This is a genomic window from Actinomadura sp. J1-007 (assembly GCF_009793335.1).
In the GTDB taxonomy this organism is placed as follows: Bacteria; Actinomycetota; Actinomycetes; order Streptosporangiales; family Streptosporangiaceae; genus Spirillospora; species Spirillospora yumaensis.
In genome coordinates this window covers 2,735,463-2,963,776 of record NZ_WING01000001.1, presented here as the reverse complement: position 1 = coordinate 2,963,776, position 228,314 = coordinate 2,735,463, and the positions used below count along the sequence as shown (strand labels likewise).

The following is a 228,314-nucleotide window of genomic DNA, read 5'->3' as shown; positions in this document are numbered from 1 at the left end:
CGGGCGTCCGCGAGGGGCTGTCGGCGCTGCTGTCCACGAACGGCGCGACGGTCGAGACGGGCGACGAGCCGTCCGGCGAGGCGGTGTGCCTCGTCGCCCCGTACGGGACGAGCGCGCTGGACGCCGCCCGCGCCGAGGGCCTTCCCGTCGCGCGCACGCTCGGGATCGACCCGTTCGGCGGCTTCTTCACCCGGCTCACGCTCGCCGTGCATCCCGGCCTGGACCCGGCGGCCGGGCGTTCCGCCGTCGCCGCGCTCGCCGCGACCGGGCGCGCGATCTCGGTCGTCCGGGACGCGCCCGCTTCCGTGGCGCAACGGCTCCTGGCGTCCATCGTCAACGTCGGGTGCGGCATCGCCGAGCAGCGCATCGCCGGGCCCGAGGACATCGACACGGCCGTACGGCTCGGGCTCGGCTACCCGCGCGGGCCGCTGGAGTGGGGCGAGCACGCGGGCTCCGGCCTCGTCCTGCGCGTCCTGCGGGACCTGCACGCCGCGACCGGCGACCCCCGCTACCGCCCCAGCCGCTGGCTCACCGAACGCGCCGCGCTCGGCCTGCCCCTGAACGAGACCGGAACCACCCCGTCAGACCTCCTCGCGCCCTGATCACTTCCGGAGGGCGGGCTCCGGCCGGACGGCGGGCGTGGTCCGGCGCGGACGCAGGACGAGCGCCGCGAAGGCGGCGGCGGCCAGCGTGCCGACGGCGGCGGTGAGCGCGCCCGTCGACAGCCCGTGGACGAACGCCTCGCGCGCGGCCCGCGAGAGGGCCGGGTCGCCGAACGCCAGGGCCTCACCGAGGGAATGGCGGGCGGCGGCGGGCGCGTCGCCTGGCAGGGACCGGGCGTACGCGGCGGAGACGATGCTCCCGAGGCCCGCGACGCCGAGGGCCGTGCCGAGCTCCTGCCCCGCGTCGTTCACGGCGGACCCGACCCCGGCCTCCTCGCGGGGGACGGCTCCCATCAGCGTGCTGTACGCGGGCGGCGAACCCATGCCCGCGCCGAACCCGAACACCACGAGCCCCGCGAGGACGGCGAGGTAGCCGTCGCCCGGCTCGACCAGGCCGATGAGCCCGAACCCGGCCGCGACGGTGACGAACCCGGCGACGAGCGCGCGGCGCGCGCCGAGCCGCGCTTCGAGGGACGCGCCGAGGCCGTTGCCCGTGCCCGCCGCGACGGCGACGGGCAGCAGCGCGAGCCCGGCCCGCAGCGGCCCGTACCCGAGGACGAGCTGGAGCCACTGGGTCAGCGCGAAGAGGGTTCCGGCGAGCGCGAACCCGAACGCGGCGATCATGATCGCGGCGCCGGTGAACTCGGGCCGGCGCAGCAGCCGCAGGTCGAGCATCGGCTCGGGGTTGCGGTGCTGCCACAGCGCGAACCCGGCGAGCGCCGCCGCGCCCGCGGCGAGGCCGCCGAGGGTGCGCGCGCCCGTCCAGCCGTGCTCGGGCCCGGAGATGATCGCCAGCACCAGGGCCGCCATGCCGACCGTGGACAGCAGGGCGCCGGGCACGTCGGGACGGCGGCGCGGCCCGCGCGTCTCCGGTACGAGGACGAGCAGGCCGACCACGGCGGCGACCGCGATCGGCACGTTCACCAGGAAGACCGAGCCCCACCAGAAGTGCTCCAGCAGCAGCCCGCCGAGGGTCGGGCCCGCGGCGACGCCGACCATGGACGTGCCGCCCCAGATGGCGAACGCCTTCGCGCGCTCGTCCTCGCCGAACACCTGGGCCATGATCGAGAGCGTTCCGGGCATGAGGAACGCGCCGCCGACGCCCATCAGCGCGCGCAGCGCGACGAGCTGGCCCGGCCCGTCCGCGAACGCCGCGAGCGCGGACCCGGTCCCGAACAGCGCGAACCCGATGACCATGGCGCGCCGCCGCCCGTACCGGTCGCCGAGGCTCCCGGCGGTGAGCAGCAGCCCGGCGAAGACCAGCGAGTACGCGTCGATCACCCACTGCACGTCGGACGTCGTGGCGTCCAGCTCCTCGATCAGCGAGGGGACCGCGACGTTCAGGATCGTGTTGTCCACGACGACCACGAACAGGCTCAGGCACAGCACCCCGAGGATCCGCCATCGGCGCGGGTGCGGCTCGGACGTCGGCGGCTGCGGTGGCATGGGACCCTCCTCGTACGGTGTTCGAGCTCGCCCGCACACTGTACGAGTCTACTGGCACAGTGTTCAAGTGCCGGTACCCTGTACGAGGACCGGGCGGGAACCGGGCGAGAGGAGAACGGCATGGCGAGGCCGGAGCGCGAGACCGGGGCGAGGCCGGCCCCCATGTCGGTGTGGATCCGCCCCGAGCGGGCCAGGCGCGACCAGCCGACCCTCACCCGCGACCAGATCGTCGACGCGGCCCTCGCACTCCTCGACGCCGAGGGCCTGGACGGCCTCAGCATGCGCCGCCTCGGCACCCGCCTGAACTCCGGCGCCACCTCGGTGTACTGGCACGTGGCCAACAAGGACGAGCTGCTCGAACTCGCGCTGGACCGCGTCATGGCCGAGGTGACCGTCCCCGCGCCGGAGGAGGGCGGGTGGCGGGCCGCCGCGGCCGGCTACGCCCGCAGCCTGCGCGCGATGATCCACCGCCATCCGTGGACGGTGACGCTCTTCGGCAGCCGTCCCATGATCGGACCGCACGCGACCCGCGTCCTGGACGAGGTGCTCACCGCGTTCGGCGCGGCGGGCTTCACGGGCTTCGACCTGGAGTACGCCTGGTCGCTGGTCGTGGACTACGTGATCGGCGCGGCGGGCAGCGAGTCGAGCTGGGCGGCCCACCAGACCGAGGCGACCCCGCAGGACTGGATCGCCAACCTCGGCCCGTACCTCGACGACGTCGGCGCCCGCTACCCGCGCCTCGCCGCGCACATCCGCGAGGTGTGGCGGAACGAGACCGGCGAGGTCCTGGAGGGCCGCTTCGCGTTCGGCCTGGAGAGCGTCCTCGACGGCATCGAGGCCCGCCGCCCGCACCGCTGAGGCGGGCCGAGGCGGGCGGGCCTCGGGGCCTGGTGCGTCAGTCGCGGAACGGCAGTCGCGCCGGAGGCTTCGGCTTGGCGTCGGTCCATCCAGCGCGGGCCCCGTCGTAGCGGTCGCCGACGCGGAACGCCTCCAGGAACGTCTGGGACGCGATGTCGGACGCGTGGCGCGGACGGCGGTCACACACCTATCACCCGGTCCGCGCCTTCGCTTTCACAGGCGGTCGCGCGTGCGGGGTGCGTGCGGGGGCGGAGTACGGGCAGGTCCCCCGGTGGGAGGACGGCGTGCGCGGGGCCCTCCTCCGGCAGGGCGATTCCGACCCTGAGAGGCGCCCGGCGGGGAACCGGAATAGTCCGCTCAATCGTCCTGTTGGAGAGGACGGCAGCAAAGTTGAGTCGGGTAGGCTCAAGTCATTTGACAGAGCGAACGGCCCGAGGCAACCTAGGCCACTAGAGAACTCGACCGGCCGCACCCTGGGGGAAGCGACCGGGGGCGATACGGAAAGACCCGAAAGCAGACCACGGAGGACGAGAGACATGGCACGTGCGGTCGGCATCGACCTCGGGACGACCAACTCGGTCGTCGCGATCCTGGAGGGCGGCGAGCCCACCGTCATCGCCAACGCGGAGGGGTCGCGGACCACGCCGTCCGTCGTCGCCTTCGCCAAGAACGGCGAGGTCCTCGTCGGTGAGGTCGCCAAGCGCCAGGCGGTGACCAACGTCGACCGGACGATCCGTTCGGTCAAGCGCGAGATGGGCACCGACTGGAAGACCTCCATCGACGGCAAGGACTTCACCCCGCAGCAGATCAGCGCGTTCGTGCTGCAGAAGCTCAAGCGGGACGCCGAGTCCTACCTCGGTGAGACGGTCACCGACGCGGTCATCACCGTGCCGGCGTACTTCTCCGACCACCAGCGGCAGGCCACCAAGGAGGCCGGGCAGATCGCGGGGCTGAACGTCCTGCGCATCATCAACGAGCCCACCTCCGCGGCGCTCGCCTACCACCTGGAGAAGGAGAACGAGGCCACCATCCTGGTGTTCGACCTCGGCGGCGGCACGTTCGACGTGTCCCTGCTGGAGGTCGGCGACGGCGTGGTCGAGGTCAAGGCCACCAGCGGCGACAACCACCTCGGCGGCGACGACTGGGACCAGAAGGTCGTCGACTGGCTGGTGGAGAAGTTCAAGAACGCCAACGGCGTCGACCTGTCCAAGGACAAGATGGCGCTCCAGCGGCTGCGCGAGGCGGCGGAGAAGGCCAAGATCGAGCTGTCCGGCTCGTCCGAGACGCAGATCAACCTGCCCTACATCACCGCCTCCAGCGAGGGGCCGCTGCACCTCGACGAGAAGCTCACCCGCGGCGAGTTCCAGCGCATGACCGCCGACCTGCTGGAGCGGACGAAGGCGCCGTTCAACCAGGTCCTCAAGGACGCCGGGATCACGGTCGACGGCATCCACCAGGTCGTGATGGTCGGCGGCTCCACCCGGATGCCCGCCGTCAGCGAGCTGGTCAAGGAGCTGACCGGCGGCAAGGAGCCCAACAAGGGCGTCAACCCGGACGAGGTCGTCGCGATCGGCGCCTCGCTCCAGGCGGGCGTGCTGAAGGGCGAGGTCAAGGACGTCCTTCTGCTGGATGTGACCCCGCTGAGCCTCGGCATCGAGACCAAGGGCGGCATCTTCACCAAGATCATCGAGCGGAACACCACGATCCCGACCAAGCGGTCCGAGACGTTCACCACCGCCGACGACAACCAGCCGTCCGTGGAGATCCAGGTCTACCAGGGCGAGCGCGAGATCGCCGCGTACAACAAGAAGCTCGGCACCTTCCAGCTCACCGGCCTGCCGCCGGCGCCGCGCGGCGTCCCGCAGATCGAGGTCACCTTCGACATCGACGCCAACGGCATCGTCAACGTCAGTGCGAAGGACCAGGGCACCGGCCGGGAGCAGTCGATGGTCATCACCGGCGGCAGCGCGCTGCCGAAGGAGGACATCGACAAGATGATGCGGGAGGCCGAGCAGTACGCCGAGGACGACCGCAAGCGCAAGGAGGAGGCCGAGGTCCGCAACCAGGCCGACACCCTCGCGTACTCGACCGAGAAGTTCCTGCGGGAGAACGACGAGAAGGTCCCCGCGGAGCTGAAGACCGAGGTCGAGGAGGCCGTCGCCGAGGTCAAGAAGAACCTCGAGGGCACCGACGTCGACGCGATCCGCAGCAGCGCCGAGAAGCTGGCCCAGGTCAGCCAGAAGATGGGCGCCGCGATGTACGCCCAGAACCCCGAGGGCGGCGCCGCGCCGGGCGACCCCGGCCCCACGGCCGACGCCCAGGGCGGCGCCGACGGGCAGGCGCAGGACGACGAGGTCGTCGACGCCGAGATCGTGGACGACGAGAAGCCGAAGGGCGGTGCCGCGTGACGAACCCGGCCGGAAGCGGCGAGGGCGAGGAGCGCGAGGGGCCGGTGATCCGCGACAGGCGGCGCATCGATCCCGAGACCTTCACCGTCCGCGAGGCCGAGGGCGGCGGGGGCGCGGCGGAGACGCCCGCCCCCGGCGCCCCGGCCGGGGGCGAGGCCCCCGCGGCGGGCGAGGAGGTCGCGGCGCTCAAGGAGCAGCTCGCCGAACGCACGCTCGACCTCCAGCGGCTCCAGGCGGAGTACGCCAACTACCGCAAGCGCGTCGAGCGCGACAAGGGCCTGCTCCGCGAGCAGGCGGTCGGCAGCGTGCTGAACGAGCTGCTGCCGATCCTCGACGACATCGGCCGCGCCCGTGACCACGAGGAGCTGACCGGCGGGTTCAAGTCCGTCGGCGAGGCCCTGGAGGCGACGGTCGGCAAGCTCGGGCTGGAACGGTACGGCGAGAAGGGCGAGCCGTTCGACCCGACCGTGCACGAGGCGCTGATGCACGGCTACTCGGCGGAGGTGACGGAGACCAGCGTGTCCGACGTCCTCCAGCCGGGGTACCGGATCGGGGAGCGGGTCCTGCGGCCCGCGCGGGTGGCGGTGGCCGAGCCCGACCCGAACGCCGAGGGCGGCGACGACGCCCCCGCAGGCGAGTGATCGATCCGGGCGGTCCCGTCCGGCACGGGGCGGGACCGCCCGGGGCATGTACGACCCAAGGCAAGTGGCGATAGCAGAGAGCGGGGCGCCGTGAGCACCAAGGACTACCTGGAGAAGGACTACTACAAGGTCCTCGGTGTCTCGAAGACGGCCTCCCAGGACGAGATCAAGAAGTCCTACCGCAAGCTGGCCCGCAAGTACCACCCCGACGCCAACAAGGGCGACTCCGACGCCGAGGACCGCTTCAAGGAGGTCTCCGAGGCGTACGACGTCCTGTCGGACGAGAAGCGGCGCAAGGAGTACGACTCGGTGCGCTCGATGCCGAGCGGCTTCCGCGGGGGCCAGCAGGGCGGCGGCTTCGGCTTCGACCTGGGCGACCTGTTCGGGCAGTCCGGGGGCGCCGGCGGCGGGACGGGCGGCACGGGCGAACGGCTCGGCGACCTGTTCGGCGGCCTGTTCAACCGCGGCGGCGGGGGACCCGCACGAGCGGGACGCGGCGGGCCCGGCGCGGCACCGACGTCGAGACCGAGGTGACGCTGTCGTTCGGCCGTTCGATGAACGGCGTGACCGTGCCGATCAAGCTGACCAGCGAGGCGGCCTGCCCCACCTGCCACGGCACCGGCGCGAAGGCCGGCACCGTCCCGCGGGTGTGCGCCAACTGCGAGGGCACCGGGCAGGAGACCCGCAACCTCGGCAACTTCGGGTTCCAGGAGCCGTGCCACGTCTGCCACGGGCGGGGGCTGGTCGTCGACGACCCGTGCCCGACCTGCCACGGCAGCGGCCGCGCGACCGGGACCCGCACGATCCAGGCCCGCATCCCCGCGGGCGTCGCCGACGGGCAGAAGATCCGCCTGAAGGGCAAGGGCGCCCCGGGCGAGAACGGCGGCCCGTCCGGCGACCTGTACGTCAACATCAAGGTGCTGCCGCACCGGGTGTTCGGCCGCGCCGGCGACAACCTGACGCTGACGGTCCCGGTGACGTTCCCGGAGGCCGCGCTCGGGTCGGAGATCAGGGTGCCGACGTTCCAGGGCCAGCCGGTGACGCTGCGGCTGCCCGAGGGCACGCCCAACGGCCGGACGTTCCGCGTCCGCGGCCGGGGCGCCCCCCGGCGCGACGGCACCAAGGGCGACCTGCTCGTCACGGTCGACGTGCAGGTCCCGCAGAAGGTCGACGACCACACCCGCGAGGCGCTCGAACGGCTCCGCGAGGCGGGCGGCGGCGACGACCTGCGCAGCGAGCTGCTCCAGCAGGCGAGGGAGGAGTGAGGCCATGGACCCCTTCGGGGACGACACTCCTGTTTACGTGATCTCCGTCGCGGCGCAGCTCTCCGGGCTGCACCCGCAGACGCTCCGCACCTACGACCGGATGGGCCTGGTGTGCCCGGGCCGCACGGCCGGCCGGGGGCGCCGCTACTCGATGCGCGACATCGTGATGCTCCGCGAGATCCAGCGGCTCTCGCAGGAGGAGGGCATCAACCTGTCCGGCATCAAGCACATCCTCGAACTCCAGCGCGACAACGTGCGGCTCCGCGAGGAGCTGGTCAAGGCGCACGCCGCGCTCGACGAACTCGCGAACGAACTCGAATCGACCCGGGCCGTCGCCGCCCGCCTCGCGCAGCAGCGGCGCCGGGGCGACGACCCCGGTGGCACTCCCGGCGCCGACCTGGTGCCGATCCGCCGCACCAGCGTCGTGGTCTGGCACGAGCGCAACCGGGAGTAGAAGCACTACGGGGAGAGACATGGACTACAAGCTGACGCGCAAGAGCCAGGAGGCGGTGTCGGTCGCGGTCCGCAGGACGGCGGCCGAGGGCCACCCCCAGGTGGAGCCCCAGCACCTGCTCACGGCGCTGATCGGGCTGCCGGAGGGCACGGCCGTCCCGCTGCTGGAGGCGGTCGGCGCCGACTGGAAGGCCGTCCGCCGCCGCGCGGAGGAGCAGATCGACGCGATGCCGAAGGCGGCGGGCGCGACGGTGTCGTCGCCGCAGATGTCGCGGCAGCTCATCGTCGCGGTCAACACCGCCGCGAACCGGGCCAAGCAACTTGAGGACGAGTACGTCTCGACCGAGCACCTGCTCGTCGGCCTCGCCGCCGACGGCGGCCCCGCCGCGGGCCTGCTGAAGGAGTTCGGCGCGACGCCCGACGCGCTGCTGGAGGCGTTCGAACGGGTCCGCGGCCACGCCCGCGTGACCAGCGAGGACCCCGAGGACACCTACCAGTCGCTGGAGAAGTACGGCGTCGACCTCACCGCCGCGGCGCGGGAGGGGCGGCTCGACCCGGTGATCGGCCGCGACCCCGAGATCCGCCGCGTCGTCCAGGTGCTGTCGCGCCGGACCAAGAACAACCCGGTGCTGATCGGCGAGCCCGGCGTCGGCAAGACGGCCGTGGTGGAGGGCCTGGCGCAGCGGATCATCGCGGGCGACGTCCCCGAGTCCCTGCGCGGCAAGCGGCTGGTCTCGCTGGACCTCGGCGCGATGGTGGCCGGGGCGAAGTACCGGGGCGAGTTCGAGGAGCGGCTGAAGGCCGTCCTCAACGAGATCAAGCAGAGCGACGGGCAGATCGTCACGTTCATCGACGAGCTGCACACCGTCGTCGGCGCCGGCGCGGCCGAGGGCGCGATGGACGCCGGGAACATGCTCAAGCCGATGCTGGCGCGCGGCGAGCTGCGCATGATCGGCGCGACGACGCTGGACGAGTACCGCGAGCGGATCGAGAAGGACGCCGCCCTCGAACGCCGCTTCCAGCAGGTGCTGGTCGGCGAGCCGACGGTCGAGGACACGGTCGCGATCCTGCGCGGGCTGAAGGGCCGCTACGAGGCGCACCACAAGGTCCAGATCAACGACTCCGCGCTCGTCGCCGCCGCGACGCTCTCCGACCGCTACATCACCTCGCGCTTCCTGCCGGACAAGGCGATCGACCTGGTGGACGAGTCGGCGTCCCGGCTGCGCATGGAGATCGACTCGCGCCCGGTCGAGCTGGACGAGCTCCAGCGGTCGGTCGACCGGCTGCGGATGGAGGAGATGGCCGTCGCCAAGGAGACCGACGAGGCGTCCAAGCAGCGCCTCGAACGGCTCCGCAAGGACCTGGCCGACCGGCAGGAGCAGCTCACGAGCATGGTCGGCCGGTGGGAGCGGGAGAAGGCCGGGCTGAACCGGGTCGGCGAGATCAAGGAGCGCATCGACCAGCTCCGCGGCGAGGCGGAGCGCGCCCAGCGCGACGGCGACCTCGAAACGTCCGCCCGCCTCACCTACGGCGAGATCCCCGAGCTGGAGAAGCAGCTCGGCGAGGCGTCCGAGCAGGCCGACAACCGCGACGCGATGGTCAAGGAGGAGGTCGGCCCCGACGACGTCGCCGACGTGGTCGCGTCCTGGACCGGCATCCCGGCGGGCCGCCTGCTGGAGGGCGAGACCGCCAAGCTCCTGCGCATGGAGGACGAGCTGGGCAAGCGCCTGATCGGCCAGCGCACGGCCGTGCAGGCGGTGTCGGACGCGGTCCGCCGCGCCCGCGCGGGCGTCTCCGACCCCGACCGCCCGACCGGCTCGTTCCTGTTCCTCGGCCCGACCGGCGTCGGCAAGACCGAGCTGGCGAAGGCGCTCGCCGACTTCCTGTTCGACGACGAGCGGGCGATCACCCGCATCGACATGAGCGAGTACGGCGAGAAGCACTCGGTCGCGCGCCTGGTCGGCGCGCCTCCCGGCTACGTCGGCTACGAGGAGGGCGGCCAGCTCACCGAGGCCGTCCGCCGCCGCCCCTACTCGGTCGTCCTGCTGGACGAGGTGGAGAAGGCGCACGCGGAGGTCTTCGACGTCCTGCTCCAGGTGCTGGACGACGGCCGCCTCACCGACGGGCAGGGCCGCACGGTCGACTTCCGCAACACGATCCTGATCCTGACGTCCAACATCGGGTCGCAGTTCCTGGTCGACCCGAAGCTGGAGAACGGGGCGAAGCGGGAGGCCGTCCTCGGCGCGGTGCGCGAGTCGTTCAAGCCCGAGTTCCTGAACCGCCTGGACGACGTGATCATCTTCGACGCGCTGTCCACGGCCGACCTGACCCGCATCGTGGACCTCCAGGTCGACAAGCTGGCCGCCCGCCTCGCGGACCGGCAGCTCGCGCTGACCGTCACCGACGCGGCCCGCGAGTGGCTGGCCCTCACCGGCTACGACCCGCTGTACGGCGCCCGCCCGCTGCGCCGCCTCGTCCAGACGGCGATCGGCGACCAGCTCGCGAAGGAGCTGCTGGCCGGAGAGGTCCGCGACGGCGACGAGGTCCTGGTCGACCTGGACGAGCCGTCCGACCGCCTGAAGGTCTCGTCCGCCAAGGGCCTGACCCTGACGAAGTAGCGAAAGGGCGCCCCGCTCGTGCGGGGCGCCTTGTCGCTGCTCCGGGACGGCTTTTCGCCGCTCCGGGACATCGGGGACTCGCGCCGGACGATTCGGCTCACTTCATGGACTCGATGGCTTCGCGGATCAGACGTTCGGACACCGCGCGGGGCTGCGCGTCCGCGTTGAGCCTGTCGTACCGGAGCCGGTACTCCGCGACCTTTTCGGGGTCTTCGATGAGCCTGCCGCCTCCCACGGCCTCCGTATAAGCGCAATTTCCCTTGGGGCCTTGGAGGAGTTGGAACGATCCGTCCAATCCCAGGTGCGCTCCGGTGCCCCTTGCGACCACGCGGATGATGACGTTCTTCCATTGGGACGCTTCGAGAAGCAGCAGGAGTTGCCGCCGCATGACCTCCGGCCCGCCGACCGGGTCGAGCAGTGCGCTCTCCTTGATGAGTATCCGCAGTTCGGGCGGCTTCTCCCGGCACAGGACCCGCTGCCTGTCCAGACGCTCGCGAACGGCCCTGTCAATGTCGGTGACGGCCGTGGACACCTGGAACAGGGCGGTCATGTAAGCCTCGGTCTGGAGGAGGCCGGGCACCAGCAGCGCCGAGTACGCCTCGATGCGGTCGGCGGACTGCTCGTAGCGGGTGAACTCGTGGTACCAGTCGGGATCGTGCGGGCGGTCCCGGAACCTGACCAGGCGGGCGAAATGCCCTCGGGTGTTCCAGCGCTCGTCCAGGATCTCGGCGTGCTTCATCTGGAGGTTCGCGTCGCCCGCCTCGATATTCGACACCTGGCTTTTCGTGATGCCCAGCAGGCGGGCCACCTCCACGCCGGTCATGTTGTACGTGATGCGGAAGAGCCGCAGGTTGGTGGCTATCCAGTGCTTCGGATTGTGATCCGGATCGAGCTCGTCCGCCCGGGTCATCGGCCCTCCCGCAAGATCTGGCGCGTACATTCTCACCGATTGAATGCGTCGAGGCACACACGGTAATGCACGCCGGTAGTCACCCGGGCAGAAACTGGGGAGTCAGAATATGGTTGACGCGTCCTCCGCCCGCCGCCCTCCGACGCCGGCCGGGACCGGTCCCGGCGGACGCGTGCCAGGGTGCCGGCTGGGCCCAGGCCCGCCGCGAGCATCGACGTGAGAACGGAACCCGATGGCCGACGATCTGGACGAGCTGATCGAGAGACTGGCGTACTGGCGGACCTCGGACGACGGGTACGACAGCCCGAGCCCGCGGCACCGGGCGATCGACGCGTTGCGGGAACGCGGGCCCGAGGTGGTGCCGGTGCTCGCCGGGCGGCTGCGGGAACTGCTGGCCGAGATCGACGAGAACCGCCGGCGGGCCGACGCCGTTCAGCGGGCGTGGGACGCCTGGTACGACGAGGCCGACCGCCTGCGCGGCGAGCACGGTCTCGGCGTCGATATCAGCCGTTACAGCACCATCTCGGACGAGAGCCTGCCGCAGCCCGTCGATTTCACAGACCCCTACGACCTCAGGCAGGGGATCATCGAGGCCCTGCACCGCATCGGGGACGAACGGGCCGCACCCGCCCTGGTCGCGGCACTGGGGGACCGCGCCTGCGTCAACACGGCGGCAAGGGCGCTGCGCGACGTTCACTCCGACCAGGCGGTGCCCGCGCTGCTGGACGCGGCCGCTCTGGTGGAGCCCGATCGTGACCTGCTCAATGCGTTCGAGCACTACGGGATCACGCTGGCGCAGGCGCGGCGGCGGTTCGAGGCCGAAACCTCCCCGCAGGGACGTCTCCACCTGATGGCGCTGTTGGAACGCCTCCCCGACGACGGCACGGGACGGCCCGACCCGGCGGAGAACAGGGGGGCCCTGGCCTACTTCGCCATCGACGACAGGGACACGATCGCGCGGTGGAAGGCCCTCAACGCGCTCAACCAGATCGATGACCCGTCGGCCGACGGGCTGGCCATCGGCATGGAGGACCCGCCCTCGGCCGAAGTCGTACGCGTCGCGATCGTCGCCGCCGCCCACGGCCGCCCACCCGGGTACGACCTCAAACTCGTCCGCAGCATCACCCGGATCAAAGGCACCCTCTCCGGAACGCGAGCCGTCGAATCCCTGCTGACCCAGGAATCACCCGAGCCCGACACCGAAGAACTCGTGCTCGCGCTGCGCCTCGTCCTGGGCGCGAACGGCTCCCACCTGGAGGACCCCGTCCGGCTGGTCGGGGCACTGCACCGGCTCTCCTCACATGCCGAGGTCGGAGCGCGTGCCGACTTCGCCCTGCGCCGCCACAGAGCCCTGCTCTTCGAGCGGATGCTCCACGACGACGAGGCCGTACGCCGGCGGGCCCAGTCCCTGTTCGACGACATCGCCACTCCGGACGACCGCACCGCGTTCGCCGCCTTCAAGGCAACCCGAGGCAATCGGCTGACCAAACTGCTGCGCCGCCTCAAGAGCCCCCGATCGTGACGTTCTCGCCGTGATCCCAGCTCCCAGAACCGCCTTGGCCACTGATGGGACGAGGCGTTCAGCCAGGCGCGGGGATTGGTCGGCCGTTCACTGGGGAGTGTGCTCAATGGTGGGGCTTTGAAGGTCGTGGACGGTGAATCGGCTGGTGCGGCGCGCTGGCCGGGGCTTCGGCCGGTCCGGGCGAGCCGTTCGAGGCGAGCCGTTCGGGGCGCACCGTTCGGGGCGAACGCAGGGAGGGCGGGATGAAGGAGCGCGAGCTGGTTTCGGCGGTGCGTGAGAGCGCGGCCATCGCGGCGGACGAGCACGCGGATCGGGCCGTGCGGGCGACGCTGATGGTGTTGGGGGAGCGGTTGGCGGGGGAGGAGAGCGGCGATCTCGCTGTGCGGCTGCCGCCGGAGTTGGCGGAGGTGCTGCCGGAGGAGGGGCGGGGCGAGCAGTTCGGCGTGCGGGAGTTCTACGAGCGGGTGGCCGGGGTGGAGGGGGTCAACGATGTGCGGCTCGCGCGGCGCCATGCGCGTGCGGTGCTGGCGGTGATCAGGTCGTTGATCCCGCTGGAGCAGTACGAGCATCTGACCGCGCGTCTCCCGGACGACTACGACGACCTGCTCAACCCCCAACCCGTCCGCCGCTAGACGCTCGGAGGGGCGGTCCCGCCGACCGTCAGGACGACCAGGCGAACGTGCGCGTGCCGCGGGCGGCGACGTCGGCCAGGAACAGGTGGCCGGAGGCCGGGTACGCGGCCAGGTCGGCATCCGGCAGTTCGTCCGTGGCGGTGGTGATCAGCAGGCGGTCGCGGTCGGGACCGACGAAGGCGACGCTGGAGGTGTGCGGCGCCGGCACCCGTACGGTCGCCAGGACCTCCCCCTGGGGGAGAAGCATCTGACCTCTCCGCCACCCCAGATCGCCGTCCACAGGTTGCCGTCGGTGTCGACGCAGATCCCGTCGGGGTCTCCGTCCCGGACGGTGAAGGCGGTTTCGCGCCGTCCGCACTTTCCCGACGCCGCGTCGTAGGGGCGGGCCCATACGGTTCCCGGCGTGGTGTCGACCGTGTAGAGGACGCTGCCGTCCGGTGACCACGCGATGCCGTTCGACAGGGCGAGATCGTTGTCGAGAACGGTCACCTCGCCAGCAGGGTCGAGCTGGTAGAGCGACTCCCTGTGGGCGGGCTCGCCGAGCGACAGGGTGCCGACCAGGAACCTGCCGCGCGGGTCGCACGCCCCGTCGTTGAACCGGCGGCGCTCGCCCTCGCGAACGGGGCGGGCGACCTCGGTGAGGCGGCCGTCGGCGGTCAGCAGGTGAACGGCGTGGCGGCCCGCGACGAGCAGTTCCCCGGACGCGGCGGGCACCACCGCGCCGACCGTGTCGTCCACGTGCCGGGACGAGGTCGGGACGACGCGATCGCCGTCCAGCGTCCCGATGTGCACATCGCCCGCGGCGATGTCCACCCAGAGCACGCGCTCGCGCGCATCGTCCCAGACCGGCCCCTCCGCGAGTTGCCAGGCTTGGTCCGAGGCGACCTCGGCCACGTACTCCTTCATTCCTCAGCCCATTTCTTAAAGCAGGGTGATCGCGCGGTATCCGGGTTATGGAAAAGACTCAGCGGACCGTCTTGTCGGTTTCCATGCGGCCGTCCAGTTCGGACAGGTGAGGCAGTCCCTCCCAGTCGCCCCGCGTCCCGACGGTGCACGCCGCGCAGGTCGTGGCCCACCGCAGCCGTTCGGGAATCGGCAGGCCGTGGGCTCGCGCCCCGAGATAGCCCGCCACGAAGCTGTCGCCCGCGCCGATCACGTCCATGACCGCGACGTTCATGCCCGCGACCTCGAACAGGTCTCCGTCCGCCGCGGCGCAGGCGCCGTCCTTGCCCCGTTTGACCACGACCTCGGTGGGACCGTGCCGCAAGAGTTCCCGGGCCGCGCTCAGGGGCTCGACTTCTTCGGTGACGATATGGAGTTCGTCGTGACCGACGAAGAGTACATCGGTGTGCGGCAGGATCTCGCGCACATCCTCCGGTGTCGGTCCGGAAAGCGCCCGGCGGTAATTGACGTCGAACGACACCAGGGCGCCGCGCTCCCTCGCCAGCTCGACGGCGCGGAGGACCGCGGCCCGGCAGCTCGGGCTCAACGCGGTCGTGATGCCGGTGAGGTGCACCATGTCGATCCCGTCGAACGCGGCGAAGGCCGCCTCGACGTCGTCGGCTCCCAGCCGGGTGCCCGAGCCGTGCTCGCGGTAGTACGACACCGACACGTAGTCCCGGGTGCGGTGGTCGCGCAGCATGAAACCGGTGGGCGCGTCCGGTACGAACCTGACGAACCGGGTGTCGACCCCCTCCGCGGCCAGCTCGCGGTGGACGCGCGCGCCGAGCTCGTCCGCGCCCAGCACTCCCACCCAGGCCGCGGTGTGGCCCAGCCGCCGCACGCCGATGGCGACGGTCGACTCCGCGCCCGCCGTCGACAGGTGGAGATCAGCGGCGTTGCGCAGCGGAGTGCCCACGGGGGTGGACGCGACTGCGAGGGTTTCGCCGATGGTGAGCAGGGTGGTCATCGAGGCTTCTCTCATCACGATCGCGGTGCTTCACTCGGACTTCGCGGCGGAGCACGCCGATCGGAGCTTCTCCACCCGTTCCGCCAGTTCCGTCAGCGATCCGCCTTTCGGAGCCGATCCCAGCAAGGGGCCGCCCATTCCCACCGCCGCCGCGCCCGCGGCGAGATAGGCCGGGGCTTCGGAAAGGCCGACGCCTCCGGTGGGGACCAGCGGAATGTCCGGGAAAGGGTCGGACAGCGAACGGATGTACGCCGGTCCTCCCAGCCCGGCCGGGAAGACCTTCACCGCCGTCGCGCCCGCCGTCCACGCGGTGAAGACCTCCGTCGGCGTCAGCGCGCCCGCCAGGATCGGCAGCGAGACCCTGCGCGCATACTCGATGACCTGCACGTTCGTCACGGGGGTGACGAGGAACCGGGCGCCGGCGTCCGCGGCGGCCTCGGCCTGCGCGACGGTGGTCACCGTGCCGACCCCGAGCTGGACGCGGCCGGGCAAGGTCCCGGCGAGCTCCCGGACGGCGGCCAACGCGCCGGGCGTCGTCAAGGAGAACTCCATGAGATGGACGCCGCAGTCCACCAGCGTCCGGGTCGTCGCGGGAAAGTGCTCAGTGCTGTCCGCTCGGAGAATGGCGACACAGCCATTTTCGCGAAGCATGTCGAGGTCGAGCTTTTCCATTGAGGTCATCCTTCGGAGCACATATCGATGAGAACCCTGCCGGGGCGTCCGCCCGGCGGCCAAGGGAATGGCGACCGTCTCGGTGGACGAGACGCGTTCCTCGCTGGAAAGACGCCGCACCTCCGACACCGTGCCGGGGCCCGCGCCGCCGGCTTCTGAGCCCGCCCACCAGACCTCGTCCGCCGTCGCGGCCACATCGACGTCGCCGCAGGCGGTGAAGAAAGCGGCCAGCGCGGACAAACCCTCCACAGAATACTGGGCCGCCGAAAACCCCCGCCGGAACGGGGCGGCGGGGAGGGAGCGGCTTCGTTTCGGGGTAGGAACGTTGGGGATCATCGTCACCCGGCGGCCGGACCGTGTCCGGCAGGCCGCCGGATGGCCCAGGTTGGAACGCTCCTCGCGGATGCGACGGCCGTTGAGGGCATCGAGTGGGCCGCGGAGGCGTTCCAGTGGGTGCCGGCACCGGCGGGACGCTCGTCCGCCCGGTGGTCCCGGCCGCCGCGCCCAGCGGCACGAACGCGTACCGGAGAAGGGAATGATCATGGATTTCGTCACCCTGAACAACGGGACGGTCATCCCGCAGCTCGGCTTCGGGGTCTGGCAGGTGCCCGACGACCAGGCGTACACCGCGGTGCGGACGGCGCTCGAGTCCGGGTACCGGCACATCGACACCGCGCGCCTGTACGAGAACGAGAGCGGCGTCGGCCGGGCGGTGAAGGACTCGGGGCTCGCGCGCGAGGAGGTGTTCATCACCACCAAGCTGTGGAACTCCGACCAGGGGCGCGACGCCGCGTTGAAGGCGTTCGACGCCAGCCTTGAGCGGCTCGGCACCGACTACGTCGACCTGTACCTGATCCACTGGCCCATGCCCGCCAGGGACCTGTACGTGGAGACGTACAAGGCGCTGGAGGAGATCTACGCGGACGGCCGCGCCAAGGCCATCGGCGTTTCCAACTTCACCACCGAGACCCTGGACCGGCTGCTCGCCGAGACCGGCGTCGTACCGGCCATCAACCAGATCGAGCTGCACCCGTACTTCAACCAGAGGGTCCTGCGCCGCCACGACGCCGACCACGGCATCGCCACCGAGGCGTGGAGCCCCCTCGGCCAGGGCGGCGACCTGCTGAACGAGCCCGTCCTCGCCCGTATCGCCGAAGCCCACGGCAAGACCGCGGCGCAGGTCGTCCTGCGCTGGCACCTGCACCTCGGCAACGTGGTGATCCCCAAGTCGGTGACGCCGGCCCGCATCGCCCAGAACATCGACGTCTTCGACTTCGAGCTCACCGACGGCGAGATGGCCGAGATCGCGACGCTCGACAGGCCCGACGGCCGCATCGGCCTCGACCCCGACACCTTCAACTAGCCGGGCGGACGGGACGAAGCCAGGGCACCCTGAGCCGCGCGCGGCGTCCAGGACGAGGACGTCGCGCGCGAGGGCTGCGGCGGTGGCGCGCGGCGAGAAGGCGTCGGGTCGGGGTCTACGTTTCCGAGGGGGTTCGGCGGGTCGGGGCCTGGGGCGGGTTCTCCGTGAACCATTCGACGATGCCCGGCATGAGCTCCTCGAAGGCGCCCGGGACCGAGATGTTCAGCACGCCCGCGCGGGCGGCGCTGCGGTTCTCGAAGTCGTGGGCGATCCCGCCCGGAACGAGGACGAACGATCCGGCCGGCGCGTCCGTCCAGCGGTCGTCCGTCAGGAAGCTCATGGTCCCCTCGATGACGTAGAAGACGTCGTCCTCGGGGTGGGAATGGCGGCCCGGCCCCGCCGTCCGCGGTTCCAGCCACCACTCCGAGATCGAGTACCGGCCGGCGGTCTCCGCCCCGTCCGCCTTGAAGACGGCCTGTATCCGGCCCATCGGGTACTCGCGGCCTTCGGCGGGAGCCAGGATGATCGGCGGCCTCCGGTCGGGGGTTGCTTCAGACATCGTTCGACCTCCGTTGTCGTGGCATCCATTACGGCAGGCGATCCCGCGGAAGTCTTGGACGAATGTGACCTCCGTTCCCGGTGGCGCGCGGTGCCGCGGGCGTACGGGTCGAGGCGGCCGGACCTGCGGCGGGCGGCCATGTCGGGTTTCGGATAAGATGTCGGAAAATGAGGGAGATCCGCCATCACCCGATCGCGCCGACCAGTGCGAAGTGGCTGGCGCCCGGGGGCACCATCGACGTCCACCGCCACGACAACCACCAGATCGCCTACGCCGGACGCGGGGTGCTGGCCGTCACCACCGACGCGGGATCATGGGTGGCCCCCGCCAACCGCGCCATCTGGATACCGGCGGGCGCCGTGCACGCCCACCGGGCCCACGGCGAGCTGCGGCTGCACCTGGTGGGACTGCCCGTCACCGACAACCCGCTCGGCCTGACCGAGCCCGCGGTGCTCACCGTCGACCCTCTCCTGCGGGAACTGATCCTGGAGTACACCCGCGACCACGATGCGGGCGACAGCCCGGAGCGCGTCCGGCTGCGAGCGGTCCTGCTCGACCGGTTGCGCGTCTCGTCGCAGCAGCCCCTGTACCTGCCCGCCCCGACCGACCCGCGCCTCAAGGCGCTGTGCGATCTCCTGCACGCCGACCCCGCCGACGACCGCACGCTGGCCGCACTGGGCAAGGAGGTCGGCGCCAGCGACCGCACCCTGTCCAGGCTCTTCCAAGCCGACCTCGGCATGACCTTCCCGCAATGGCGCACCCAGTTGCGCCTGTACCACGCACTGATGCTCCTGGCGGCCGACACGCCGGTGACCGCGGTGGCCCACCAGTGCGGCTGGTCGTCCGCCAGCGCCTTCATCGACATCTTCCGCCAAGCCTTCGGCCGCACCCCGAACGCCCACCGCCTGAACCTGAACGCCTGAGGCTCGACGCGCGGTCAGGTGTCGCGCGGGGCGTACATGATGACGGCGACGCCTGCCAGGCAGATCAGGGCTCCCGCGACGTCCCAGCGGTCGGGGCGGAATCCGTCGGCCACCATGCCCCAGGCCAGGGACCCGGCGACGAACACGCCGCCGTACGCGGCCAGGATGCGGCCGAAGTCAGCGTCGGGCTGCAAGGTGGCCACGAATCCGTAGAGTCCGAGAGCGATGACGCCCGCGCCGATCCAGAGCAGGCCGCGGTGCTCGCGCACGCCCTGCCAGACCAGCCAGGCACCGCCGATCTCCAGCAGGGCGGCCAAGACGAACAGCGCGATGGAACGGGCGATGAGCACGGTGGACGGTCTTTCTGATCGGCAACGGGCAGGCAAGCGGACGGTCCAGACGGCCGTCCAGGTGGTGGAGTCGGGTTCCAGGAGTCGACGCTTTCATGGAACCGCGGGGTCAGGCGGTGGTGAGGGTGGGGGCGGCGGGTTCGGAGGGGGCGGGCGGTTGGGGTTCGGGGACGCCGGTGCGGAGGACGCGGTTGACGCGGGCGGTGTCGAGGACGCGTTCCCAGCGGGCGACGACGAGGGTGGCGACGCTGTTGCCCGCGAGGTTGGTCAGGGCGCGGCACTCCGACATGAACTTGTCGATGCCGAAGATCAGCATGATGCCCGCGGCGGGGACCGTGTCGAGCGTGGACAGGGTGGCGGCGAGCGCGATGAAGCCCGCGCCGGTGATGCCGCCCGAGCCCTTGGACGTGAGGATCATGACCGCGAGCAGCCCGAGCTGGCCGCCGAGGTCCAGATCGGTGTCGGTGGCCTGGGCGATGTAGACGGCGGCCAGGGAGAGGTAGATCGAGCTGCCGTCGAGGTTGAACGAGTAGCCGGTCGGCACCGTGAGGCCGACGATCTCGCGGCGTACGCCGAGTCCTTCGAGCTTGGCCATGAGCCGGGGCAGCACGCTCTCGGAGGACGAGGTGCCGAGGACGATCAGGAACTCCTCGCGCAGGTAGCGCAGCAGCCGGAAGATGTTGATCTTCAGCAGGGCGGTGACGGCGCCGAGGACCGCCACGACGAAGAACGCCGAGGTGCCGTAGAACAGGCCGATGAGCTGGCCGAGGCTGGTGAGGGTGGAGATCCCGTACTTGCCGATCGTGTACGCCATCGCCCCGAACGCGCCGACGGGGGCGGCCTGCATGACGTAGTGGAGGACCTTGAAGACCACGGTGCTCAGCCGGTCGATCCCCTCGATGATCGGCCGTCCGGGCGGCCCGACGGCCTTGAGGGCGACGCCGAACAGCACCGAGACGAAGATGACCTGGAGGATGTTGCCCTCGGCGAACGCTCCGACCGCGCTGGACGGCACGATGTCGGTGAGGAAGTGCCACCAGCTCTGCTCCTCCCCGTCCTTGACGTACTGGGCCGCGTCGCCCGCCAGCCGCAGGTCGCCGGGATGGGCGTGCACGTCGGCGCCCGGCTGGAAGACGTTGACCGCGACCAGGCCGAGCGCCAGCGCGGCGAGGGTGCCGACCTGGAAGTAGGCCAGTGACTTCAGGCCGATCCGGCCGACCCGGCGCAGGCTGTCCACGCCGCCGATGCCCGCCACGATGGTGAGGAAGACGATCGGCGTGATGAGCATCTTGATCGCGGACACGAAGGTCGTGCCGACCGGTTCGAGCGCGACGCCCGCGGAGGGCCACAGCCAGCCGGTCAGGACGCCTGCGGTGATGGCCGTCAGCACCCAGAGGTAGAGCTGCTTGTACCAGGGTCTGGACGGTGTCGCGGGGAGGGCTGGGTGGGGGGACGCCGGTGCTGCCATGGCTCTCTCCTCATGGGGGTGAACGCGGCGGGAAGGCCAAGGGGGCGTACGGAACGGCCGCCGGGCCGTGCGCCCGCGTGCGCCCGCGCGACCCGCCGTCCGGTCCGGTGGGGCGGGCGCGTGGTGGGGCGAGGGGGGACGGTCAGAGGAGTTCGAGGAGTTTCTCGGTGAAGTCGGTGGTGGTCGCGGTTCCGCCCAGGTCAGGGGTGCGCAGGTCGGTCTTGGCGAGGACGGCGGCGATCGCGCCGGTCACGTCCCCGGCGGCCTCGGGGTGGCCCAGGTGGTCGAGCATCATGGCCGCCGACCAGATCGCGCCGAGCGGGTTGGCGATGCCCCGGCCGGCGATGTCGGGGGCGGACCCGTGGACCGGCTCGAACATCGAGGGGAACTCGCGTTCGGGGTTGAGGTTGGCGGCGGGCGCGATGCCGATCGAACCGGCGACGGCGGCGGCCAGGTCGCTGAGGATGTCGCCGAAGAGATTGGAGGCGACGACCACGTCGAAGCGGGCGGGATCGAGGACGAACTTGGCCGCCAGCGCGTCGATGTGCTCCTGGTCCCAGTCCACTTCCGGGTGGGAACGGCCGCGTTCGGCGACCAGCTCGTCCCAGAACGGAAGGGTGTGGACGATGCCGTTGGACTTGGTGGCCGAGATCAGCCTTCCGCCGCGCCGCGCGGCCAGTTCGAACGCGTAGTCCAGCACGCGCGTCACGCCGGTGCGGGTGAACACCGATTCCTGGACGGCGAGTTCGTCGGGGAAACCGCGGTTGAGGCGTCCGCCGATCTCGCTGTATTCGCCTTCGACGTTCTCCCGTACGACCACGAAATCGATTTCTCCGGGAGTGGCCGTCCGCAGCGGGCTGTCGATTCCCTCGAAGACGCGGATCGGTCGCACGTTGACGTACTGGCGGAATCCGCGGCGGATCGGAATCAGCAGCCCCCACAGCGACACGTGATCGGGTACGCCCGGATAGCCGACCGCGCCGAGCAGGATGGCGTCCTTGTCGCGGAGCAGGTCCAGGCCGTTCTGCGGCATCATCGCGCCCTCGCGGGCGTAACGTTCGCAGGACCAGTCGTACGTGGTGTAGGTGAAGCCGAAGCCGTGGCGGGCGCCCACGGCGTCGAGGACCCTGCGGGCGGGAGGCAGGACTTCCGCGCCGATTCCGTCGCCGGGGATCAGCGCGATGTGGTGGTTCGTCATGCGTCGATTGCAGCAATCCAGCCGTTCGCCCGTCCAAGTCGTAACGGCGATGACGCTGATAAGCAGCCCTTATCGAACGGCGCAGGCGATGAACTGCTGGGCGGCCGGGGACAGTTCGCCGCGGCTCACCAGCGCGATGTCGAGGCTGCTTTCCGGTTCGATGTCCAGCACCCGCGCGCCCGCCTGTTCGGCCATGCCGCGCCATGCCTCGGTCACCACCGCCACTCCCACACCCGCCAGCACCAGCGGAAGGAGCGAGACCCGGTGTTCGGTCTCCGCCGCGATGGCGAATTCGACGCCCCGTTCGCTCAGGCCGTCGACATAGGCGCGCATTCCGGTGCCGGACTGGCCGACGATCAGCCGGTGGCCGGACAGTTCCTCGCAGGCCACGCGATCCTTGTCGGGGAACGGCCCGTCAGGCGCGGCGACCAGGACGAAGCGCTGCCTTCCGACGGGATGGACGGTCACCTCCTTTTCCGGCAACGGGCCCGCCGTCGCGAGCAGCCCCAGTTCGGCGGCGCCCGTGCGCACCATCTCGACCACGTCCCGTGCCGTGAAAGCGGCCTTGATGACCACCGACACCCCGGGGAAGCGATCGCTGAACGAACGGATCATCGTCGTCAGCGGCTCCACGGCCTGGGACGGCATCGCCGCCACGTCCAGCCGCCCGGTCCGCAGTTCCTCGACGGCGGCGACCCTGGCCCGTGCGGTCTGGAGGCTGCGCACGGCCGCCCGCGCGGGCTCGATCAGCGCGCGCCCGGCCTCGGTCAGCACCGCCCGACGCCCGATGCGGTGGAACAGCGAACTCCCGAGGTCGCGCTCCAGGCTCTGAACCGCCTGCGAGAGCGCCGGCTGCGAGACGTACAGGGCCGTCGCCGCGCGGTTGAAGCCCCCGTGGTCCACGATCGCGAGGAAGTACTCCAGCTGCCGGACGTCCATGCCCCGATCCTCACACTCCCCGCCCCCGGGCCCGCCCGGCGGCGGGCTCGTCGCGTCCGCCCGCGCGGTGCCGTCCAGTGTCTACGCTTGTGGCCGGAGTGATGGTGGTCCGGGGTGTTCTGGTCTGGAGGCGGTGAACGGTCATCGGGTGGCAGGACATGGGCGAGGCGGCGTTCGTCGAGGCGGCGGAGCGGCACCGGGACGAGTTGCGGGTGCACTGCTACCGGATGCTCGGCTCGTTCAGCGACGCCGAGGACCTGGTGCAGGAGACCCTGCTTCGGGCGTGGCGCAAGCGCGACGGCTTCGAGGGGCGGTCGACGTTGCGCGCCTGGCTCTACCGGATCGCCACGAACGCGTGCCTGGACTTCCTGGCGAGCCCGGCGCGGGCCAGGGAGGTCGCGATGGCCGAGTCGCCGATCGCCGAGATCACCTGGCTGGAGCCGTACCCCGACCGGCTGCTGGACGCGGCGTCCGAGGTCGTCGAGAAGGAGACCATCGAGCTGGCGTTCCTGGCGGCCGTGCAGCATCTCCCGCCGAGGCAGCGGGCGGTGCTGATCACGCGGGACGTGCTGGGGTGGCCGGCGGCGGAGACGGCCGCGACGCTGGACATGAGCGTCGCGTCGGTCAAGAGCGCGTTGCAGCGGGCGCGGGCGACCATGCGGGCGAAGCTGCCGGAACGGCGGGCGGAGTGGAGCCGGCAGGCCGGCGAACGCGAGCAGGCCGTCGTGCGGCGCTACGTCGAGGCGTCGCAGGGAGCCGATCCGGCCTCGTTCACCGCCCTGCTGCGCGAGGACGCGCGCCAGACGATGCCGCCGGTCAACCTGGTGTACGAGGGCCGCGCCGCGATCCTGGCGATGTGGGAGTCGGCCCTCGCCGACACCGACACCTGGGGCGAGTGGCGCTCGGTCGCGACGTCGGCGAACCGGCAGCCCGCGGTGGCCAACTGGGCGCGGCCCCCGGGCCAGAGCGCGTGGACGCCCGTCAACATCGACGTGCTGCGGATCGAGGACGGGCTGATCGCCGAGATCACGACGTTCGCGCCGGAGCGGCTCGCGGAGTTCGGGCTCTAGACCGATTCCTTTTCCGTCCGGGCCCCGTCATAAGGGGAAACGACGGAGAGGAACCATCATGGCTGACAACATCCCGGACGCCGGACTGCGCGCGCTGGACCGGCTCGTCGGAACGTGGCGCGTGACCGGCGGCGCCGAGGGAACGGTCACCTACCGCTGGCTGGACGGCGGCTTCTTCATGATTCAGGACGTCGAGATGCGGCATGCCGGCGAGGAGGTCAAGGGGATGGAGGTCATCGGCCGCGAGCGTCCCTTCGGCGCCGAGCAGCCGGGCGAGGACATCAAGTCCCGCTTCTACGACAGCGCCGGGAACACCTTCGACTACGTGTACGAGATGGACGGCGACGTCCTGACGATCTGGGGCGGGGAGAAGGGATCGCCCGCCTACTTCAAGGGCGCGTTCAACGAGGACGGCACCGTCATGGACGGGGCGTGGGTGTACCCGGGCGGCGGCGGTTACGACTCGACGATGACCCGCGTCTCCTGACCTCCGTACCCTCGTGCCGTGCCGTGCCCGCCCGCACGACCGGGCACGGCACGAGGGACGAGGCGCGGGACGCGTGCGTCTGTCAGGCGGCGGCGACGGCGGGCTTGAGGGTGTCCTCGCACCACTGCCGGAACGTGGTGGGGGTGTCGATCGCGTGCCGCGGCGTACGGGCGATGCCGTGGTCGAGGCCGCCGTCCTTGGCGATCATCATGTCGAGCATGCCCTGGGCCATGGCGCCGGACGCGCCCGAGCCGGTGAGCTGGTCGACCAGCGCCTCACCGGGGATCCGCCGGTACTCGACGGGCGTGCCGAGCACGTCGGAGACGACGGCGGCCATGTCGGCGCCGGACAGGTCCTCGGGGCCGAGCAGCGGCACCTCCTCCTGGCCGGACCAGGACGTGTCGAGCAGCAGGCGCGCGGCGACCGCGGCGATGTCGCGCGCGGCCACGGCGGGCAGCGCGAGGCCGGGGGCGAGGGTGCCCGTGAACGCGCCCTGCTCCTTGATCAACCGGGCCTGGCGCAGCAGGTTGTCCATGAACGAGCCCGCGGCGAGCGCGCGGAACGCCGCGCCGGTGCCCGCGATCAGGTCGTCCATGGCCAGCGAGCCGGTCACGTACCCGGCCCGGTCCGCGTGCGCGGTGCCGCGCCCGAGGGCGCTGACGTCCACGACGCGCTTGACGCCGCGGTCGCGGATGGCCTCGACCGCGGGACGGGAGAACCCGACGTACGCCTCGTCTACGCTGGCGGCGTGGTGGTCGGTCGGGAGCAGCCAGAACAGGGCGTCGGCGCCGTCGAAGGCGCGGGCGGCGACCTCCGGGTCGCCGTGCGAGCCCTGGACGACCTCGGCCCGTTCGCGGACGCCGGCGGGCAGCCTCGCCGGGTCGCGCACGACGACGCGGACCGGCCGGTCGCCCGCGAGCACGTGGTCGAGGACCCGGCGCCCGATGTTTCCGGTAGGTGCGGTGATGACGATCATGTGGTGCCCTCCAGCGGCGGGGGACGCGGCGTCCCCAATTAGTAAACTCAACCGTACCGTTTACATGTGGAGATGCAAGTCGAATGAGCCAGCAGGGCGGACCGCGGCGGGGTGAGCAGCGGCGCGGGGAGGAACTGCGGCGCCACATCCTGTTCGCGGCCAAGGACGTGTTCCTGGAGACCGGGTACGAACGGGCGTCGATGGACAGCGTCGCGGTGCGCGCCAAGACGTCCAAGCGGTCGCTGTACGCGCACTTCGAGAGCAAGGACAAGCTCTTCCTCGCGGTGCTGGACCTCGTCGGCGAGCTCTACCTCAACAAGTTGAAGACCCCCGACGCGTACGCCGGCGACCCCGCTGAGGCGGTGGTGCTGTTCTGCGGGCGGTTCCTCGAACTGATGGTCTGGGAGCCCCAGGTGCGCACCTGCCGCCTGAGCATCGCCGAGGCCGAACGCCTGCCCGGCAGTTCGAGCGCGTACTTCGACGCCATGTTCGCCGCCACCTACGAACGCCTCGCCGCCTACCTGGCCGACCGGTACGGCATGGACCAGGCCGCCGCCGCGGCGCTCGGGGAGGACCTGCTCGCCCGCGCCGTCCTGCCGCGCCTGTTCCGCACGCTGCTCAACGTCGACAGCGCCACCAAGGTCATGCCGAGCGACACGTCCCTGTCCGAAGACGTCGACCTGGACGCGATCCGCCGCCGCGTCACCGCGGCCCTGCCCACCTGACCCACCGTTCGCGTACGAGCCCGCCCAGGTGGGACGCGGTTTCTCGCGTTCAGCGCGGATTGCCGGTGTGCTCGCGGATTGAAGTGCGTTCTGCAGGGGATGGGCCAGCGCGACGGACCGGCGTGCTCGGGGTCCGGGAAACGGCGCCAGGTGGGTGACGCCTCCCGGACCGGTGCCGGGGAGGAACCGCCCCGGTGCTCCCGAGCACGCCGGCCTGGGGCAGCGCGCGTGCTGGTTTCGCTCGACCCCTTTCCATGGGGACGCGCCGTCCCGGCACGCACCGCTTCCGCGCCGGCCCGCGCGAGAGGGGTGCGTGCCCTCCAGCTTGCTGCGCCGACGCGCTCCTGCCTAGAGCCCCCGAACGCCCCGTACCCGCTCCCAGCTCGCGCCTGCCCTGGGCCCGGCGCTCAGAGGGTCAGGGTCTGGCCTCGGTCGATGTGCCGGAGGCGGGCGCTCATACCGCGCCGTTCCACCTCGGTCCGGAAGGCGGACAGGGGCGACTTCTGAACGGTGTAGTCGTCGTAGTGCACGGGCAGAACGGAGCGGCACGGGATCGTCTCCATCCACCGTGCGCCCTGCCGTCCGTCCATGGTGACCGTCAGCACACCCAGCAGCCTGGTGCCGCCCAGGTGCACGATCCCGGTGTCGATCTCGGGGTGCCGTCGCGCGACCTCCGCGAGACCCTCGTACATGAGGGTGTCGCCGCTGATGTAGAGGCGGAACTCGGGTTCGGCGTCCCGGGGGCCGAACTCCAGCAGCGACCCCATGACCGGCGGCAGCAGATGGCGGAGCGGCCCGGGTCCGTGGCGGCCCGGCATCGCGGTCAGGCGCAGCCGGCGCCCGTCCTTGGTGATCTCCGTGTGCTGCCAGGTGCGCAGCGCCCGCGCTCCGCGGAACCCCCGCTTGTCCAGGGCGCGCGCGGCGGCCTCGGTCGTCAGGACGGGCAGCGCCCGGTCCAGGCCCCGTTCGGCCACCCGGTCCCAGTGGTCGTCGTGCAGGTGGGAGAGCACGACCGCGTCGAGGTCGGGCAACTGCTCCACCGACAGCGCCGGCTCCTTCAACCGCCTGCTGCGCAGCCCGTAGCCCAGGTAGGCGTGCTGGCCCTTGTGCAGGAAGTTCGGATCGGTCAGGAGCGTGAAGCCGCCGTACCTGATGATCACGGTGGCGTTGCCGACGAACGTCACCGAGCCGTCGGGCGGCGTCACCCCGTCCGCCACGGCCCCTCCACGCCGGGCCCGGCCCGCCGCCCGAAGGACGCGCTCACCGTCCGGTGAGGTCGTCGCGGTCCTGGCCGGACTCGTCCATCGCCTCTTGCAGGGCGGCCCCGACCGCGGTGCGCTCCCCGCCGTCCGGCCTGCCGCCCTTGCCCTTCCGGCGGTCCCGGCCGTCCTCCCGCCCCAAGACCTGATCGGTCTTCTCGGTCTTGGGGGCGTTCTCTTCCGGAGTGGTCATCCTGGCTCCCTCGTTCACCGTCGCGTTCCCTCTTGGACCCGGCTACCCGATCACGACCTGCTGTAACAGCCAACACGAAACCTGTAACCCCCCTTAAGCAACCAGAGCGCGGCGAAGCCTTCAGGACGCCTTCCGCGCGTTGACCGCGGGTGGGGTGCCGTTGCGGGTGAGGAGGACGGTCAGGGCTGCGAGGGTCAGGGCCGCTATGGGGAACGTCAGGGCCAGGTGGATGCCGGTCAGGGGGGAACCGACGGCCATCAGGGCGGTGGCGGCGGCGGTGCCCAGGACCGAGCCGAGCTGGCGGACGGTGTTGTTGATGCCGGAGGCGGCTCCGGCCAGGGGCGGGGGGACGTTGCGCATGGCCTCGGAGGAGAGCGGGGCGATCACGCAGCCGGTGCCGAGGCCCATCAGCATGAGCGGGAGGACGAACGTGGCGGCGTGGGCGGTCGGGGTCGTGAGGAGCGCCGTGGCCGCGAGGCCGAGCGTGTAGGAGAGCAGGCCGGCGAGGAGGACGCGGCGGCCTCCGACGCGGTCGCTGAGGCGGCCGGCGAACGGGGAGACCAGCAGGGAGACCAGCGGGGACGGGGCCAGGGCGAGTCCGGCGCGCATCGCGCTGAGGCCGAGGTCCTGCTGGAGGTAGAGGCTGAGCGGGAGGACGGCGGCGACCAGGGCGGCGCCGATCGCGCCGATCAGGGCGGTCATGACGGCGAAGCCGCGGTCGCGGAAGAGGGCGAACGGGACGAGCGGGTCGGCGTTCTGGCGGCGGGCCTGGTGGCGCAGGAACGCCGCGCCGAGGAGCGGGCCGGTGGCCCCGAGCACCCAGATCCACGCGTTCCAGGAGTAGCGGTCGCCTTCCATCAGGGCGAACGTGAGGCAGGTCAGGGCGGCGGTGGAGAGCAGGACGCCGGGGAGGTCCAGGCGGCCGGCGCGGGCGGGCCGGACGTCCGGGATCAGCAGGAACGTCATCGCGAGGACGAGCAGGCCGATCGGGACGTTGATGAAGAACACCCAGCGCCACCCGGCCGTGCTGACCAGGAACCCGCCGAGGGTGGGCCCGGAAAGGGTCGCCACGCCCGCGACCGAGCCCCAGACGCCGAGGGCGGCGCCGCGCCGTCCGGCGGGGAAGGTGGTCACGATCAGCGCCATGGTCTGCGGGGTCAGCAGCGCCGCCCCGAGGCCCTGGACGGCGCGGGCGGCGATCAGCGTCGCGGGGCCGGTCGCGAGGCCGCAGGCGGCGCTGGCGAGGGTGAACACCGCGACGCCGGCGGCGAAGAGGGCGCGCCGGCCCTTCAGGTCGCCGAGCCGCGAGGACGTCACCAGCAGGGCGGCGAGGACGAGGGCGTAGCCGCTGACGGTCCACATCACCTGGTCGAGGCCGGTGTGCAGGGAGCGCATCACGTCCGGGACGGCGATGTTGACGATCGTCAGGTCGAGCAGGGTCATGAAGAACCCGAGGGACAGCGTGGCGAGGACGGCCCAGGGGTTGCCGCGCGGCGTGGTCATGGCCCAGAACATATACATCTGATTTAGATGCATCAAGACAAGATGCATCTAAAATCGATGTAAGTTGGGGCGCGTGAACGTCACCGAGCTGTTCCTGCTGGGGCACCGCCTCCAGAAGATCGCCGAGGCCGCGATCCCCACCGAGGGCGTCGGCGAGCACCCCACCAGCACCCGTACCGTCCTGATCGTCGCCGCGGACGTCCGCGAGCATCCCGGCACCACCGTCACCGAGATCGCCAAGCGCACCGACCTCGTGCAGAGCCAGGTGTCCAACTGCGTCGCCCGGTTGCGCGCCGCCGGGGCGGTCGTCGCCGAGGCCGATCCGGCCGACCGGCGCCGCACGCTGCTCAGGCCCTGCCCCGAGGAGTCCCCGCGTGCGGCGACCGTTCGCGACGCCTCTGTACGGCCCGCGCTCGCCGCAGTGACCGAGGAGGTGGACGAGGCGATCGCGCTGATGGAGCGGCTGACCGTTCTGCTCCGGGGCCCGGCGTGACGCCCGGCGTGTCATAGTCACCGAATGACTCAAGGTGGGGTGCTTGGAGGGGCGCGGAATCCTGCGCGGCATCGGCCGATCGTGGACGTCCACGTGCTGCTGCTGGACGCCGAAGGGAGAGTCCTGCTGATGGAACGGGCGAACACCGGATACGCCGACGGGCGTGCGGGCGTCCCGTCCGGCCATCTGGAGCGGGGCGAGTCGGTGCTCGCGGCGGCGATCCGCGAGGCCGAGGAGGAGGTGGCCGTCCGGCTGCGCCCGGATGACCTGAGATTCGTGCACGTCAGCCACCGCAGCGGGCCGGGCGAGGAGGACCGGGTGGGGTTCTTCTTCGCCGCGGCCCGCTGGGACGGCGAGCCGGTCAACAACGAGCCGGAGAAATGCGCCGGGATCTGGTGGAGCGATCCGGACGACCTTCCGGCCAGCACGGTGGACTACATCGCCGACGCGATCCGCCGCGTACGCCGCGATTCCGAGGCGTTCTCGGTGTACGGCTGGGACTGACCCCCCGACGGGACCGACCCCCGACGGGACCGACCCCCGCCGGAGCTGATTCGGCACGCGACCCCGGCGGCGGAACGGGTCACACCGGCAGTTTCGCGGCCAGGGACGGGACGAGGAGGTCCCGCACCTTCGCGTACGGCGCGGTGAGCTTGTCGTACGGGCATTCGCTGCCGCCCTCCGAGACGTTCAGCTCGAACTGGTTCGTGTCCAGGAAGATGGTCACGTACGGCGGGTTCTCCCCGGTGTCGGCGGTGCCGGCGGGGGGCTTGGACGGGAAGAAGTCGGCGCGTTCGGGGAACTCGCCGCGACGGCAGCCCGTCGGCCCGTAGATGCTGCCGCCCCGGACGGTCAGGCGGCCCCACAGCGTCCGGATGCCCGACGCGGTGAGCGTGCCCGGCTTGAAGACGTCGTCCGCGGTGAGCGCGCGGCCGGTCTTGAGATCGACGGTCACGGCCCAGCCGGGCATCACGCCGTCCACCGGGAAGCACAGCGTGCTCTTGTTCGCGTAGACGGCCGAGACGAGCGACGGGCCCTTGACGCCCATGCGCGCGGTCAGGGCGACGGTGCTGTTGTTCCCCTTGCACATCGAACGGGTCTCGACCTCGGCGGTCTGGCTGCTCAGCCGTTGGACGGTCCAGTCGACCGGCGCCCGGAGCTGCTGGTTGGCGCTCTGCTGCACCGCCCCGTCGCGGAGCCCGGTGATCTTCGCGTACTGCGAGCGCACCGCCACGGGAACGCCGCTGAGCAGCCGGCTCTCCGTCGCGATCACGGCGGCGACCGGACGGGCCTTCGCGGGCCCGGAGTCGTGCTGGACGGAGTAGGCGGCCGTTCCCCCGCCCGCGACGAGGGCCGTTCCCGCGACGCCGACCGCGACCTTGCCGCCGACCCCGGCCAGGAACCCGCCGGACGCGGCGCCGCCTCCCGTCCCGCCCGCCGCCGTGGCGCCCGTGCCCGCCGCGGCGGCGCTCGTGCCCGCGGCGGCCGTCGTCGCGGCGGCGGTGGTGGGCGCGAGACCGGCCGCCGCGAGGGGGAACAGCGACGCCAGCGCGACCGCCGCCCCCGCGAGCGCGCGGATGCCGCGCGTCTCCCAGTCGGCCCCGTACGCCGCCGTCGCGGCGGCCTCCAGCTCCCCGACGAACGCCGCCGCCCCCGCCGGACGGCTCGCGGGGTCCTTCGCCATGCCCCGCGCCAGCAGGCCGCGCACCGCCTCCGGCACGTCCTCGACCGGCGGCGGCGCGTTCAGGTGCCCGGCCATCAGCGCCGCGGCGTCCCCGCCGAACGGGCGGCGCCCGGCGAGGCACTCGTAGAACACGCACGTGGCGGCGTACACGTCGGCGGCCGGGGTGGCGGGCTCGCCGCGCCACTGCTCGGGCGCCATGTACGCGGGCGTCCCGGACCGGTTCCCCTCGCCCGCCGGGATCGCGATGCCGAAGTCGATCAGCTTGCTCAGCCCGTCGGCGCGGACGACGACGTTCGCCGGCTTGTAGTCGCGGTGCACCACCCCGACCCCGTGCGCCGCCGCGAGTCCGAGCAGCGAGCCCTTCAGCACGGTCAGCGCCTGCTCGGGGGTGAGCCGCCCGTGCTCGGCCAGCACCCGCTTGAGCGGCACGCCCTCGACGGCCTCCATCACGATCGCCGCGCCGTGCTCGCTCTCCACCAGCCGGTACAGCCGCGCCACGTGCGGGTCGGAGACCTGCCCGAGCAGCCGCGCCTCGCGCCGCAGCCCCTCCACCTGCCCGGCCGCGACCGACGCCACGTACTTGATCGCGACGGGCGAGCCCGACCCCTCGTGCCGCGCGAGCACCACCCGGCCCTGCGCGCCCGCGCCGAGCTCCCGCACCTCGTCGAACCCCGAGACCTGCCAGTCGCTCACGGAACGTCCTCTCCTCAACGGCGCAGCGTGATCATTCGGATCATCGGATGAGACGCGCCCTTCCGGGGACGGGTTGGGCGGATTCGCAGCGACTTCGTAACGTTCGCCGGTCTGCCCGGGGACCGGTCATTCGGGCGTGGCGGTCCGTTCCGGGCGTGGCGATTCGGCGGGAGCGGTGAGCCGGGCGACGTTCTCGACCTGGTCGCTGAACGTCGCCATGACCTGGGTCTGCATGGACCGGGCCAGCAGCCCGTGGACGGCCGACTGGGCGAGCGGCCGCAGCCGCGTGATGAGCCGCGCGATCTCGGGCAGGTCCTGGCGCTCGGAGCGGCCGGGGCCGGCGTCGAGGTCGGCGTGGTCCACGGTGAGCTGGACGAACCGCCGGGCGATCGTGTCGCAGTCGCCGGACAGGCGGCCCGCGATGTCGAAGACGGTGGCCAGCGGGATTCCGGCGGCGACCAACTCGGCGCCCACGTTCAGCAGCTTCGGGCTCGGGATCCGGTAGCGGTCGCCCGCGGGCTCGACGAAGCCGAGCGACTCGGCGCGGCGGAGCGTCTCGGCGATCTCGTCGGGGGACACCTTCTCCCGCGGCAGGCCCGGGTAGAACAGCTCGCTGAGCTCGGCGAGCGTGAGGTAGCCGGGGATCTCGTCGGACCAGGGGTCGGTGAGGACCTTCTCCAGTCCCATCAGCTCGCCGAGGTCGTGCCCGCGCTCCCAGGCCGAGATCAGGTCGGCGATCGTCGCGATCGTGTAGCCGCGCTCCTGGAGCTGGACGATCAGCCGGATGCGGGCCAGGTGCGAGTCGTCGTACAGGCCCGTCCGCCCTTGCAGCCGAGGCGGGGGGAGCACGCCGCGCTCCTGGAAGGCGCGCACGTTCCGGACGCTGGTTTCGGCGGCGCGGGCCAGGTCGTCGATGCGGTACGTGGTCATGGACTTCCGATCCTCGGGGCGCTCTTGACGGAACCCGATCCTAACTCCAGACTGTGGGACGCCAATCTTTGTCCCATAAATCTGCGGGACATAGAATCGCGGCTCATTGTGGAGAGGACCACCGATGGCCGACAACGACAAGCCGAACACCCTGGACGACCTGCGCGCGCTGCTCGACCAGGCCGGGGGCACGGACCTGACCGCCCTGCTGGAGCAGCTCGACGCGGGCGACCTCGCGCGGGTCGCCGAGCAGATCACCACCCCCGGCGAGCTCGGCACGCTGCTGGAGCTGGCGGACGGCGACGACGCCCTGATCGACCGCTTCCTCGACAAGGCGGGCGCCGACCCGATGCTCGACCGCGTCTTCGAGCTCATGCCGACCCGGTTCGTCAGCGAGCGCCTCGCCACCGAGACCGGCGTGGTCGAGTGGCACATCAGGACGCCGGAGGGCGAGAAGGTCTACCACCTGTCGATCGCCCAGGGGAACGCCGAGGCCGCGCGCGGCCCGGCCGCGAACGCGCGCACGACGCTCACCATGTCGGCGGCCGACCTGCTGCGGCTGTGCGCCGGCACGCTCAACGGCGTCACCGCGTTCATGAACGGCACCCTCAAGCTCGCCGGCGACATGATGTTCGGCGCGAAGCTGCCCGCGGCCTTCGACACCAGCGCCGCCTGACCCGTCCCATGTCCCGCCCCGCGTCCCGCCCGCCCCGGGTCCCGGTCCGGGCGGGCGGGGCGGGGCCGATGAAGGAGGCACGTGTGGACGAGGCGCTGAAGCCGCTGCTCGACAGCATCCGTACGCCGGAGCACCTGAGGCGGTTGCTGGACATCGAGGGCGTGGACGACGCGTTCATCGCGGAGTTCGTCGAGAGCGTCGGGGCCGGCGTGGTCCTCGACCAGGTCTTCGACCTCATGGCCGCCAGGTACGCGCCCGAACGGGCGAAGGGACGGCACGGGGTCGTGCAGTGGAACGTGCGGACCCCGTCCGGACGGCCGCGCCACTACCAGCTCGCGCTGGCCCCGCACGGCGCGGTCGCGCGGCGCGGCAAGGCGGTCCGGCCCAAGGTCACGCTCACCCTGGCCGCCCCCGACCTGCTGCGGCTGTGCGCCGGACGGCTGCGCGTCGTCCCCGCCCTGCGCGACCGGTCGCTCAGGGTCTCGGGCAACCTGCTGTTCGGCGCGCGCCTGCCCCGGTGGTTCGACTACTGAACGGCTACGGGGAGACGACATGGACGAGCAGGCCCCGCTCGTGGACTTCTCCGCGCTCGACCAGAGCCAGCTCGAACGGCTCGCGGCGGCCTCGGCCGCGCTCCGGCCGTACGTGCCCGAGGTGGCGCGGGAGGCCGTGGCGCAGATCAGGCGGGAGGTCCCGCAGTACGCCCCGCCGCACGACCCCCGGTACGCGCGCGTCCTGGACGCCATGGTCGGCGGACTGATCGGGCACTTCGTGGAGCTGATGGGCGACCCGCGCGCGCCGTCCGGGGAGTACCTCGGCCTCGCGCGGCGCGTCGGCGCCGGGGAGGCGCGCGAGGGCCGGGGCCTGGAGCAGTGGCAGGCCGCGATGCGGATCGGCGCCGGGCTCGCGGTCGGACGGCTCACCGACCGCGCCGGACGGCTCGGGCTCGGCGGGACGGTCGGCGAGATGGGGCAGATCGCGCGGGCCGTGCTGGCGTTCACCGACCGGATCGCCGAGGCTGTCGCGGCCGGGCACGCCGAGGCCGGGGCGCGGGCGGCGGGCGAACGGGCCGGGCACCGCCGGGCCCTGGTGGACCTGCTGCTCGCGCCGGATCCGTCCGCGCCCGAGCTCGTCGAGGCGGCGGGCCGCGCGGGCTGGGAGCTGCCGCACAGCGTCGCGGCCGTCGCCCTGCGCTCGCGCGAGGCGTTCGCGGCGCGCCGTCCGATGCTGCCCTCCGACGCGCTCGCCGCCCTGCACCTGGACGAGCCGTGCGTGATCGTTCCCGATCCCGAAGGGCCGGGGCGGCGGCACCAGCTCGAAACGGGGCTGCGCGACTGGCAGGCCGCGATCGGCCCGCCCGTCGGCGTCACCGGCGTCGCCACGTCGCTGCGCTGGGCGCGCCAGGCCCTCGCCCTCGCCCGCACCGGCGCGGTGGACGCCGGCAAGCCGATCTACGCGACCGAGCACATGCCGCTGATCGTCATGGCGCGCGAGCGCGAGCTGGTGGACCTCGTCGCGGCCGAACGGCTCGCGCCGCTGCGCCGGATCAGCCCGCCGAAGCGCCGGGACCTCGCCGAGACGCTGCTGGCGCTGATCGAGTGCCGGTTCAACTCCACGACGGTGGCGAACCGGCTGCGGCTGCACCCGCAGACGATCCGCTACCGGCTGCGCCGCATCGAGGAGCTCTTCGGCTCCGACCTGCACGAGCCCGCGCTCCAGCTCGAACTGCACATGACCCTGCGCGCCTGGCTCGCCGCCCACACCCCGCCCCCGCCCGACGACGGTCCCTAGCCCGACGACGGCCCCTAGCGTCCGGAGCCGCCTGTGGAACGGACGCCGCCGGTGACCGTCAGCTCGTCGATCCGGCCGTGGACGAGGTCGAGCGCGGCGACGCCCTCCCCGTGCGTGACGAGGCCGCCGTCCACGCGGACGCGCCGCACGTGCCCGCCGGGCTTCAGGCTGAGGGCGTTCGCGGCGAGCCGGACGAGGGCGCCCTTGACCAGGCTGTCGCCCTCCGCGCCGTACGTCTCGATGCCGCGGCGCACGACCAGCTCGCCGCACGGCCGCCCGATCTGGACGCCGACCGCCGCGTCCGCGTGCGTGACGATGCGGTCGAACTCGGCGGTCTCGATCGTCCCCTCGTAGACGTTGAAGCCGCGCGCGCCCCGGCCGAACGTCTCGATGGGCGCGGCGACGTCCAGCCGCCGCAGCGTCCCGAAGTGGACGAAGCCGATGCCGCTCGGGCCGTACGAGGTGAGCGGGGCCCGCGCCGTCCAGGTGCCCGCCTCGCCCCACAGGTCCAGGACCATGTCGTTCACGCCGTACGTGGTGACCGGGCCGTCGTTCACCACCTCGTGGACGTACGCGCCGGCCGCGACGAAGACGCCGCCGGTGATCTCGCCCGCCGTGCCCTCGGGGATGCCGCCGTCGGTGAACACCGGCCCGGTCGTCAGCCGCGTGATCTCCAGCCGCCCGCCCTCGCCCCGCCCCTCCTCCCCGGCCCGGTCCCCGTCCGCGTCCCCGCCCGCGACGAGGACGCCGCTGCCGCGCACCGGCGCGCCCTCCCGCCCCGCGGACACGCCGATCAGCTCGGCGGTGATCACGACGTCCGGGTCGGGCTGCCGGTTGCGCAGGGTGAACGCGCCCAGCCGGGCGTGCACGTTGTAGGCGTACGGTCGCGGCAGGGCCTCGCGCGCGTCGGCCGCCTCCACGTCGAGGCGGGAGACGGCCACGTGCCCGGCCCGTACGGCGTCCCGGGCGACGATCTCGACCCGGCCGACGGTGGCGACGTCCGACAGCGCGAGGATGCCGAGGTCGGGCACGCTCGTGTCGTTGAAGACCGCGCGGGCGGCGGGGTCGCCGGTCTCCAGGCGGAGCGAGGACAGGGCGTTGTCGGCGGTGAGCCGCACGCCCTCGGCGCCGGGCGCGAAGGCGAGCGCCGCGGACGCGTCCGTGCCCGACAGCGAGCGGCCGGGCACCAGGCGGAGGGACGGCAGCCCCTCGATGCGGCCGGAGACAGCGATGTCGTCGGCGCCGGCCGCGACGGCCGCCTCCAGCGCGGCGCTGTCCTTGACGACGAGCACGAGGGCCTCCCGGACGGTTGCGGTTCCTCCCTGGGGCCTTCCACCTGCCGGTTCGCGACACACCGGGATGGACGACTGTTTGCCCGCCGTGTCCGCACCCGGCCCCGCCCCGGCTCCGCCCCGGGATCGGCCATGCGCCCGGCCCGTCGCGTCCACCGGGCCGGGGAGGCGTTCGCGATCGTCCGGCTTAGCGACCGCCCGCGCGTTCGGTGATCAGGCTGGTCAGCCGCGCGACCGCGGCCTGCGCGTCGGCGGGCGCGCGGCCCTGAGCGGTCGCGGCGCCGCCCCCGCCCCTGCCGTCCAGAACGGTCTTGACCAGCTCCGCGGCCGACAGGCCCGCTGCCCGGCCGGGATCGTTCACGGCGACGACCAGGACGGCAGGGGAGAAGACCGCCGCGACCGCCGGCGTAGGCGGCAGCGCGGCTAGCACGTGCGCCGCGAGCGCCCTCGGGTCCTCGGCCGTGTGCGCCGTCGCGAACGCGGTCCCGGCCAGGTCGGTGCGGGCGCCCGCGATCCGGGCGGCCTCGGCGGCGAGCAGCCGGTCGAGCAGGCGGCGGTTCTCCCGCTCGGCGTCCTTGAGCCGGTCGGCCAGCGCCGCGACGCGGGCGGCGACCTCGTCGCGGGGCGCGTTGAGCCGGCCGGCGAGGCCCGCGACGAGGTCGCGTTCGCGGGCGAGGTAGCGGAACGCCTCGATGCCCGTGACCGCCTCCACGCGTCGCCGCCCCGACCCGACGGACGACTCCGCGGTGAGCGCGATCGACCCGATCTGCGACGCGTGCTCCACGTGCGTGCCGCCGCACAGCTCCCGCGACCACGCGCCGCCGATCTCCACGACCCGTACCGTCTCGTCGTACGTCTCGCCGAACAGCGCGAGCGCCCCGATCTCGCGCGCCCGCGCGAGGGGCATGTACCGGACGTCCACCGGAAGGTCGCGGCGGAGCGCGAGGTTGGCCACCTCCTCCACCTCGCTCCGCGTCTCGGGCGACAGGCCGCCGCGCCAGGAGAAGTCGAGGCGCAGGTAGCCGGGCCGGTTGTACGACCCCGACTGCAACGCCGCCGGACCGAGGACCGTCCGCAGCGCCGCGTGCACCACGTGCGTGCCCGAGTGGGCCTGGCGCGCGCCGGTCCGCCACTCCTCGTCCACTACGGCGTGGACGGCCGCGCCCGCGGGCAGTTCGCCACCGGTGATCCGCACCTGGTGGGCGACGAGCCCCTTGACGGGCCGCTGGACGTCCAGCACCTCGGCGGTGAAGCCCGGCCCCTCGAACGTCCCCGCGTCGCTCTCCTGCCCGCCCGACTCGGCGTAGAACGGCGTCCGGTCCAGGACGACGGTGACGATCTCCCCGGCCCCGGCGGACGCCGCGGGCACGCCCTCCCGCAGGATCGCGACGGCCTTCGCCTCGGCGGTGAGCGTCTCGTGCGCGAGCCATCGCGTGGGGCCGTGCTCGTCCAGGACCGCACGGAACGCGCCCGTACCGGCGTGGCCGGTCTTCTTCGCCCGCGCGTCCTCCTTGGCGCGGTGCCGCTGCTCGGCCATGAGCCGCCGGAAACCCTCGACGTCCACCTCCACGCCCCGTTCCGCCGCGATCTCGACGGTCAGGTCGATCGGGAAGCCGTAGGTGTCGTGCAGCCGGAACGCGGTGTCCGCGGCCAGCCGCCGCCCCGCGCCGGGCCCGTCCTCGTGGTCGAGCGCCTGGTCGAGGATGGCTCCGCCCTGGCGGAGGGTGCCCCGGAACGCCTCCTCCTCGCCGTACGCGATGGAGGAGATGCGGTCGAAGCCGGACGCCAGCTCCGGATAGGAGGGCGCCATGCAGTCACGGGCCACGGGCAGCAGGCTCGGCAGCGCCGGGCCCTCGTGCCCGAGCAGCCGGACGGCCCGTACCGCCCTGCGCAGCACGCGCCGCAGCACGTACCCGCGGCCCTCGTTGGACGGCGTCACGCCGTCGCCGATCAGCATCAGCGCCGTACGGACGTGGTCGGCGACCACCCGCAGCCGCACGTCGTCCGAGGCGTCGCGGCCGTAGCGGCGGCCGGTCAGCCCGGCGGCGGCGTCCAGGACGGGCCGCGTCTCGTCGATCTCGTACAGGTTGCGGACGTCCTGGAGGAGGACCGCCATGCGCTCCAGGCCCATGCCGGTGTCGATGTTGCGGGTGGGCAGCTCGCCGAGGACCGGGTAGTCCTCCTTGCCGGTGCCCTCGCCGCGCTCGTACTGCATGAAGACGAGGTTCCAGAACTCCAGGTAGCGGTCCTCGTCCACCTCGGGGCCGCCCTCGCGCCCGTACGCCGGGCCGCGGTCGTAGTACAGCTCCGAGCAGGGGCCGCACGGCCCGGGAACGCCCATCGACCAGAAGTTGTCGGCCTTCCCCCGCCGGACGATCCGCTCCTCCGGCAGGCCGACCATGTCGCGCCACAGGGCGTACGCCTCGTCGTCGTCGCGGTAGACCGTCGCCCAGATCCGTTCGGGGTCGAGGCCGTAGCCGCCCTCGGCGACCGGCGCGGTCACCAGCGACCACGCGAGCCGTACCGCCTCCTCCTTGAAGTAGTCGCCGAACGAGAAGTTGCCGCTCATCTGGAAGAACGTGCCGTGCCGCGTGGTGCGCCCGACCTCCTCGATGTCGAGGGTCCGCACGCACTTCTGGACGCTCGCCGCGCGCCGGTGCGGCGGCGTGGCCTGGCCCAGCAGGTACGGCTTGAACGGCACCATGCCCGCGTTCACGAACAGCAGGTTCGGGTCCTCGGCGGGCAGCGGCGCGCTCGCCGCGACGGTGTGGCCCGCCGCCTCGAAGTGGGCCAGGAACCGCCGCTTGACCTCCGCCGTGCGCATGTTCGACGCCCCCTTGTTGCATATAGTTCGTACTTGCAACTCTATTGCAGTAAGGGGGATGGGCGTGGCGACCGTGCTCGGGATCGAGACCTCGTGCGACGAGACCGGCGTCGGGATCGTCGCGGACGGCCGCCTGCTCGGCGCCGCCCTCGCCTCGTCCATGGACGAGCACGCGCGCTTCGGCGGCGTGGTGCCCGAGATCGCCGCCCGCGCCCACCTGGAGTCGCTCGTCCCCTGCCTGGACGCCGCGTTCGCCGACGCCGGGATCGCCCCGCGCGACCTCGACGCCGTCGCCGTCACCTCCGGCCCCGGCCTCGCGACCGCCCTGCACACCGGCGTCGCCGCCGCCAAGGCCCTCGCGGCCGCCTGGAACCTCCCCCTGTACGGCGTGCACCACCTCGCCGGGCACGTCGCCGCCGACACCCTCGAACACGGCCCGCTGCCCGGACGCTGCGTCGCGCTGATCGTCTCCGGCGGGCACACCTCCACGCTCCTGCTCGGCGACCTGGCCCGCGACCCGATCGTCCACCTCGGCGACACCCGCGACGACGCGGCGGGCGAGGCGTTCGACAAGGTGGCCCGGATCCTCGGCCTGCCCTATCCGGGCGGGCCCGCCATCGACCGCGCCGCCCGCGGCGGCGACCCGGACGCGATCGCGTTCCCCCGCGGCCTGCTCGGCGCGGGGCCCGACTTCTCGTTCTCCGGCCTCAAGACCGCGGTGGCGCGCCTGGTCGAACGCGAGCGGCGGCCCCTCGCCGACGTCGCCGCCTCGTTCCAGGAGGCCGTGGTGGACGTGCTGACCCGCAAGGCCGTGGACGCCTGCCGCGCCCACGGCGTCCGCACCCTGGTGATCGTCGGCGGCGTCGCCGCGAACGCCCGCCTCCGCGAGGTCGCCGCCGCCCGCTGCGCCGCCGCCGGCCTCGCCCTCCGCGTCCCCCCGCCGGCCCTCTGCACCGACAACGGCGCCATGATCGCCGCCGTGGGCGACCTCCTCACCACCGCCGGCGCGGAACCCGCCCCCCTCACCCTCCCCATCACCCCGACGGCCCCCTGACCCGAGCCACCTGCCCCGCCTGAGCGCCTAGGCCGCGGGAGGAACCTGCCGGGCGGCGCGCGCCTGCTGGATGGAGACCGCCAGGGAGAGAACGGCGATCACCGTCGCGCAGACCGCGGTGACCGTGTCGGCGTCCACGGATGCTCCTCCGGTGTCGGGGCGGCCCCGTGATCGGAATGGCCGTGGCCAATGAGACCGCCCGGGGCCCGGGGCGGTTCCGCCCGAGTCCGCGGGGCGGGTGGATTGGCGCGGGGGTGGGGGGACGGGTAGAAAGTGCGCATGGGCGACGAGGACGGGGTGGACGACGTCACCTCGGCCGTGCTGACGGCCTCGCGGCTGCTGGTCGCGATCTCGGCGCGCTCGCTGGCGGCGGTGCAGGACGCGGTCACGTTGCCGCAGTTCAGGCTGCTGGTGGTGCTCGCGTCGCAGGGGCCCGCCAAGCTCGTGACGCTCGCCGAGCTGCTCGGCGTCAACCCGTCCACCGCGATGCGGATGGTCGACCGGATGATCGCCGCCGGGTTCGTCGACCGGCGGGCCAGCCCGCACAGCGGGCGCGAGGTCCGCATCCAGCTCACCGCCGCCGGACGGGCCCTGGTGGACGGCGTCACCGCGCGCCGACGCGCCGAGATCGCCGCCGTGGTCGCGCGGATGCCCGAGGAGGAGCGGCGCGTGCTGGTCGGCGCGCTGCGGGCGTTCAACGAGGCGGGCGGAGAACCCCCGGCTCCGGCCCCTGCCCCGGCCGTCCCGCTCGGCTGGGCCTGAACCCGCACCGGGGAGTCACGGGGCCGCCGCGCCAATCCGCCGTACGGACGCAATGCGAAATCGCGCCGGAGAAAGGAAAGCCCTCCTCGCGGTCACCGCACTGATCGTTGATCCATCTCCAGAGCGGAATCGCCGCACCGCTCGTCGCCCATCCGGCCGGTGCGATCGGGGCCGTTCGCGACGGCCTTCCGGGAACGGCGTCGCACGACCGTCCTGGTCAACGTGACCGGCGGCACAGCGGATGACCGACATGAACGGCGTCGTGCGCCATGGCGGCATCGAGCGGATCTTCCCGTTGCCCGGCGGGACCGGCGCCGCCGGCCAGATCCCGAATCTGCTGAAGAACGGCTAATCAGAACGACCCCGGGGCCCCCGGTTTCGGCGGTCTCCCAGAGTGACGGAAGGGAAGGAAAACAGTCACATTAGCCTCCTGATGCGTTTCCGCCGTCCGGGGCCGGGAAACCTGCCCATAACGAGGAACGGGGGCGTCACATGGAGGTCGTGATCGAAATGACCTTGCCGAGGGACGCGGAGAGCGCGCCGCTGGTCCGGCACACGCTCGACGCCTCGCTCCGGGGTCTCGGCGTCACCCCCGACATTCGCGCCGACATCGCGCTCGCCCTGGGTGAGGCGTGCGCCAACGTCATCCAGCACGCCGCCGCCAGCCGCCAGTACGAGGTCCGCGCCACCATGGACGGCGTCCGCTGCGTGGTCGAGGTCATCGACGGCGGCGGGGGCGGCGGGACCGCGGCGGCCGACCGCGAGGTCTGGGGCGAGCGCGAGGCCATGCTCAGCGCCGAACACGGCCGGGGGCTGCATCTGATCCGCGAGTTCACCGAGGGCCTGCGCATCAGCGACCGCGTCCACGCCGCGGGCGCCGTGGTCCACTTCGAGAAGTCCCTGGCCGGCTGAGCCGGGCCGCCCCGGGGCGGTGGCCCCGGGCAGGCGTACGGCCCGGTGCCGGAGCGATCCGGGACCGGGCCGTGGTCGTTCGTCAGCCGGTGCGGGAGAGGTCAGCCGGTGACCGGCAGTTCGTTGCGGACCGGGCTCGGGGCGGGGGCCTCGCCCGGCTTGCCGTGCCCACCGGACTTGCCGTGGTTGCCGGACTTGCCGTGGTGAGCGTGGTGGCCGCCGTGCGAGCTCTGCTGGTTGTGACCGCTGTGCGTGCTCTGCACGACGCCTCCCGAGCGCGGTCCGTTCTTGCCGCAGGTGGCGTTCGCGACCTGGACGGACGCGCCCTTCCCGACCGGGAGGTCGAGCACCATCCCGGTCACCGCGAGCCGCCCGTCGGCCGTCCGCCGCTGCTTGTTGAGGACCAGGGACGCCTTGCCGACGCCGTTCACCCGCACCGGGACGGTGGTGTTGGGCGGGGGCGCCACGTTCAGGCCCCTGCCCGCGAGCAGGGCGTGGGCCAGCCGCGTCGAGCCGCGCCCGCCGTCGCACTTCACCGCGACCGCCGACGCGCCGAGCTGCGCCATCGGCACCGCCAGGTGCGCCACCGTCGAACCGGCGCGCGCCGAGGTCGCCTTCACGTCCAGCGCGGACGCCTTGACCAGCTTGGTGCTGTCCTCGCGCAGCAGGCTCTTGCGCACCTCCGCCGACCGGGACGAGACCGCCGGCACCGGGGGAACGCCGACGGGGCCGGTGACCGACAGCCCGTACGCCGAGCCCTCGCCTTTCGGGGCGGCCGTCGCGTCGGTGGCCGGCAGCGCCGCGAGCAGTCCGGCGGCCCCGGCGATCGTGCCCGCCTGGACCAGCAGGCGCGTGACATTCCTATAACGCATTGAGTCGTCTCCAGTGAGATTCGAGGGGGCGGAACGGAGTGCCGTTCAGCCGGAGATGTGAACGAGGGTTCCGAGGGGGACCCGCGACAATTCCCGCAGCGCCTCCTTGGGCACGCGGACGCAGCCGTGGGTGACAGCCTTTCCGAAGACCGACCTGTCGGGCCAGCCGTGCAAGGCCACCGTTCCCGGGCCGCCGCCGAAAGTGTCGAGGGTCGCCGAATGCGTGCCGAGCGGGAGGACCAGCGGACTGGGCGTCCCTTTCGCCGGTGCGAGCTGCGCCAGCAGGAACGTGCGCCCGGACGGGGTGGGGGTGCGCGCGGCGCCGACGGCCACCGTCCAGGAACCGACCCGGCGCGAGGACTTCAGCAGCGTCAGCTTGCGGCGGGCGAGGTCGACCTTGACCACGTACGGCGTGCGCGCCGTACGGAGCCCGGGGCTCCGCTCGGAGATCCAGCCGCTCGCCTGGTCGGGCCTGCTCGGCAGCAGCACGCGCAGCCAGCCGCCCGACCGTTCCACCACGGGGACCCAGGTGGGGCCCTTGAGCTGCTCGGCCGGGAGGGTGGCGACCGGACGGCCGCCGGGCCGGTCGGCGACCGGCACGGCACCGGCCGGGTGCGCGACGAGCCCGTCGGTCGCGGCCCGCGGCGTCGCGTCCTTCGGAACGCCGCGCAGCTCGGCGAACGTGGTGGCCTCGGGAGGCTCGGCCGCGGTCGCCTCCGGGCCCTTCGCGGACGCCTTGCCGGAGGGCGGGCCCCCGCAGCCGCCGATCAGGAGCGCGGCGGCCACCGGCAGCAGCGCGCCGAGCGCGAGCGGACCCGAGGATCCGCCGCGCAGGCGGCGTTCGATCATTGAAGCCTCCCCCGTGGTCATGGCGTTCCCGATACAGACACCGGGAAAGATGTTTACGGTCGCCGACTCGCGGGATGCTAGCCGGGTCGGAGCCGCTCATGTAGGTGACTTCCAAAAAGAACGCCCGGCTTTCTCTCGCCCGTACGAGCCATTTATCGCCGGGCGCACCGAATTTCCTTACCGGTCGGGAAATCTGCCAATTAAGCCGACCGCCCCAATTGTCCGCGCGGGAGCCGTCCCGCCGCAAAACGCCCGTCCCCGGACGAACCCAACGCGAGCACGCCGCGGCCAGGGGAGGGCGGTACGGGCGAGGACGGGGCGTAAGGGGCGGTGCGGGGAGGGCGGGGTCAGGCGGGCATGAGGAAGGAGCCGTCCCCGCCGTCGGAGTCGTCGGGGGAGGAGCGGGCGGCGGCCTCGTTGAACTGGGTGAGGCCCCACACCAGTGCCGCGCGGGCGGGCGGGGACATCCTGGCGAGGACGCGGGCCAGCCGTTCGCGGCGGCGGGCGCGCAGGCGGTCGAGCAGGTCGCGGCCCTCGGGCGTCAGGCGGACGGTGACCTCGCGGCGGTCGCGGCCGGGATCGCGCAGGAGCAGGCCCGCCGTCTCCAGCCGGTCGCACAGGCGGCTCGCGGACGACACCAGCGAGCCGAGCTCGGACGCCAGGCTGCTGACGTTGACGGGACCGCGCTCCACCACGAACAGCGCGCGCAACTGCGTCGTCGGGACGGGGACTCCGGCGGAGTTGTGGGCGTGCGTCCACGTGGCCATCAGGTGGTGCGCCGCGTCGTCCAAAGCCGCCGCGGACTCCGCGGCCCCCTCACTCGGTGTGGCGACCATGCCCTCCACTGTTACATACCGGACGGGTCGGGCGTCACGGCCCCCTCCCCGCGCCGCGTTTCCCGGCGGCCGATCCGGCGCTCCGGAGATGATTACGGAGAGTAATCATGGGGAATGACGTGCGGCGAGGTGAAGGGAGTGATCGGGAATGCTGCGGGAAGCGTCGCGTTCGCCGTCCGTCCGCGCCGGGTCCGAGGGCCCGGAGCCGTGGACGATCCTGCGCCCGCGAGGGGAGCTGGACTGCGCCCGCGCCGACGAGCTGCGCGCGGCCATCGGCGCGGCCCTGGCCGGGGGCGGGCGGCCGAGGATCGCCCTCGATCTCGGCGACGTCGCGTTCTGCGACTCCTACGGGCTGTCGGTGCTGGTGTTCGGCGCGAAGAAGGTCGGCGACCGCGGCGGCGTGCTGCTGCTGTCGAACGTCACGCGGCAGGTCCGTTCGCTCATCAAACGCTGCGGACTCGAACAACTGCTGACCGTGGCCCCCTGAACATCGCGCTCGGGCCGCGCCGGACGGATGGCGCCGTTCGGCGGCGGCGAGCGCGTTGGCGAGGGTCGCGACAAGGGCCGCGAGAAGGCCGTCGATAAGCCGGTCAGGCGCTCCGGGGAGTGGACGGGGTGGTGCGTTTGGCGGCCTTTTGCGCGTTGCGGCGCTGGGTCGCGGCGAGCCGCGCCCGGTTGAGGCTTTCGCGGACGCGCGCGGCGCCGCGCAGGGCGGTCGCGGTGTCGGTGGAACGGCCCGCGTAAACGGCGAGCACTTCGCGGACGGGCGGCGGCGTCCATTCCTCGCGAAGGATCATGGACGGGGACGGGTTTACCGGGAACGCCTCGGCATGGCCCGCCGCATGGGGGGTGGCGGGGATCTCCGGGAGGCGCGCGGAGGCGCTTTCGGCGTCGGCGGGAGAGGGGACGGGGACGAGCGCCAGATGGGTTTGGCAGTGCGGGCACCGCAACCCTCGGATGCTGTCTCTGCTCATAACCCAGATCATTACCCGGGGGTCTGACAAAATGACCCTCGACCGCCTTTGCCGCTTTTAGTGATCTCGTTCGTTAAGGCGAACGCAGGTCCGAGTACGGCGACGGATGGGGCGCCCGCTGCTGCGCCGCGGCCGGGGAGCGCCCGCCGCGCACGACCGTGACCAGGCACAACAGCAGTACCGCCACGAGCGCGAGCCAGAGGAACGCCCGGCCCGCCCGCAGGCCGTACCCGCAGGTCACCCAGAGCAGGTGCAGCAGCATCCGGCGCCACTGGTCGGGCTCGGCGTGCCGCCGGATCTCCAGCGCCGAGTAGCGGAAGTCGCGCGCCAGGCCGGCGTCGGACCCGGCCGTCGCCCGCGCGAGCTGCCGGTAGAGCGCCTCCAGCCGGTCCGCCGACGTCCGCGTGAACGGTTCGCCGGGCCCGCCGGGCCGGCCGCCGGACGGTCCGGACGGGTCGTCCGCGAGGACGGCGTGGCCGCGGCCGTTCCGCCACGGGTTCCACCAGCGCCCGCGCGGCGCCGTCGCGAACGAGCAGCCGCCCGTGATCCGCAGCGACCCGGCGCGGCGCAGCCCCGCGAACCGGCACGCGCTGAGATCGACGTCGGCGAGGTCGAGCCGTTCGGCCGTCGCACCGCGTAGCGACGTGACGCGCACGGCGCCGTCGCCCGGCCACGACTCCGGCTCGGGAACGTACTGGAATCGGTGCGCGAGAGGCCGTACGGCCGCGCTCCCGTCGAACGACGCGTCCTCAAGGTCGATATCGGCGTGGCGGAGACGGAAGTCCGCAGCGCCGCGTACGGTCACGGCCCGCGCGGTCAGTTCCCGTGCGGCGGCGTCCACGCGGAGGCCGCCGTGCGCGGTGGCGTTCGCGAGGGTGAGCCGTTCGGCGACGAGCGGGCCGAGCCACAGGTCGTGCCGGAAGCGCGCGCGGTCGAAGCGGGCCTGCCGCGCGACCCGTACGCGCCGGAACGACACCGCGCCGCCGAAGCACGCCGCCTGCATCAGCGCGTCCCGCCCGAACCGCGCGCGGTCGAAGCACGCCGCGCCGATGAACACGGCGTGCGCGAACGAGGCGTCGGCGTTCCAGGCGGCCTCGCCGAAGAGCGCGTCCCCGGCGAAGACGGTCTCGTCGAACGACGCGTGCCGTCCGAAGCGGGCGTCGTGGAACGACACGTTGCCCGCGAAGCGCGCCCCGCGGAACGACACGTGCCCGAGGAAGCGCACGTCGAAGAACGACGCCCCGCCGACGAAGGCCGCGCCGTCGAACGAGCTGTCGCCCTCGAAGCACGCGTTGCGCAGGGGCGCGTGCGACGGCAGGACCGCGCCGTCGAGGCGGGTGCGGCCGAGGTGCGGCCGGCCGTCGGGGCCGGTGACCGCGTCCAGGACGGCGGCGAGCAGCCCCGCCGACACGGTGGCGCCGCGCAGGTCGAGGTCCCCGCCGGGCCGCAGCCCGCGCAGGAAGCGTTCCAACTGGTCGGGCCGCAGGTGGGCCGGGCAGGCCCGGAACCGGTCGTCCGCCCGGCCCGCGCATCCGTCCACGGCGGCGCACCGGGTCCAGAGAAGCGCGGTGGGGGACGCGGAGGGAGACACGAGAGGGCTCACCGTCCCGTTGTACCCACCTGGCGTTCCGTCGTGAATCCCCCGCTTCGGACAGGTAGGTCTCCCTTCGGTGAGCCCGCGCGCCCCCGCGGTGCCGAACGCGCGCCGTCCGCTTCTCGCCCCGCGCCGCCGCGTGCACCCTGACCTGCGGTGGAACGGTTCACGCCCGCTGAGGCCCGGCCGGCGCCGCGGGCCGGAACCGGACGCGCCTCGGCGGCGCGGCGGCCGGAAACGGCGCGTGGCCTGTTCGGGCCGCCGACGTACGCTGGGCGCATGGGGGAACGGAGCCGCTGGGCAGCGGACGTCCACGCGCGCCCGGACGACGCTCCCGGACTCGCCCGCCGCGTTCTCGCGGTGCTCGCCGCCGCCGAGATCGTGGCGCCCGAACGGACCGACTGCGTGCTCGGCGACGTCCCCGGCGGGTACGCGCCGGGCCCGGCCGTGAAGTCGGCGGTGCTCGACGAGTGGACCGGCGGCGGCGAGGGCTGGCCCGACGTGTGGCCGAACGGGCTGGAGATCGACGTCGCCCGTACCGCCTACTACGGGCCCGTGCGGGAGGACGACCGCGTCACCTGCCCGCGCTGCGGCGCGTGGCTGCCGTTCTCGGCGGCGCTCCCGGCGGTGGAGGAGTGGCTGGAGGGCGGGCCCGCCGACCTGTCGTGCGCGCGGTGCGCGCGGCGGTCCGGGCTGAACGCGTGGCACTGGCCGGTCCCGTGCGCGTTCGCCGTGCTCGGCCTGCGGTTCTGGAACTGGCCGCCGCTCGCCGGGCCGTTCGTGGACGAGCTGTCGGCCGTGCTCGGACATCCGCTGGTCACCGGCTGGTCGGGCGCCTGACGGCTCCGCGCGGTCCCGGCCGCGGGGCCGCCGTTCCCGGAACGCCGAGTGATCAACGGGAACCAGGGGCATGATCGACGTATCTGACTCTTGGCCGAAACCCACCCGTTCCTTTGCTGTTCATCTTGGTCAGGGATATTGCGACTATGACCGTCAATCCAGGACATTTCCCTCGGAGTGAGGAAGCGCTGCCCGACGACCGCTTCTTGGATCGGGAGGAGAGCTGGCTCCGCTTCAACCAGCGCGTCCTGGAGCTCGCCGAGGACCCGGGGCTGCCGCTGCTCGAACGCGTCCGGTTCCTCTCGATCTTCGCGAGCAACCTGGACGAGTTCTTCATGGTCCGCGTCGCGGGCCTCGCCCGCCGGATGGCGACCGGCCTCGCCGTGCAGTCGGCGAGCGGCCGCCAGCCCCGCGAGGTGCTGGAGCGCACGGCGTCCCTCGCGCACGCGCTGATGCTCCGGCACGCGGCGTGCTTCCGCGGCGAGATCCGGCCCGCGCTCGGCGAGGAGCACATCGAGATCCTGCGCTGGGACGAGCTGGCCGAGACCGAGCAGGAACGGCTGCGCCGCCTGTTCCGCGACCGGATCTACCCCGTGCTGACCCCGCTGGTCGTCGACTCCGCCCACCCGTTCCCCTACATCTCCGGGCTGTCGCTCAACCTCGCGGTGATCGTGCGCGACCCGGAGACCGAGGCGACGATGTTCGCGCGGGTCAAGGTGCCGCCGCTGCTGCCGCGCTTCATCGAGGCGTCGCCCGACCGGTTCACGCCCCTGGAGGACGTGATCGCCGCGCACCTCGGCCAGCTGTTCTCCGGCATGGAGGTCGTCGAGCACCACGCGTTCCGCGTGACCCGCAACCAGGACCTGGAGATCGACGACGACATCAGCGAGGGGCTGCTCCAGGCCCTCGAACGCGAGCTGCTGCGCCGCCGGTTCGGCCCGGTCGTCCGGCTGGAGGTCGAGGACACGATCTCCGAGGGCGTGCTCGACCTGCTCACCACCGAGCTGGCCATCGACGAGGGCCAGATCTACCGCGTCGGCGGCCCGCTCGACCTCGCCGGGCTCGCCGCGATCGCCGACCTGGACCGGCCGGAGCTGAAGTACCCCCCTTTCGTCCCCTCGAAGGAGGCGATAGCCGAGGACGCGAGCATCTTCGGCGCGATCCGTGAGCGGGACGTGCTCGTCCACCACCCGTACGACTCGTTCACCACCTCGGTCCAGCGGCTGGTCGAGGACGCCGCCGCCGACCCCCGCGTCCTCGCGATCAAGCAGACGCTCTACCGCACCAGCGGCGACTCCCCGATCGTGGACGCGCTGATCGACGCGGCCGAGGCGGGCAAGCAGGTCGTGGTGGTGGTCGAGCTGAAGGCGCGGTTCGACGAGCGCGCCAACATCGCGTGGGCGCGCAAGCTGGAGCACGCGGGCTGCCACGTCGTGTACGGGTTCGTCGGGCTGAAGACGCACTGCAAGCTCGCGCTGGTCGTCCGGCAGGACGCCGACGGGGTGCTGCGCCGCTACTGCCACATCGGCACCGGCAACTACCACCCGAAGACCGCCCGGCTGTACGAGGACTTCGGCCTGCTCACCGCCGACCCGCGTGTGGGCGAGGACGTCAGCGCCCTGTTCAACCACCTCACCGGCTACTCCCGGCAGAACTCCTACCAGCGCCTCCTGGTCGCCCCCAACAGCCTGCGGTCCGGGCTCGTCCAGCGGATCGAGCGGGAGGCCGACAACCACCGCGCCGGGCTGCCCGCCCGCGTCCGGATCAAGTGCAACTCGCTGGTGGACGAGGTCGTCGTGGACGCCCTCTACCGCGCCTCCCAGGCGGGCGTCCCCGTGGACGTGTGGGTGCGCGGGATCTGCGCGCTGCGCCCCGGCGTGCCCGGCCTCTCCGAAGGGATCCGCGTCCGCTCGGTGCTCGGCCGGTTCCTGGAGCACTCGCGCGTGTTCGCGTTCGAGAACGGCGGCGAACCCGAGGTGTGGATCGGCAGCGCCGACCTCATGCACCGCAACCTGGACCGCCGCGTCGAGGCCCTGGTCGCCGTCACCGACCGCGCCCAGCGGGCCGACCTGGTCGAGCTGCTCGACCTGGCGATGGACGACGGCACCCGTTCGTGGTGGCTCGCGGGCGACGGCGCCTGGACGCGCCCCGAGCCCGCCGAGGGGACGGCGCCGCTGGACATCCAGAGCCACCTGGTTCGCAGCAGGCGCTGGAGGACGGTCGATGCCTGACGCCGGACGGCCCGTGCCCGGGATCATCCGGGCGGCGGGAGCGGTGCTGTGGCGCGACGGCGGGAACGGTCCCGAGGTCGCGCTGATCCACCGCCCGAGCCACGACGACTGGTCGTTCCCCAAGGGGCGCCTGAAGCGCGGCGAGCACGTGCTGCGCGCCGCCGTCCGCGAGGTGGAGGAGGAGACCGGCGTGCCGCCGCGCCTCGGCCGCCGCCTGCCGGCCAGCACCTATCCGAAGGACGACCGCGTCAAGCGGGTGGACTACTGGGCGGCCCGCGCCGTCGCGGACGCGTCGGCGTTCGCGCCGTTCACGCCGAACGACGAGGTGGACCGGCTGGAGTGGCTGCCGTTCGACCGGGCCGCCCGGCGGCTCACCCGCTCGCACGACGTCGACCTGCTGAACGAGTTCGCGGGCGGCCCGCTGCGCACCTGGCCGCTGGTCATCCTGCGGCACGCGTCGGCGGGCGAGAAGCGCGACTGGGCGGGCGCCGACGAGCTGCGCCCGCTGGACTTCCGGGGCCGCGCCGAGGCGGTCGACCTGGCCGGGCTGCTCGCCGCGTTCGGCCCGGTCAGGATCGTGGGCTCCGCGACGGCCCGCTGCCTGGAGACCGTCCTGCCGTACGCCCGGAGCGAGGGCCTCCCGGTCGCGACCGACGCGGCGTTCACGATCGGCGAGACGGACGCCGACCGCGCCTGCCGCCGCCTGTTCGACCTCGTCGGGGACGGCGTCCCGACGGTCGTGTGCACGCACGGCGAGATCGTCGCCGACCTGGTCAGCGGGCTCTGCCGCGAGCTGGGGGAGAAGGTCCCGAGGACCCGGCCCTGGAGAAGTCGGAGTTCTGGACCGCCCACCTGTCGGGCCGCGAGATAGCGGCCCTGGAACGCCACTGACGCGCCCCGCGTCCGGCCCGGGGGCCCGCCGTCAGAAGGCGGGGCGGTCGAGCGACTCCCAGACCCCGGGCAGGGCGTCCCGCGCCCGTTCGGCCTCGCAGTGCTCCACGCCGTACAGGACGCCGAGGGCGAACGACCCGGCGGCGTCGCGGGTGCGGGCGGACGCGGCGCGCAGGTGCTCCATCGCGATCACGCCGTCCTGGTAGCCGCCGAGCGTCTCCTGGAGCCGCCTGGCGTTCCGCGCGACCGCCGAGGCGGGCGCGCCGAGCACGGGCACGGCCAGCTCCGCCGCGTACCGCGCCCGCTTGGCCGCCTTGCGGGTGTCGTGCCGGGCCGTGTCGGGATCATGCGCGCCGCCAGCCGCGCCCGCGCCGTCCGCGCCGCCCGCTAGGCTCGCGCCGGCCAGGCCCGCCACGCCCGCGTCGCTCGCCTCGCCGATCGTGGCGTACGTGCGCTCCAGCCGCCGCCACGCCCGCTCGACCAGGCGGGGCAGCTCCTTGCGGGCCTTGCGCCCGGAGGCGCGCCCGGCGAGCGGCGGGTCCGCGACGAGGCGGTCCAGGGCGTCGAGGAGCGCGAAGTAGCGCGGCTCCTTCAGCGCGGCGTTCAGGCCCCGGTACGCCGACCGCTCCCGTTCGGCGATCTCCGCCAGCCAGGCCGGCTCCGCGCCCGCCTCCGCGGGGGCGAGCGCGAGCCACCGCCCGGCGAACCGCATCCGCAGCACCTCCAGGTCGCGGACCGCGCCCAGCTCGGCGGCCAGCCACTTCAGCTCCGGTCCGAGCGGGTCGGTGCGGTCGCGGTCGAGCACGGGCCGGTAGCTCTGCAACGCGCTGCGCGTGCGGCGCACCGCGACCCGCATCCGGTGGACGGCGTCGTGCTCGGCGAGCCGCGCCTTCGGGTCGTACCTCAGGATCGCCTCCACCTGCGCGGCCAGGTACGCGACCACGGCGTCGCCGGTCGTCGGCGCGGACGTGGAGCGGGACTTGCCGGACGGGCCCGAGCCGTTCGCGGCGCCGATCCGCTCCTCGGCGTCCGCGCGGGCCGCCGTCGCGGGGGGCGGCTCGATCGCGTCGTTCAGCAGCCGCCCGAGCTTGGAGGACGAACCGGCGCGGCTCGCCCCCGCCTTGCGCAGCCGCTTGCCCGCCGCCTTCAGCAGCTCCTGGGTGCCCGCGACGAGCTCGACCTCGATCTCGCGCCACGCGGCGGCGGGCGCGAGCGCCTCGCCGACCGGGACGCCCGCCGGTACGACGCCCGTTCCCTCGGCGTCGATCACGGTGACGACGCCGTTGGCGTTCCCCGTGTTCGCGACGCTGCCGGGCTCGCCCGGCGCGCGGCTCACGAGGCCGTCCGCGTCGGCGTCCGCGTCGTTCGCCGTCGCGCCGGAGGCGGCGGACCGCGAGGAGAAGGGCATGGCCTGGCCGGTCACCTCGGGCGGTGCGGTCACGCGGGCGGCGCCGCGCAGGTCGCGGCCCGACACCGCGTCGTCGGCGACCTCGGCGAGCGTCTCGCCGGACGCGTCCAGCAGCCGTACGACCGTGCGCTCGGTCTCCAGCGTGGCGACGGGGAGCAGGGGCTCGCCCCGGGTGTACGCGGCGACCAGCGACGCCAGCCGCGCCGGGACGATCCGCGCCCGGCCGAGCGGAGCGCGCAGCTCCTGCTTGCTGTCGGGCCCGGCGGGGATCTTCAGGTGCCAGCCCGCGTCGTCGCCCCCGCGGCGGCGGCGCAGCGTGATGCCGTGCGCGGCGAGGCGCAGGTCGGCGGTGTCGAAGTAGGTGGCGTGCAGCCCGTGGGTCCGCGGCCCGGCGATGGACGCGACGCCCGGCAGCCCGGACAGGTCGGGGAGGCCGAAGTCCGCCGCCGCGTCGTACTTGCGCTCGATCTCCAGGTGCTTCACGGCCACGCTCTGCTCCTCGGCGCTCGACGGAGGTGACGTCCGGATTGCCAGCATTCCACGGCCGGGTGAACGGAGACAGAGCCGGAGGCGAACGCGCCGTCAGCCATCCACCAGGTGGAACTTCATCCCCATATGTGACGGACGAAAGCCCATCTTCTGGTAGAAGCGGACCGCGTCCGGGCGCTGCCGGTCCGTGGTGAGCTGGACGAGCCGGCAGCCGCGGAGCCGGGCCTGCTCGATCGCCCAGCCGATCATGGCCTGGCCGATGCCGCGCCCGCGCTGCTCGGCGGCGATCCGCACGCCCTCGATCTGGGCCCGTTCGCCGCCGGTGTAGGTGAGGCCGGGGATGTAGGTGATCTGCATCGTGCCCGCGACCCTGCCGTCCGCCTCCGCGACGACCAGCAGGTTGTTGGGGTCCTTCTCGATCGCCGCGAACGCCGCCGCGTACGGCGCGGGAACGGCGTCCGCGCCCGCCCCGGACGCGCCCGGCCCGGACGCGCCCGCCGCGGGCGTTTCGCGCGCCGCGCCGAGGGGATCGTCGGCGAGCAGGCGGACGATCTCCGGCAGATCGTCCACCGTCGCCGCGCGGAAGGTCACTTCTTGATCACGCTGCACGTCAACAGGCTATCCGGACGTTCCAGGCCAATGTTCACCATGACTTGTAGTACTACGGCTCGTAGTACTACGTTGGGTGGAAACCACTTCGATCCGCGAACTGCCGGTGGCCGGGACCCCGGACCGCCGCAGGGAGACAGCCATGCCGAAGACGCCTGACGAGGAACACTGGACCGACCACGCCATCTGCCGTGGCGCCGATCCCGACCTCTTCTTCCCCATCGGGTACACCGCCGAGGTGCTCCAGGAGCAGCAGCGGGCCGCCAAGGCGATCTGCGCCAACTGCCCGGTGACCGCCGACTGCCTGTCCTGGGCGCTGCGCGTCGGCGAGCCCGACGGCATCTGGGGCGGTACGACCCCCGAGGAGCGCCGCTACCTGCGCCGTTCCACCGAGGCTCCCGCCCGCCGCCGCCTGCCGGTCATCACCGTGCGCGGCGACGTCCCCGAAGCCGACCAGGCCGCCTCCGCCGCCTGACCGCCCCGCCCGAGCCGGACGCCCGCCCCACCCGAGCCGGACGCCCCACCCAGGCCGGGACGCCCCGCGCGACCGACCCACCTGACCGGCTCGCCCGAGTCGGGACGCCCCGCGCGGGCCGGGACGCCCGCGCGACCGACCCGCCGGTCCGGCCCGCCCGAGCCGGGCGCTCCGCGTCCCCCGGAGCGCGAACGCTCAGGGGATCAGGGCCACCTTGCCGACGACGCGGCGGCCGAGCAGGTCGTCCAGCACCGGGCCCGCCGAGCCGAGCGGCTCGGTGCGCGGTGCGACCGGGTCCAGGCGGCCGTCCGCGACCAACTCCAGAAGCTCGCCGAGCAGCGCCCGCTGCCCGGCCGGGTCCGCCATCTGCCAGGCGCCCCAGTCCACCCCGACCACCGCGCGGTTGCGCAGCAGCACCTGGTTGAGCGGCAGGGACGGGATGTCGCCCGACGCGAACCCGATCACGACATGGCGGCCCCCTTCGCGCAGCGCGCGCAGCGCCGGGTCCGCCAGCGCGCCGCCCACCGGGTCGTACACGACGTCCACCCCGCCGTCCGACCACGCGCGGGCGGCCGACTTGACGTCCTCGGCCGAGGTGTCCACGACGGCCTCCGCCCCGGCCGCGAGCGCCGCCTCCCGCTTGGCCGCGGACGACGCGCCCGCCAGCACGCGCGCGCCGAGCGCCACCGCGACCTGTACGGCCGCGAGCCCGACCCCGCCGCCCGCGCCGAGCACGAGCACCGTCTCCCCGGCCTTCAGCCCGGCGCGTTCCCGCAGGCCGAACAGGCCCGTGCAGTAGCTCTGCGCGAACGTGGCGGCCCGCGCGGCGTCCAGCCGGTCGGGGATCGGCACCGCCGCCGCGGCCGGGACCGCGATCCGTTCGGCGAACGCGCCGAGCCCGCACATCGCGAGCACCCGCGTGCCGGGCTCCGGCGCGGACCCCGCGCCCGCCGCGACGACCGTCCCGGCCGCCTCGCCGCCCGGCACGAACGGCGGCTCCGGCTTGATCTGGTACCGGCCGTGCACGAACAGAGCGTCCACGTAGTTGACGCCCGCCGCCTCGACGGCGATCACCACCTGGCCGGGTCCCGGCTCGACCGGGCCGGCCTCCTTCACCACCACGGAGCCGAGCTCCTCACATACCACTGCGCGCATCGCCCCACCATGCCCGAAACCGAATCACATTCGCCAACGGGCCCCGTTCCGCCGCGGGCGGGGCGGGAGCGGGGGCGGGCCGGGCCGGGGCGGGCACGTTCCGGTGGGCGCGATCGTTTCCCATGGTGACGGCAGGGGCATCCGGACTTACGGTGGCGTACATGAGTTATCCCTCGGTCCCCGACAAGAAGCGTTCCGAAGGACTCGCCCTCCACGGCGCCCGCGCGCTCTCGGCGGCGGCCGTGGTCGGCACCATCACCGCCCTGATGTGGGTGCTGGAGCTGGTCGACAGCGTCAGCGGCGGCGAGCTGGACCAGTTCGGCATCCAGCCGCACGACGTGGACGACCTGCCGGACATCTTCACCGCGCCGTTCATGCACGGCGGGCTCGACCACCTCGCGGGCAACACCGTGCCGTTCCTGGTCCTCGGGTTCCTCGCCGCCGTGCGCGGGATCGCCAAGTTCTTCGGGACGATGCTGATCGTGACCGTGGTCGGCGGGCTCGGCGTCTGGTTCACCAGCTCCGCCAACACGCTCGGGTCGAGCATCCTGATCTTCGGCTTCTTCGGCTACCTGCTCGGCCGGGGGCTGTTCGAACGGCGCGTCCTCGACGTGGTGATCGCCGTGGGCGTCGTCGTCGTGTACGGCACGCTGCTGCTCGGCGTGATCCCGCAGGACCCCACCATCTCCTGGCAGGGCCACCTGTTCGGCCTCATCGGCGGCGTCCTCGCCTCGTGGCTCCTGCGCCGCTCCCGCACCGAATCCCCCTGACCCCCGGCCCCCAGGACCGCCCCCTCCGGGCGTGAGGGCGCCGGTCGGGGACTAACCCGGCCGGACGGTCACGTCGGACACGACCGCGTCGCGCGGCGTCTCCAGCGCCGCCAGGAGGACGCGCGCCACCGTGGACGGCGCCGCGAAGTCGGACGCCTCGTACGGCTTGCCCTCCTGCCCCCGGACCTTGCGCTGCATCTCCGTCGCCGTACGGCCCGGGTAGACCGTCGTCACCCGCAGGCCGGGCTCCTCCGCGCGCAGCGAGTCGGCGAGCGCCCGCAGCCCGAACTTGCTCGCCGCGTACGCCGCCCAGTCGGGGTTGGCGCGCAGCCCGGCCGTCGAGTTGACGAAGACCACGTGCCCCCGCGCCGCGCGCAGCGCCGGGAGCAGCAGCCGGGTCAGCTCCGCCGCCGACACCAGGTTGACGTTGAGGTGGTCGGTCCACTCGTCGGCCTCCAGGTCGGCGACCGTGGACAGGTGGACGTGCCCGGCCGCGTGGACGAGGCCGTCGAGCCGTTCGGGCAGCCCCTCCATCGCGAGGGCCGCCTCCAGCCGGCGCGGCTCGTTCAGGTCGAGCGGGACCGTGCGGATCGACGCCCGCGCCGGCTGCGCGGGCTGCGCCGCCGGTACGCCCGTCGCGCCGTTCCCCGCCGCCGGGCCCGCCGCCGCGGTCACGATCACCTGGGTCGCCGCGTGCGCGCCGCCGCGCAGCGACCCGGCGAGCGCGTCGAGGCGTTCCGCGGAACGGCCGGTGAGGATCAGGTCGTGGCCGCGCCCGCGCAGCAGCCCGGCGACCGCGGCGCCGATGCCGCCGGTCGCGCCGGTGATCAGATACGTGCCCATGAGACCCCATTCTCGTCGGATCGTCGTCGCGCACCCCACTCGGGTCGATGCGCGCGGCGGCGCGTTGGTTCGCGCCCGGCGCCGCCGGATCGTGCGGGCCGGGCCGGTCACCTCGGCCGCAGCACCCGGGTGACGCCCGCGAGCAGCGCGGTCGCGAGCACCCAGCCCGCCGCGACCAGCCCGTACGACACCCAGCGCGACCAGCCGCCCGGGTCGAACGACTGCTGCTGCCCGAACGTGTCGATCGGGATCAGCAGGTCGAGCGAGTAGACCAGCGCGTGGAACGCGGGCCGCTCGCCCTCCTGCTTGATCGAGTGCGGCCGGTCGACGGAGAAGACCACCGTGCCGATCGCGAGCAGCACCGCGAACCACATGAACGCCAGCCACGGCCGGTACCCGTACCCGACCGTCCAGTCGAGCAGGTGGTTCCACGCCCTGCCGACCGGGTTCAGCTTGCGGCGCCGCGCCCGCAGCTTCGCGAGCTGCACCTTGCGGGCGAGGTCGTCGTGGCCGATGCCGTGGTACCAGGTGGCGAGCTGCTCGTACGGCTGGAGGTGGAACTCGCCGTCGCGGTCGACCCACCGGAGCCGGTCCTCGAACTCGCCGCCGCGCAGCGTCTCGTACGTCAGGCCGTTCAGCCACAGCCGGTCCGGCCAGATCGACGGATGATCCATGATCACCGCGATCCGGGAGTACGACAGCGACACCCGCCCCTTGATCTTCTCCGTCGGCCAGAGGATCAGCTCGTCCGCCTGGATGTGGCTGGCGTGCAGCGCCATCCGGTCCGGGTCGCAGGAGTCGAGGGTCGCCTTGGAGAACGACAGGATGCCGTCGAAGCGGGCGTTGCGGAGCCGTACCGTGCCCTCGCTGCGGAACCCCGCGCTCAGCTCCGCGGTGTTCATCACGATCATGCTCTCGGCGTCCAGCGCGATCCGGCCCGGGTTGCGCAGCAGGGCGCGCTGCATGAACAGCCCCCCGTTCATCCGCGCCCCGACCAGCCGCATCCCGCCGGTGATCTCGGCGTCGTGGAAGAACGCGCCGACCTCCACGACCAGGCCCCCGCTGAACACCGCCCACCGGTCCGGGTCGGTGACGGTGACCTTCGTCCGGTTCATCCGCAGGCCGCCGGTCAGCTGCGCGCGCGGCAGCCGCACCTCGCCCTCGATCTCCGACCCGGACAGGCTGAGGTAGCCGTCGGCGCGCAGCCCGCCGCCGTCGAACCCCGGCATCCGGCAGTCGGCGAACCGGAGCTGCCGCGTCTCGGCGTTGACGAACACCGGTCCCTCGACCAGGCGGCACTTCTCCAGCCGCAGCTCGTACTCGACCGTCCCGCCCGACACGTCGAGCCGCCCGACGACGTACGCCCCGTGCAGCCGCACCGCGGGGACGAACCCCGGCCGGGTCTCGCCCGCGCCGAGCATGAGCTGCGCGATCACCTCGGCGCGGACGATCCGTTCGGGCATGGGGCCGGCGGGCGGATCGCTCCCGAGGACCACGTCGTCCCCCGTGGGGAACGCGGCCCAGAGGCGTCGTTCGGCGTCGTTCAGTCCGGGGGGCTGTGCCACGACCACTCTTTCTACGGCCAGAAACGTTCCCGATCAAGGTCGCGTCCGCGTCCCCCCGGACGCGTTCGGCGGCGGGGTCCTGTCAGAAGAAGCCGCGGCGGCGGCCGGCGTCCTGGAGGAAGCCGTCGAGCTGGCGCTCCCAGTCGGTGTGGCCGGCGGTCGCGTAGTCCACGGTGAAGCGGCTGAACGCGTCGTGGCCCTCGGTGAAGACGCCGCCGCGCTTGTCGAGTTCGAGGACGACCTCCATCGACTGGGCGTACGACACGAACGTCACCTCGAGCTGGGTGATGCCGCGGGCGTACTGAGGCGGGGGCTGGAACTCGATCTCCTGGTAGAACGGCAGCTCCTGGTGGACGCCCCAGATGCGGCCCTTCTCGCAGTCGGCGTTGCGGAAGCGGAAGCCGAGGTTGGCGAACGCCGACAGGATCCGCTCCTGCGCGGGCAGCGGGTGCACCGCGATGGGGTCGAGGTCGCCCGGGTCGACCGCCCCGGCGACCTCCAGCTCGGTGGCGAGGCCGACCGTCGTGCCGTGCAGCGGCTGCCCGTAGAAGTGCGTCAGGGGCGCTTCCCAGGGCACCTGGAACTGGAAGCCGACGCTGTGCCGCGCGCCCTCGTCGAGGTCGAACGCCCCCGCGACGGGGAGCTTGGCGTACTCCAGGTTGGAGCTGTACTCGTTGTCGCCGGACTCGACCTCGACGCGGGTGCGCAGCGCCAGGTTCACGGCCTTGATGTCGGAGTCGAACTTGCCGCCGATGATGGTGATCTCGCCGGTGACGACCCCGCCCGGCGTGGTGTTCGGGTCGTTCAGCACCGTCTCGATCGAAGGTCCCCCGACCCCCATCGCCTGCTTGAGCTTCTTGAAGACCACGGCCCTCGGCCCCTCCCGTGTGAAGTACCGCCCACTGGCGATAGACGCCCATACGGGAGGCTACGTTCCCTTGCCGGGAAAATCCCCGGGAATGGGGATCAGTGGCCGCCGCCGGCGAGGTTGAGGCCGACGACGCCGATGACGATCAGCGCCAGGGCGCCGATCTTCAGGGCGCTGACCTGGTCGCCCATGAACAGCATGCCGAGGGCGGCCGTGCCGACCGCGCCGATGCCGACCCACACGGCGTACGCGGTGCCGACGTCCAGCGACTTCAGGGCGTAGGTGAGCAGCCCGAAGCTGGTGACGGCGAAGACGAGGAACCCGGCGGACGGGACGACCTCGGAGAAGCCCTTGCTGGCCTTCAGGCACAGGGCCATCGCGACCTCGAAGAGGCCCGCGACGATGACGATGATCCAAGCCATGTGATGCTCCCGGACGAGACGACGTTGCCGACCACGCGTCGTCTTGGCTTTCCGGGTACGGCGCGTACTCCTCGTCCGGGAGGGGCGGACGGATCCGGCCCTCTCGCCCACCGTAACCCGTTCCGGGACCGTGTTGTTCCCGCCGGTCACCCTGGGGGCGCCGGCGGGAACGAAGGGAGCGATCTCAGGAACGGCCCAGGGCGCGGTACTCCCAGCCGGCCGCGCGCCACCGCTCGGCGTCCAGGGCGTGGCGGCCGTCCACGATCCGCTTCTCCCGGACGACCTCGGCGAGCGCGGCCGGGTCGATCTCGCGGAAGTCCGACCACTCGGTGAGCAGGACGACGACGTCGGCGTTCTCGGCGACGTCGAGGGCGCTGTCGCCGTAGCGCAGCTCGGGGAACGCGCGGCGGGCGTTGTCGAGCGCGGCGGGGTCGAAGACCCGTACGTGCCCGCCGAGCCCGTGCATGGTGCGCGCGACGTCCAGCGCGGGCGCGTCGCGGATGTCGTCGGAGTTCGGCTTGAACGCCGCGCCCCACGCCGCGATCCGCTTGCCGGAGATCTGCCCGCCGAGCAGCTCGCGGACGAGGTCCACGGTGCGGGCGCGGCGGCGCCGGTTGATGTCGTCCACCTCGCGCAGGAACGACACCGCCTGCCCGACGCCGATCTCCTCGGCCCGGTGCGCGAACGCCCGGATGTCCTTCGGCAGGCAGCCGCCGCCGAAGCCGAGGCCCGGCTTCAGGAACTTGCCGCCGATCCGGTCGTCCAGGGCGAGCGAGTCGGCCAGGTCCTTGATGTCGGCGCCGACCGCCTCGCACACCTCCGCCATCGCGTTGATGTAGGAGATCTTGGTGGCCAGGAACGAGTTGGCGGCGACCTTGACCAGCTCCGCCGTGGCGAGGTCGGTGCGCACCACCGGCGTGCCGAGGTCGAGGACGGGCTTGAACGCGGCGCGCAGCCGGTCCTCGGCCCACTGCGACGCGACGCCGAAGACCATGCGGTCGGGCCGCATGGTGTCGTCCACGGCGAAGCCCTCGCGCAGGAACTCGGGGTTCCAGGCCAGCTCGACGTCGGTCCCGGCGGGCGCGAGGTCCTGGATCACCTCGGTGAGCCGCTTGGCGGTGCCGACCGGCACGGTGGACTTGCCGACGACGAGCGCGCGGCGGTCCAGGTACGGGGCGAGAGCGCGCACCGCCGCGTCCACGTACGTCAGGTCCGCCGCGTCCGAGCCCGGCTGCTGCGGCGTCCCGACGCACAGGAAGTGGACGTCGCCGAACCCGCCGGCCTCCTCGAACGACGTGGTGAACCGCAGCCGCCCCGACTCCAGGGCCTTCGCCAGCAGTTCGGGCAGGCCCGGCTCGAAGAACGGGACCTCGCCGGACGCGAGTTTGGCGATCTTCCCCTCGTCCACGTCGACGCCGAGCACCTCGTAGCCCAGCACGGCCATGCAGATCGCGTGGGTGGCGCCGAGGTAGCCGGTGCCGATGACGGTGAGCCTCGGGGACTCCGTCGCGTTCATTGCTTCTCCTTGTCGAGTGGTGACGGATTGATCAGACTCCCGCAGGCCCTCAGGAGCACTTGCCCTTGTTGATCAGTTGGCCGCCGGTGACCCTGTTGTCGCAGGCGACGGTGTTGCCGTCGGAGAACAGGGCGATCCCGGCGCCCTTGCCGCCGCCGAGCGCGATCACGTTGCGGCGGAAGACGTTGCCGGTGCCCCACCCCTGGTATTCCTCGTGGGTCTGGAAACCGTCCTTGACCGTCCTGGTCCCGCGGTTCCCCTCGATCACGTAGTTGTTGCCCTTCGCGTCCACCCACGAGTCGTTCACCTTGTCGCCGGACAGCCGCGACCCGTCGAAGACGTTGTCGGCGAGCCGCCCGCCGGTCGTGCCCTCCTTGATGTCGACCGCCTCGGCGGTCGCCTGGATCCGGTTGCCCGCCACGAGGTTGTTGTCGCTGCGGTCCGGCTGCCCCTGGGTCAGGTCGCCCCAGTTGTTGTGGGAGGACCCTAGGTACACCCCCTCGCCGAACCGCGGGTTGCCCCTGCCCGTCGCGGAGATGACGTTGAACTGGACGGCGTTGCCCGTGCTGAACCGGCGCAGGTGGATCGCCTCGTCGCCGGTCTCGCGGACGGTCAGGCCCTGGAGCACCGAGCCGTTCGAGCCGTCCAGCATCACCCCCTTCTGGCTGCGCTGGAGGGTGAACCCGATCAGCCGCCAGTGGCTCGCGCCGTCCAGGTGGAACCCGTAGCCCTTGGCCGGGCTCCCGCCGTCCAGGACCGTGCGCGGGCCGCCGCAGACGAAGATCGGCTTGTCGGGCGCGCCCGACTTCTGCGTGGTGAACTGCCCCCGGTACGTACCCGGGGCGAGCCGGATCACCTCGCCGGGCTCGGCGACGGTGAGCCTGCCCTGCAACTCGGTCGCGTTCCGCACGGTCGCGGTCGGCCGCGGGCACGCCACGCGCCTCGGCTCGGGCAGCGGCAGGTTCTGCGGCTGCTGCGCGCCCGCCCCGCCGCCCGCGCCGTTGCTCGGCGCGGCCCCGGCCCCCCGTCCCGGCGCGGGCGCCGGAACGGCGGGGCCGGACGGCGCGGCGAACGGGTCGCTCCCCGCCGCCGGTTCGCTCGGCCCGTCGTCGTCGCCGCCGGTGGTCACGAGCACGACCGCGCTCGTGGCGACGGCCCCCGCGACCAGCAGCCCGGCGAACTTCAGATCGATCTTCACGGTCCCCCTAGCCGCCTAGCCGCACTTGCCCTTCGAGGTCAGCTGACCGCCCTGCACCTTGTTGTCGCAGCCGATCGTGTTGCCGCCCTTGGTGTCGTTGATGCCGACCCCCTTGCCCCCGGCGAGGTCGATGGTGTTGCCCTTGAACACGTTGCCCTTGCCCCAGCCGGCCTGGATCTCGTGGACCTGGAAGCCGTCCATCGGGGTCTTGGTGCCCTTGTTGCCCTCAAGGACGTAGTTGTTGCCCTTGACGTCCACCCACGAGTCGTTGTGCTTGTCGCCGCCGGTCGCCGACCCGTCGAACACGTTCCCGATGATCTTGCCGCCGGTGGTGCCCTCCTTGATGTCGATGGCCTCGGCGGTCGCGCGGATCACGTTGCCGCGCACGACGTTGTTGTCGCTCTTGTCCGGCTTGCCGCCGGAGATCTTCTGCCAGTTCGACTCCGCAGTGCCGAGGTAGACGCCCTCGCCGAACTTCTCGCGGCGCAGCCCGGTGTTGTAGATCTTGTTGTACTGGACGGTGTTGCCGGTGGAGAAGTTGCGGAAGTGGATGGCCTCGTCCCCGATGTCGTGCACCTCCAGGCCCTGCACCATGGACCCGTTGCTGGTGTCGGCCATCACGCCCTTCTGGCTGTTCTGCACCGTGAAGCCGATGAGCCGCCAGTAGTTGGCCTTGTTGAGGTGGAACGCGTAGCCCTTCTTCGGGCCGCCGCCGTCGAGGATCGCGCCCTTGTCGCCGCACAGGTAGATCGGCTGCTGCGCCGTCCCCGACGCCGTCGCGACGAACTTGCCCTCGTACTTGCCGGGGTTCATCTTGATGACGTCGCCGGCCTGGGCGCCCTTGACGGCCTGCTCCAGCTCCTGCGCGCTGCCGACCGTCTTGGTCGGCTTCGGGCACTCGACCTTGCCCGCGCCCTCGGGCACCGGCAGCGCGGGCGCCGCGCCGGGCTGCGCGCCGCCGCCCTTGCCGCCGCCGTCGCCCTCGTCGCCGCCGGTCTCCTCGCCGGCCCCCGGCGCCGAGCCGGCGCCCGCGGCCGGGCCGTTGCCCGCCACGTCCTTGGTCTTGCCGTCGTCGTCGTCGTCGCCTCCGCCGACGAACAGGAAGACCAGCCCTCCCACGACCACCGCGCCGACCAAAAGGCCCACGAGGAACTTCACGTCGATCTTGATCGTCATTGCTGAACTACTCCTTGGCTGACCTCTGGTGCGACCGCTCGTGCGACCGACTGCCCGCGCCCGGCACGGCTAACGGCCGGCGCGCGCGCCCACCCGTTCCCCGCCGTGCTGGGAGCCCTGCTGCGGGACGGTAGTGGCACGGCGCAGCAGCCGCACCGGGCGCTCTTCGAGCTTGTCCTGGTGCTCGTACGGGTGCGCGCCGCGCCGCCCGATCCGCAGCCCCGCCCCCCTGGACCGGAACATCGACACCGCCACCAGGAGGAACACGCTGGCCCAGATCACGTTCATCGGCTTGAAGACCCGCTTCATCCAGGTCCAGAAGCCCGCGGTCTTGTGCCAGCCCTTGGTGTTGTTGCCCACGTTCTGCCACTTGCCGGTGGCGCGGTCGACGTCCATCGCGCTCGGGCCCGCGCCGCTCAGGGTGTTGCCCGTGAGGTTGGTCGCGTTGACGTTGCCGCGCAGCGTCAGGCCGTGCCGCTTGGCCGACTGCACCGTGTTGCCGCTCAGCGTCCCGTTGGAGTCGCGCAGGTACAGCGCGGTCTCGGTGCCGGTGACGAAGTTGCCCGACAGCGTCGCCGCGGTGACGTTGTCGCGCAGCACGATGCCCTGCCGCTTCGGCCTGCTCACCTGGTTGCCCGCGATCTGCACGCGGGTGGCGTCGTCGCGGGCGACGATGCCCATGTCGCCGCCGGTGATCCGGCTGTTCTGCACGACGACGTTGTCGCCGCCGAGCAGCTCGACGCCGTACCGGCGGTTGTTCTTGGCCACGCTGCTGCTGACCAGGTTGCCGCCGAAGCTGGTGATCGACTCGCCGGACGCGGACGGGCCGTCGGCGAGCGCCTGCCCGTTCAGCGTGAAGCCGTTGCCGCCGTTCGACTCGGCCACGCAGTTGGTGACGCGGACGCCCTCGGTGCCGCGCGACAGCACGAAACCGTCGCCGCGCGAACGGGTGACCGTCGTGTTCTCGATCGTCGCGTTCTTGGCGAACCGGTGCAGCAGCACCCCGTGCACCAGGCTGTTGCGGATCGCGTTGTTGGTCAGCAGCGTCTGGTTGGACGCGGTGACGAAGATGCCGTACGCGTTGCCGTCGAACGTCGAGTGGTCGACCGCGCCGCTCACCAGGTTGGCCGCCGGCACGTGGAACGAGCCGCCACCGCCGCCGCCCCCGGCGGGGCTGACCTCGACCTCCTCGCGGTTGCCGCGGGTCGCCTCGCGGCCCCCGTTCGGCAGCATCACCGCGTTCGGCGCGCCGCCCGCGGACCGCTCGGCCGCCGCGTCCGGGCGGTCCGAGCCGGTCAGCGCGACGCCGCCGGTGCGCCCGCTCCAGAACCCCAGGTTGGAGACCTGGGTGTACTTCATGGTGAACTCGCCGCCGATCGCGCGGATGTAGGCGCGGCCGTCGGACACCTGCGTGTCGGGCTTGCGGGTGTCCTCGTTCCAGCTGGTGAACCGCACAGGGTTCTGCGCCGACCCGTTGATCTTGACGGTGCCGCCGGCGCTGACGATCGAGGCGAACGCCCCCGGGACGCTGCGCATCCGGATCGTCAGCGGGCCGGTCGAGCTCTGGAGGATCAGCTTGCCGCCCGCGCCGACCATGATGTTGACGCTGAGCAGGTACGACCCGTCGCTCTGCTTCTGGAAGTCCTGCCCGCCGAGCTTCTCCAGCTCGGCGACGTAGTACGGCTGGCGGCGCTGCGGGAGCATCAGCGTCCGGCCGTTCGACGAGGTCAGCAGCCGCGGCGAGCGGGCCTGCTGCGCGGCGGTGCCGCCGCCCGCCAGGTCGGACTCCTGCTTGGCGCGGGTCGTCATGACCCGCATGTCCTCCTGGTCGACCAGCGTCGACTGCTGCCGCGCCGAGTCGGCCGACACCTCGTTGACGTCGGGCAGGTCGGACGACCCGTCCGACATCGTCTTGTAGAGGTACGTGCCGCCGCCCGCGAGGCCGAGCACGACGATCGTCGTCACGACCTTGCCGAGCCGTCCCGACTTGCGGGGCGGCGCCTCACCGTGCTTCGGGCCGGTGCCGGCTGCTCCGGCGGGCGCGGCCGTGCCGGTCGCGCCGGCGTTCGCGCCGCCTCCGTGCTTGGGGCCGGTGGCCATGTCAGACCCCCTTCCGTTGTCCGGGCGCGGGAACGCCGTGGCGGGGCGTCGGGTGCGGTGGCGTCTGCGGCGGTGGAACGGGCCGCGGCCCCGTCGTCTGCGAGGAGTGCGGCGCGACCGGCTGCGGGCCCCGCGGCTGCGGCATCACCGGCGGGACGGGCGGCGCGCCCTGGGGCTGCGGCGGCCCGGCGACCCGCTTGCCGTTCCCGCCGGTCCCTTGCGCGCCGTTGCCGCCGTTGCCGTTGCCGCCGTTCGCGCCGGGCCCGTGGCCGTTAGCGCCGGAGACGCCGCCCGGCACCGTCTGCGGCACGCCCGGTCCGCCGGGGGGCGGGGGAGAGGCGTGCCGCCCGGCGACCGGCTGGCCCGGGACGCCCCGTCCCGCGACCGGCTGGCCCGGCATCGGGCGCGGCGCGGGCTGGCCCGGACGGCCCGGCGCGGGCTGGCCGCCCGGCATCGGGCGCCCGGCGACCGGACGGCCCGGCGGGGGCTGCCCGGGGCCGCCCCGCCGCCGCGGCAGGCTCCACACCTGCCGCTTCTCCATCGGCTGCTGGAGCGCGTACGGGTGCAGGCCCGTCCGCCCGATCCGCAGCCCGCCGTTGCGGGCCCGGAACATCGAGAACGCCACCATGAGCAGCACGGCCGCCCAGATCATGTTCAGCGGCGTCATGTACCGCTGGGCCTTCATCCACAGCGAGGCGGTGTCGGTCCAGTGGTCGGTGTCGTTGTCCTCCTTGGTCACCTCGCCGTGCGCCCGCGAGCTGCTCACCGCGCTCGTGCCGCGCCCGCTGAGGGTGTTGTTGCGCACCTCGGAGCCGCCCGCCGAGCCGATCAGGCTGATGCCGTGCGAGGTCGCCCCGCGCACCACGTTGCCGACGAGCTTGCCGGACGCGTTGCGCATGTAGACGCCGGTGTGCGGCCCGGAGATCGTGTTCCCGGCGACGCTGGCGTCCTCGACCCCGTCGCGCAGCGCGATGCCCTGGCGGACCTGCCCGGTGAGCTGGTTGCCGGAGATCTGCACCGCGGTCGCGCCGGACCGCACGACGATCCCCATGTCGCCGCCGATGACCTTGCTGTTCTGCACCGACAGCTTGTCGCCGCCCATGAGCTCGATGCCGTAGTGGCCGTTGTCCTTGGCGACGCTGTTGTTGATCGAGCTGTCGCCGAAGCTCTCCAGCGACTCGCCGGACGCCGACGGGCCGACCGCGAGCGCCTGCCCGTTGACGGTGAACCCGTTGTGCCCGTTCCGCTCGGCGGTGCAGTTGGTGACGCGGACCTTCTCGGTGGCGCGCGACAGCACGAACCCGTCGCCCGCGCTGCCGGTGACCGTGGTGTTGGAGATGTTGGCGTTCTTGGCGAACCGGTGCATGACCAGCCCGTTCACCAGGCTGTTCTCGATCCGGTTGTTGGTGACCTGGGTCTGGTTGGAGCCGGAGACGAACAGCCCGAACGCGTCGCCGCTGATCGTGCTGTTGTCGATCGCGCCGGTCACCAGGTCGGCGGCCGGCACGTGCGTGGCGGTGCCGCCCGGCTTCTCGGTCTCGATGTCGCCCGGACCGCCGCCGCCCCCGCTGCCGCCGTTCTTGTTGCGCTCGACGCGCTGCTTCTTGTTGGCGTGCCGCTGGTCCTTGTTGAGGTGCTTGACCGCGCTCGCCGGACGGTCGGTGCCGGTCAGCGCGATGCCGCCCGTACGGCCGGACCAGAAGCCGAGGTTGGACACCTTGGCGTACTTCATCTTGAAGTCGCCGCCGACCGCGCGGATGTAGGCGCGGCCGTCGGCCACCTGCGTGTCGGGCTGCCGCGACTGCGGGTTCCAGCTCGTGATCTGCGCCGGCGAGCGCTGCGTCCCGGAGATCTGGATGCTGCCGCCGAAGCTCACGATGGAGCTGAACGCGCCGGGCACGCTGCCCATCCGGAGGGTGAACGGCCCGCCGGACGGGTTCTGGAGCAGCAGCTTGGCGCCGTCGGCGAGGAAGACGTGGATGCCGAGGACGTACGACCCGTCCGCCTGCCGCTGGAAGTACTTGCCCCCGTACCGCTGGAGGTCGGCCACGGTGTACGACTTGCCGCTGTTGACCGCGGGCAGCACCAGCGTCTTGCCCTGCGCCGAGCCGAAGATCTGCGGGCGCTTCCACGTCGCGGTGGCCGCGCCGCCGATCATCAGGATCGCGGCCAGCACCGACCGCGTCTGCATGATCCGCTGGTCCTCCTGGTCGACCAGCGTGGCCTGCCGCTTGGCGTCGGCCACCGGGTCGGCGTGCGCGGCGGCGGCGCCGAGGCCGGGCCCGGGGGCGAACGGGACGGCGGAGAGGCCGACACCCATGGCGAGGCCCGCGGACAGGGCCCGCGGCCCTATCGGACGCACCCTCAATTCAGCCCACTCCCTGGAGCGTGCCGGCGCTCTGCCCGGCCCCGCCGACCTGGTCGGAGGAGCGGGTCAGCCAGCCCTGCTTGTTCATCGTCACGAACGCGTACAGCTTGATCGGCAGCGAGATCCCGATGATGACCAGCGCGGTCAGCGGGAGCAGCAGGATCTCGCCGGGGTGCCGCTTCAGGTGGGAGTAGCCGCGCAGCCCGCGGCCGAGCAGCACCCAGCCGAGCGCGAGCGTGATGCCGAGCGGGTGCCAGTTGTCCATCAGCCGGCTGAAGACGAGGTAGCCGAGCGTGACGCCCATGGTCACCGGGGTCAGCAGGATCTGGAGGACGGTGACCTTGGTGACGAACGGCGTCTTCCACAGCCAGCCCTTCCACAGGGCCGTCAGGTAGCAGCGGTAGGAGTTGCGGCTCCACCGGACGCGCTGCTTGATGAACGCGCTGAACTTGTCGGGGAACATCGAGATCGCGCGCGCGGACGACTGGTGCACGGTCTTGTAGCCCTGCGAGAGGGTCAGCCAGGTGAGGCGGCCGTCGTCGCCGGCGATGCAGCGGCGGCCGAGGAAGAACTCGTTCTCCAGGTTCTCCACGACCGGCAGGATCACCGAGCGGCGGTACGCGGCGGTGCGCCCGGACAGGCAGGCGACGCCGCCCTTGGAGCCCATCGCGGGGACGTAGTCGTAGTAGCGCAGGTTGACCAGCCAGTCGGCGATGCGGCGCCACACGCTGGTGGTGCGCTGGTAGACGTTCTGCTGGGTGCCGACGCCGCCGACCTGGGGGTCCTCGAACGGCATCTGCACCGCGTCGAGCAGGCCGGGCTGCCACCGGGTGTCGGAGTCGGCGAACACGATGATCTCGCCGCGCGCGGCCCGGATGCCGACGCCGAGCGCGGAGCGCTTGCCGGAGTGCTCGTAGACCAGCACGTGCAGGCGCGGGTCGGTGACCTGGGCGAGCCGGCGGTGCCCCTCGGTGTCGCCGACGTCGATCACGATGATGACCTCGCTGGGGTTCTGGGACAGCCAGGACTCCAGGCACTGCATCAGGATCTCGGGGTCCTCCCGGTAGGAGGGGACGACGACCGAGACGGTGGTGCGGAAGTTGTTGACGACCGGCTTGTCCATCCGGGACAGCACCACCCGGTAGAGCCAGAGCCCCCAGACCAGCAGCCCCGCGAATCCCAGCGGAACGAACTTCCGCCAGTCACCGCCGGCCGTCGCGCCGGCGATCGCTCCCCAGGCGTCATTGAGCCACCCCGTGACAGACGACAAGACGAAACTCCCTCTCCTTGAGCGGCACCGGGGAGACCAGCTGACCCTTGCGGCCCCGTGCCACCTCCAGTAAGAGTGAGCATCCAAGCAAAAGGTTCATGATTGCCAGATCCGGCCAGGTACGTCCGAGAAGGTCGGTTCAATACCGGTTTTGCCGGGACAACGTCAAGCGATCACAGCCAAATGTTCCGGAATTGTCGCTGTCGACATCCCATAGCCGGGCGCACGACATACTTCCGAAACACCCGACCAAGAGTTGACAGAGCTGTATAGAGCCGTCTGTCGCTTTTGTAGCTCTGTGTCCGTTTCTGTGGCACCGGCGGGTGAGGGTTCCGAAGCACACTGTGATTTGCGTCACTTTTCTGCCTCCACGGGCTCCTCGGAGCCCTGAGCTTCGCAAATCGGGCGTTCCCGTTGGGTTGTCAGTGGTTACCAGCGGGTAGCATGATGTCGAGTTACTGACCAGTACGTCGCGCGGGGCCCCCGGCCGCCGCCGGATTGGTCCCCAGGGCGGCGGGGCGCGGCCCTGGGGGGCGAAGGAGAGGGTTCGATGGGGCACTACAAGAGCAACCTCCGGGACCTGGAGTTCAACCTCTTCGAGGTGTTCGGCCGCCAGGAGCTCCTCGGCACCGGCCCCTACGCGGAGCTGGACGAGGAGACCGTGCGCAGCATCCTCGACGAGGTGAACCGGCTGGCCGAGGGCCCGCTCGCGGAGTCGTTCGAGGACGCCGACCGCAACCCGCCGAAGTACGACCCGGCGACGAGCGCCGTCACGATGCCCGAGGGCTTCAAGAAGTCGTTCAAGGCGTGGATGGACGCCGAGTGGTACCGGCTCGACCTCGCCCCGAGTTCGGCGGCAGCGGCGCCCCCCGCTCCCTGACCTGGGCCGTCGCCGAGCAGGTGCTGGGCGCCAACCCGGCCGTCTACATGTTCGCCTCCGGCCCCGGCTTCGCCCAGATCCTCTGGCACATCGGCACGCCCGACCAGAAGCGCTTCGCCGAGCTGGCCCTCGAACGGCAGTGGGGCGCCACGATGGTGCTGACCGAGCCCGACGCCGGCTCCGACGTCGGCGCCGGCCGCGCCAAGGCCGTCCAGCAGCCCGACGGCACCTGGCACATCGAGGGCGTCAAGCGCTTCATCACCTCGGCCGAGCACGACATGGCCGAGAACATCTTCCACCTGGTGCTGGCCCGCCCCGAGGGCGCCGGCCCCGGCACCAAGGGCCTGTCGATGTTCCTCGTGCCGAAGTACATGGTGGACCTGGAGACCGGCGAGCTCGGCGACCGCAACGGCGCGTACGTCACCAACGTCGAGAAGAAGATGGGCCTGAAGGTCTCCACGACCTGCGAGCTCACCTTCGGCGAGAAGGAGCCCGCCGTCGGCTACCTCGTCGGCGACGTGCACCAGGGCATCAAGCAGATGTTCCTGGTCATCGAGTACGCCCGGATGATGGTCGGCACCAAGGCCATCGCCACCCTGTCCACCGGCTACCTCAACGCGCTGGAGTACGCCAAGGAGCGGGTGCAGGGCGCCGACCTCACCCAGATGACCGACAAGACCGCCCCCCGCGTCACCATCACGCACCACCCCGACGTGCGGCGCAGCCTGATGACGCAGAAGGCGTACGCCGAGGGGATGCGGGCGCTGGTCCTGCTCACCGCCTCGTACCAGGACGCGGTGCAGGTCGCCGAGTTCGAGGGCCGCAAGGACGAGGTGGCGGAGAAGGTCAACGACCTGCTCCTGCCGATCGTCAAGGGCTTCGGCTCCGAGCGGGCGTACGCGCTGCTCGGCGCGGAGTCGCTCCAGACCCTCGGCGGCTCGGGCTTCCTCCAGGAGTACCCGATCGAGCAGTACATCCGGGACTCCAAGATCGACACCCTGTACGAGGGCACCACCGCGATCCAGGGCCAGGACCTGTTCTTCCGCAAGATCCTCCGGGACAACGGCGAGGCCCTCAAGGTGCTCTCCGGCGAGATCAGGGCGTTCGCCGAGTCCGAGGCGGGCAACGGCCGGCTGAAGGCCGAGCGCGCGCTGCTCGCCAAGGGCCTGGACGACGTCCAGGGCATCCTGGACCCGATGGTCGGCTGGGCGCTCGGCTCCATGGAGAACCCGAAGGAGCTCTACAAGGTCGGGCTCAACACCTCGCGCCTGCTGCTCGGCCTCGGCGACCTCATCGTCGCCTGGCTGCTCTGCCGCCAGGCCGAGGTCGCCCTGGCCAAGCTCGGCGGCGGCGACGTCTCCGACTCCGACAAGGCGTTCTACACCGGCAAGGTCGCGGCGGCGCAGTTCTTCTGCCAGACCGTCCTGCCGCGCCTCGCCTCCGACCGCGCCGTCACCGAGGCCACCACCCTCGACGTGATGGAGCTGCCGGAGGAGGCGTTCTGAGACCACCTCCGCCTCCCGCGGAACGGTGAGACGGCCCCCGATCGCGCACCCGCGCGGACGGGGGCCGTCGCGTTCGCCCCGGCGCCGCGAACGCGTCATGCGGGTGTCATGGGGTCCGGTGCGTGGTTCGGGTGGGATCACTACTCTTGGCCGGGTCCGTCCGCGCCCCGCGCCCGAAGGAAGCCCCCCGCGCTTCCCGAAGGGAATCCGTCCGAGCCCCCAAGGAACCGGAGAGCCGATGCCGGCCCGCAGACTCCACGCTCCCCTCGCCGTCTCCCTCACCGGGCTGCTGCTCGCCGCAGGCTGCTCCGACTCCAGCAAGGCGGAGAAGAGCGACCCGCCCAAGGTGAAGCCGGGCGCGGCCACCCAGCCGCAGCAGCAGAACGGGTCGTACGAGAAGGAGGGCTGGTTCGGGGCCGCCGACGGGCTGCACGCCCGCGTCCAGATCAAGGGCGTCGAGCGGCAGAGCGGCAAGTCGGTGCTGAAGTACAGCGTCACCTCGCTCGACTCCGCGCCGAAGTCCGTGCCGTTCACCGTGCAGCTCCTCGACCCGGTCGGCCGCAAGCTCTACCGGCCGATCGCCGCGACCGCGGGCGAGCAGTTCCCGCCGAACGCGCCGCGCGAGATGGCCGCCGAGTACCCGCCGCTGCCCGCCGGCGTCCAGAAGGTCACCGCGATCACGCCCGGCACCGCCGGGGAGTTCACCGGCGTCCCCGTGACCGGCTCCGGCGACGCGCCCGCCACGTCCACCACCCCGCCCGCGGGCGGCACGGGCGGCACCACTCCGGCGGGCACCGCCCCGGCGGGCACCGCGCCGGCCGGCGGCACGGGCGGCACCGCGCCCGCGAGCGCCACGGGCGGCGCGCCCGCCGCCGGGGGCGCCAACCCCGCCGAGCTGTACGACATCACCGAGGGCGAGATCAAGGACGTCACGTCCAGCGGCTCCGACGTCACCATGAACCTGCGCACCGACGTGCTGTTCGCGTTCAACTCGGCCAAGCTGTCGGGCCGCGCCAAGTCGGTGCTGGACGACGCCGCCAAGGAGATCAAGGAGAAGGCCGACCCGAACAAGCGGCCCCTGACGTTCAACGGCCACACCGACAGCAAGGGCAGCGACCAGTACAACCTCAAGCTGTCCCGCGAGCGCGCCGAGAGCGTGATGAAGGAGCTGAAGAACCGGCTCGGCGGCGCGTTCAAGTACTCCGCGCACGGCAAGGGCGAGGCCGAGCTGATCGCCAAGGAGGGCGGCGCCGACGACGCCAAGGCCCGCGCCCGCAACCGCCGCGTCGAGATCTCCTACGAGGTCAGGCAGCAGGCCGACGGCGCCACCAGCGCCTCCACGGCCGCCGCGGACGGCCGGGGCGGAACCGTCCGCCCCGCCGACTTCCGCGCGCAGGACGGCAAGACCGTCGCGAGCCGCTTCGGCCGGTTCGGCGGCGACAAGCGGCGGCTGGACGTCAAGCCGTTCTACCGCGACGGCGCCTACATCGTCGCCGTGTTCGACCTGGTCAACGAGGGCCCCGGCACCACGCCGCCGGACGCCGCGTACGCGCACAAGGACTACCCGGGCGGCGCGTTCACCTCGTTCTCGGTCTCCGCGCCCGGCGGCAAGGACGTCTTCCGCGCCGTCCGCGTCGGGCCCGCCGCCACCGGCAGCGCCCCGAGCACCTACCTCGACCCGGGGCGCGCCACGTTCCGCACGGCCGTCAACCAGCCGGTCCGGGGCTTCGCCTACATCCCCGCGCCGCCCGGCCCGATCTCCTCGGTCGTCTTCGACGGCGGCCCGTTCGGCAAGGTCAACAACGTGCCTGTGTCCTGACTCCGCGCGTCCGCGGGGTCCGGCCGACGCCCGGCCGGACCCCGCGCCGCCCGGCTAGCCCCAGGCGAGCATGCGGATGGGGTCCTCCAGCATGTCGCCGACGTCGCGCAGGACCTTGGAGCCGAGCTCGCCGTCGATCACGCGGTGGTCGAACGACAGCGACAGCGTGGTCACCTTGCGGATCGCCAGCTCGCCCTCGTGCACCCACGGCAGGTCGCGGATCTGGCCGAACGCCAGGATCGCCGACTCGCCGGGCGTGATGATCGGGGTCCCGGTGTCCACCCCGAACACCCCCACGTTCGTGATCGTGATCGTCCCGTCGGTCAGGTCGGCGGGCGTCGCCTTCCCCGCCCGCGCGGTCTCGGTCAGCGCCGTCAGCGCGCGCGCCAGGTCCGGCAGGGACAGCGCGTGCGCGCTCTTGACCTTCGGAACGATCAGGCCCCGCTCGGTGGCCGCCGCGATGCCGAGGTTGACGTGGTGCTTGACCACGATCTCCGCGCCGTCCGGGCCGTCCCGCCACGTCGCGTTCACCATCGGGTTGCGCGCCACCGCCGTCAGCAGCGCCTTGGCGACCAGCAGCAGCGGCGAGACCTTGACCTCGGCGAACTCGGGCAGCTCGCGCAGCCGCCGCACGGTCTCCATCGTCCGCGTGACGTCCACCTGGAGGAACTCGGTGACGTGCGGCGCGGTGAACGCCGAACCGCTCATCGCCGCGGCCGTCGCCTTCCGCACCCCCTTGACCGGGATCCGCTCCTCGGACGGCGCCGCCTGCGCGGGCACCCTGGGCGCCGCGGGAGCCGCGGGCGCCTCGGTCGCGGAACGCACGTCGTCCCGCGTGATGGAGCCCTGCGGCCCCGTCCCGGTGACCGTGCGAAGATCCACACCGAGGTCCTTGGCCAGCTTCCGCACGGGCGGCTTGGCCAGCGGCAACGCGTTGTCCACACCCTGTGGACGAACGACCGGCTCCGCCTCCCGAGCAGGAGCCGCCGGAGCCGCCGGGGCAGCCGCCGGAGCCGCCGAGCCGTTGGTCCCGGGCTTGCGCGGACGCCGCTTGGTCGCGCCCGGCTTGACGCCGTAGCCGACCAGCACCGGCTGCCGCTTCGGCTCGTCCGGCGTGACCATCCCCGGCTCGTTCACCGCGGGGACCATGTCCTCCTTCAACGACTCGGGGGCTCCGCCGTCGCCTGGACCTCGCCGCCGGCCTCCCCGCCGACGTCCACCGCGATGATCGGGACGCCCACGTCCACCGTGTCGCCCTCGTTCACCATCAGCTCGGTGACCACGCCCTCGAACGGGCACGGCAGCTCGACGACCGCCTTCGCCGTCTCGATCTCCATGATCGTCTGGTTGACCTCGACCGTGTCGCCCGCGCGCACGTGCCACTTGACGATCTCGGCCTCGGTGAGGCCCTCGCCCACGTCGGGCAGGTTGAACAGCTTCACGTCGCTCATCGGCTCACTCCCCGTCCGGCTCCGGGCGCCGGGTGGGCGCCGTGCTCCCTCGCTGCCACGCCCCGCTCACCACGCGAACGTCCGGTCGACGGCGTCCAGGATCCGGTCGAGGTCGGGCAGGTAGTCGTCCTCGTTCCGCGACGGCGGGTACGGCGTGGAGAAGCCGCCGACCCGCAGGACCGGCGCCTCCAGCCGGTAGAAGCACCGCTCGGTGATCCGAGCCGCGAGCTCGGCGCCGTACCCGTTGAACACCGGTGCCTCGTGCACGACCACGCACCGCCCGGTGCGGTTCACCGACTCCACGACCGTCTCGACGTCCAGGGGGTTCAGCGAGCGCAGGTCGATGACGTCCAGCGAACGGCCGTCGTCCTCCGCCGCGCCCGCCGCCTCCAGGCACGTCTTGACCGTCGGGCCGTACGCCAGGACCGTCACGTCCTCGCCGGGCCGTACGAAGCGCGCCTTGTGCAGCGGCGTCCAGTCGGTGGAGTCCACCTCGACCGGCGCCTTGTCCCAGTAGCGCCGCTTCGGCTCGAAGAAGATCACCGGGTCGGGGGACGCGATGGACTGCTGGATCATGGAGAACGCGTCGGCCGGGTTGGAGCAGGTGACCACCCGCAGCCCAGCGGTGTGCGTGAAGTACGCCTCGGGCGACTCGGAGTGGTGCTCGACGCCGCCGATCCCGCCGCCGCACGGGATGCGGATCACCACCGGCAGCCCGACCTTGCCGAGCGAGCGCATGTGCATCTTCGCGAGCTGCGTGATGATCTGGTCGGCCGCCGGGAACACGAACCCGTCGAACTGGATCTCGCATACCGGCCGGTACCCGCGCAGCGCCAGCCCGATCGCCGTACCGACGATGCCCGACTCCGCCAGCGGCGTGTCGATCACGCGCTCCTCGCCGAAGTCCTTCTGGAGCCCGTCGGTCACCCGGAAGACGCCGCCGAGCTTCCCGACGTCCTCGCCCATGACGATGACCTTCGGGTCGTTCTCCATGGCCTTGCGCATGCCCTCGTTGAGCCCCTTGCCCAGGGTCAGCGTCTCGGTCACGAGGCCACCTCCTCGAAGGACGCCAGGTAGGCGGCGAACTGCTCCTGCTCCTCGGTCATCAGCGGATGCGGCTCCGCGTACACGTTCTCGAACATCGTCAGCGGCCCCGGATCGGGCAGCGCCAGGCACGCCTTGCGCAGCTCCGTCGCGATCTGCTTGGCCTCGTCGTCCACCTTCCCGAAGAAGCCGGGGTCGGCCAGGTCGCCCCTGACCAGGTACGCCTTGACCCGTTCGATCGGGTCCTTGAGCTTCCAGGCCTCCTCGTCGGCCTTGAGCCGGTACCGCGTGGGGTCGTCGGTCGTCGTGTGCGCGCCCATCCGGTAGGTGTACGCCTCGATCAGCGTCGGGCCCTGCCCCGTCCGGGCGTTCTCCAGGGCCTTGCGCGTGACCGCGAGGCAGGCGAACACGTCGTTGCCGTCCACCCTGAGCCCCGGGAACCCGTACCCCTGGGCCCGCTTGAACAGCGGGATCCGCGACTGCCGCTCCAGCGGCTCGGAGATGGCCCACTGGTTGTTCTGGCAGAAGAACACGATCGGCGCGTTGAACACGGACGCGAACACGAACGCCTCGTTCACATCACCCTGCGAGGTCGCCCCGTCGCCGAAGTACGCGATGGTCGCCGTGGCCTTGTCGGTCCCCAGCACCCCGTCCCGCTGGACGCCCATGGCGTACCCGGCGGCGTGCAGGGTCTGGCTCCCGATCACGATCGTGTACAGGTGGAACCCGTGCTCCGCGGGATCCCATCCGCCATGGTTGACGCCCCGGAACAGCCCGAGCAGGTTGAGCGGCTCGACCTCCCGGCACCACGCCACCCCGTGCTCCCGGTACGTCGGGAACACCATGTCGTTCGCGGCCAGGGCCCGCCCCGACCCGATCTGCGCGGCCTCCTGCCCGAGCAGCGAGGCCCAGACCCCGAGCTCGCCCTGCCGCGTCAGCGCGACGGCCTCCTGGTCGATCCGCCGGACGATCACCAGGTCGCGGTAGAGCCCGCGCACCTCCTCGGCCGTCAGCTCCAGCGGGTAGTCGGGATGCTCGACACGCTCCCCCTCGGGGGTCAGGAGCTGAACGAGCTCGGGCCCGCCCGCCTCCGCTGTGTCCGGCGCGCCGCGTACGGAGTCGATCGTCATCGATGACACTCCTCGTTCGGGGCCGGAACGCGGGATCGCCGCACGCCGGCCGACGTCAGTGGCCCGCCCCCAGGTAAGGGGACGAAACCGCCAAAGCCCATCGTGGCAGACATCACACTAAGGGACGCAAGCCCCGACCCCCGAGTTCCTACCCCATTTCCCCCACCCGAGCCCGCCCGCAGGGCCACCCTCCACGCCCCGTCACCCCCCGATCACGCACATCCCCCGACAGAACCGGGGCCGCCCCGACGGGTACGCGTGTACGCCAGCAGCCCCCTCGCCGCCCACCCCGCAACCGCGGCCCGCGAAACCCGAAACACCCGCACCATCACAGTCGCGTCAACAACTCAGAAAGCCCGCCATCCACCAGCAGACATCCAGATCTCCATGGCACCGCCCCACGACCTCGGCGACCTCATCCACCGGAAACCGCACGGTCCCCGTGACCGGCGAGGCCACCACGCACCCGCCCCGGCCGAACGAGCACGCTGACCTCAGCCCGCACCACCAACACAGCCATGTCGCCCCCACCAACGCCGCCCACAACCCCCGCCCCACCAACGCCGTCTCCAACACCCGCACCGCCATCGGACACCTCCACCCGCGCGGCCTCTCCGGGAACAGGCACGGCCCCGTACCCGACGTCCCCTCCCAACCACGATCGAGACCTGTGAACGCCCCACGACCGGCCGTACTCCGCACTCAACCCGCCGTACTCCGCACTCAACGCGGAAGGAAGCGAACGACTCAGGGCGCTGGCGATGGCGACCCGCCAACCAGGCCGGTGGGACGCGTACGCCGACACACGATCCACACGGTTACGCGGCCTACATCGGACTGGAGTCCGCAGCGAAGTCGTTGCGCTGTCACCACGCTCTGGTCGTCAAACGGCCTTCTCCAAACGGCGGCCAACTGGCCCTGTCCGCGCTCGGAACCGACGACTCTCTGGCGCTGATCAAAATCCGGCCAGGCGCACCCGACTCGGGCCAAAGTATGACGAATAAATATGGACAAGACGGGACCGCCGCGGCGCAGGAGCACCCGCTCCGCACCAAGGTGCGAACTGCGTGGATGCCGCCCGCCTGGTCGGGGCCGGCGTCGCGATACGTGACTCCAAGAACCCGGGCGGGCCGATGCTGGTCACGAAGGCACCGGGTGGCGCTCCCTCATCGCAGACATCAAGTCCGGCGCCCACCACCTCACCTGACCCTGACCGCCCCCGCCTTCGTCGGCGGACACGTTCCTTCGCGCGGGGTCGCCTGGCATCATCGACCCGTGCGTTACAACAGGGTCATCGCTGCTGTAGCCCTCCTCGGAGCGCTGGGCTCTTCCTGCACCTCCGAGAAGCCCAAGGATGCCTTCAACCCCACCCGAAGCCGACCCGGCTCGGCCAGGTAGTCACCATCGCCGGGGACTACAAGGTTCGTGGTGAGCCGCGAGACGGCGAGTACGCGCTGCGGACGAGTGCGTATGGTGATGGAGGACTCGCCATTGGCGGGACGGGACTCCCTATTTCGGTGTCCTCTCCGGCGGGGACAGCCGCATAGCCCATGTTGATTCGACCGGCCGGCTCGCCACTTGGAAGCTGGGCAACATTCCCAATCAGTTGGACGTCCAGGGGGATGCGCTCTGGCTCATGAGTTCGTTCAGTGGGCTGGACCTCACGCGAGTCTCGTTGAAGACGCTCAAGCAGGAGGTCTATGTCTCATGGAAGAGCAGGCTGCCTGGGCGATTGGCGGTGAAATCGCCTTCAGGGCGGCCCATCGCCGATGATGAGCGATCGCGGCTCGACCGATACTGGGCTGGTTCCCGGTTCGTCTTGCGGAGCGACGGGGTTCCGGTCCTCGTTTCCAAGGCGGGAGATCTCTTCGAGGTCGCACAGCACGGCGAACTTCGCCAGTGGCATCCTTCCGGATACGAATCGGCGTTGCGAAAAGCGTCCGGTGGGAAGATTCTCGATCCTACATTCGCCACGCGAGATCGCAGCGGGGGCCTGATTCTGTTGGGGCGGAGGGGCCTGGTTCGCGTTCCCCGCGACGCAGGTGCCTCCGGCGTCGCCTTCCCTGAATCGACTGCGAAGCTCCCTCCCTGGACAGGCGCCGCGGCGCTGAATGACGGATCAATTCTTCTGCTCGGCGGAACGACGGCGACGGGGCACACGCCCAGGCCGACCTTGGAGAAACCCGACGGGACGATGGTGCGCCTGGACTGGGGCGCGCCCAGGTCATGTGCCGAGTTCGACGGCTCGCTGGCGGTCATCGGATCGGCGAAACCGGGGGAGTCGCCGTCCGGCCGGACGGAAGCGTCGTCATGAGTGACAAGGTCTGCGGTCGAGTCTACGCCTTCAGACCGCCTAAAGACATGGCGGGGAAGTCGTATAACTGAGATTCACTTCGGCGGAGGGGCGTTGTTGTTGACGGAAGTCACCGTACGGTCAATGAGGGAAAGTCCGGTCATAGACCTGCCCTCTTTTTCGGATGATATGGCAAAAGGTTTCTCGGTGGCCCAGTTCTGCACGGCATTCCGATCGGCCTCGGTAAGTTGACTCTTGCGTATGATCGCGTCTATCTCCCGGTTCCCCGTGTGGCCGCCGTGGTTGGCCGCGTAGCCTCGCACGAGATCGACGTAAAGCTGGTTCCCGTAGTCTGAGTTCTTCTCATTGATTGCTTCCATCTGCTTGTCGAACTCTTTGTACTTCACGTTCTCGAGGGCTATGCCGGTGCCCACGCCGTAGGTTTCGCTGAGTAGCGGCGCCTCGCCCGCCGGCGTGGCGCTGATGGTGCTGCCCACCAGGTCGCGAAGAATGCCGAGCTTGGTCTTCGCGTCGTCGTACTCCTTCTGCGTGATCTTCTCTCGCTCGGTCAGTTCCTTGAGATAGGCGCGGATCAGACTGCCTTCGAGGTAACCGGCCCGAGTGGTGGCGTCTTCGATCAACCCGGTGCGGAATCCGTGCGCGTAAAGCTGCACACGGTAGCGTTGGGCGTCGTATGCGAGTAGTGCCCAGGCCTTCTTGTCGTTGGCGAAGGTGCGCAGAAAGTTCTGAATCTCGCTTCCGCCCAGGCTGACGTACCGGTGGCCGGTGGCCGCGTCGGTTCGTACCGATCCCGTACCCCCGGTCACGATACTGGCCAGCCCGAATACCGGGATGTACATGCGAGCGGTCTGCAAGAGCCCTGACGTCAAGCCCGTGCCGAGTTCAGCGTCGTACTGTCTGGTGTGAGTCATCCAGCCGGGACGCCCGCTTTGTCGCGGCAGTATTCCGAAGGGGTCGCGGGCGTTGTTCCTCGTCAAGAAGGTGTTCACCAGTGGTCGGCCTTTGTCGTTCCACCAGGCGACCGACTGCATGATCGCAGCGGCGTTGGTGGCGGCCTCGTTCTCGTGGCCCTGCCCCGGAGTGGTGGCGAGCTTGATGACGGCGCCGGCGGCGGTTCCAGAATCGGGCCAGTCGGGCGCCACCAGGAGGGAAGCATAGGTTCCGCCGATGCCTCGGGTAAGCCAGGTCAAGGGCTTGGCCTTCTCGGCGTCCTTGATGGTGAACGCTTTTTCCAACTCCGTGGCGGCCAGAGTTCGGGCGGCTGTCGTGTCCTTTTGAAGAGCTATCCGGCCCAGGACGTTGAGGGCGGGATCGTACTCGCTCAGCTGTTTCGGGTCGCCGCTGTGGATACTGCCGCCCAGGCCCCAGGCTTCCCACCAGCGACCGCTCCTCTCGTTGAGGACGGCTGTTTGCTTGTCTCCGGCCTTGCCGGGAATGGTCTCGGTGATGCCGTACGACGGGTACTTCTGCCGCCAGCGGAGAGCCGCTTTGGCCATGTCGACCAGGACGGAGGAGCTCCATTTGACGTTGGGTGCGCTCAGGCCCACCAAGAGCGCCTGGCCTGGGAGGTCGGAGCCGATGGGGCCGAGGGCTTGGTTGATGGTGTGGCGGGTGTTCTTTTGGCGGGAGAGGGCTGCAAGGGCTGTGCCGATGTCGCCTAGGAGGCGTTTGTCGTCGGCTGAGAGGGGTTTGCCGCTGCGTTGGTGGAGGGTGTAGGCGAGCTTGCCTATGGAGCCGGCTGGGACGCTGGTGAAGAAGTTGTTGGTGTACGTGCGGTTCTTCGCGTTCTCCCGGAGGGTGGCGGCTATCTCCTTGAGGAGTTGCGGGGTAGCGGCGTTCGGGTCTTTCAGGTTTCTGGCGAACGCCTTGCCTTGGAGGGTGCCTAGGTCGGCCAGTTCCTTGCTGCCGAAGCGTTCGACGTCCGGGACCTTGGAGAGACCGCCGCCAGAGACCAGGAGCGTGGGGTCGGCCTGGTTCTCGGCGTGGGCGTAGCGGATCCGGGTCCGCATGCGGCTCGCCTGCTCGCGGCACCAAGCCGCGCTCCGGTCGCACTGGCGGGTGCCGCTGTCGTGGCCGTGCAGGAGCGTCCGGATCCGGCGGCCGTGGGGTGGGAGGCCGTCGGCCGCGTAGTGGAGGGCGGTTTCTAGGCGTTCTAGGGCGGTGGGGGAGACGGAGGCTACGCCGGGGGTGCCTGAGGGGGGGTTGGTACGGGGGATTTCGGGGGTTGCGAGGACTAGGGGGGCGTGGTTGAGCTCTGAGGCCGTTTTCATGACCTGGTGCATCATTCGGCTCAGCGACCGGTTGTGGCCCTGGAGGTCCGTGGTGAACGAGGCGGCGGAGCCGCCTTGCCAGGTCTGGGGGCTCATCAGGCGGGTCACTTCGGTCATCAGGGAGGCGATCCCCTGGAGTTCCGTCTGGATCGCCTGGATATCGATCTTGGGTGCCACCGTGTCCCCTCCGCCCGTTGGGTCACAGATAGCGCAGGGGGTTCGGGAGCGTCAACGGGATTCGTTGACGGTGTTATCGACTTGGTTTGACGGGCGGGGGCAGATTTCGGGCTATTCGCGGGAGAGGGCTCGGGTGGCTCCGGCGGCCACGGTGAGGCCCAGGACCAGGCCCGCGGCCACGAGGAGGTTGGCTATCCATTGGTAGACGCCCTTGGGGGCGAATTCGACTTCCTGGCCCAGGCTTCCGATGGGGAGGAGGAGGTCGAGGGTGTAGAAGAACGCGTTGAAGTGCGGGTGGTGGCCGTCGTCCAGGACCGAGGGCTTGTGGAGGCTGAAAACGATGGTTCCGAACGCCAGGAGGCCGATCAGCCAGGAGGCGGCGCGGAACGGGCGGTAGCCGTAGCCGACCAGGATGTCCTGGAACCAGCCGACGGTTTTGCGCGGGATTCCCTGCGTGCTGCGGCGGTCGCGGGCCTTGGCCAGGAGGATCGAGCGGCCGTCGGCGTCGAGCCCTAGGGAACGGTACGTCTGTGCCAGGCGCTCGTACGGCTGCGGTTGGTATCCGTCGGTGTCGCGGCGGAGCCAGGCCAGGCGTTCACGGGCGGTGAGGGCCGGTTCGAGGTTTTCGTAGACGAGGCCGTCGAGTTGGAGGCGGGACGGCCATGTCGCGGCGTCGTCGCGTAGGAGGTTGAGGCGGGCGTACGAGAGGTCGGCGACGCCCGTGATGGGTTCGGCGGGGCGCAGGAGGAGTTCTTCGGCCTGGACGCGTTGGAGGCTGAGGGCCGTTCCGGGCTCGTGGCGGAGGCGGGCGCCGCGCAGGCTGAGCTGACCGGTGACGCGGGCCCCGGCGAAGCTGACGGCGCCGTCGGCGGTGAAGCCGTCGGAGCAGTAGATGTCGGTTTCGACGGTGAGGTCGTCGGCGTTGAGGGCGGTGTGCCCTGCGTGCTTGAGTTTGGCTCCGACGAACGAGAGATAGCCGCCCACGCGCGCTCCGCGTAGGCGCACTTCCCCTTCGGCTGTGAAGCCGCCGTCGCAGAAACCGTTCGCCGCGATATCGAGGCGGCTCGCGTAGAGGGCGACTCCGGACGGGTTGTGCAGGCGGGCTCCCCGGAAGATGAGCTGTCCTCCCACGCGCGCGCCCGGGAGGCGCACCTCGCCGTTGGCGGTGAAGCCCTGGTCGCAGTAGACGTTGGCGTCGACGGTGAGGCGGTCTGCCAGGAGGGCGTCGCCCCCGGGGTTGGACAGGTGAACGCCCGACATGTTGAGGATGCCGGTGATGTGGGCCCCGTCCAGCCAGAGGCCCCCGGAGATCGAGCTGCCTTCGAGCCACAGATGGCCGTCCACGCGGGTGCCGGACGCGATCAGCCCCGGCAGGCGGCAGCGCATCATGTGAACGCTGCTCATGTTGGCCCAGTACAGGTGCGGCGCCTCGTCGAACGCGCAGGCCGTGAGCGCCAGCGGGACGGAGACGTCGGCGTGGCCGAGGTTGAGGGAGCCGGTGACGCGGGCGCCGCTGAGCCGTACGGCGGCGACCTGGCCCGGTTCGGGGTCGACGGCGCCGGCGAGGAGCGCGACGAGGACCTCGGCGCGGACGACCCGTTCGGGACCCCAGCGGTCGGCGGAGCCCGGGTCGTTGAGCGTGGTGTCGGGCGACGAGAGGTCGACCGGCTCGCCGCTCGGGAACGCGTCCCAGAGACGGCGTTCCGGCGGGGACAGCTCGTCGAGGTTCATCTTGGCTCCGGGGGGAGGGATGGGCTCTGTCCGGCAATGGTGCCGTACGCTTCAGGGTCGTCAACAAAAGCGCAGATCAATGAGGGGGCGGTCGTGGCGCGCGTCGTCGTCGACGTCATGCTGAAGCCGGAGATCCTCGACCCGCAGGGCCAGGCCATCGCCCGGAAGCTGCCGCAGCTCGGGTACGAGGGCGTGGCCTCGGTGCGGCAGGGCAAGCGGTTCGAGCTGGAGCTGGACGGTCCCGCCGACGAGGCGGCCCTGGACCGGGCCCGGAAGATCGCCGAGACGCTGCTGGCGAACCCGGTGATCGAGAACTACGAGGTCCGGGTTCTCTAGCCGTTCGGCGCCGTCCGGAATGGCGTCGGAAAACGGCATTGTTTTGGCGCGTTCCAGGAGGCCGGTCGTCATTTTGCGTGACGGATGGTTCACCGAGACATCCGTCACTGTGGCGATTACGGCAGTTTCCGCCGGGGAAGCTTAACTGCGTCAAGTCGGCGAGCGGTGGGCGAGGTCCACCGCGCGCGGGGACGTAACAGGGGCGCTGGCGACACACGAGGTGACCGGTGGACATGAGGTTCTCGCTCGCGCTGCCCCGCGAGGCGCTGAGCATTCCGGTGATCCGCCGCGTGGTCGGGGACGCGCTGCGCGGCCTCGGCGTCGCCGAGGACTGCGTCGAGGACATCCTCGTCGCCACGTCCGAGGCGTGCACGAACGCCGTCCAGCACGCCCGCGCCAGCGGCAACTACGAGGTCGTCGGGTACGTCGACGACGGCGCCTGCATGCTCAAGATCATGGATTGGGGCCGGGGCCTGCGCGGCGCCGAGGAGGACCGCGGGATGTTGAGCGAGTCCGGGCGCGGGATTAGGATCATGCGTGCGCTCGTGGACGATCTCAGCATCGACTCCTCGCCCGAACGTGGCACCGTCGTCCACCTGCGGAAGCGGTTGACCTGGCGAGACGAGTCGCTCGTCCGCCGCCTCGACCGCCGCCTCATGCACAGCGCCGGGTAGATTGGGACGCGCGCGGGGGGATTGTTGCGCGCAGCGGTGATCGGCGGAGAGAACCCGCCCGTCCCGGCCGCACCTCATTTCGGAGGAACAGAACAGATGGACGCTGCCCGGGTTGGGATCATCACCTTCCCCGGCTCCCTGGACGATCGTGACGCCGCACGGGCCGTACGGCTCGCCGGCGCCGAGCCGGTCACGCTGTGGCACGGCGACCACGATCTGCGGGGAGTCGACGCCGTCGTGCTTCCAGGCGGGTTCTCCTACGGGGACTACCTGCGCGCGGGGGCCATCGCGCGCTTCGCGCCACTGATGGGCGAACTGGTCGACGCCGCCAAGGGCGGCCTGCCCGTCCTCGGCATCTGCAACGGCTTCCAGGTCCTGTGCGAGTCGCACCTGCTGCCGGGCGCCCTGCTGCCCAACGCCGGACTGCACTTCGTCTGCCGCGACCAGCGGCTCCGCGTCCAGAACGCGGACACCGCCTGGACCACCGAGTACGCCGAGGGCCAGGAACTGGTCATCCCCATCAAGAACCGCGACGGACGCTACGCCGCGGACCGGGCGACCCTGGAGGAACTGGCGGCGAACGGCCGGATCGTGGCCCGCTACGTCGACCTCAACCCCAACGGATCCCTCGACGACATCGCCGGGATCTGCAACGAGGCCGGCAACGTGGTCGGGCTCATGCCCCACCCCGAGCACGCCGTGGAGTCCCTGACCGGCCCGTCCACCGACGGGCTCGGCTTCTTCACCTCGATCGTCAAGAGACTGGTCAACGCATGAGCGAGCAGCCGCCCAACACCCCCGGAAGCCAGGACGCGCCGCGACGCCGCGACGCGTCCGACGAACCGTCGCTGGAGTGGCTCGGCGAGCTCAAGTCCGACGCCGACGACCCCGAGCTCCAGCCGGTGGACCCCGCGGTGACCCAGGCGTTCGAGGCCATCGTCGATGAGGACGACCCCGCCCCCGGCGGCGGCTCCGCCCTCTTCGGCCCGGCCGACGACCCGTCCTCCCCGTCCCCCGCCCAGGGCGAAGGCGAGCAGCCGTTCGTCCCCGGCGCGGCCGGTGAACCCACTTTCGCCCCCCGGACCACCGACCCGTCGTTCGCCTCCGGCGGATCCGACCCGCGCTCGACCGGTTCCCAGGGAACCGGGGCCTCGCCGTCCTACAACGGCCAGCCTCCCGCGGGCGATGCCCCTGCTTTCGACGCCCCCGCCTTCGACGCGCCAGGTTCCCGCGCCGCGCTTTCCGGAACGGGCCCGATCCCGTCCCTGGAATCCCAGCAGTCCGCCGCCGCTGCCCAGGCCGCGGCCTCCGCGGCCTCCGAGGCTCCTGCGGGCGCCCCGGAGCGCGACTTTGCCAAGGCGCTCGTCGCCGAGGGCACCTCCGCCTCGGGCAACCCCACCATGACCAACCCGGACCTCGCCCAGGCAGTGCGAAACGCCCAGGCCGCCTCCGGCCAGCACGCAGCCCCGGCGGGCGAAGGCAGCGGCCAGAACGCCCTGCCCGCGTTCCCCGAGGTCCCGGGCCACCAGCCGTCCCAGCCGTCCCAGTCGGCGTCGGGCGAGCAGGGACGGCCGCCTGAGCCCCGCCGGGACGACCCGTTCGCATCCCCCTCCGCCGACCCTGACGCCGGCCTGGCGGCCCTGGCACAGCTAGCCGGTGCCGGAAACGCCGGACGCGCCCGAGGACGCCACTCAGGCCCGCAGCCGTCCGTAGGCATGGGGACCGGGCCGCAAACGTCTGTCGGCCACGGAACGGGCCCGCAGCCGTCCGTGGGCACGGGTACCGGCCCGCAGCCCGCCGTCGGCCACGGAACGGGCCCGCAGCCCGCCGTCGGGACGGGTACCGGCCCGCAGCCTGCTGTCGGCTCTGGAACCGCCCCTCAACCGATCGTCGGCTCGGGAACAGGTCCGCAGCCCGCTGTCGGCTCGGGAACGGGTCCGCAACCGGCTGTCGGACGTGAAACCGGCCCGCAACCGCCCGTTGGCCCCGGTACGGGTCCGCAGCCCGCTGTTGGCCCCGGCACCGGTCCTCAGCCTGCTGTCGGGACGGGTACCGGTCCGCAGCCTGCTGTCGGCCGCGGAACGGGGCCGCAGCCGTCCGTTGGCCCCGGCCCCGGCACCGGCCCTCAGCCTGCCGTTCCTCCCGTTGAGGACGCGCCGCTAGGAGCCACCGCCGCCTCCGCCGCCTCCGCCGCCGCTGCTGAGCTTGGCGGTACGGACACGGTCGCCGCTGCGGCGGCGACGCCGGAGCGGCCTCAGCCGTACGCCGAGCTGGGCATGAAGGACGAGGAGTACCAGCGGGTTCGCGACATCCTGGGCCGCCGTCCGACGGCCGCCGAGCTGGCGATCTACTCGGTGATGTGGAGCGAGCACTGCTCGTACAAGAGCTCGAAGGTGCATCTGCGGCAGTTCGGCGAGAAGGCCCCGAAGACTGACGCGCTGCTCGTCGGAATGGGCGAGAACGCGGGCGTGGTCGACATCGGCCAGGGCTGGGCGGTCACGTTCAAGGTGGAGTCGCACAACCACCCGTCGTACGTCGAGCCCTATCAGGGGGCGGCGACGGGCGTCGGCGGGATCGTCCGCGACATCATGTCGATGGGCGCCCGGCCGATCGCGGTGATGGACTCGCTGCGGTTCGGTCCGGCGGACGCGCCCGACACGCAGCGGGTCCTGCCGGGCGTGGTCGCGGGCGTCGGCGGGTACGGCAACTCGCTCGGCCTGCCCAACATCGGCGGCGAGACCGTCTTCGACGCCTGTTACGCGCAGAACCCGCTGGTCAACGCCCTGTGCGTCGGCCTGATGAAGCACGACGACATCAAGCGCGCCGTGGCTCCCGGGCCCGGCAACCGCGTGATCCTGTTCGGGGCGGGCACCGGGCCGGACGGGATCGGCGGCGCGTCGGTCCTGGCGTCCGCGACGTTCGACGACGAGTCGCAGCAGAAGCGGCCGAGCGTGCAGGTCGGCGACCCGTTCATGGAGAAGCTGCTGATCGAGTGCTGCCTGGAGCTGTTCCAGGAGGACCTGGTCGTCGGCATCCAGGACCTCGGCGCCGCCGGCGTCTCCTGCGCGACCACCGAGCTGGCCGCGGCCGGGACCGGCGGCATGCACGTCGAGCTCGACTCCGTCCCGCTGCGCGACGCGACGCTGCGCCCTGAGGAGATCCTCATGAGCGAGTCGCAGGAGCGCATGATGGCGGTGGTCGAGCCGGGCAAGGTCGACCGGTTCATGGAGATCTGCGCCCGCTGGGAGATCCCGGCCACCGTGATCGGCGCGGTGACCGACACCGGCCGCCTGGTGATGACGTGGCGCGGCGAGACGATCGTCGACATCCCGCCGGGCACCGCCGCCGACGAGGGCCCGGTGTACGAGCGGCCGTACGCGCCGCCGGCCGACCTCGGGACGCTCCAGTCCGACACGCCGGGACGCCTCACCCGCCCGTCCACGGGCGACGAGCTGCGCCGCACCGTGCTCTGGCTCGCGGGCTCGCCCAATCTCGCGGGTAAGACGTGGGTGACCTCGCAGTACGACCGGTACGTCCTCGGCAATACGGTCCTCGCGATGCCCGAGGACGCGGGCGTCGTCCGGATCGACGACGAGTCGGGCCTCGGCATCGCGCTGTCCCTCGACGGCAACGGCCGCTACACCCGCCTCGACCCGTACTCGGGAGCGCAGCTCGCACTGTCGGAGGCGTACCGTAACGTCGCCACCACCGGCGCCCGCCCGCTCGCGGTCACCAACTGCCTCAACTTCGGCTCCCCCGAGGACCCCGGCGTCATGTGGCAGTTCGCCCGCGCGGTGGAGGGCCTCGCCGACGCGTGCCGCTACCTGGGCGTGCCGGTGACCGGTGGCAACGTCAGCTTCTACAACCAGACCGGCACGACCCCGATCAACCCCACCCCGGTGATCGGCGTCCTCGGCGTCCACGACGACGTCCGCCGCCGCGTCAACATGTCGCTGACCTCCGACGGCGCCACGATCGCGCTCCTCGGCGAGACCCGCGAGGAGTTCGGCGGCTCCGAATGGGCGCACGTCGTCTACGGCCACCTGGGCGGCCTGCCGCCGCTCGTGGACCTCCAGGCCGAGGCGGCGCTGGCGTCCGTCCTGGTCGCGGCCGTGCGCGAGGGGCTGCTCACCGCCGCCCACGACCTGTCGGACGGCGGGCTGTCCCAGACGCTCGTGGAGTCGTGCCTGCGCGGCGGGCTCGGCGCCCGGATCACGCTGCCCGGCGACCCGTTCGTGTCCCTGTTCAGCGAATCGGTCGCCCGCGCCATGGTGGCCGTACGGCCGGGCGGCGAGGGACGTCTCGCGGCCCTGTGCGAGGCCGCCGGGGTCCCGGTGTCGCAGATCGGCGTCGCGGGCGGTGACACGCTCAACGTCACGGGCCGCGGTCCGGACGGCGACCAGCAGGAACTGTTCTCCATTCCGCTGCACGAGCTCCGCGAATCCCACGAACGGAACCTCCCGAGCTACAGCGACTGAGTCCCATAAAAGAACAGCAGTGAAATGCGCGCCACCGCCCCGAGAGGCGGTGGCGCGCTTTTCTGTTGAATCAGCCAAGGAAGGAAGATCCACCATGCCCGCCAAGACAGTGCAGATTCCCACCCCGGACGGCCAGGCCGATGCGTTCGCCGCTTTTCCCGACGACGGTGAACGGCACCCGGGCGTGCTGATGTACATGGACGCCTTCGGCGTTCGGCCCGTTCTGGAATACATGGCCCGCGAACTGGCCGGGCACGGGTACTACGTGCTCGTTCCCAACGTCTACTACCGGCAGGGCCCGGCGCCGGTGACCGAGCTTCCCGAGCACATCGGGGAAGAGGTCCGGCCCGCGATCATCGGCGAGGTGATGCCGTTGATCAAGGCGCACACCACCGAACGCGTCGTGAGCGACGCCGGCGCCTTTCTCGACTTCCTCACCGCCCAGCCGGAGGTCGCCGCCGGGCCGGTCGGCGTGACCGGCTACTGCATGGGCGCCGTCCTGGCGATGCGCACCGCGACGGCCCACCCCGACCGGGTGGGCGCCGTCGCCGGATTCCACCCCGGCCCGCTGGTCACCGACGCGCCCGACAGCCCGCACCGCCTCATCGGCCGGCTCACGGCGCACGTCCACATCGGCCTCGCCGAGAACGACATGACGCCCGAGGCCCTCAGCGAGCTCAACCAGGCCCTGGAGGCCGCGGGCGTCGGCTACACCACCGAGATCTACCCCGGCACCGTCCACGGCTTCACCATGGCCGACACCGACGCCTTCGACGCGTCCGCCCTAAAGCGCCACTGGGACCGCCTGCTCCCCCTCCTCGACCGCGCCCTGGCCGACACCTGAGGTTCCGGCCCGGAAAAGACAATGGCAAGGAGTTCGCACTCCTTGCCACTACCAATTTATAGCGCACTGGGGGCTTGCGGCAAGACCCGGGTGCTGCCCCACCATTGTCGACCGAAAGGCGACCGTCTGCGGAAATGGGGGACGCGATATGCGTGCGTTGTTGTCGACGTGGGGATCGCGCGGGGACGTCGAACCGATGGTGGCGCTCGCGGTGCGGCTGCGGGAGTTCGGCGCGGACGTCCAGGTCTGCGCGCCGCCGGACGAGGAGTTCGTGACGCTCCTGGCGCGGGTCGGAGTGCCGCTGGTGCCGCTGGGCCCCACGGTGCGTTCAGTGGTCGCCGGAACGAGGCCGCCCTCGGGGGAGGACGCGCTACGGCTCGCTCCGGAACTGGTCGCCGCGCGGTTCGACACGCTCGCCGCAGCCGCGGAGGTGTGTGACGTACTGCTGGCAGGGGGCCTGATGCCGGCGGGCGTACGGGACGTGGCCGAGAAACTGGGCATCCGCTACGTGTACGCCTGCTTCCACACGTTCGGACTCCCGTCGCGCCATTTCCCTCCGGGAACACGACCGGGAACACGACCGGGCACGCCGTCCCCCCAGGGCGAGGCCGACATCCGGGCGTTGTGGGAGCAGGACGCCCAGAGGGTGAACGGGCTGTACGGCGAGGCGCTCAACGGCCATCGGGCGGCGATCGGCCTGCCGCCGGTGGACAACGTCCGCGACCACGTCTTCACCGACCGCCCGTGGCTGGCGGCGGACGCGGCGCTGTGCCCGTCGGAGGGCCTGACGGACCTCGACCTCGTCCGGACCGGGCCGTGGATCCTGCCCGACGAACGCCCGCTCCCGGCCGAGCTGGAGGCGTTCCTCGACGACGGCGCGCCACCGGTGTACGTGGGGTTCGGCAGCATGGCCGCGCACGCCCCGAAGGACGTCGCCCGGGTGTCCACCGAGGCGATCCGCGCGCAGGGCCGCCGCGTCCTGCTCGCCCGCGGCTGGGCCGGCCTGGCCCCGGCCGACGGTCGGGACGACTGCTTCGTGGTCGGCGAGGTCAACCAGCAGGCCCTGTTCCGCCGGGTGGCCGCCGTCGTGCACCACGGCGGCGCCGGCACCACGACGGCGGCCGCACGGGCGGGCGCGCCCCAAATCGTGGTGCCGCAGATCGCCGACCAGCCGTTCTGGGCCGCGCGGGTGGCCGAGCTCGGCATCGGCGCGGCTCACGAAGGCCGGACCCCGACGGTCGAGTCCCTGTCAGCCGCCCTCCGGACGGTCCTGACGCCCGAGACACGAGAAAGAGCCGCGGCAGTGGCCGCCACAATGCGTACGGACGGAGCGACGGTGGCCGCGAAACTGCTCCTGGAAACGGTCAGCCAGGAGATGTCGCCCGTACCCGCGTAACCCGCACCGAGCCACCAAGTAAGAGACCGAAGCGCGCCGGCAAAGCCATTCTGGATCAATCAAGCCAGGCATGAGCAGGCGGGCAGGGACCGGAACCCGACCACAGTTCCGGCTCCTTCCGGCCCCTTCCGGCCGTACGCCTGAATCCAGCTCGCAGCCGTTTCCCCGAGCCACCTGGGCACATCCGGGACTTTAGAGGTCAGCGGGGCCTGAGTAGGTCCTCGAAAAGGGTGTCCAGCACGCTGCCGGGAATGCTCGACCCGGTCAGGGCGCAATAGACGATCGGGCCGACAAGTGCGTCGATCGTGGCGTCGGGGTCGAGTTTGGGTGAGATCTCACCGACGTCGGTCGCGCGTACGAGCATGGCGCGTTCCCGCTCGCGGCGCGGGCCGAGGTAGCGCTCGTGGAAGTTCTTGGCCGTACCGGGATCGTGCTGCGCCTCGGCGATGATCGCCAGCAGGACTCTGCCCGCGGGATCGCCGTTGAGAAAGCGCTCGAAATCGCGCAGGTAGCCGCGGATGATCTCCGCCGTGGCCTTCTCCGCGGGAACGGGAAGGCGCTTCTCGCTGTCCTCGATGAGCGTGTCGAGCAGGATCTCGACCTTCGACGGCCACCAGCGGTAGATCGTCTGCTTGGCGACGCCGGCCCGGCGCGCGATCGCCTCGATGGTCAGAGCGCCGAAGCCGTGCTCGACCAGCAGGTCGTCCGCGGCGTGGAGCACGGCCAGGCGGGCGGCCTCGTCGCGCCGGTTGCCGGAGCGCGCTCTACGGGGCGCAGGGCTCGTGGCGGGCATGCGGACACGATACCGGTCGGCCGCGCTGGAACGTGATGTAGTCTAGACGCAACGTCGCGTCTAGACAGAGCGCGACCCCCTTGAAGGAGCGAACGTGTCCGACACGTCCACGGCCGACCCCCGAGCACTGATCATCGGAGCCTCGCGGGGGCTGGGACTCGTCCTCGCCAACGAGCTCGTCCGGCGCGGCTGGCAGGTCATCGCCACCGCGCGCCAGAGCGGCGGCGAACTGCAAGCCGCCGCCGACGCCTCGAACGGACGGCTGGAGGTCGAATCGCTGGAGATGACGAGCCCGAAAGAGCTGGCCGCCCTGAACGAACGGCTGAAAGGCCGCCGACTCGATCTCCTTTTCGTCAACGCGGCGATCGACCGGGGCGACCTGTCGATCGCCGAGGTCCCGACCGACATGTTCACGGAGGTGATGGTCACCAACGCGTTGAGTCCGCTGCGCGCCCTTGAATCACTCCGCGGACTCGTCGCGCCCGGCGGAACGGTCGCGGTCATGTCCTCCGACCAGGGCAGCATCTCGCGCAACACCGAGGGCGGCTACGAGCTCTACAAGGCCAGCAAGGCCGCGCTCAACCAGTTGATGCGCAGCTACGCCACCCGCCATGCCGACGACGGGCAGACCAAGCTGCTCATCGACCCCGGCCACAACCGGACCCGGCTCGGCGGACCCGACGCGCCCCTCACCGCCGAGGAGAGCATTCCGGCCGTGGTGGACGTCCTCGAAGCGCAGGCCGGCGCTCCGGGCCTGCAATTCCTGGACCGCCACGGCGAGGTCGTCCCCTGGTAGCGCGCCGATGCCGCGTTCCGCGTCGCGGGCCCCGATACGGGACGTCGAAAGTGCCAGCCGCTTGTCTGTGCCGGCCAATAACCTCATCGCATGAACGATCGCATCGAGCAGGTCCAGCCGCTCGACTCGGCGATAGCCGAGGAGTGGGCGCGCAATACAGATGAGCCGGACGTGCGCGCTGTGTCGGCTCACAAACTACGAGCGGGGCAGTGGTGGACGGTCAGCGTCCGCGTTATGGAGTTCGTTCGTACCGACCCGCTCGAATCCGAATTGCGCCGTCGCATCGCCGGTGCGCTGAGCGATGTCAACGGCGTGGCCGAGGTCGAGGAGGAAGACCGGGAAGAGTGGACGGTCGTCGGCACTCCGACAGGCGAGGCGTTGGTCGAGGCGGTCGCGCGAGTGGTGGACGACCTGGCCGACCAGATCCGCGCCGCTCTTTAACGAGCCGTCGTGACCCCGCCCCCGCCCAGCGCGAGAGGGCTCGGGGCGCGGCGCGGAGCGCGGGTCGCGGCTAGAAGACCGAGATGTGGACGTGGTCGTAGTGGTTCGCGGTGACGCCGCCTCGGTTGGACATCGGGTCCCATCCCGGGCTGCGCATGTCGTAGATGCGCTGGCGCCAGATGATGTATTTGATACCGAGCTTGCTGGCGTGCGCGATCGCGTAGGCCGCGGTGCGGTCGCCGAGGGACTGGGCGTTTCCGGTGGCCATCTGGCCGCCCGTCGTCACCATGAAGTCGCAGGCGTGTCCGGTGCCGTGGTCCTGCGGGTCGCCCGTGGAACGGACGCAGCCGATCGTCGGGAACGGGCCCATCTCGCGGTCGATGGTGTTCTTCACGTTCAGCATTCGGGGCGTGACTCCGCCCATGCCGACGCTCGGTGACTGGGGCTTGTACTTCTTGACCAGGTTCCGGATGCGCGACTTCTGGCGGACCAGGTCCTGGATGTGCTTCTCCAGGTCCTTGGTCTTCTGCTGCGCTTCGGCGCGGGCCTTTTCCTGGTCGGCCACCAGCTTCTTGATCTGCTGGACGCGCGCCGCCTTGTTCTGCGCGATATGGCTGGCGAGGCTGTAATTGGCGAGGAGCTGGGACGGGTCCTCGGCGGCGATGACGGAGACGGTCGGGTCGGTGCTGCCCGTCATGTACTGGGTCGCGGCGAGCTGGGCGACGAGGCCGCGGGCGCCTTCGAGCTCGTTCTGGAGGTTCCTGGCGCGGCCCAGGGCCTGCTTCGCGTCGTGCTGGGCGTCCTTCAGCTTGGCGAGGTCACCGCCGTACGCCTTGTCGAGCTTCTCGATCTGGTCGTTCAACCTGGCGAAGCGCGCGTTGTCGCCCGGATCGGCCTGCGCGGAGGGCATCGCCCCGGAGCAGAGCGGCAGGGCGACGGCGGCGGCCACGAGGGCTGCCGCCAGGCGGCGGGTGCGGTGCCGAACGGTGGAGGTGGGGCTCTCCACGTCCTCTCCTCTCCTCGTTGGCCTACCGGGTTAGCTGACGGATTCGGGCCGGAGTCTGCCCTATCACGGCCCGCCGCGTGGGCGGGCCCCGTGAATTCACCCCGGCCGGGGCCTTCGCGGCCTCGGCTAGTGGGTCCCCGGTTCCCGAGGCTGACCGCCCCGGGATTCGGCCGGTCCGGCCAGCCTGCCCCTGCTGCCGGGGCGAGTCACCGACCGAACGTCAATGAACAGTAATGAACCGTCTGTCGCGTCGCCAAGATTAGCCCCTGTGGCGGTCGCCGAGCGCGCGGAGCCCGGCTCCCCACCTGGGAAGCCGGGCCATCCTACGTGGCGGGTGTCACAGATTTCCCTTGTAGAGCAGCCGGTTGACAGTGCCGCGCGGCAGGCCCTTGATGCGGCCCGTGGTGGCGTTCGCGTTCAGCCACTTCTGCACCTGCGGGAACGTCGCGCCCCGGTGCGTGGTCAGGTACAGCGCCGCGACGCCGCTGACGTACGGGGTCGCCATGGACGTGCCGTCCAGCACCCGGCTCTTGCCGTTCGGCCAGGTGGAGGTGATGTAGTAGCCGGGCGCGTTGATGTCGAGGCACTTGCCGTAGTTGGACCAGCCGGGGCGCGTGTCCTTGTGCGTGGTCGCGCCGACCGTCATGACCCATCCCGCGCTCGCCGGGGACGTCTTGCACGCGTCCTGCCCGTCGTTGCCCGCGGCGACGGAGACGAACACCCCGACTTCGACAGGTTCGTGACGGCGGTGTTCAGCGCCGCCGACTTCGGCCCGCCGACCGACATGTTCGCGACGGCCGGCTTCTGGGCGTGCGTGCGCAGCCACTGCGCCGCGGCGACGAGGTTGGACATCGGGCCGGAGCCGTCGCAGCCGAGCACGCGCAGCGAGCGCAGCTTGACCTCCTTGGCCACGCCGTACGTCTTGGAGCCGAGGATGCCCGCGACGTGCGTCCCGTGCCCGTTGCAGTCGTTGCCGTTCCCCTTGAACTGCGGGGCCGCCCAGACGGACGCGGCGCGCTTGCCGAACTGCGGGTGCGAGGCGTCGACGCCGGTGTCGATGACGTACGCGCTGACGCCGCGCCCCATCGACCCGTACTTGTAGGACTTCGACAGCGGCAGCTTGCGCTGGTCGATGCGGTCCAGGCCCCACGGGAGCGGCCCGTGCTGCGTGCCGCCGGACGCCTTGACGATCTGGTCCTGCTCGATCGCGGCGACGCGCCCGTCCCGCCGGAGCTGGTCGAGCTGCTTTCCGGTGAGCTTCGCGGCGAACCCGTTCAGGACGCCGTCGAAGCGCTGCACCGACGCGGCCCGCACCTTCTTCGCCGCCGAGTCGGTGGACGCGCCGTCCTTCAGCGTCACGATGTACTGCCCCGGGATCGGGGTGCCCTCCGCCGCCGCGACGTTCACCAGCGAGGGGCCGGGGTCGTCGGCGAGAACGGGGAGGGCGGCCGCGGCGCCCACGCTGGTCGCGACAGCGCCGATCAGCAGCAGCCTTCGGTGGACAGCCCGCAAGAGGGTCTCCTTCGGTCAAGGAAGGACCGCCGGGGGAGGGGTCCGAGCCCAAGATCGAGCCCTGGGCCGAGGGGTACCCTAGTGGGTCTGTTGTGACATGTGTCGTTAAAACAGACAAAGCGGCATACGCCAGCTCGCGAAGCGCCGGTCAGCGGGTGAGCTTGCCCGCATAGCCGCGCGGGTTGCCGGGGCTGGTCCACGCGTACTGGAGCGTCCCGTCCTGCTGGCGCGTGACCTGGACGGTCCCGGCCGTGCACGGCTTCGGGATGTCGAGCTGCATCTGCAACTGCCGCCCGGTGCCCTTGGTGAGCTTCAGCGTGCCGGTGCACTTCTCGCGCGGGTACATCGCCTGCGCGGTCGTCCCGCCCGCCTGGAAGGTCACCTGGATCGGGAAGCTGACGTTGTTGGTCGCGTTGACCGCGGTGCCCTTCCAGGTCCCCTCGAACGCCTTCGGGATCGTCGACACGGGCTGCTGGTCGGCGGCCGGAGGCTGGTCGTCGCGCGAGCCGTCGCCGCCGCCGTCGAGCTGGGGCCACAGCACCAGAACGATGATCGCGACACCGACGCCCACGCCGATGAACAGCGACAGCGCCACGCCCAGCAGGTGGTTGCCCGGCCTGGAGAACCGCGGCAGCGTCAGCCCCAGCGGCAGCCCGCCGGTCGCGCGCAGCTTCGGCACCGACAGGACGGCCGTCGAGTTCCCGCGGTCCTCGGCCGGTCCCATGCCGGGGATGAGGTGCGGCGTCGGCTCCGTCAGGTCGGACGGGGCGGCCTGCGCCTCGTCCTCGTCGTCCTTGAACGGGTCGAACGCCGCTGTGGTCTCGCCCCCGTCCCCCTGCGGAACGGCAGCGGGCCCGGCGCCGTTGCCCGAGCCCCGCACGGCGGGCGCCGCCGGCACCTGCCCGGCCGGGGGATACCCCATCGGCCCCGGAGCGCCCATCGGCGCCATACCGGGCGCGGGAGCCCCGCCCATCGCCCTTGAAGCGGGAACGAGCCCGCCCGCCGGAACCTGAGCACCACCGGGCGCCAGACCGTTCGGCCCACCGGCCGGAACGGGCGAACCGCCAGGACCCGGAGCCGCGAGCGCCCGCTGCGCCTGCTGCGCCTGCCCCGCCTGCTGCGCCCCAGGCCCGCTCATGCCCGGCCCAGAAGCCGTCCCGAACCCGTTGGCCATGCCCGGCCGAGCGCCCGCACCCGAGGCCGCGCCTGGGACGGACGGCGCGGACAGCGCAGGCGGCGCAGGCGGCGCGGACGGCGCGGACGGACCAACGCCTGCCGACGCTGACGGACCCGAGGCAACACCGTTCCCCGTCCCGCCGGGAACGGGCGCCGAGGCAGGCGCCGAGGCGGGCGCTGAGGCGGGCGCCGAGGCAGGCGCGGGCAGGGACGTGCCGCTCAAGGCCCGCCCCTCCTGGACCATGGACGCGGGCATGCGGGACGCCAGCGGTCCGTCTTCGTCCAGCAGGCGGGCCAGGACGTCCTTCGCGCTCGGACGTTCCGAGGGGTCCTTGGCCAGGGCATCGGCGACGATCTCGCGGAGCGACTCGGGGAGCCGCGTCACGTCGGGGTCGTCGTAGACGATGCGCTGCATCACCTCGGACGGCGAGTCGTCGCCGAACGGGGGCTCGCCCGTCGCGGCGAAGATCATCGTGGCCGCCCACGCGAAAACGTCGGCGCCGGGCCCGATGCCCATGCCGCTCAGCTGCTCGGGGGCCCGGTAGGAGGGGTCGTCGGTGGGGCGGCCCGTGGTGCCCGCGTTGACGGCGTCCAGGGCTCGCGCCACGCCGAAGTCGCTCACGCGCGGCCCGTCGCGGCCGAGCAGGACGTTGCCCGGCTTGAAGTCGTGGTGCACCGCGCCCGCGCGGTGGATCGCGGCGAGCGCGACGGCCGTGCCGACCGCGAGGCGTTCGACGACGGCCCAGCCGCGCGGCCCCTCGTCGTCCACGAGCTGCTGGAGGGACGGGCCGTCGACGCATTCGCTGATCACGTACGGGCGGTCGCCCTCGACGTCGGCGGCCAGGATCCCGGCCGTGCAGAACCCCGACACCTTCCGCGCGGGCGCGAGCGCCCCGGAGAACCGCGTGCGGGCCCCCGGCTCGCCGCTCAGCCGTACGTGCAGGAGCTTGACCGCGGCGACGCGCCCGGACGGGCCGCGGCCGAGGAAGACGGCGCCCTGCTCACCGACGCCGAGCCGGCCCGTGATCTCGTGATCGCCGAGTCTTCGCGGGTCACCGGGCTGCAGAGGCAGCGCCTCGGGCATCTAACGAACCTCCGTGTCCAATCGCCGGACCGCGCCCGGCGCTTCCCGAACCTGCCGGACCCCTGCCGCACCGGCTCCTATTGTTACCGGCCCGCGCCCGCGCCCGTGCCCGCCCGTGCGTGCGCCCGTGCCCGCGCGCGGTGCCGCGACCGCCCGGACGGCCACCGTAGGCGACTCGGGTAGCGTCGGTCCCGATGTCCCGCACACCTCTCACCCGCGCCCTCCTGGACGAGCAGCGCGCCGCCCTCGGCCTGCCGCCCCACGCGGGGGGCGAGGAGCCCGCCGAGCTGCGCCGCGCCGCCTTCGACACCGCGCTGACGGCGTACGACACGGGCGCCGAGCCGTCCCGGCCGGTGGTCAAGGGAGCCGTGCGGTTCCTCCTGGACCGGCTGGCGGAGTTCGCGCCGGGCCGCTCGGTGGAGGTCCGCGTCCCCCCGTACGCCGCCGTTCAGTGCATCGACGGCCCGCACCATACCCGGGGAACCCCACCGAATGTGGTGGAGATGGACGCGGCGACCTGGATCGCCCTGGCCACGGGCCGTCTCGCCTGGAACGACGCCCTCGCCGACGGACGCGTCCGCGCGAGCGGGTCCCGCGCGGACCTCTCCGAGCACCTCCCCCTGACCGTCCTCGGCTGACCCGCGTTCCGTACGGCCTCCGCCCGGCGCTCACCAGGGCGGGAACGCGACGCACGCTCATCCAGACGCTCCGGCGTTCGATTCGGGTCTTGCCGGGATCGGCGGGCGCTGCGAGCGTGGGGGAAACCGACCGTTCGGGGCCTGGCATGGAGGTGGATGCCATGCTCGTCGCGCACTGGACGTTCGACGTGGAGACCGTGGACGGGCGCCGGGTGACCGACGTCGCGGGCGGCGGGATCGCCGCGGGCCTCGACGAACGGGTGGAGATCGTCCCGGGCCGCGACGGCGAGGCGCTGTCGTTCGCGGGGGACGGGCAGGTCGTCGTCCCGGCGCTGCCGCAGCTCGTGCTGAGCCAGGTGTTCGGGTTCAGCGTCGCGTTCCACGTCAAGATCACCCGTGCGCCGGACGGGGAGTGGCGCAGCCTGCTCTACAAGCCCGTCGCCGAGCACGACGCGCGCGGCCTCGGCCTCTGGCTCTACCCCGACGCGACGCGGCTGCGGGTCCAGCTCTTCACCGTCAAGGGACCCGACTACGCCGACAGCCGCACGCGCCTCCCGGTCGGCGAGTGGGCGCACGTGGCGTTCGTCGTGGACACCGACGGCATGTTCCTGTACGTCAACGGCAGGCTCGACGTCGCCGAGGCCCTCGAACACGCCGTCGTCACCCCCGCGGGCCCGATCTACCTCGGCACCGAGCCCACCAAGCCCGGATTCCACGGCCTGCTGGACGACCTGCGCGTCTACGCGACCGCGCTCGACGCCGAGGCCGTCCGAGCCCTGGCCGACACCACCCCGAAACCCCCTGAGACCCTCCCGCCCGTACGCCCGGAGCGGCCCCGTCCGGGCCCTACGGGGTCTCGGACGCCTGGGCGAACGGGAACTCGCGTTCGACGCAGTGCTGGCGGGCGTCGTCGTTGGGGTACCTGGCCTCGTCGCCGCACTGCGCGGCCTTGTGCAGGAGCCAGAACGCGACGGCGCCGCCCGCGAGGACCGCGACCGCCGAGCAGATCACGCCCGCGGCGGCCATGCCGCGGCGGCCGTCGCCGCGCGCCAGCGACACCACGCCGAGTACGAGGCCCACGAGCGCCGGGACGACGCCCGCCAGGCACAGCACGAGCCCGAAGAGCCCGGCGATCCCGAGCACCAGCGACGCCTTCGCCAGGCCGCCGCGTCCGGGCGGAGCGGGCGGCGCGTACGTCTGGTATCCCGGCAGCGTCATGCGTTCCTCCCCGTGGCCCCCGCGGCCCCCGTGTCGCCCACCAGGGTTCCGTGCCCGGCCACCGGCCCGCGATTCCCGCAGCGATTCAGCCGGGTAAAGGTCGGTTAAGGAGATCCGCCGATCGGACCAGGTGAAGGCGGCATCTACACTGGCGGGCGTGCCTCTCCGTGACGGACGTCTGAGCCACGACCTCGATCCCTCCGACCACCCCCGAGGGACGCCTGCGGCGTCTTCGGCGTCTGGGTCCCCGCCGACCAGGCGACCCGCGCCGAGGTGAGCAAGCTCACCTACTACGGGCTGTACGCGTTGCAGCACCGGGGCCAGGAGTCGGCCGGGATCGCGGTCAGTGACGGTTCCCGCATCGTCGTCTTCAAGGACATGGGGCTGGTCGCCCAGGTCTTCGACGAGTCGGTGCTCAACACGCTGCGCGGCCACATCGCCGTCGGCCACTGCCGCTACTCGACCACCGGTTCCCCGACCTGGGAGAACGCCCAGCCCACCTTCCGGTCCACCGAGTCCGGCGGGCTGGCGCTCGGCCACAACGGCAACCTGATCAACCTGCCCGAGCTCGCCGCCCGCCTCGCGCCCGGCGAGCTGACCGCCACCACCGACACCGAGGTCCTGACCGCGCTGCTGGCCACCCGCGAGGGCGGCACGCTGGCGGCGGCCCGCGAGATCCTCCCGGTCACCCGCGGCGCGTTCTCCCTGGTCTTCATGGACGAGGGCACGCTGTACGCGGCGCGCGACCCCGAGGGCATCCGCCCGCTCGTGCTCGGCAGCATGGAGCCGGGCGGCTGGGTCGTCGCGTCCGAGACCGCCGGGCTCGACATCGTCGGCGCCCGCTTCGTCCGGGAGATCGAGCCGGGCGAGCTGATCGCGATCGACGGCGACGGCGTCCGTTCCGAACGGTTCGCCGAGGCGCGGCCCAAGGGCTGCCTGTTCGAGTACGTCTACCTGGCCCGTCCCGACACCACGATCGCCGGGGTCAGCGTCCAGGCGACGCGCGTCGAGGTCGGCCGCCGGCTCGCGCGCGAGCACCCGGTCGAGGCCGACATGGTCATCCCGACGCCCGAGTCGGGCACCCCGGCCGCGATCGGCTACGCCGAGGCGTCCGGCATCCCCTACGGGCAGGGCCTGGTCAAGAACTCCTACGTCGGCCGCACGTTCATCCAGCCGTCCCAGACGATCCGCCAGCTCGGCATCCGCCTCAAGCTCAACCCGCTGCGCGAGGCGATCGAGGGCAAGAAGCTGGTCGTCGTGGACGACTCGATCGTGCGCGGCAACACGCAGCGGCAGGTCGTGTCCCTGCTGCGCGAGGCCGGGGCCGCCGAGGTGCACGTGCGGATCTCCAGCCCGCCGGTCGCGTGGCCGTGCTTCTACGGCATCGACTTCGCGACCCGCGCCGAGCTGATCGCCGGGAACTTCGACGTCGAGGGCATCCGCGACTCGATCGGCGCCGACACCCTCGGGTTCATCTCGCTGGACGAGCTGATCGCCGCGTCGCAGATCCCCAAGGACAACCTGTGCCGCGCGTGCTTCGACGGGGTCTACCCGATCGAGGTCGGGCGGGACGCGCGCGGCAAGCACCTGCTGGAGCCGTCCCGGACGTGACCGGACCGGGGTCGAGATCAAGATCGGGATCGTTCCAGCGTAGGGAGAGGACGGGAGCATGAGCGGCACCTCGTACGAGGCCGCCGGGGTCGACATCGCGGCGGGCGAGCGCGCCGTCGAGCTGATGAAGTCCCGCGTCGCGCGGTCGCGGCGGCCCGAGGTCGTCGACGACGCCAGCGGCTTCGCGGGGCTGTTCGACGCGTCGGCGCTCCGGGGCTACACCAGGCCGCTCCTCGCGACGTCCACCGACGGCGTCGGCACGAAGGTCGACCTCGCCCGCCGCCTCGGGATCTACGGCACCGTGGGCCACGACCTGGTCGGCATGGTGATCGACGATCTCGCGGTGTGCGGCGCGGAGCCGCTGTTCATGACCGACTACATCGCGTGCGGCAAGGTCGTCCCCGAACGGATCGCCGACATCGTCGGCGGCATCGCCGACGCCTGCGCGCTCGCGGGCTGCGCCCTCGTCGGCGGCGAGACCGCCGAGCACCCCGGCCTCCTCGAACCCGACGAGTTCGACATCGCCGGAGCCGGAACGGGCGTCGTCGAGGCGGGCGAGCTGCTCGGACCCGAGCGCGTGCGGCCCGGCGACGCGGTCCTCGCGATGGCGTCCTCCGGCATCCACTCCAACGGCTACTCGCTCGTCCGGCACGTCCTCGCGACGACCGAGCTGACGCTGGAGGCGCAGCCCGCCGAACTGGCCCGTCCCCTGGGCGAGGAACTGCTCACGCCCACCCGCATCTACGCGCGGGACTGCCTGGCCCTCACCCGCGCGGGCGGCGTCCGGGCGTTCGCCCACATCACCGGCGGGGGGCTGGCCGCCAACCTGGCCCGCTCCCTGCCGCCCACGGTGGACGCCGTGCTCGACCGCTCCTCCTGGACGGTCCCGCCGATCTTCGAGGTCATCCGCGCGTACGGCCGGGTCGCGGGCCCGGAGATGGACCGGACGTTCAACCTGGGCGTCGGCATGGCCGCGATCGTCGCGCCCGACGAGGCCGACGCCGCCCTCCGCCTCCTCGCCGAACGCGGCGTCCCCGCGTGGCGGCTAGGCGAGATCGTCCCCGGCACCGGCACCGCCACGTTCGCCTGACCCGGCCTGCCGGCTCGCCCCGGCCTGCCGACCCGACCCGCCACGTCCGCCCGACCCGCCGCGTTCGCCCGACCCGCCGCGTTCGCCCGACCCGCCGCGTTCGCCCGACCCGCCGCGTCCACCCGACCCGCCGCGTCCACCCGACCCGCCGCGTCCGGCCGACCCGCCGCGTCCGGCCGACCCGCCGCGTTCGCCTGACCCGCCTGGCCGACCTGTCCCGCGCGGCCGGCCTGACCTGCCTGACCTGCCCGGTCCGAGGAGGGGGACGGTCACGGTGGCCGCCACCAGTGTGATCCCGGCGGCCACCAGGTAGGCGAGCCGGTATCCGGAGGCGAGCGCGGCGTGCGACACGCCGCCGCCCGTCGCGGCGGACGCCACCGAGGCCAGCACCCCCAGCCCGAGCGCTCCGCCGACCTGCTGCGTCGTGGTGATCAGGCCCGACGCGAGCCCGGCGTCGCCGTCCTCCGCGCCGCCGCCGACCGCCGCGATCGTGACCGCCACCACCGCCGTCCCGAACCCCGCGCCCGCCACCATCGACGGCCCGAGGACGTCCACCGCGAAGCTTCCCGGCGCCCCGAGCCGCGACAGCCACAGCAGCCCGGCCGCCAGTACGAGCAGCCCCGCCACCAGCGGCGGAACGACCCCGAAACGCGTGACGAGCCGTCCCGCCGCGTTCGCCGCCGCCAGGATCGCCAGGCTCATCGGCAGGTAGGCCAGCCCCGAGGCGAACGGCCCGTACCCGAGGACCCGCTGGAGGTAGAGCGACAGGAAGAAGAACAGCGCCAGCAGCACCATCCCGGCCAGCACCGACACCGCGTTCGCCCCGCGCACGGCCCGCCTCCGGATGATCGACAGCGGTACCAGCGGCGACCGCGTCCGCGCCTCGACCGCCACGAACGCCGCGAGCAGCACCGCCCCGGCCGCGAGCCCGGCGAGCACCCGCGCCGAGCCCCACCCGTGCTCGCCCGCTCCGGAGAACGCGAAGATCAGCGCGCCCAGCCCGCCCGTCACCGTCGCGGCCCCCGGGAGGTCGAACCCCGACCGCCCGCCGGACGCCGCGCTCTCCTCCAGCAGCCGGAACGCGAGCGCGACCGCGACCGTCCCCACGGGCACGTTGACGAACAGCACCCACCGCCAGCCCAGCTCGGACGTGATCGCGCCGCCGAGCAGGACGCCGACCGCGCCTCCCGCCCCGTTCGCCGCGCCCCACACGGCGAGCGCCCGGTTGCGTTCGCGGCCCTCGGCGAACGCCGTCGTCAGCAGCGACAGCGCCGCCGGCGACAGCAGTGCGCCGCCGAACCCCTGCACGGCCCGCGCGCCGACCAGCCAGGCGGGCCCGGGGGCCAGCCCGCCCGCCAGCGACGCCGCCGTGAACACCGCCAGCCCCGCCACGAACATCCGCCGCCGCCCGAGCCGGTCGGCGAGCCGCCCGCCGAGCAGCAGGAACCCGCCGAACGTGAGCGCGTACGCGGTGACGACCCAGGTCAAGCCCTCGTCCGAGAAGCCGAGCGATCTCTGCACCGGTGCCAGCGCGACGGTCACCACCGCGCTGTCGATCACGATCAGGAACTGCGCCGCCACCAGCAGCCCCAGCACCGGCCCACCGCCGCGAACGCGCATGCCCGCCTCCTTTCGTGGACCGGACTGATCCGGTCCGTTCCGAACGGACTGTAGCAGTCCGTTCGGGATAGGCTTGCCGCATGGAGGGAACCGGGGCCGCGCTCAGCGGCCGGCGCAGGGAGGCCCGCCGCAACGACGCGCTGGTGGTGGACGCCGCGCGCGAGGTGTTCGCGGCCCACCCGGACGCGCCGATGTCGGCCGTCGCCGAGCGGGCCGGCGTCGGCCAGGGCAGCCTCTACCGCCGCTACCGCACCAAGGACGAGCTGCTGCACCGCGTCTGCCTCGAAGGCATGCACGCCATCCAGGCACACGCCCGCCAGGCTCTGGCCGACGACGGCGACCCTTGGGAGTCGTTCGAACGCTTCATGCGCGGCTACCTGGACTCCGGAGCGGGCGTCCAGCTCTCCCTTGCGGGCACGTTCACCCCCGGCCCGGACCTCTTCGCCGCCGCCTCGGAGACGCACGCGCTGATCCAAACCCTGATCGACCGCACCGCCTCCGCCGGACGCCTCCGCGACGACATCACGGCCGCCGACCTGTCGCTCCTCGTCGCCCAGATCGGCGGCCTGCGCCTGAACGCCCCGGAACGTGACCGGGAGCTACACCACCGCTACCTGGCGCTCGTCCTCCAAGCGCTCCGTCCCTCCGCCGCCGCTCCCCTCCCGGGCCCGCCCGCGACGGCGGCCGAGATCGAGGACCGCTGGACCCCCTGAGGGGCCGCGTACGAACGGCGAACTTTGAGAGGCGCGCGCTCGTCCCAAAGGAATGTGATCTTTGTACGGGTCAGGAGGCATCGTCCCGACGGGCGTTCCGCGCGCCTGAGGGCGCTCCTGAAGAGCTGGGCGGGCCCGCTGACCGTCCTGACCGGTCTCGCGACGTACGGCCTGCTGGTGCCCACCGGGTGGGCTTATGCCGACACGGCCCGTTATCGCCTACCGGTGGACCAGGTTCCGAACACCCCCGTCGCGCTGGTGCTCGGAGCCGGGATCGCGGGCGGCCGGCCGTCGCCGCTGCTCGCCCGGAGGCTCGACCTGGCCGCCGAGCTGTACCGGCGCGGCAAGGTCCAGGTGCTGCTCGTCTCCGGCGACAACCGCGTCAAGGGGTACGACGAGCCCACCGTGATGCGGACCTACCTGGTCGGCGCGGGCGTCCCCGAGAAGAAGATCGTCCGGGACTTCGCCGGGCTGGAGACCTGGGACTCCTGCGTACGCGCCAAGCGGATCTTCGGGGTGCGGCGGCTGACCGTGGTCACGCAGCGGTTCCACCTCCCGCGCGCCGTCGAGCTGTGCCGGGCCGCCGGCCTCGACGCGTGGGGCGTGGGGGACGACAGCATGGGCGGCGGACGCACGCAGGCGACCGTCAAGGGCTACGCCCGCGAGCCGCTGGCCATGCTCAAGGCCGTGACGAACCTCGCCGCCCACCCCGACCCGGCCCTGCTCGGCCGCCGGGAACCGGGCGTCCAGGAAGCCCTGGCCTCCCCCTGATCCCCGCGCCGACCGCCCGCGACGCTCGACGCACTGTCGCGCTTGCGCGCTGAGGTCTTGCGGGGAACGGGCGTGAAAAACGCCACCGCCCGGTCTCGAAAGACCGGGCAGTGGCGGTCACGCTTGCCGATCAGCGACCGGAGGTGCCGTCCTTGCGGTCCTCGGTGCCGTAGTCGTCGGCGTAGTCGGCGTATTTCTCGGCGAGTTCGTCGTAGTCCTCGCCGGGGGAGTCGTTGACTCCCAGCTCGCTCTTCAGGCGGTCGAGGTCCGTGCCGCCGCTGTTGTACTTGAGCTGGCGGGCAACTTTTACCTGCTTGGCCTTGGCTCGGCCGCGACCCATTGGCTCGACCCCCTCGATGGTCAGGGCTTTCGTGGGCCCATCAACGCGCGCGTGTACCACACGAACCGGTGCCTGATGAGCCATGCGTCAGTCACGGATACAACCGTACCCGTTTTGCGCCCGGCTCGGTACATCGTCAGTACGTGGCGGCACGCCCGTTGCGGAGAACCCACAGTGTATCGGGTGGTTGCGGCTTCACCGACTGGGGGCGACACGCCTGGTCCGGGCGCGTGGACGCGGGTTCCCGGGGACCCCGCGGCCACGCGCCCGGGAGCCGCCCGCGCCGTTCCGGCGGGCGGAACGGGAGGAACGCGGGCGGGTCTCGCTCAGAGCAGGATGCCGCGCAGACGGCCGATTTCGGACATCCTGCGCTCCGCGAGCCGGTCCGCCGCGACGGCCGGCGGGACGCCCTCGTCGGCGGCCAGCGCGAAGATCTTGCGGGTGGTGTCGAAGATCCCGGTGGCGCGGGCCTTCGCGCGGTCGAAGTCGAAGCCCTCGATCTCGTCCGCGACCTGGATCACACCGCCGGAGTTGACCACGTAGTCCGGGGCGTACAGCACGTCCCGGTCGGCGAGGCTCTTCTCGATGCCGGGGTGGGCGAGCTGGTTGTTGGCCGCGCCGCAGACCACGCGGGCCGAGAGCAGCGGCACGGACTCGTCGTTGAGGGACCCGCCGAGCGCGCAGGGGGCGTACACGTCGAGCTCCGAACGGACCAGGGCGTCGTTGTCGGCGACGACGTCCACTTCGGGGTGGCGGCCGCGGACCCGTTCGACCGCGCGCTCGCTGACGTCGCAGATCACCACGTCGGCGCCGTCCTCGCGCAGGTGCTCGACGAGCCGGTGGCCGACCTTGCCGACGCCCTCGACGCCGACCCGCCTGCCGCGCAGCGTGGAGGTGCCCCACACCCGCTCGGCGGCGGCGCGCATCCCCTGGAAGACGCCGAACGCGGTGAGGATGGACGAGTCGCCCGCGCCGCCGTGCGCGACCGTGCGGCCGGTCACGTAGCGTGACTCCCGGGCGATGACGTCCATGTCCTCGCTGTAGGTGCCGACGTCGCAGGCGGTGTAGTAGCGGCCGTTCAGCGACTGGACGAACCGCCCGTACGCCCGCAGCACCGACTCGGACTTGTCGGTGGCGGGATCGCCGATGATGACGGCCTTGCCGCCGCCGTGGTCGAGCCCGGCCAGGGCGTTCTTGTACGCCATGCCGCGGGACAGGTTGAGCGCGTCGGTCAGCGCCTCCTCCTCCGACCCGTACGGGTGGAAGCGGGTGCCGCCGAGCGACGGGCCGAGCGCGGTCGAGTAGATCGCGATGATGGCGCGCAGGCCGCTCGCCTCGTCCTGGCAGAAGACGACCTGCTCGTGTCGGGGTTCTGTGCCCTTGTGGGGCGTCCCGAAGACGTTAGGCACGGTAGTGCCCTCCTCTCAGTCTCTAGATCAGCCTAAAGGTGGCGCACGTCACGCAGGCGGGCGGCTCGGGCAGATCACCGTGACCCGGGCGGCCGCGGCGCGCGGCGGGGGTGATCCGGAGGTAACGCGGGCGTCTCGTTGGGCGGTACGGCGCGCCCGCCGGGCCGGTCTCGTGTCACGATGCGGTGGTGTTTCCGTACGCGGCGTACCTGCGGGTATATGAACCGGTGACCGCCTTCCCGGAGCCTGCGCGGACCCTGTGGACGGCCTACGCGGACTCGCGGCGGCGCCCCCGCCGGATCCAGGCGCTCGGGGTCGAGCACCGGCAGGCCGCGCGCCGGCTCGTCGCCGCGCCGCCCGAGGTCGTCCCGGACCGGGAGAGCAGGGACGCCTACGTGCGGCGGTCCCGCGAGATGATCTACGTGTGCCCGTGGGAGACGCGGCTGCGCTCCTGGCTGGCGTTCGAGCGGTTCCGGGAGCGGACCGCGGCGGCCGTCGCCGCGTCGTTCGTCCCGCCGATCGTCGCCGAACGGGCGGCCGGGGAGTTCGAGCGCTGGAAGCGGACCGGACGCGGCCTGGACCCCCATATCCAGACCAGCACCTGGCACGTTCCGGCGGCGTGGTTCGTGCCGTTCGCCGCCTCCGAGCGGTGCCTGATGCTCGGCGCGCCGGGGACCGGATACCGGAAACCGGCCGAAGGCTTGCACGAACATGCAGGTCGCGGCCCTACGACGGCCGCTCCGGCGCGTACCCTCATCTACGTCACGTCGATGTCCGAGGCGCGCCGCCGCGTCGCGGACGCGATCCCGGTCGTCCGGGGCGGCCTGCCTTCGGGAGAGGCGGTCCCGCTCGCGGCCGGACGGCTGGAGACGCTCGGCCGCTGGCTCGCCGGGTTCCACCCGCACGCGCTGGTGGAGCTGGACTACGGCGGCCTGGTCCATCTGCTGGACGACGCCGCGCTGCGCGCCGACGAGTCCGTCGCCGAGACGAGCGTGGCCCTCGCGGGGATGCGCCGCGGCGAGGCCGAACTGGCCGTCGCGATGTACGAACGTCTCCTCGCCCGATGGCGCCCCGTACGGGCCCTCGAATCGGCGAACTGACAAATTTCCCGAATCCGCGCGCGATACGACTATACGTGTCGCTAGAATCACGCAGCGTGACCCAGTGGCCACGCAACACGCACTGCTCCCCGCGTCCGGGGGATGTTCCCACGCAACTGCAGCCAGGTACTTGCTTGTTGCGGTGAGTGGTGGCAAGGTTACACGTTGTGATGTCATAGTGGCTCTTTCGGGCCATAGGGGACATCAGTGACCACGCGAGGATCAATCGCAGGATCGCTGTCATCGGTCCACGGAGGAGAGGCCGCACACATGTCAGCACGTACGCCAGAGGCCGAGCCCCTGCTGACGCCGGCAGAGGTGGCGACGATGTTCCGCGTCGACCCCAAGACCGTCACGCGGTGGGCGAAGGCCGGGAAGTTGACGTCCATCCGCACGCTGGGGGACACCGGCGCTACCGCGAGGCCGAGGTGCGCGCGCTGCTGGCGGGAATCCCGCAGCAGCGGTCGGAGTAGCAACGCGCTCCGTCCGGCGGGTCCGGCAGGGTCCGCCGCACGCTCTCGGTGCAAGGAACAGTTGGGGGCGGCCAGGAGGCCGCTGAACGACCGGGCATGGGGACTCCGCGCCCGGCCGGGTTCAGGGGCCTCCTGGGCGAAGGTCCAGGACCACGATCATCCGAGAATCGCGGTCCTGGACCACTCAACGTTGGACCGGACGTCCCGTTCGCACTAGCGGACGGGATTTCCGCATGCCCGCCCATACCCGAACGCCCGCTCATCCCCGAACCGCCTGCGGGTGACGCGGGCACGGGCGCGGCAGGGGTGGGGTGTGCCCGTGGCGGTGTGTACGGGGCGTGTCCGAAATCGGCCGTGTCGCGGTAGCCGGTGAGGAGATCGGACGCGCGCAGGGGTGGGGCGCGGCCGTGCCCGTGCGGCGGGTGGGGTCAGGCGGGGCTGCCCTCGTCGGCCTTCAGCTCCTCGTGGGCCAGGCGGTCGAAGAGCGCGCTGGTGCCGGGGTCGTGCTGGCTCGCGACGTGCAGCAGGACGATCAGGTGGTCGACCAGGAGCCGTTCGAGCTCGGGGCGCGTGAGGTCGCGGTTCTCCAGCCAGTCGAGGCCGGCGGTCTCGACCGACGCCATCCACGAGCGCAGGGTGATGCGCAGGATCGGGGGCGGCGTCTCGACGCCGACCGCCTGGAGGATGCGGCTGAGCAGGAGCTGGCGGATGCCGTCGACGATCTCGCCGACCTCGCCGGAACGGTCCGCGGGGCCGCCGCGCAGCAGCGCCGTGTAGCCCGCGGCATGGCTCTCCACGAAGTCGAAGTAGCGTTCGAGGGAGACCTTGAGGCGTTCGAGCGGCTTGCCCTCGGTCGGCGGTTCGAGCAGGACGGACAGCTGCTTGGCGGCGCTGCCGAGCGCGGCGATGTAGAGCTCGTACTTGCCGCCGAAGTAGTGGTAGACGAGCGCGCGGGAGGCGCCCGCGGCGGCGGCCACGTCGTCGATCGAGATGTCCTCGGGAGACCGGGTGCTGAACAGCTGGAGCGCGGCCTCGATCAGCTCGTCCCGCCGTTCGCCGACGCTGAGCCGGCGGCGGCCTCGCCCGCCGCCGCCGCGCCCGGTCCGCGCCTTGTCGCCGGCCACTGCACGATCTCCCACGTGGGCAGCGTATCCGAGCCCGGGAGGCGGTACGCCGCACCGGACGGGGCCCGGCGGGCGTTTTCGCTCCATGATCCGCGCCTTCGGGCCTTGTGATCCAGAACACCACAGGCCCGAACTCCTATTGGCGGATGCCCGTTACTCACTGTTGCGACGATATGGGGTGAAGGCGAGGCATCATGGCATCTCCTCCCGAGTGAGGAAGGCGCGCCGACCCCCCGAGCGGGCCCCGGGGCGCCGTGGCGGCAGGTCCCGCAGGCCCCTGGACGGAGTGCCATGTCAGCAAGTGAAGGAAGTCCCCCGCGCGAGGAGAGGCCCGGAGCGCGCGACGGTGTGATCCCCGCGCCGCGCCGCCCGGAGGGGAGGCCCGTACCCGCTCCGAAGCCGACGATCCGCAACGTCGCCGAGCGCGCGGGCGTTTCCAAGTCGCTGGTGTCGCTGGTGATGCGCGGGTCGCCGCACGTCAGCGAGCGGCGCAGGCAGGCTGTGCTGCAAGCGGCGCGGGAGCTCGGATACCGGCCGAACGCGGTCGCGCGGAGCCTGGTGGAGGGGCGCACCAGGCTGATCGGCGCGATAGTGGCCGACCTGCACAACCCGTTCTTCGCCGAGTTCCTCGACGGGCTCCAGGAGAGCCTGCACGGCGCCGGGTTGCGGATGCTGGTCGGCAGCGGGCGCTGGGATCCGCTGTTCGAGGCCGAGGCGGTCGAGGCGTTCCTGGAGATGCGGGTGGACGGGCTGGTGCTGCTGAGCGTCGTGCCCGACTCGCTCAAGGAGGCGGCGGCGAGCGTGCCGGTCGTGGTCGTCGGCGAACGCGACGTGCACGGCGTCGACATCGTCGTGGACGACGACGAGCTCGGCGCGATCCTCGCCGTCGACCACCTGGTGGAGCTCGGCCATCGCCGCATCGCGCACATCGAGGGGGCCCGCTCGACCACCGCCCGCTACCGGCGCGCGGGGTACGAGAAGGCGATGCGGCGGCACGGCCTGACCGAGGAGATCGTGGTGGAGGCGGGCGACTTCACCGAGGAGGGCGGCTACCGCGCCGCCCGCGCGCTGCTGTCCCGGGACCGCCGGCCGACCGCGATCTTCGCGCCGAACGACCTGGTCGCGACCGGCGCGCTGTCGGCGGCGGACGAGCTGGAGATGTCCGTGCCCGAACGGCTGTCGATCGTCGGCTACGACAACACCCACCTCGCGGCGATCCGGCACATCTCGCTGACGAGCGTCGACCAGCCGCGCCGGGATATGGGACGGGTCGCGGCGGAATTGCTGACGGCCCGTATCGGCGACCCCGGGCGCGTCGCCCGGCAGAACCTCGTGGTGCCGCATCTCGTCGTACGTTCGACGACGGGTCCCGCGCCCGCCGTGTGAGCGGCGCGGACCGGACCGGGACTCTCCCTCGAAGTGGTCGGCTGCGGGTAACGGGCCGGCCAAGCCTGCTGGAATCGCCGCGCCGCGAGCCGCTCGCGGGGGTTAATGGTAGGCACCGTTCGGCGGGTCGGGGGAACCGCGCCGCCGGGCCGGTCTCGGGGGAGGCCGTCCGGGGGCGGGGACTTCGCCGAGTGGTCACGGGAAGGATCATGTTCACCCAGGGGGGTCGATGTCTCGTGCGTGATCCGGAATTGGTGTCGTGCGCGCAGCGTGCGGCGAATGAGTTGGAGCGCGCGTGGTCGGAATGGCGGCACGCGCGCGGACTGGCCGAACAGGTCTCGGAGTCCGTCGCCAGCTACGTGGCCCACTCGATCGACCACCCGTGGGGGCGCCCCCGCGTGGTGCTGGGCCTGGACGCGGACGAGGCGCGTGCGCTCGCCGCGCTGCTGGGCAAGGAGGACACGTTCCACTGACCGGTTCGCGGCGCCGGAGTCCGGGCGCCGTCGCGGCCGTGCGACCTCAAGGGGAGGGCGCGGCCGCGACGGCGCTTCGTCGCGTGTGAGGCGCCGCCCCCGCCGGCGGCGTGCCGTTCCCGGGGAAGGACGTGCCGTTTCCGCGGAAGAGCGTGTCCGGCCGGCGGCGTTTCCGGCGTCTTCGTTTGACGAACGCATATCGGTGTGCAGACTGGCAGGGCCATAACGAACTCATCACGGGAGGATCCGGCCCTGTGCGCATCCATCGAGGCGGCCCCGCGGTCGCCGGTATCGCGCTGTGCCTCGGCGCGCTCGCCGCGTGCGGGGGCTCCTCCTCCGACTCCGGCGGCTCGAAGAGCGGCGAGACGGCGACGCCGCCGACGGCCGGCGGGACCGCGCCGGCCGGGGCCCGCGGGCCGAGCGACGGCGGCGGCGGGGCCCCCGCGAAGGACGGCTCGTCCCTGCGCGGCAAGGTGATCGTCCTCGATCCCGGCCACAACGGCGGCAACGGTGCGCACCCGGCGCAGATCAACAAGCAGGTCGACATCGGCAACGGCCGCAAGGAGTGCGACACCAGCGGCACCAGCACGAACGCGGGCTACGACGAGCACGCGTTCACCTGGGACGTGTCCAACCGGCTCGCCAGGCTGCTGCGCGCGAGCGGCGCCAAGGTGACGCTGACCCGGCCGAACGACACCGGCGTCGGCCCGTGCATCACCGAACGCGCCGCGATCGGCAACCGCCTCAAGGCCGACGCCGCGCTGTCCGTCCACGCCGACGGCGCGCCCGCGGCCGGGCACGGCTTCCACATCATCGAGCCGATCGCGGTGAAGGGCCACAACGCCAAGGCCGTCCCGGCGTCGCAGCGGCTCGGCAAGGCCCTGCGCGACGCGTACCACTCGGGCACCGGGATCGCCTACTCCAGCTACATCGGGGAGCAGGCCCTCGACAAGCGCAGCGACCTCGGCGGCCTCAACCTCTCGACGGTCCCGAAGGTCTTCATCGAGTGCGGCAACATGCGCAACAAGAGCGACGCCGCCAAGCTCTCCAGCGCGTCGTTCCGCCAGCGCATCGCCGAGTCCCTCGCCAAGGGCTTCCAGGGCTACTTCCGCTGACCCCCGGGTCCGGCGACCCTTGGAACCGGGGCCACCGACTCGCCGCCGGGTTGGGCTGTGGGGCGACGGGGGAGGCGGCAGGATTGGCGGGTGTCCGATCATCGTGAAGTCCTCCGCCGTGTCCGTTCCGCGTTCGAGGAGGCCGGCTACAGCGTCGCCGGGGTGCGCGAGCTGCTCGGCCCGGTCGCGGGCGGCGCGCTTGCGCGGGACGAGATCGTCCCGGCGCTGCGCGGCACGCGCGGCGGGACGCGGCTTGAGGCGCTGACCCGGCTGTTCTGGTTGCAGGTGCCCGTCGCGGCGGACGCTCCGGGGGAAGGGGCGGCGCTCGGGCGGCTGGCGGACGACCTGATCGCCTCGGGCCTGGCCGAACGTTCCGGCGGGGAGCTGCGGGCGCTGCTGCACGTCGAGCCCCTGGAATCGGTGGCGGACGGCGGCGGCCACGCCGGCTACGCCGTCTCGGATCTGAAGGTGCGGCCGGGGTCCGGTGCCGTTCCGGCGGACGATCACGTCGTCGGGGCGGGCGGCGCGTCCGCCAACCTGGCGCGCCTCGTTGTCCACAAGCCTGTGGACAACGTTCTCGATCTGGGCACGGGCTGCGGCGTGCAGGCCGTGCATCTCGCGGACGGCTCCGCGCGCCCGCGGCCGGGCCGGATCACTGCCACGGACGTCAATCCGCGCGCGCTCGAACTGGCGGCGATGAGCTTCGCGCTCTCCGGCCTGGACGGCGTCGAAATGCTGGAGGGCTCCCTCCTCGATCCCGTACGCGACCGGCGTTTCGACCTGATCGTGTCGAACCCGCCGTTCGTCGTCGCGCCCGCCGGGCGGTACGTCTACCGCGAGTCGGGAATGCCGGGCGACGCGTTCTGCCGCCGCCTCGTCACCGAGTCGCCGGCCCTGCTGAACGACGGCGGGCACTGCCAGTTCCTGGCCAACTGGCTGCATATCGACGGGTTCTCCTGGGAGGAACGCGTCGGCGCGTGGGTCGAGGAGTCGGGCTGCGACGCGTGGGTCGTGCAGCGCGACGTCCAGGATCCAGCCGAGTACGCCGAACTCTGGCTGCGCGACTCCTGCGAGACCGGCACGCCCGAGTACCGCGCCCGCTACGACGCCTGGCTGGACGACTTCGAACGGCAGCGGGTGACCGGGATCGGGTTCGGCTGGATCACGCTGCGCCGCACCGGCGCGGCCCGTCCCGCCGTGCGCGTCGAGGAGTCGCGGCACGCGGTCGGGCAGCCGGTGGGGGCGTACGCGGACCGGGTCCTGGACGGCCTCGCCGCCGCCGCAGAGTTTTCCACAGCCTGTGCACAACCGGGCGCGCTCGACCGGATCCGGCTCCGTACGGCCGCGGGCGTCTCGCAGGAGCAGATCGGGCCGCCCGGCGCCGAGGACCCCGAGCGGATCGTTCTCCGTCAGGGCGAACGGCTCCGCCGCGCGGCCGGGGTCGGGACGGTCGAGGCGGCGCTCGCCGGGGTCTGCGACGGCACCCTCCCGCTCGCGCCGCTCCTGGACGCCATCGCGCAACTGACCGGCGCCGACCCCGGCCAGGTCCGGGCGCACGCGGCCGGGGTGCTGCCCGAGCTGGTCGCGGACGGCTTCTTCGAGGTCACTTCCCTCGGTTGACCGGGACGAGCGGCAGGACGACCGCGCCCATCGCCAGCCCGAGGTCGCGGTGCCGGACGCCCAGCACGGTGAAGCCGATCGCGAGGTAGACGCCCGACAGCACCAGCCGCGCGGTCTCGCCCGGCAGGACGAACTGCACCGCGAACAGCGCGAACAGCAGCGCCGCCTCCCAGCGCCGGAAGTACAGGTCGATGAGCAGCGCGAGGCCGAGCACCGTCTGCGCCGCGGTCAGCAGGACCTCCTCGGTCTGCCGCGAGTCGAGCGGCAGCGACCAGTCCCCGCCGCCGACCTTGTAGGCGAGCGGCAGGGTGCCGATCAGCAGCGTCCACTGGTTGATCTTGCTGGAGAGCAGGGCGCCGATCGCGTCGTTGTCGCGCAGCCGCCAGGCGAACACCACCGCGACGATCAGCTCGGGCGCCTCCGAGGCCAGCGGAGCGAGCCACTGCACCAGCAGGAACTCGTCGATGCCGAGCGACGAGCCCGCCTCCACCAGCGACTCGGCGAACGGTTCCGCCGACGCGAAGATGATCAGCGCGCCCACCAGGAACCCGCCCCACGTCGCCACGCGGCGCGGCACCGCCGGCAGGGCCGCGAGCCGTTCGGGGACGCCGACGAGCTCCTCCGCGTCCTGGCCGCCCGACCGCGCGATCCTGAGGATGTACGCGACGTACAGCGCGATCAGCAGGATCGACACGTACCAGCCGATCTCGGCCGTCAGCGACGGGATGAACGCGATCACCGCGGCGATCGCGAGGAAGCCCAGCTCGATCCGGTGGTGGCCGCTGAGATGGACGTCCCGCCGCGGCACCGCCTCTCGCGTCTGCGCGCCGTCCGCGCCGTCCGGTCCGTCCGGTCCGTTCGGTCCGTCCGGGCCGGGCGCGGCGCCGGGGGACCGGCCGCGGGGCTGGCGGTGCCGGCCGGTCCGGCGGGCGCCGAGCGCGAACGCCAGGACGACCAGCGCCCAGCCGACGCCGACGAGCAGCCGGTTGGCGCCGGTCATGTTGGCCGCGGCGTACGCGGTGTAGGCCGGTTCCGACCCGGCGCGGTAGGCGTAGTACAGGTCCACCGCGTACTCGGGCAGGACGGCGATCAGGGCGAGGAGGGCCAGCGCGAGCGCGCCGGACATGTCCACCCGCGCGGTCTCGGCCGCCCACATCAGCAGGACGGCCGCCGCGAGGACGCCCGCCCCGTACAGGAACATCCCGGCGACGGGCGGCACGTGCACGCCGGCCAGCCGCAGGACCACGGCGGGCACCGCGACGGCGGCGGTGACCGCGACCCGCCCCACCAGGACATCGCGCGAGATCGCCATACCTGCACGCTGCCGCCGGGGGCGTCTGCGTACGCCCATCTCCCCGGCACCACCCGGCAAAGACCCCGCCGGAGGCGATGAGGAGGTGCGGCGAAGGGGCGCCGGCGTGGGTCAGCGGCGGGCTTCGTCCAGGGTGCGGAACGCGCTGCCGCGCAGGCGCGCGGCCAGATCGCGGTGGACGCGCCGGGCCCAGAACGGTCCGCCGTAGATCATCGCGGTGTAGCCCTGGACGAGCGTCGCGCCCGCCCGGATCCGCTCCCACGCGTCGCCGGCGTCCTCGACGCCGCCGACCGAGACCAGGACGAGCCGGTCGCCGGCGCGGGCGCGCAGCCGCCGCAGCACCTCCAGCGAACGGTCCTTCAGCGGCGCGCCGGACAGCCCGCCCGCCTCCTTGACCAGCGCGGCGTCGGAGGCGAGGCCCTCGCGGGCGATCGTGGTGTTGGTCGCGATGATCCCGTCGAGGCCGAGTTCGAGGGCGAGGTCGGCGACCGCGTCCACGTCGCCGTCCGCCAGATCGGGGGCGATCTTGACCAGCAGCGGCACCCGGCGCGGCGCGACCCGGTCGGCGGCCTCCCGCACGGCCGCGAGGAGCGGGCGCAGGTGCTCCACGGCCTGGAGGTCGCGCAGTCCCGGCGTGTTGGGGGAGCTGACGTTGACGACGAGGTAGTCGGCGTACGGCGCGAGGCGCTCGGTGCTCGCCACGTAGTCGGCGGCGGCCTCGGCCTCCGGGACGGCCTTGGTCTTGCCGATGTTGACGCCGACGATCGTGCCCGGACGGCGGCGCCGCAGGCGGCGGGCGGCGGCGTCCGAGCCCTCGTTGTTGAAGCCCATCCGGTTGATCACCGCGCGGTCCCGGACCAGCCGGAACAGCCGCGGCCTCGGGTTGCCCGGCTGGGCGCGCCCGGTGACGGTGCCGATCTCGACGTGCCCGAAGCCGAACGCGCCGAGCGCCTCGTACGCCCGCGCGTCCTTGTCGAACCCCGCCGCCAGCCCGAGCGGCCCGGGGAACTCCAGCCCGAGCGCGCGCACGGTCAGCGCCGGGTCGGCGCGCCCGAGCAGGCGGCGCAGCAACGGCGCGGCGCCCGGTACGGCCTGGATCGCGCGCAGCGCCCGCATCGTCAGGTGATGGATGGTCTCCGCCGAGACCCGGGTGATGACCAGTGAGAACAGAAGTCGATACATCGGCACGAGTATCCCAGCCCGCCCGGAAAAACCGGTTGAGGGGCCGCCGCGCCGCCTCCTAGCGTGTGGCCCATGTTGCTCAACACCTGCGCCACCGCGTGGTGGCCCACGCCGCTGCGCGCGAAGCCCCCGGCCCCCGCCCTCACCGGGTTCCGCCGGGCCTGAGCACGACCGGCCTTCGGGCCGGAGCACCGCTCCCGCGCGGCCGGACCTGGGTGCAGTACGCATTCGCACAGCACACCAGCCGGACGGGAGAACCCCATGTCCAAGCGTCGCAACGGCCTTCTGGGCGTTGGCGGTCAACGCCAGTCGATCCCCCGCAACCAACTGCGCGGCGGACGCGGATCGACGGGAACGAGCGGCAACGACCCGCTCGCCCAGAAAAAGGAACTGCTCCGCAAGATGCGCGAACGTTCCGAAGACCGCGTGAACGGAGAAGACCTTGAGGAGCGCACGACCGGAGAAGTCTCCGCAGGCGCTCCTGAAGGGCGCGTGACAGCAGCAGAAGAAGAATGACGGCTCGCGCCGGTCCCGTCTCGTACGGGACCGGCGCGGCTTTCTTTTGGGCGGGGAAAGCCCTTGTTCTCGGTGCCTTGATGGCCTGCGTTCGGCGGGCGTCAGCCGCGGAAGGCGCGGCGGAGTTGGAGGCGGACGTCGCGGGCCGTCTGGCGTACGGGGGCGATGAGGTTGTGGTTCGTCCAACGCAGCGGGTCGCGGACGGAGACCTGCCAGGTGCGGCGGACGCCGAGGCCGATCGGGCGCAGCACGTTGGCCTTGGTCCAGCGGGCCGGGGCCATGACGAGCACGTTCCAAAGCCAGCGTAGGAACCGGCCTGCGAGCCGTCCGCCCTCTGCTATTCCGCGCAGGATCGGGGCGAGGAAGTAACGCCAGATCACGACGGCGGGCAGCACGAAAAGGATTCGCGCGAGGAAACGCAGCACGGCGGCGACCGCGCGCCACGCCCACATGAAAGCGGCGCCTAGCGCGACGGCGGCGCGGGCGATGCCGTGGCCGATCCGGGTGCAGATCCAGGCGATTCCGCGGAGCGGCGGCCACAGAACGTACCGCCAGAGCAGGACGGCCGGGAGCACGATCAGTACGCCGAGCAGCCAGGCCAGCCCGGTCCCGATGGCGGTGAGGACCGCCCGCAGCACGAGTGCCGTATTGCGCAGCAGCCAGGAGAGCGGGTTGACGAGCAGCAGTTCGAGCGTCCGTCCGACAAAGGCGAGAACGGCGCCGAAGCCCATCGCGATGGCCCCGCCGATGGCGGCGAAGAAACGTCCGATCGGCGCGAGCAGGACGCGGCGGATCCAACTGCCGAGCCGTCCCGTTCCGCGGCCGAAAAGGCGGAGCACGCCCCAGACCACCACGACGGCCAGCCAGCGGACGGGCCGGACGACCAGCAGGTCGAGCAACCCGGCGACGCCGCGTCCGATGGCGAGGAACAGGCGGGCGACGGCGCGTCCGAGCCACGCCAGTCCGCGGGCGGGCGGCCGGAGCAGCCACGCGTACAGCAGCCGCCCGATCCAGCGCGCTCCCGCGTCGATCGCCCGCGCGCCCGCCATCACTAGGTCGTAGACCAGCCGGAACGGCACGACGACCACGAAAGCGATCACCCGGGCCGGCACGACGAGCCATGCCGGCCCCGACGCCCCGGGCCCGGCTTCCGCCGCAGGGGCCCGGCGCGCGGCGTCCCGCCCGTCCGGCCGCAACGAGCCGTGCGCGCGGGACGGGCCGCCGCCCTTGGCCAGGTCGACGGCCGGTCGGTCGGGCCGGTCGGGCCGGGAGGGCGGGGCGGCGCCGGGGCCGGGGGTGGTCACTGGTGCTACCTCATCTGACGTGGGGGCGGGCTCAGGGGATCCGACCCGGCGCGGAGCCGCCGGGTTCCCCTTCCGTGGAGTGTCGGTCAACACGTTCGTCCCGGTGAGAGGCCGGTGTCCCGATCCGCGCGGGATGGCGGTTGAACCCCTTCCGCGTCGTTCACCGTACTGCCCGGCGATCCCGAACGACTTGGAGGACACCAGATGCACATCCCACGTTGGGCGGTCCCAGCGGCGGCGGCCCTCACCGCGTCCGGGATGCTCCTGACCGCGTGCGGGTCGGAGGGCACCGGAAAGCAGAAGAACGCGGCGGCGGGCACGTCGCAGGCGCCGGAGGCGGACCCGTCGGGCGATCCGTCCGAGCCCGCCCCCGAGCCGACGACCCTGGAGGTCGCGAGCGTCGCCGAGCTCGGCAAGGTCGTCACCGACGGGGACGGCAGGACGCTGTACCGCTTCGACGACGACACCGCCCGGCCGCCCGCGTCCACCTGCATGGGCGCCTGCGCGAAGGCGTGGCCGCCGGTGTGGGCGGGCGAGGGCGACCCGGCGCTCAAGGGCGTCCGGCGGTCGCTCGTCGGCAAGGTCAAGCGGCCGGACGGCAAGTGGCAGGTCACGCTCGGCGGGTGGCCGCTGTACCGGTACGCCAAGGACCGCAGTCCGGGCGACGTCAAGGGGCAGGGCGTCGGCGGCACCTGGTACGCCAGCGCGCCGACCGGCAAGAAGGCGGGCGCGGCGGCGGCGCCGCCGGCGCGGCAGGGCGGAGGGCAGGGCCGCTGGGCCGGATGGACGACCGTCAAGGCCGAACGGGACCCGAAGCTCGGCACGATCCTCACCGACGGCAAGGGCCGGACGATGTACCGGTACGACAAGGACCGGCCGAAGGTGACCAACTGCTTCGGCGCCTGCAAGAAGGCGTGGCCGCCGGTGACGTTCACGAGCTGGAAGAAGCTCAGGCTGGAGGGCATCGACCGCAAGCTGATCGGCTTCATCGAGCGCAAGGACGACGGCAGGTGCCAGCTCACGGTCAACGGCTGGCCGATGTACTACTACGCGCAGGACCGGCGGGCCGGTGACACCAACGGCCAGGGCGTCAAGAACGTCTGGTGGGTCGTGAACCAGCAGGGCAAGAAGGTCACCGCGAACGCCGGGACCTCCGGCTCCGGCGGCACGGGAGGCTACGGCTCCGGGGCGGGTTCGGGCGGCGGTTACGGCTCCGGCTCCGGCGGCGGTTACGGCTCCGGCGGCGGTTACGGGTCGGGTGGTGGCTACTGAGCCGTTCGCCCGGTCCCCACTGGACGAAGGCGCGGAGGCTCTCGCGGGTCGGTCGGGGCTCGCGAGACCTCCGCGCCTTCCCGTACGCCCCGCGTAGACTGGAAAAAATTCCAGACACCTGGCGGGCGGCAGATCCCAATCTGCGACCTGGCATTCTGCCTGGCGCTGCCATCACCCACCTACGCCTAGCAGGCGGTTCGCTGACCTGCGATGCGTCCCCACTCAACTTCGCTGCGTGGCTGACAGCCGGGTTTCGTTGTGCCATGTGTCACTCTGCCGGGTGCTAACAACCAGGTTGCTTTGAAATGCCCGTTCCGCGTGCCATCCTGGGGTCAGCCGCCGGGACGCGCACCCAGCGCCGCCCCGCTCGGAGCCGAGGTCACGATGACAGCGATTCCAGCACTGCCGCCGGACGAGCACGCGGACGCCGGTGGAAACGGAACCTCCCCGGCCTCGCACGACGGGCCGCACCGCCCCCGCCTCGTCCGCTCCGGCGACCGTCCCCGCCTGATCTACCGGCTGCTCCTCGCGGTCGACATCCAGGGCTACAGCGCCCGTACCCCGCTGCTCCAGCTCCAGGCCCAGACCGACCTGCGCGACGTGCTCGAACGGGCCGCCGCCGACACCAGCCTCGACCGCCGGCTCTGGTTCCAGCAGGTCAGCGGGGACGGAGAGCTGGACGTGCTGCCGGACGACGCCGACATCGCGCATGTCGTCGGCTGCTTCGCCACCGCCATGGAACGTGCCCTCGCCGACCTCAACCGGACGGCGGCCCCGAGCGCCGCCTGCGGGTGCGGCTGGCCCTGCACTACGGCACGCTGATCCTCGGCGAGCCCGCGTCGTTCGGGCCCGCCGGGAACGCTCCCGTCGTCGTCAGCCGGCTGCTGGACGCCCGGCCGCTGCGCCGGGCCCTGGTCGCGCGCGCCGACCGCGACCTCGCGCTGATCGTCTCCGACCGCCTCTTCGAGGACATCGTCCGCAGCGGCCTGTGCGCCCTGCCGCCGGAGGATTTCCAGGCGATCCGTACGACGGTGAAAGGCGTGCTCTACCAGGGGCACGTCTACGACCCGGCACCCAGGGCGAAGGGCCTGCTGAACGACGAGGGAGCCTGCGCGGAATTATCGGAAGGCGCGGCCGGGACGCGCGCGGACCACCGCGAGCAGCTCTCTCCAGTCGGCGCGCCCGAGGACGATGACCGGGCCCGAACGGTCCTTTGAATCGCGTACGTGGACGGCCGTTCCGTCGGTCGCCACTTCGACGCAGGAACCGCCTTCGGCGTTACTGCTCGTCCGCCATTGCATGTTTCACTCCAACGCGCACGCCGGAGATGCGTCTTTTCGCCGACCGGCCGACCGGGCGCTGATCCGGGGAGCGGAGATCTTGCCGGGTCTGTCAGAAGCCAGTGTAAAGCGAAGAAGGGACTCAAGCCATGAACGGCTGCATTCCCGGTCACAGTGGTCGGACAGCGATAAAGGCGAAATAGCGCCCGGCCGATACCGATGCCGGACGGGCTAGAGTTCCTCGGCGAGCCGGTTGAGGAGCACGGCCGTCCCCTCGGGCCGCAGCGACAGCTCGCGGAGCTGCTCGAAGGTCTCGCGGTAGGTCACCACCGCCTCCTGGAGATCGCGCGTCACCCGCATGTCGCGCGGGCTCTCCAGGTGCAGGACGTCGTCGTCCTCGGCGGAGGCGAACTCCAGGATCGTGAAGGCGCCCTGGAGGCCGGGGTGGACGCCCGCGGTGAACGGCACGACCTCGATGACGACCTGCGGGTGGCTGGCCAGCTCGACCAGGTGGCGGAGCTGCTCGCGCATCACGCGCGGGCCGCCGATCTGCCGCCGCACGGTCGACTCGTCGACGATGAAGAACAGCAGCGGCGGGTGGTCGCGTTCGAGGATCTCCTGGCGGCGCATCCGGACCTCGACCAGCGCGTCGACGTCGCCGCGGCGCTCGGGGAGATGATGCCGCTGATGTAGGCGTGGGCGTACTCCTGGGTCTGGAGCAGCCCGGGGATCACCAGCGGCTCGAACTGCCTGATGGCGGCGGCGGCCGACTCGTACCCGATCAGGTCGTAGTACTGCTGGGAGATGACCTTCTTGTAGCCGCTCCACCACGCGCGCTCGCGGGCGGCGCGGGCGAGGGTGACCAGCTCGGCGATCCGCTCCTCCGCGACGCCGTAGAGCGAGAGCAGGGCGCGCAGGTCGGTGGTGGAGATGTTGACCGCGCCGGACTCGATGCGGATCACCTTGGACAGCGACCAGTCGAGGCTCTCGGCCACCTGGTCCTGGGTCAGTCCGGACCCGTCCCTGGACCTGCGCAGCTCGACGCGCAGGCGACGCTGCCGCACCGTCGGACTCTCGGCTGCCGCCATCGGCCCTCCCCTCACGGGCCACGCTGCTGCGCGCGACTCCATCGGTCCCCCGCAATAGAGCCATAAGCCACCTAGCATAATGCGCGGTGGCTTACAGCGTAGCTCATTGTGACATCTCCTTCCCCAGGGCGCGGGTCACTTTCGGTAAAGCGCGGGAATGGGACGCTGCTTCGTCCCTATTGCCTGGTGGATGGCGGTATCTGGGCCTGGGTGGAATGGGGCGGGAACGGCGCGGGGGAGCCGAGCGGCGCGGGTGGGCCGAGGGGCGTCGCGTGTCCGAGGACGCCGTGCTCGTACGCCGTCTCGGCGTGCAGGGCGAGGTCGATGCCGGACGTCTCGTCCTCCGCGCTCACCCGGAACCCCATGGCCTTGTCGATCAGCTTGGCGAGCCCGTACGTCACGGTGAACGCGTACAGCCCGACGACCGGGACCGCGACCGCCTGCCTGCCGAGCTGGGCGAGGCCGCCGCCGAGCAGCAGGCCCTCCGGCCCGCCGGTCATCATCCGCGCGGCGAGCAGGCCGATGAGCATCGTCCCGACGATCCCGCCGACGAGGTGGACGCCGACGACGTCGAGCGAGTCGTCGTACCCGAGCCGCAGCTTCCAGCCGACGGCGTACGAGCAGACCACCCCGGCGGCGAGCCCGACCGCGACGGCGCCGAGGACGTTCACCGAGCCGCAGGACGGGGTGATCGCGACCAGCCCGGCGACCGCGCCCGACGCGGCGCCGAACGTGGTGGGGCTGCCGTCGCGGCGCTGCTCCACGAGCAGCCAGCCGAGCAGGCCGGTGCAGCCGGCGACGAGGGTGTTGAGGAAGACCGCGGCGGCGGTGCCGTCGGCGGCGAGCGCGGAGCCCGCGTTGAAGCCGAACCAGCCGAACCACAGGAGCCCGACGCCGAGCAGCACCATCGGCAGGTTGTGCGGGCGCATCGCCTCCTTGCGGAAGCCGATGCGCGGGCCGAGGACGAGCGCCATGGCGAGGCCGGACGCGCCGGAGGCGATCTCGACCACGAGCCCGCCCGCGTAGTCGAGCGCGCCGAGGTCCTGGATCCAGCCGCCGCCCCACACCCAGTGCGCGATCGGGACGTACACCAGCAGCGCCCACACCGGGACGAACACCATCCACGCGGAGAACCGGGCGCGGTCGGCGACGGCGCCGCTGATCAGCGCGGCGGTGAGGATCGCGAACGTGAGCTGGAACGTCGCGAACAGCAGCGCGGGCACGTGGCCGTGCGCGGTGTCGGGGGTGAGCCCGGCGAGGCCGAGGTGGTCGAGGTCGCCGATCAGCCCGAGGCCGCGCACGTCGTCCCCGAAGGCCAGGCTGTACCCCGCGACCAGCCACACGAGTGTGACCAGGGCGATGGACACCAGGCTCATCATGATCATGTTGAGCGTGCTCTTCGCGCGCACCATCCCGCCGTAGAACAGCGCGAGCCCCGGGGTCATCAGGAGCACCAGAGCCGTGCTGGCCAGCAGCCACGCGGTCGCGCCGGCGTCGATCCTCTCGGGCACGTCGTCCTCCCCTTCCGGCCGCGTTCGGTCGCGGTCCGGGCGTTCGGACGAGGATCACCGGCGTCCGTTTCGAGAGTTATGCCGCTTTGTTTCTGATGTGTTTCGTGTTTCAGCGGGGTTTCGGTTCCCTCACCGCCACGAAAAGGCATCTCGACAGGTCCTGGGTCCGGTGTTTGAGTGGAGATCGGTCCCGCCACGCATGCGGCCCGGCGAAGTGCCCGCAGGTGGTGGGTCGCGTCGGGAGGCCCGATGGTCGAGCGAGTCGAGCGGATTCAACGAGCCGAGCGGATTCAACGAGTCGGACGAGCCGAACGAACGGTCGGACGGACGGGAAGACGGCCCGGGGGCGAACGGGCCGGAGGCAGACGGGCTGGGGGCGAACGGCCCGAAGGCAGACGGGTCGGAGGCAAACGGGCTGGGGCGAAAGGCCCGGGGGTGAACGGGCCGGAGGCAGAAGGGCCGAAGGCAGACGGGCTGGGGGCGAGTGGCCCGGGGGCGAACGGGCAAGGCGGACCGGGGGCGGACGGACCGGGCGCAGGGGGGCCGCGGGGCGCGGGGCGGTGGCGGCGGTGCTGCTGGCGGGCGGGCTCGCCGCCTGCGGCGGGGGCGGGGGAACGCCCACGCTGCGCTGGTACACCAACCCCGACGACGGCGGGCAGGCCAAGCTCGCCGCGGAGTGCACGCGGGCGTCGGGCGGCCGCTACAAGATCGAGACATCGGTGCTGCCCATCGACGCGACGGCGCAGCGCGAGCAGCTCGTCCGCAGGCTGGCGGCGAAGGACTCGGGGCTCGACATCATGAGCCTCGACCCGGTGTTCGTGGCCGAGGCCGCCAACGCCGGGTTCCTCCGCGCGTTCCCGCCGAACGAGGCGGAGCAGTTCACGCGCGGCGTGTTCCCGCCCGCGGTGCGGAACTCCACGTGGGAGGGCAAGCTCTACGCCGCGCCGTTCTGGGCCAACACCCAGATCCTCTGGTACCGCAAGTCGGTGGCGAAGAAGGCGGGGGTCGATCCGTCCGCGCCGGGCTTCACCTGGGACAAGCTCATCGACGCGGCGCTGCGCAGCGGCACCACGGTCGGCGCCCAGGGCAACAAGTACGAGGGCTACATGGTGTGGGTGAACGCCCTCATCGCGTCCGCCGGCGGGCAGATCATCGGCAGCGCGGAGAAGGGTGACGACGCCACGATCGGCATCGACTCTTCGGCGGGCCACCGCGCGGCGCAGGTCATCTCCAGGCTGGCGCGCTCGAGGGCGGCGAGCCCGACGCTGTCGACCGACATCGAGGAGCAGGCGCGGTCGCTGCTGAACGGCCCGCGCGGCGGCTTCATGGTCAACTGGGGCTACATCTGGCGGGCCGAGAACGGCGACGCCGAGGACGGCGTGATCGACAAGCGCATCCCCGCCGACCTCGGCTGGGCCCGCTATCCGGCGGTCGACCCCGGCCGGCCGAGCAAGCCGCCGTTCGGCGGGATCGAGCTCGGCATCGGGGCGTACGGCAAGTACCGCGACACCCTCGCCGTGGAGGCCGTGCGGTGCGTCACCTCCACGCCGAACATGAAGAAGTACATGATCGACTCGGGCAACCCGGCGGCCCGCGCCGAGGTCTTCGACGATCCGGAGATCGTCAAGGAGTTCCCGATGGCGGGGCTGATCCGCGACTCGATCAACGCCGCCGCGCCGCGGCCGATCACCCCGTACTACACCGACGTGTCCGGCGCGGTGCAGAGCCGCTGGCACCCGCCCGCGTCGGTGGACGCGGGGACGCCGCACCGGTCCGGCACGTTCATCCGCCAGGTCCTGCGCGACCAGGCCCTGCTGTGAGGGGACGGCTCCGATGACCGCAGTGCAATCCGCCCCGGTCGCGGGACGCCCGGCCGGGCGCGCCGAGGTCTCCGACCGCAGCCGGGCCGAACGCCGGCTCGGGCTCCTGCTGTCCGCGCCGGCCGTGCTGGTCATGCTGGTGGTGACCGCGTACCCGCTGTTCAACGCGCTGTACCTGTCGCTGTTCAGCTACCGGCTGACGGCCCCGGACGACCGGCGGTTCGTGTGGTTCGGCAACTACGCCACCGCGCTGTCGGACCCGCTGTTCTGGCAGGACGTGCTGACCACGTTCCTGGTCACGGCGATCACCGTCGTGGTGGAGCTGGTGATCGGGTTCGCGCTGGCGATGGTGATGCACCGGGCGCTGTTCATGCGCCGCACCGTCCGCACGGCGATCCTGCTGCCGTACGGCATCGTCACCGTGATCTCGGCGTTCGCCTGGCGGTACGCCTTCGACCTCCAGTCGGGGTTCGTCAACCAGTGGTTCGGGCTCGGCGACTACGCGTGGTTCTCCGGCCGCTGGTCCTCGCTGTCGGTGATCATCCTGTCGGAGATCTGGAAGACGACGCCGTTCGTGTCGCTGCTGCTGCTCGCGGGCCTCGCGCAGGTGCCGCGCGACCTCGGCGAGGCCGCGACGGTGGACGGCGCGACCGCCTGGCAGCGGCTGTGGCGGGTGACCGTCCCCAACATGAAGGCCGCGATCCTCGTCGCGGTGCTGTTCCGCACGCTCGACGCGTGGCGGATCTTCGACAACGTGTTCGTGATGACGTCCGGGCAGCAGCACACCGAGACGCTCTCGTTCCTCACCTACCGGCAGACGATCTCCCGGACCGCGATCGGGCTCGGCGACGCCGTCGGGGTGCTGCTGTTCCTGTCCGTCGTCCTCATCGCCGTCGTGTTCATCCGGGGCTTCCGGGTGGACCTGTCCCAGGTACGGGGTGACCGCTGATGGAGTCCACGCGTGCGAGCCGCTTCCGGGGACGCGGCCCGGAATCCCAGGGGGCCGGGGCGAAGAAGGCCGGAGCGAAAGAGGGCGGCTCCCAGGGGGTCGGGGCGCGGGGCGAGAAGTCCCTGTGGATCGCGGCGTCGGTGCTGATCCTCGTCTGGACGGTGTTCCCGATCCTGTGGATCGTGATGCTGTCGTTCAAGCGGCCGGGCGAGATCGGCAACTCGCGCGGGTTCCTGCCCGAGCACTGGACGTGGGACAACTACCGGACGGTGTTCAGGACCGACCTGTTCACCTCGGCGCTGATCAACTCGATCGGGATCTCGCTGATCGCCACGTTCGTCGGGGTGGTGTTCGCGACGCTCGTCGCGTACGCGATCGCGCGGCTGGAGTTCCCCGGCAAGAAGACCATCCTGTCGTTCGCGCTGGCGATCGCGATGTTCCCCGTCGTGTCGCTCGTCGGGCCGCTGTTCAACCTGTGGCGGGACGTCGGCCTGTACGACACGTGGCCCGGCCTGATCATCCCCTACATCTCGTTCGCCCTGCCGCTCGCGATCTGGACGCTGTCGGCGTTCTTCCGCGAGATCCCGTGGGAGATGGAGCAGGCCGCGCAGGTGGACGGCGCGACCACCTGGCAGGCGTTCCGCAAGGTGATCGTGCCGCTCGCCGCGCCGGGCGTGTTCACCGCGGCGATCCTGACGTTCTTCTTCTGCTGGAACGACTTCGTCTTCGGCATCTCGCTGACCTCGACCGACAGCGCGCGGCCCGTCCCGGCGGCGCTGGCGTTCTTCAGCGGCGCCTCGCAGTTCCAGCAGCCCACCACCGCCATCTGCGCGGCGGCGGTCGTGGTGACCGTCCCCGTCATCGTCATCGTCCTGCTGTTCCAGCGCCGCATCGTGGCCGGTCTGACGTCCGGCGCCGTCAAGGGCTGAGCCGAGGGCAGAGGAGAACCGAGCATGGCCGCCATCACCATGAAGAACATCGTCAAGCAGTACGGCGACGGCTTCCCGGCCGTGAACGACGTGTCCCTGGACGTGCGGGACGGCGAGTTCATGATCCTGGTCGGGCCGTCCGGCTGCGGCAAGTCGACGCTGCTCCGGATGATCGTCGGGCTGGAGGACATCACGTCCGGCGAGATGCGGATCGGCGAGAAGGTCGTCAACACGGTCGCGCCCCGGCGGCGCAACCTGTCGATGGTGTTCCAGAACTACGCCCTCTACCCGCACCTCACGGTGTACGAGAACATCGCGTTCCCGCTGCGGCTGGCGAAGCGTTCCGACGAGGAGGTCCGCCGCCGCGTCACCGAGACGGCCAAGCTGCTGGAGCTCACCGAGCACCTCGAACGCAAGCCCGCGAACCTGTCGGGCGGGCAGCGGCAGCGCGTCGCGATGGGCCGGGCGATCGTCCGGCAGGCCGACGCGTTCCTGTTCGACGAGCCGCTGTCGAACCTCGACGCGAAGCTGCGCGGCCAGATGCGCACCGAGATCTCCCGGCTCCAGCGGCGGCTCGGCGTCACCACCGTGTACGTGACGCACGACCAGACCGAGGCGATGACGCTCGGCGACCGCGTCGCGGTGCTGCGCAAGGGCATCCTCCAGCAGGTCGGCAGCCCGCGCGAGCTGTACGAGCAGCCCGTGAACCTCTTCGTCGCCGGGTTCATCGGCTCGCCGTCGATGAACTTCCTGCCCGCGTCCGTGGACGGCACGTTCCTGGAGACCCCGATCGGCCGCTTCGACCTGCGCGACGAGCGGAAGGCGTCCGCCGTGGGGGACCGCGACGTCGTCCTCGTGGGCGTCCGCCCGGAGGACTTCGAGGACGCCTCGCTGGTGAGCGAGGACAAGAGGGCGGCGGGCGCGCTGGTCCGCGTGCACGTGGACGTCACCGAGTGGCTCGGCAACGAGCAGTACGCCTACGTGCCGTACGAGGCGCCCCGGGAGCTCGCCGACCAGCTCCGGGAGCTGTCGCGCGAGCTGGACAGCGACCAGATGCGCACCCAGGCCGTCGTCTCGCTCGACGCGTCCAGCCTGATCACGGCGGGGGACGAGGCGGAGCTGTGGATCAACACCTCCAGGCTGCACATCTTCGACCCGGCCACGGGCGAGAACCTGACCCGCGACGAGGCGCGGGTGACGGAGCTGGCCGACCACGCGACGCGCGTCCGCGAGGCCCAGCGCCGCGCGCAGCGGCCCGATGCCCCGCGGACTGAACGCGGCGCGCCGCCCGGCCGCCGCCGGGCCGCCGCCGGGGCGGGTCGGGTCAGAGGGCGCCGACCTCGCGGGCGCTGGCGACGGTGGGGTGGATCGGGCGGTAGCCGAGCCGGCGGCGGATCTTGGCGGTGTCGGCGATGCTCTCCCACGGGTGGTCGAGCGGGCGGTCCGCGGCGCCGTCCGGGAACCTCTCGCCGTTCAGCTCCATCAGCTCGTACGCGGTGACGGGCGCGTCGTCGGCCACGTTGAAGATCTCGCCGTCGGCGCCGTCCGCGCGCAGCGCCCGCAGCAGCGCCTGCGCGACGTCGGCGTGGTGGACGGTCTGGAGCCGCTTGTGCGGGGGCCACTCGCGCGCCCACTCCAGCGACTCGGCCAGGTGCGGATCGCCCTCGCCGTAGACGAACGCGAGGCGCATGACGCGCAGCGGGAGGCGGTCGGACTCGTGCAGCGCGCGCAGGTCCCGCTCGGCCGCGATCTTGGTCGTCGGGTACGGCCAGGGCGGCGGGGTGGGCTCGTCGTCCTCGCGCGACGGGCGGTCGGGCCGTCCGACCCCGTAGACCAGCGTCGTCCCGGCGAACACGAACCGCGCGGCGCCCCCGCGCAGCGCGGCCTCGGCCAGCGCGACCGTCGCGCCGTGGTTGACCGCCGCGGCCTCCCCCTCCGACTCCTCCAGGAACGCCGCGCCGAGGTGGACGACCGCGTCCGCGCCCTTGACCGCGTCGTCGACCGTTCCGCCGTCGCGCAGGTCGCCGAGGACGACCTCGGCGCCGAGCCGCTGGAGGGGCTCGGCGCGGGCGGCGTCGCGGGCGAGGATCCGGACGGGTTCGCCCGCGCGCAGGAGGCGGGGGACGAACCGGCTGCCGACCCTGCCCGTCGCGCCGGTCACCAGTGTGGTCATGGCCTGCCCTCCGGAGCACTCGTCGCCGCCTACCGGACGACGGTAACAGAAGCTTTGAGGCATCCAATCTTTTAATGCCCCAAACCATCCGGCCGCCGTACGATGACCGGCATGCCGGCACAGGACCCCGAGCAGGACGAACGCCTCAGGGCCGAGATCTGGAGATCGCTGTACGACTTCTTCCTGGGCGAGCACGAGCGGCTCCTCCAGTCGGTGTCGGGTCTCGGCGTCAGCCCCGGCGACCTGAAGGCGCTGATGCGGCTCGTTCCGGGACGCGGCGAGCCGATGCGCGCGCTCGCCGACACCTGGCGGTGCGACGCCTCGACCGTGACCTGGATCGTGGACCGGCTGGAGCGGCAGGGACTGGTCGAGCGCCGTCCCCACGAGAGCGACCGCCGCGTCAAGGTCGTCGCGCTGAGCGAGCGTGGCCGCGACCTCCAGGCCGCCCTGTTCGCGCGCCTGTACCGCCCGCCCGCCGCCCTCGCGGACCTGCCGCCCGCCGAGCTGGAGGCGCTGCACCGTGCCGCCGCCCGCCTGCGTCCGCACTCTTGATCTTGTATGGCACGATCGGGGGAATGACGAGCGACCCCATGTACGAGCATTTCGCGCACGAATACGCGGACCACGCCGAGAGCGGCGCCTACAACGCCCTCTACGACCGCCCGGCCGTGCTGGGCCTCGCCGGCGACGTTGAGGGCAAGACCGTCCTGGACGCCGCCTGCGGCCCCGGCTTCTACGCCCGCGACCTGTTCGCGCGCGGCGCCGCCCGCGTCATCGCCTGCGACGTGAGCCCGACGTTCGTGGAGATGACCCGGGAGCGCACCGGCGGCCGGGCCGAACCGCACGTGCACGACCTCGCCGAGCCGATGGACTGGCTCGCGGACGGCTCGGTCGACCTCGCCGTCCTCGCCCTCGCCGTGCACTACCTGGACGACGCGGTGGCGCTGCTGCGCGAGCTGCGCCGGGTCCTGGCGCCCGGCGGCGCGGTGGTGCTGTCCACCGAGCACCCCACCACCAAATGGCTCAGGCTCGGCGGCTCCTACTTCGAGGAGAGCGTCGTGGAGGAGTCGCTGAGCGACGACGCCGACTGGCCGGTCCGGGCCTGGCGGCGCCCGCTGACCGCGATCTGCGCGCAGTTCCGCGAGGCCGGCTTCCTCATCGACGAACTCCTCGAACCGCTGCCCGCCCCCGAGATGGCCGACCTCTTCCCCGACGACTACGCCGCCCTCCAGAACGCACCCGCCTTCATCGCGTTCCGCCTCGTTCCCCGCGAAGAACACGCGCACGCCTGACGCACGCGCACGCCTGACGCACGCGCACGCCTGACGCACGCGCACGGGTGACACGCGCGGGGCGGGTCGGGAGCGCCTCTCCCGGGGGCGGGGTGGGCCGGGCCCCCGGGAGAGGAGCCGGGTCAGGCCAGGCCGTACGCGCGGATCACCGTCTGGGTGACCGCGTTGCCGGACCTGTCGGTGGCGGTGGCGCGGAGCGAGACGTTCGCCGCGCCGGACGGCGGGCGGATCGTGACGGCTCCGGCGGCCGGGGTTCCGGCGACGGGGACGTTCCGCCAGGTGGCGCCGTCATCGAACGACGCCTCCACCGTGAGGGACTTCGGGGCGGACGCGGGCGCGCCCGCGTTGCGCTCGACCCAGACCGGGACCACCGTCGCACGGCCCTTCGGGGCGCGGTTGTGGTCGTCCAGCCCAGCGGGCATGAAGTTGACCACCTGGAGCGGCAGGCGCGCGGTCGCGTCCGCCGCTCCCGTCGTCGCCGAACGGAACGTCCACACGGTGTCGAGCCTGGTCGAGACCTTGGCGAGCGGGCTCGACTCGCGGGTCAGCGACTCGTGCAGCGTGTAGGTCCGTTCGCCGGGCGGGACGTCCGCCTTCAGCTCGACCGAGCCCCGGCCGGGCCGCAGCGTGCCTTCGGCGACGACCGCGCCGCCCTCGCTCAGCCGCAGCGTGCCCTCGGTGGCGTTGTCGATCCCGCACGCGTCGCGGACGCCCGTGACCGGGCAGGACGTCGAGACCTTGAGCCGGTCGTCGGTGCGCAGGTTGCTCCAGTCGTTGAGGTTCTGGCCGAGCACGCCCGCGTTCACGACGTCGGCCTGGGGACCCGGGCGGTACGAGCGGGCGGCGCCCCGGTACACGTGGACGACCTCCGTGGCGTCCGGATCGTCGTACATCAGCAGTTCCGAGTACCACACGATCGTCCTGTCGGCGCGCAGGTAGAGGGTGAACGAGCCGGGGAGCGGCCGCGTGACGCTCTGCGAGACGCTCTCGAACGAGTCGGTCGAGCTGTTGTAGGCGGCCCACCGCATCGTTCCCGGACCGCCGTTCCCGTGCGAGCGGACGGTCGTCCGGATCTTCGCCATCGCGGCCTGCCGCGTGTGCAGGCTCGGGTCGGCGGGGATCGCGCCGAGCGCGTAGCGGTAGTCGCGGAACACGTACGGGCTCGGCTGGTCCTCGGTCGCGCCCTTCCGCTGCCACAGCGTGGTGACGGCGTAGCGCAGGCGCGGATCGGTGGCGGGCTGCACGGAGATCCGCCGCTGCGCGTCGCCGTACAGGTACATGATCGCGGACGCGCCGCCGCCCTTCGAGAACGTCATCGTCGCGGTCATGTCGCCGAGCTCCGCGCCCGCCAGGTCGTTGGTCGCGTCGACGGGGACGGTCGTGCGGGCGTCGAGGGGGATCGTCCGCGCGCCCGGCCCGAGCTCGTGCACCTGCCGGAACCCGCTGGTCCACGCGTCGCCGGTCCTGACCTGCGAGCTGACGTCGTACGTCCCGGCGGGCACGCGGGCGCGCACGACGCCGTCCTCGCCCGCCATCGCGTTGAACGACTCCCAGGTGTCCACGTTGATCAGCGACACGTAGGTGTAGGGCGCCGGCCTGCCCTCGCGGTCCGTCGCGGGCAGCGTGAGGGCGGCGGTCGGCGGCTCGACGTACCCGCCGACCGGGGTCTTCACGCTGGGCCCGCCCGCGGCGCTCGCGTTGACCGTCCCGGTGAACGTGCCGGCCTTCAGCCCGTCGATGCCGCGCACGGTGAGCGTGACGGCGGCCTCGCCCTCGGCGGGGACGGTGACCTCGCTCCGGTCGAGGGAGTACGCGGCGGCGGGCAGCGGCTTGCCGTTCGCGTCCGCCAGCGCCACGGAGGTGACGAGCGGGACCGCCGTGCCGGAGGAGTTGGAGTAGGTGATCTTCCTGGTGAACCCGGACGGCCCCGAGTCCGGCCAGCGGACGTCCGCCCGCACGCTCGCGGGCGACGCGGTGATCTCCTGCTTCACGGCCCGCGCGAGATCGACCCGCCCGGCGCCCTGCACCCCGACCGGCACGTTCGGGAGCTGCTTCGCCGCGCCCATCAGCATGGCCTTGACGCGCTGCCCGTCCCACCCGGGATGCTGCTGCGCGACGAGCACGGCCGCGCCGCTGACGTGCGGCGCCGCGGTGGACGTCCCCGACAGGCGCGTGTAGTGGTCGTCCACCGGCGACCCGAGGCCGGTGCCCTTCGCGCGGGCGGCCACGATGCCGGCGCCGGGCGCCATGATCTCCGGCTTGACCGCGTAGTCCGAGGCGCGCGGGCCCTGCGTCGCGGTGGCCGGACGGTCCTCGCGGTCCACGCTGCTCACGGCCAGCGCGGACTCCGCGGCGGCCGGGAGCGCGATCATGCCCGGCGCCGGCCAGAACAGGTCGCCCGCGGCCCCGACGAACAGCGTCCCCGTCTCGGCCGACAGGTCGTTGACCGCCTGCTCGACGGGATCGGCCGCGGGCGAGTCGCAGAAGCAGGTCATGCTCAGGTTGACGACCTTCGCCTTGGCCTCCTTGGCGGCCCACGCCATGCCGTCGATCAGCCAGGACTCCTGCCCCTGGCCGGTGTCGTCCAGCACCTTCCCGCTGACGAGGTCGGCGTCCGGCGCGACGCCCCGGTACCTGCCGCCGGACGCGGCCCCCGACCCGGCGACGACCGAGGCGACGTGCGTCCCGTGCCCGGAACGGTCTCCGGCGTCCGCCGTGTTCGTGAAGTTCTTGCTCTCGGCCACCTTGAGGTCGGGATGCGAGCCGTCCACCCCGTGTCGAGGACCGCGACCTTCACGCCCTTGCCGGTATAGCCCTTCTCCCAGAACGACGGCGCGCCGATCTGCGGGACGCTCCCGTCCGTACTGGCCTTAGTCCGGCCGTCGAGCCAGAGCCGTGCGGATTTGTCGGCGGTGAACGCCTTCCAGAGGTTCGGCAGGTTCTTTTTTGAGGGTTCTAGTGCGGTGAGGTCCTTGTTAGCGGTGAGGGTGTGGGTGCGGGTATTGATGGCCGATCTGGTGTTGAGGGATTTGGCGATCAGCGGCAAGGAGGGGCGGTGTTCGTCGCCGTACTGCGAGGCGAGCAGTCGGTCGACCTCGAACAGCCGCGGGTCGAGCCGTCCCGCCGCGATCAGCGGCAGCGCGTCCACCGGCGTCACGGTGATCTTTTCCTTGTCGACCACCGCCGAGTAGCCGGTCCGTACCCGTCCGGGGCGCGGGGCGAGCGCGATTCGCGGGCTCTGGCCGGGACGCGGTGTGACCGTGACCTGGTCGCCGGTGACCAACGTGACGGTCCGCGCTCCGCCAGGGCCCTTGGCGTCGGGCGTGGACGCTTGCGCGCCTGCGGATCCGGCCGTCCCCGTCCGCGCGGCGGCTGGGGCCGCGGCGACCGGGGCCGCGGCGACCGGGATTGTCAGCAGGACGGCCGTGGCGGCGGCCAGTCGTCGGCGTTGTCGTCGGACCCTGCTCGGTTCTCTCGGGCTCGGCTCTCTCGTCACGGCGGCCACTCCTCGGCGCGGGGAGAACAACCATGCCACCATAAGCTGGCATGATCGCCGCCGCCAGACCCATCCCTCCCCGGTCTTGGCCGCATCAGGGCACGGCTCCGCGTCCGCTCCATTCCGGCGGCGTTGCGCGGTGTTGTCAGACGAATGACAACGGGGTGGCACCAGAGGCGCACCTGAACGACAAGAGAGGCGTCCGGCGGCCTAACTACGCTCTCCGGCATACGTTCGCGCATTTCCGGGATGGCCGCCCAGCAGAACGGCCACGCTCCGCGAGCATTCCGCTACGTGAAGGGCTGGGCATTTGTCGATCGCGCCTGTTTCCAAGTCCGAAGTCGAGCTGTTCATCGAGCTGGAGCCGACGGTCGAGAAGGAGGTGAACCGGCACGTCGCCACGGCTGAGGAATGGTTCCCGCACCAGTACGTCCCGTACAGCGAGGGCCGCACCTACTCGGGAGTCGTGGACGGCGAGGACTGGGAGCCCGGCGATTCCAAGGTGGCGCCCGAATCCCGCGAGGCCCTCCTCGTCAACCTCCTCACCGAGGACAACCTGCCCGGCTACCACTACGCGCTGCGCAGCGTCTTCGGCCAAGAGGGCGCGTACGGCTACTGGACGAACCGGTGGACCGCGGAAGAGGACCGCCACGGCATCGTCATCCGCGACTACCTCACGGTCACCCGCGCCATCGACCCCGTCGCCCTCGAACGCGCCCGGATGAAGCACCTCCAGGTCGGCTACGCGATGCCGCACGGCAAGGACCTTCTGCGCGGAGCCACGTACGTCGCGTTCCAGGAACTGGCGACCCGCGTTTCGCACCGCAACACCGGCAAGGCGTCCGGCGAACCCCTGTGCGAACGCATGATGGCCCGCGTCGCCAAGGACGAGAACCTGCACATGATCTTCTATCGGAACTTCATCGGCGCCGCGTTCCAGGCGGACCCGAGCCAGACCCTCCGCGCCGTGGCCGACGTCGTCACCACGTTCGAGATGCCCGGCAACACCATCGACGGATTCCTGCGCAAGTCCGTCGCGATCGCCAACGCCGGGATCTACGACCTGCGCCTCCACCACGACGAGGTCGTCATGCCGATCCTCCGGAAGTGGGGCGTCTTCGACCTGTCCGGCCTGGACGCCGAGGCCGAACAGGCCCGCGAACGCCTCGCCGCGTTCCTGGAGAACCTCGACCAGGCCGCCACCAGATTCGAGGACCGCCGCGCCGAACGCCAGGCCCGCAAAGCCGCCCGCCAATCCTGAGCCGCGGGCCGCATGGTCTCGCTGAGCTGACCGAGACGGACGCCCCGGCTACCGCCCACCCGCCGCCCTCCGCGCCGAGATCCAGGCACGCCACTCGGCCTACGTCCTCTCGCCCTGCAACCGCTGCGAGACGTGCGTCGGGGGACGAGCTATCCATCACCGTTGCCGTTGCCGTTGCCGTTGCCGTTGCGGAGGGAGTGGATCATGCTCTGGAGGATCCGGTGCGCCTCTGACTGCTCGGTCTCGGTCAGGCCGGCCAGCATTCGGACCTCGACGGACCGGACGGCTGCGGTCGCCTTCTGGAGGCTCCGCCGGCCGCGAGGTGTGAGCCGGGTGGGAAGTGCCTTCCCGACGGGGGCCTGTGCGGGCCGGGTCACGTAGCCGTCTCGTTCCAGGGCCTGGAGCAGCACGTTCATCGTCTGCCGTGTCACGAACGCGCCCCGCGCGAGCTCGGAGTTCGACAGGCCCGGCCGTTGGGCCAGCAGTTCGAGGCAGGAGTAGTGCGTCACGCTCATCCCGAGCGGCCGCAGCACCTCCTCCATGGCCGCGCGCAGCGCGCTCGAAGCCTCTTTCAGCAGGTAGCCCAGGGATGTCCGCAGGTCGACGCCGTCGCCGTCTTGACTCATGTCAGTATTCTGACATACGTTGGTCTATGTCAGGAATCTGACATATAAAGGAGGAGTTCACCATGCCCGCAACCGGTCCCGACTTCATCTCGCTGCAAGCGCGCGACCTCGACGCCTCGCAGGCGTTCTACGAGCGGTACCTCGGTCTCGTCCGCTCGCAGGCCGGGCCTCCGCACGCCGTCGTCTTCGAGACCAAGCCGATCGCCTTCGCGCTCCGCGAGGTGATCCCCGGCACCGATCTCGCATCCGTCGCCCAGCCCGGCATCGGTGCCGCGATCTGGCTCCACGCCACGGACGTCCAGGCCATCCACGACGCCCTCGTCGCCGACGGCCACACCATCGTCTCCGCGCCGATCGACGGCCCCTTCGGCCGGACGTTCACCTTCGCGGACCCCGACGGCTACCAGATCACCCTCCACGACCGCGCCTGACATGCCGGACCCCGCCGGGCGACGAGCCGAGCGGGACCCGGGACGGCGCAGGCCCTGCCCGGGCCGCTGGGCGCAGTTGAGATCTGGGGGGCACCACGGGGGGAAATGGCCGTGTGGTGACCGGGTCAGGGTCACCACACGGAGGGTTTCTCAGGTGCCCGCGATCCAGCTTCCGTGGAGGCCGAGCGGAATCCGGCTCGGCAGGTGGATCCGGGCGATCGGCTTGGCGGTGAAGTCCTGGGCCGAGAGGATCACCAGGTCCGAGGCGTTCCGGTCGGGGTTGTGCACGTAGGACATGACATAGCCGTCGTCCTCGCCGCGGGCGCCGCTGCGCGGGACGAAGACCGCCTCGCTCGCGCTGGCGTACCGCGGGAACCGGTGGAGCTGTGAACGGCCGGTGGCCAGGTCGTGTTTGACCAGGCCGTTGCTGAACGCCGAATCGGGGGTCGAGCCATGCCCGTACGACTTGAGGAACTCGGCGGCCGCGGCGGTGTAGCCGTACCTGTGCTTGCGGCCGACCCGCGCGTCCGGGACTCGCGGGAACTCCTGCGGCCGGTCGTCGAGCTGGTCGCGGCGGACGCGGCCCCGGGCCCGGTCGATCGTCCACCGCACCAGCGCGGGCGGCGCGCTGGTCGACAGGCGGTCGGCGCTGAACGGCGCGGGGAACTCCACGAAGTCGACCACGATGTTTCCGCCGTCGTCGTACGCGTTGAGCGTGTGTGAAATGTAAGAAGGCCGCACGGTGATCCAGGTGACCGGGCCGCCCGCGCGCGGGAAGTAGCCGACGCGGCTGGGCCGCTTCTCGTCCCACACCCAGGGAATCTTCTGTCCGTGCTGCATCGCGTCCAGATCGAACATGATGGGCTGGTCGTACAGCACGACGTACTTTTCCGTGAGGGCGAAGTCGTGCATCAGGATCGTTCCGCCCATGGGGATGTTGCGGCTCGACTTCACCTTGCCGTTGGTGCCGACCACGACGTACTGGACGTAGTCGGTGCTCTCGTTGTAGCTCACCGAATGCAGCTCGCCGCTGTCCGGGTCGAGCTTGGTGTGCGCCGACATCGTCCCGGCCCACGTGCCGTTGAAATCGCACGGCCCGACCGTGTAGAGCTCGTTGGTGAGCTCCTGCGGACGGGCGGTGCCCTCCTGGAGCGCGAAGGTCCTGCCTTGGAAGCCGATCACGTGGACGTTCGACGGGAAATCGGTTTCCGCGGGCTTTCCGCGCACCGGCTCGCCGAGCTTCTCGGCGGTCCCCTTCGCGCGGACCCAGCGGCTGCGGTACCACTCGGCCTTTCCGTCGCGTAGCTGAACGCCGTGCACCATCCCGTCGCCGGTCAGCCAGTGGTGGGCCCTCGGGTCCTCCAGCCCCAGCACGTTGGGGCCGTTGCGCAGCAGGCGGCCGGTCAGGTCCTTGGGAACCGTGCCGCTGACCGCCAGGTCGAACTCGGTCACCTCGAACGGCACCGGCGCGAACTGCCCTTCCAGGAAGGGGTTCTCACCGCCGGATCTGCCCGGCGTGGGTGCGGCCGGCTGGGCCGCGCGGGCCGGCGCCGCGCCGACCGCGACGGCTCCGAACGCCGTGCCGGCGGCGAGGCCGGTGGCCAGCGCGTGCCGGCGGGAAATCTGCTGGGGCATGATCCACCTCCGCGTGGTACGAGACAAGACGTCTCGTTCTGAGGTGAGGCTAGGCCCGGCGCGACCCCTCCGTCAAGACGAGTCGTCTCGTTTTGTATAGAATCGCTGCCCATGAGCACCGAATCGGCGAATCCGCGCTACCGGAACGAGCGCTCCCACAAGGCGATCCTCGATGCCGCGCTGAAGCTGTGCCGGGAGCAGGGCTTCGCCAAGACCAGCGTCGACGCCATCGCCAAGGAGGCGGGGGTGGGCAAGCAGACGATCTACCGGTGGTGGCCGTCCAAGGCCGCGGTGCTGGTCGAGGCGATCGACCGGCAGAGCGCGCCGTCCCCCGACTTCCCGGACACCGGCGACGTGCTGGCCGATCTGCGCGATCAGATGGTCATCGTCGCGCGGTACTTCCAGGCGGCGCAGTCCTCGACCTACCGGGAGGTCATCGGAGCCGCGCAGTCCGATCCGGCCACGGCGCAGGTGGTGCTGAACACGCTGGTCAGGCCGCGGGTCGAGGGCTGCCGAAACCGGCTGGAGCAGGCGCGGCGGCAAGGCCAGATCCGGGCCGACGTCGTACTGGACGATGTCATAGAGCTCATCTACGCCCCGCTCTACTACCGCCTGCTGCTCGGCACCCGGCCGACCACGCCCGAGCAGGTCGAGGTCATATTGAACCTGGCGTTCGACGGACTCCGGCCGCGGTAGCCGGGCCGCTCCGCGCGGTGGTCGACGCGTCCAGGCCGTACGGGCCCGTGAAGAAACCTCCGCGTTCCGGCTGACAAGGGGTGACCGCCGATACGCCCCCGAAAGGCCGGATATGACAGGGAGTCGCGGATGACGCCCTCGACGCGCGCCGTAGGCGTGCCGGAAGGGGCTTGGCACGAGCCCGATCGGTTCGCCGAGATCTACGACGAGTACTTCCCCCAGATCTACCGCTACGTGGCGGCTCGGCTCGGCCGCGACGCCGCCGCGGACATCGCCGCCGAGACGTTCCTGGACGCGTACCGCAACAGGGACCGGTTCGACCCGGCGCGCGGCGCCCTGCGGCCCTGGCTGTACGGCATCGCCACCAACCTGGTCGGCCAGCACCGGCGTACCGAGAACCGCCGCATGGCCGCGATCGCGCGTCTCGGCGCGGGAGCCGTTGCCGCCGGGCACGAGGAACGGGTCGTGGAACGCCTCACCGCCGAGGGCATGCGCCCCCGGTTGGCGGCGGCCGTGGCCGCGCTGGCCGAGGGCGACCGGGACGTGCTGCTGCTCGTCGCGGTCGGCGGCCTCGGCTACGAGGAGGTCGCGGCGGCGCTGGGGATTCCCGGCGGAACGGTCGGGTCGCGGATGAACCGGGCCCGAAGGAAGGTGCGGGAGGCGCTGGGCCGGATCGACCACGCGGATGAGGTGGAGTCCCATGGATGAGTTGACGATCGTCGCGGAGGCGTTCGACGAGGGAGGCCCGTCGGCCCTGGAGGCCGCTGACGGGCGGCGCCGCCTGGAGGAGCTGATGCGGCCGGCCGTTCCGGAGCCCCGCAGGCGGCGGTGGCGTCCGCGGCTCGGGGTCGGGCTGGGCCTGGTCGCGGCCGCCACCGCCGCAGTCCTCGCGACCGCATCCCTCGGGGACGGCGAAGGGACCCCGGCGCTGTCCAAGGAACGGGCCGCGGAGCAGCACGTTCGGGCGCGGACGTTCCTGCTGGCCGCCGCGACGAGGCTGGAGTCCGGGACGAAGCCGAACCCCTGGACGCCGCCGAAGCCGGGCCGCTACTGGCGGCAGCGCACGCTCCGGGGGCAGGCGTGGCACGTCGTCTCCGGCGGCTACGTGATCTACACCGAAGTCAGGAGCGACGCCTGGCAGCCGGGCACCGGACAGGGACGCGGCCACTTCGCCGAGAAGGCCGAGCCGGTCGGGCCGCGGACGCCTGAGGACGTGGCGGCGTGGCGCAAGGCCGGTTCCCCGACGCGCTGGCGGGCCCAGGCCGACGGCGACCGCCTCGACCTGGCCAGGGACGCCGCACCGCCAGAGCCGCACCGCCCCGTCTACATCCTGGACCCGGACACCGAACCGCCGAGCGTGCCGTCCAGGATCGCCACCGGAGCGGACCCGGCCGCATTCGTCGCGATGGCCCGCCGGGACGCCGGTTTCGTGGACGGCCGCGCCAACGAGCTGATGGCCGGGGCCCGCTACATCGGCGACAAGCTGGCCGCGCCGAAGTCGCGGGCGGCGGTGCTGCGGATGCTGGCCGGACTGTCGGGCATCCGTTCCATCGGTACGGTCCGGGACGCGTGCGGCCGTACGGGCATCGGCCTGGCCGCGCCGTGGGTCGAACGCGACGACGGCTCGGTCGTGGAATACCAGCTCGTCCTGGACCCGGACACCGACAACGTGCTCGGCGACCAGATGATCCTCAAGAAGCCGGGCAAGAGCGGAATGCGACCGGGCCTCCGCTTCGACTACACCTGCACCCTCACCGAAGGCTGGACGAACGAGACCCCCCACTGACCTGAAAACGGTGACGCGGCGAGTGCCTCCATATCGGGTGGCGCGTACGGCGGGAAAGTGCTGGAGTCCGGGCATGGATAACCGGAAGAAGCGGGAGACGGAACGGCACGAGGCGGTGACGGCACTCCCCACTGTGGCCGCGCGCTACCACGCGGACCTGGGCGGGGAGCCTGGCGAGGAACTGCTGTCCGTCTCGGTCGGGCCAAAGGGCCACGCCATCGCTCTCTGGGCGGACGCGGCGGACCTCGCGGCGCTGAGGCCATGGACCACGCAGCCAGGATGGACGGTGTTCCCGGACCCTCGGTCGCCCCGCCCGGTAGGTGTGCGCGTCACGATGCACACGCGGGAGCCTGTGGCGATCGCCCGGCTGCCGCTTCCGCTCGCGTACGTCGATCTCCAGCCGTTGCCGAACGGCCGGATCCTTCTGGTGGGTGCGCGGGCCCAATGGCGCCCTGGAAACCCCGACCGCAACGCGGTCATCTGTGACGCCGACGGACGCGTGGAGGCCGTGGAGACGATCGGGGACGGCGTCGAGCACGTCTACACCACGAAAAGCGGCCGGACCTGGGTCGGCTACTTCGACGAAGGTGTCTTCGGCAATTACGGCTGGGGCGGCACCGGAGCGTCCGAACCGATTGGCGCGCCCGGGCTCGTACGGTTTTCAGAAGAACTGCGGCCGGAGTGGCGTTTCCCCGCGTACGACACGCATCCATGGGGGCTGATCTGCGACTGCTACGCCCTCAACGTAGACGGCGAAACCGCTTGGGCCTGCTACTACACCGGTTTTCCCATTGTGCGCGTGAAGGACGGAGTGCTCAGCGGGTGGCGCAACGATGATGTCCGAAGCGTCACGGCCCTGGCGGTCTGTGGCTCGCGGATCGCTCTGTTCGGCGGGCACGGAGCGGACCATGACCGGCTGGTCGTTGGCGAACTCGACGCGGACCGTTTCCGGGTCAGGGCCGAGTACCGGCTCGTTCTGCCGGACGGGCGGGATCTGTCCGACGTCGTGCAGGTCGTGGGCCGTGGGGCCGACCTGCATGTGATGACCGGGCGTCACTGGTATCGCCTCGGACTCGACGACATCCCGCTGGATCCGGGCAAGCGGCGCGGCCGGTGGTGAGCCGGAGGTGCTGCCCGCACGTCTCGGCAGGCGGAGGCGTGGCCGGTTAGGACCATTGGCCGGGGTGGTAGTCGCCGGCGGGGAGTTGGGTGATGACGTTGAGGCGGTTGTAGGCGTTGATGAGGGCGATCATGGAGATCAGGGCGGCGAGCTGTTCCTCGTCGTAGTGCTCGGCGGCGTTCGCCCAGACTTCGTCGGGGACGCCGGTGGAGGCGTCGGCGAGGCGGGTGCCCTGTTCGGTGAGTTCCAGCGCGGCGCGTTCGGCGGCGGTGAAGACGGTGGCCTCCCGCCAGGCCGCCACGAGGTTGAGGCGCAGGGGGGTTTCTCCGGCTTGCGCGGCGTCCTTGGTGTGCATGTCGAGGCAGTAGGCGCAGCCGTTGATCTGGCTGGCGCGGATCTTCACCAGTTCGAGCGTCGCGGCCGGCAGGGAAGAGTCGGCTATGGCCTTGGACGCCCCGTTGATGTGCTTCACGAGCTTCGATCCGACGCTGGTGCCGATGTAGTTGATGCGGGCTTCCATGGTGCTCTCCTTGCCGTCCGTACGGTTACATCCCTCTGACGGAACGGCGCGGCGGAGTGTGACACCGGTGCTTCGCGGGGCCGCCGCCGTGGCGGTCGCGCCGTTACGGCGGCGGCCCTCGTCGGGGGTTCAGCGACGGCGCTCTTCAGGGTGTTCGCAGAAGCGTCCGAGCACGTTCACGGTCTCGTTCCCCTCGGCGGCGCTGACGGTGGCATGGCGGCACGTCCACAGGCCCGGGGCGGGGCTGAACCTGGCGTGGATGATGAAGACGTTGACCGGTCCCCGGACCTCGCCCTCGGTGGGGGCGCCCGGCGATGCCTTGCAGCCGAGGCCGTGGATGAACGGCGGGTAGACGATCGGCGTCGGCCGGTCGGTGTCGCAGATGTAGGTCGGCGCCACGTCGTCGGCCGCCGGGCCGGGGTCGGCGAGGGCGGCGGGGGCGGTGGCCAGGGTGAACCCGCCGATCGCGGCCAAGGCGAGCGCGGCGGTGCGAACGAGCTTCATGTCGTCTCCTTTTGCTTCACGTGAACAGGCGATTACCGAAGGTAGTGCTACGGAGGGTGATCGAGTGGTGGAACGCCCGCATCCGCGACGGCTGCCCGCGGCCCATTACCTCGGAGGTCATCGCTTCGGGGCTCGCGCGGCGTTCAGGATGGCGGGCATGGAAATCACATCCGGCCTGACCACGCGTGACGTGGTGGACGAACTGCTGCGCCGGATCGGCGAGGGCGTCCCCGAGTCGATCGCCGAGCTGTACGCCGAGCGGGTCGACTGGAAGCTGAACTGGCCCGAGGCCGAGCACGGGCGGGCGGCGACGCCGTGGATCCGGCACCGGTCGAGCGGCGGGGACGCCGTCGCGCACTACGGCCTGATCGGGGAGCACCACGTGCCGGAGGAGGCCGGCACGCGGGTCGAGCGGGTCCTCGTGGACGGCGCGGACGCCGTGGTGCTCGGCGAGATCCGGCAGACGGCGCGTTCCACGGGGCGCGCCTACCGTGCCCGGTTCGCCCTGCATCTGACGGTGGACGGCGGCCGGATCACCCGGCATCACGTCTACGAGGACAGCCTCGCCGTGGCGCAGGCGTTCGAGTAGCGCGTTTTCACGGGGAGAACGGGTCGGGACGGAGCTCGGGCGCTAGCCGATCCAGCCGGTGGTGGCGGTGACCTCGCGGGCGATGTCCATGACCGGGCGGTCGTCCGTCGGCACGCGGACGGTGCCGGCGGGGGCGCGGGCGTCGAGGAGGGCGGCCTTGCAGATGCTGTTGGCCAGCTCCCGCGCCAGTTCGGAGCCCTGCTCGCGGGCCGAGAGGCGCCGCTCGGTGGTGGCGTCGGACGCCGTGAGCAGGACGCGGACGAGTCGTACGTCCGGGCCCATGGCGGTGCGGAACATGGCGGCCGACTCCGGCAGCACGCTCGCGGTGTTGGTGTAGATCAGGCGGCGGTGGCCGAGGCGCGCGAAGTTGGCCCAGACGGCCGCGAGGTTGGCCTCCGTGATCGCGGAACGGTCCGGATCGTCCGGTGGGGCGGGGTGGACCTGGCCCATGAAGTCGCCCTCGACCACCGCGTGGGCGACCGCCGCGCTCCGCAGCAGGGCCGAGACCTCCCAGGCCACCGTGGTCTTGCCGGCGCCCGCGCGGCCTCCGATCAGCAGGGCTTCGGCTCGTTCCATGGACGGAGCCTCCCAGTTCGCGCCCGGGGGAGGCGACCCGGTTTCGCGGGGCGGTTGACCTTGACGCGGCGGCAACGTGTTGCATGCGGGTATGCGAATCGGCGAGCTCGCGGCGCTGGTCGGGGTGTCCACCCGGACCGTCCGCCACTACCACCGCCTCGGGCTGCTGCCCGAGCCCGAGCGGCTGGCCAACGGCTACCGCGACTACCGGCTGCGCGACGGCGTGGTCCTCGCGCGGGTGCGCAGGCTGGCCGAGCTGGGGCTGTCGCTGGACGAGATCCGCGACGTGCTGGCCGACGACCGGGGGCGCGACCTGCGCGAGGTGCTGGCGGAGCTGGACGCCGACCTCGCGCGGCAGCAGGACGCGATCGCGGCGCGGCGGCGCAGGCTGGCGGTCCTGCTGGACGAGGCGGACCTGCACCCGGACTCGACGGTCCCGCCGGAGATGGCCGCCGTGCTGCGGGAGCTGCCCGCCGGGGGCTCGAAGCTCGCGGAGCTGGACCGCGCGCTGCTGACGATGGTCGGCTCCAAGGCGGAGTCCGGCGGGATGGCCGAGCTGTTCGGGCCGCTGATCGAGCCCGAGGCGGTGGCCCGGGGCCATCGCCTCTACGCGCGCCTGGACGAGCTCGCCGACGCCGATCCGCGCGATCCGCGCGTCGCGGAGCTGGCCGCCGACCTCGCCGACCACCTGCCGGAGGAGATGGCGGTGGCCGTGGCGGCCAGCTTGGGCGACGGCGAGAACGGCGACTGGCTGCGGCTGGTGTCGGCCGAGCTGTCGCGCGCCCAGGCCGAGACGTTCCGCCGGTTCGTCAGGGTGCTGAGAGAGCGCGCGGCGAACCGGGAGGGGCGTGAACGCTGAGGCTCGCGAGGGGCCGCGGCGCGCCGTTGCTGGGACGGCGCGCCGCGGTGGGTCAGGTGCGGGCGGGGAGGGCGAGGTCGGCGGCCGTCGCGGCGACCACCTCGTCCTGCGTGACGCCGGGCGCGAGCTCCCGCAGGGCCAGCCCGGACGGGGTCACGTCGATGACCGCGAGGTCGGTGATGATCCGGTCGACCACCCCCGCGCCGGTCAGCGGGAGGGTGCAGGACGGGAGGAGCTTGGGCTCGCCCTTGCGGGTGAGGTGCTCCATCAGGACGAGCACGCGGCGGGCGCCGTGCACGAGGTCCATCGCGCCGCCCATGCCCTTGACCATCGCGCCGGGCACCATCCAGTTGGCGAGGTCGCCGGACGAGGAGACCTGCATCCCGCCGAGCACGGCGGTGTCGATGTGCCCGCCGCGGATCATCCCGAACGACAGCGCCGAGTCGAAGAACGACGCGCCGGGCCGTACCGTGACCGTCTCCTTGCCCGCGTTGATCAGGTCCGGGTCGATCTCGTCCTCGGTCGGGTACGGGCCCGTGCCGAGGATGCCGTTCTCGCTGTGCAGGACGACGTGCACGCCCTCGGGCAGGTGGCCGGGGATGAGCGTCGGCAGGCCGATCCCGAGGTTGACGTACTCGCCGGGACGCAGCTCGCGCGCGGCGCGGGCGGCCATCTCCTGCCGCGACCAGCCGGTCATGAGCCCTCCCGTACGGTGCGCTTCTCGATCCGCTTGTCCTGCGGGCCGGTGTGCACGACCCGCTGGACGAACACGCCGGGCAGGTGGACCTGGTCCGGGTCCAGCTCGCCCGGCTCGACCAGGCGTTCCACCTGGGCGATGGCCGTCCGGCCCGCCATGGCGGCGAGCGGGTTGAAGTTGGCCGCCGCCTTGGCGAAGACCAGGTTGCCGTGCCGGTCGCCCACCTCGGCGTGGACGAGCGCGTAGTCCGCGGTGATCGACTCCTCCAGCAGGTAGCGGCGGCCGCCGAACTCGCGCTCCTCCTTCGGCGGGGACGCGACGGCCACCGTGCCGTCCGGGGTGTAGCGCCAGGGCAGGCCGCCCTCGCCGACCGGCGTGCCGACTCCGGCGGGGGTGTAGAACGCGGGGATCCCCGCGCCGCCCGCGCGGAGCCGTTCGGCGAGCGTGCCCTGCGGGATCAGCTCGACCTCCAGCTCGCCCGCGAGGTACTGGCGGGCGAACTCCTTGTTCTCGCCGACGTACGACGCGGTGACGCGGGCGATGCGGCCGGACGCGAGGAGCACGCCGAGTCCGTGGCCGTCCACGCCGCAGTTGTTGGAGAAGACGCGCAGGCCGGACACGCCCGTCTCGGCGATCGCGTCGATCAGCGCGTCCGGGATGCCGCACAGGCCGAAGCCGCCGACGGCGATCGACGCGCCGGACGGGATGTCGGCCACGGCCTCGGCCGCCGACGCGAAGACCTTGCCGAGCGCGTCCCGCCGGACGTCCCCGGCTTCGGGCGCCGCGGGCGCCTCGGGTGCGGCGCTCATTCGGCGGCCCGCGCGGGCAGGATGCGGCCGCGGACCTCGCCGAAGCCGAGGCGGGAGCCGTCGGCGGCGGGCGCGGTGGCGGTGATGACGACCTCGTCGCCGTCCTGGAGGAACGTGCGCTCCTCGCCGTTCACCGTGATCGGCTCCTTGCCGCCCCAGGTCAGCTCGATGAACGCGCCGCGCTGGTCCTTCTCCGGGCCCGACACCGTGCCGGACGCGTAGAGGTCGCCGGTACGGGACGCCGCGCCGTTCACCGTGAGGTGGGCGAGCATCTGCGCGGGCGACCAGTACATCTCGCGGTACGGCGGGCGCGACACCCGCTGGCCGTTCCACTCGACGGCGAGGTCCAGGTCCAGGCCCCAGGGGGACGACTCGCGCAGGTACGGCAGGGGCTCGGGGTCCTGCGTCGGCGTCGGGACGCGCGCGGCCTCCAGGGCGAGCAGCGGGACGACCCAGGCGGAGACGGACGTGGCGAAGCTCTTGCCGAGGTTCGGGCCGAGCGGGACGTACTCCCACGCCTGGATGTCGCGCGCCGACCAGTCGTTGACGAGGACGGCGCCGAAGACGCGTTCGGCGAAGTCGCCCGTGCCGACGGACGCGCCGAGGGGCGAGCCGGTGCCGACGACGAAGCCGACCTCGGCCTCGATGTCCAGCCGGGCGGACGGGCCGAACGTCGGCGCGGCGTCGGCGGGGGCCTTGCGCTGCCCGTTCGGGCGGACGATCTCCGTTCCGGACACCACGAGCGTTCCGGCGCGGCCGTGGTAGCCGACGGGCAGGTGCTTCCAGTTCGGCATCAGCGGCTCGGCGTCCGGCCGGAACAGGCGGCCGAGGTTGGACGCGTGGTGCTCGGAGGCGTAGAAGTCCACGTAGTCGGCGACCTCGAACGGCAGGTGCAGCGTCACCGACGCGAGCGGGTGGACGGCCGCGTCCGGGACGTCCCCCGACACCAGCTCGGTGATCCGGCGGCGGACCTCGGCCCAGCGCGCGCGGCCCTGCGCCATGAAGGCGTTCAGGGAAGGCCGGGCGAACGTGTCGTCGCCGAGCGCGACCGCCAGGTCCACCACGCTGTCGGCGACGCGGACGCCGACGCGCGGCTCGGCGCCGGGCGTGGAGAACACGCCGTACGGCAGGTTGGCGAGCCCGAAAGGCGAGCCCTCCGGGATGGCGATCTCGGTCATGCGGTCGTTCCTCCGGATTGCGCGGTCGCGGCGGGGACGAGCCCCAGCTCCGCGAGTTCGGTCAGGGGGTCGGTGATGCTGCACGTGCCGAACGACACGAACCGGGCGCGCGCGGCGGCCGTCCGTTCGGCATCCGCGCCGAGCGCGGCGACGCGCTCCGCGACCGCCGCGCCGTCGCGGTCGGCGAGCAGCTCGGCGAGGTCGGCCGCCCCGGCGCCGTCCGCGGCGGCGTCGGCGGCGAGCAGCAGGTTGAGGAAGCCGTGCTGGTCGAAGCCGGTCTCCGGGTCGGTGTTGCGGATCGCGTGGTGCAGCCCGGCGGTCGCCTTGAACGGCACCCCGGCCCGGACGACGGCGGCGACCGCCGCGCCGAGCTCGGCCGGGTCCGGGTACAGGTCGGCCTTGATCCCGCCGGTCCGGAACTTGGCCCGGTGCCCGCGGTCGGCGAGCATCGCGATGATCTCGGGACGGCGCTCGTCCCGCGGCACCTCGACGTACACCGGCACGTCCTGGTGGACGCGTTCGAGGGCGTCGAGGAACGCGGCGGGCGCCAGGTCCGGCGGGACGGCGACCTCCAGCGCGCGCACGTCCACGGGCAGGCCCGCGACGGCCGAGAGCGCGCCGGGCACCTGGGCGGGCCCGGCCGGCGCGGTGATCGACAGGTCGAGCCGTTCGCCCGGGTCCCCGGCGTCCGGGACGTCCGCGAGCAGCGGGGGCAGGGCGTCGAGCGCGGGCGCGGCGAGGATCAGCGGGCCGACCATCGCGGCGTACGGGGCGGCGCGGTGGCGGCGGTGGGCGGGCACGGCGTCCGGCAGCGGCATCAGGCCGGGCGGGAACACCGCCGCGTCGTCGCAGAGCCCCGCGGCGAACGCCGGTACGGCGGCGCCCGTGTCGTGGGCGCCGGTCATGAGGCGGGCCCCCGGCCGGCCCACGTCCACGCGTAGCCCGGGTCCTCGCACGCCTGGCCGCCCTCGCCGAGCTCCAGCGGGCGGAACGTGTCGACCATGACGGCCAGCTCGTCGAAGAACTCCGCGCCGATGCTGCGCTCGTACGCGCCGGGCTGCGGGCCGTGCGCGTGCCCGCCCGGGTGCACCGAGACCGACCCCTGGCCGATGCCCGAGCCCTTGCGGGCCTCGTAGTCGCCGCCGCAGTAGAACATGATCTCGTCGGAGTCGACGTTGGAGTGGTAGTACGGCACCGGGATCGACAGCGGGTGGTAGTCGACCTTGCGGGGGACGAAGTTGCAGACCACGAAGTTGTGGCCCTCGAACACCTGGTGCACGGGCGGCGGCTGGTGGACCCGGCCGGTGATCGGCTCGAAGTCGTGCACGCTGAAGGTGAACGGGTACAGGCAGCCGTCCCAGCCGACCACGTCGAACGGGTGCCGGGCGTACGTGACGCGGCTGCCGACCAGCCCGGCGGACGTGCGGTGCTTGACCAGCACCTCCACGTCGGTGCCGTCGGCGAGCAAGACGCCGCCGGGGCCGTGCAGGTCGCGCTCGCAGTACGGGGCGTTCTCCAGGAACTGCCCGAACCGCGACAGGTAGCGCTTCGGCGGCGCGATGTGCCCGACGGCCTCGATGACGTACGCGCGCAGCGGCTGGTCGCCGGTCGGGATCCAGCGGTGCGTCGTGGAGGTCGGGATGACGACGTAGTCGCCCTCCTTCGCCTCCAGCGCGCCGAAGACGGTCTCGACGGTCGCCGTCCCGGACTCGACGTAGACGATCTCGTCGCCGGTCGCGTTGCGGTAGAGGGGGAGGTGGCGGACGCGACGGCGTACGACAGCCGCACGTCGCCGTTGCCGAGGACGAGCCGCCGGCCGGTGACGACGTCGGTGTCCGGCCAGGTCTGCTTCGGGAACAGCTCGTGCAGCTTGAGGTGGCGCGGCTTCAGCGGGTGGTTCGGCGCGGTCGCGACGGCGGGGATCTCCCACACCTCGGAGTTCACGACCGCCGAAGGGATGTGGCGGTGGTAGAGCAGCGAGGAGTCGGACGAGAACCCCTCCTCGCCCATCAGCTCCTCGAAGTAGAGCCGCCCCTCTCCGTCGCGGTGCTGGGTGTGGCGCTTCGGCGGGACCTCGCCGACGCTGCGGTAGTAGGCCATGTCACTCTCCCCTCCGTAAAACTAATTCATACATGTATCACTTTGTGCCCACAGTACGACTCGGGGGCCCCGCGCGGAAGGGTCTAGCTGCGCTCGCGGACGTCGAAGCGGCCGCGGCTCGCGATGAGCTTGTCGAGCAGCATGATCAGGATCTCCTGCTCGGTCTCGGTGAGCAGCCCGGCCCACTCGGTCTCGCGCGCGTTCTGCGCGTGGAAGACCTCCAGCATCGCGCGGCGGCCCTCGTCGGTGAGCGAGAGGATCACCGAGCGGCCGTCGCGCTCGCCGGGGGTCCGCACGAGCAGGCCGTCGGCGACGAGCGTCTTGGCGAGGTTCGACACCGCCGCGCGGGACATCCCCGCCAGCGTCGCGGCCCGGCCCGGCTCCAGCGGGCCCGCGAGCCAGGTGACGAACAGCAGCCGGAACGACGCCCAGGAGTGCCCGCGGGGCCGGTGCACCGTGGACTCCAGGTCGTACGTGACGATCATGGAGGCGCGGTTCAGGGTGAGCAGCAGCCGGGTGGCGAGCCGGTTGCCGAAGCCGTACTCCTCCGACAGCCGCCGCCCGGCGAGGTCGACGAACGACCAGAAGTCCAGCTCCTCGTCCCCGCCGGGCTCGGGCGCGTTCCCGCCGCTCTCGGCCGTGCTGTCGGGCATGGCCGCCACCCTAGCCCGCCCCCGGCCCCGAATCTGATTCATAGGTGAACTATTTTACCGGCGCCTCCGGGTGCGCCGCCGCCGCGGCGGCGGCCGCCTCCTCCGGGACGGCCGCGCCGCGCCGCGCGTCCCGGGGCACCTTGATGAACAGCAGCATGACCGCGCACAGCGCGAGGGCGCCGATCGGGAAGTACAGCCCGGCCGAGACGTTGTCGGCCGTCGCGTTCTTGCCGACGATGTACGGGCCGAAGAACCCGCCGAGCGCCGCGATGGAGTTGATCGTCGCGAGCCCGACCGCGGTGTGCTCCTTGGACATCAGCCTCGCCGCCATCGCCCAGTACGGCGCCAGGTAGCCGAACACGCCGACGGCCACCAGCGACAGGCAGATCAGCGCGGGCACCGGGCTGTGCCGGAACGCCATCGTCCCGGCGAGCCCGGCCGCCGCGATCAGCATCACGATGATCACGTGGTCGCGGCGCTCGCCGGTGCGGTCGGAGTTGCGCGCGATCAGCAGCATGGCCAGCGCGCCCACGATGAACGGGATCGCGCCGATGAAGCCGATGTTGGTCGCCGAGTACGACGGGTCGGTCTGCTTGACGATCGCCGGCAGGAAGAACGTGAAGCCGTACGTCCCGCACGCGGCGAAGAAGTTGGCGACCGCGATGTAGATCAGCTTGCCGTTGCGCATCGCCTTCAGTTCGGCGAGCGGCCCCTCGTCCTTCTGCGGGACGTACTCCTTGTCGATCTCGCCCTGGAGCCAGGCGCTCTCCTCCTTCGACAGGAACCGCGCCTTGCTCGGCACGTTCGGCAGCAGGCAGAACACCAGCGCGCCGATCAGGATCGTCGGCAGGCCCTGGAGGATGAACACCCACCGCCAGCTCGACAGGCCGAGCCAGTGCACGTGGTCGAGGATCAGGCCGCCGCTGAGGCTGCCGAGGATCATCGCGACCGGCTGCGCGAGCGCCATCGCGGCGATCGCGCGGCCCCGCTCCTTGCCGCGGAACCACAGCGTCAGGTACAGCAGCAGGCCCGGGTACAGCCCGGCCTCCGCGACGCCGAGCAGGATGCGCGCGATGTAGAGCTGGGTGACGCTGTGCACGAACCCGGTGAGCATCGTGACGATGCCCCACGAGACCGCGATCCGGGTCAGCCACACCCGCGCGCCGACCCGCTTCATGATCATGTTGCTCGGGATCTCGAACACCACGTACGCCAGGAAGAAGATCGCCGAGGCGGTGCCGAAGACGGCCGTGGTGATCTCCAGCTCGTGTTCCATCCCGAGCTTGGCGTAGCTGATGTTGGAGCGATCCATGTAGTTGAAGATGTACAGCAGGCCGATCAGCGGCAGGACGCGGTACGACACCTTGCGGATCGTCCGGGCGCCGACGTCGCCGTCCCCGGCACCGGATCGTGCGCCGTCCCCGGACGCGGCGGTGCGGTTCACCATGTCGTTCTCCTCGGGCTTGTCAGGGGGTGCCGGGTTCGGGTGGGCCCCGGCGGGCCCTCGGGCGGGGGGCGGGTCCCGGGCGGCCGGTCAGCGGCCGGCCGGGGTGGCGTGCAGCGCGGCGAGGCGGCCCATCGTGATCGCGTTGGCGACCGCGTTGCCGCCGCCGACGTACCGCTCGCCGAGCACGCCCGCGCCGGCCTCGCCCGCCGCGTACAGCCCCGGGACGGTCTCGCCGCGCCGGTCGAGCACCTGCGCGGAGCCGTTGATCTCCAGGCCCGCGTGCGTGCAGACCAGTTCGGCGGGCAGCACCCGCGCCGCGTAGAACGGGGGCTCGGCGATCGGGTCCGGCGCGGCGTCCGAGCCCTTCGCGGCCAGGGTGCGGTCGCGCAGGAAGTCCTCGTCGCGGCCGTTCGGGAGCTGGTCGTTCCAGCGCGCGACGGTCGCCTCCAGCGCGTCCGCCGGGACGCCGATCGCCGCGGCCAGCTCGGGCAGGCTCCCCGCCCGCGCCGTACGGCCCGCGTCGGCCTCCGCGGCGACGTGCTCCGGCGTCCAGTGCGCGTAGCCGGGCGGCAGCGAGCGCCGCGCCCGCTCGTCGAACACCGCGTGGACCGGGCCGTCCTGCGCGTCGATGATCCCGCCGGACACCGCGTACGAGTCGTCCTCGTCCATGAAGCGGCGGCCCCGGGCGTTCACGTGCACGCGCGACTTCGGCGGGAAGCCCGACTGCCAGTGGTGCAGCCGCTGGAAGTACGCGGTCGGGAGCAGCAGGCCCCAGCCGTCGCCGGCGACCGAGGCGTCCACCTGCTCGCCGAAGCGCAGGTGGTCGCCGCGGCTGCCCTCGGCCGCCACGACGAACAGGTCGCCGCCCGCCCGCCCCGCCGCCGGGTAGTACCGGTCCAGCAGGTCGCGGTCGCGCGCGAAGCCGCCGCTGGCCACCACGACCGCGCCCGCCCGCACGTCCATGCCGTCGGCGACCACGCCGACGACCCGGCCGTCCTCCACGAGGAGCCGTTCGACCCGCGTGTTCGGAACGAGCTCGACGCCGTTGGCCCGGCACGCCCGCAGCAGCACCTGGACGAGCCCGAGCCCCTGGTCCTTCGGCACGTGCCCGCGCCACACGTCCTCGACGCCCGCCCGGCACAGGCCCGGTGTGTGCGCGTCGTGCGACACCGCGGCCGGGATCTCGACGCCGAGGCCGATCAGCCACTCCAGCGTCGGCCCCGCCGCCCGGCAGAACTCCATCACCAGGCCCGGCTTGAGCAGCCAGTGGTTGAGGTCCATGTAGTGCTGGAAGAACCGCTCGGGCGTGTCCTCGACGCCGAGCCCCTCCTGCACGCTCGTCCCGGCGGCGGTGAACATCCCCGCCGAGAGCTGCGTCGATCCGCCGAACTCCTTCTCCGACTCGAACAGCAGCACCGAGGCCCCGCGCTCCGCGGCGGTCACCGCCGCCGCGAGCCCGGCGCCCCCGCCTCCGACGACGATGAGATCGCAGGCGTCGAGTTCTTCCGTGTTCATTGCCTCGCCTCCGCTCGGCGGTCCAGACGACGCGCGCCCGTTCGCGCTCATGTGAGGGGGCCTCCCGTCTCGGCGAGGATGCGGTGGTAGAGGCCGTTGGACGTCAGGCCGCCGTCCACGGTGATCTCGGCGCCGGTCATGTAGGCCGAACGGTCCGACAGCAGGAACAGCACGGCCTCGGTGATCTCCTCGGGCCGCGCCATGCGGCCCGCCGGGACGCTCGCCAGGGACGACGCGACGAACGCGTCCGCGCCGTTCAGCAGGGGCGTGTCGACCAGGCCGGGGTGCACGGAGTTGACCCGGACGCCCCACTCGGCGAACGCGCCCGCCGCCGACTTGGACAGCCCGGTGAGCCCCCACTTGCTGGAGGCGTACGCGGGGAGAAGTAGCCGACCTTCCCCGAGATGGACGAGATGTTGACGATCGAGCCGCCGCCCGAGTCGCGCATGAGCCCGGCGACGGCCTTCATCCCGTAGAACGGGCCGGACAGGTTGACGTCCAGGACCTCGTTCCACACCGCGTCGGAGGTGTCCATGAACGTGCGGCGCCGCGAGATCCCGGCGTTGTTGACCAGGCCGCCCAGCTCGCCGCGCTCGGCGCGGACGTCGTCCACCACGCGGGTCCAGGCGACGGGGTCGGACACGTTCAGCGCGTGCGCGCTCGCCGAGCCCCCGGCCTCCCGGATCTCCGCGGCGAGCGGCGCGGCGTCGGCGACGTCCGCGAGGCAGACGTGCACGCCGCGCGCCGCGAGCGCCCGCGCGTGCGCGGCGCCCATCCCGGCCGCCGCGCCGGTGACGAGCACGACGCCGGGGTAGCGGACGGCCTCGCTCGCCTCAGACATGCCGCGAGCCCCCGTCGACCGCGATGCTGTGGCCGGTGACGTAGCGGGCGCTGTCGGACAGCAGGAACAGCAGCGGCCCGACGACCTCCTCGGGCGACCCGAGCCGGTGCAGGGGAACGGTGTCCAGGGCGTGCCGGAGGGCCTCCGGGTCGTCCTGCACCCAGCGGGTCATCTCGGTGTCGATGAAGCCGGGCGCGATGGCGTTGACGCGGATGCCGCGGTCGCCGAGCTCCACGGCGAGCGACTCGGTCAGGTGGGCGACCGCGGCCTTGGAGGTGCAGTACGCCCCGCGCCCGCGCCGGACCCGTACCGCCGACACCGACGACATGTTGACGATGGCGCCGCCCTCCTTCATGTGCCGGGCGGCGGCCTGCGCGCCGAACAGCACGCCCTCGACGTTCACCGCGAGGGTCGCGCCGACCTGCTCGGGCGAGATCTCCTCGACCGGGGCGAACGGGAAGATGCCCGCGTTGTTGACCCAGAAGTCGAGCCGTCCGAACTCCTCCAGGGCCTTCCGCGCCACGGCCTCGTGCTCCTCGGCCCTGGTGACGTCCACCCGGGCGGCGACGACGCGGCCGGGCGCGTCCGTACCGGCGAGGCCGGCGTTGATCTCCTTGGCGGTGACGGCCATCGCGTCGGCCTCGATGTCGGCGCCGACGACGCCGACGCCCCGGGCCGCGAGCGCGGCGGCGAACCGGGCGCCCATGCCGCGCGCCGCGCCGGTGACGACGGCCGCCTTCCCCGCAGCTCGGGGTGGACGGCGGTCATCGGCGCGTTCAGGACGCGGCCGGGGCCGGTGGGTTCGGCGGGGCTGGTCATGAGTCCTCCTTCGGGGCGGCGGCCGGGGCGGGCGCGTCGTCGCGGCGGACGACGCGGCGCCGGATCAGCCAGCGGCCGCCCAGCGGGATCAGGTCGTCGGTGATCGTGGTCAGCCGGTCCAGGCGGGGCTCCCCGCCCGCGGGCGTGCTGACGATCTGCAGGTAGGCGCGCACGCGCAGGGCGCGCGTGCCCGACCGCTCGGCGACGATGTTGGTGATGACGTGGCGCGGCGTCACGCCCGCGGCACGGGCGCCGGAGAAGAAGCGTTCGGCGAACGCGGCCAGCTCGGCGGTGCCCGTCACGGGCGCGGGATACGTCGGCGAGTGGAACTCGCCGTCGGCGGTGAACGTGGCCGCCCACTCCCGCGCCCGGCCGCCGTCGATCAGGTGGCTCTGCGCCCCGTACAACTGGTGCACCTGCGCCAGCGTCGCGGCGTCCAGCGGCGCGTCGGAATCGGGTGACATGGCTGTGCTCTACCTCCGGCGGCGGACCCGGTCGGGTACCGGCGTGTGTGCTAATATCGCACGCTGTGTGCGATGTGCGGACACGATATGTAGGGTGGCTCACATCCGTCAAGAGGGGTGGCATGTCATGACCAGCGGCGATACGTTGACGGGCGTGTCAGCGGCCCAGCTCGATTCGGGGATGTCCAAGACCCTGCACAACGGCCTTCAGATCCTCGAACTGCTCGTGCACCATCCGCACGGGCTGTCGATCACCGAGATCGCCGAGGCCGTGGGCGTGCACCGTACCGTCGCGCACCGGCTGGTCAGGACGCTGGAGGCGCACCACCTCTGCCGCCGCGACCGGTTCAAGCGGATCTCCCTCGGCGCCGGGCTGGTCCGGCTCGCCGAACCCGTCGAGCAGGACCTGCGCACGCTCGCCCGGCCCGTCCTGGAGGAGCTGACCGACGCCACGCGCGCGACGGCGCACCTGGTCGTGCGGGAGAACGACGAGCAGGTGCGGATGCTGATGATCGTCGAGCCGCGCCGGGCCCGGATGCACGTGGCGTTCCGGCCCGGCCAGATCGACCCGATCGACCGCGGCTCGGCGGGCCTGGCGATGCTCGCCGCGCTGCCGCCCGAGCCCGGCGAGCGCGCCGAGGTCGGCGCCGCGCGCCGCCGCGGCTTCGCCGTCTCCTACGGCGAGATCGCCCCGTCCGTCATCGGCGTCTCCGCCGTCGTCCCGGGCGCCCGCACCCAGACCAGCGTGGGCCTCTCGCTGTTCGAGGCGCCCGACGAGGACGAGATCGGCCGCGCCGTCCTCGGCGCCGCCGAACGCCTGTCCTCCATGCTCCGCTGACGCCCCCTCAGCGCGGCGCCGCGGCTGCTTCCTCCCGGGTCAGCGGCGGTCGGCGAGTTCGCTGACGAGTACGGCCACATGGCCGCGGTCCAGCTCCTTGGTCGCCGTCAGCAGCGTGACCGGGCCCTCGCGGACGAGGTCGCGCAGGTGGCCGAGGGCCTCGGTGCGCGCCGGATCGGCCAGCTCGTGCCGGTAGCGGCGGGCGAACTCGTCGGTGCGCTCGGGGTCGTGGCCGTACCAGCGGCGCAGCTCGTTGGACGGCGCGACGTCCTTCACCCACTCGTCCAGGGCCGCCTTCTCCTTGGACAGCCCGCGCGGCCAGAGCCGGTCCACGAGGACGCGCGTGCCGTCGTCGCCGTCCGGCGGGTCGTAGGCGCGGCGGACCCGGACGCCGTCGATCTGCTCCATGGCGACGGCATACCCGTTCGGCGCGGTGGATCACCGGGCGGCGCCCGTCCGGGCCCGGCGGTTAGCGTGGTGATCACCGGGAATCGCCTGGGGGACGGCTCTGCTTGGGGGAACATGGCCACGGTCGCCGACCAGTTCATCGAGGTGCTGCGGCAGGCGGGGGTGCGGCGGATCTACGGGGTGGTGGGCGACAGCCTCAACCCGATCGTGGACGCCGTGCGCCGGACGAGCGGCATCGAGTGGGTGCACGTGCGCAACGAGGAGGCCGGGGCGTTCGCCGCGGCGGCGGAGGCGCAGGTCACCGGGCGTCTCGCGGTCTGCGCCGGAAGCTGCGGCCCCGGCAACACGCACCTGATCCAGGGCCTGTACGACGCGCACCGCTCCGGCGCGCCGGTGCTGGCGCTGGCCTCCCACATCCCGAGCACGCAGATCGGCTCCGGCTACTTCCAGGAGACCCATCCCGAACGGCTGTTCACCGAGTGCAGCCACTACTGCGAGATGATCAACGGGCCGGAGCAGATGCCCCGCATCCTGCGCACCGCGATCCAGCACGCGGTCGGGCTGCGCGGCGTCGCGGTCCTCACGCTGCCCGGCGACACCGCGAGCAAGGACGCGGCCCGTCCGACCGGGCGGCACGACGTGCTGACCGAGCACGGGACCGTCCACCCGCCCGCCGACCAGGTCGCGCAGTTCGCCCGCGCCCTCAACGACGCCCGCAAGGTCATGCTGTTCTGCGGCTCGGGCGTGCGGAACGCGCACGCCGAGGTGATGGAGCTGGCGCACCGGGTGCTGTCGCCGGTCGGGCACGCGCTGCGCGGCAAGGAGTGGATCCAGTACGACAACCCGTTCGACGTGGGGATGAGCGGGCTGCTCGGCTACGGCGCCTGCTACGAGGCCATGCAGGAGGCCGACCTCGTCGTCCTGCTCGGCACGGACTTCCCGTACGACCCGTTCCTGCCGGGCAAGCACACGATCCAGGTGGACGACGACGCGTCCCGCTTCGGCCGCCGTACGCCCCTCGAACTGGCCGTGCACGGCGACGTCGCGCAGACGCTGCGGCTCGTTCTGGAGAAGGTCGAGCAGAAGCACGACCGGGCGTACCTGAACGAGATGCTGCACCGGCACGCGAAGGCGCTGGAGGGCGTGGTCTCCGCCTACACCCGCGACATCGACCGGCACGTCCCGATCCACCCCGAGTACGTCGCGAGCGTGCTGGACGACGTCGCCGCCGACGACGCGGTCTTCACGGTGGACACGGGCATGTGCAACGTGTGGGCCGCCCGCTACCTCACCCCGAACGGCCGCCGCCGGGTGATGGGCTCGTTCGTGCACGGCTCGATGGCGAACGCGCTGCCGCACGCGATCGGCGCGCAGTACGCGGCGCCCGGCCGCCAGGTGATCTCGCTGTCGGGCGACGGCGGGCTCGGGATGCTGCTGGGCGAGCTGCTCACCGTGCGGCTGCACCGGCTCCCGGTCAAGATCCTGGTGTTCAACAACTCCTCGCTCGGCATGGTGCGGCTGGAGATGATGGTGGACGGCCTGCCGTCGTACGAGACCGACCACGAGTCCGTGGACTTCGCCGCCATCGCGCGCGGCGCGGGCATCGAGTCGGCCCGCGTCGAACGCCCCGGCGACGTCAGGGACGCGCTCGAACGGGCCCTGTCCGCGCCCGGCCCGTACCTGCTGGACGTCGTCACCGACCCGAACGCGCTGTCCATCCCGCCGCACATCACCCCGCAGCAGGTGAAGGGCTTCGCGCTCGCGGCGGGCAAGACGGTCCTCACGGGCGGCGTCGGCAAGATGCTCGACCTCGCCCGCAGCAACCTGCGCAACATCCCCGCCCCTGAGCGCGCCCGATCCCGGGGCTCCCGGGCCCCGGGCGGGGTCAGGCGAACGGGCGGGCCATCTGGTCGAGGGTCTCGTCGGCGACGACGCGCAGGGGGCGCGGCGGCTGCTCCTCGACCCAGCGCTGCGCGGCGATGCGGAGCGCGGTGAAGAACGCGGCGGCGAGGACGCGGGCGGCGGGGTCGTCGGCGGGACGGCCCTCGCGCTCGGCGATGATCCCGGCGAGGCGGCGCTCGACCGAGGCGTAGTGCGTGAGCAGCCGGGCGAGCACGGACGGGTGCTGGCGGGCGAGCCGGGCCTGCACGGCCATCTGCGGGTCGGGCTCGTCGGTGCTCTCGAAGACCGCGGCGCAGGCCCCGCGCAGCGCGGCCCACGGCGGCTCGCCGGGCGGCCTGGCCGCGAACGAGTCGAGCAGCAGCGACATCCGCTCCTCGTCGCCGTGCAGGAGCGCGTCCTCCTTGCCCGCGAAGTAGTTGGAGAACGTGCGGCGCGAGACGCCGGCCGCGTCGGCGATCGCCTCGACCGTGACGGCGTCGAGGCCGTGCTCGATCGCGAGGCGCGTCGCGGCCTCGTGCAGGGCCTTGCGCGTCGCCTCCTTCTTGCGCTCGCGCAGTCCGCCTGTCGTGTCCATGGTGGTCCCACCCTACCGATCCGCACGATCATGCGCGCCGAGAAATTTTGCGCATTGGGAATATAGTGCACCGGTCCCCGCATTGTTCCCTACGTTCCCGGCGGCCCGGCCCGTTCGCCGGTGCCCGTTCCCGTTCCCACTCCCTGGAGGCGTTACTTGAGCGAGCAAGCTCCGCCGCGGTCCGCGCCGATGTCGCCGCGCCAGATCCTGGAGGCCATCAGCGGCCTGCTCATGGTGCTGTTCGTGGCGATGCTCAGCGAGACCGTGGTGTCCACCGCCCTGCCGCAGATCATCGGCGCGCTGAAGGGCACCCAGTCGCAGTACACCTGGGTCGTCACCGCGACGCTGCTGGCCGCCACCGCGTCCACGCCGATCTGGGGCAAGCTCGCCGACCTGTACGACAAGAAGCGGCTGCTCCAGATCGCCATCGTGATCTTCGTGGTGTCCTCGCTGATCTCGGGCTTCGCGCAGAACACCCCGCAGCTCATCGCGGCCCGCGCGGTGCAGGGCCTCGGCGTCGGCGCGCTCCAGATCCTGGTGCAGATCGTGATGGCCGCCATGATCAGCCCGCGCGACCGGGGCCGCTACTACGGCTACCTCGGCGCGGTGATCGCGGTCGCGACCGTCGGCGGCCCGCTGCTCGGCGGGCTGATCGTCGACACCTCGTGGCTCGGCTGGCGCTGGTGCTTCTTCATCGGCGTGCCGTTCTCTGTCGTCTCGTTCCTGATGCTCCAGAAGACCCTGCGGCTGCCGGCCGTCCGGCGCGGCGATGTCAAGATCGACTACCTCGGCGCCACGCTGATCGCCGGTGGCGTCAGCCTGCTGCTGATCTGGGTCACGTTCGTCGACAAGGACTTCGCCTGGCTGTCCTGGCAGACCGCCGCGATGGTCGTGCCCGGCCTGCTGGTCCTCGCCGCCGCCGGGTGGGTGGAGAAGCGCGCCGCCGAGCCGATCGTCCCGCTGGACGTCATCGCGCGCCGCAACACCGCGCTCGCGATCGTCGCGAGCCTCGCGGTCGGCATGGCGATGTTCGGCGGCGCGGTCTTCCTCGGCCAGTACTTCCAGATCGGGCGCGGCTACAGCCCGACCGAGGCCGGGCTGCTCACCGTCCCGCTGATGGTCGGGGTGCTCGGCTCGTCCACCGTCGTCGGCCGCCTCACCACGCGGACCGGGCGGGTCAAGCCGTACATCGTCGCGGGCACCGTCGTGCTCACGCTCGGGTTCCTGGCGCTCGCGACGATCGACCACCGCACCTCGCTGTACTTCGTCGGCGCCGGGATGTTCCTGGTCGGCGCCGGGGTCGGCATGACCATGCAGAACCTCGTGCTCGTCGTGCAGAACTCCGTCCGGCTGAACGAGATCGGCGCGGCGAGCGGCGCGGTCACGTTCTTCCGGTCCCTCGGCGGGACGATCGGCGTCTCGGTGCTGGGCGCCATCCTCGCCAACCGCGTCTCTGGCAACATCGCCGACGGCCTCGCCCGGCTCGGCGCGAAGCCGTCCGGCGGCGGCCCGCAGGGCGGCGACAACCTCGACGTCGCCCACCTGCCCGGCCCGGTGCAGGAGATCGTCCGCGCCGCGTACGGCGACGCCACCGGCCGGATCTTCCTGATCTCCGCCGCCATTGCGGTCGTCGGCATCGTCGCCGCCTCCTACCTGAAGCCGGTGATGCTGCGCGACAGCCTCGACCTGCCCGGCGACGGGCCCGCGCCCGAGCCCGGCGCGGACACCCCGGCGACCGCCGCCGCTGCCACCGGCGCGGGTGCCGGGGCGGGGAGCGCTGGAAAGGGCGAGGCGGGCGCGTTGTGAGCGTGCGCTAAAGCCGGGCGGCGGTACGCGCGGCAAGGCCATTTCCCGGGGGACGGGGCGAAGGCACAGTCAAGCCGTTCGTTCCCGTCCACCCGAGGAGTGGCGATGGAAGTGAAGGATCGGGAGGCCACCGCCCACCGGCTGCTGCGTTCGTCGGCTCGGGCGTCGTTCGACCCGAACGTGCAGCTCGACTGGGCGGCGCCGCTGGACGGCGCACGGCCGTACCTGCCGCCGGAGCGGGTGTCCCTGTACGGGACGCCCGCCTGGCGCGCGCTCAGCGAGGAGCAGCGGATCGAGCTGTCCAAGCACGAGCTGGCGTCCATGACGTCGGTCGGCATCTGGCTGGAGCTGTCGCTGATGCACCTGTTCCTGCGGTTCGTGTACGACCTGGACCCGCGCACCGCGCACGCGCAGTTCGCGCTGACGGAGGTCGGCGACGAGACGCGGCACTCGGTGATGTTCGGGCGGCTGCTGGAGCTGCTCGGCACGCCCGCGTACGGGCTGCCGAGGGCGGCGCACAACGCGGGACGGCTGTTCAAGGCGTTCGGGAGCGGGCCGTCGATGTGGGCGACGTTCCTGGTCGGCGAGGAGATCTTCGACCGGATGCAGCGCGCGACGATGGCCGACGAGCGGGTGCAGCCGCTGGTCCGCGAGATCAGCCGCATCCACGTCGTCGAGGAGGCCCGGCACGTGCGGTACGCGCGCGAGGAGATCGTGCGGAGCATGAAGGGGCTCGGCCGCGCCGCGCTCGCTCGGCACCGGGTCGCCGCCGCGGTGGGCGCGACCGCCGCCGTCGAGTTCATGATCGACCCGAACGTGTACCGCTGCGTCGGCATCCCGCCGGAGCGGGGCCGGGAGCTGGCGCTCGCCAACCCGCGGTTCCGGGAGACGCGGCACTGGCTCGGCGAGAAGATCATGCCGTTCCTGGACGAGCTGGGCCTGGTCGCGGGCGCGGCGGCGCCGCTGTGGCGGCGCGCGGGCCTGGTCCGCTGACCGCGTCTCGCCTTCTCGGCGAGCCTACTGGGACGCCGCGTCCCGCAAAGCCAGGGGCCGGGCCGGGGTCGCCCTCACTCCACCACGGAGAACGGGGGGCGGCCCTGGCCCGGCCCCTTTTCCGTCCCGCTGGGACGGTCCACGCTTCAGCCCTGTGATCTGGACGGATGGGCGGCCGTTGTCAGTATCGGTCGCCATCGTCCCGTGCGGATGCTCACGTTCATGACAATCATCCGGGCGGGCGTTGCTGCATCCTTGTGGGACTCGGGGTATCACAAGGGTCCGTTGGATCAGGGAGCCGTCCGATGACGCACGCTGAGCTGGATGTCCGTCCGTTCGAAGCGATCCCACGCGAGCTGGTGCGGCGGATGCGCCCCCTCGCCGGCCCGGCGGCCGACCAGCTCCTCGCCGACCTCGCCGGGCGCGGCACCGACGAGCGCGCCGCGGCCGAGATGCGGGCGGGCATCGTCGAGGGGCTCGAACACTTCTACGACCTCGTCGAGAACCCCGGGACGGCCTGGGAGCGCATCGCCGCCGCGCACCGCGAGCTCGGCCGCGCGATGGCGGTCAAGGGCCGCGATCCCGAGGAGACGCACCGCGCGCTGCACCGCTCCGCGCGGGCGACGTGGCGCACCCTCACCGCGCTCGCGGAGTCCCTGGAGGTCGACCGCCGGACGCTCGGCCGGATCGCCGAGGCCCAGTTCGGCTACCTCGACGCCGTCGCCGCGCAGGTCGCCGAGGGGTACGAGACGGAGGCCGCGGGCAGCGAGGAGGCCCTCGGCCGCCGCCGCAGGCGCCTGCTCAACCTGCTGTTCGACGGCGGCGCGGCCGCGGAGCGGACCGTTCCGGGCGACGGCTTCTCCGACGCGTCCAGCCCGTCCAGCCCGTCCGGGGCGTCCGGCGCGGCGGACGCGGACGAGATCGCGGACGCGGCGGCGTCGGCGCGCTGGCGGATCCCGCGCACCGTCGCCGCCGTGGCCCTGCATCCGCGCGAGGGCGCCGCCGCCCGGCCGCCGGCGCTGCCCCCGGACGTGCTGGCCGACCTCGGCCGTTCCGAACCGCGGCTCCTGCTGCCCGATCCGGACGGCCCCGGCCGCGCCCGCCTGCTCGACGCGCTGCTGCGCGACTGGATCGTGGCGGCGGGCCCGACCGTCGCCCCCGCGGAGGCGGCCGATTCGCTGCGCTGGGCCCGCCGCGCGCTCGCGCTCGCCCGGCGCGGGCGGCTGCCCGCGGGCTCGGTCGTGCGCTGCATGGACCACGTCCCGACCCTGGTGATCTTCATGGCCGAGGACCTCATCGCGCACGCCGCCGACTCCCGGCTCGCGCCCCTGCGCGGCCTGTCGCCCGTCCAGGCCGAACGGCTCAGCGAGACGCTGCTGTCCCTGCTGGAGAACAACTTCAACGCGACCGAGGCGGGCAACCGGCTGCACGTCCACCCGCAGACCGTCCGCTACCGGCTGCGACACCTGGAGGAGCTGTTCGGCTCCGACCTCCAGGACCCGCGCCGGTGCCTGGAGCTGGAGATGATCCTGCACGCCCGGAGCCGTTCGGACCGGCGGACGGGCGCCGCGGCGGCCCGTTCACCGGTACGCCCGGCGGACCCCTCGTCCGACCGCCCGGCCGAACCCGCGCCCCCGCCCACCCCCGCCCGAGGGCCCGCCACCTGACCGGCACGGCCCGCCGCCAGTGACCGCCCCGCCGCCCGTGACCGCCCCGCCACCCGTGACCGCCCCGCCGCCCATGACCGGGCCGGCGGGCGGCGCAGTTGTCAGGTGCCTGACAAGGCGGGCGGCCAAGAGCTGGTCTGAGTCAGCAGACCGCCCGCGCCCGGCTCCGTACGGTCTAGATCGGAACGCGCGCGGCGGTGAGCCCCGGCGCCCCGGGCTCCCGCGCACACGAGCCGGGACCCCGGCGGGGCTCCCGAAGCGACGGGCCGGGAGCAGCGGGGCTCCCGCGCCGCAACGGTCGGGAGCGCAGGGCTCTCCGGCGGACCACGCGGATCACGGCGGGTGACGGTACATGATCGGACCATCGGACATCGGGCGGCGCACGGCGTCCGTCGCGCGGGCGGGCGGCATGTTCGCGCGCAGCGGGCTGTGGAAGCCGGGACCGCCGCTCAACGTGGCCCGGCAGCTCGGCGCGCTCAAGCGCTGGGGGACGGTGCTCGGCGGCACGGTCGCCTCGGCCGCCGCCCGCGACCCCGACCGCACCGCGATCGTGGACGACGCGGGCGAGCTGACGTACCGCCAGGTGGACGCGCGCACGGACCGGCTGGCGACCGCGCTCGGCCGGTTCGGCGAGGCGCCGCGCGTCGCGGTGCTGTGCCGCAACCACCGCGGGATGGTCGAGTCGCTCGTCGCGTGCAGCAAGCGCGGCGCCGACCTGGTGATGCTCAACACCGGGATGAGCACGGCGCAGCTCGTCACCGTCCTGCGCGAGCAGCACGTCGAGATCGTCATCGCCGACCCCGAGTTCGCCGACTTCCTCGCCGCGGTGCCGAAGACCGTCCGGGTGATCGAGGCGGGCGGCGGCGCGGACGGCGAGCTGGAGACCCTCGTCGCGACGGCGCCCGACCTGGAGCTGGCCCCGCCGCCGCGGCCGGGCCGGACGATCGTGCTCAGCTCCGGGACGAGCGGACCGCCGAAGGGCGCCGACCGCAGGTCGCGCCCCGGGCTCCAGCCGCTCGCGTCGATCCTGTCGCGCATCCCGCTGCGGGTGCACGACCGGATCCTGATCGAGGCGCCGCTGTTCCACACCTGGGGCTACGCGATGCTCCAGACGGCGGTCTCGCTGCGCGCGACGATCGTCCTCCAGCGCCGCTTCGAGCCGGAGTTCACGCTGCGGCTGATCGACGCGGCCCGGTGCAGCGCGCTGATCGCCGTGCCGGTCATGCTCCAGCGCGTCCTCGAGCTGCCGGACGAGGTGCGCCTGCGGCACGACACCTCGGGGCTGCGGATCGCGGCGGTCAGCGGGTCGGCGCTGCCGGGCGCGCTCGCCACCGCGTTCATGGACGCCTACGGCGAGGTGCTCTACAACCTGTACGGCTCGACCGAGGCGTCGTGGGTGACGATCGCGACGCCCGCCGACCTGCGGGCGCGCCCCGACACCGCGGGCACGCCCCCGCCCGGGACCCGGGTGGCCATCCTGGACGAGCGGGGCGAGCCGGTCCCGACCGGCGGCACCGGACGGATCTTCGCCGCGAACGAGCTGCTGTTCGCCGGCTACACCAGCGGCGACACCAAGGAGATGCGCGACGGCATGATGAGCCTCGGCGACGTCGGCCACCTGGACTCCGAGGGACGGCTGTTCGTCGAGGGCCGCGACGACGACATGATCGTCTCCGGCGGCGAGAACGTGTTCCCGAGCGCGGTCGAGGAGGTCCTCGCGGCCCTGCCGGACGTGCTGGAGGTCGCCGTCGTCGGCGTCCCGGACGACGACTTCGGGCAGCGCACCGCCGCGTTCGTGGTGCTGCGCGAGGGCGGACGGCTCGGCGCGGACGACGTGCGCGCGCACGTTCGCGACCACCTCGCCCGCTTCGCGGTGCCGCGCGACGTGCACTTCCTGGACGAGCTGCCGCGCAACGCGACCGGCAAGATCCTGCGCCGGACGCTGGTCGCCGAGCACGCGCCCGACACCGCCGGGAAGGACTGAACCCCGGCGGACGTCAGGGGGCGGTGGGGTCCGCGGCGGGCTCGACGTCGACCTCGAACCACAGGTGCGTCTGGCGCGGGGTCTGCTCCAGGCCCCACTCCGCGGCGAGCGCGTCGATGACGGCGAGCCCCCGGCCGTGGTCGATGCGGCGCCGCCCGAACAGGTCGGAACGGCCCGGCCCGTCGTCGCGGACCTCGACCCGCAGCCGCCGCCCGTCGGTCAGGACGGTGACCCGGGTGACGCCCGACCCGTGCAGCACGGCGTTGGCGATCGCCTCGGCGCTCATCAGCTCGACGTCGTCGAGCACGTCCTCCTCGGACACGACCTTCGCGGCGCGCTCGCGGACCGTGCGGCGCGCGGCCTGGCCCTCGTGCCGCCCGCCGTCCAACGTGAGATCCTCGCCGAGCCTCTCCATCACGGGGCCACGACCCGCGCGCGGAGAACCGGAGTGCGCGGGAGACCCGCCGTGCCGAGTGTCACTGCATCACCACACTGAGGAATCGGAAGCGCGCCGCGATCATCCACCCGCGGTGAGTGACCGGGCACGCGCCGCGCATATTGACCGCGGTTCCAGGGGCTTCTGATTCTAGAGGCGACGCCACGGTAGGACTTGACGCTTTGATGGCACATTGGGAAAAAATCAAACTTCAGGTTCGGGAATGCTCACTCGGGCGCAGAAGCGGCAGCGCCCATTCGAGGAACGCGGGGAACGTCCGCCGCCACACCACGTACGAGTGCCCGGCCCCCTTGACCACCATGAACGGCGGCGTCCGCCGGTAGGGGCGCAGCGCGTCGAGGAACGATCGGGCCTGCGCCATGTCGTCCTTCTGCGAGCCGCCCGCGCCGAGCCACAGCGGCGGCGGCGTTCCCAGCACCGCATGGGTGCGGAGCAGGCCGATCGGGGTGTTCTGCTCGCGCAGCCGCCGGTCGCCATGGAACGGGTCGTACTTCCCCGACGGCCCCGAGTTCGGGTCCGGTGCGAAGTAGCCGCTCATGATGCCGACCGCGCCGTACGACGAGGAGTCGCGCAGGGCGATGTTCGCCGCGCAGTACCCGCCCTCGGAGAACCCCGCCAGCGCCCACCGCGGCCCCGGCGGCTCGACGCGCAGCCGCGCCGCGATGTCGCGCGGGACGTCGTCCACGAGGTACGTCTCGTCCTGCACGCCCTTCGGCTCGTTCAGGCACTGGAGCGAGTAGGCCCTGCCGCCGTTGGAGTCGGGCATGACGAGCACGGCCGGGGCCGCCTTCCGCTGCGCGAGGAGCCCGCGGTACGCGGCGGACGCGTGCACGCCGTACTCCCACGACGCGGGCGAGCCGGGCGACCCGTGCAGCAGCTCGACGACCGGGAGGCGCCTGTGGGCGTACGCCTGCTGGAAGTACTGCGGCGGCAGGTAGACGGTGCCGTCGCGGGTGATGCCGCTCTGCCCGCCCGGCAGCGGCATGGAGAAGAGCATGCCGTTCATCCGGGTCCGGTGGTTGCGCCCGGCGGCGGCCAGCACGCGGCCGAGCCGGGCGGCGGACCGCACGTCCACGGACGCGACGTCGGTGAGGTCGGCGGGGCCCTTGCCGCTGAGGTCGCCCCACACGTCGCGCCACCGCGAGTAGTAGTCGTAGTAGTCGTTCACCAGCGCGGTGCCCGCGACCATCGGCGGGACGAACGCGAGCGCGCCCGCGAGCACGCGCAGCGCGAGCCGCCGCGTCCGCGCCAGCCACACCAGCAGCCCGGCGAACGCGGCGGCCAGGACGAGCGGGATCAGCGGGCTCTGCGGTCCGGTCATCGGTTCACGGTGCCCCGGCGCGGCTGAAGGGGACCTGAGGTTCCTGAACGGCCCTTCAGGTCCGGCGCGGTTTCTTCAGCTTCCCCTCAGGAAGGGTGCGCGATGCTGCGCCTGTGCGAAAGCGAACCCTCGGCGCCGCGGCGGCCGTCGTCGGCCTCGGCCTGTCCGGGCCCGTCCACCCGGGGCCCGACACGATGACGAGGACCGTGCACGTCTGGCCGCAGCGCGTCCGGCCGAACGAGACGTTCCGGGTGGCGAGCGGGCGCTGCGCCGGGGACGGCGCGGAGGCGTACTCGCCCGCCTTCCGGACCCGGGTCGCCCTGACGCCCGACCGCGCCCGCGAGACCCTCGCGGGCACCGCGTCCGTGAACGGCCGCGCCGCGCCCGGCACGTACCCCGTGCGGATCGTCTGCCGTACGGGCGGGCGCGCACGCGGCGAGGTGACCGTGCGCCCCTGAGCGCGTCAGCCGTCGAGGAGGGGGAGGCGGGTGACGAAGCGGGCGCCCGTGCCCGCGTCCGCGCCCGTGCCCGCGCCCGTGCCCGCGTCCGCGCCCGTGCCCGCGTCTGCGCTCGTGCCCGTGCCCGCGTCCTCCACGGTGAGGGTGCCGGCGTGGGCCGCGGCGATCTCGCGGGCGATCGCGAGGCCGAGCCCGGCGCCGCCCGTCTCCCGTCCGCGCGCCTCGTCCAGGCGGGTGAACCGCTCGAAGACGCGCTCGCGGTCGGCGGGCGGCACGCCCGGCCCGTCGTCGACGACCTCCAGGACGGCGTGCCCGGACGGCACGTCCGCCCGCACCCGGACGGTCACCTCGTGCCGCGCGTACCGCTGGGCGTTGTCGAGCAGGTTCGCCAGCAGCCGCGACAGGTGCCGCTCGTCGCCCGCGGCGTGGACGCCGTCGGCGATGTCGAGCCGTACCGGCACCCGGTTGCGGCGGCGGCGCGCGACCTCCTCGGCGGCGAGCAGGCCGAGGTCCACGGGCGCGCCGCCGCCGTCCGGGCGGCCTTCGAGGCGGGCGAGGAGCAGCAGGTCGCCGGCCAGCGCCTCCAGCCGTTCGGTGTCGGCGAGCGCCTCGCCCACGGTCCGGTGCACGGGCTCGGACGGATCGGTCTCGGCCAGCGCCGCCTCCAGCTGGAGGCGCAGGCTCGCGATCGGGTTGCGCAGCTCGTGCGAGGCGTCCGACACGAACTGCCGCTGCCGCGCGACGGCGTGGTCGAGCCGGTCCAGGGTGTGGTTGACGGTACGGGCCAGGCCGGCGACCTCGTCCCCGGTGGGCGGCTCGGGGACGCGGCGGCCGAGGGCCCGCGCGGTGATCGAGGCCAGCTCGGCGCGGATCGCCTCCACCGGGCGGAACGCGCGCCGCGTCGCCCACCACGTCACGGCCGCGACCATCGCGACGAAGACGGGCGCGGCGTACAGCATCGCCCGCAGGATGAACCCCGCCGCCCGGTCGGCCTGCGTGAACGCGGTCGCGGCGTACACGTAGACGGGCCCGTCGCGGGTCTGCGCGCGGACGACCACGACCTGCGCCCGCGCGCCGTGCGCGAACCCGGGGTCGGAGACGACCCGCGACGCGCTGTCGTCGTCGCGCGGCGGGCGGAACGCCGCGAGCGGCCGGCCCTCGCCGGTCAGGCCGTTCGACGCGACGACCGCGCCGTCGCGCCCGACGACCTGCACGAGGTCCACGCTCTCCCCGGCGCGGGGGAGCCGGCGCGGCAGCGGCCCGTCGCCCGCCCGTCCCGCGACGCGCCGCGCGGCCAGCTCGGTGCGGTCGGCGACCTCCCCGGTGAGCGCCCGGTGCAGCAGGACGTACAGCACGGTCCCGCCCGCCGCGAACGCCACCGTCACGATCAGCGTCGCCGCGAGCGTCGTCCGCGCCCGAACGGACCGCGGCCGCAAGGAGCCCGTCCGCGCACGCGCCGCCATGCGGGCGCTATCCGCCGTCCGCGGCGAGCCGGTAGCCCGCGCCGCGGACGGTCTCGATCGCGCGCCGCCGGAACGGCGCGTCGATCTTGCGGCGGAGCGCGCTGATGTAGACCTCGACGATGTTCGGGTCGAGGTCGTCGGCCCAGTCCCACACCTCGTCCAGCATGTCCTGCTTGGACACGACCTCGCCGGGCCGCAGCATCAGGTGCTCCAGCACCGAGAACTCCCGCGCGGTCAGCGCGACCTCCACGTCGCCGCGGCGGCAGCGGCGCTCCCTGCGCGCCAGCGTGAGGTCGCCCACCTGGAGGACCTTCGGCCCGTCGCGGCCGTCGCGGCGCAGCAGCGCGCGCAGCCGGGCGAGCAGGACCACCGACGAGAACGGCTTGGTCACGTAGTCGTCGGCGCCGATGTCGAGCGCCTCGGCCTCGTCGTACTCGCCGCTGCGGGCCGTCAGCATCAGGATCGGCGCGGTCACCCCGGCGGCGCGCAGCGCCGAGCAGACCGCGTAGCCGTTGCGGCCGGGCAGCATGACGTCGAGGACGATCACGTCGTGGCGGCCGTCCAGCGCCATCTCCAGGCCGGTGTCACCGTCGTACGCGACGTCCACCCAGTAGCCCTCGGCGGCGATCCGCCGCCTGAGCGAGTCGGCCAGCCGACGCTCGTCCTCCACGATGAGCAGGCGCACACGATGGAGGCTACAACCAGGGCGGGAACGGCACCCGGACGCGCCTTCGGGCCGTTCAGCGCCCTTCAGGCCCTCGCCGCGGGCGGCGGCGCGGACCTGTCCGCGCGCTGAACGGCTCTACTCATCCGGCCGCAGAAAAGAGCAGGATTCTCCGTCCCCCGGGCCGATTACGTGGACGGCCCGCTGTGTCACCATCCGTTTCATAAGCGTTTTCGTGCCTGGTCACCGCGGGGCCCCGGCCCCGCGGCGGCCGGGTCACACCTCTGGCTCAGCGAGCCTCACCCCCGGAGGTGCGCCATGCAAGCGGTCGTTCTGGCCTGTGCCGCGCAGGTGGTCTACATCGTGGCCTTCGTCCTGTTCAAGTCGGCGGCGCGGGCGATGCGCCCGCTCAGCGGCCGGCACCCGGTGCACGTGGTCGGGCAGGCGGCCCGGAGCGCCCGCTGGCTGGCGGCGTGGTGGGTGCTCATGGCCGGGTTCGCGCTCGGCGGCATCGCGCTGGTCACCCTCCCGATCGCGTCCGCCCTGCCCGCGTACGCGCTGAGCCTCGTCCTGCTGCTGGTCGTCGGGATGCGCGGCTTCGGCGAACGGCCCACCTCCCGCGAGTGGCTCGCGGTCGTGATCACCGTCGCGGCCATGCTGATCGCGGCGCTGTCGGTCGTCGCGGGCGCCGAGCACCCGCTCGCCTCCGCGCCCGCGCGGGACGGCGAGCTCACGGCCCCGACGCGCTGGCGCTCTGGAAGGTCGCGGTGGTCGTCGTGCCGTCGCTGCTCATCCCGGCGTGGATGTTCTCCTCGCGGGACCGCGCCGTCGCGGGACGGCACGCGCGGCCGATCACCGGCGTCGCGTACGGCGTGGGCGCGGGCGTGCTGCTCGGCACCTGCGAGGCGTTCGGGCTCGGCGTGGTGCTGCTCGTGCACGGGCGCCACCGGCTGGACGTCTTCGGGACCGTGCACCCGTACCTGTTCCTGCTGGCCGGGGCGTTCGGGCTCGGGCTGCTGTCGATCGGGCTCCAGCGCTGCCGCCTGACGATCATCGTCACGGTCGTCACCGTGACCGCGAAGATCCACCTGCTGCTGGCGGCGACGCTGCTGTACGGCGAGCCGTGGCCGCGCGACCTGCCGCTGTTCCTGCTGCGGGTCGGCGCCGTGCTGCTGGCCGTCCTCGCGATCCTCGCCTACCCCAGGCACGAACGGACCCGACTCCCGGAAGCGCCGGCCCCCGCCACCGCGCCCCCGCACACCCGCGCGACGTACGGTCCCACCACCACTCGCAGCCGTACCCGCAGCCACAGCCGCAGTCGCAGCCGCGTCCCCGGCCGCGTCCGCGTCCGGCCGCGCCGCTGCTGTCCGCGCCGCCGCCCCCGTCCACGCCTCCGGCACGCCGTCCGCCGCCGTCCCGTCCCGCCCCCGCTCCTGCTCAGGTGCACTGGTCGGCAGACCCCGGCGAGCCCCGCTAACCCGCCTTGGACGTTGCCGCGGCCGGTGAGACGGGGCGGGCGCGGGCAGGACGGGGGGGCGCGGGCAGGGGAGCGCGGCCCGGGACCGTTCCGCCTCCGGGCCGCGCGTCGTTCAGTACGGGCCGCGCCGCGAACGTGCGCGTTGGCCGACCACGCCCGTCGGCCATCGCCGCGCATCCGCGTCGCGCGGGGGTCCCGCCGGGCTCACTCGCGGTGCCGGACGACCTTGGACTGCGGGGCGCCGGCCCTGCGCGGGGCCGCGGACTTCGGCTGGGACGCCGCGATCGGGTCGCCGGGCTGCCTCGTCCGCGCCGCGCCGGACGGCCGCTGGGGCCTGGCCGCCCGGGAGGGCTTGGCGGCGTCCGCGGCCTGCCCGGCGCGCGACTCGTCCGGCGGGTCCGGGACGCGCGAGCGCAGCGACATCGCCCGCAGCGCGACCTCGATGCCGAACCGCGCCTCCGGGTCGTCCAGCTCCGGGCCGAACGTCTGCTCGATCTTGCGCATCCGGTAGCGGACGGTCTGCGGGTGGATGTGCAGCCGTTCGGCGATCTCGGCGGCGGTGCCGCGCGTGACCAGCCAGGTCCGCAGCGTCTCGGTGAGCCGGTCCTGCTGGCCGGGCGTCATCCCGTCCAGGATCGACAGCCGCGAACGGGTGAGCTGCTCCACGAGCGCCGGGTCCGACAGCAGCCACAGCGTCACCATGTTCTGCTCGCACAGCGTCACGGGACCGTCCAGGACGCCCTCGATCGCGAGGCCGAGCGCGCGCCGCGCCCACCGCAGCGAGTCTGCGGCCTGCGCGGGCGGCATCGTGAGGCCGACCGCGACGCGGCGGCCGGGGATCGCCGTCTCCAGCATCGCGCGCCGTCCGGGGGTGAACGGGCCGGGCAGCAGCAGGTACGGCTCGGCGGTCTCCAGGTCGGCGAGCACGTCCTCGTCCAGCGACGTCCACTCGCACCGCGACTCGGGCTCGACGGCGACGAGCGTGACCTCGGCGGGCAGGGTCCAGTCCGCCTCCTCGGCCAGCTCGGCGATCTCCGCGTCCGCCGCGGCGGCGCCGTCGAGGAGCCTGCGCAGCAGCCTGCGGCGGTTCTCGTCGAGCGGCGCGATCGGGTGCGCCTTCGCCTGGAGATAGCCGTCCAGCGACAGCGCCGCGAGCTCGTCCATGTAGACGAACACCGCGTCGGCCAGCCGCGACATCACCGCCGACGACAGGTCGTAGCGCGGCGCGACCTTCATGATGCGCCGCCAAGCGACCTGCCCGCCGATGCGGTACGCGGCCTGGAGGCAGTCCATGCTGCGGCCCTCGTGCGCCTCGTACTGCCCGAGCCTGCGCGCCGTCCCGGCGGTCGAGCCGGTGGGGCCGTCCAGGACGAGCGGGCTCCCGGGCGGAGCCCCGACCCGGTCCACGAACGCCTCCAGGTTGTGCTCCACGCTCAGCCGGAGCACCTGGCCGTACGGCCCGTCCAGCGGGCGGGCGTACTCGGGGATGGCGCGGCGGATCTCGGTGACGATCTCCTCCGCCAGGCTGGGCAGCTCGGGCCGCATCAGCCTGGCGAGCCGGGGCGGGAGCGGGACCGTCGGCTCGGTGATGCCTCCAGGGTCGAGAGTTCTGGTCATCGGACACCTCCGTCACCGCCTCCGGTCGGCCGGTCGCCGGTTCGGGGCGGGGTCGCCCGTTCCGGCCGGCCGTCGCGGCAGGGCGGTAGCGCGAGATCACGGAACGGGGGTGGGACGCGCCGAGCGGGGAACCCCTGCGCGCCGGTCCGGTCGTGATCCAGGACTCCTCGACGGTACGCAGGGGGCGTCAGCGGCTTCTGTACGGCTGAGGAACAAAACAAGGGGGTTAACGCTCACTCGGTTACAACGCTTGGGCCCCCCGTTTCCGCGCATGCTCACGGGAGGCGAAGTGCGCAAGCGGTCCTCAGCGCGCGGGTGAGGGAAGTCCGCCCACGTCGCGGCGCTGTTCCGGAGAGTGACCGCTCCCGGAGAGGCCGGCGGGGTCCTCGAAGGGCGTGCGGTCGCCGAAGCGGTGCCCTCTGAGCTGTCCTGACAGATGAGACACGCTGTAAAGCAAGGCGCCGCGAGGGCGCCGTCCGGAGGTGCACCCATTTGTGGGTGATATGAGTGCTTTATAGCTGTTCATCCGCTTCCAGGTGCCGGTTCTTGGAAATGTGAGCGCTCGCGAGTGAGAGTTCCTTCGATATGGACAAGTGCGGCGCGGTGCTCCTGGGCCACGCTGTAGAACACCTCGTAACGCAAGCGTCGCATCGGGAGTGGTGATGATGGTGCTTCCTCGGTTGGATGCCGGTGCGTTCCAAGCCGTCCCGGAGGGCGCCGCCCGGCTGCTCCGCCCGGACGGCGCGCCGGAGGGCGGCCGCAGCGGCCACGGCGGCGACGGCGGTCACGGCGCCCCCGGCGGTGAGGGCCGCCTCGTCGCCGGAGTCCTCGACGACTTCCGCGCCCTGCTGCGCGACTCCGGCGACGCCTCCTGGGAACGGATCGGAACGGTCTACGTCGGGATCGGCCGCCGCATGGCCGCCGAGGGCCGGAGCCTGGAGGAGGTGAACCGGCTGCTCCTGCGCGCCGACCGCGTCATCTCCCGCGCCATCGACGCCGCGTCCTCCCGTCCGGGGCTGGACGGCACGAGCGCCGCGGCGCTCGCCGACGCGCAGTTCGTCTTCCTCGACGCCGTCTCCGCCGCGCTGCTGCGCGGGCACCGGTCCGAGGCCGACCACGGGACCGGCGAGCGGACGCGCCGCCGCCGCGCCCTGCTCGACCTGCTGCTGTCCGACCCGCCCGCCCCGTTCGGCACCCTCACCGCGGTGGCGCGGCAGGCGGGCTGGGGGATGCCCCGCACCGTCGCGGCCGTGGCGCTGACCCCGCGCGACGGCCGGCGGGACCGGCCGCCGCTGCTGGCCGACGAGGTGCTGCTCGACCCGGGCGGCCCGCAGGGGCGCGGGCTGCTGCCCGACCCCGACGGCCCCGGCCGAGCGCGCCTGCTCGAACCGCTGCTCCGCGACCGGATCGTCGCGCTCGGCCCGACGGTGCCGATCGTCCAGGCCGCCCAGTCGATGGCGTGGGCGGTCAGCACCGTGGCGCTGGCCCGCGACGGCTTCGTGGACGACACCGGCCTGGTCCGCAGCACCGACCACGTGTCCGCGCTGGTCATCTCCCGGTCGCGGGCGCTGCTGGAATGGGCGGGCGCGGCCCGCCTCGCCGCGTTCGACGTGCTGAGCCCGTCCCAGCGCGACCGGATCGCCGAGACGCTCCTCGCCCTCCTGGAGCACAACTTCAACGCCACCGAGGCGGGCGCGGCCCTGCACGTCCACCCGCAGACCGTCCGCTACCGGCTCCGGACGATCGAGAAGCTCGTCGGCGAGGACCTGTACGACCCGCGCGCCCGCCTGGAGATGCAGCTCATCCTGCACGCGCAGCTCGCCGGGTCCCGGACCGACGCGCGTCCCGCGTCCGAGGTCCGCGCCGACAGCCTGCCCCATCTCGTCGTGGACGACCCCGCCCTCGCCGCCGCCGGCGGCCAGGCACGCCGTGCCGTCTCTTAGGATCGGGCCCGTGAGCGTCACACCGGCCGAAGACGGCACGAGCACCGCCGCCGCTGACGGGCGCGCGCGTGCCTCGTACCGCAGGCTCCCGTTCGGCCAGCGCCGCGACGAGATCCTCGCGGCGGCGCTGATGACGTTCGCGACCAACCCGGACGCGTCGCTCGGGGACGTGGCGGAGGCCGCGGGCATCTCCCGCACCTCGATCTACCGCTACTTCGACACCCGGCAGGAACTGCTGCACGCCGCGTTCCGCCAGGCGGGCGACGAGCTCGTCGCCCGCGTGCACGACATGCCGGACGGCCCGCCGTCGCTGATCCTCCTGGTCGGCCTGCACAACTTCTTCGACCACATCGAACAGGTCCAGGAGGCGTTCGTCGGGTTCCTCCAGGCGGGCTCGTCGCTGGCGTCCGAGGAGATCCGCGCCGTCGCCGACGACGTGCGCCGCCGGATCGGCGCCATGGTGTACGAGGCGCTCCAGGTCACCGAGGCCACCCCGGTCTTCGACACCACCGTCCGCTCGTGGGTGGCGGGCGTCGAGTCGGTCGCGACGCACTGGCTGCGCACCCGCGGCACCGCCCGCGACGAGCTGGAGGTGCTGCTCAGCTCCCAGCTCGGCATCATGCTCGTCAACGCCGCGACGTACGACCCGGTCATCGCCGAACGCGTCGAGTGGTGGATGGGCGTCGAGCCGTCCGACGGCCCGTGGGCCATGCACCTCCAGGCCATGGCGAGCACCCTCAACCGCAACCTGGTGGCGCAGACGGCCCGGCTGATCGCGGGCTCGCCCCCGGAGCCGTGCGCCCCCGCCGACCGGCTCCCGGCGGCCATCGACCGGATCCACACCCGGCTGGCCCCCTGAGCGGCGTTCTCCGGACCGCCCGTAACGATCGGCCTCCCCGGACCACTTCCTGGTGACCGAAGACACCTGGATGGACGGAGGTGCGGGGGTGGCCGACGATGAGCGGCGCTTCACCGCGATCTACGACGCGTGCCGTCAGCACGTGTGGGCGTACGCCGTCAGCCGAGGCGGGCGGCAGGTCGCGGACGAGGTGGTGAGCGAGACGTTCGCGGTCGCCTGGCGGCGGCTCGCCGACGTGCCCGAACCGCCGTTGCCCTGGCTGCTCGGCGTGGCCCGCAACGTCCTGCGCGACCACCGGCGCGCCGAGGCGCGGCGCGAGTCGTTCGCCGCCGAACTGCGCGACCGCGGCGCCGAGCCGCAGGGCGACATCGCCGAGGACGTGGCCGAACGGCTCGCCGTCCTGCGCGCCCTCGGCACCCTTCCCGAGGACGAGCGCGAGCTGCTGATCCTCGTCGCCTGGCACGGCCTGGCGCCCCGCGACGCCGCCCGCGTCGTCGGCTGCTCGGCCGCCGCCCTGCGCGTGCGCCTGCACCGGGCCCGCCGCCGCCTGCTGCGCGCCGTCGAGCGCGCCGAGGCCGCCCCGCGCCCCGTCCGCCCCCAGGTGGGGATCGTCAGCGAGGAGATGTCATGAACCGCGACCTGATGCGCACGTTGGCGGAGGCCCGTCCCTCCGAGCTGAACCCGGACGCCCCCGTGGACGCCGCGACCAGGGCCGGCGAGCTGTCCCGCGCGATGGCCGCGACGTCCGCGGAGCACACCGCGCCCTCGCGGCGCCGTTCCCGCCTCGGCTGGGGCCTCGGCGCAGCCGCCGTGACCGCCGCGGCCGCCGTCGCCGTGGCCGCGACCGTGTCCGGCGGCGGAACGTCCGACCGCCCGGAAGGCGACCACCCGCCGGTCGCCCTCGACGCCAAGACCGTCCTGCTGTCCGCCGCGCACGGCGCCAGCGGGCAACCCGACACGACCGGCGACTACTGGCACCAGGTGGCGGTCGAACGCGGCTACTTCCAGGTCGGCAAGGGCGCCTCCGGCTACGTCGTCGCGTCGTCCACCCGCACGGAGGGCTGGACGCCGAACGTCAAGGGCGGGCGGTTCTGGTCACGCGAACAGCACCTCGGCGCGCGTCCCGCCACCCCCGCCGACGCGGCGGCCTGGCGCCGCCAGGGCTCGCCGTCCACCTTCATGACGGTGCTGCCGGTCCGCGTGGCGAAGGGCCCGCTGAAGGAGATGCCCGTCAAGGCCGCCCCGGGCAAGACCCGGACCACCCGGTCCGCGCCCGTCGGCGGGCAGAAGGTCTTCTGGCTCGGCCGCAACGTCACGGTGAAGGAGGTCCTGGCGCTGCCGACCGACCCGTCCCGCCTCAAGGCGTCGCTGCTGCGCTGGTACGACGGGCACGACACCGAGGCCCCGGACGTCCCGATGGCCCGCGACACCTGGCTGTTCCAGGTCACCGCCGGGCTGATCACCGACATGCCGGTCAGGCCGGCCGTGCGCGCCGCGGCGTTCAGGATGCTCGCGGGCCTGCACGGCGTGCGCTCCCTGGGCGCGGTCAAGGACCCCGAAGGCCGTCCCGGCGTCGCCGTGGCGACCGTCGAGCACACCCCGATCGGCGACCAGGAGCGCCGCCTCGTCATCGACCAGAAGCGAGGCGCGGCCCTCAGCTCCCAGATCATCCTCCTCAAGCCGAAGAACGGCATCCGCGCCACCTGGCGCCCCGGCTCACCCATCACCACCACCACCTACCTGGCCTCCGACTGGACCACCCCCACCCCCCACTGACCACAACGCGAACGGCCCGGCCGGAAGGCCGGGCCGTTCGCGTTCAGCGCCCCTGGAGCCGCCCGCGCCCTTCGCGTTCAACGCCCCGTGGAGCCGTCCGGGTAAGGGACCTCCGCCCACACCCACTTTCCGTGCGGCGGCGTCACCGTGACTCCCCGGACGGCGGCCAGCCCGGCGACCAGCTCAAGCCCCCGCCCGTGCTCCACCTGCCCCTCGGGCATGGCGTCCAGCTCCTCGAACGACAGCTCCCGAACGCCCGGCGGCTCGCACGGAATCTCGTCCGAGCCGTCCCACACCCCGATCCACACCCCCTCACGCCCGAGCGTCGCCCGGTAGACGATCTCCGCGTGCGGGGTCTCCTCGCAGGCGTTGGTCACCAGCTCGCTGGTGACGAGATACAGGTCGTCCGCCCGGCCGCCCAGCGCGGACAGCAGCCCCCGCCCGGCGAGCCGCTGCTCCAAGAGGAGCCGTACCGTGCCCGGCGTGCTGGCGCTGGGAAGCGCTCGCCATTCCAGAACGCACGGAGATTCGGCGTCCACTCCCAACGTCGTCGTGATCATCACGAACATCACCCCACCAGCCCCGATGGTCGAATTCATGACACAGCGTGGCGGCGCGAATTACTCTTGTCACTGTTGCTGTCAAGATCAGAAAATTCGTCTGCCGCCAAGGGGTGAACGCCGATGGTCAGGCCGTCCCCGGACCCCACCGCCTCCATCTACATGCTGATGGCCTACTACCTGCGGTTTCTCCGTCTGCGCCACGCATCGACGCAGGTCGAGGTGGGGAAGATCCTCGGCTGCACGAACAGCCAAGTTTCCAAGTACGAGTCAGCTCAGAAGCAGCTCGACGGCAGGCAGTGCGCCGCGCTGGACGAGGCGTGGGACACGGGCGGGCTGTTCACCATCCTGCTGGGCTACGCGAAACTGGGCACCGACGTGAACTGGCCGGTGCGCCTGGGCCGCTACCAGCGCAACGCGGTCGAGCACTACATCTTCTCCAACTACATGATCCCCATGCCGTTCCAGACGGAGGATTACGCGCGCGGTGTGCTCCGCGCCGGATATGACGCCGGGTTTCTGGACGACGTCGATGCGACTCTCGGTGGACGGATGGAACTACAGGCCGCCATGCTGGAGGGCAATCCCCAGATCTGGGCCGTTCTGGATCAGGGCGCTCTGCGCGAGATGGGCAGCGTCGGCGTCATGGCCGCACAGCGTGACCATCTGATCGAAATGGGTGCGTCCCCGAACGTTTCCCTCCGTATACTCCCGCTGTCGGCTGCGCCACATATCGGTGTGGATGGTCCTTTCCACTGCTTCACGCTCCCGGACCGCCGTCTGGCGGCGTTCTCGGGCAACGCGCTGGGCGTGGGGCGAGTCATCGACGACCAGCCAGAGGCGTCCAGCGCGGTCCTGCGCTTCCATCGGATCGCGGCGCGTGCCTGGAGCGAGGACCAGACCCGTGAGCACATCGCACAGTTGGGAGAAGTAGATGACGGCTTGGCGTAAGAGCAGCTACAGCCAAGGTGGCGGCGCTACGGATTGTGTCGAGGTGGCGGGCCTTGGAAACGGCATCGGCGTCCGCGACAGCAAGGCTCCCGATGCGGGCCACCTGACGTTGTCGGTCCGCGCGTTCGTGGAGCTGCTGGCGCAGGTGAAAGAAGGCCGAACGGCGGCCTGAACGTCGTTGTCCGGTGGGCCCCGGCCGGGGGCCGGGGCTCGGTCGGCTTACCGGCGGACGTCAGGACGTGTTGACGTTCGTTGTCTTGAGTGATCATGGTGGTATGACACCTGACGCCTTGGAGCGCGACCACACGCTGCTCACCGCCGCGGCCCGTTACGACGACCTGCGTACGCGGGAGTCGCTGACCGAGACGCCCCTCGCGCGCACCGAGGCGCTGGAGCTCGTCGCCCTCGGTGAGCTGATCGCGCGCAAGGCCGGGCACGGCCGCCAGCCCGCGGTCCGTTCGGCCCGCCGGTCCGGCGCGTCGTGGTCGCAGATCGGCGCCGCCCTCGGCACCAGCAAGCAGGCCGCGTGGGAGACCCACAACCGCTGGCTCGAAGACCACGCCTCCGCCGGGCTGACCACGGACGGCGCGCCGCGCACGGACGCCTTGGCAGGCGACATCACCGAATGACCGCGTCCGTGTCCGCGCCGGGTGGGACGCGCGGGGGACGCGGCCGGTATCCGGGACGTTCGGGGCGTGGCATTGTGTCACCCATGTCCGATGAACCGATCTTGGACACCGAGTACCCGTACTACGCCGACCGCGCGGCGGGGCAGGCGGCCGAGCAGCGCCGGCAGGGCGCCGAGCTGGAACGGCTGGCCGAGAAGGACGAGGACCCGGCGGTCAGGAGCGCGCGGCTGCGCGCCCGAGCCCTGTCCCGAGCACGCCGCGAACGGGCGGAACGGTGACCCGCGCCCAGCGCACCGCGTTCAACGGGTGAGGGCCCGCGCCCAGCGTAAAGGTCACGCCGGGCGCGTTCCGGCAGTCTGGCGGTGGACGCCGAAGGCGTCCGCGTGTGGCCGGAGGGGCGGGCTAGTCGAGGGTTGTGTCGCCCAGGGAGGTCAGGAGGGTTCGGAGGAGGGCGGCCAGGTCGTCTCGGTCGGGTTCGGGGAGGGCCTTCAGGAGGCGGACCTCGTTGTCCACGTGGCGGCCCACCAGGTCGTCCACGAGGGTGCGGCCCTCAGGGGTGAGGCGGACGCGGATCGAGCGGCGGTCCTCGGCGGACGGGACGCGTTCGACCAGGCCCCTCGCGGCGAGGCGGTCGATGCGGTTGGTGATCGCGCCCGAGGTGACCATGGCGGCGCGGTTGAGGGCGCCCGCGGTGAGGCCGTGCTCGGGGCCGGCGCGGCGCAGGGTGGCGAGGACGTCGAACTCCCAGAACTCCAGGCCGTACTCGGCGAAGAACTTCTTGAACTCGCGGTCCAGCAGGTTGGAGAGCCGGGAGATCCGGCCGATGACGCCCATGGGCCAGACGTCCAGGTCGGGGCGTTCCCTCCGCCACTGGGCCAGGATCTCGTCGGCCGCGTCGCCCATGGGCGTTCCTCTCGTTGGGAAGAATCTCAACGTTCATCTAGTTGACGTTAAGGTACCTGCCATGGTGGTATCTCAATGTTGAGATTATGAACGAAGAGAGTTCCGGATGACAACCCTCGCCGCCGCCCGCGCCGTACCGCTGGCCCACCTGCGGATCCTCGCCCTCACCGCGCTCGCCCCGGCGTCCTGGGGAACGACCTACGTCGTCACGACCACCATGCTCCCGCCGGACCGTCCGCTGCTGGCGGCCACGGTACGGGCCCTGCCCGCCGGGCTGATCCTGCTGGCCGTGACGCGCACCCTGCCGAACGGCGCGTGGTGGTGGAAGTCGGCCGTGCTGGGTCTGCTGAACTTCGGCGCGTTCTTCCCGCTGCTCTTCTTCGCCGCGTACCGGCTGCCGGGCGGGGTGGCGGCCACGATCGGCTCGGTGCAGCCGCTGCTCGTCGCGGGGTTCTCGGTGCTGGTCCTGCGCAGCCGGCCGGGCGCGAAGGTGCTGGTCTCCGCCCTGGTCGGAACGGGCGGCGTCGCGTTGCTGACGCTCACCGCGCAGGCCCGGCTGAACCCGCTCGGCCTCGCCGCGATGCTCGTCGCGACCTCGTTCATGGGCCTCGCGATCGTCCTGACCAAGCACTGGGGACGGCCCGGCGCGCCGCTCCTCGCCGTCACCGGGTGGCAGCTCGCCATCGGCGGCCTCGCGATCCTGCCCGTGACGCTCGCCACCGAGGGCGTGCCGGACGGGATCAGCGGGGAGAACGCCCTCGGGTTCCTCTACCTCGGCGTGGTCGGCACCGCGCTCGCGTACGCACTGTGGTTCCGCGGCATCGAGCACCTGCCGCCCACCTCGGTGTCGCTGCTCGGCCTCACCAACCCGCTGGTCGCGACCCTCGCCGGCCTCCTCGTCCTCGGCCAGACCCTGACCCGCTGGCAGGCCCTCGGCCTCGCCGTCGCGCTCGGCGCCCTCATCGCGGGGCAGATCCGGCGCACCCAGGAAGGAGCAGAACGATGATCACCGCGGAACGGGCCGTCGGGGCCGAGGACCGCGTCTCCCCGAAGCGCTGGTTCGCGGTCGTCGCGGTCGCGGTCGGGACGTTCTCCGTCGTCACCGCCGAGCAGCTCCCCGTCGGCCTGCTCACCTCGATCGGCCACGCGCTCGGCGTCTCCGAGGGCACCGCCGGGCTGATGGTGACGGTGCCCGGCCTCGTCGCGTCGGCCACCGCGCCCCTGCTGCCCGTCCTGATCGGACGGCTCGACCGGCGGCTGGTGCTGCTGGCGCTGATCACCCTGATGGTCGCGGCGAACGTGCTGTCGTTCGCGGCCCCCAACTTCCCCGTCCTCGTGGTCTCGCGCTTCCTCGTCGGCATCAGCATCGGCGGCTTCTGGTCCCTCGCCGCGGGCCTCGCCGTGCGGATGGTGCCCGAACGGTACGTTCCGCGCGCGACGACCATCGCGTTCGGCGGCGCCACGGCCGCGAACGTCCTCGGCGTACCGGCCGGGACGCTGATCGGCGGGCTCACCGACTGGCGGATCGCGTTCCTGTCCCTGGCGGGCCTCGGCCTCGCCGTCGTCGCCGCGCTCGTCCTGCTCCTGCCGCCCCTCCCGGCCACCGAGCCCGTACGGCTCCGCGCGCTGCCCGAGCAGTTCCGCAACCCGGTCGTCCGCACGGGCGTCCTCGCGACCGGGCTGCTCGTCGGCGGCCACATGGCCGCGTTCACGTTCATCAGCCCGATCTTGCAGAACGTCTCGGGCATCGGGGAGAAGGCCGTCGGGCCGCTGCTGCTGGCGTTCGGCGCGGCCGGGATCGTCGGCACGTTCGTCACCGGCGCCCTCGCGGGCCGCCGCGTGCGTACGGCGATCATCACCGTCAGCCTCGCCCTCGCCGCGATCCTGGCGCTGTTCCCCCTGGCCGGCGGCACCGTGTACGGCGGCGTGGCGCTGCTGATCGTGTGGGGCCTGGCGTTCGGCGGGGTACCGGTCAGCGTCCAGACGTGGATCCTCAAGGCCGCCCCCGGCGCAACCGAACCCGCGACGGCCCTCAACACCTCCATGTTCAACCTCGCCATCGCGCTCGGCGCCCTCTCCGGCGGCGTGATCGTCGACCAGGTCTCCACCACCGCCGTCCTCTGGACCGGCGCGGCCCTCAGCGCCCTGACCTCCCTGACCATCCTCCGCACCCGCCCCGCATAGCGGCCCGCCGCCGCACGTCACCTTTGGACCGGCCGTAAGGTCCGGCGGACGTGCTTCGAGCCGTCCGCGCGGCGGGCCTGCCGTCGGCCGCGCCCGGGTGCCGCTCAGGCCGGGGGTGGCGCGTCGGCCGGTGGGCGGCGGAGGCGGGCCGGGTCGGCTCGGGTGACGGCCGTTGGGGCGTCCATCCGCCAGCCGGACTCGTACGCCTCGTCGAAGCGTCCGCCGCCGAGCGCGGCTCGGGCGCGGTCGCTCAGCGTGCGGACCTGCCGGTCCGTGCGGTCGTGCGCGCCCCGCAGGCGGGCCGCCGCGCCGAGGACGACGGCCGCGTCGCCGTACAGCCCGTACAGCGCGGCGAGCCCGGCCACGGCCACCGCGACCGTCGCCACCATCGGCAGGTCCTTGCTCTCGACGGCCGCCGCGTACGCCCGGCCGAGCGTCTCCTCGGCGGCCGGGCCGTTCCCGAGTTCGAGGTCGAGCGCGCCCCGCACCACGCCGACCATCGCCCGCCCGTGGTCGCCGCCGAACGGGTGCTGCTCGGACAGCCCGGCCTCCGCCGACTCGACCAGCTCGCGCGCCCGGTCCAGTTCGCCCGTCAGCGTCCGCAGGGCGGCCTCCCGCGCGTCGAGCAGGATCGTGAGCTCGGGCGACGCCGAACGCAGCGCGCGCTCCCGGGCCGCGGCGATCAGCTCGCCCGCCCGCGCGGTCTCGTCCAGATGAACGTGCAGGTCGATCCAGCGCAGCTCGATGAAGACCTCGTCGCTGAGGCTGAGCGACCCGAACTCGCGGGCCAGCCGCTTGGCCTCGCCCAGATCCGCCAGCGCGCCGTCGAGATCGCCGTCGTACTGCCGCAGCAGCGCGCGCAGCGGCAGCGCGGTGGCCAGGCCCCAGCGGTCACCCACCTGGCGAAAGCGGTCGAGGGCTGCGGTCACGTCGCTGCGGGCCTGGTCGAGATGGCCCTCGTTCTCCGCGGAACGGGCCTGGAACAGATGGGCGAGCCCGGCCAGCCACACGTCCGTCCCGCCGGCCAGGCGCCGCGTGATCGTCCGCGACGCCTCGGACGCCTCCAGGGAGGCCAGCCTGACCGCGGTCAGCACGGCGCCGAAGCCCGGCGCCCCCGGACCGTTCAGCAGCCGGTCGATGAGCGCCCACAGCTCCTCGCGCCGTTCCTCGAACGAGTCGTTGATCAGCGCACCCTGCGGGGCGACGGTGCCGAGCAGCAGCAACCCCTCAGCGATAACGCGCCTCACGCCGGGCGACTCGGCCGGCGGCGCCTCCCGCGCCCCGTCCGGCAACGCGTTCGGTGGGGCGGTCGGCCGCTCGTGCGGGAGGGCGACCGCTTTGGTGAGCCAGTACGTTGCGTCGGCGTGGCGGCCGAGCATCTCCCAGTACCAGGCCAGGTCCACCGTCAGCCCGATCGCGCCGTCGGCGTCGCCGGTGTCGCAGAGGTGGCGCAGGGCGGCGAGGACGTTGTCGTACTCGGCGCCCAGCACCTTGAGCGCGCCGAGTTGCTCGGGGCCGCGCAGCAGCGGGTCCTGGCGGGCGACCAGCTCGGCGAAGTAACGGGCGGCCAGGTCCCGGACGCGCGCCAGGCCCCCCTGCTCCGCCAGGCTCTCCAGGCCGTACTCGCGGATCGTCTCCAGCATCCGGTAACGGCCGGTGTCCGGTGCGAGCTGGAGCAGCGACCGGTCAACGAGGCTCGCGAGCAGTTCGGGTACCTCGGCGGCCGGTACCGCGGTACCGGCGCAGACCGTCGCGGCCGAGGACGGTGTGATGCCGCCGGACAGGATCGACACGCGCTCGGCGACCGTACGCTCGTGCTCGCCGAGCAGGTCCCAGCTCCAGGCGATGACCGCGCGCAGCGTCCGGTGCCGGGGCAGCGCGGTACGGGCGCCGGTGGTCAGCAGGCGGAACCGGTCGGACAGCCCGGCGGCCAGGTCGGCCAGCGAGAGCGTGCGCAGGCGGGCCGCGGCCAGTTCGAGCGCGAGCGGCATGCCGTCCAGGCCGCGGACGACGCGCAGCACGTCACCGAGGCCGTGCTCGTCCACGTCGAACCCGGGCCGTACGGCCGCCGCCCGCTCGGAGAACAGGCGCACCGACGCCGTACGGCGGGCCCGCTCGACGTCCGCGTCCGCCTCGGGCAGGGCGAGCGGGCCGAGCGGTACGAGCGCCTCGCCGTCGATCGCGAGCGGCTCCCGGCTCGTGGCCAGCACCCGCAGCCCGGCGCAGCGGGCCAGCAGCGCCGCGACCAGGTGCGCGACGGCGTCGATCAGGTGCTCGCAGTTGTCCACCACGAGCAGGCTCTCCCGGCCGCCGAGCCGGTCGGCCAGCACGTCCAGCTCGCTGGCCGGGTCGCCGCGCGGCCTGCCCGAAGCCTCGAACAGCGCCGAGCCGCGCAGCCCGATCGCCGCCAGCAGCGCCGCGCCGATCTTCGCCGGTTCGGTGACGGACGCGAGGTCGATCATCCAGGCGCCGTCGCGGTACGCGTGGCGGTGGCGGCGGGCGGCCTCGACGGCGAGGCGCGTCTTGCCCGCGCCGCCGGGCCCGAGCACGGTGACCAGGCGCCCGGCCGCGAGCAGCGCGCCGATCCGTGCGAGGTCGTCGTCGCGTCCGATGAGGCTGCTCAGCGGCGCGGGCAGGTTGCCGGGGCTGGTCCGCGGCGCGTCCGCGTCGGCGTCGGGGGCGGACGGCTCGGCGCGCAGCAGGCGCAGGTGGCGTTCGCGCAGGGCGGCGCCCGGGTCGGTGCCGAGAACGTCCGCCAGCGTCTCGCGGACCCGTTCGTACAGGGCGAGGGCCTCGGCCTGGCGGCCCTGGGCGGCGAGCGCGTCCATGAGCAGCGCGGCGGCCCGTTCGTGGACGGGTTGCTCGGCGAGCAGGGCGTTCAGGCGGGCGGCGGCGGCGTCGGCCCGGCCCAGCGCCAGCTCGGCGTCCGCGAGGTCGGCGACGGCCTCGACCGAGACGCGCGCCAGCCGGGTCGCGGCGGCGGGCGCCACCGCGGCGACGATCGAGGGCTCGGCGCCGGGACGGTCGCCCCACAGCGCGACGGCTTCGCCGAGCACGGCCGCCGCGCCGCCCGGGTCGCCGGCGCGCAGGCGTTCACGTCCGGCCGCGGCGAGCCGTTCGAACCGCAGCGCGTCCACGTCATCGGCGTCCACGTCCAGCCGGTATCCGCCCGCGACCTGCGCGACGTCCCCGGCCGAACCGAGGCTCCGGCGCAGCCGCGAGACGAGGGCCTGGAGGGCGTTGGCGGGCGCGGCCGGGGGCTCCTCGGCCCAGATCGCGTCGACCAGCACCCCCTGCTCGACCGCCCGCCCTCCGGCGAGCGCAAGCCGTACGACCAGCCCCTGCGACCGCGCCCCGGGAACGGCCAGCACAGCGCCACCGCGAGACACCTGAAAGGCACCCAGCACCGTGACGCGAACCCGCCCGCCCCCATCCATCCCCCGATCTTCGCGCGCCCCCCGCCAACTCCCCAAATCCCACGCCGAGCCGTTCGCCCGGTAGTCCCTACGGGCTGGCGGCGTACGCGCGTTCGCCCCGTCACCCCGCCCGTGCTGACACGGTGCGGGCGCGGGGTGTCAGCATCGTCCGTCCCCATGTCAGCGCGGTGCGGGTCCCGTGTGAGCGGGCCAGGTCAGCCTTTGGGTGCCTGAACGGCATACAGGCTTTCGGAAGGGGAGTTACGTGCATGATGTGGTGATCGTGGGCGCTGGCCCGATCGGTCTATTTCTCGCCTGCGAGCTCGGTCTCGCGGGCTGCTCAGTCCTCGTGCTCGAACGGGAGGCGGAGATCCGTTCCCCCTGGAAGGCGGATCCGCTCGGGATGCGGGGCTTGTCCGCCGCGTCGGTCGAGGCGTTCCACCGCCGCGGGATGCTGCACGAACTGGGCGTGGACGATTCCGGCGCGGACGAGCCGACGGCCCCTCGCGGCGTGGGGCACTTCGCGGGCATGATGCTCGATCCGGCCGATGTCGACGTGGCCGCCCTGCCGTTCCGGCTTCCCAGCCCGGCGGCGGACGGCGTGATGACGAACCTCGAAGCCGTCGAGACGGTGCTGTCCGAGCGGGCGGCCAAGCTCGGCGTGGACGTCCGGCGCGGCGTCACGGTCTCGGCCATCGCGCAGGACGGCGAGGGCGTGGTCGCGCGAGCCGGCGGGAACGAGTACCCGGCGCGCTGGCTCGTCGGATGCGACGGCGGGCGCAGCACGGTCCGTCGGCTCGCGGGTTTCGACTTCGTCGGGACGGAGCCGCAGTTCACCGGGTACGCCATGGTCGCCGACATCGCGGACCCCGAGAAGCTGAGCCCGGGGTTCAACCTGACGCCGACCGGCATGTACCTCCGGACGCCCGCCGAAGGGCACGTCGGCATGATGGAGTGCGACGGCGGCGCGTTCGACCGCTCCCAGCAGCCGTCCCGCGAACACCTCCAGGCCGTTCTGCGGCGCGTGTCCGGCACCGACGTGACGTTGAACGACGTCCATCTCGCCTCCAGCTTCACCGATCGGGCGAAGCAGGCGACGACGTACCGGCAGGGCCGCGTCCTGCTCGCGGGCGACGCCGCGCACATCCACTCTCCCTTGGGAGCGCAGGGACTCAACCTCGGCATCGGCGACGCCGTGAACCTGGGGTGGAAGCTCGCGGCGACCGTTCACGGCCGCGCTCCGGACGGGCTTCTCGATACCTACACCCGCGAGCGCCATCCGGTCGGCGCGTGGGCGCTCGACTGGACGCGCGCCCAGGTGGCGGTCATGCGGCCGGACCCGCACGCGCAGGCGATCCAGCGGCTGGTCCGCGACCTTCTCGGGACCCGTGACGGAACGACGTACGTGTTCGACAAGACGTCCGGATCGTCGATCCGCTACGACCTCGGCAACGAGCACCCGCTCATCGGCCGCAGCGCCCCCGACTTTCGTCTTGAGGACGGCACCCGTCTGGGCGACCTGATGCACGACGGACGAGGCGTCGCGCTCGACTTCAGTACCGACCGGCGCCTGCAAACGTCGGCGAGGGCCTGGGAGACCCGCATCACGTACGCGTCCGGACCGGCGAGGAACGACCTCGGAACGGGCACCGTCCTCGTCCGCCCTGACGGCATCGTCGCCTGGACCGGCGACCGCACCCCCGACCGCGAATCGTTCGAACGGGCCGCCACCCGCTGGTTCGGCAGCCCGGCGTTCTGAACCCCTCTTTTCTAGGAGCACACATGACGATCACCCTTCGTGCCGGAAGCACCGTGATGTTCACCGGCGACTCGATCACCGACTGCCAGCGGCTGGAGAGCGAGGACCGGCTCGGGTTCGGCTACCCGCTGCGCGTCGCGGGCGAGTGGGGCCTGCGGCACCCGGACCGGCCCGTGACCTGGCTGAACACCGGGATCGCGGGCAACAAGGTGATGGACCTCGAAGCCCGCTGGCAGGCGGACGTGCTCGACGCGCGCCCGGACGTGGTGTCGGTCCTCGTCGGCATGAACGACGTCGGCTGGCACTCGTACGACCCGGACGGCTACATGATCTCCGCGGACGAGTACGCCGCGGGCTACGACCGCCTGCTCGCGCCCCTCGCCGACGCCGGCACCGAACTGATCCTCATCGAGCCGTTCCTCCTGCCGATCCGCGGCACCGTCGAAGTCGGCCCCATGCACCTCGGCGAAGAGGACCGCAAGAAATGGCGGGACGACCTGGACCCGAAGATCCAGGCCGTTCGCGAACTCGCCCTCAAGTACGGCGCGCACCTGCTCGCCGCCGACGGCATGTTCGCCGAACTCGCCGCGACGACCGCCCCCGAATACTGGGCCGAAGACGGCGTCCACCCCACCCCGCCCGGCCACGCCGCCCTAGCAAAAGCCTGGCTCCGCCTGGTCGACTAACCCTCGGCGACACATGCGCATCAAACGTTGTGCGGAACGGCCGCGCCCATCCAACGGGGGAATGGCGCGGCCGTTCCGCAACATTCGTTCAGCGCGCCCGCCGCACATCTGACGCGGACGGGCACGGAGCCGCGAAGACGCCCGTGGCGGACGACGGCGAGAAACCCGACGCGACCCGCACTCATTTCTCGGAAAGCGGCGGGGTGGGGGTGGAGCCATGCACACGTTCCAGCACGACGACAGGGATCTGCCTGCCGGCGGCCGCCTCGAACTCGGCGAACTTCGGGACGAGCGCCACCTCGTTCGCCCAGAGCCGTTCGCGCTCCGCGCCCTCCGCGAGCCGAGCGACGACCGGCACTCTCTCCGCCCCGACCTCGACTGTGGCCTGCGGATTCGCCATGAGGTTGTGGTACCAGACCGGATGGCGCGGGCTGCCGCCGTGGGTTCCGAAGATGGCCCAGCCATCGCCGACCGGCTGGTAGAACAGCGGGTTGATCCGCTCGCGCCCGGTCTTGGCCCCGGTGTGGTGCACCAGGATCAGCGGCATACCCCGCTCGTCGAACCCGGGAAACCGGGGCGGGATGGGACGGCCCGCGGCGAATTCGCCGTCGCTGCTCCACGCCACGTACCCGCCGTTCGCTCGAAACTCGGCGATGATCCGTTCGTTCCAGTTGGTGACCGGAGGCACGGCCTCGTTCTCGGTCGCCGTGGACGGGTCGGACATGACATCCCCTCACTATCCGGAGCACTTGCTCCTCAAAGTAGCACAGGGCGGAGCAGGTGCTCCGCATAAGGCGGTACGCTTAGACGCATGGCAGTGGCCGAACCGGAGAACACCCCCCGCCGCCGCGCGCCGCGCGCCGACGCGATGCGCAACCGAGACGCGATCGTCGAGGCCGCCGCCGAGGTGCTGGCCGAGCAGGGCACCGCGGTGGACGTCCGCGAGATCGCCCGCCGTAGCGGCGTGGGCATGGGCACCCTCTACCGCCACTTCCCGAAGAAGGAAGACCTCGTCCACACGGTGCTGCGCAAGGATTTCTCGGAATGGGCGGAATCCGCGCGCCGGGCGGCGATCGAGGCCGAGGAGCCCTGGGCGGCGCTGACCGACTTCTACCAGCAGGCCCTGACCGGCTATGCGCGCCATCGCGCGATCATGGAACGTTTCGCGCTGACCTGGGCGGACCCCGATCTGGAGGGCATCCACCAGCTCCGCCTGGTCATCGAGGAACTGTGCGCCCGCGCCACGGGCCTGCTGCGCCCCGGCGTGACCACCGACGACCTGCTGCTCCTGCTGGTCTCACTGGGCCACGCCGTCCAGATCACCGGCGAGTGCCGCCCCCTGATGTGGAACAGGCTGCTCCGCATCTCCCTCGACGGCCTGCGCGCCGACCACGACGAACCACTTCCCGCCACCCCCGCACCAACCACCCACCCCCGAACCCACAACAGCCACCCCGATAAATCCAGCCGCCTCCCCACCCTGCGCCGAATCCGTGGCACCGGAAAGAGCCCTGACCGTCCGCGATCACCCGCGGCTGCCCTTCGGCGTTGCGCGCAGCCTGCGCTTTCTGTGGCCTGAAGGATGCGGTTCGGGGAGACAGGCGGGCAGAGCGCCGGGCGGTGAACCAAACGTGGAGCCCCGGTAGCAGAAGGAATCACCACAAGACCGGCGACGTCCAGGCCCTGTCGCCCCCGGCCGGGCTCCCGCGCGTTCGACAGAGGCGAAGCCCTGGAACGCGCTCTCCTGCTGTTCTGGTCCCGGGGCTACGGAGCCACCTCCGTCCAGGACCTGGTCGAAGGGCTGTCCCTGGAACGGGGCAGCCTCTACGGCGCCTTCGGCGACAAGCGGAACTTCTACCTGGCGGCGGTCCAGCTGTACTGGGACACCTACGAGCGCCGGCTGGTCGCGGCGCTGGAGAGCGGGCCGGTGCTGCCGGCGCTGCGCGAGGTGCTCGCCAACCCGGCGCGGGCGCAGGAGTACGCCTCCGACGCCGGCGTTCCGCAGGGCTGCATGATCGGCAACACCACCGCCGAACTCGTTCCGCAAGATGCCGAGGCCCGCGAGATCGTGGCCCGCTCGCACGCCCGCTTCACCCGGATCGTCGCCGACGCCCTGCGGCGCGCGCAGACGAGCGGCGAGGTCACCCAGGGCGCGACACCCGAAGCCCAGGCGCAACTGCTGCTGTTCACCGTCCAGGGCCTATCCCTGGTCTCCCGCGCCGGACTCGACCCGGCCACCGCGCTCGCCGCCGTCGACGCCCTGATCGATTCCCTACGCGCGGCCAACGCACCCCGACCCTGAACCGGTCGCCCCTCCCGCACGCGCCCACCGACCTCAGCGACCGTACGACGAACGAGAGCGCCTCGTCGTCAACGGCGGGAAGCGGCGACGGCGGCGGCGTCATGGTGATGCGCGCCGCGATCTCGGCACCGCGCCTCCTGGCCGGACGGTCCGGAGGTCGGGCCGGACACCGACGGTGCCGACGGTCGCTGAAAAGCGGGGCTTGGGTTTCCGTTATGGGCGCGGGTTATTTAGCGGCGGGGGTGTTCGGGGTTCGGGACGGTAGGAGGGCCAGGCGCATCTTGCGCGGGCCCGTTCCGGTCTTGCCGGGGCGGGTGCCGTTGCGGCGGCGGCGGCCGAGGCGGGCTCGGGTGAGCAGGAGCCACTGGGCGGTGAACAGGGCCGCCAGCCAGCCCGCCGTGACCGAGACCAGGTCGCGGTCCTCGGTGGAGGTGGTGCTGCTGCGCAGGGACGTCTGCCCGACCGGCGAGGAGGTCGGCGCGATCTGCGGTGACGCGATCGGCGGCAGCGCGACCTGGGACGGCGCGACCTGCGGCGACTGGGCGGAGGGGAGGACGCCCGGCGGGGTCGTCTGCGGAACGGACGGCACGCTGCCGCCGCTCGGGGTGCTGCCCGGCGTCGGCGTCGTACTGCTGGGCGGCGTGGTGGAGTGGGACGGCGTCGGCGTCGGCGACTTGGTCGGCGGGGCCTTGACCGTGATGGTGGCGCGGGCGGTCGCGCCGGTCGCGCCGGGCGCGGAAAGCTCGGCGAGAAGCGTGTCACTTCCCGGCGAGACGTTCTTGGGAATGGTGACCACAGCGCTCAACGTACGTTCCTTGGCGCTGACCTCTTTCAGTTCCGTGGTGGACGGGGTCACCTTCAAGCGTCCGGTGGACAGGAGCAGGCGGGCGTCCGCCGCGGGGGTCTGATCGGTGCGGACGGAGATCCTCGCCGTCAGCCATTCGCCGGGACTCGCCGTCGTGCTCGACAGGGACAGGCCCAGGCGCAGCACCGGCTTCGGAGGCGTCGGCGTCGGCGGGTTCGGCGTCGGGTCGTCGGCGGCCAGCGCGGCGGGCGGCGCCGTCACGAGGGCGGCGCCCACCCCGAGGGCCGCGATGAACTGCTTTCCCGTCGTTCGGAACGCCACGTTGTCCAACTCCTTCGCTGCCGGCCGGCGGTGGGGGAGCGCTGCTGCACGCCGGGACAGGGCAGCCTGATCAGATGTGCGATGTCGCGCGGGCACGGTTGTCCCAGCGAAATGATTGCCCTCCGAGTCGCCTGTGAAAAGGCGCACAGTGCCGTTCTTGGGATCTCGCCAATGTTCGGCGGACACGGCTGCCGGCCGTCGTGAAAAAGTTGTCAGCCGACGACAAGAATCCCGTTCTGGGTGCTGGTGACTCTGGTATCGTACCTGGTCAACGGGCTGATGATAAAACTTGTCGATGGCTGATAAGTTTTCTCGCCGCCGGGATCACCATTAAGAGGAAAGCGCTTATTTAGCGAGAATCCTTTGACGCTCCTGGGGCCCTTCAGTAGGTTGCGCGCACGTGACTCGGTCGACCGGGTCGTCCGTCGCGCGAGAGGTTGTGCCAAGTGAAGGTCTGGGCGATTGGAAGAAAGACCAGGGCGGCCTTGGCATTGGCGGCGAGCGTTCCGCTCCTGGTCGGCGGTCAGCTCGCGCTGACCGGCTCGTCGGCGCCCGCCGCGGCGGAGCAGTCGTCGCTGACGCTGCTCTACCGGTGCAAGTTCCCGGTGATCATGGAACAGGACCTGAAGCTCACCATCAAGGTGGACGTGCCGAAGAAGATCCCGGTCGGCGCGTCGGTGCAGAAGTTCCCCATCGAGGCCGTCGCGACGGTGAACGCGGAGACCACCGACGGGCTCACCGCGGTCGAGGCCGCCACCATCGAAGGCACCTCCGATCCCAGGACCAGGCTCTTCACGCCCGACCGTCCGAAGGGGGTCGGCCTGCGGGTGGACACCCCGATGCAGAAGACCGCGATCCCGCCCGTCGGCCCGTTCGACGTTCACGCGGGCCGCCCGTCCCCCTCGCAGTTCAAGTCCACCAAAGCCGGGCCCGGCCGGGTGGAGGTCGGGGATCTGACGCTGGCCACGAGCATCCGGAAGATCGACGGAAAGGCGACGACGCTGGGCGATCCGGTGAACGTCGAATGCGTCCAGAAGCCGGGCCAGAAGAACGTGCTGGCCGAGTTCGAGTTCGTTCAGGGACCGGACACGCAGAAGCCGTCCGCGCCCGGCAGGCCCGAGGTGACCGCGCGCGGCGGAGACACCGTGAAGCTGTCCTGGGGACGGTCGGAGGACGACTTCGGCGTCTACGCCTACGACGTCTACCAGAACGGCGGCACCGCACCCGTCCTCACGACGACCGGCTCCACGGCCGACGCGGCGATCGGCGGGCTCACGCCCAACACCGGCTACACCTTCACCGTCCGGGCCCGCGACCTGACCGGGAACGTCTCCGACCCGAGCCCGCCCGTCAGCGTCCGCACCCTCGACCGCGACCGCAATCCGCCGACCGCGCCCGGCAAGCTCGTCAGGACCGGGCTGGCGAAGAACGCGGTGACGATGGAGTGGGGCGAGTCCAAGGACGACGTCGGGGTCGTCGGCTACGAGATCTACAGCGGCCCCGTCCGGCTCGTCACCTGGCCGGGGACGACGGGGTGGGTGACCGGGTTGCAGCCCGAGCAGACCTACACGTTCACGGTCCGGGCCAAGGACGCGGCGGGGAACCTCTCGCCGCCCAGCCCGACCCTCGTGGTGCGGATGCCGAAGGGCCCGCCGAAGGAGTGCGGCGAGCTCAAGGGGCCCGATCCCGACTGGATCGAGGCGTGCACCTACATGGCCGGGTTCTCCAACGTGAACAAGCTGAAGGGCGCGGCGGTCCTGAACGATCCGGCGCAGGCCCCCACGCTGACCAACGTCGCCTACTACGCCAAGACCGACGTCATCGACGCCAGGTTCAGGTTCACCGGGCCGCTGCGGTCCAAGACGACCTTCCTGACGTTCGGCTTCATGCCGACGACCGCGACGATGGAGCTGACCCAGGTCGGCGCCGGGACCCTCAAGGGCGAGGACAAGGGCGACGGCATGAAGGTCCACGGGACGACGAAGATGTCGATCCGGATTCTGGACGCGTACGCGAACGGGTCGCCGTTGAAGGTCGGGTCCAAGTGCCGGACGGTCAAGCCCGTCGAGCTCGACCTCGCCGGGACCGCCGGCTACAAGAACATCAAGGACGGCGGCCCCCTGGAGTCGACGATGACGGTCCCGGCCTTCAGCGGGTGCGGGGTCGGGGAGGACCTCGACCGGATCTTCAGCCGCGCGGTGTCCGGGCCCGGGAACCTCGTGCGCGTCCTCCAGGGGCCGGTCTGCCAGATCTCGCACGCGAGCTGCCTGCCGGTGGACCCCGCCAAGGTGCGGAACGGCACCTCGAAGACCGGGTGAGGAATGCGCCGGGGGCGACAGTTTTCGTGCCCCCGGATAACCGCCTCCCATTGATTCTTGTCACAAAGAGCGCGACTTAACCGTCTCTTTACACAAGCGCGCTGGAGTGCTTGTGAGTGACATTCGGCACATCGTACGCTGCCGTTCTGGCAGTGCCCACTTACGGCTCGGCCGTACTTCGGTACCACGGTGAGGAGACCGCTATGGCGGGTGTCATGCGACCGTTCGGTGTTCTCGCCATCGCGGCGGTCATGTTCGCGGCGGCGGGCTGCGGCGGCGGGGACGAGGAAAAGTCATCCGGCGGTGCCGCCACTCCCTCCGCGGCGGGTTCCGCGGCGGCGGACACGCCCTCGCCCCAGCCCGGCGGTGCGGGCAACGGAAAGGCCGCCGCGGCCAAGGCCCAGAAGCAGCTCAACGAATGCCTGGGCAAGGAGGGCGTCCAGCCGCCGGACGGGCGCCGCAAGCTTTCCGCCAAGGAGCAGGCCGCCGTTCAGAAATGCGGCCTCGCCGTGCTCGGCGCGCTCAACCCGGAGGTGGCCCGCAAGGCCGAGGCGCTGCGGGCCTGCGCCCAGAAGCAGGGGCTGACGGTGCCTCCGGCCGGCCAGACGTACGTCCCGGACATGCGGGACCCCAAGGTCGCCGCGGCACTGAAGAAGTGCCCGGCCTAGTCCGCCGCCCGAAAACGCTCAGCGCAGAAGTGTTTTTCCCGGGAACGGTGGAAATGTTCGATGCTGCATCAATGACTGTGCGGTCGGTGGCCATGCCGTCGCAATTTGCGAGCATATTTTCTTGGAAGTGACCTGAGTCTCAGCGGCTCCCATTTTGTCACCGTGGCCCGAAGACGCCCCGGGTGCCGATGGGTAGTTTACGAGCTTGAAACTCCAAGGAAATCGGCGGGAACGGCCGAGAAGGGAGGTGATCGGAATCTCGGTGGCGCGAGATTCGATGGTCCATCACATGACTCACGTTCCTAACAGAGAGGCAACGAGTGAAGACCAAGAAGGGTTCCAGTCTCCGCAGGACGCTGGCACTGGGCACCGCGGCCGGAATCGGGCTCGGCCTGACGAGCGTCATCGGGGCGGGTGCGGCATCGGCCGCCCCGGTCTCGCTTTCGCTCAAGTACGACTGTTCCTACCCGCTCATCGGCGGCCGGTCGCTGAAGCTCAACGTCAAGACCGACATCCCGAAGAAGATCCAGGTCGGCCAGAGCTCCGGCAAGATCCAGGTGTTCTGGACCGCCGACCTCGGGGCGGACACGACCGAGGGCCTCCAGGCCGTGGACGGGGCGACGATCGAGGGCAGCGCGGTCGCGCAGGCCAAGATCACCTCCCCTGAGCGGCCGAACGGCGTGAACGCCGTGGTGAACAACGCGCTCCAGAAGACCGACATCCCGAGCGACGGCCCGTTCACCATCTCCGGCTACGGCGAGGCCACGCCGGTGAAGTTCACCCAGGCCGGCAACGGCAAGGTGACGCTCGGCGACATGGACCTCAAGGTGACCGTCCGCAAGAAGGACGGCAGCTCCAGCGCGCTCGGCACGTTCACCGCGCCGTGCAAGCAGTCCTCCGGCCAGAACAACACCGTGCAGGACTTCGAGGTCACGAACGACCCGGGCGAGACCATCCCGCAGCAGCCGGTGCCGCCGTACTTCCCCTACCAGGGGCAGGACGAGCCGGCCGGGACGTTGAACTACAACTTCAACCTCGCCGGCAAGTCGCACATCAAGATGGCGAACGGCGACGCGGACCTCAAGGGCAAGATCGGTGTCAACGTCGACGGCAAGACGGGCGCCATCAAGGGCCCGCTGACGCTGAACAAGTCCAAGGGCAACTTCATGATCCTTGGCTTCCTCTACGTCACCGCCGACATCGACTTCGAGCAGATCGGCGACACCGTCGGCACCTACTCCGACGGCGTGATCGCCACCACGTCCACGATGAACATCAAGCTGCCGAGCTTCAACCTGTTCGGCACGCCCATCCCCCTCGGCGGCGGCGCGAACTGCAAGACCACCAAGCCGTCGGAGATCAAGATGGGCTCGGCGCCCGGCACCTTCTTCAACCCGAAGAAGGGCGGCGCGTACACCTCCCCGGACTACACGATCGCGTCGATCAACGACTGCGGTCCGCTGACCGGCATCCTCAGCCTCTTCACGGCGGGCGCCGGCAACACGATCAACATGAACCTCACCCCGTAGGACCGCGTTCGCGGCCTCATGGGCCGGGCTGATGCAGACAGGACCCCACCGGCGGACCCGCGCGCCGGTGGGGGCCGGTCGAACCGTCCCGTTTAACGAGAGGTAGCAGTGAATCCGAAGAGAAAAGCCAGAAGGGCCGGCACCGGCGCGGCCGTGGTCGCGGTCGTGGTGGCCGGGGCCGGGCTGGTCAGCGCCGGTCCCGCCGCCGCGGCGCCGGCGTCGTTGCAACTGAACTACCGTTGTAACTACCCGATGCTCGGCATGAAGGACATCAAGGCGACGATCAACGCCGACCTCCCGGACGTGGTCCAGTCCGGGACGACCGTGCCGAAGTTCCCGGTCACCGCGGTGACCGAGATCGGCGCGGACACCACCAAGGGCCTCTACACGATCGGCGCCGAGTCGATCGAGGGCTCCGCGGTGGCGGTCGCGCGGGTGTTCTCGCCCGACCGCCCGAACGGCCTGTCGGCCGACACCAAGGTCGATCTGGACAAGACCAAGGTCCCCGAGTCGGGTCCGTTCTCGGTCAAGGCCGCCGGCTCCTCGCCGACCGCGCTGAAGTTCACCAAGGCGGGCTGGGGCAGCGTCAACGTCGGAAACCTGACGCTCACGGTGACTCCGAAGGACGCCGCGGGCAATCCGACGTCCCTCGGCACCATGACGGTGCAGTGCTACCAGAAGCTGGCGCCGGGGGAGACCAACACCCTCGCCCAGTTCTACGTCTCGGACGGCACGCAGCAGCCGCCGAAGCCCGCGAAGACGACCATGCCGACCGAGGCGGGCAAGGAGCCGGCGACCAAGGACTACCCGTCGCGCATCAACGAGAAGACGCTCACCTACATGTGCGTCTACCCGCTGATCCCGGACGGGAAGCTGACGGTCAACGCCAAGGTGGACTACCCGGCCGAGATCCCGCTCAACACCTACGCGCCGGAAATCAAGATCACCTCGCACACGGTGGTCGCCGCGGACACGATCGAGGGAATGCAGTCGGTCCGGGGCCTGGAGACCATCGAGGGCACGGCGATCGCCAACTCGACCCTCAAGGTCCCCGAGTACCCCGACGGCGTGAAGGCCCGCGTGCCGCTGGGCGTGCCGAAGACCAAGGTCCCCCGGACGGTCCCGGCGCCCGAGCTGCCGATGGACGTCGAGGGCTCCGCGCCCGCGCTGGTCTACACCAAGGCCGGCACCGGTTCGATGGACGTCAACAACATCACGCTGAACATCATCCCGCGTGACGCGCAGGGCAACATCGTCGAGGACCTGCTGGACCCGGAGTACCCGGACAGGAACTACTTCGAGGCCCCCTGCACCCTGACGCCGGCCGACCAGGACAACCGGATCGTCAACTTCAAGATCGGTGAGGGCACCGACCCCGGTGACACCACCGCTCCGTCCGCTCCGGCGAACCTGACCTCGCCGAGCAAGACCGCCTCGTCGGTCAAGCTCGACTGGGACGACGCGACCGACAACGAGGGCGGCACGGGCGTCGGCGGCTACAACGTGTACCAGAACGGCCAGAAGGTCAAGACGGTCACGAGCAGCGACGCCGAGATCACCGGCCTGTCGCCGAAGACCGAGTACGCGTTCACGGTGAAGGCGTTCGACAAGGCGACCCCGACCGCGAACGAGTCGGGCGCGTCCAACGAGGTCAAGGTCACGACCGACGACGACGCTCCGCCCGCGGACACGACGGCTCCGTCCGTCCCGGCGAACGTGAAGGCGACGGGCAAGACCACCACGACCGTGACGCTGGACTGGGACGACTCCACCGACAACGAGGGTGGAACGGGCCTGGGCGGCTACAACGTGTACCAGGGCGGCGAGAAGGTCGCGACCGCCTCGACCAGCGAGGCCGTCGTGTCGGGGCTGAAGCCGGGCACCGAGTACGGCTTCACGGTGAAGGCGTTCGACAAGGCGACGCCGACCCCGAACGAGTCGAAGGCTTCGGACCCCGTGGTCACGGTGAAGACCGACGACGACACCCCGCCGGCGGACACGACCGCTCCGTCCGTCCCGGCCAACGTGAAGGTGACCGGCAAGGACTCGACCTCGGTCAGCCTGGCCTGGGACCCGTCCACCGACAACGAGGGCGGCACCGGCCTCGGCGGTTACAACGTCTACCAGGGCGGCGAGAAGGTCGCCACGGTGGGCCCGACGGAGACCGCGGCCAAGGTCACGGGCCTGAAGCCCGCGACCGAGTACGCGTTCACGGTGAAGGCGTTCGACAAGGCGACGCCGACCGCCAACGAGTCGAAGGCTTCCGAGCCCGAGCTCAAGGTGACGACCGACGACGACACCCCGCCCGCGGACACGACCGCTCCGTCCGTCCCGGCGAACGTGAAGGCGACGGGCAAGACCACCACGACCGTGACGCTGGACTGGGACGACTCCACCGACAACGAGGGTGGAACGGGCCTGGGCGGCTACAACGTGTACCAGGGCGGCCAGAAGGTCGCGACCGCCTCGTCCAGCACGGCGGTCGTGTCGGGCCTGAAGCCGAACACCGAGTACTCCTTCACGGTGACGGCGTTCGACAAGGCATCGCCCGCGAACGAGTCCAAGCCGTCGGCCGAGGCCAAGGCCAAGACCGACGACGACACCCCGCCGGCGGACACGACCGCTCCGTCCGTCCCGGCCAACGTGAAGGTCTCCGCCAAGGACAAGTCCTCGGTGACGCTGAACTGGGACGACTCCGCCGACAACCCGGGCGGCACCGGCGTGGCCGGTTACAACGTCTACCAGGACGGCAAGAAGGTCACGACCTCCGCGACCAGCGACGTCAAGGTCACCGGCCTGAAGGCGGGCACCGAGTACTCCTTCACGGTGACGGCGTTCGACAAGGCGACGCCCGCGAACGAGTCCAAGCCGTCGGCCGCGGTCAAGGCCACGACCGACGCCGACGACCCGGGCACGGACTTCAACTTCACCTACGGGCTCAAGGGCGCGTCGAAGCTGAAGACCCTGAACGGGACCGTCCCGCTGGCCGGCTCGATCAAGGGCAAGGTGAGCGGCGGCAAGATCGCCGGTGACCTGACGCTCAACAAGAGCACGGGCGCGTTCAACCTGTTCGGGTTCCTGCCGATCACCGCCGACGTCGCCTTCGCCCCCGTGGGCCAGACGACCGGCACCGAGAGCGGCGCCAACGTCAGCACCACGACGAAGGTCAACGTCAAGCTGCCTTCGATCAAGGTGTTCGGCATGGAGATCGGCGGCGGGAGCTCCTGCCAGACGACCTCCCCGACCGAGGTCAAGCTGACCTCCACCAACTGGAGCAGGACGGCCGGCGGTGACCTCACCGGCGGCTACACCCTGCCCTCGCTCGGTGGCTGCGGCTTCCTCACCCCCCTGATCAGCGCCGTCGCCGCTGGTCCGGGCAACACCGTCACCCTGAAGGCCGCGCCGTAAGGCGCGATCCGGTCCCCGGGTGACGGGGCACAGTACGGCCCCCGCCGCCGCGGTCAGCGGCGGCGGGGGCACCACCCGCCGGGCGTGAGGAGGCAACAGCGCGTGCGATCCACCAGAGGAAGCGCCGAGCGCGCAGCGGCCGGACGCGCGACGGCCGGACGCGCGGCCGCCGCCGCGCTGGCGCTCTGCTCGGCCACCGCCCTCGCCGGCGTGGCCGCCACCGCTCCCGCGGCGCCGGCCGCCTCGGCGTCCGCCGCCGAGCCGGCGTCGCTGACGCTGAACTACCAGTGCACGTTCCCGCTGATCGGGCCGCAGCGCGTGGCCGTCAAGATCGACGCGGACATCCCGAAGACCGTCACCGTGAACGTCCCGGTGCCGAAGTTCACCGTCGACTCGGTGTCCACCGTGAGCGCCGAGTCGACCAGGGGCCTGGTCGCCCTCTACAGCAAGACCGTCGAGGGCACGGCCGTCGCGGACGCGACGCTCACCACGCCCGACTACCCGAAGGGCTTCGGCGCCGTGGTGACCTCGACGCTGGAGAAGACCCCGCTCCCCGCCTCCGGGCCGTTCGACGTGAAGGCCCGCGGCACCTCCCCGAACCTGAAGTTCCGCAAGGCCGGGCCCGGCCGGATCAACGTCGGGAACCTGCTGCTCACGCTGACGCCCCGGCTGGAGGACGGCGGGCCGAGCGGCCTCGGCACGTTCGAGTCCGAATGCGTCCAGGAGCCCGGCCAGGACAACCTGCTCGCCGAGTTCGAGATCGTCCCGGACGACACGACCCCGCCGCCCGTGCCGGGCGGCCTGCGCGTCGCGGCGAGGACGGCCGACTCGGTGACCCTCGCGTGGGACGCCGTCAGCGACGAGCCGGGCGGCTCCGGCGTCGCCGGGTACCGCGTCCGGTCGAACGGCGCGAAGACCTGGACCGTCGCCGACCGGACCGAGCTCGTCCTGACCGGCCTGGAGCGCGGGAAGGAGTACGCGTTCACCGTGTCGGCATTCGACAGGGCCGGCAACGAGTCGAAACCGTCCGATCCGCCGCTGCCGGTCGTGGTCGGCCCGCCCCCGCCGGTGGCGTACGGGCTGTCCGGGTCCTCGTTCGTGAAGGCGGCGAACGGCAGCGTCCCGCTCGGCGGCCGGATGGGCCTGGACCTGGAGTCCGACGGCGGGTTCCAGGGGGACCTGGAGCTCGACCGGACCACCGGGACGTTCCAGGTGCTCGGCTTCCTGCCCGCCGGCGCCGACCTGTCGTTCACCCAGCACGAGCGCGCCACCGGGACGCTGTCCGCCGCCGGGCTGGCCGGGACCGCCCGGGTGGACGTCCGGCTGCCGTCGGTGCGGATCTTCGGCATCGAGATCGGCGGCGGCGGGACCTGCGCGACCGCCTCGCCGACGGTCCTCGCGCTGGCGGCGACCGGCTTCACCAGGGAGGCCGGCGGAACGGTCACCGGCGTCTACACGCTGCCCGCGCTCCAGGGCTGCGGGCCGCTCACCCCGTTCATCAGCGCCGTCACCGAGGGGCCGGGCAACACCGTCACGTTGACGGCCGCCCCCGGGACCGCGGGTCAGGCCGGAGGCTCGTGATGCAGAGCAGGTTCCCCCACACGCGCGCGGCGCTGTCCCGCGCGGCGCTGTCCCGTACGAGGCGCTCCCGTCCGGCGCGGGCCCTCACGACCACCGCGCTCGTGGCCGCGCTCGCCGTACCGGCGGGGGCCGCGTCCACCGCCGCGTCCACCGCTTCGGCGGTCGCGCCCGCCGCCGTGCGGGCCGCCGCCCCCGACCCGGGGCCGCCCGGCGACGCGTTCTACACGCCGCCGTCGCCGCTGCCCGCCGGGTCGCCGGGCGACGTGATCCGCGCCCGCCCGGCCAAGGCGGGACCGCCGGCGGCGCGCAGGCTCGCCGACGCCTGGCAGGTCATGTACCTGTCCACGGACGCGAACGGCAAGCCGAACGCGGTGACCGGCACCGTGCTGGTGCCGAAGGCGGGCGACCGCGCCAAGGCGCCGATCATCGGGTTCGGGCCCGGCACCGAGGGCCCGGCGTTCCGCTGCGCGCCGTCCAAGATGATCGACGCGGGCGCGTTCTACGAGCAGTCCGCGCTGAACGAGATGCTGGCCGCCGGGTACGCGGTCGCCGCGCCCGACTACGAGGGCTACCACGCGCAGCCGAAGACGACCTACATCGTCGGCAAGGCGATGGGCTCGGCGTTGATCGACGCGGTGCGGGCGGCGCAGCGCCTTCCGGAGTCGGGGCTGTCCAAGGACGCCAAGGTCGTGTTCCGCGGCTACTCGCAGGGCGGCGGCGCGGCGATGTGGGCGGGGCAGATGCAGCCGTCGTACGGGCCGGAGCTCGCGCTCGCCGGCGTCGTCGGCGGAGGCGTCCCCGCCGACGTCGTGTCGGTCGCGCTCCGCCTCGACGGCAGGCCGGCGTTCGGGTTCGTGCTGCCCGCGCTGATGGGCCTGCACAACGCCTACCCCGAGCTGCCGTTCGACTCCGAGCTGAACGACGCCGGACGCGCGGCCGTGAAGAGGCTGGAGGACGGCGGCTGCACGCTGGAACTGCTGCTGGATTACCAGAACAAGCGGCTCAAGGACTTCTTCGTGCAGAGCCCGCTGCGCGGCCCCTGGCTGACCCGGGCGACCGAGAACCGGCTCGGACAGGCCCCGATCAAGGTGCCCGTCCTCCAGTACCACTCGAAGACAGACGAGATCGTCAACTACAACCAGGCGTCGCTGCTGCACGACGACTACTGCGCGCTCGGCATGAACGTCACCTGGAAGCCCTGGGAGAACCTGAGCCACATCACGCTGGTCTACCGGGGCAACGCCGACGCGATGGCGTTCATCGCCGACCGGCTCGCGGGCAAGCCCGCGGCGGGCGACTGCCCCGCCGCGAAGCGCGGCGGGTGACCCGGCGGGCGGCCGGTTCTTGTCATCCGGCGACAAGTATTCGACCGGCCCCCGAGAAATGTTTCTCCGGAACAACATAAATGGCGTTCCGGTACTCGTGAATAGGACGGCCCTGTCACTTCGGGACGTTCGTCAGTAACATCGCTGCAACACTGAAGGTCATGGAGGAAAAAGACATGATACGGCGACTGGTCTGCGGGGTCGTCCTCGCTTCGGTGACCGCCACGTCGGTGGCGGGATGCAGTGACGACTCGGGCGACGACAAGCCCACCAAGGCGCAACTCGCCTGGGCCGGACGGATCTGTGGAACGGTCAAGCAGAGCGGCGCGACGCTGAGGTTCCCGACCGTGGACCCGAAGAACGGCCCGAAGTCCAAGTCCTCCATCGTCAAGTTCCTCCGCGACCTGTCGGGGTCGCTGAAGGCCCAGGAGGCGACGCTGCGCGCGGCCGGGGCCCCGCCCGTCGACGGGGGCCGGGCGGGCTACGACACCGCGCTCGCCAACCTCACCAAGGTCGGCCAGGAGGTCGGCGCGACCGCCGATGCGCTCGCGAAGGCCAAGGTCAAGGACAAGGCGACGCTCACCAGGTCGCTCACGGACGTCGGCCAGAAGCTGGCCCGCTTCAACTCCTACCAGGGGCCGACCAAGGACCTGCGCGCCAATCCCCGCCTCGGCGCCGCGTTCGACCAGAGCTCCGATTGCCAGCGCCTGGGCACCTGATCGCCGAACGGGATTCCGCAGTCAGGTGACAAGACACCTGAATGTCGTCGGCTGTTTAATCTGTTCCGCTCCCAGTAACCCACGCTAAAAGGAGGGAGGTCGGCCGTGGCTACGCCTGTCATCGCCATTCCGGCGAGCGCGCTGCGCGAGTCGGGGCGGATGTTCGCGCTCGGCATCTCGGTGTTCGGAATGATGTTCCGGCGCCCGTTCCAGTTCCGCGAGTTCGTGGAGCAGTTCTGGTTCATCGCGAGCGTGACGATCCTGCCGACCGCGCTGGTGTCCATTCCGTTCGGCGCGGTGACCTCGCTCCAGGTCGGCTCCCTCACCCAGCAGTTCGGCGCGCAGTCGTTCACCGGGGCGGCGAGCGTGCTGGTGGTCATCCAGCAGGCCAGCCCGATGATCGTGGCGCTGCTGGTGTCCGGCGTGGCGGGCTCGACGATCTGCGCCGACATCGGCGCCCGCAAGATCCGCGAGGAGCTGGACGCGATGGAGGTGCTCGGCGTCTCGCCGGTGCAGCGCCTGGTCGTCCCGCGCGTGCTCGCGTGCGTCGCGGTCGCGTTCCTGCTGAACGGCCTGGTCTCGGTCGTCGGCGTCGGCGGCGGCTACTTCTTCAACGTGCTGATGCAGGGCGGCACCCCCGGCGCGTACGTGGCGAGCTTCTCCGCCCTCGCGCAGCTCCCCGACATCTACGTGGGGGAGGCGAAGGCGCTGCTGTTCGGGTTCGTCGCCGGCGTCGTCGCCTCGTACCGGGGGCTGAACCCGAAGGGCGGGCCGAAGGGCGTCGGCGACGTCGTCAACCAGTCGGTCGTCATCACGTTCCTGCTGCTGTTCATGCTCAACCTCGCGATCACGGCGATCTACCTCCAGGTCGTCCCGCCGAAGGGGGGCTGAGCGATGAGTCTGCTCACCGGGGTCCGGGCCGGGCCCGTCCGCTGGTTCCGCTTCCTCGACCAGCCCGGCGACCAGGGCACCTTCTACGTCAGGTCGCTGCTGTGGACGCCGCGCGCGCTGCGCCGCTACCGCCGCGAGGTGCAGCGGCTCCTCGCCGAGGTCGCGTTCGGCAGCGGCGGGCTCGGCGTGATCGGCGGGACGATCGGCGTGATGGTCGCGATGACCCTCGCGACCGGCGTCGTCGTCGGCATGCAGGGCTACTCCGCGCTCCAGCAGATCGGGACCTCGGCGTTCACCGGGTTCGCCTCCGCCTACATCAACACCCGCGAGATCGCGCCGGTCGTGTCGGGCCTCGCGCTGTCGGCGACGGTCGGGGCCGGGTTCACCGCGCAGCTCGGCGCGATGCGGATCAGCGACGAGGTGGACGCCCTGGAGGTCATGGGCATCCCGAGCCTGCCCTACCTGGTGACCACGCGGATCATCGCGGGCGCCGTCGCGATCGTGCCGCTGTACGCGATCGGCCTGCTCTGCGCGTTCGTGGCGTCCCGCGAGGTGACCGTCCTCGTCAACGGGCAGTCGGCGGGCACCTACGACCACTACTTCGGGCTGTTCCTGTCGCCCGTGGACGTGATCCTCTCGTTCTTCAAGGTGCTGGTGTTCAGCGTGCTGGTGATCCTCTCGCACTGCTACTACGGCTACCGCGCGGCCGGCGGCCCTGCCGGGGTGGGCCAGGCCGTCGGCCGCGCGGTCCGCACCTCCATCGTGCTCATCAGCGTCAGCGACTTCTTCTTCAGCCTGGCGGTGTGGGGCACGACCACCACGGTGAAGGTGGCCGGATGAGCGCGCCGACGCCCCCGCCGCCGGCGGCCCCGCCGGACGCCCCGCGGGCCCGGGCGCCGCGGCTCCGCGCCGCCGGGCGCGGCGGCGGACCGACACCTCCGGGCTGGTGCGCAGGCGGCTCGCCGGGGTCGGGTTCCTGCTGGTCCCGCTGCTGCTGGTCTGGGTGTCGATCGCCCAGTACAACAAGTCGTTCACCGACGTGTCGTGGGTGACGCTCCGCACCGCGAGCGCGGGCAGCGAGATGCACCCGCACGCCGACGTGAAGCTGCGCGGCGTCGTCATCGGCGAGGTCCGCGACGTCTCGTCCGACGGGAGCACCGCGACGCTGCGGCTGGCGATCCAGCCCGACAAGATGAAGCGGCTCCCCGCGAACGTGTCGGCGCAGCTCCTGCCGACCACGCTGTTCGGCCAGCGGTTCGTGGCGCTGGTGCCGCCCGCGCAGCCCGCGACCGCACGGCTGACCGCGCACAGCGTGATCGACCAGGACCGTTCGGCCAACGCGATCGAGCTCCAGCGCGTGATGGACAACCTGTACCCGCTGCTCACCGCCGTCCAGCCCGCCGAGCTGTCGGCCACGCTCACCGCGGTGTCGCAGGCGCTCGACGGCCGCGGCGAGCAGCTCGGCCGGACGATGGTCGAGCTGGACGCGTACCTGAAGAAGATCAACCCGAGCGTGCCCGCGCTCAACCGGAGCATCAGGGAGCTGGTCTCGGTCAGCCGCGCGTACGACGAGGCCGCGCCCGACATCCTCCAGGCGCTGAACGACTTCTCCTACACGAGCCGTTCGATCGTCCAGCAGCGCGGCGACCTCGCCCAGCTCTACGCGTCGGTGACGGACGCGTCGCAGGGGCTGTCGGACTTCCTGCACGAGAACTCCGCCAACCTCATCCGGCTGTCGGCCGAGAGCCGCCCGACGCTCGGGCTGCTCCAGAAGTACTCGCCCGAGCTGCCGTGCACGCTGAAGATGCTGAGCGACTTCGTGCCCGTGATGGACGAGGTGCTCGGCAAGGGCACCAAGCACCCGGGCCTGCACGTCAACGTCAGCACGCTGCCGTCCAAGGGCCGCTACCTCCCGGGCCGGGACCGTCCGCGCTACACCGACCGCAGCGGGCCGCACTGCTACTCCGTGCCGTACGGCGCGGCGGGCACGCCGTCCGGCGCCGCCAAGGCGGCCCCGGCGAACGCCTCCACGCCCGTCGCCGTGGCGCCCGGCGGGCTCGGCCTGCCCAACTCCCCCGAGGAGAACCGCCTGGTCAACGAGCTGCTCGCGCCCGACCTGCACGAGGTCCCCGAGACGCTGCCCGACTGGAGCAGCGTCCTCGCGGGCCCGATCTACCGGGGCACGGAGGTGAGGCTCAAGTGAGGCGCAAAGGGCTGACCGGCCCGATCGTCAAGTCGCTGGCGTTCGTCGCGGTCACCGTGGTCGCGACGGCGATGCTGGCGCTCAGCATCACCCAGTTCGGCGGCGGCGGAACGGCGTCGTACAAGGCCCGGTTTACCGACGCGTCCGGGCTGCGCGAGGGCGACAGCGTGCGCGTCGCGGGCGTCGAGGTCGGCCGGGTCGGCGAGATCCACGTCGTGGACCGCCGGACGGCGCGGGTGTCGTTCACCGTGGAGAACGGGCGGCGGCTGCCGGCCACCTCCACCGCGACGATCAAGTACCTCAACCTGATCGGGCAGCGGTACGTCGAGCTCGGGCAGGGCACCGGCGCGCCCGGCACGCTGAAGCCCGGCGCGACGATCCCGGTCGAGCGGACGACGCCCGCGCTCAACCTGACCCAGCTGTTCAACGGGTTCCAGCCGCTGTTCCAGGCGCTGTCGCCGAAGGACGTCAACCAGCTCGCCGGCTCCATCGTGCAGGTGCTCCAGGGCGAGGGCCCGACCGTCGAGGGCCTGCTGTCCACGGTCGCGTCGCTGACCAGCGGCATCGCCGACAAGGACCGCGTGATCGGGGAGGTCATCGGCAACCTCAACGAGGTGCTCGACACGGTCAACGCGCGCGGCGACAACCTGGACGACCTGATCGGCACGCTGCGCCGGCTGGTGTCGGGCCTCGCCGCCGACCGCCGCCCGATCGGGGAGGCGATCACCGCGCTGGACGACCTCGCGAGCACCACCACCGGTCTGCTGAAGGACGGCCGCGAGCCGCTCAAGCGCGACATCGCGCAGCTCGGGCGGCTGTCCACCAACCTCGCCGACGACTCCCCGACGGTCGACTCGTTCCTGAAGACGCTGCCGGTGAAGATGGCGACGATCGGGCGCATCGGGTCGTACGGTTCCTGGCTCAACCTCTACCTGTGCGAGGCCGCCTTGACCGGCGCCGAATACAAGCAGTACCCGGGCGAGAACCACCCGCGGCCGACGGGCGTGCCGCTGACCGCCGAGAGGTGCGGCAAATGACCGGCCCGAAGGACGGCGCGAAGGACGGCGCGAAGGCCCCCGGCAAGCCCGCGGGCAAGGCCCCGGGCAAGCTCGCCGGCGGCAAGACGCCGGACGCCAAGGCGGCTCCAGGCGCCAAGGCGCGGCCGCGGCTGCGCAGGCCGAGGCTGAAGCCGATCCGGGAGCGCAACCCGATCCCGATCGCGATCATCTCGTTCGCGCTGATCTTCACGGTCGGGCTGCTGGCGTTCAACGCCAAGAACCTGCCGGTGATCGGCGGCGGCACCCGCTACACCGCCGACTTCAGCGAGGCGGCCGGGCTGCGCTCGGGCAACGAGGTGCGCGTCGCCGGCGTGAAGGTCGGCGAGGTCACCGGCGTCCGGCTGAACGGCGCGAAGGTGACGGTGTCGTTCCGGGTGAAGAGGACCTGGATCGGCGAGGCCAGCACCGTCGCGATCGCGATCAAGACGCTGCTCGGCGACAAGTACCTCGCGGTCGATCCGCTCGGGGCGCGCAAGCAGAACCCGGACAACCGCATCCCGATCGGCCGGACGACGTCCCCGTACGACGTGACCAAGGCGTTCGAGGACCTCGCCGGGACGGTCGGGCAGCTCGACTCGGCGAAGCTCGCGCAGAGCCTCGACACGATCTCCACGACGTTCGCCAAGACCGCGCCGAGCGTCCGCAACGCGCTGTCCGGGATCTCGGCGCTGTCGAAGACGATCTCCTCGCGGGACGCCGAGCTGTCCCGGCTGCTCGCCAACACCCGGGAGGTGTCGGGCACGATGGCGGGCCAGAGCGCGAACGTCGAGGCGCTGCTGCGCGACGGCAACCTGCTGCTGGGCGAGATCAGCCGCCGCCGCGAGGCGATCCACGGGCTGCTGACGGGCGCGCAGGCGCTGTCGCGGCAGATCAGCGGCCTGGTGGACGACAACCAGCGGCAGCTCGACCCGACGCTGCGCGCGCTCGGCCGCGTCACCGACCTGCTCCAGAAGAACCAGGACAACCTCGACCGGGCGCTGAAGATGGCCGGGCCGTACACCCGCCTGCTCGGCAACACGCTCGGCAACGGGCGCTGGATGGACGGCTACCTCTGCGGGCTCGTCCCGAAGGAGTACCTGCCGCCGGGCACGCCCCCGAGAAGGGCTGCAAGCCGCCCAAGAAAGGCGGCAAGTGATGCTGCGCCGGCTCCTCGGACCAGCCGCCCTGATCGCCGCGGGCCTCGCCGCCGCCGTGGCGGCCGTCGTCGCCCTGGTCGTCGCGACCGGTCCGGAAGGCACCCGGATCACCGTCTTCTTCAACGACGCGGTCGGCATCTACAAGGGCTCCGACGTCCGCGTCCTCGGCATCAAGGTCGGCTCGGTCGACCGCGTGCACGCCGAGGGCACCCGCGTCCGCGCGGTGATGACGGTGGACCACGAGGTGAAGATCCCCGCCGGGGCGAAGGTCGTCGCGGTCGCGCCGAGCCTGGTCGCCGACCGGTACGTCCAGCTCACCCCCGCCTACACCGGCGGCCCGGCGATGGCGGCGGGCGCGGTGATCCCGGTCGAGCGGACCGCGACGCCGATGGAGCTCGACAAGGTGTACGACAGCATCCGCAAGCTCGCCTCCGACCTCGGCCCGAACGGGCTCAACAAGAACGGCGCGCTGTCGAAGGTGCTCGGCACCGGCGCGGAGAACCTCCGGGGCAACGGCCAGGACATCCGCACCACCACCGAGCGGATGGCGCAGGCCGCCAAGACCCTGTCGGGGTCGCAGAAGGACCTGTTCGCCACCATCCGCAACCTCCAGACGTTCACGACCATGCTGCGGCAGAACGACGGGCAGGTGCGGCAGGCCGAGCGGCAGCTCGCGGACGTGACCGAGTTCCTCGCCGCGGACCGGCACGAGCTGGACGCCGCGCTGCGGGCCCTCGCCGACGCGCTCGGCAAGGTCAAGGTCTTCATCCACGACAACCGCGCGCAGGTCAGCGCCAACGTCGCCAAGCTCGCCAAGATCACCCAGACGCTGGTGGACCAGCGCCGCTCCCTCGCCGAGGCCCTCGATGTGCAGCCGCTCAACGCGACCAACGTCCTCAACGCCTACGACCCGAAGACCGGCTCGCTGATGGGCCGCGGCGACCTGAACGAGCTCATGCCGCTCCCGGTCACGGGCCGGGCGCAGGGCACGCGGGGCGCGTCCGGCGGACAGGAGGCCACGCCATGACCGGCCCGTTCGGCAAGGCGGCCGCGGTCGCCGGGCTCGCGTCGCTGGCGCTGGGCGGCTGCGGCTTCAACGGGGTGAAGGACCTCCCGCTGCCCGGCGGCGCGGACCTCGGCGACCACCCCTACACGGTGCGGGCGCGGTTCGCGAACGTCCTCAACCTGGTCCCGCAGTCGGCGGTGAAGGTCAACGACGTCGCGGTCGGCCGCGTCACCAAGGTGTCGGTGCCGGTCAACGGCTGGAGCGCCGAGGTCACCATGAAGGTGAACGGCAAGGTCAGGCTGCCCGGCAACGCGTACGCGCAGCTCCGCCAGTCGAGCCTGCTGGGCGAGAAGTTCATCCAGCTCAGCGCGCCCGACGCCGACCACGGGCCGGGCGCGCCCGCGTCCGCCGCGCCCGCCGGGACGCTCGCCGACGGCGCGCTGATCCCGATGGCGCGCACCAACCGCAACCCCGAGGTCGAGGAGGTGTTCGGGGCGCTGTCGATGCTGCTGAACGGCGGCGGCATCGCGCAGCTCCGCACGATCACCGTGGAGCTCAACCGCGCCCTCGGCGGGAACGAGCCGGAGGTCCGCTCCCTGCTGGAGCAGGCCGAGCGGCTCGTCGGCGATCTGGACGCCAACAAGAAGGGCATCACCGACGCCATCGACGGCCTGAACCGGCTGTCGGCGACGCTCCGCGACCGCAAGCAGCAGATCGGCGTCGCCATCGACGACATCGCGCCCGGCCTGAAGGTGCTGGAGGAGCAGCGCGGGGCGCTCGTCCGGATGCTCGACTCGCTGGACGAGCTGTCCGGCGTCGCCGTCACGACCGTACGGCGGAGCAAGGACGACATCATCGCCGACCTGAAGGCCCTCGAACCGACGCTGCGCAAGCTGTCGGACGCCGGGCACGACCTCCCGAAGGCCCTCCAGGTGCTGCTGACCTACCCGTTCACCGACGCGGTGCTGCCCGCGGTGAAGGGCGACTACCTCAACGTGTACCTCTCGGTCGCCGCCGCGCCGGGCACCGAGATCGTCCCGCCGATCACGCCGCTGCCCTCGGTGGGCGGCGCCGCCAAGCCAACGCGGGGGACTGATGCTCACGCTCGGTACCAGGATCAAGAACCTCGTCTTCGTCGTCGTCGGGCTGCTCGCGATGGCGTACGTCGGGTTCAACTACGCCGACCTCGGCGGCTACGTCGGGTTGCGCAACTACTACGTCGTCAAGGTGGACCTCGCGACCGCCGGCGGCCTCGCCCGCAACGCCGACGTCACCTACCGGGGGACGTCGGTCGGGCGGGTCGGCGACCTCACCCTGACGGGCGACGGCCTGCACGCCGACCTGCGGATCAAGAAGTCCGCGCCGAAGATCCCGGCCAACACCAAGGCCGTCGTCGCGAACCGATCGGCGATCGGCGAGCAGTACATCGACCTGCGCCCGGTGACCGACTCGGGCCCGTACCTCAAGGCCGGCGCGATCGTCCCGCGCTCGGCCACGCAGACCCCCGCGCCGGTCACCGACCTGCTGACCAGCGTCAACAGCCTCGCCCAGTCGGTCCCGACCGACTCGCTGCGCACGGTCGTCGCCGAACTCGGCCGGGCGTTCGCCGGGCAGGGCCCGAACCTCCAGGTGCTGCTCGACAGCGGTGGCAAGTTCACCCGCGAGGCGAACGAGAACGCCACGCCGACCAAGCGGCTGTTCACCGACGCCGAGACCGTCCTGCGCACGCAGAACGAGGAGTCGGGCGCGCTGAAGTCGTTCGGCCGCAACGCGAAGCTGCTCTCGCAGCAGCTCCGCGCGTCGGACCCGGCGTTCCGCAGGCTGGTGTCCACGGCGCCCGGCGCGGCGTCCGAGTTCGCCGGGCTCGTCCGCGACCTCGACCCGTCGATGGGCGTGCTCGTCGCGAACCTGCTGACCACCTCCGACCTGCTCTCGACCCGTTCGCCCGGACTGGAGCAGCTCCTCGCCAAGGTGCCCGCCGCCGTCGCCGCCGGGATGTCGGTGGTCGAGGACGGCCGCCTCAACTACGGCATGGTCACCACGTTCTTCAACCCCGAGCCCTGCACGCGCGGCTACGGCGGCACCAAGTACCGCAACGGCCTCGACACCTCGCGCGGGCCCGCGCTCAACACCTCAGCCCAGTGCGCGATGCCCGCCTCCAGCGGCGTCAACGTGCGCGGCGCGGCGAACGCCCCCGCGGCTCCGTGCCCGCCCCGGCCCGCCCCGGGTCGGTGCTGAGCGCCGCCGCGGCCGGGGCGCCGCTGCCGGGCGCGCTCGCGCTGCCGGGGCTCCCCGCGGGCCCCGGCCCGGTCGGGATGAGCGGCCTGCTCGGCCTGGGAGGGCGCTGATGGCGACCGCCGAAACGACGGCCGAGTCCACCGGCTCCGACGCCCCCGACGCCCCCGCCCGTCCGGCGCGCCCGCTGCTGGCCGGGTGGGGCGTGGTCGGCTGGGCCGCGATCGTCCTCGCCGCCGCGTTCCTCGCCTGGGCCGCGTGGCCCGGCGGGGACGGCGCGAAGGACGGCCCGGCGCGCGACCGCGACACCGTGCTGCGAACGGCCCGCCAGCAGATCGCGACGCTCAACACGATGGACCGCGCCAACGCCGACGCGGGCCTGCGCGCCTGGCTCGGCGCGTCCACCGGCCCCCTGCACGACCAGCTCCGGCGGGACGAGCCGCAGAGCCGCGCGAAGATCCAGAAGGCCCGCACCAGCGCGGCCGGAACGGTCACCGACGCCGCGGTCCTCTCGCTCGACACCGCGACGGGCCGCGCGAAGGTCATCGCGGCCGTCCGGGTCCGCCTCACGCCGGAGACCGGCGCGCCGAGCGACCAGCGCAAGCGCTTCGAGGCGGGGCTCAGCCGGACGCCCGCCGGATGGAAGCTCGAATCGCTCACCGCGATCCCGGCGGGCGCGCGATGAAGGGACCGCTCGCGATGAGAGGGCTGCTGAAGCCGTTCGCCATCGCCCTCGCGCTGCTGCTCGCGGGCGTCGCCGTCATGGCCGTACGAAGCGGCGGCGGCGAGGAGGAGCCGTCGGACCGTTCGGCCCTGGACGGCGTCGCCACCAACCTCGTCACCGGCGACGTCTCCTCCGCGCTCACCCAGGTGTTCACCTACACCGCGACCGACACCGCCACCGCCGAACGCGCCGCCGCCGAGAAGCTCACCGGCTCCGCCGCCGCGCAGTACAGGACGGTGTTCGGCCAGGTGAAGCGGCAGGCCCCGGCGCAGCGCGTCGCCCTGTCCACCCGCGTCGTCCGCGCGGGCGTGACGTCCCTGACCGGCGACACCGCCCGCCTGCTGGTCTTCCTCGACCAGACCACCACGCGCGCGGGCGCCGCCGCCCCCGCGCCCGCCGCCGCCCAGCTCGCGGTGACCGCCACCCGCCGGGACGGCCACTGGCTGATCTCCGACATCCGGTCCCGCTGAGGGAGGTCCGATGCCCGACACCCTGACCCGAGGCGCCGCCCGCCGAGGCCCGCGCGCCCCGCTCGCCTCGTTCGACCCGGTCCCGAGAACGGCCACCGCCATCGCCACGCTCGCCGCGCTCTTCGCCGCCTGGGCGGGCTGGTCCTGGTACTCGGCCGCGAACGACGGCTCGTTCGGCTACTCCCGCACCCGCGACGAGGTGCTGCGCAGCGGCGAGCAGGCCGTCCAGAACCTCAACACCCTCGACTACCGCGACGTCGGGACCGGCCTGAAGACCTGGCAGGACTCCACCACCAGCGGCCTGTACGACCAGATCACCCAGGGCCGGGCGGGCTTCGAGGACAGCGTCCGCAAGGCCCGCACGGTCACCAGCGCCCGCGTCCTCGAAGGCGCGGTGTCGGAGCTGGACGAACGGTCCGGCAAGGCGAGCGTGATCGTCGCCCTCCAGATCACCGTCACCCCGCCCGGCGGCGCGCCGGTCACCAAGCAGAGCCGCATGGTCGGCGAGCTCGCCCGCACCTCCTCGGGCTGGAAGCTCAGCGACCTCGGCCAGGCCCCCATGGGCACGAGCTGAAAGGCACCGGCATGGCCGCGCTCGACTCCCGCAAGGCCCTCGACGCCCTCAACGCCACCCGGTGGCGGCGGAACGTCCGCTCTCCCGTCGCCCTCGGCACGGCCGCCGCCGTCCTCGCCGCCGGCGGCGTCTACGCCTACCGCGAGGCGCGGCAGCTCCGCGACGACCCGTCCGCCCGCAACACCGCCCTCACCGACAGCGCCCGCACCAGCGAGGTGAAGGGCGAGGTCGCGGACATGGTCGGCAAGGTCTTCTCCTACAACTTCACCGACGGCGCGCGGACGGACCGGGCCGCGCGGACCCACCTCACCGGCGCCGCCGTCCGCCAGTACGAGTCGCTCTTCGGCAAGGTCCGCACGGACGCGCCGAAGGCCCGGACCGTGCTCACCACCAAGGTCACCGACAGCGCCGTCACCCTCCTGCGCGGCGACCGCGCGCGCCTGCTCGTCTTCGCCGACCAGCGCACCACGCGCCTCAGCGACGGCAAGGGCTCCTCCGCCGCCGCGATGCTCGCCGTCGACGCCGTCCGCCGCGACGGCCACTGGCGGATCACCTCCCTGGACACCTTCACCGGCCGCTGACCCACCGGACCACCGGACCACCGGGCCGGCCGCCGGTCGCTAGGCTCGGCGCCATGGGAGCCACCCGGATCGGCGCGCCGTACGGCCCCTGGGAGCCCGCCGACCCGGACGAGGCGGCCTCGCTCCTCTCGGCCCTGCCCGCCCCCTGGTGGATCGCGGGCGGCTACGCGATCGAGCTGGCCCTCGGACGGGCGGTCCGCTCCCACGCCGACCTCGACGTGATGGTGCTCCGCCGCGACCAGCGCCACGTGCAGGAGGCCCTCGCGGGGTGGGAGTGGTGGGCGGCGGACCCGCCGGGCACCCTGCGCCCGTGGGCGCGCGGCGAACGCCTGCCCGCGCGCGTGCACGACGTCTGGTGCCGTCCGGGCCCCGCCGCGCCGTGGCGCGTCCAGATCATGCTGGACGAGGCGAGCGGCGGCACGTGGGTCTCGCGCCGCGACCCGCGCGTCCGCCGCCCCGTCGCCGCCATCGGCGCGACCACCGCGGACGGCGTCCCCTACCTCTCGCCCGAGATCCAGCTCTTCTACAAGGCCGCGGGCACGCGCCCGAAGGACGAGACCGACTTCGACGCCGCCCTGCCCGCGCTGACCGTTCCGCAACGGCGCTGGCTGGACGGCGCGCTCGCCCTCGTCTCCCGCGACCACCCGTGGCGCCGCCGCCTCGCGCACGGGCAGGACACGCGCGGCTAGGACTTCAGGACCTCCCGGAGGACGTCGGCGAACTCCTTCGGGTGGCCCATGAAGCCGCCGTGGTCGCCGGGGAACTCCGTCGTGGACGTGCCGAGCCGTTCCGCGAGCGCCTCGGACGTCCGGTACGTGGACAGGCCGCGCGACTCCGCGCCGACGCCGACGACGACGCGGAACGGCCCGGCGGCGAGGGCGGCGAAGTCGGGGACGTAGGTGGCGGTCCCGAGCAGCTCGTGGCCGAAGAAGCGGGCGCCGTCCGCCAGGTCCTGCCCGGGGTCGTCGCCCGGCGGCGGGCCCGCGTCCTCGCCGCTGTCGAAACCGGCGGTGCTCATGAACCGCCGCCACGCGGCCACGACCCCCTCCCGGTGGAACGTCGCGACGAGCTCCTCGACTTCGGCGCGCTGCTCGGCCGCGTCGGGGAGCAGTTCCATGAGCGGCGGCTCGTGGGCGACGAGCGTCCGCACGCGCGCGGGATGGCGCGCGGCGAGCGCGAGGCCCGTCACCGCGCCGCCGCTGCTGCCGAACACGTCGGCGGACTCGGCGCCGAGCGCGTCCATGACGGCCGCGACGTCGTCCGCCCGCAGGTCGGGGGTGGAGTCCTCCTCCGGGTCGTCGAGGGGGCTGCCCGCGATGCCGCGCGGGTCATGGGTGACGACGGTGCGCTCGGCCGCGAGCGCGTCCGCCAGCCCCGCGAACGGCGCGGCGGGCATGGGCGAGCCCATGAGCAGCAGGAGCGGCCCCGAGCCTCGGATCTCGCAGTGCAGGCGCGCGCCTCGGACGTCGATGGTGCGGATGGTGGTCATCGCCGGTCGTCCTTCCGTGATCGGCCGTCCGCGATCGCGGGCGGCAGCGGTAAGACCGCGGCGAGCGGTGAAAGTCGTCGCACCCCAGGCAACTTCGGCACCCTCTCATACCATTACAGATAGTAGCTACCTGTGTTCGTAGGGTGATAGAAGGTGATGGAACGGTTTTCCTGTGGACGAAAGGAACCCCCATGCACGGCACCCTGCCATCCCGCTCGCGCCGCCTGCGCCGCTCGCTGCCCCTCGTCGCGATCGCCGCGTTGGCGTCGTTCGGCGCCCCCCTGCCCTCGGCCGCCGCCGACGTCGCACCGCCGCCCGTGTCCAATGCCGCCCCCGAGTCCGACACCGCGCCCCAGTCCGAGGGTGCGCCCCAGTCCGACACAGCGCCCGAGGCCGAGGGCGCGCCGGTGGCCCCCGTCGCCCCCCAGACCGACACCGCGCCCGAGTCCGAGGGCGCGCCAGAGGCCGAGGGCGCGCCGCAGGTCCCGGCCGCGCCGGACTCCGAGACCGCGCCCGAGTCCGAGACCAACCCCGCCCCAAGTCCATCCCGGACTCGGAGACGGCGCCCCTGTCCAACCCCGCCGCGCAGCCCGAGAACGCCCCCAGGGCTAGGAGGCGCGTAAGTCCGGCAGCCAGGCCGGCCCGAACGAGGGCCGCTGGGTACGCCACCGGTGCGACATGAAGGGCCGCTTGCCCCCATCCGCCACCTGTACGCCCAGCCCTGGCAAAGGAGATAAGGCCGAGCCCCGGCGCCGACACGGCGCGGGGGCTCGCGCCCGTCCACCCCCCCGGATCTCGCGGTCAGGGATCTGTGCGGCGCGGCCCGGCTCCGGAAAGGGTCCGGGCCGCGCGGTATGAGCGGGGATAAAGGCCGCCCGGAACGGGGTGGAAGGGGCTCGCTCCGGTGCCGATTGTCGTTCCGGCGGGCCCGTCTGCATTTCCGTCGCGGGCGTTGTCGCCGGCGACCGCATTGTGCGGGACGGCATGGGGCGCCGCCGAATTCGTTTTCCCGCAGGCGGACGGCGATGCGGCGAGCGACGCACGTAGCGGCGTGAACGCGCAGGGTGAGAGGTACGGCCTCCGGGCGGCATAGTGAACTGAACGGCGAGGCCGGGCGGTTCCCGGTTGGCAGCAAGCGGCCGTTTTTGTCAATCGGCTGAAAGAAGCCGTGGCGAATCAGTTCTGGCGGACACAATCGAAATCCGAGCCGATCCACGATGCTGGGGGCGCGTATCCAGGCGGGCCGGCGTCGGGCAGGGGGATTGGCGAGGTGACCCAGACAGAGATGGGCGTGCGGCTGGACGCCCGCGCGTTCGAGGCGGTCCCGGGATGGGTGGGGATGCGGCTGCGTCCCCACATCGACCGGGCGGCCGACGAGCTGCTGAACGAACTGGTGCTGGGCGGCTCGCTCACGGGGGAGGGCGAGGCGGGACGGGCCCGCGCGAGCATCGTCGCGGGCGTGCGGCACTTCTGCGACCTGGTGGAGGACCCGGGCGCCGGCTGGGAACGGATCGCGGCGTTCTACCTGCGGATCGGGCGGCAGATGGCGCGCGACGCCCGCGACCTGGAGGAGACGCACCAGGCGCTGCGCCGGTCGGCGCTCACGGCGTGGCGGACGCTCGCCACGATGACCGAGACGCTGGAGCTGGACCACGAGACGCTGAGCCTGGTCGGCGACGCGCAGTTCTGCTACATGGACGCGGTCACCGCCGTGATCGCCGAGGGGTACGAGGCGGAGCGCAGGCGCGCGGACGGCCTCGCGGACGAGGCGGCGGCGCGGCGGCGGACGCGGCTGCTGCACCTGCTGCTGGCCGACCCGCCCGCCGACCCGGAGATCGTCCACGCGCTGGCGGCCGAGGCGCGCTGGCCGCTGCCGCGCACGGTCGCGGTGGCGGTCGTGCGGCAGCGCCGCGACGAGGCGCCGAGGACGCGGCGGCCCGTTCCGGACGGGCTGCTCGCCGACTTCGGCGCGCCCGAGCCGTGCCTGCTGCTGCCCGACCCGGACGGGTGCGGGCCCGGCCCGGCCGAGCCGCTGCTGCGCGACTGGGTCGTCGCGGTCGGGCCGACGGTGCCGACGCGGCGGGCCGCGGAGTCGCTGCGGTGGGCGCGGGAGACGCTCGCCCTCGCGGGCCGGGGCGTGATCCCGGACGCGGGCGTCATCCGCAGCGCCGAGCACGTCCCCACGCTGATGATCTTCCGGGCGGAGGAGCTGATCGACGACGCCGCCACGACCCGGCTGGCGCCGCTCAGCGCCGTCCCGCCCGCCCGGCGCGAACGGCTCGCCGAGACGCTGCTCGCGCTGCTGGAGCACAACTTCAACGCCGCCGACGCGAGCCGCCGGCTGCGCGTCCACCCGCAGACCGTCCGATACCGGCTCCGCCATCTCCAGGACCTCTTCGGGGACGACCTGCGGGATCCGCGCCGGTGCCTGGAGATGGAGCTGATCCTGCACGCCCGCATGGTCAACCGCACCGCCGCGGGCGGGCGGGCCGCCGCCGAGTGAGAGGACGCCACGTGGACCTGTTCGACCTGACCGGAAAGATCGCCCTCGTCACCGGCGGCACCCGGGGGATCGGGAGGATGATGGCGCGCGGCCTGCTGGAGGCGGGCGCGCGCGTCTACATCAGCTCCCGCAAGGCCGACGCGTGCGCCGCGGCCGAACGGGAGCTGAAGGAGTTCGGGCAGGTCACCGCCGTCCCGGCGGACCTGTCCACCGAGGCCGAGTGCCTGCGGCTCGCGACCGAGCTGACCGCGCGCGAGGAGGAGCTGCACGTCCTGGTCAACAACGCGGGCGCGACGTGGGGCTCGCCGATCGAGGAGTTCCCCGCGTCGGCGTGGGACAAGGTCGTCGACCTCAACCTGAAGTCGCCGTTCTTCCTGACCCGCGCGCTGCTCCCGCTGCTGGAGGCCGCCGGCACGCACGACGACCCGGCCCGCGTGATCAACGTGGGCAGCATCGACGGGATCCGGGTGCCGCCGCTGCCGACGTACTCCTACTCGGCGAGCAAGGCGGGCGTGCACCAGCTCACGCGGGTGCTGGCCCGCGAGCTCGGCCCGCGCCACATCACGGTGAACGCCGTCGCGCCCGGACCGTTCGAGTCGAAGATGATGGCGGCGACCCTGGAGGCGTTCGGCGACGTGATCTCCGAGACCGCGCCGCTGCGCCGCATCGGCCGCCCCGACGACATGGCGGGCATCGCGGTCTACCTCGCGAGCCGGGCGGGGGCGTACGTGACCGGCGCGGTCATCCCGGTCGACGGCGGCATCAGCATCGTCGGCTGAGTCCTTTGTCACCGCGGTGACAAAGGACGGGCCGAAACGTTGCGTCACGCATGTGGCGCTCAGCGTCACGGGCCCCGATAGTCGGGGACCCGGGTCCCTCGCGCCCCCGCGAGGGACCCGGTCCCTCGTACCCCCGACGAGCGAGAGTGGTGGTGGCTCATGACCGGGCCGGCCGGCGGTTCCCCCGACCTCGACTTCGACGTGGTCGTGGTCGGGTCCGGGTTCGGCGGCAGCGTCTCGGCGCTGCGGCTGGCCGAGAAGGGCTACCGGGTGGCGGTGCTGGAGGCCGGCCGCCGCTTCGACGAGAGCACGCTGCCGAAGACGTCGTGGCGGTTCCGCCGGTACGTGTGGGCGCCGCGGCTCGGGATGCGCGGGATCCAGCGCATGCACCTCGTGCGGGGCAAGGCGGGGGTGCTCGTGCTGGCGGGCGCGGGCGTCGGCGGCGGGTCGCTCGTCTACGCCAACACGCTGTACGTGCCGCCCGAGCCGTTCTTCAAGGACCGGCAGTGGGCGCACATCACCGACTGGCAGGACGAGCTGAGGCCGCACTACGAGCGGGCCCGGCGGATGCTGGGCGTCGTCACCAACCCGCTCGTCACCCCCGCGGACGAGGCGATGAAACGGGTGGCCGAAAGGATGGGCGTCGGCGAGACGTACCACCCGACGCCGGTCGGCGTGCTGTTCGGCGAGCGGCCGGGCGAGGAGACGGGCGACCCGTACTTCGGCGGCGCCGGGCCCCGCCGCACCACCTGCACCGCGTGCGGCTCCTGCATGATCGGCTGCAAGGTCGGCGCCAAGAACACCCTGGTCAAGAACTACCTGCACCTCGCCGAACGGGCGGGCGTCCAGGTCGTCCCCGACACCGCGGTCACCGCGGTCACGCCCCGCGCGTCCGGCGGCTACGACGTCCGCGTCTCGCGCGCCCGCGCGCTGCCGGGGCGCCGCCGCCGCACGCTCACCGCCGGGCAGGTCGTCCTCGCCGCCGGGACGTACGGCACCCAGCAGCTCCTGCACCGCATGCGCGCGTCGGGCGACCTGCCGGGCCTGTCGCCGCGCCTCGGCGAGCTGACCCGCACCAACTCCGAGGCGCTGCTCGGCGTGGAACGGCTCACCGGATGGCACCGCGACGGCGACCTCGACCACAGCCGCGGCCTCGCGATCACCTCCTCGTTCCACCCGGACGAGAACACCCACATCGAGCCCACCCGCTATGGGCCCCGCGACGGCGCGATGGGCGCGATCCGCACGCTGCTCATCGACGGCGGCGGGCGGACGCCGCGCTGGGCGAAGTTCCTCGGGCAGGCGGCCCGGCACCCGACGGTGATCCTGCGCGGCCTGTCGCTCAAGGACTGGGGCAAGCGGACGATCATCGCGCTGGTCATGCAGACCAAGGACAACTCGGTCACCGTCACGCAGCGGCGGACCCTGCTCGGCCGCCGCCGCCTCACCGCGGGCCAGGGCATCGGCGAGCCCAACCCGACGTGGATCCCGATCGCGCACGACGCCGTCCGGATGCTCGCGGACGAGCTGGACGCGACGGCGGGGGGCACGTGGTTCGACCTGTTCAACATCCCGACGACCGCGCACTTCATCGGCGGCTGCGTCATCTCCGACTCGCCCGAGACCGGCGTCATCGACCCGTACCACCGCGTGCACGGCCACCCCGGGCTGCACATCGTGGACGGCTCGGCGGTCACCGCCAACCTCGGCGTCAACCCGTCCCTGACGATCACCGCCCAGGCCGAGCGCGCGATGTCGTTCTGGCCCAACAAGGGCGAGCCCGACGCGCGGCCCGCCCCCGGCTCGCCCTACCGGCGCCTGACCCCGGTCGCGCCGAACGCCCCGGCCGTGCCCGCCTCCGCGCCGGCCGCCCTGCCCTGGCCGCGCCGCAAGGACGGCGGCGCTCCGGAGGAACCCCCGCCCACCCCGGCTCCCGCCCGCAACTGAACGTCCGCCGCGCGGTGCGGGTTCAGGCGGTGCGGGTTCAGGCGGGGCGGAGCAGGGCTTCCTGGGCGATGGACGCGACGAGCACGCCGTCCTCGGTGCGCATCGTTCCGAGCCCGAGGCCGCGGGCGCCGGAGTTGGTGACCGGGTCCACCGAGTACAGCAGCCACCGGTCGGCGCGGGCGGGCCGGTGGAACCACATCGCGTGGTCGAGGCTGACGGCCGTGCCGAGCCGTCCCCTGGAGCCGGGCGCGATGATGCTGCTGACCACGGCCATGTCCGACACGTACGCGATCAGCGCGGCGTGCAGCCCGGGATCGTCGCCGAGCGGCTCCTCGAACCGCACCCAGAACGGGTGCGTGATCGGGAAGCCGTCCGGCCGCGGCGGGGCGACGAGGCGGATGTCGAACCCGTGCGGATGCCGGAACAGCGACGGCAGCCCCATCGGCTCCAGCTCGTCCGGCGGCGGTACGCCGGGCGGCGCGGGCGGCGACCAGTCGCGGCCGGGCTCGGGGTCGTGGAACGACGCGATCAGCTCGAAGATCGGCTTGCCGCCCTGGGCGGCCGTGACGTGCCGGGTCGAGAACGTCCGGCCGTCCCGTACCCGCGCCACCTGGAACAGCACCGGCTCGTCCGGGACGCCGGGGCGGATGAAGTAGGCGTGCAGCGAGTGCGCCGGGCGCTCCGCGCCGACCGTCAGGCACGCGGCGCGCAGGCTCTGCCCCGCGACCTGCCCGCCGAACAGCCGCTCGCGCCCGATCGACGGCGCCGTCACGGTGAAGGTGTCCTCATCGAGCGGTGTCAACGCGAACAACGTCTCCACGGTCGAGCCGCTCACGAACCCTCCCAGTCCCGTCCTACGGCCCGATCATCTCAAACGATGACGGATGCCCGTACGACGGGACGGGGCCCAGCGGCGGTGGGCGGCTCAGCCGCGGTACGCGGCGAGGAAGAGGGCCTCGGCGAAGGCGATGTGCTCGATCTCGGTCGGGTCGACGCTCTCGTTCGGCGCGTGGACGAGGCACTGCGGCTCCTCCACCCCGAACATCATGATCTCCGCCTCCGGATACGTCCCGGCGAGCACGCCGCACAGCGGGTCGGTTCCGCCCCGGCCCTGCGTGGTGGCCTTGCGGCCGTACGACACCTCCAGCGCGTCCGACATCGCGGCGTAGGCGGGCCCGTCGGTCCGGGCGCTGAACGGCGCGCCGGCCGCCTCCTTCTCGACCGTCACCCTGGCGTGCCACGGCGCGGCCGCCTCCAAGTGCTTGGCGAGCGCGTCGTACGCGGCGTCCGGGTCGGTGTCCGGCGGGATACGCAGGTCGAGGCGGGCCCGCGCGGACGGCTGGACCGCGCCCGCCGCCGCGCCGCCCGCCGCCCCGTCGCCCGTCCCGTTGACCGGGGGCGCGTCGATGCCGAGTACCGTGACCGCCGGACGGGCCCAGAGCCGGTCGGCGACCGTTCCGGAACCCGCCAGCCCGACCCCCGCCAGCACGCCCGCGTCGGTGCGGAACCGCTCCTCCGGGTACGCCACGCCGGGCCACGCCTGACCGGCCTCGATCCCGGCGACCGCCAGGTCGCCGCGCGCGTCGTGCAGGCCGCCGAGCATGCGGACGAGCGCGGTCAGCGCGTCGGGCGCCGGGCCGCCGAACCGGGCGGGGCGCACGGGCCCGTTCAGCGTGGAGACGGTGACGGTGAGGCCCGCGTCCCCGCGCAGCGCGGTGGTGAACGTCGGGATGCCGATCGCGAAGTTGCCCGAGTCGCAGAGCTGGACGGCGTCGGCGCGCAGCAGGTCGGCGTTGCGCGGGACGAAGTCCTCCAGCCCGCCCGCGCCCCGCTCCTTCGAGCCGTCCGCGACGAGCGTGACGCCCGCCGCGGGGGCGCGGCCGGTGGCGCGGAGCCCGCGCAGCGCGGTGAGGAGCGCGACGATGTTGCCCTTGCAGTCGGCCGCGCCGCGCCCGTACCAGCGCCCGCTCTTCTCGGTGAGTTCCCACGCCGGCGTGCGCCAGGCCGTCTCGTCCAGCTCGGGCAGCACGTCGTAGTGGCAGTACAGCAGGACGGTCGGCGCCCCCTCGCGGGCCGGGCGGCGCGCGACGACGGCGGTTCCGCCGTCCGGGGTCGCGTGCAGCTCCGCGCCGTCCAGGCCCTCCCGCTCGAACGCGGTCGCGACCCATCGCGCGGCACGCTCGCACTCCTCCGCCGGATACCGGTCGGGGTCCGCCACGGACCGGATCGCGACGAGCTCGGCCAGGTCCGCCTTCGCGCGCGGCATGAGGTCGCGGACCGCGCGCCTCAGCGTCGCGGCGTCGTGCTGGTTCACCGCCTGGTCGCTCCGAGCCTCAGGTCGCGCACCGCCTCGCCGAACGCGCCGGCCTCGGCCGGGCAGTACACCGACACGGCGACCGACTCCGCCCGCACGAGCCGCCGGTCCGCGATGACGGGACGGGCGCCGGGGCCGGGCGCGCCGTTCGACAGCCCGGCGCGGTGGCGGGCCTTCCCGAGCGCGGACGCCGGGTCGCGGCAGAGGAACCCGCCGTCCGCGCCGTACGTGCCGGTGATCGACCGCACCGGCGGGACGGGCAGCCCCGCGCGTTGCAGGCCGAGGGCCAGCTCGGCGGCCTTGGTGTCCGCGGCGTCGGCGCGCGCGTCGGGCGCCTTCTCGGTGAACGCGACGTAGCCCCACGCGCCGAGCCCGCCCAGGACGAGTGCCGCGGCGGTGTAGAGGAGCCGGCGCTTGCGCGGCGGGGCCCCGGCGGGCGGACCTCCGGGCCGGGCCCCGCCGTGCCCTTCGGACGATCCGCCGCCTCCGCCGCCGTCGGGCGGTCCGTCGCCGTCCGTACGGCCGCCGGACGTGCCGTCCGCGCCAGGACGGGCGAGGTGCGCGCCGAGCGTCGGCACGGCGCCCGCGCCCACGGTCGGCTCCGTGCGCGGCGGCACGATCCCGCCGGGCGGCGGCGTCCGGGTGAACGACTCGGCGGGCCGGTCCTGGGGTGTCTCCTGCTGGGTCATGGCTGGGCTCCGGGATGGCGGGAACGGTCAGGCGGGCTCGGGCGCGCCGGCGTCGTCGAGCTTCCAGCCCGGCCGGCGCAGCTTGAGGAACAGCAGCGGGACCAGCAGCCCGACGGCGCCCGTCCCGCCCGCGACGACCCCCGCGTAGACGAGCGGGTCGCCGCCGCCGAGCCGCGACGGCGCGACGAACCCGGCGGCGAACGCCGCGGCGGACGCGAGCAGGCCGAGGGCGCACAGCGCGTACAGGCCCGGGGCGCGGAAGCCGCGCCGGTGGCCGGGCTCGCGGCGGCGCAGCCGCGCCGCGGCGACGAACAGCAGCCCGTACATGATCAGGTACGTCTGGGTGGCCAGCGCCGACAGCAGCCAGTACGCGCCCGACACCTCCGGGACCAGCGCGTACAGCAGCGCGACCGGCGTCGTCGCCATGCCCTGGGCGACGAGCAGGTTGCGCTGCACGCCGTGCTTGTTGAACCGGGTGAGGAACGGCGGCAGGTAGCCCTGCTCGCGGCCGATCGCGACCAGGCCCTTGGACGGCCCGGCGAGCCAGGCCAGCATCGCCCCGAGCGCTGCGGCGATGAGCATCACGCCGAGCACCGGGGTCAGGAAGCCGAGGTCGAGGCGCTGGAAGAAGGCGTCGAACGTCTGCATCACGCCGGTGGTGAGGCCGAGTTCCGCGGCGGGCACGACCCAGGCGACCGCCAGCGCCGGAACGACGAGGATCAGCGGCACCAGCGCCGAGGCGAGCAGGACCGCCTTCGGGTACCCGCGGTCGGGCCTGCGCAGCGACGACACGTGCACGGCGTTCATCTCCATGCCGGCGTACGCGAGGAACGCGCCGGCGATCAGCACGAGGCCGGCCGTGCCCGTCCACGCGGGCAGCGCGTCCGCGGCGTCCATCCGCACGGCGGGCGCGTTGCCGTCCCCGAGGAACGCCGCGCCGAGCGCCACCAGCGCCGCGCCGGGCACGAGCGTGCCGACGAGGAGCCCGGCGCTCGACAGGCCCGCGACGGTCCTGGTGCCCTGCGAGGCGAGGTAGACGCCGGCCCAGTACACCGTGAGGATCACCGCCGCGACGTACGGCCCGTCGCTCGCCAGGGCCGGATCGACCAGGTACGCGAAGGTGCTCGCGACGTACGCCAGCAGGGTCGGGAAGAAGAAGACCGTCATGGCGAACTGGCACCAGACGGCCACGAAGCCCGCGGGCCCGGAGATGCCGCGCGCGACCCACCGGGCCACGCCGCCGCTCCACCCGGAGGAGAGCTCGGCCGAGACCAGCGAGACCGGCAGCAGGAACAGCGCGGCGGGGACCAGGTACAGCAACACCGACGCCGGTCCGTACGCCGCCATCGCGGGCGCCGTGCGCAGGCTCGCGACGGAGCCGGCCGTCATGAGCGCGAGCGTGCCCCAGGTGATGTACCTCGACGTCGCGGCCCTCGCCACCGGCGCCCGCGTCGCGGTGCCGACCGCGCGATGCCCGCCGCGCGGCGCCTGAACGGCTTCGCTCACCCCAGCCCCCGAGTCTGTTCCCGTCGTCGTCCACCGCTGGATTTCCCAGCATGGGCAGCCGGAAATCCGGGGTTGACCGGCTCGGGCGGTAGGCCATCCCGAATGCGGGGATAAGGGGTCCCGCTCTTTGCCCGCCCGTGGCTCCCGCGCCCCTACCCTGCCGTCCGCTGCGGGACGTATGCCCGCTTTGGGCTACGATCGGGGCGTTCAGGTGACGGGCGCCAGGAAGCCGGTGGGAATCCGGCACGGTCGCGCCACTGTGACCGGGGAGCGGACCCCACCGCGAGGCCACCGCCGCACGAGGCGGGAAGGCCGGGGCGAGCGTCGATCCGGGAGTCAGGAGACTGGTCCGTCGCATCGGCCTGCCATGGGGCGCGGAACCCCCGGAGGTGTACGCGATGACGAGCCGCGCACGCTCGCTCCCTCTCCTTTCCCTTCTCCTGGTCCTCGCGTCGGCGCTGCTGCTCGCGGGGTGCGGCGGCGGCTCCGGAGAAGCCTCCGCCGGAGGCGCGGGCGGCTCGGCGCCGCCCGGGTTCCCGGTGACGGTGACCAACTGCGGCGTCACGACGACGTACGAGCACCCGCCGAAACGGGCGGTGTCGCTCAACCAGCAGACGACCGAGATCCTGCTGTCCCTCGGGCTCGAAGGCTCCATGGCCGGGACCGCCTACCTCGACGACCGGATGCCGCCCGACCTCGACGCCGCGTACCGCCGGGTCAAGGTGCTCGCGAAGGAGTACCCGTCGGAGGAGGCGCTGCTGTCCGCCGAGCCCGACTTCGTGTACGGCGGGTTCACCAGCGCGTTCGACGAGAAGGCCGGGCGCGGGCGCGGCACGCTCGCCAAGGCCGGGATCGACACCTACCTCAGCACCGAGAGCTGCCCGCGCGGCCCCGTCACCGCCGCCCGCGTCGAGGACGAGCTCCGCACCATCGGGAAGATCTTCGGCGTGCCCGACCGGGCCGAGCGCCGCGTCGCCGAGATGCGCGCCGGGCTCGCCAAGGTGCGGGACGCGCTCGGCGGCGCCGCGCCGGTCAAGGTCGCGGTGTACGACAGCGGCGACAAGACCGTGTTCACGTCGGGCGGCGCGGGCCTCGGCAACGAGCTCATCAAGCTCGCGGGCGGGACGAACCTGTTCTCGGACCTGCCGAAGGCGTTCGGCGACGTGTCGTTCGAGCAGCTCGCCGAACGCGCGCCGGACGTGATCCTCATCTACGACTACGGCGACCATCCCCTCGCCGCCAAGAAGGACTTCCTGCTGCGCAACCCGGCGCTGAAGGACGTCCCGGCCGTGCGGAACGGGCGGTTCGCCGTCCTGCCGCTCACCTCCACCGTGATGGGCGTACGGGTCCCCACCGCCGTCGACTCGCTCGCCCGCCAGCTCCACCCGGACCGCTTCAAGTGACGGCCGCCGCGCACGGCCGCGCCAGATCCGACGCCGCGAAACCGGATCCCGCGCCGCCGCCGCGGCGCCGCGTGCCGTACGGGGCGACGCTCGCGCTGCTCGCCGCCCTGGCGGTCGCCGCCGCGACCGCCGGGACCGCCGCCGGCTCGGTCACCATCCCGCCCGCCCAGGTGTGGGGGATCGTCCTGCACGCGATCCACCCGGCGCTCGCCGACCCGACCTGGACGCCGGTCCGCGAGACGATCGTCCTGGACGTCCGGCTGCCGCGCGTGGTGCTCGGCGGCGTCG

Annotated in this window: 197 protein-coding genes, 15 pseudogenes and 3 riboswitches (2 of these 215 cut by a window edge); of the genes and pseudogenes, 119 read left to right on the top strand and 93 right to left on the bottom strand. The window is 72.5% G+C overall.

Annotation, left to right across the window (positions count from 1 at the left end):
* Positions 1-602, top strand: partial view of a 3-hydroxyacyl-CoA dehydrogenase gene (locus GEV43_RS13395; protein WP_241682883.1) — the 3' end only. It extends 934 nt beyond the left edge of the window; 602 of the gene's 1,536 nt are visible here — the last part of the coding sequence; the start codon falls outside the window, past its left edge; the stop codon is at positions 600-602.
* Here the strand turns inward: GEV43_RS13395 and GEV43_RS13390 are convergent, their stop codons facing one another.
* Entirely contained in the window at positions 603-2,108 is a 1,506-nt protein-coding gene (locus GEV43_RS13390) for an MFS transporter (RefSeq protein WP_160820980.1), read from the bottom strand.
* Positions 2,109-2,228: 120 nt separating this feature from the next.
* Between GEV43_RS13390 and GEV43_RS13385 the strand changes: the two genes are divergently transcribed.
* Positions 2,229-2,966 carry a TetR/AcrR family transcriptional regulator gene (locus tag GEV43_RS13385; protein ID WP_160820979.1) on the top strand — a complete coding sequence of 246 codons (738 nt, stop codon included), beginning with the start codon at positions 2,229-2,231 and terminating at the stop codon, positions 2,964-2,966.
* A 37-nt stretch (positions 2,967-3,003) separates the two neighbouring features.
* Here GEV43_RS13385 and GEV43_RS13380 read toward each other — a convergent pair whose 3' ends face one another.
* The gene (locus GEV43_RS13380) at positions 3,004-3,153 is read right to left on the bottom strand and encodes a hypothetical protein (protein WP_160820978.1); all 150 of its coding nucleotides are present in this window, start codon (positions 3,151-3,153) and stop codon (positions 3,004-3,006) included.
* A gap of 349 nt (positions 3,154-3,502) precedes the next feature.
* Here GEV43_RS13380 and dnaK point away from each other — a divergent pair, with 349 nt between their 5' ends.
* From dnaK to clpB, 5 genes and pseudogenes are all read left to right on the top strand, one after another.
* A complete protein-coding gene (gene dnaK, locus GEV43_RS13375) occupies positions 3,503-5,374 on the top strand; it encodes a molecular chaperone DnaK (RefSeq protein ID WP_160820977.1) in 1,872 nt (623 codons plus the stop codon).
* The gene (gene grpE / locus GEV43_RS13370; protein WP_160820976.1) at positions 5,371-6,015 is read left to right on the top strand and encodes a nucleotide exchange factor GrpE; all 645 of its coding nucleotides are present in this window, start codon (positions 5,371-5,373) and stop codon (positions 6,013-6,015) included. The genes dnaK and grpE overlap by 4 nt, the downstream gene beginning before the upstream one ends.
* Before the next feature lie 90 nt (positions 6,016-6,105).
* Positions 6,106-7,280 (top strand): annotated as a pseudogene (gene dnaJ, locus GEV43_RS13365) (molecular chaperone DnaJ).
* Positions 7,281-7,284: 4 nt separating this feature from the next.
* Positions 7,285-7,734, top strand: a complete 450-nt coding sequence (locus GEV43_RS13360) for a heat shock protein transcriptional repressor HspR (protein ID WP_160820975.1) — start codon at positions 7,285-7,287, stop codon at positions 7,732-7,734.
* 19 nt (positions 7,735-7,753) lie between these two features.
* Entirely contained in the window at positions 7,754-10,351 is a 2,598-nt protein-coding gene (gene clpB, locus GEV43_RS13355) for an ATP-dependent chaperone ClpB (protein ID WP_160820974.1), read from the top strand.
* A gap of 97 nt (positions 10,352-10,448) precedes the next feature.
* Here clpB and GEV43_RS13350 read toward each other — a convergent pair whose 3' ends face one another.
* Complete coding sequence (locus GEV43_RS13350; protein WP_160820973.1) at positions 10,449-11,261, bottom strand: helix-turn-helix transcriptional regulator; 813 nt, start codon at positions 11,259-11,261, stop codon at positions 10,449-10,451.
* 232 nt (positions 11,262-11,493) lie between these two features.
* Here GEV43_RS13350 and GEV43_RS13345 point away from each other — a divergent pair, with 232 nt between their 5' ends.
* Positions 11,494-12,783, top strand: coding sequence for a HEAT repeat domain-containing protein (locus tag GEV43_RS13345; protein WP_160820972.1), 1,290 nt, complete (start codon positions 11,494-11,496; stop codon positions 12,781-12,783).
* Between the two features lie 242 nt (positions 12,784-13,025).
* Entirely contained in the window at positions 13,026-13,415 is a 390-nt protein-coding gene (locus GEV43_RS13340) for a DUF2267 domain-containing protein (RefSeq protein ID WP_160820971.1), read from the top strand.
* Positions 13,416-13,443: 28 nt separating this feature from the next.
* Here GEV43_RS13340 and GEV43_RS13335 read toward each other — a convergent pair.
* The 3 genes and pseudogenes from GEV43_RS13335 to GEV43_RS13325 form a co-directional block, all read right to left on the bottom strand.
* Positions 13,444-14,321 (bottom strand): annotated as a pseudogene (locus GEV43_RS13335) (SMP-30/gluconolactonase/LRE family protein).
* Between the two features lie 58 nt (positions 14,322-14,379).
* Entirely contained in the window at positions 14,380-15,324 is a 945-nt protein-coding gene (locus tag GEV43_RS13330; RefSeq protein ID WP_160820970.1) for a sugar kinase, read from the bottom strand.
* Positions 15,325-15,354: 30 nt separating this feature from the next.
* Positions 15,355-16,236 carry a bifunctional 4-hydroxy-2-oxoglutarate aldolase/2-dehydro-3-deoxy-phosphogluconate aldolase gene (locus GEV43_RS13325; protein WP_206681153.1) on the bottom strand — a complete coding sequence of 294 codons (882 nt, stop codon included), beginning with the start codon at positions 16,234-16,236 and terminating at the stop codon, positions 15,355-15,357.
* 301 nt (positions 16,237-16,537) lie between these two features.
* Between GEV43_RS13325 and GEV43_RS13320 the strand changes: the two genes are divergently transcribed.
* Positions 16,538-17,359, top strand: coding sequence for an aldo/keto reductase (locus tag GEV43_RS13320; protein WP_160820969.1), 822 nt, complete (start codon positions 16,538-16,540; stop codon positions 17,357-17,359).
* 115 nt (positions 17,360-17,474) lie between these two features.
* Here GEV43_RS13320 and GEV43_RS13315 read toward each other — a convergent pair whose 3' ends face one another.
* Positions 17,475-17,918: a cupin domain-containing protein gene (locus GEV43_RS13315; protein WP_241682882.1), complete on the bottom strand. Its 444-nt coding sequence runs from the start codon at positions 17,916-17,918 to the stop codon at positions 17,475-17,477.
* Positions 17,919-18,085: 167 nt separating this feature from the next.
* Here GEV43_RS13315 and GEV43_RS13310 point away from each other — a divergent pair, with 167 nt between their 5' ends.
* A complete protein-coding gene (locus GEV43_RS13310) occupies positions 18,086-18,841 on the top strand; it encodes a helix-turn-helix transcriptional regulator (protein ID WP_160820968.1) in 756 nt (251 codons plus the stop codon).
* Between the two features lie 14 nt (positions 18,842-18,855).
* On the opposite strand, the gene GEV43_RS13305 is transcribed toward GEV43_RS13310, so the two are convergent.
* From GEV43_RS13305 to GEV43_RS13290, 4 genes are all read right to left on the bottom strand, one after another.
* Positions 18,856-19,191, bottom strand: a complete 336-nt coding sequence (locus GEV43_RS13305; protein WP_160820967.1) for a YnfA family protein — start codon at positions 19,189-19,191, stop codon at positions 18,856-18,858.
* Between the two features lie 109 nt (positions 19,192-19,300).
* Entirely contained in the window at positions 19,301-20,659 is a 1,359-nt protein-coding gene (gene dctA / locus GEV43_RS13300) for a C4-dicarboxylate transporter DctA (protein WP_160820966.1), read from the bottom strand.
* Positions 20,660-20,801: 142 nt separating this feature from the next.
* A complete protein-coding gene (locus tag GEV43_RS13295) occupies positions 20,802-21,857 on the bottom strand; it encodes a tartrate dehydrogenase (RefSeq protein ID WP_160820965.1) in 1,056 nt (351 codons plus the stop codon).
* Positions 21,858-21,926: 69 nt separating this feature from the next.
* Positions 21,927-22,796 carry a LysR family transcriptional regulator gene (locus tag GEV43_RS13290; protein ID WP_160820964.1) on the bottom strand — a complete coding sequence of 290 codons (870 nt, stop codon included), beginning with the start codon at positions 22,794-22,796 and terminating at the stop codon, positions 21,927-21,929.
* Between the two features lie 158 nt (positions 22,797-22,954).
* Between GEV43_RS13290 and GEV43_RS13285 the strand changes: the two genes are divergently transcribed.
* Entirely contained in the window at positions 22,955-23,866 is a 912-nt protein-coding gene (locus tag GEV43_RS13285; protein WP_160820963.1) for an RNA polymerase subunit sigma-70, read from the top strand.
* A gap of 58 nt (positions 23,867-23,924) precedes the next feature.
* A complete protein-coding gene (locus GEV43_RS13280) occupies positions 23,925-24,353 on the top strand; it encodes a DUF1579 domain-containing protein (RefSeq protein WP_160820962.1) in 429 nt (142 codons plus the stop codon).
* Positions 24,354-24,435: 82 nt separating this feature from the next.
* On the opposite strand, the gene GEV43_RS13275 is transcribed toward GEV43_RS13280, so the two are convergent.
* On the bottom strand, positions 24,436-25,329 hold the full coding sequence (locus GEV43_RS13275; RefSeq protein WP_160820961.1) for an NAD(P)H-binding protein: 894 nt from the start codon (positions 25,327-25,329) through the stop codon (positions 24,436-24,438).
* Between the two features lie 83 nt (positions 25,330-25,412).
* On the opposite strand from GEV43_RS13275, the gene GEV43_RS13270 reads away from it, so the two are divergent.
* Positions 25,413-26,054: a TetR/AcrR family transcriptional regulator gene (locus GEV43_RS13270; RefSeq protein WP_160820960.1), complete on the top strand. Its 642-nt coding sequence runs from the start codon at positions 25,413-25,415 to the stop codon at positions 26,052-26,054.
* Positions 26,055-26,461: 407 nt separating this feature from the next.
* Here the strand turns inward: GEV43_RS13270 and GEV43_RS13265 are convergent, their stop codons facing one another.
* From GEV43_RS13265 to GEV43_RS13255, 3 genes are all read right to left on the bottom strand, one after another.
* Positions 26,462-27,271, bottom strand: coding sequence for an MBL fold metallo-hydrolase (locus tag GEV43_RS13265; protein ID WP_309239613.1), 810 nt, complete (start codon positions 27,269-27,271; stop codon positions 26,462-26,464).
* Between the two features lie 43 nt (positions 27,272-27,314).
* On the bottom strand, positions 27,315-27,506 hold the full coding sequence (locus GEV43_RS13260) for a hypothetical protein (RefSeq protein ID WP_160820959.1): 192 nt from the start codon (positions 27,504-27,506) through the stop codon (positions 27,315-27,317).
* A gap of 120 nt (positions 27,507-27,626) precedes the next feature.
* Positions 27,627-29,009 (bottom strand): DHA2 family efflux MFS transporter permease subunit, encoded by a 1,383-nt coding sequence (locus GEV43_RS13255; protein ID WP_160820958.1) that lies wholly within the window; start codon positions 29,007-29,009, stop codon positions 27,627-27,629.
* 73 nt (positions 29,010-29,082) lie between these two features.
* On the opposite strand from GEV43_RS13255, the gene GEV43_RS13250 reads away from it, so the two are divergent.
* Both GEV43_RS13250 and GEV43_RS13245 read left to right on the top strand, forming a co-directional pair.
* Complete coding sequence (locus tag GEV43_RS13250; protein ID WP_160820957.1) at positions 29,083-29,502, top strand: MarR family transcriptional regulator; 420 nt, start codon at positions 29,083-29,085, stop codon at positions 29,500-29,502.
* An 81-nt stretch (positions 29,503-29,583) separates the two neighbouring features.
* Entirely contained in the window at positions 29,584-30,006 is a 423-nt protein-coding gene (locus GEV43_RS13245) for an NUDIX domain-containing protein (protein WP_309239612.1), read from the top strand.
* 79 nt (positions 30,007-30,085) lie between these two features.
* Here GEV43_RS13245 and GEV43_RS13240 read toward each other — a convergent pair whose 3' ends face one another.
* Entirely contained in the window at positions 30,086-31,879 is a 1,794-nt protein-coding gene (locus GEV43_RS13240; protein WP_160820955.1) for a serine/threonine-protein kinase, read from the bottom strand.
* 126 nt (positions 31,880-32,005) lie between these two features.
* Complete coding sequence (locus GEV43_RS13235; RefSeq protein ID WP_160820954.1) at positions 32,006-32,809, bottom strand: MerR family transcriptional regulator; 804 nt, start codon at positions 32,807-32,809, stop codon at positions 32,006-32,008.
* 124 nt (positions 32,810-32,933) lie between these two features.
* Here GEV43_RS13235 and GEV43_RS13230 point away from each other — a divergent pair, with 124 nt between their 5' ends.
* The 3 genes from GEV43_RS13230 (at position 32,934) to GEV43_RS13220 (ending at position 35,276) form a co-directional block, all read left to right on the top strand.
* Positions 32,934-33,485, top strand: a complete 552-nt coding sequence (locus GEV43_RS13230; protein ID WP_160820953.1) for an SCP2 sterol-binding domain-containing protein — start codon at positions 32,934-32,936, stop codon at positions 33,483-33,485.
* 83 nt (positions 33,486-33,568) lie between these two features.
* Positions 33,569-34,018: an SCP2 sterol-binding domain-containing protein gene (locus tag GEV43_RS13225; protein WP_160820952.1), complete on the top strand. Its 450-nt coding sequence runs from the start codon at positions 33,569-33,571 to the stop codon at positions 34,016-34,018.
* A 19-nt stretch (positions 34,019-34,037) separates the two neighbouring features.
* Positions 34,038-35,276: a CdaR family transcriptional regulator gene (locus GEV43_RS13220; protein ID WP_160820951.1), complete on the top strand. Its 1,239-nt coding sequence runs from the start codon at positions 34,038-34,040 to the stop codon at positions 35,274-35,276.
* A gap of 14 nt (positions 35,277-35,290) precedes the next feature.
* Here GEV43_RS13220 and GEV43_RS13215 read toward each other — a convergent pair whose 3' ends face one another.
* Positions 35,291-36,568: a hypothetical protein gene (locus tag GEV43_RS13215; RefSeq protein ID WP_160820950.1), complete on the bottom strand. Its 1,278-nt coding sequence runs from the start codon at positions 36,566-36,568 to the stop codon at positions 35,291-35,293.
* Between the two features lie 187 nt (positions 36,569-36,755).
* The gene (gene alaS, locus GEV43_RS13210; protein ID WP_160820949.1) at positions 36,756-39,392 is read right to left on the bottom strand and encodes an alanine--tRNA ligase; all 2,637 of its coding nucleotides are present in this window, start codon (positions 39,390-39,392) and stop codon (positions 36,756-36,758) included.
* Between the two features lie 58 nt (positions 39,393-39,450).
* Here alaS and tsaD point away from each other — a divergent pair, with 58 nt between their 5' ends.
* From tsaD to GEV43_RS13195, 3 genes are all read left to right on the top strand, one after another.
* Entirely contained in the window at positions 39,451-40,446 is a 996-nt protein-coding gene (gene tsaD / locus GEV43_RS13205; protein WP_160820948.1) for a tRNA (adenosine(37)-N6)-threonylcarbamoyltransferase complex transferase subunit TsaD, read from the top strand.
* Between the two features lie 279 nt (positions 40,447-40,725).
* Positions 40,726-41,208, top strand: a complete 483-nt coding sequence (locus tag GEV43_RS13200) for a MarR family winged helix-turn-helix transcriptional regulator (RefSeq protein ID WP_160820947.1) — start codon at positions 40,726-40,728, stop codon at positions 41,206-41,208.
* 510 nt (positions 41,209-41,718) lie between these two features.
* Positions 41,719-42,120, top strand: coding sequence for an ATP-binding protein (locus GEV43_RS13195; protein WP_241682881.1), 402 nt, complete (start codon positions 41,719-41,721; stop codon positions 42,118-42,120).
* A 101-nt stretch (positions 42,121-42,221) separates the two neighbouring features.
* Here GEV43_RS13195 and GEV43_RS13190 read toward each other — a convergent pair whose 3' ends face one another.
* The 3 genes from GEV43_RS13190 to GEV43_RS13180 all read right to left on the bottom strand — a co-directional run bounded on the left by GEV43_RS13190 (position 42,222) and on the right by GEV43_RS13180 (position 44,677).
* Positions 42,222-42,992 (bottom strand): choice-of-anchor P family protein, encoded by a 771-nt coding sequence (locus tag GEV43_RS13190; protein ID WP_160820945.1) that lies wholly within the window; start codon positions 42,990-42,992, stop codon positions 42,222-42,224.
* Positions 42,993-43,037: 45 nt separating this feature from the next.
* Entirely contained in the window at positions 43,038-43,841 is an 804-nt protein-coding gene (locus GEV43_RS13185; protein WP_160820944.1) for a L,D-transpeptidase, read from the bottom strand.
* Positions 43,842-44,188: 347 nt separating this feature from the next.
* Complete coding sequence (locus GEV43_RS13180; protein WP_160820943.1) at positions 44,189-44,677, bottom strand: MarR family transcriptional regulator; 489 nt, start codon at positions 44,675-44,677, stop codon at positions 44,189-44,191.
* Positions 44,678-44,825: 148 nt separating this feature from the next.
* Between GEV43_RS13180 and GEV43_RS13175 the strand changes: the two genes are divergently transcribed.
* Positions 44,826-45,164 (top strand): STAS domain-containing protein, encoded by a 339-nt coding sequence (locus GEV43_RS13175; RefSeq protein ID WP_160820942.1) that lies wholly within the window; start codon positions 44,826-44,828, stop codon positions 45,162-45,164.
* 103 nt (positions 45,165-45,267) lie between these two features.
* Here GEV43_RS13175 and GEV43_RS50110 read toward each other — a convergent pair whose 3' ends face one another.
* Complete coding sequence (locus GEV43_RS50110; protein ID WP_241682880.1) at positions 45,268-45,651, bottom strand: hypothetical protein; 384 nt, start codon at positions 45,649-45,651, stop codon at positions 45,268-45,270.
* A 73-nt stretch (positions 45,652-45,724) separates the two neighbouring features.
* Positions 45,725-47,254, bottom strand: a complete 1,530-nt coding sequence (locus tag GEV43_RS13165) for a pentapeptide repeat-containing protein (protein WP_160820941.1) — start codon at positions 47,252-47,254, stop codon at positions 45,725-45,727.
* 270 nt (positions 47,255-47,524) lie between these two features.
* Here GEV43_RS13165 and GEV43_RS13160 point away from each other — a divergent pair, with 270 nt between their 5' ends.
* The 3 genes from GEV43_RS13160 (at position 47,525) to GEV43_RS13150 (ending at position 51,187) form a co-directional block, all read left to right on the top strand.
* Complete coding sequence (locus GEV43_RS13160) at positions 47,525-48,085, top strand: hypothetical protein (RefSeq protein WP_160820940.1); 561 nt, start codon at positions 47,525-47,527, stop codon at positions 48,083-48,085.
* A gap of 146 nt (positions 48,086-48,231) precedes the next feature.
* Positions 48,232-50,316, top strand: a complete 2,085-nt coding sequence (locus GEV43_RS13155; RefSeq protein WP_160820939.1) for an RNA degradosome polyphosphate kinase — start codon at positions 48,232-48,234, stop codon at positions 50,314-50,316.
* The gene (locus GEV43_RS13150) at positions 50,309-51,187 is read left to right on the top strand and encodes an NUDIX domain-containing protein (protein WP_241682879.1); all 879 of its coding nucleotides are present in this window, start codon (positions 50,309-50,311) and stop codon (positions 51,185-51,187) included. The genes GEV43_RS13155 and GEV43_RS13150 overlap by 8 nt, the downstream gene beginning before the upstream one ends.
* Positions 51,188-51,238: 51 nt before the next feature.
* Here GEV43_RS13150 and GEV43_RS13145 read toward each other — a convergent pair whose 3' ends face one another.
* Complete coding sequence (locus GEV43_RS13145) at positions 51,239-53,104, bottom strand: CYTH and CHAD domain-containing protein (RefSeq protein ID WP_160820938.1); 1,866 nt, start codon at positions 53,102-53,104, stop codon at positions 51,239-51,241.
* A gap of 93 nt (positions 53,105-53,197) precedes the next feature.
* Entirely contained in the window at positions 53,198-53,713 is a 516-nt protein-coding gene (locus GEV43_RS13140; protein WP_375539042.1) for a GNAT family N-acetyltransferase, read from the bottom strand.
* Between the two features lie 142 nt (positions 53,714-53,855).
* Between GEV43_RS13140 and GEV43_RS13135 the strand changes: the two genes are divergently transcribed.
* Positions 53,856-54,188, top strand: a complete 333-nt coding sequence (locus GEV43_RS13135; protein WP_160820937.1) for a WhiB family transcriptional regulator — start codon at positions 53,856-53,858, stop codon at positions 54,186-54,188.
* Positions 54,189-54,383: 195 nt separating this feature from the next.
* On the opposite strand, the gene GEV43_RS13130 is transcribed toward GEV43_RS13135, so the two are convergent.
* Entirely contained in the window at positions 54,384-55,343 is a 960-nt protein-coding gene (locus GEV43_RS13130; protein ID WP_160820936.1) for an NADPH:quinone oxidoreductase family protein, read from the bottom strand.
* Between the two features lie 161 nt (positions 55,344-55,504).
* Between GEV43_RS13130 and GEV43_RS13125 the strand changes: the two genes are divergently transcribed.
* Positions 55,505-56,113, top strand: coding sequence for a rhomboid family intramembrane serine protease (locus GEV43_RS13125; RefSeq protein WP_160820935.1), 609 nt, complete (start codon positions 55,505-55,507; stop codon positions 56,111-56,113).
* A gap of 51 nt (positions 56,114-56,164) precedes the next feature.
* Here GEV43_RS13125 and GEV43_RS13120 read toward each other — a convergent pair whose 3' ends face one another.
* The 10 genes from GEV43_RS13120 to GEV43_RS13075 all read right to left on the bottom strand — a co-directional run bounded on the left by GEV43_RS13120 (position 56,165) and on the right by GEV43_RS13075 (position 69,439).
* Positions 56,165-56,956 (bottom strand): SDR family oxidoreductase, encoded by a 792-nt coding sequence (locus GEV43_RS13120; RefSeq protein ID WP_160820934.1) that lies wholly within the window; start codon positions 56,954-56,956, stop codon positions 56,165-56,167.
* A gap of 107 nt (positions 56,957-57,063) precedes the next feature.
* A complete protein-coding gene (locus GEV43_RS13115) occupies positions 57,064-58,521 on the bottom strand; it encodes a hypothetical protein (RefSeq protein ID WP_160820933.1) in 1,458 nt (485 codons plus the stop codon).
* A gap of 82 nt (positions 58,522-58,603) precedes the next feature.
* Entirely contained in the window at positions 58,604-59,389 is a 786-nt protein-coding gene (locus tag GEV43_RS13110; protein WP_160820932.1) for a sporulation protein, read from the bottom strand.
* A 98-nt stretch (positions 59,390-59,487) separates the two neighbouring features.
* Complete coding sequence (locus GEV43_RS13105) at positions 59,488-59,811, bottom strand: multidrug efflux SMR transporter (RefSeq protein ID WP_160820931.1); 324 nt, start codon at positions 59,809-59,811, stop codon at positions 59,488-59,490.
* 32 nt (positions 59,812-59,843) lie between these two features.
* Positions 59,844-59,916: riboswitch (guanidine-III (ykkC-III) riboswitch) on the bottom strand.
* A 79-nt stretch (positions 59,917-59,995) separates the two neighbouring features.
* A complete protein-coding gene (locus GEV43_RS13100; protein ID WP_160820930.1) occupies positions 59,996-61,327 on the bottom strand; it encodes a UDP-glucose/GDP-mannose dehydrogenase family protein in 1,332 nt (443 codons plus the stop codon).
* 49 nt (positions 61,328-61,376) lie between these two features.
* Positions 61,377-62,525 carry a NosD domain-containing protein gene (locus GEV43_RS13095; protein WP_160820929.1) on the bottom strand — a complete coding sequence of 383 codons (1,149 nt, stop codon included), beginning with the start codon at positions 62,523-62,525 and terminating at the stop codon, positions 61,377-61,379.
* Positions 62,526-62,540: 15 nt separating this feature from the next.
* Positions 62,541-63,701 (bottom strand): nitrous oxide reductase family maturation protein NosD, encoded by a 1,161-nt coding sequence (locus GEV43_RS13090; RefSeq protein ID WP_160820928.1) that lies wholly within the window; start codon positions 63,699-63,701, stop codon positions 62,541-62,543.
* A gap of 69 nt (positions 63,702-63,770) precedes the next feature.
* Entirely contained in the window at positions 63,771-65,801 is a 2,031-nt protein-coding gene (locus GEV43_RS13085) for a right-handed parallel beta-helix repeat-containing protein (RefSeq protein ID WP_160820927.1), read from the bottom strand.
* A gap of 1 nt (position 65,802) precedes the next feature.
* Positions 65,803-68,121 (bottom strand): nitrous oxide reductase family maturation protein NosD, encoded by a 2,319-nt coding sequence (locus GEV43_RS13080; protein ID WP_160820926.1) that lies wholly within the window; start codon positions 68,119-68,121, stop codon positions 65,803-65,805.
* A gap of 49 nt (positions 68,122-68,170) precedes the next feature.
* Entirely contained in the window at positions 68,171-69,439 is a 1,269-nt protein-coding gene (locus tag GEV43_RS13075; protein WP_206681152.1) for a glycosyltransferase family 2 protein, read from the bottom strand.
* A 550-nt stretch (positions 69,440-69,989) separates the two neighbouring features.
* Between GEV43_RS13075 and GEV43_RS13070 the strand changes: the two are divergent.
* Positions 69,990-71,824 (top strand): annotated as a pseudogene (locus GEV43_RS13070) (acyl-CoA dehydrogenase).
* Positions 71,825-72,062: 238 nt separating this feature from the next.
* A complete protein-coding gene (locus GEV43_RS47230) occupies positions 72,063-73,643 on the top strand; it encodes an OmpA family protein (RefSeq protein ID WP_160820925.1) in 1,581 nt (526 codons plus the stop codon).
* Between the two features lie 54 nt (positions 73,644-73,697).
* Here the strand turns inward: GEV43_RS47230 and GEV43_RS13060 are convergent.
* From GEV43_RS13060 to pdhA, 3 genes and pseudogenes are all read right to left on the bottom strand, one after another.
* Positions 73,698-75,094 (bottom strand): annotated as a pseudogene (locus GEV43_RS13060) (dihydrolipoamide acetyltransferase family protein).
* A gap of 66 nt (positions 75,095-75,160) precedes the next feature.
* Positions 75,161-76,141 (bottom strand): alpha-ketoacid dehydrogenase subunit beta, encoded by a 981-nt coding sequence (locus GEV43_RS13055; RefSeq protein WP_160820924.1) that lies wholly within the window; start codon positions 76,139-76,141, stop codon positions 75,161-75,163.
* Positions 76,138-77,268, bottom strand: coding sequence for a pyruvate dehydrogenase (acetyl-transferring) E1 component subunit alpha (pdhA, locus tag GEV43_RS13050; protein ID WP_160820923.1), 1,131 nt, complete (start codon positions 77,266-77,268; stop codon positions 76,138-76,140). The genes GEV43_RS13055 and pdhA overlap by 4 nt, the downstream gene beginning before the upstream one ends.
* Positions 77,269-78,272: 1,004 nt before the next feature.
* Between pdhA and GEV43_RS56050 the strand changes: the two genes are divergently transcribed.
* Together GEV43_RS56050 and GEV43_RS13040 are read left to right on the top strand one after the other, a co-directional pair.
* Positions 78,273-78,815, top strand: coding sequence for a DUF397 domain-containing protein (locus tag GEV43_RS56050; protein ID WP_375539089.1), 543 nt, complete (start codon positions 78,273-78,275; stop codon positions 78,813-78,815).
* Between the two features lie 89 nt (positions 78,816-78,904).
* Positions 78,905-79,582, top strand: a complete 678-nt coding sequence (locus GEV43_RS13040) for a hypothetical protein (protein WP_160820921.1) — start codon at positions 78,905-78,907, stop codon at positions 79,580-79,582.
* 74 nt (positions 79,583-79,656) lie between these two features.
* On the opposite strand, the gene GEV43_RS13035 is transcribed toward GEV43_RS13040, so the two are convergent.
* On the bottom strand, positions 79,657-82,029 hold the full coding sequence (locus tag GEV43_RS13035) for a hypothetical protein (RefSeq protein WP_160820920.1): 2,373 nt from the start codon (positions 82,027-82,029) through the stop codon (positions 79,657-79,659).
* 111 nt (positions 82,030-82,140) lie between these two features.
* The gene (locus GEV43_RS13030; RefSeq protein ID WP_160820919.1) at positions 82,141-83,760 is read right to left on the bottom strand and encodes a hypothetical protein; all 1,620 of its coding nucleotides are present in this window, start codon (positions 83,758-83,760) and stop codon (positions 82,141-82,143) included.
* Between the two features lie 93 nt (positions 83,761-83,853).
* Here GEV43_RS13030 and purS point away from each other — a divergent pair, with 93 nt between their 5' ends.
* The 6 genes and pseudogenes from purS to GEV43_RS13000 all read left to right on the top strand — a co-directional run bounded on the left by purS (position 83,854) and on the right by GEV43_RS13000 (position 91,488).
* Positions 83,854-84,096: a phosphoribosylformylglycinamidine synthase subunit PurS gene (gene purS, locus GEV43_RS13025; RefSeq protein ID WP_309239611.1), complete on the top strand. Its 243-nt coding sequence runs from the start codon at positions 83,854-83,856 to the stop codon at positions 84,094-84,096.
* A 233-nt stretch (positions 84,097-84,329) separates the two neighbouring features.
* Complete coding sequence (locus GEV43_RS13020; RefSeq protein WP_175250040.1) at positions 84,330-84,770, top strand: ATP-binding protein; 441 nt, start codon at positions 84,330-84,332, stop codon at positions 84,768-84,770.
* A 96-nt stretch (positions 84,771-84,866) separates the two neighbouring features.
* Positions 84,867-85,547, top strand: a complete 681-nt coding sequence (purQ, locus tag GEV43_RS13015) for a phosphoribosylformylglycinamidine synthase subunit PurQ (protein ID WP_160820916.1) — start codon at positions 84,867-84,869, stop codon at positions 85,545-85,547.
* 1,439 nt (positions 85,548-86,986) lie between these two features.
* A pseudogene (purL, locus tag GEV43_RS47220) lies at positions 86,987-89,248 on the top strand (phosphoribosylformylglycinamidine synthase subunit PurL); the annotation flags it as partial.
* A 94-nt stretch (positions 89,249-89,342) separates the two neighbouring features.
* Positions 89,343-90,092, top strand: a complete 750-nt coding sequence (locus GEV43_RS13005) for a dienelactone hydrolase family protein (RefSeq protein WP_160820914.1) — start codon at positions 89,343-89,345, stop codon at positions 90,090-90,092.
* A 148-nt stretch (positions 90,093-90,240) separates the two neighbouring features.
* Positions 90,241-91,488 carry a glycosyltransferase gene (locus GEV43_RS13000; protein WP_160820913.1) on the top strand — a complete coding sequence of 416 codons (1,248 nt, stop codon included), beginning with the start codon at positions 90,241-90,243 and terminating at the stop codon, positions 91,486-91,488.
* Positions 91,489-91,687: 199 nt separating this feature from the next.
* Here GEV43_RS13000 and GEV43_RS12995 read toward each other — a convergent pair whose 3' ends face one another.
* Positions 91,688-92,281, bottom strand: a complete 594-nt coding sequence (locus tag GEV43_RS12995; RefSeq protein WP_160820912.1) for a TetR/AcrR family transcriptional regulator — start codon at positions 92,279-92,281, stop codon at positions 91,688-91,690.
* Positions 92,282-92,375: 94 nt separating this feature from the next.
* Here GEV43_RS12995 and GEV43_RS12990 point away from each other — a divergent pair, with 94 nt between their 5' ends.
* Positions 92,376-93,077 carry an SDR family NAD(P)-dependent oxidoreductase gene (locus tag GEV43_RS12990; RefSeq protein WP_160820911.1) on the top strand — a complete coding sequence of 234 codons (702 nt, stop codon included), beginning with the start codon at positions 92,376-92,378 and terminating at the stop codon, positions 93,075-93,077.
* 90 nt (positions 93,078-93,167) lie between these two features.
* Positions 93,168-93,518 carry a hypothetical protein gene (locus GEV43_RS12985; protein ID WP_160820910.1) on the top strand — a complete coding sequence of 117 codons (351 nt, stop codon included), beginning with the start codon at positions 93,168-93,170 and terminating at the stop codon, positions 93,516-93,518.
* Between the two features lie 70 nt (positions 93,519-93,588).
* On the opposite strand, the gene GEV43_RS12980 is transcribed toward GEV43_RS12985, so the two are convergent.
* The 4 genes from GEV43_RS12980 to GEV43_RS12970 all read right to left on the bottom strand — a co-directional run bounded on the left by GEV43_RS12980 (position 93,589) and on the right by GEV43_RS12970 (position 98,296).
* A complete protein-coding gene (locus tag GEV43_RS12980) occupies positions 93,589-94,524 on the bottom strand; it encodes a hypothetical protein (protein ID WP_160820909.1) in 936 nt (311 codons plus the stop codon).
* 3 nt (positions 94,525-94,527) lie between these two features.
* Positions 94,528-94,706, bottom strand: a riboswitch (cyclic di-AMP (ydaO/yuaA leader).
* Positions 94,707-94,861: 155 nt separating this feature from the next.
* Positions 94,862-95,245, bottom strand: coding sequence for a S8 family serine peptidase (locus GEV43_RS56045; protein WP_375539041.1), 384 nt, complete (start codon positions 95,243-95,245; stop codon positions 94,862-94,864).
* Positions 95,167-96,036 (bottom strand): S8 family serine peptidase, encoded by an 870-nt coding sequence (locus tag GEV43_RS56040; RefSeq protein WP_375539040.1) that lies wholly within the window; start codon positions 96,034-96,036, stop codon positions 95,167-95,169. The genes GEV43_RS56045 and GEV43_RS56040 overlap by 79 nt, the downstream gene beginning before the upstream one ends.
* Positions 96,037-96,184: 148 nt before the next feature.
* A complete protein-coding gene (locus GEV43_RS12970; protein WP_160820908.1) occupies positions 96,185-98,296 on the bottom strand; it encodes a serine/threonine-protein kinase in 2,112 nt (703 codons plus the stop codon).
* Between the two features lie 194 nt (positions 98,297-98,490).
* Between GEV43_RS12970 and GEV43_RS12965 the strand changes: the two genes are divergently transcribed.
* Both GEV43_RS12965 and GEV43_RS56035 read left to right on the top strand, forming a co-directional pair.
* Positions 98,491-98,934, top strand: coding sequence for a sterol carrier family protein (locus GEV43_RS12965; protein ID WP_160820907.1), 444 nt, complete (start codon positions 98,491-98,493; stop codon positions 98,932-98,934).
* A 146-nt stretch (positions 98,935-99,080) separates the two neighbouring features.
* Positions 99,081-99,692 (top strand): annotated as a pseudogene (locus tag GEV43_RS56035) (LamG domain-containing protein); the annotation flags it as partial.
* An 88-nt stretch (positions 99,693-99,780) separates the two neighbouring features.
* On the opposite strand, the gene GEV43_RS12955 reads toward GEV43_RS56035, so the two are convergent.
* Positions 99,781-100,152 carry a DUF4190 domain-containing protein gene (locus GEV43_RS12955; RefSeq protein WP_160820906.1) on the bottom strand — a complete coding sequence of 124 codons (372 nt, stop codon included), beginning with the start codon at positions 100,150-100,152 and terminating at the stop codon, positions 99,781-99,783.
* A 157-nt stretch (positions 100,153-100,309) separates the two neighbouring features.
* Between GEV43_RS12955 and purF the strand changes: the two are divergent.
* Both purF and purM read left to right on the top strand, forming a co-directional pair.
* Positions 100,310-101,763: pseudogene (gene purF / locus GEV43_RS12950) on the top strand (amidophosphoribosyltransferase).
* Between the two features lie 58 nt (positions 101,764-101,821).
* A complete protein-coding gene (gene purM / locus GEV43_RS12945) occupies positions 101,822-102,853 on the top strand; it encodes a phosphoribosylformylglycinamidine cyclo-ligase (RefSeq protein ID WP_160820905.1) in 1,032 nt (343 codons plus the stop codon).
* On the opposite strand, the gene GEV43_RS12940 is transcribed toward purM, so the two are convergent.
* Positions 102,809-104,473 carry an MFS transporter gene (locus tag GEV43_RS12940; RefSeq protein ID WP_160820904.1) on the bottom strand — a complete coding sequence of 555 codons (1,665 nt, stop codon included), beginning with the start codon at positions 104,471-104,473 and terminating at the stop codon, positions 102,809-102,811. The genes purM and GEV43_RS12940 overlap by 45 nt on opposite strands.
* An 80-nt stretch (positions 104,474-104,553) precedes the next feature.
* On the opposite strand from GEV43_RS12940, the gene GEV43_RS12935 reads away from it, so the two are divergent.
* On the top strand, positions 104,554-105,186 hold the full coding sequence (locus GEV43_RS12935; protein ID WP_160820903.1) for a TetR/AcrR family transcriptional regulator: 633 nt from the start codon (positions 104,554-104,556) through the stop codon (positions 105,184-105,186).
* Positions 105,187-105,411: 225 nt separating this feature from the next.
* On the top strand, positions 105,412-105,957 hold the full coding sequence (locus GEV43_RS12930; RefSeq protein ID WP_309239610.1) for an ElyC/SanA/YdcF family protein: 546 nt from the start codon (positions 105,412-105,414) through the stop codon (positions 105,955-105,957).
* 130 nt (positions 105,958-106,087) lie between these two features.
* Here GEV43_RS12930 and GEV43_RS12925 read toward each other — a convergent pair whose 3' ends face one another.
* Entirely contained in the window at positions 106,088-106,297 is a 210-nt protein-coding gene (locus GEV43_RS12925) for a DUF3073 domain-containing protein (protein ID WP_160824493.1), read from the bottom strand.
* Positions 106,298-106,623: 326 nt separating this feature from the next.
* Positions 106,624-107,706 carry a Glu/Leu/Phe/Val dehydrogenase gene (locus GEV43_RS54825; RefSeq protein ID WP_160820901.1) on the bottom strand — a complete coding sequence of 361 codons (1,083 nt, stop codon included), beginning with the start codon at positions 107,704-107,706 and terminating at the stop codon, positions 106,624-106,626.
* Positions 107,707-107,894: 188 nt separating this feature from the next.
* Between GEV43_RS54825 and GEV43_RS12915 the strand changes: the two genes are divergently transcribed.
* Both GEV43_RS12915 and bldC read left to right on the top strand, forming a co-directional pair.
* On the top strand, positions 107,895-108,806 hold the full coding sequence (locus GEV43_RS12915) for a hypothetical protein (RefSeq protein WP_160820900.1): 912 nt from the start codon (positions 107,895-107,897) through the stop codon (positions 108,804-108,806).
* 270 nt (positions 108,807-109,076) lie between these two features.
* Positions 109,077-109,279 (top strand): annotated as a pseudogene (gene bldC / locus GEV43_RS12910) (developmental transcriptional regulator BldC).
* Between the two features lie 428 nt (positions 109,280-109,707).
* Here bldC and GEV43_RS12905 read toward each other — a convergent pair.
* On the bottom strand, positions 109,708-110,418 hold the full coding sequence (locus GEV43_RS12905) for a TetR/AcrR family transcriptional regulator (RefSeq protein WP_309239609.1): 711 nt from the start codon (positions 110,416-110,418) through the stop codon (positions 109,708-109,710).
* 276 nt (positions 110,419-110,694) lie between these two features.
* Between GEV43_RS12905 and GEV43_RS12900 the strand changes: the two genes are divergently transcribed.
* The 4 genes from GEV43_RS12900 to GEV43_RS12885 all read left to right on the top strand — a co-directional run bounded on the left by GEV43_RS12900 (position 110,695) and on the right by GEV43_RS12885 (position 114,997).
* The gene (locus tag GEV43_RS12900) at positions 110,695-111,789 is read left to right on the top strand and encodes a LacI family DNA-binding transcriptional regulator (protein ID WP_175250038.1); all 1,095 of its coding nucleotides are present in this window, start codon (positions 110,695-110,697) and stop codon (positions 111,787-111,789) included.
* Between the two features lie 284 nt (positions 111,790-112,073).
* Positions 112,074-112,262, top strand: a complete 189-nt coding sequence (locus GEV43_RS12895) for a hypothetical protein (protein WP_241682878.1) — start codon at positions 112,074-112,076, stop codon at positions 112,260-112,262.
* A 254-nt stretch (positions 112,263-112,516) separates the two neighbouring features.
* A complete protein-coding gene (locus tag GEV43_RS12890) occupies positions 112,517-113,377 on the top strand; it encodes an N-acetylmuramoyl-L-alanine amidase (RefSeq protein ID WP_309239608.1) in 861 nt (286 codons plus the stop codon).
* Positions 113,378-113,467: 90 nt separating this feature from the next.
* Positions 113,468-114,997: a methyltransferase gene (locus GEV43_RS12885; protein WP_160820898.1), complete on the top strand. Its 1,530-nt coding sequence runs from the start codon at positions 113,468-113,470 to the stop codon at positions 114,995-114,997.
* On the opposite strand, the gene GEV43_RS12880 is transcribed toward GEV43_RS12885, so the two are convergent.
* Together GEV43_RS12880 and GEV43_RS12875 are read right to left on the bottom strand one after the other, a co-directional pair.
* Positions 114,981-116,309 (bottom strand): sodium:proton exchanger, encoded by a 1,329-nt coding sequence (locus GEV43_RS12880; protein ID WP_160820897.1) that lies wholly within the window; start codon positions 116,307-116,309, stop codon positions 114,981-114,983. The two genes, GEV43_RS12885 and GEV43_RS12880, sit on opposite strands and share 17 nt — an antisense overlap.
* Positions 116,310-116,420: 111 nt before the next feature.
* Complete coding sequence (locus tag GEV43_RS12875) at positions 116,421-117,491, bottom strand: quinone-dependent dihydroorotate dehydrogenase (RefSeq protein ID WP_160820896.1); 1,071 nt, start codon at positions 117,489-117,491, stop codon at positions 116,421-116,423.
* 261 nt (positions 117,492-117,752) lie between these two features.
* On the opposite strand from GEV43_RS12875, the gene GEV43_RS46810 reads away from it, so the two are divergent.
* A complete protein-coding gene (locus tag GEV43_RS46810) occupies positions 117,753-118,007 on the top strand; it encodes a DUF6243 family protein (protein WP_164717132.1) in 255 nt (84 codons plus the stop codon).
* 101 nt (positions 118,008-118,108) lie between these two features.
* Here the strand turns inward: GEV43_RS46810 and GEV43_RS12870 are convergent, their stop codons facing one another.
* Positions 118,109-119,311: a hypothetical protein gene (locus tag GEV43_RS12870; protein ID WP_160820895.1), complete on the bottom strand. Its 1,203-nt coding sequence runs from the start codon at positions 119,309-119,311 to the stop codon at positions 118,109-118,111.
* Between the two features lie 204 nt (positions 119,312-119,515).
* Here GEV43_RS12870 and GEV43_RS12865 point away from each other — a divergent pair, with 204 nt between their 5' ends.
* Both GEV43_RS12865 and GEV43_RS12855 read left to right on the top strand, forming a co-directional pair.
* Positions 119,516-120,583, top strand: coding sequence for an SCO0930 family lipoprotein (locus tag GEV43_RS12865; RefSeq protein WP_206681151.1), 1,068 nt, complete (start codon positions 119,516-119,518; stop codon positions 120,581-120,583).
* Between the two features lie 384 nt (positions 120,584-120,967).
* Entirely contained in the window at positions 120,968-121,405 is a 438-nt protein-coding gene (locus GEV43_RS12855) for a hypothetical protein (RefSeq protein WP_160820894.1), read from the top strand.
* A 296-nt stretch (positions 121,406-121,701) separates the two neighbouring features.
* On the opposite strand, the gene GEV43_RS12850 is transcribed toward GEV43_RS12855, so the two are convergent.
* The 3 genes and pseudogenes from GEV43_RS12850 to GEV43_RS12835 form a co-directional block, all read right to left on the bottom strand.
* Positions 121,702-121,884, bottom strand: coding sequence for a DUF397 domain-containing protein (locus GEV43_RS12850; protein WP_160820893.1), 183 nt, complete (start codon positions 121,882-121,884; stop codon positions 121,702-121,704).
* A gap of 210 nt (positions 121,885-122,094) precedes the next feature.
* Positions 122,095-122,951 (bottom strand): annotated as a pseudogene (locus GEV43_RS12840) (helix-turn-helix domain-containing protein).
* A gap of 176 nt (positions 122,952-123,127) precedes the next feature.
* Positions 123,128-124,462, bottom strand: a complete 1,335-nt coding sequence (locus GEV43_RS12835; RefSeq protein WP_160820890.1) for an ammonium transporter — start codon at positions 124,460-124,462, stop codon at positions 123,128-123,130.
* Between the two features lie 560 nt (positions 124,463-125,022).
* Between GEV43_RS12835 and GEV43_RS12830 the strand changes: the two genes are divergently transcribed.
* From GEV43_RS12830 to GEV43_RS12815, 4 genes and pseudogenes are all read left to right on the top strand, one after another.
* Positions 125,023-126,282, top strand: coding sequence for an extracellular solute-binding protein (locus tag GEV43_RS12830; protein WP_206681149.1), 1,260 nt, complete (start codon positions 125,023-125,025; stop codon positions 126,280-126,282).
* A 13-nt stretch (positions 126,283-126,295) separates the two neighbouring features.
* Positions 126,296-127,231, top strand: a complete 936-nt coding sequence (locus GEV43_RS12825; RefSeq protein WP_160820888.1) for a carbohydrate ABC transporter permease — start codon at positions 126,296-126,298, stop codon at positions 127,229-127,231.
* A complete protein-coding gene (locus GEV43_RS12820; RefSeq protein ID WP_160820887.1) occupies positions 127,231-128,160 on the top strand; it encodes a carbohydrate ABC transporter permease in 930 nt (309 codons plus the stop codon). Before GEV43_RS12825 ends, GEV43_RS12820 begins: the two co-directional genes overlap by 1 nt.
* Before the next feature lie 24 nt (positions 128,161-128,184).
* Positions 128,185-129,321: pseudogene (locus GEV43_RS12815) on the top strand (ABC transporter ATP-binding protein); the annotation flags it as partial.
* A 163-nt stretch (positions 129,322-129,484) separates the two neighbouring features.
* On the opposite strand, the gene GEV43_RS50105 reads toward GEV43_RS12815, so the two are convergent.
* Positions 129,485-130,333 carry an NAD(P)-dependent oxidoreductase gene (locus GEV43_RS50105; protein WP_160820886.1) on the bottom strand — a complete coding sequence of 283 codons (849 nt, stop codon included), beginning with the start codon at positions 130,331-130,333 and terminating at the stop codon, positions 129,485-129,487.
* 111 nt (positions 130,334-130,444) lie between these two features.
* Here GEV43_RS50105 and GEV43_RS12805 point away from each other — a divergent pair, with 111 nt between their 5' ends.
* Both GEV43_RS12805 and GEV43_RS12800 read left to right on the top strand, forming a co-directional pair.
* Positions 130,445-130,885, top strand: coding sequence for a MarR family winged helix-turn-helix transcriptional regulator (locus GEV43_RS12805; protein ID WP_160820885.1), 441 nt, complete (start codon positions 130,445-130,447; stop codon positions 130,883-130,885).
* Between the two features lie 23 nt (positions 130,886-130,908).
* On the top strand, positions 130,909-131,625 hold the full coding sequence (locus tag GEV43_RS12800) for a class I SAM-dependent methyltransferase (RefSeq protein ID WP_160820884.1): 717 nt from the start codon (positions 130,909-130,911) through the stop codon (positions 131,623-131,625).
* 122 nt (positions 131,626-131,747) lie between these two features.
* On the opposite strand, the gene GEV43_RS12795 is transcribed toward GEV43_RS12800, so the two are convergent.
* Positions 131,748-134,396: a S8 family serine peptidase gene (locus GEV43_RS12795; protein WP_160820883.1), complete on the bottom strand. Its 2,649-nt coding sequence runs from the start codon at positions 134,394-134,396 to the stop codon at positions 131,748-131,750.
* Between the two features lie 234 nt (positions 134,397-134,630).
* Here GEV43_RS12795 and GEV43_RS12790 point away from each other — a divergent pair, with 234 nt between their 5' ends.
* On the top strand, positions 134,631-134,816 hold the full coding sequence (locus GEV43_RS12790; protein ID WP_160820882.1) for a hypothetical protein: 186 nt from the start codon (positions 134,631-134,633) through the stop codon (positions 134,814-134,816).
* 615 nt (positions 134,817-135,431) lie between these two features.
* Entirely contained in the window at positions 135,432-136,382 is a 951-nt protein-coding gene (locus GEV43_RS12785) for an acyl-ACP desaturase (protein ID WP_160820881.1), read from the top strand.
* Between the two features lie 149 nt (positions 136,383-136,531).
* Here GEV43_RS12785 and GEV43_RS12780 read toward each other — a convergent pair whose 3' ends face one another.
* Positions 136,532-137,008, bottom strand: coding sequence for a MarR family winged helix-turn-helix transcriptional regulator (locus GEV43_RS12780; RefSeq protein WP_160820880.1), 477 nt, complete (start codon positions 137,006-137,008; stop codon positions 136,532-136,534).
* A gap of 62 nt (positions 137,009-137,070) precedes the next feature.
* Between GEV43_RS12780 and GEV43_RS12775 the strand changes: the two genes are divergently transcribed.
* Positions 137,071-137,439, top strand: coding sequence for a VOC family protein (locus GEV43_RS12775; RefSeq protein WP_160820879.1), 369 nt, complete (start codon positions 137,071-137,073; stop codon positions 137,437-137,439).
* A 150-nt stretch (positions 137,440-137,589) separates the two neighbouring features.
* Here GEV43_RS12775 and GEV43_RS12770 read toward each other — a convergent pair whose 3' ends face one another.
* A complete protein-coding gene (locus GEV43_RS12770; protein WP_160820878.1) occupies positions 137,590-139,074 on the bottom strand; it encodes a carotenoid oxygenase family protein in 1,485 nt (494 codons plus the stop codon).
* A 111-nt stretch (positions 139,075-139,185) separates the two neighbouring features.
* Between GEV43_RS12770 and GEV43_RS12765 the strand changes: the two genes are divergently transcribed.
* The 4 genes from GEV43_RS12765 to GEV43_RS12750 all read left to right on the top strand — a co-directional run bounded on the left by GEV43_RS12765 (position 139,186) and on the right by GEV43_RS12750 (position 142,676).
* Entirely contained in the window at positions 139,186-139,770 is a 585-nt protein-coding gene (locus tag GEV43_RS12765; protein ID WP_160820877.1) for a TetR/AcrR family transcriptional regulator, read from the top strand.
* A 129-nt stretch (positions 139,771-139,899) separates the two neighbouring features.
* A complete protein-coding gene (locus tag GEV43_RS12760; protein WP_160820876.1) occupies positions 139,900-140,478 on the top strand; it encodes an RNA polymerase sigma factor in 579 nt (192 codons plus the stop codon).
* Positions 140,471-141,556 (top strand): hypothetical protein, encoded by a 1,086-nt coding sequence (locus GEV43_RS12755; RefSeq protein WP_160820875.1) that lies wholly within the window; start codon positions 140,471-140,473, stop codon positions 141,554-141,556. The genes GEV43_RS12760 and GEV43_RS12755 overlap by 8 nt, the downstream gene beginning before the upstream one ends.
* A 73-nt stretch (positions 141,557-141,629) precedes the next feature.
* On the top strand, positions 141,630-142,676 hold the full coding sequence (locus tag GEV43_RS12750; RefSeq protein WP_160820874.1) for a hypothetical protein: 1,047 nt from the start codon (positions 141,630-141,632) through the stop codon (positions 142,674-142,676).
* Between the two features lie 46 nt (positions 142,677-142,722).
* On the opposite strand, the gene GEV43_RS12745 is transcribed toward GEV43_RS12750, so the two are convergent.
* Both GEV43_RS12745 and GEV43_RS12740 read right to left on the bottom strand, forming a co-directional pair.
* Entirely contained in the window at positions 142,723-143,196 is a 474-nt protein-coding gene (locus tag GEV43_RS12745; RefSeq protein ID WP_160820873.1) for a carboxymuconolactone decarboxylase family protein, read from the bottom strand.
* A 129-nt stretch (positions 143,197-143,325) separates the two neighbouring features.
* Complete coding sequence (locus tag GEV43_RS12740) at positions 143,326-143,700, bottom strand: hypothetical protein (protein ID WP_160820872.1); 375 nt, start codon at positions 143,698-143,700, stop codon at positions 143,326-143,328.
* A 157-nt stretch (positions 143,701-143,857) separates the two neighbouring features.
* On the opposite strand from GEV43_RS12740, the gene GEV43_RS12735 reads away from it, so the two are divergent.
* Positions 143,858-144,289, top strand: coding sequence for a nuclear transport factor 2 family protein (locus GEV43_RS12735; protein ID WP_160820871.1), 432 nt, complete (start codon positions 143,858-143,860; stop codon positions 144,287-144,289).
* A gap of 42 nt (positions 144,290-144,331) precedes the next feature.
* Here GEV43_RS12735 and GEV43_RS12730 read toward each other — a convergent pair whose 3' ends face one another.
* Positions 144,332-144,865: an AAA family ATPase gene (locus GEV43_RS12730; protein ID WP_160820870.1), complete on the bottom strand. Its 534-nt coding sequence runs from the start codon at positions 144,863-144,865 to the stop codon at positions 144,332-144,334.
* A gap of 91 nt (positions 144,866-144,956) precedes the next feature.
* On the opposite strand from GEV43_RS12730, the gene GEV43_RS12725 reads away from it, so the two are divergent.
* Positions 144,957-145,724, top strand: coding sequence for a MerR family transcriptional regulator (locus tag GEV43_RS12725; protein ID WP_160820869.1), 768 nt, complete (start codon positions 144,957-144,959; stop codon positions 145,722-145,724).
* Between the two features lie 52 nt (positions 145,725-145,776).
* Here GEV43_RS12725 and GEV43_RS12720 read toward each other — a convergent pair whose 3' ends face one another.
* From GEV43_RS12720 to GEV43_RS12670, 11 genes and pseudogenes are all read right to left on the bottom strand, one after another.
* A complete protein-coding gene (locus GEV43_RS12720; RefSeq protein WP_160820868.1) occupies positions 145,777-146,421 on the bottom strand; it encodes a CoA transferase subunit B in 645 nt (214 codons plus the stop codon).
* Complete coding sequence (locus tag GEV43_RS12715) at positions 146,418-147,230, bottom strand: CoA transferase subunit A (protein ID WP_160820867.1); 813 nt, start codon at positions 147,228-147,230, stop codon at positions 146,418-146,420. The genes GEV43_RS12720 and GEV43_RS12715 overlap by 4 nt, the downstream gene beginning before the upstream one ends.
* Entirely contained in the window at positions 147,227-148,408 is a 1,182-nt protein-coding gene (gene fahA / locus GEV43_RS12710) for a fumarylacetoacetase (RefSeq protein WP_160820866.1), read from the bottom strand. Before fahA ends, GEV43_RS12715 begins: the two co-directional genes overlap by 4 nt.
* Positions 148,405-149,313 (bottom strand): hypothetical protein, encoded by a 909-nt coding sequence (locus GEV43_RS12705; protein ID WP_160820865.1) that lies wholly within the window; start codon positions 149,311-149,313, stop codon positions 148,405-148,407. The genes fahA and GEV43_RS12705 overlap by 4 nt, the downstream gene beginning before the upstream one ends.
* Positions 149,310-150,508, bottom strand: a pseudogene (locus GEV43_RS12700) (homogentisate 1,2-dioxygenase). The gene GEV43_RS12705 and the pseudogene GEV43_RS12700 overlap by 4 nt, the downstream one beginning before the upstream one ends.
* Positions 150,509-150,591: 83 nt before the next feature.
* Entirely contained in the window at positions 150,592-151,161 is a 570-nt protein-coding gene (locus GEV43_RS12695; RefSeq protein WP_160820864.1) for a MarR family winged helix-turn-helix transcriptional regulator, read from the bottom strand.
* A 49-nt stretch (positions 151,162-151,210) separates the two neighbouring features.
* On the bottom strand, positions 151,211-152,608 hold the full coding sequence (locus GEV43_RS12690) for an MFS transporter (RefSeq protein WP_160820863.1): 1,398 nt from the start codon (positions 152,606-152,608) through the stop codon (positions 151,211-151,213).
* Positions 152,609-152,695: 87 nt separating this feature from the next.
* Positions 152,696-154,123 (bottom strand): FAD-dependent oxidoreductase, encoded by a 1,428-nt coding sequence (locus tag GEV43_RS12685; RefSeq protein ID WP_160820862.1) that lies wholly within the window; start codon positions 154,121-154,123, stop codon positions 152,696-152,698.
* A 161-nt stretch (positions 154,124-154,284) separates the two neighbouring features.
* Positions 154,285-154,898, bottom strand: a pseudogene (locus GEV43_RS12680) (SDR family oxidoreductase); the annotation flags it as partial.
* 58 nt (positions 154,899-154,956) lie between these two features.
* Positions 154,957-155,670: an SDR family NAD(P)-dependent oxidoreductase gene (locus tag GEV43_RS12675; protein WP_160820861.1), complete on the bottom strand. Its 714-nt coding sequence runs from the start codon at positions 155,668-155,670 to the stop codon at positions 154,957-154,959.
* A gap of 109 nt (positions 155,671-155,779) precedes the next feature.
* On the bottom strand, positions 155,780-156,247 hold the full coding sequence (locus GEV43_RS12670; protein ID WP_160820860.1) for a nuclear transport factor 2 family protein: 468 nt from the start codon (positions 156,245-156,247) through the stop codon (positions 155,780-155,782).
* Positions 156,248-156,401: 154 nt separating this feature from the next.
* Here GEV43_RS12670 and GEV43_RS12665 point away from each other — a divergent pair, with 154 nt between their 5' ends.
* Complete coding sequence (locus GEV43_RS12665; protein ID WP_309239607.1) at positions 156,402-157,085, top strand: helix-turn-helix domain-containing protein; 684 nt, start codon at positions 156,402-156,404, stop codon at positions 157,083-157,085.
* A 39-nt stretch (positions 157,086-157,124) separates the two neighbouring features.
* Here GEV43_RS12665 and GEV43_RS12660 read toward each other — a convergent pair whose 3' ends face one another.
* Entirely contained in the window at positions 157,125-157,493 is a 369-nt protein-coding gene (locus tag GEV43_RS12660; RefSeq protein WP_160820859.1) for a DUF488 domain-containing protein, read from the bottom strand.
* A 114-nt stretch (positions 157,494-157,607) separates the two neighbouring features.
* On the opposite strand from GEV43_RS12660, the gene GEV43_RS12655 reads away from it, so the two are divergent.
* Positions 157,608-159,488 (top strand): pyruvate dehydrogenase, encoded by a 1,881-nt coding sequence (locus tag GEV43_RS12655; RefSeq protein WP_160820858.1) that lies wholly within the window; start codon positions 157,608-157,610, stop codon positions 159,486-159,488.
* Here the strand turns inward: GEV43_RS12655 and GEV43_RS12650 are convergent.
* On the bottom strand, positions 159,379-159,969 hold the full coding sequence (locus GEV43_RS12650; protein WP_160820857.1) for a TetR/AcrR family transcriptional regulator: 591 nt from the start codon (positions 159,967-159,969) through the stop codon (positions 159,379-159,381). The genes GEV43_RS12655 and GEV43_RS12650 overlap by 110 nt on opposite strands.
* 189 nt (positions 159,970-160,158) lie before the next feature.
* Between GEV43_RS12650 and GEV43_RS12645 the strand changes: the two genes are divergently transcribed.
* From GEV43_RS12645 to GEV43_RS12630, 4 genes are all read left to right on the top strand, one after another.
* Positions 160,159-161,775: an MDR family MFS transporter gene (locus GEV43_RS12645; protein ID WP_160824488.1), complete on the top strand. Its 1,617-nt coding sequence runs from the start codon at positions 160,159-160,161 to the stop codon at positions 161,773-161,775.
* Positions 161,776-161,880: 105 nt separating this feature from the next.
* On the top strand, positions 161,881-162,768 hold the full coding sequence (locus tag GEV43_RS12640; RefSeq protein ID WP_175250036.1) for a diiron oxygenase: 888 nt from the start codon (positions 161,881-161,883) through the stop codon (positions 162,766-162,768).
* 305 nt (positions 162,769-163,073) lie between these two features.
* Positions 163,074-164,435, top strand: a complete 1,362-nt coding sequence (locus tag GEV43_RS12635; protein WP_160820855.1) for a helix-turn-helix domain-containing protein — start codon at positions 163,074-163,076, stop codon at positions 164,433-164,435.
* 352 nt (positions 164,436-164,787) lie between these two features.
* Positions 164,788-166,419 (top strand): AMP-binding protein, encoded by a 1,632-nt coding sequence (locus GEV43_RS12630; RefSeq protein ID WP_160820854.1) that lies wholly within the window; start codon positions 164,788-164,790, stop codon positions 166,417-166,419.
* Positions 166,420-166,432: 13 nt separating this feature from the next.
* Here GEV43_RS12630 and GEV43_RS12625 read toward each other — a convergent pair whose 3' ends face one another.
* Together GEV43_RS12625 and GEV43_RS12620 are read right to left on the bottom strand one after the other, a co-directional pair.
* A complete protein-coding gene (locus GEV43_RS12625) occupies positions 166,433-166,834 on the bottom strand; it encodes an ATP-binding protein (RefSeq protein WP_160824487.1) in 402 nt (133 codons plus the stop codon).
* A gap of 232 nt (positions 166,835-167,066) precedes the next feature.
* Positions 167,067-168,197, bottom strand: a complete 1,131-nt coding sequence (locus GEV43_RS12620; RefSeq protein ID WP_160820853.1) for an esterase family protein — start codon at positions 168,195-168,197, stop codon at positions 167,067-167,069.
* Positions 168,198-168,310: 113 nt separating this feature from the next.
* Here GEV43_RS12620 and GEV43_RS12615 point away from each other — a divergent pair, with 113 nt between their 5' ends.
* Positions 168,311-168,655, top strand: coding sequence for a hypothetical protein (locus GEV43_RS12615; protein WP_160820852.1), 345 nt, complete (start codon positions 168,311-168,313; stop codon positions 168,653-168,655).
* A gap of 5 nt (positions 168,656-168,660) precedes the next feature.
* Here the strand turns inward: GEV43_RS12615 and GEV43_RS12610 are convergent, their stop codons facing one another.
* Together GEV43_RS12610 and GEV43_RS12605 are read right to left on the bottom strand one after the other, a co-directional pair.
* Entirely contained in the window at positions 168,661-170,118 is a 1,458-nt protein-coding gene (locus GEV43_RS12610; RefSeq protein ID WP_160820851.1) for a cell wall metabolism sensor histidine kinase WalK, read from the bottom strand.
* Positions 170,119-170,125: 7 nt separating this feature from the next.
* Positions 170,126-170,803: a response regulator transcription factor gene (locus GEV43_RS12605; protein WP_160820850.1), complete on the bottom strand. Its 678-nt coding sequence runs from the start codon at positions 170,801-170,803 to the stop codon at positions 170,126-170,128.
* Positions 170,804-171,100: 297 nt separating this feature from the next.
* Here GEV43_RS12605 and GEV43_RS12600 point away from each other — a divergent pair, with 297 nt between their 5' ends.
* Positions 171,101-171,829 (top strand): hypothetical protein, encoded by a 729-nt coding sequence (locus GEV43_RS12600; protein WP_160820849.1) that lies wholly within the window; start codon positions 171,101-171,103, stop codon positions 171,827-171,829.
* A 634-nt stretch (positions 171,830-172,463) separates the two neighbouring features.
* Here GEV43_RS12600 and GEV43_RS12595 read toward each other — a convergent pair.
* Positions 172,464-173,876: a helix-turn-helix domain-containing protein gene (locus GEV43_RS12595; protein WP_175250035.1), complete on the bottom strand. Its 1,413-nt coding sequence runs from the start codon at positions 173,874-173,876 to the stop codon at positions 172,464-172,466.
* Positions 173,877-174,538: 662 nt separating this feature from the next.
* On the opposite strand from GEV43_RS12595, the gene GEV43_RS12590 reads away from it, so the two are divergent.
* The 4 genes from GEV43_RS12590 to GEV43_RS12575 all read left to right on the top strand — a co-directional run bounded on the left by GEV43_RS12590 (position 174,539) and on the right by GEV43_RS12575 (position 178,454).
* Positions 174,539-175,819 (top strand): helix-turn-helix domain-containing protein, encoded by a 1,281-nt coding sequence (locus GEV43_RS12590; protein WP_160820848.1) that lies wholly within the window; start codon positions 174,539-174,541, stop codon positions 175,817-175,819.
* A gap of 10 nt (positions 175,820-175,829) precedes the next feature.
* Positions 175,830-176,678 carry a TetR/AcrR family transcriptional regulator gene (locus tag GEV43_RS12585; RefSeq protein ID WP_160820847.1) on the top strand — a complete coding sequence of 283 codons (849 nt, stop codon included), beginning with the start codon at positions 175,830-175,832 and terminating at the stop codon, positions 176,676-176,678.
* Between the two features lie 88 nt (positions 176,679-176,766).
* A complete protein-coding gene (locus tag GEV43_RS12580) occupies positions 176,767-177,309 on the top strand; it encodes an RNA polymerase sigma factor (protein ID WP_160820846.1) in 543 nt (180 codons plus the stop codon).
* Positions 177,306-178,454, top strand: coding sequence for a CU044_5270 family protein (locus GEV43_RS12575; protein ID WP_160820845.1), 1,149 nt, complete (start codon positions 177,306-177,308; stop codon positions 178,452-178,454). Before GEV43_RS12580 ends, GEV43_RS12575 begins: the two co-directional genes overlap by 4 nt.
* A gap of 77 nt (positions 178,455-178,531) precedes the next feature.
* On the opposite strand, the gene GEV43_RS12570 is transcribed toward GEV43_RS12575, so the two are convergent.
* The gene (locus GEV43_RS12570) at positions 178,532-179,053 is read right to left on the bottom strand and encodes an ATP-binding protein (protein ID WP_160820844.1); all 522 of its coding nucleotides are present in this window, start codon (positions 179,051-179,053) and stop codon (positions 178,532-178,534) included.
* A gap of 129 nt (positions 179,054-179,182) precedes the next feature.
* Between GEV43_RS12570 and GEV43_RS12565 the strand changes: the two genes are divergently transcribed.
* The 4 genes from GEV43_RS12565 (at position 179,183) to GEV43_RS12550 (ending at position 180,872) form a co-directional block, all read left to right on the top strand.
* Positions 179,183-179,965 (top strand): helix-turn-helix transcriptional regulator, encoded by a 783-nt coding sequence (locus GEV43_RS12565; protein ID WP_160820843.1) that lies wholly within the window; start codon positions 179,183-179,185, stop codon positions 179,963-179,965.
* Positions 179,949-180,137: a DUF397 domain-containing protein gene (locus tag GEV43_RS12560; RefSeq protein ID WP_160820842.1), complete on the top strand. Its 189-nt coding sequence runs from the start codon at positions 179,949-179,951 to the stop codon at positions 180,135-180,137. Before GEV43_RS12565 ends, GEV43_RS12560 begins: the two co-directional genes overlap by 17 nt.
* A 103-nt stretch (positions 180,138-180,240) precedes the next feature.
* Entirely contained in the window at positions 180,241-180,594 is a 354-nt protein-coding gene (locus GEV43_RS12555; protein ID WP_206681147.1) for a hypothetical protein, read from the top strand.
* Between the two features lie 83 nt (positions 180,595-180,677).
* Positions 180,678-180,872 carry a hypothetical protein gene (locus GEV43_RS12550; RefSeq protein ID WP_160820841.1) on the top strand — a complete coding sequence of 65 codons (195 nt, stop codon included), beginning with the start codon at positions 180,678-180,680 and terminating at the stop codon, positions 180,870-180,872.
* Between the two features lie 124 nt (positions 180,873-180,996).
* On the opposite strand, the gene GEV43_RS12545 is transcribed toward GEV43_RS12550, so the two are convergent.
* On the bottom strand, positions 180,997-181,497 hold the full coding sequence (locus GEV43_RS12545) for a MarR family winged helix-turn-helix transcriptional regulator (protein ID WP_160820840.1): 501 nt from the start codon (positions 181,495-181,497) through the stop codon (positions 180,997-180,999).
* Between the two features lie 106 nt (positions 181,498-181,603).
* On the opposite strand from GEV43_RS12545, the gene GEV43_RS12540 reads away from it, so the two are divergent.
* Both GEV43_RS12540 and GEV43_RS12535 read left to right on the top strand, forming a co-directional pair.
* On the top strand, positions 181,604-182,503 hold the full coding sequence (locus GEV43_RS12540; protein ID WP_160820839.1) for an EamA family transporter: 900 nt from the start codon (positions 181,604-181,606) through the stop codon (positions 182,501-182,503).
* Complete coding sequence (locus tag GEV43_RS12535; protein ID WP_160820838.1) at positions 182,500-183,681, top strand: MFS transporter; 1,182 nt, start codon at positions 182,500-182,502, stop codon at positions 183,679-183,681. Before GEV43_RS12540 ends, GEV43_RS12535 begins: the two co-directional genes overlap by 4 nt.
* Positions 183,682-183,785: 104 nt before the next feature.
* Here the strand turns inward: GEV43_RS12535 and GEV43_RS12530 are convergent, their stop codons facing one another.
* Entirely contained in the window at positions 183,786-187,052 is a 3,267-nt protein-coding gene (locus tag GEV43_RS12530) for a BTAD domain-containing putative transcriptional regulator (protein ID WP_309239606.1), read from the bottom strand.
* Positions 187,053-187,362: 310 nt separating this feature from the next.
* On the opposite strand from GEV43_RS12530, the gene GEV43_RS12525 reads away from it, so the two are divergent.
* Positions 187,363-188,856, top strand: coding sequence for an FAD-dependent monooxygenase (locus GEV43_RS12525; protein ID WP_160820836.1), 1,494 nt, complete (start codon positions 187,363-187,365; stop codon positions 188,854-188,856).
* Positions 188,857-188,879: 23 nt separating this feature from the next.
* A complete protein-coding gene (locus GEV43_RS12520; protein ID WP_160820835.1) occupies positions 188,880-189,542 on the top strand; it encodes an SGNH/GDSL hydrolase family protein in 663 nt (220 codons plus the stop codon).
* A 181-nt stretch (positions 189,543-189,723) separates the two neighbouring features.
* Here the strand turns inward: GEV43_RS12520 and GEV43_RS12515 are convergent, their stop codons facing one another.
* The gene (locus GEV43_RS12515; protein WP_160820834.1) at positions 189,724-190,266 is read right to left on the bottom strand and encodes a nitroreductase family deazaflavin-dependent oxidoreductase; all 543 of its coding nucleotides are present in this window, start codon (positions 190,264-190,266) and stop codon (positions 189,724-189,726) included.
* 87 nt (positions 190,267-190,353) lie between these two features.
* Between GEV43_RS12515 and GEV43_RS12510 the strand changes: the two genes are divergently transcribed.
* The 3 genes and pseudogenes from GEV43_RS12510 to GEV43_RS12505 all read left to right on the top strand — a co-directional run bounded on the left by GEV43_RS12510 (position 190,354) and on the right by GEV43_RS12505 (position 191,844).
* Positions 190,354-191,121, top strand: coding sequence for a TetR/AcrR family transcriptional regulator (locus GEV43_RS12510; protein ID WP_160820833.1), 768 nt, complete (start codon positions 190,354-190,356; stop codon positions 191,119-191,121).
* 75 nt (positions 191,122-191,196) lie between these two features.
* Positions 191,197-191,394, top strand: a pseudogene (locus tag GEV43_RS56030) (helix-turn-helix domain-containing protein); the annotation flags it as partial.
* 75 nt (positions 191,395-191,469) lie between these two features.
* The gene (locus tag GEV43_RS12505) at positions 191,470-191,844 is read left to right on the top strand and encodes a TetR family transcriptional regulator C-terminal domain-containing protein (RefSeq protein WP_206681146.1); all 375 of its coding nucleotides are present in this window, start codon (positions 191,470-191,472) and stop codon (positions 191,842-191,844) included.
* Between the two features lie 226 nt (positions 191,845-192,070).
* Here GEV43_RS12505 and GEV43_RS12500 read toward each other — a convergent pair whose 3' ends face one another.
* Complete coding sequence (locus GEV43_RS12500) at positions 192,071-192,970, bottom strand: hypothetical protein (protein ID WP_160820832.1); 900 nt, start codon at positions 192,968-192,970, stop codon at positions 192,071-192,073.
* 485 nt (positions 192,971-193,455) lie between these two features.
* Here GEV43_RS12500 and GEV43_RS12495 point away from each other — a divergent pair, with 485 nt between their 5' ends.
* From GEV43_RS12495 to GEV43_RS12405, 20 genes and pseudogenes are all read left to right on the top strand, one after another.
* Complete coding sequence (locus GEV43_RS12495; protein WP_160820831.1) at positions 193,456-195,288, top strand: fibronectin type III domain-containing protein; 1,833 nt, start codon at positions 193,456-193,458, stop codon at positions 195,286-195,288.
* 215 nt (positions 195,289-195,503) lie between these two features.
* Positions 195,504-195,956: a hypothetical protein gene (locus tag GEV43_RS12490; protein ID WP_160820830.1), complete on the top strand. Its 453-nt coding sequence runs from the start codon at positions 195,504-195,506 to the stop codon at positions 195,954-195,956.
* A 320-nt stretch (positions 195,957-196,276) separates the two neighbouring features.
* On the top strand, positions 196,277-197,485 hold the full coding sequence (locus GEV43_RS12485) for a DUF6801 domain-containing protein (protein ID WP_160820829.1): 1,209 nt from the start codon (positions 196,277-196,279) through the stop codon (positions 197,483-197,485).
* A gap of 108 nt (positions 197,486-197,593) precedes the next feature.
* On the top strand, positions 197,594-200,893 hold the full coding sequence (locus GEV43_RS12480; protein ID WP_160820828.1) for a fibronectin type III domain-containing protein: 3,300 nt from the start codon (positions 197,594-197,596) through the stop codon (positions 200,891-200,893).
* A gap of 102 nt (positions 200,894-200,995) precedes the next feature.
* Positions 200,996-202,474, top strand: coding sequence for a fibronectin type III domain-containing protein (locus GEV43_RS54820; RefSeq protein WP_160820827.1), 1,479 nt, complete (start codon positions 200,996-200,998; stop codon positions 202,472-202,474).
* Entirely contained in the window at positions 202,474-203,799 is a 1,326-nt protein-coding gene (locus tag GEV43_RS12470; RefSeq protein ID WP_160820826.1) for a lipase family protein, read from the top strand. Before GEV43_RS54820 ends, GEV43_RS12470 begins: the two co-directional genes overlap by 1 nt.
* 176 nt (positions 203,800-203,975) lie before the next feature.
* Entirely contained in the window at positions 203,976-204,518 is a 543-nt protein-coding gene (locus GEV43_RS12465) for a hypothetical protein (RefSeq protein ID WP_160820825.1), read from the top strand.
* 126 nt (positions 204,519-204,644) lie between these two features.
* Positions 204,645-205,409, top strand: coding sequence for an ABC transporter permease (locus GEV43_RS12460; RefSeq protein ID WP_160824485.1), 765 nt, complete (start codon positions 204,645-204,647; stop codon positions 205,407-205,409).
* 3 nt (positions 205,410-205,412) lie between these two features.
* Positions 205,413-206,249 carry an ABC transporter permease gene (locus GEV43_RS12455; protein ID WP_160820824.1) on the top strand — a complete coding sequence of 279 codons (837 nt, stop codon included), beginning with the start codon at positions 205,413-205,415 and terminating at the stop codon, positions 206,247-206,249.
* Between the two features lie 106 nt (positions 206,250-206,355).
* A complete protein-coding gene (locus GEV43_RS12450) occupies positions 206,356-207,612 on the top strand; it encodes an MCE family protein (RefSeq protein WP_309239605.1) in 1,257 nt (418 codons plus the stop codon).
* Entirely contained in the window at positions 207,609-208,649 is a 1,041-nt protein-coding gene (locus GEV43_RS12445) for an MCE family protein (protein ID WP_160820823.1), read from the top strand. Before GEV43_RS12450 ends, GEV43_RS12445 begins: the two co-directional genes overlap by 4 nt.
* A pseudogene (locus tag GEV43_RS12440) lies at positions 208,646-209,719 on the top strand (MCE family protein); the annotation flags it as partial. The gene GEV43_RS12445 and the pseudogene GEV43_RS12440, both read left to right, overlap by 4 nt.
* 85 nt (positions 209,720-209,804) lie before the next feature.
* The gene (locus GEV43_RS12435; protein ID WP_160820822.1) at positions 209,805-210,833 is read left to right on the top strand and encodes an MCE family protein; all 1,029 of its coding nucleotides are present in this window, start codon (positions 209,805-209,807) and stop codon (positions 210,831-210,833) included.
* Positions 210,830-211,705: pseudogene (locus GEV43_RS12430) on the top strand (MCE family protein); the annotation flags it as partial. The gene GEV43_RS12435 and the pseudogene GEV43_RS12430, both read left to right, overlap by 4 nt.
* A gap of 202 nt (positions 211,706-211,907) precedes the next feature.
* Complete coding sequence (locus GEV43_RS12425) at positions 211,908-213,050, top strand: MCE family protein (RefSeq protein ID WP_241682877.1); 1,143 nt, start codon at positions 211,908-211,910, stop codon at positions 213,048-213,050.
* A gap of 109 nt (positions 213,051-213,159) precedes the next feature.
* On the top strand, positions 213,160-213,732 hold the full coding sequence (locus GEV43_RS47215; RefSeq protein ID WP_175249946.1) for a hypothetical protein: 573 nt from the start codon (positions 213,160-213,162) through the stop codon (positions 213,730-213,732).
* Positions 213,733-213,746: 14 nt separating this feature from the next.
* Positions 213,747-214,241, top strand: coding sequence for a hypothetical protein (locus GEV43_RS12420; protein WP_175250034.1), 495 nt, complete (start codon positions 213,747-213,749; stop codon positions 214,239-214,241).
* Between the two features lie 10 nt (positions 214,242-214,251).
* Complete coding sequence (locus GEV43_RS12415) at positions 214,252-214,815, top strand: hypothetical protein (RefSeq protein ID WP_175250033.1); 564 nt, start codon at positions 214,252-214,254, stop codon at positions 214,813-214,815.
* Positions 214,816-214,826: 11 nt separating this feature from the next.
* Positions 214,827-215,396, top strand: coding sequence for a hypothetical protein (locus GEV43_RS12410; protein WP_175250032.1), 570 nt, complete (start codon positions 214,827-214,829; stop codon positions 215,394-215,396).
* Positions 215,397-215,449: 53 nt separating this feature from the next.
* A complete protein-coding gene (locus tag GEV43_RS12405) occupies positions 215,450-216,085 on the top strand; it encodes a nucleotidyltransferase domain-containing protein (RefSeq protein WP_160820821.1) in 636 nt (211 codons plus the stop codon).
* On the opposite strand, the gene GEV43_RS12400 is transcribed toward GEV43_RS12405, so the two are convergent.
* Entirely contained in the window at positions 216,082-216,885 is an 804-nt protein-coding gene (locus tag GEV43_RS12400) for an alpha/beta fold hydrolase (RefSeq protein WP_160820820.1), read from the bottom strand. The two genes, GEV43_RS12405 and GEV43_RS12400, sit on opposite strands and share 4 nt — an antisense overlap.
* Before the next feature lie 191 nt (positions 216,886-217,076).
* Here GEV43_RS12400 and GEV43_RS12395 point away from each other — a divergent pair, with 191 nt between their 5' ends.
* The 4 genes from GEV43_RS12395 (at position 217,077) to GEV43_RS12380 (ending at position 222,114) form a co-directional block, all read left to right on the top strand.
* Entirely contained in the window at positions 217,077-217,508 is a 432-nt protein-coding gene (locus GEV43_RS12395) for a hypothetical protein (RefSeq protein ID WP_160820819.1), read from the top strand.
* Positions 217,509-218,155: 647 nt separating this feature from the next.
* A complete protein-coding gene (locus tag GEV43_RS12390) occupies positions 218,156-219,388 on the top strand; it encodes a helix-turn-helix domain-containing protein (protein ID WP_309239604.1) in 1,233 nt (410 codons plus the stop codon).
* An 11-nt stretch (positions 219,389-219,399) separates the two neighbouring features.
* Complete coding sequence (locus GEV43_RS12385; protein ID WP_160820818.1) at positions 219,400-220,167, top strand: SDR family oxidoreductase; 768 nt, start codon at positions 219,400-219,402, stop codon at positions 220,165-220,167.
* A gap of 159 nt (positions 220,168-220,326) precedes the next feature.
* Positions 220,327-222,114, top strand: coding sequence for a GMC oxidoreductase (locus tag GEV43_RS12380; RefSeq protein ID WP_160820817.1), 1,788 nt, complete (start codon positions 220,327-220,329; stop codon positions 222,112-222,114).
* Between the two features lie 37 nt (positions 222,115-222,151).
* Here GEV43_RS12380 and GEV43_RS12375 read toward each other — a convergent pair whose 3' ends face one another.
* The 4 genes from GEV43_RS12375 to GEV43_RS12360 all read right to left on the bottom strand — a co-directional run bounded on the left by GEV43_RS12375 (position 222,152) and on the right by GEV43_RS12360 (position 226,506).
* Positions 222,152-222,949 carry an acyl-CoA thioesterase domain-containing protein gene (locus GEV43_RS12375; RefSeq protein ID WP_160820816.1) on the bottom strand — a complete coding sequence of 266 codons (798 nt, stop codon included), beginning with the start codon at positions 222,947-222,949 and terminating at the stop codon, positions 222,152-222,154.
* Between the two features lie 90 nt (positions 222,950-223,039).
* A complete protein-coding gene (locus GEV43_RS12370) occupies positions 223,040-224,428 on the bottom strand; it encodes a dipeptidase (protein WP_206681145.1) in 1,389 nt (462 codons plus the stop codon).
* On the bottom strand, positions 224,425-225,117 hold the full coding sequence (locus GEV43_RS12365; RefSeq protein WP_160820815.1) for a hypothetical protein: 693 nt from the start codon (positions 225,115-225,117) through the stop codon (positions 224,425-224,427). Before GEV43_RS12365 ends, GEV43_RS12370 begins: the two co-directional genes overlap by 4 nt.
* Before the next feature lie 27 nt (positions 225,118-225,144).
* Complete coding sequence (locus tag GEV43_RS12360; RefSeq protein ID WP_160820814.1) at positions 225,145-226,506, bottom strand: APC family permease; 1,362 nt, start codon at positions 226,504-226,506, stop codon at positions 225,145-225,147.
* Positions 226,507-226,815: 309 nt separating this feature from the next.
* Positions 226,816-226,991, top strand: a riboswitch (cobalamin riboswitch).
* Positions 226,992-227,021: 30 nt separating this feature from the next.
* On the opposite strand from GEV43_RS12360, the gene GEV43_RS12355 reads away from it, so the two are divergent.
* Together GEV43_RS12355 and GEV43_RS12350 are read left to right on the top strand one after the other, a co-directional pair.
* Entirely contained in the window at positions 227,022-228,026 is a 1,005-nt protein-coding gene (locus tag GEV43_RS12355; protein ID WP_160820813.1) for an ABC transporter substrate-binding protein, read from the top strand.
* 71 nt (positions 228,027-228,097) lie between these two features.
* Positions 228,098-228,314, top strand: the beginning of a protein-coding gene (locus GEV43_RS12350; RefSeq protein ID WP_160820812.1) for an iron ABC transporter permease. The gene runs 797 nt beyond the window's last position; only the first 217 of its 1,014 coding nucleotides appear in the window; the start codon lies at positions 228,098-228,100; its stop codon lies beyond the right edge, outside the window.

Bases quoted from the DNA above. Each gene is read 5' to 3' on its own strand.
- GEV43_RS12770 (WP_160820878.1), bottom strand. From the start codon at position 139,074: ATGCCCCAGCAGATTTCCCGCCGGCACGCGCTGGCCACCGGCCTCGCC.
- GEV43_RS12520 (WP_160820835.1), top strand. From the start codon at position 188,880: ATGACGATCACCCTTCGTGCCGGAAGCACCGTGATGTTCACCGGCGAC.
- GEV43_RS12625 (WP_160824487.1), bottom strand. From the start codon at position 166,834: ATGGAGAGGCTCGGCGAGGATCTCACGTTGGACGGCGGGCGGCACGAG.
- GEV43_RS13155 (WP_160820939.1), top strand. From the start codon at position 48,232: ATGACCGTCAATCCAGGACATTTCCCTCGGAGTGAGGAAGCGCTGCCC.
- GEV43_RS12800 (WP_160820884.1), top strand. From the start codon at position 130,909: ATGACGAGCGACCCCATGTACGAGCATTTCGCGCACGAATACGCGGAC.
- GEV43_RS13270 (WP_160820960.1), top strand. From the start codon at position 25,413: ATGAGCCAGCAGGGCGGACCGCGGCGGGGTGAGCAGCGGCGCGGGGAG.
- GEV43_RS13220 (WP_160820951.1), top strand. From the start codon at position 34,038: ATGGACGAGCAGGCCCCGCTCGTGGACTTCTCCGCGCTCGACCAGAGC.
- GEV43_RS12760 (WP_160820876.1), top strand. From the start codon at position 139,900: ATGACGCCCTCGACGCGCGCCGTAGGCGTGCCGGAAGGGGCTTGGCAC.
- GEV43_RS12645 (WP_160824488.1), top strand. From the start codon at position 160,159: ATGTCGCCGCGCCAGATCCTGGAGGCCATCAGCGGCCTGCTCATGGTG.
- GEV43_RS12360 (WP_160820814.1), bottom strand. From the start codon at position 226,506: ATGACGGCCGGCTCCGTCGCGAGCCTGCGCACGGCGCCCGCGATGGCG.
- GEV43_RS47230 (WP_160820925.1), top strand. From the start codon at position 72,063: ATGCCGGCCCGCAGACTCCACGCTCCCCTCGCCGTCTCCCTCACCGGG.
- GEV43_RS12650 (WP_160820857.1), bottom strand. From the start codon at position 159,969: ATGGACACGACAGGCGGACTGCGCGAGCGCAAGAAGGAGGCGACGCGC.
- GEV43_RS12690 (WP_160820863.1), bottom strand. From the start codon at position 152,608: ATGGTGAACCGCACCGCCGCGTCCGGGGACGGCGCACGATCCGGTGCC.
- GEV43_RS12455 (WP_160820824.1), top strand. From the start codon at position 205,413: ATGAGTCTGCTCACCGGGGTCCGGGCCGGGCCCGTCCGCTGGTTCCGC.
- GEV43_RS12765 (WP_160820877.1), top strand. From the start codon at position 139,186: ATGAGCACCGAATCGGCGAATCCGCGCTACCGGAACGAGCGCTCCCAC.
- GEV43_RS12425 (WP_241682877.1), top strand. From the start codon at position 211,908: ATGCTCACGCTCGGTACCAGGATCAAGAACCTCGTCTTCGTCGTCGTC.
- GEV43_RS12850 (WP_160820893.1), bottom strand. From the start codon at position 121,884: ATGCAATGGCGGACGAGCAGTAACGCCGAAGGCGGTTCCTGCGTCGAA.
- GEV43_RS12715 (WP_160820867.1), bottom strand. From the start codon at position 147,230: ATGAGCGCCGCACCCGAGGCGCCCGCGGCGCCCGAAGCCGGGGACGTC.
- tsaD (WP_160820948.1), top strand. From the start codon at position 39,451: ATGGGCGTGGCGACCGTGCTCGGGATCGAGACCTCGTGCGACGAGACC.
- alaS (WP_160820949.1), bottom strand. From the start codon at position 39,392: ATGCGCACGGCGGAGGTCAAGCGGCGGTTCCTGGCCCACTTCGAGGCG.
- GEV43_RS12865 (WP_206681151.1), top strand. From the start codon at position 119,516: ATGCACATCCCACGTTGGGCGGTCCCAGCGGCGGCGGCCCTCACCGCG.
- GEV43_RS12465 (WP_160820825.1), top strand. From the start codon at position 203,976: ATGATACGGCGACTGGTCTGCGGGGTCGTCCTCGCTTCGGTGACCGCC.
- GEV43_RS12730 (WP_160820870.1), bottom strand. From the start codon at position 144,865: ATGGAACGAGCCGAAGCCCTGCTGATCGGAGGCCGCGCGGGCGCCGGC.
- GEV43_RS46810 (WP_164717132.1), top strand. From the start codon at position 117,753: ATGTCCAAGCGTCGCAACGGCCTTCTGGGCGTTGGCGGTCAACGCCAG.
- GEV43_RS12780 (WP_160820880.1), bottom strand. From the start codon at position 137,008: ATGAGTCAAGACGGCGACGGCGTCGACCTGCGGACATCCCTGGGCTAC.
- GEV43_RS13100 (WP_160820930.1), bottom strand. From the start codon at position 61,327: ATGAACGCGACGGAGTCCCCGAGGCTCACCGTCATCGGCACCGGCTAC.
- GEV43_RS12955 (WP_160820906.1), bottom strand. From the start codon at position 100,152: ATGACGCTGCCGGGATACCAGACGTACGCGCCGCCCGCTCCGCCCGGA.
- GEV43_RS12555 (WP_206681147.1), top strand. From the start codon at position 180,241: ATGACACCTGACGCCTTGGAGCGCGACCACACGCTGCTCACCGCCGCG.
- GEV43_RS12415 (WP_175250033.1), top strand. From the start codon at position 214,252: ATGCCCGACACCCTGACCCGAGGCGCCGCCCGCCGAGGCCCGCGCGCC.
- GEV43_RS12590 (WP_160820848.1), top strand. From the start codon at position 174,539: ATGATGGTGCTTCCTCGGTTGGATGCCGGTGCGTTCCAAGCCGTCCCG.
- GEV43_RS12355 (WP_160820813.1), top strand. From the start codon at position 227,022: ATGACGAGCCGCGCACGCTCGCTCCCTCTCCTTTCCCTTCTCCTGGTC.
- purM (WP_160820905.1), top strand. From the start codon at position 101,822: ATGAGCGGCACCTCGTACGAGGCCGCCGGGGTCGACATCGCGGCGGGC.
- GEV43_RS12600 (WP_160820849.1), top strand. From the start codon at position 171,101: ATGCAAGCGGTCGTTCTGGCCTGTGCCGCGCAGGTGGTCTACATCGTG.
- fahA (WP_160820866.1), bottom strand. From the start codon at position 148,408: ATGACCGAGATCGCCATCCCGGAGGGCTCGCCTTTCGGGCTCGCCAAC.
- GEV43_RS12825 (WP_160820888.1), top strand. From the start codon at position 126,296: ATGACCGCAGTGCAATCCGCCCCGGTCGCGGGACGCCCGGCCGGGCGC.
- GEV43_RS12995 (WP_160820912.1), bottom strand. From the start codon at position 92,281: ATGCCCGCCACGAGCCCTGCGCCCCGTAGAGCGCGCTCCGGCAACCGG.
- GEV43_RS13105 (WP_160820931.1), bottom strand. From the start codon at position 59,811: ATGGCTTGGATCATCGTCATCGTCGCGGGCCTCTTCGAGGTCGCGATG.
- GEV43_RS13000 (WP_160820913.1), top strand. From the start codon at position 90,241: ATGCGTGCGTTGTTGTCGACGTGGGGATCGCGCGGGGACGTCGAACCG.
- GEV43_RS13390 (WP_160820980.1), bottom strand. From the start codon at position 2,108: ATGCCACCGCAGCCGCCGACGTCCGAGCCGCACCCGCGCCGATGGCGG.
- GEV43_RS13255 (WP_160820958.1), bottom strand. From the start codon at position 29,009: ATGACCACGCCGCGCGGCAACCCCTGGGCCGTCCTCGCCACGCTGTCC.
- GEV43_RS12595 (WP_175250035.1), bottom strand. From the start codon at position 173,876: ATGACCAGAACTCTCGACCCTGGAGGCATCACCGAGCCGACGGTCCCG.
- GEV43_RS12685 (WP_160820862.1), bottom strand. From the start codon at position 154,123: ATGAACACGGAAGAACTCGACGCCTGCGATCTCATCGTCGTCGGAGGC.
- GEV43_RS12875 (WP_160820896.1), bottom strand. From the start codon at position 117,491: ATGTATCGACTTCTGTTCTCACTGGTCATCACCCGGGTCTCGGCGGAG.
- GEV43_RS12855 (WP_160820894.1), top strand. From the start codon at position 120,968: ATGACAGCGATTCCAGCACTGCCGCCGGACGAGCACGCGGACGCCGGT.
- GEV43_RS12565 (WP_160820843.1), top strand. From the start codon at position 179,183: ATGGCCTACTACCTGCGGTTTCTCCGTCTGCGCCACGCATCGACGCAG.
- GEV43_RS12775 (WP_160820879.1), top strand. From the start codon at position 137,071: ATGCCCGCAACCGGTCCCGACTTCATCTCGCTGCAAGCGCGCGACCTC.
- GEV43_RS12510 (WP_160820833.1), top strand. From the start codon at position 190,354: ATGGCAGTGGCCGAACCGGAGAACACCCCCCGCCGCCGCGCGCCGCGC.
- GEV43_RS13330 (WP_160820970.1), bottom strand. From the start codon at position 15,324: ATGACCACCCTGCTCACCATCGGCGAAACCCTCGCAGTCGCGTCCACC.
- GEV43_RS13120 (WP_160820934.1), bottom strand. From the start codon at position 56,956: ATGGGCACGTATCTGATCACCGGCGCGACCGGCGGCATCGGCGCCGCG.
- GEV43_RS12635 (WP_160820855.1), top strand. From the start codon at position 163,074: ATGACGCACGCTGAGCTGGATGTCCGTCCGTTCGAAGCGATCCCACGC.
- GEV43_RS12970 (WP_160820908.1), bottom strand. From the start codon at position 98,296: ATGCCCGAGGCGCTGCCTCTGCAGCCCGGTGACCCGCGAAGACTCGGC.
- GEV43_RS13020 (WP_175250040.1), top strand. From the start codon at position 84,330: ATGAGGTTCTCGCTCGCGCTGCCCCGCGAGGCGCTGAGCATTCCGGTG.
- GEV43_RS12550 (WP_160820841.1), top strand. From the start codon at position 180,678: ATGTCCGATGAACCGATCTTGGACACCGAGTACCCGTACTACGCCGAC.
- GEV43_RS13230 (WP_160820953.1), top strand. From the start codon at position 32,934: ATGGCCGACAACGACAAGCCGAACACCCTGGACGACCTGCGCGCGCTG.
- GEV43_RS12435 (WP_160820822.1), top strand. From the start codon at position 209,805: ATGCTGCGCCGGCTCCTCGGACCAGCCGCCCTGATCGCCGCGGGCCTC.
- GEV43_RS12925 (WP_160824493.1), bottom strand. From the start codon at position 106,297: ATGGGTCGCGGCCGAGCCAAGGCCAAGCAGGTAAAAGTTGCCCGCCAG.
- GEV43_RS50105 (WP_160820886.1), bottom strand. From the start codon at position 130,333: ATGACCACACTGGTGACCGGCGCGACGGGCAGGGTCGGCAGCCGGTTC.
- GEV43_RS13275 (WP_160820961.1), bottom strand. From the start codon at position 25,329: ATGATCGTCATCACCGCACCTACCGGAAACATCGGGCGCCGGGTCCTC.
- GEV43_RS12405 (WP_160820821.1), top strand. From the start codon at position 215,450: ATGGGAGCCACCCGGATCGGCGCGCCGTACGGCCCCTGGGAGCCCGCC.
- GEV43_RS50110 (WP_241682880.1), bottom strand. From the start codon at position 45,651: ATGAGCAGAGACAGCATCCGAGGGTTGCGGTGCCCGCACTGCCAAACC.
- GEV43_RS12740 (WP_160820872.1), bottom strand. From the start codon at position 143,700: ATGAAGCTCGTTCGCACCGCCGCGCTCGCCTTGGCCGCGATCGGCGGG.
- GEV43_RS12750 (WP_160820874.1), top strand. From the start codon at position 141,630: ATGGATAACCGGAAGAAGCGGGAGACGGAACGGCACGAGGCGGTGACG.
- GEV43_RS13235 (WP_160820954.1), bottom strand. From the start codon at position 32,809: ATGACCACGTACCGCATCGACGACCTGGCCCGCGCCGCCGAAACCAGC.
- GEV43_RS12365 (WP_160820815.1), bottom strand. From the start codon at position 225,117: ATGACCCAGCAGGAGACACCCCAGGACCGGCCCGCCGAGTCGTTCACC.
- GEV43_RS12380 (WP_160820817.1), top strand. From the start codon at position 220,327: ATGACCGGGCCGGCCGGCGGTTCCCCCGACCTCGACTTCGACGTGGTC.
- GEV43_RS12755 (WP_160820875.1), top strand. From the start codon at position 140,471: ATGGATGAGTTGACGATCGTCGCGGAGGCGTTCGACGAGGGAGGCCCG.
- purQ (WP_160820916.1), top strand. From the start codon at position 84,867: ATGGACGCTGCCCGGGTTGGGATCATCACCTTCCCCGGCTCCCTGGAC.
- GEV43_RS13350 (WP_160820973.1), bottom strand. From the start codon at position 11,261: ATGACCCGGGCGGACGAGCTCGATCCGGATCACAATCCGAAGCACTGG.
- GEV43_RS13005 (WP_160820914.1), top strand. From the start codon at position 89,343: ATGCCCGCCAAGACAGTGCAGATTCCCACCCCGGACGGCCAGGCCGAT.
- GEV43_RS12410 (WP_175250032.1), top strand. From the start codon at position 214,827: ATGGCCGCGCTCGACTCCCGCAAGGCCCTCGACGCCCTCAACGCCACC.
- GEV43_RS13280 (WP_160820962.1), top strand. From the start codon at position 23,925: ATGGCTGACAACATCCCGGACGCCGGACTGCGCGCGCTGGACCGGCTC.
- GEV43_RS12745 (WP_160820873.1), bottom strand. From the start codon at position 143,196: ATGGAAGCCCGCATCAACTACATCGGCACCAGCGTCGGATCGAAGCTC.
- GEV43_RS12965 (WP_160820907.1), top strand. From the start codon at position 98,491: ATGTCCCGCACACCTCTCACCCGCGCCCTCCTGGACGAGCAGCGCGCC.
- GEV43_RS12695 (WP_160820864.1), bottom strand. From the start codon at position 151,161: ATGCCCGACAGCACGGCCGAGAGCGGCGGGAACGCGCCCGAGCCCGGC.
- GEV43_RS13180 (WP_160820943.1), bottom strand. From the start codon at position 44,677: ATGGTCGCCACACCGAGTGAGGGGGCCGCGGAGTCCGCGGCGGCTTTG.
- GEV43_RS12900 (WP_175250038.1), top strand. From the start codon at position 110,695: ATGTCAGCAAGTGAAGGAAGTCCCCCGCGCGAGGAGAGGCCCGGAGCG.
- GEV43_RS12790 (WP_160820882.1), top strand. From the start codon at position 134,631: ATGGCCGATCTGGTGTTGAGGGATTTGGCGATCAGCGGCAAGGAGGGG.
- GEV43_RS12935 (WP_160820903.1), top strand. From the start codon at position 104,554: ATGGAGGGAACCGGGGCCGCGCTCAGCGGCCGGCGCAGGGAGGCCCGC.
- GEV43_RS12560 (WP_160820842.1), top strand. From the start codon at position 179,949: ATGACGGCTTGGCGTAAGAGCAGCTACAGCCAAGGTGGCGGCGCTACG.
- GEV43_RS12570 (WP_160820844.1), bottom strand. From the start codon at position 179,053: ATGAATTCGACCATCGGGGCTGGTGGGGTGATGTTCGTGATGATCACG.
- GEV43_RS12820 (WP_160820887.1), top strand. From the start codon at position 127,231: ATGGAGTCCACGCGTGCGAGCCGCTTCCGGGGACGCGGCCCGGAATCC.
- GEV43_RS12540 (WP_160820839.1), top strand. From the start codon at position 181,604: ATGACAACCCTCGCCGCCGCCCGCGCCGTACCGCTGGCCCACCTGCGG.
- GEV43_RS13260 (WP_160820959.1), bottom strand. From the start codon at position 27,506: ATGACCACTCCGGAAGAGAACGCCCCCAAGACCGAGAAGACCGATCAG.
- GEV43_RS12675 (WP_160820861.1), bottom strand. From the start codon at position 155,670: ATGGGCGCCCGGTTCGCCGCCGCGCTCGCGGCCCGGGGCGTCGGCGTC.
- GEV43_RS12660 (WP_160820859.1), bottom strand. From the start codon at position 157,493: ATGGAGCAGATCGACGGCGTCCGGGTCCGCCGCGCCTACGACCCGCCG.
- GEV43_RS12670 (WP_160820860.1), bottom strand. From the start codon at position 156,247: ATGTCACCCGATTCCGACGCGCCGCTGGACGCCGCGACGCTGGCGCAG.
- GEV43_RS12805 (WP_160820885.1), top strand. From the start codon at position 130,445: ATGCCGGCACAGGACCCCGAGCAGGACGAACGCCTCAGGGCCGAGATC.
- GEV43_RS13190 (WP_160820945.1), bottom strand. From the start codon at position 42,992: ATGCGTTATAGGAATGTCACGCGCCTGCTGGTCCAGGCGGGCACGATC.
- GEV43_RS13125 (WP_160820935.1), top strand. From the start codon at position 55,505: ATGAGTTATCCCTCGGTCCCCGACAAGAAGCGTTCCGAAGGACTCGCC.
- GEV43_RS12395 (WP_160820819.1), top strand. From the start codon at position 217,077: ATGCACGGCACCCTGCCATCCCGCTCGCGCCGCCTGCGCCGCTCGCTG.
- GEV43_RS13085 (WP_160820927.1), bottom strand. From the start codon at position 65,801: ATGGCCACCGGCCCCAAGCACGGAGGCGGCGCGAACGCCGGCGCGACC.
- GEV43_RS13160 (WP_160820940.1), top strand. From the start codon at position 47,525: ATGGGGGAACGGAGCCGCTGGGCAGCGGACGTCCACGCGCGCCCGGAC.
- GEV43_RS13200 (WP_160820947.1), top strand. From the start codon at position 40,726: ATGGGCGACGAGGACGGGGTGGACGACGTCACCTCGGCCGTGCTGACG.
- GEV43_RS12545 (WP_160820840.1), bottom strand. From the start codon at position 181,497: ATGGGCGACGCGGCCGACGAGATCCTGGCCCAGTGGCGGAGGGAACGC.
- GEV43_RS12720 (WP_160820868.1), bottom strand. From the start codon at position 146,421: ATGACCGGCTGGTCGCGGCAGGAGATGGCCGCCCGCGCCGCGCGCGAG.
- GEV43_RS12985 (WP_160820910.1), top strand. From the start codon at position 93,168: ATGAACGATCGCATCGAGCAGGTCCAGCCGCTCGACTCGGCGATAGCC.
- GEV43_RS13040 (WP_160820921.1), top strand. From the start codon at position 78,905: ATGAGTTCGTTCAGTGGGCTGGACCTCACGCGAGTCTCGTTGAAGACG.
- GEV43_RS12630 (WP_160820854.1), top strand. From the start codon at position 164,788: ATGATCGGACCATCGGACATCGGGCGGCGCACGGCGTCCGTCGCGCGG.
- GEV43_RS12470 (WP_160820826.1), top strand. From the start codon at position 202,474: ATGCAGAGCAGGTTCCCCCACACGCGCGCGGCGCTGTCCCGCGCGGCG.
- GEV43_RS13130 (WP_160820936.1), bottom strand. From the start codon at position 55,343: ATGCGCGCAGTGGTATGTGAGGAGCTCGGCTCCGTGGTGGTGAAGGAG.
- GEV43_RS13345 (WP_160820972.1), top strand. From the start codon at position 11,494: ATGGCCGACGATCTGGACGAGCTGATCGAGAGACTGGCGTACTGGCGG.
- GEV43_RS12515 (WP_160820834.1), bottom strand. From the start codon at position 190,266: ATGTCCGACCCGTCCACGGCGACCGAGAACGAGGCCGTGCCTCCGGTC.
- GEV43_RS12575 (WP_160820845.1), top strand. From the start codon at position 177,306: ATGAACCGCGACCTGATGCGCACGTTGGCGGAGGCCCGTCCCTCCGAG.
- GEV43_RS13385 (WP_160820979.1), top strand. From the start codon at position 2,229: ATGGCGAGGCCGGAGCGCGAGACCGGGGCGAGGCCGGCCCCCATGTCG.
- dnaK (WP_160820977.1), top strand. From the start codon at position 3,503: ATGGCACGTGCGGTCGGCATCGACCTCGGGACGACCAACTCGGTCGTC.
- pdhA (WP_160820923.1), bottom strand. From the start codon at position 77,268: ATGACGATCGACTCCGTACGCGGCGCGCCGGACACAGCGGAGGCGGGC.
- GEV43_RS13295 (WP_160820965.1), bottom strand. From the start codon at position 21,857: ATGACGAACCACCACATCGCGCTGATCCCCGGCGACGGAATCGGCGCG.
- GEV43_RS12400 (WP_160820820.1), bottom strand. From the start codon at position 216,885: ATGACCACCATCCGCACCATCGACGTCCGAGGCGCGCGCCTGCACTGC.
- GEV43_RS13090 (WP_160820928.1), bottom strand. From the start codon at position 63,701: ATGACGATCAAGATCGACGTGAAGTTCCTCGTGGGCCTTTTGGTCGGC.
- GEV43_RS13310 (WP_160820968.1), top strand. From the start codon at position 18,086: ATGAGGGAGATCCGCCATCACCCGATCGCGCCGACCAGTGCGAAGTGG.
- GEV43_RS13175 (WP_160820942.1), top strand. From the start codon at position 44,826: ATGCTGCGGGAAGCGTCGCGTTCGCCGTCCGTCCGCGCCGGGTCCGAG.
- GEV43_RS12705 (WP_160820865.1), bottom strand. From the start codon at position 149,313: ATGACCGGCGCCCACGACACGGGCGCCGCCGTACCGGCGTTCGCCGCG.
- GEV43_RS13135 (WP_160820937.1), top strand. From the start codon at position 53,856: ATGCCGAAGACGCCTGACGAGGAACACTGGACCGACCACGCCATCTGC.
- GEV43_RS12490 (WP_160820830.1), top strand. From the start codon at position 195,504: ATGCGACCGTTCGGTGTTCTCGCCATCGCGGCGGTCATGTTCGCGGCG.
- GEV43_RS13195 (WP_241682881.1), top strand. From the start codon at position 41,719: ATGACCTTGCCGAGGGACGCGGAGAGCGCGCCGCTGGTCCGGCACACG.
- dctA (WP_160820966.1), bottom strand. From the start codon at position 20,659: ATGGCAGCACCGGCGTCCCCCCACCCAGCCCTCCCCGCGACACCGTCC.
- GEV43_RS13320 (WP_160820969.1), top strand. From the start codon at position 16,538: ATGGATTTCGTCACCCTGAACAACGGGACGGTCATCCCGCAGCTCGGC.
- GEV43_RS13285 (WP_160820963.1), top strand. From the start codon at position 22,955: ATGGGCGAGGCGGCGTTCGTCGAGGCGGCGGAGCGGCACCGGGACGAG.
- GEV43_RS12655 (WP_160820858.1), top strand. From the start codon at position 157,608: ATGGCCACGGTCGCCGACCAGTTCATCGAGGTGCTGCGGCAGGCGGGG.
- GEV43_RS12735 (WP_160820871.1), top strand. From the start codon at position 143,858: ATGGAAATCACATCCGGCCTGACCACGCGTGACGTGGTGGACGAACTG.
- GEV43_RS13360 (WP_160820975.1), top strand. From the start codon at position 7,285: ATGGACCCCTTCGGGGACGACACTCCTGTTTACGTGATCTCCGTCGCG.
- GEV43_RS12535 (WP_160820838.1), top strand. From the start codon at position 182,500: ATGATCACCGCGGAACGGGCCGTCGGGGCCGAGGACCGCGTCTCCCCG.
- GEV43_RS13340 (WP_160820971.1), top strand. From the start codon at position 13,026: ATGAAGGAGCGCGAGCTGGTTTCGGCGGTGCGTGAGAGCGCGGCCATC.
- GEV43_RS12620 (WP_160820853.1), bottom strand. From the start codon at position 168,197: ATGACCGGACCGCAGAGCCCGCTGATCCCGCTCGTCCTGGCCGCCGCG.
- GEV43_RS12940 (WP_160820904.1), bottom strand. From the start codon at position 104,473: ATGCGCGTTCGCGGCGGTGGGCCGGTGCTGGGGCTGCTGGTGGCGGCG.
- GEV43_RS12420 (WP_175250034.1), top strand. From the start codon at position 213,747: ATGAGAGGGCTGCTGAAGCCGTTCGCCATCGCCCTCGCGCTGCTGCTC.
- GEV43_RS12640 (WP_175250036.1), top strand. From the start codon at position 161,881: ATGGAAGTGAAGGATCGGGAGGCCACCGCCCACCGGCTGCTGCGTTCG.
- GEV43_RS13315 (WP_241682882.1), bottom strand. From the start codon at position 17,918: ATGTCTGAAGCAACCCCCGACCGGAGGCCGCCGATCATCCTGGCTCCC.
- GEV43_RS13150 (WP_241682879.1), top strand. From the start codon at position 50,309: ATGCCTGACGCCGGACGGCCCGTGCCCGGGATCATCCGGGCGGCGGGA.
- GEV43_RS12725 (WP_160820869.1), top strand. From the start codon at position 144,957: ATGCGAATCGGCGAGCTCGCGGCGCTGGTCGGGGTGTCCACCCGGACC.
- clpB (WP_160820974.1), top strand. From the start codon at position 7,754: ATGGACTACAAGCTGACGCGCAAGAGCCAGGAGGCGGTGTCGGTCGCG.
- GEV43_RS13290 (WP_160820964.1), bottom strand. From the start codon at position 22,796: ATGGACGTCCGGCAGCTGGAGTACTTCCTCGCGATCGTGGACCACGGG.
- GEV43_RS12610 (WP_160820851.1), bottom strand. From the start codon at position 170,118: ATGGCGGCGCGTGCGCGGACGGGCTCCTTGCGGCCGCGGTCCGTTCGG.
- GEV43_RS13080 (WP_160820926.1), bottom strand. From the start codon at position 68,121: ATGGGTGTCGGCCTCTCCGCCGTCCCGTTCGCCCCCGGGCCCGGCCTC.
- GEV43_RS13185 (WP_160820944.1), bottom strand. From the start codon at position 43,841: ATGATCGAACGCCGCCTGCGCGGCGGATCCTCGGGTCCGCTCGCGCTC.
- GEV43_RS13030 (WP_160820919.1), bottom strand. From the start codon at position 83,760: ATGAACCTCGACGAGCTGTCCCCGCCGGAACGCCGTCTCTGGGACGCG.
- GEV43_RS47215 (WP_175249946.1), top strand. From the start codon at position 213,160: ATGGCGACCGCCGAAACGACGGCCGAGTCCACCGGCTCCGACGCCCCC.
- GEV43_RS12880 (WP_160820897.1), bottom strand. From the start codon at position 116,309: ATGGCGATCTCGCGCGATGTCCTGGTGGGGCGGGTCGCGGTCACCGCC.